This is a genomic window from Brachybacterium netajii (SeqCode), from assembly GCF_054114245.1.
This window is the reverse complement of record NZ_JBSYXB010000003.1, coordinates 1-230,686: the sequence shown is the minus strand read 5'-3', so window position 1 is coordinate 230,686 and position 230,686 is coordinate 1. Positions and strand designations below refer to the sequence as shown.

The 230,686-nt window shown below is 72.6% G+C and carries 183 protein-coding genes; 81 read left to right on the top strand and 102 right to left on the bottom strand.

The window, feature by feature from the left end; translation table 11 throughout:
• The first annotated feature begins 58 nt into the window (after positions 1 to 58).
• Both ACXET9_RS08340 and ACXET9_RS08335 read left to right on the top strand, forming a co-directional pair.
• Positions 59 to 553: an SRPBCC family protein gene (locus ACXET9_RS08340; protein ID WP_457886069.1), complete on the top strand. Its 495-nt coding sequence runs from the start codon at positions 59 to 61 to the stop codon at positions 551 to 553.
• Positions 554 to 652: 99 nt separating this feature from the next.
• Positions 653 to 1,501 carry a GNAT family N-acetyltransferase gene (locus ACXET9_RS08335; RefSeq protein WP_457886068.1) on the top strand — a complete coding sequence of 283 codons (849 nt, stop codon included), beginning with the start codon at positions 653 to 655 and terminating at the stop codon, positions 1,499 to 1,501.
• 70 nt (positions 1,502 to 1,571) lie between these two features.
• On the opposite strand, the gene ACXET9_RS08330 is transcribed toward ACXET9_RS08335, so the two are convergent.
• Genes ACXET9_RS08330 through ACXET9_RS08320 form a run of 3 tightly spaced genes read right to left on the bottom strand, consistent with a single transcriptional unit; the run spans position 1,572 to position 5,025 of the window.
• On the bottom strand, positions 1,572 to 2,747 hold the full coding sequence (locus tag ACXET9_RS08330) for a hypothetical protein (RefSeq protein ID WP_457886067.1): 1,176 nt from the start codon (positions 2,745 to 2,747) through the stop codon (positions 1,572 to 1,574).
• Positions 2,744 to 3,862, bottom strand: coding sequence for a hypothetical protein (locus ACXET9_RS08325; RefSeq protein WP_457886066.1), 1,119 nt, complete (start codon positions 3,860 to 3,862; stop codon positions 2,744 to 2,746). The genes ACXET9_RS08330 and ACXET9_RS08325 overlap by 4 nt, the downstream gene beginning before the upstream one ends.
• Positions 3,859 to 5,025 (bottom strand): hypothetical protein, encoded by a 1,167-nt coding sequence (locus tag ACXET9_RS08320; RefSeq protein ID WP_457886065.1) that lies wholly within the window; start codon positions 5,023 to 5,025, stop codon positions 3,859 to 3,861. Before ACXET9_RS08320 ends, ACXET9_RS08325 begins: the two co-directional genes overlap by 4 nt.
• A 166-nt stretch (positions 5,026 to 5,191) precedes the next feature.
• Between ACXET9_RS08320 and ACXET9_RS08315 the strand changes: the two genes are divergently transcribed.
• Complete coding sequence (locus ACXET9_RS08315) at positions 5,192 to 5,482, top strand: antibiotic biosynthesis monooxygenase family protein (RefSeq protein ID WP_457886064.1); 291 nt, start codon at positions 5,192 to 5,194, stop codon at positions 5,480 to 5,482.
• 34 nt (positions 5,483 to 5,516) lie between these two features.
• On the opposite strand, the gene ACXET9_RS08310 is transcribed toward ACXET9_RS08315, so the two are convergent.
• From ACXET9_RS08310 to ACXET9_RS08295, 4 genes are all read right to left on the bottom strand, one after another.
• Positions 5,517 to 6,797, bottom strand: a complete 1,281-nt coding sequence (locus ACXET9_RS08310; protein ID WP_457886063.1) for an acyl-CoA dehydrogenase family protein — start codon at positions 6,795 to 6,797, stop codon at positions 5,517 to 5,519.
• A complete protein-coding gene (locus tag ACXET9_RS08305; RefSeq protein ID WP_457886062.1) occupies positions 6,797 to 8,014 on the bottom strand; it encodes an acetyl-CoA C-acetyltransferase in 1,218 nt (405 codons plus the stop codon). Before ACXET9_RS08305 ends, ACXET9_RS08310 begins: the two co-directional genes overlap by 1 nt.
• 670 nt (positions 8,015 to 8,684) lie before the next feature.
• Positions 8,685 to 9,575 carry a PRD domain-containing protein gene (locus ACXET9_RS08300; protein WP_457886061.1) on the bottom strand — a complete coding sequence of 297 codons (891 nt, stop codon included), beginning with the start codon at positions 9,573 to 9,575 and terminating at the stop codon, positions 8,685 to 8,687.
• A 319-nt stretch (positions 9,576 to 9,894) separates the two neighbouring features.
• Positions 9,895 to 12,069, bottom strand: a complete 2,175-nt coding sequence (locus ACXET9_RS08295; protein ID WP_457886060.1) for a glucose PTS transporter subunit IIA — start codon at positions 12,067 to 12,069, stop codon at positions 9,895 to 9,897.
• Between the two features lie 508 nt (positions 12,070 to 12,577).
• Here ACXET9_RS08295 and ACXET9_RS08290 point away from each other — a divergent pair.
• The 4 genes from ACXET9_RS08290 to pdxH all read left to right on the top strand — a co-directional run bounded on the left by ACXET9_RS08290 (position 12,578) and on the right by pdxH (position 16,135).
• Positions 12,578 to 13,090: an N-acetyltransferase family protein gene (locus tag ACXET9_RS08290; protein WP_457886058.1), complete on the top strand. Its 513-nt coding sequence runs from the start codon at positions 12,578 to 12,580 to the stop codon at positions 13,088 to 13,090.
• 145 nt (positions 13,091 to 13,235) lie between these two features.
• The gene (locus ACXET9_RS08285) at positions 13,236 to 14,783 is read left to right on the top strand and encodes a glycoside hydrolase family 5 protein (RefSeq protein WP_457886057.1); all 1,548 of its coding nucleotides are present in this window, start codon (positions 13,236 to 13,238) and stop codon (positions 14,781 to 14,783) included.
• An 81-nt stretch (positions 14,784 to 14,864) separates the two neighbouring features.
• Positions 14,865 to 15,266 (top strand): hypothetical protein, encoded by a 402-nt coding sequence (locus ACXET9_RS08280; protein WP_457886056.1) that lies wholly within the window; start codon positions 14,865 to 14,867, stop codon positions 15,264 to 15,266.
• A gap of 89 nt (positions 15,267 to 15,355) precedes the next feature.
• Entirely contained in the window at positions 15,356 to 16,135 is a 780-nt protein-coding gene (gene pdxH / locus ACXET9_RS08275; protein WP_457886055.1) for a pyridoxamine 5'-phosphate oxidase, read from the top strand.
• Positions 16,136 to 16,238: 103 nt separating this feature from the next.
• Here the strand turns inward: pdxH and ACXET9_RS08270 are convergent, their stop codons facing one another.
• From ACXET9_RS08270 to glsA, 3 genes are all read right to left on the bottom strand, one after another.
• Positions 16,239 to 16,703: an META domain-containing protein gene (locus ACXET9_RS08270; RefSeq protein WP_457886053.1), complete on the bottom strand. Its 465-nt coding sequence runs from the start codon at positions 16,701 to 16,703 to the stop codon at positions 16,239 to 16,241.
• Between the two features lie 220 nt (positions 16,704 to 16,923).
• Positions 16,924 to 18,552, bottom strand: a complete 1,629-nt coding sequence (locus ACXET9_RS08265) for an MFS transporter (protein ID WP_457886052.1) — start codon at positions 18,550 to 18,552, stop codon at positions 16,924 to 16,926.
• A gap of 40 nt (positions 18,553 to 18,592) precedes the next feature.
• Entirely contained in the window at positions 18,593 to 19,597 is a 1,005-nt protein-coding gene (gene glsA / locus ACXET9_RS08260; protein WP_457886280.1) for a glutaminase A, read from the bottom strand.
• 275 nt (positions 19,598 to 19,872) lie between these two features.
• On the opposite strand from glsA, the gene ACXET9_RS08255 reads away from it, so the two are divergent.
• The gene (locus tag ACXET9_RS08255) at positions 19,873 to 20,634 is read left to right on the top strand and encodes a DsbA family protein (RefSeq protein ID WP_457886051.1); all 762 of its coding nucleotides are present in this window, start codon (positions 19,873 to 19,875) and stop codon (positions 20,632 to 20,634) included.
• Positions 20,635 to 20,665: 31 nt separating this feature from the next.
• Here the strand turns inward: ACXET9_RS08255 and ACXET9_RS08250 are convergent, their stop codons facing one another.
• Both ACXET9_RS08250 and ACXET9_RS08245 read right to left on the bottom strand, forming a co-directional pair.
• Complete coding sequence (locus ACXET9_RS08250) at positions 20,666 to 21,583, bottom strand: GH25 family lysozyme (RefSeq protein ID WP_457886049.1); 918 nt, start codon at positions 21,581 to 21,583, stop codon at positions 20,666 to 20,668.
• Positions 21,584 to 21,691: 108 nt separating this feature from the next.
• The gene (locus ACXET9_RS08245; protein ID WP_457886048.1) at positions 21,692 to 22,429 is read right to left on the bottom strand and encodes a glutamine amidotransferase; all 738 of its coding nucleotides are present in this window, start codon (positions 22,427 to 22,429) and stop codon (positions 21,692 to 21,694) included.
• 62 nt (positions 22,430 to 22,491) lie between these two features.
• On the opposite strand from ACXET9_RS08245, the gene ACXET9_RS08240 reads away from it, so the two are divergent.
• Positions 22,492 to 23,622: an aminoglycoside phosphotransferase family protein gene (locus ACXET9_RS08240; protein ID WP_457886047.1), complete on the top strand. Its 1,131-nt coding sequence runs from the start codon at positions 22,492 to 22,494 to the stop codon at positions 23,620 to 23,622.
• A gap of 48 nt (positions 23,623 to 23,670) precedes the next feature.
• Here ACXET9_RS08240 and ACXET9_RS08235 read toward each other — a convergent pair whose 3' ends face one another.
• Positions 23,671 to 24,360 (bottom strand): GNAT family N-acetyltransferase, encoded by a 690-nt coding sequence (locus ACXET9_RS08235; protein WP_457886046.1) that lies wholly within the window; start codon positions 24,358 to 24,360, stop codon positions 23,671 to 23,673.
• A gap of 140 nt (positions 24,361 to 24,500) precedes the next feature.
• On the opposite strand from ACXET9_RS08235, the gene pcp reads away from it, so the two are divergent.
• Positions 24,501 to 25,145, top strand: a complete 645-nt coding sequence (gene pcp, locus ACXET9_RS08230) for a pyroglutamyl-peptidase I (protein WP_457886045.1) — start codon at positions 24,501 to 24,503, stop codon at positions 25,143 to 25,145.
• A gap of 646 nt (positions 25,146 to 25,791) precedes the next feature.
• On the opposite strand, the gene ACXET9_RS08225 is transcribed toward pcp, so the two are convergent.
• The 3 genes from ACXET9_RS08225 to ACXET9_RS08215 all read right to left on the bottom strand — a co-directional run bounded on the left by ACXET9_RS08225 (position 25,792) and on the right by ACXET9_RS08215 (position 26,824).
• A complete protein-coding gene (locus ACXET9_RS08225) occupies positions 25,792 to 26,049 on the bottom strand; it encodes a type II toxin-antitoxin system RelE family toxin (protein ID WP_457886043.1) in 258 nt (85 codons plus the stop codon).
• A gap of 9 nt (positions 26,050 to 26,058) precedes the next feature.
• On the bottom strand, positions 26,059 to 26,304 hold the full coding sequence (locus ACXET9_RS08220) for a type II toxin-antitoxin system prevent-host-death family antitoxin (RefSeq protein WP_457886042.1): 246 nt from the start codon (positions 26,302 to 26,304) through the stop codon (positions 26,059 to 26,061).
• Positions 26,305 to 26,452: 148 nt separating this feature from the next.
• Complete coding sequence (locus ACXET9_RS08215; RefSeq protein WP_457886041.1) at positions 26,453 to 26,824, bottom strand: ArsR/SmtB family transcription factor; 372 nt, start codon at positions 26,822 to 26,824, stop codon at positions 26,453 to 26,455.
• 112 nt (positions 26,825 to 26,936) lie between these two features.
• On the opposite strand from ACXET9_RS08215, the gene ACXET9_RS08210 reads away from it, so the two are divergent.
• Entirely contained in the window at positions 26,937 to 28,751 is a 1,815-nt protein-coding gene (locus tag ACXET9_RS08210) for an MFS transporter (RefSeq protein WP_457886040.1), read from the top strand.
• Between the two features lie 93 nt (positions 28,752 to 28,844).
• On the opposite strand, the gene ACXET9_RS08205 is transcribed toward ACXET9_RS08210, so the two are convergent.
• From ACXET9_RS08205 to ACXET9_RS08185, 5 genes are all read right to left on the bottom strand, one after another.
• A complete protein-coding gene (locus ACXET9_RS08205) occupies positions 28,845 to 29,264 on the bottom strand; it encodes a PIN domain-containing protein (RefSeq protein WP_457886039.1) in 420 nt (139 codons plus the stop codon).
• The gene (vapB, locus tag ACXET9_RS08200; protein WP_457886037.1) at positions 29,255 to 29,479 is read right to left on the bottom strand and encodes a type II toxin-antitoxin system VapB family antitoxin; all 225 of its coding nucleotides are present in this window, start codon (positions 29,477 to 29,479) and stop codon (positions 29,255 to 29,257) included. Before vapB ends, ACXET9_RS08205 begins: the two co-directional genes overlap by 10 nt.
• A 104-nt stretch (positions 29,480 to 29,583) precedes the next feature.
• Positions 29,584 to 30,582 carry a rhomboid family intramembrane serine protease gene (locus ACXET9_RS08195; protein WP_457886035.1) on the bottom strand — a complete coding sequence of 333 codons (999 nt, stop codon included), beginning with the start codon at positions 30,580 to 30,582 and terminating at the stop codon, positions 29,584 to 29,586.
• 71 nt (positions 30,583 to 30,653) lie between these two features.
• A complete protein-coding gene (locus ACXET9_RS08190; RefSeq protein WP_457886034.1) occupies positions 30,654 to 31,388 on the bottom strand; it encodes a haloacid dehalogenase-like hydrolase in 735 nt (244 codons plus the stop codon).
• A 29-nt stretch (positions 31,389 to 31,417) separates the two neighbouring features.
• Positions 31,418 to 32,602: a DNA glycosylase AlkZ-like family protein gene (locus tag ACXET9_RS08185; RefSeq protein ID WP_457886033.1), complete on the bottom strand. Its 1,185-nt coding sequence runs from the start codon at positions 32,600 to 32,602 to the stop codon at positions 31,418 to 31,420.
• A gap of 128 nt (positions 32,603 to 32,730) precedes the next feature.
• On the opposite strand from ACXET9_RS08185, the gene ACXET9_RS08180 reads away from it, so the two are divergent.
• Complete coding sequence (locus ACXET9_RS08180) at positions 32,731 to 33,528, top strand: VIT1/CCC1 transporter family protein (protein ID WP_457886031.1); 798 nt, start codon at positions 32,731 to 32,733, stop codon at positions 33,526 to 33,528.
• 167 nt (positions 33,529 to 33,695) lie between these two features.
• On the opposite strand, the gene ACXET9_RS08175 is transcribed toward ACXET9_RS08180, so the two are convergent.
• Positions 33,696 to 34,232, bottom strand: a complete 537-nt coding sequence (locus ACXET9_RS08175; protein ID WP_457886030.1) for a peptidylprolyl isomerase — start codon at positions 34,230 to 34,232, stop codon at positions 33,696 to 33,698.
• A gap of 278 nt (positions 34,233 to 34,510) precedes the next feature.
• Here ACXET9_RS08175 and ACXET9_RS08170 point away from each other — a divergent pair, with 278 nt between their 5' ends.
• From ACXET9_RS08170 to ACXET9_RS08160, 3 genes are all read left to right on the top strand, one after another.
• Positions 34,511 to 35,245 carry a hypothetical protein gene (locus ACXET9_RS08170; protein WP_457886029.1) on the top strand — a complete coding sequence of 245 codons (735 nt, stop codon included), beginning with the start codon at positions 34,511 to 34,513 and terminating at the stop codon, positions 35,243 to 35,245.
• Positions 35,246 to 35,363: 118 nt separating this feature from the next.
• On the top strand, positions 35,364 to 36,332 hold the full coding sequence (gluQRS, locus tag ACXET9_RS08165) for a tRNA glutamyl-Q(34) synthetase GluQRS (RefSeq protein WP_457886027.1): 969 nt from the start codon (positions 35,364 to 35,366) through the stop codon (positions 36,330 to 36,332).
• A 95-nt stretch (positions 36,333 to 36,427) separates the two neighbouring features.
• A complete protein-coding gene (locus tag ACXET9_RS08160; protein WP_457886026.1) occupies positions 36,428 to 39,949 on the top strand; it encodes a YhgE/Pip family protein in 3,522 nt (1,173 codons plus the stop codon).
• A 78-nt stretch (positions 39,950 to 40,027) separates the two neighbouring features.
• Here ACXET9_RS08160 and ACXET9_RS08155 read toward each other — a convergent pair whose 3' ends face one another.
• Positions 40,028 to 41,473 carry an MFS transporter gene (locus ACXET9_RS08155; protein WP_457886025.1) on the bottom strand — a complete coding sequence of 482 codons (1,446 nt, stop codon included), beginning with the start codon at positions 41,471 to 41,473 and terminating at the stop codon, positions 40,028 to 40,030.
• 85 nt (positions 41,474 to 41,558) lie between these two features.
• Entirely contained in the window at positions 41,559 to 42,401 is an 843-nt protein-coding gene (locus tag ACXET9_RS08150; RefSeq protein WP_457886024.1) for a maleylpyruvate isomerase family mycothiol-dependent enzyme, read from the bottom strand.
• A 250-nt stretch (positions 42,402 to 42,651) separates the two neighbouring features.
• On the opposite strand from ACXET9_RS08150, the gene ACXET9_RS08145 reads away from it, so the two are divergent.
• Entirely contained in the window at positions 42,652 to 43,893 is a 1,242-nt protein-coding gene (locus tag ACXET9_RS08145) for an alpha/beta hydrolase (RefSeq protein ID WP_457886022.1), read from the top strand.
• Between the two features lie 192 nt (positions 43,894 to 44,085).
• Here the strand turns inward: ACXET9_RS08145 and ACXET9_RS08140 are convergent, their stop codons facing one another.
• Positions 44,086 to 45,111, bottom strand: a complete 1,026-nt coding sequence (locus ACXET9_RS08140; protein ID WP_457886021.1) for a zinc-binding alcohol dehydrogenase family protein — start codon at positions 45,109 to 45,111, stop codon at positions 44,086 to 44,088.
• 122 nt (positions 45,112 to 45,233) lie between these two features.
• Positions 45,234 to 45,650, bottom strand: a complete 417-nt coding sequence (locus tag ACXET9_RS08135; RefSeq protein ID WP_457886020.1) for a winged helix-turn-helix transcriptional regulator — start codon at positions 45,648 to 45,650, stop codon at positions 45,234 to 45,236.
• Between the two features lie 159 nt (positions 45,651 to 45,809).
• On the opposite strand from ACXET9_RS08135, the gene ACXET9_RS08130 reads away from it, so the two are divergent.
• Positions 45,810 to 46,127, top strand: a complete 318-nt coding sequence (locus ACXET9_RS08130) for a hypothetical protein (protein WP_457886019.1) — start codon at positions 45,810 to 45,812, stop codon at positions 46,125 to 46,127.
• 351 nt (positions 46,128 to 46,478) lie between these two features.
• On the opposite strand, the gene ACXET9_RS08125 is transcribed toward ACXET9_RS08130, so the two are convergent.
• The 3 genes from ACXET9_RS08125 to ACXET9_RS08115 are packed head-to-tail and all read right to left on the bottom strand — an operon-like array spanning position 46,479 to position 49,210.
• Positions 46,479 to 47,282: a class I SAM-dependent methyltransferase gene (locus ACXET9_RS08125; RefSeq protein WP_457886018.1), complete on the bottom strand. Its 804-nt coding sequence runs from the start codon at positions 47,280 to 47,282 to the stop codon at positions 46,479 to 46,481.
• 4 nt (positions 47,283 to 47,286) lie between these two features.
• Positions 47,287 to 47,634, bottom strand: coding sequence for a cupin (locus ACXET9_RS08120; RefSeq protein WP_457886017.1), 348 nt, complete (start codon positions 47,632 to 47,634; stop codon positions 47,287 to 47,289).
• 49 nt (positions 47,635 to 47,683) lie between these two features.
• A complete protein-coding gene (locus ACXET9_RS08115; protein WP_457886279.1) occupies positions 47,684 to 49,210 on the bottom strand; it encodes a UDP-glucose dehydrogenase family protein in 1,527 nt (508 codons plus the stop codon).
• Positions 49,211 to 49,428: 218 nt separating this feature from the next.
• Here ACXET9_RS08115 and ACXET9_RS08110 point away from each other — a divergent pair, with 218 nt between their 5' ends.
• A complete protein-coding gene (locus tag ACXET9_RS08110; RefSeq protein WP_457886016.1) occupies positions 49,429 to 50,151 on the top strand; it encodes a DsbA family oxidoreductase in 723 nt (240 codons plus the stop codon).
• A gap of 26 nt (positions 50,152 to 50,177) precedes the next feature.
• On the opposite strand, the gene ACXET9_RS08105 is transcribed toward ACXET9_RS08110, so the two are convergent.
• Positions 50,178 to 51,140, bottom strand: coding sequence for a VOC family protein (locus ACXET9_RS08105; RefSeq protein WP_457886014.1), 963 nt, complete (start codon positions 51,138 to 51,140; stop codon positions 50,178 to 50,180).
• 474 nt (positions 51,141 to 51,614) lie between these two features.
• On the opposite strand from ACXET9_RS08105, the gene ACXET9_RS08100 reads away from it, so the two are divergent.
• From ACXET9_RS08100 to ACXET9_RS08055, 10 genes are all read left to right on the top strand, one after another.
• On the top strand, positions 51,615 to 52,010 hold the full coding sequence (locus ACXET9_RS08100) for a hypothetical protein (protein WP_457886013.1): 396 nt from the start codon (positions 51,615 to 51,617) through the stop codon (positions 52,008 to 52,010).
• Positions 52,011 to 52,082: 72 nt separating this feature from the next.
• On the top strand, positions 52,083 to 52,877 hold the full coding sequence (locus ACXET9_RS08095) for a hypothetical protein (protein ID WP_457886012.1): 795 nt from the start codon (positions 52,083 to 52,085) through the stop codon (positions 52,875 to 52,877).
• Positions 52,874 to 54,352: a hypothetical protein gene (locus ACXET9_RS08090; RefSeq protein ID WP_457886011.1), complete on the top strand. Its 1,479-nt coding sequence runs from the start codon at positions 52,874 to 52,876 to the stop codon at positions 54,350 to 54,352. The genes ACXET9_RS08095 and ACXET9_RS08090 overlap by 4 nt, the downstream gene beginning before the upstream one ends.
• Entirely contained in the window at positions 54,339 to 54,977 is a 639-nt protein-coding gene (locus ACXET9_RS08085; protein ID WP_457886010.1) for an ABC transporter ATP-binding protein, read from the top strand. Before ACXET9_RS08090 ends, ACXET9_RS08085 begins: the two co-directional genes overlap by 14 nt.
• 130 nt (positions 54,978 to 55,107) lie before the next feature.
• Positions 55,108 to 56,205 (top strand): LacI family DNA-binding transcriptional regulator, encoded by a 1,098-nt coding sequence (locus tag ACXET9_RS08080; protein ID WP_457886009.1) that lies wholly within the window; start codon positions 55,108 to 55,110, stop codon positions 56,203 to 56,205.
• 142 nt (positions 56,206 to 56,347) lie between these two features.
• On the top strand, positions 56,348 to 58,102 hold the full coding sequence (locus tag ACXET9_RS08075) for an ABC transporter substrate-binding protein (RefSeq protein WP_457886008.1): 1,755 nt from the start codon (positions 56,348 to 56,350) through the stop codon (positions 58,100 to 58,102).
• Between the two features lie 7 nt (positions 58,103 to 58,109).
• Positions 58,110 to 59,090: an ABC transporter permease gene (locus ACXET9_RS08070; RefSeq protein WP_457886006.1), complete on the top strand. Its 981-nt coding sequence runs from the start codon at positions 58,110 to 58,112 to the stop codon at positions 59,088 to 59,090.
• Positions 59,087 to 60,103, top strand: coding sequence for an ABC transporter permease subunit (locus tag ACXET9_RS08065; RefSeq protein ID WP_457886004.1), 1,017 nt, complete (start codon positions 59,087 to 59,089; stop codon positions 60,101 to 60,103). Before ACXET9_RS08070 ends, ACXET9_RS08065 begins: the two co-directional genes overlap by 4 nt.
• On the top strand, positions 60,100 to 61,797 hold the full coding sequence (locus ACXET9_RS08060; protein ID WP_457886002.1) for an ABC transporter ATP-binding protein: 1,698 nt from the start codon (positions 60,100 to 60,102) through the stop codon (positions 61,795 to 61,797). The genes ACXET9_RS08065 and ACXET9_RS08060 overlap by 4 nt, the downstream gene beginning before the upstream one ends.
• Before the next feature lie 84 nt (positions 61,798 to 61,881).
• Positions 61,882 to 63,069, top strand: coding sequence for a glycoside hydrolase family 1 protein (locus tag ACXET9_RS08055; RefSeq protein ID WP_457886001.1), 1,188 nt, complete (start codon positions 61,882 to 61,884; stop codon positions 63,067 to 63,069).
• Positions 63,070 to 63,089: 20 nt separating this feature from the next.
• Here ACXET9_RS08055 and ACXET9_RS08050 read toward each other — a convergent pair whose 3' ends face one another.
• The 5 genes from ACXET9_RS08050 to ACXET9_RS08030 all read right to left on the bottom strand — a co-directional run bounded on the left by ACXET9_RS08050 (position 63,090) and on the right by ACXET9_RS08030 (position 71,490).
• Entirely contained in the window at positions 63,090 to 66,572 is a 3,483-nt protein-coding gene (locus ACXET9_RS08050; RefSeq protein ID WP_457886000.1) for a DUF7824 domain-containing protein, read from the bottom strand.
• Positions 66,569 to 68,029, bottom strand: a complete 1,461-nt coding sequence (locus ACXET9_RS08045; protein WP_457885999.1) for an SWIM zinc finger family protein — start codon at positions 68,027 to 68,029, stop codon at positions 66,569 to 66,571. The genes ACXET9_RS08050 and ACXET9_RS08045 overlap by 4 nt, the downstream gene beginning before the upstream one ends.
• Before the next feature lie 60 nt (positions 68,030 to 68,089).
• Positions 68,090 to 69,328, bottom strand: coding sequence for an amidohydrolase (locus tag ACXET9_RS08040; protein ID WP_457885998.1), 1,239 nt, complete (start codon positions 69,326 to 69,328; stop codon positions 68,090 to 68,092).
• Between the two features lie 2 nt (positions 69,329 to 69,330).
• On the bottom strand, positions 69,331 to 70,125 hold the full coding sequence (locus ACXET9_RS08035) for an NUDIX hydrolase (protein ID WP_457885997.1): 795 nt from the start codon (positions 70,123 to 70,125) through the stop codon (positions 69,331 to 69,333).
• Positions 70,126 to 70,233: 108 nt separating this feature from the next.
• Positions 70,234 to 71,490 carry an MFS transporter gene (locus ACXET9_RS08030; RefSeq protein ID WP_457885996.1) on the bottom strand — a complete coding sequence of 419 codons (1,257 nt, stop codon included), beginning with the start codon at positions 71,488 to 71,490 and terminating at the stop codon, positions 70,234 to 70,236.
• A gap of 149 nt (positions 71,491 to 71,639) precedes the next feature.
• Between ACXET9_RS08030 and ACXET9_RS08025 the strand changes: the two genes are divergently transcribed.
• Positions 71,640 to 72,692 carry a LacI family DNA-binding transcriptional regulator gene (locus tag ACXET9_RS08025; protein ID WP_457885995.1) on the top strand — a complete coding sequence of 351 codons (1,053 nt, stop codon included), beginning with the start codon at positions 71,640 to 71,642 and terminating at the stop codon, positions 72,690 to 72,692.
• 94 nt (positions 72,693 to 72,786) lie between these two features.
• Here the strand turns inward: ACXET9_RS08025 and ACXET9_RS08020 are convergent, their stop codons facing one another.
• The gene (locus tag ACXET9_RS08020; protein WP_457885994.1) at positions 72,787 to 74,457 is read right to left on the bottom strand and encodes an alpha-N-arabinofuranosidase; all 1,671 of its coding nucleotides are present in this window, start codon (positions 74,455 to 74,457) and stop codon (positions 72,787 to 72,789) included.
• Positions 74,458 to 74,675: 218 nt separating this feature from the next.
• Between ACXET9_RS08020 and ACXET9_RS08015 the strand changes: the two genes are divergently transcribed.
• Both ACXET9_RS08015 and ACXET9_RS08010 read left to right on the top strand, forming a co-directional pair.
• A complete protein-coding gene (locus tag ACXET9_RS08015; protein ID WP_457885993.1) occupies positions 74,676 to 75,611 on the top strand; it encodes an aldo/keto reductase in 936 nt (311 codons plus the stop codon).
• Positions 75,612 to 75,753: 142 nt separating this feature from the next.
• Positions 75,754 to 76,824, top strand: a complete 1,071-nt coding sequence (locus ACXET9_RS08010; protein ID WP_457885992.1) for a Gfo/Idh/MocA family protein — start codon at positions 75,754 to 75,756, stop codon at positions 76,822 to 76,824.
• 46 nt (positions 76,825 to 76,870) lie between these two features.
• Here ACXET9_RS08010 and ACXET9_RS08005 read toward each other — a convergent pair whose 3' ends face one another.
• A complete protein-coding gene (locus tag ACXET9_RS08005; protein ID WP_457885991.1) occupies positions 76,871 to 77,374 on the bottom strand; it encodes an MmcQ/YjbR family DNA-binding protein in 504 nt (167 codons plus the stop codon).
• A gap of 176 nt (positions 77,375 to 77,550) precedes the next feature.
• On the opposite strand from ACXET9_RS08005, the gene ACXET9_RS08000 reads away from it, so the two are divergent.
• Complete coding sequence (locus tag ACXET9_RS08000) at positions 77,551 to 79,107, top strand: hypothetical protein (RefSeq protein WP_457885990.1); 1,557 nt, start codon at positions 77,551 to 77,553, stop codon at positions 79,105 to 79,107.
• A 124-nt stretch (positions 79,108 to 79,231) separates the two neighbouring features.
• On the top strand, positions 79,232 to 79,864 hold the full coding sequence (locus tag ACXET9_RS07995; RefSeq protein WP_457885989.1) for a hypothetical protein: 633 nt from the start codon (positions 79,232 to 79,234) through the stop codon (positions 79,862 to 79,864).
• A 51-nt stretch (positions 79,865 to 79,915) separates the two neighbouring features.
• Here ACXET9_RS07995 and xylB read toward each other — a convergent pair whose 3' ends face one another.
• Positions 79,916 to 81,304: a xylulokinase gene (gene xylB / locus ACXET9_RS07990; RefSeq protein ID WP_457885988.1), complete on the bottom strand. Its 1,389-nt coding sequence runs from the start codon at positions 81,302 to 81,304 to the stop codon at positions 79,916 to 79,918.
• Between the two features lie 153 nt (positions 81,305 to 81,457).
• Positions 81,458 to 82,651: a xylose isomerase gene (gene xylA, locus ACXET9_RS07985; protein WP_457885987.1), complete on the bottom strand. Its 1,194-nt coding sequence runs from the start codon at positions 82,649 to 82,651 to the stop codon at positions 81,458 to 81,460.
• A gap of 244 nt (positions 82,652 to 82,895) precedes the next feature.
• Between xylA and ACXET9_RS07980 the strand changes: the two genes are divergently transcribed.
• On the top strand, positions 82,896 to 84,101 hold the full coding sequence (locus ACXET9_RS07980) for an ROK family protein (protein WP_457885986.1): 1,206 nt from the start codon (positions 82,896 to 82,898) through the stop codon (positions 84,099 to 84,101).
• A gap of 165 nt (positions 84,102 to 84,266) precedes the next feature.
• Positions 84,267 to 85,265 (top strand): LacI family DNA-binding transcriptional regulator, encoded by a 999-nt coding sequence (locus ACXET9_RS07975; RefSeq protein ID WP_457885984.1) that lies wholly within the window; start codon positions 84,267 to 84,269, stop codon positions 85,263 to 85,265.
• Between the two features lie 146 nt (positions 85,266 to 85,411).
• Here the strand turns inward: ACXET9_RS07975 and ACXET9_RS07970 are convergent, their stop codons facing one another.
• The 4 genes from ACXET9_RS07970 to ACXET9_RS07955 all read right to left on the bottom strand — a co-directional run bounded on the left by ACXET9_RS07970 (position 85,412) and on the right by ACXET9_RS07955 (position 90,370).
• Positions 85,412 to 87,211, bottom strand: a complete 1,800-nt coding sequence (locus ACXET9_RS07970) for an ABC transporter substrate-binding protein (protein ID WP_457885983.1) — start codon at positions 87,209 to 87,211, stop codon at positions 85,412 to 85,414.
• Positions 87,212 to 87,237: 26 nt separating this feature from the next.
• Positions 87,238 to 88,191, bottom strand: coding sequence for a carbohydrate ABC transporter permease (locus tag ACXET9_RS07965; RefSeq protein WP_457885982.1), 954 nt, complete (start codon positions 88,189 to 88,191; stop codon positions 87,238 to 87,240).
• A 13-nt stretch (positions 88,192 to 88,204) separates the two neighbouring features.
• Positions 88,205 to 89,203, bottom strand: a complete 999-nt coding sequence (locus ACXET9_RS07960) for an ABC transporter permease (RefSeq protein WP_457885981.1) — start codon at positions 89,201 to 89,203, stop codon at positions 88,205 to 88,207.
• 555 nt (positions 89,204 to 89,758) lie between these two features.
• Positions 89,759 to 90,370, bottom strand: a complete 612-nt coding sequence (locus ACXET9_RS07955) for a DUF624 domain-containing protein (RefSeq protein WP_457885980.1) — start codon at positions 90,368 to 90,370, stop codon at positions 89,759 to 89,761.
• A gap of 411 nt (positions 90,371 to 90,781) precedes the next feature.
• Here ACXET9_RS07955 and ACXET9_RS07950 point away from each other — a divergent pair, with 411 nt between their 5' ends.
• From ACXET9_RS07950 to ACXET9_RS07920, 7 genes are all read left to right on the top strand, one after another.
• On the top strand, positions 90,782 to 93,958 hold the full coding sequence (locus ACXET9_RS07950; protein WP_457885979.1) for a glycoside hydrolase family 3 N-terminal domain-containing protein: 3,177 nt from the start codon (positions 90,782 to 90,784) through the stop codon (positions 93,956 to 93,958).
• Between the two features lie 28 nt (positions 93,959 to 93,986).
• Positions 93,987 to 96,032: an alpha-xylosidase gene (yicI, locus tag ACXET9_RS07945; RefSeq protein WP_457885977.1), complete on the top strand. Its 2,046-nt coding sequence runs from the start codon at positions 93,987 to 93,989 to the stop codon at positions 96,030 to 96,032.
• A gap of 237 nt (positions 96,033 to 96,269) precedes the next feature.
• Positions 96,270 to 97,259 (top strand): acetylxylan esterase, encoded by a 990-nt coding sequence (locus tag ACXET9_RS07940; RefSeq protein WP_457885976.1) that lies wholly within the window; start codon positions 96,270 to 96,272, stop codon positions 97,257 to 97,259.
• Positions 97,260 to 97,517: 258 nt separating this feature from the next.
• Positions 97,518 to 98,876 (top strand): ABC transporter substrate-binding protein, encoded by a 1,359-nt coding sequence (locus tag ACXET9_RS07935; RefSeq protein ID WP_457885975.1) that lies wholly within the window; start codon positions 97,518 to 97,520, stop codon positions 98,874 to 98,876.
• Between the two features lie 39 nt (positions 98,877 to 98,915).
• Entirely contained in the window at positions 98,916 to 99,887 is a 972-nt protein-coding gene (locus ACXET9_RS07930; protein WP_457885973.1) for a carbohydrate ABC transporter permease, read from the top strand.
• Positions 99,884 to 100,705, top strand: a complete 822-nt coding sequence (locus ACXET9_RS07925; RefSeq protein WP_457885972.1) for a carbohydrate ABC transporter permease — start codon at positions 99,884 to 99,886, stop codon at positions 100,703 to 100,705. Before ACXET9_RS07930 ends, ACXET9_RS07925 begins: the two co-directional genes overlap by 4 nt.
• Before the next feature lie 10 nt (positions 100,706 to 100,715).
• Positions 100,716 to 102,665 carry a hypothetical protein gene (locus ACXET9_RS07920; protein WP_457885971.1) on the top strand — a complete coding sequence of 650 codons (1,950 nt, stop codon included), beginning with the start codon at positions 100,716 to 100,718 and terminating at the stop codon, positions 102,663 to 102,665.
• Between the two features lie 81 nt (positions 102,666 to 102,746).
• Here ACXET9_RS07920 and ACXET9_RS07915 read toward each other — a convergent pair whose 3' ends face one another.
• Entirely contained in the window at positions 102,747 to 103,823 is a 1,077-nt protein-coding gene (locus tag ACXET9_RS07915) for a LacI family DNA-binding transcriptional regulator (RefSeq protein WP_457885970.1), read from the bottom strand.
• Between the two features lie 359 nt (positions 103,824 to 104,182).
• Here ACXET9_RS07915 and ACXET9_RS07910 point away from each other — a divergent pair, with 359 nt between their 5' ends.
• Together ACXET9_RS07910 and ACXET9_RS07905 are read left to right on the top strand one after the other, a co-directional pair.
• The gene (locus ACXET9_RS07910) at positions 104,183 to 105,205 is read left to right on the top strand and encodes an acetylxylan esterase (RefSeq protein WP_457885969.1); all 1,023 of its coding nucleotides are present in this window, start codon (positions 104,183 to 104,185) and stop codon (positions 105,203 to 105,205) included.
• An 88-nt stretch (positions 105,206 to 105,293) separates the two neighbouring features.
• A complete protein-coding gene (locus ACXET9_RS07905; RefSeq protein WP_457885968.1) occupies positions 105,294 to 107,354 on the top strand; it encodes an alpha-glucuronidase in 2,061 nt (686 codons plus the stop codon).
• 124 nt (positions 107,355 to 107,478) lie between these two features.
• Here ACXET9_RS07905 and ACXET9_RS07900 read toward each other — a convergent pair whose 3' ends face one another.
• From ACXET9_RS07900 to ACXET9_RS07855, 10 genes are all read right to left on the bottom strand, one after another.
• Positions 107,479 to 109,215, bottom strand: coding sequence for a glycoside hydrolase family 30 beta sandwich domain-containing protein (locus ACXET9_RS07900; protein ID WP_457885967.1), 1,737 nt, complete (start codon positions 109,213 to 109,215; stop codon positions 107,479 to 107,481).
• Positions 109,216 to 109,254: 39 nt separating this feature from the next.
• A complete protein-coding gene (locus tag ACXET9_RS07895; RefSeq protein WP_457886278.1) occupies positions 109,255 to 110,088 on the bottom strand; it encodes a carbohydrate ABC transporter permease in 834 nt (277 codons plus the stop codon).
• 131 nt (positions 110,089 to 110,219) lie between these two features.
• The gene (locus ACXET9_RS07890) at positions 110,220 to 111,269 is read right to left on the bottom strand and encodes an ABC transporter permease (protein WP_457885966.1); all 1,050 of its coding nucleotides are present in this window, start codon (positions 111,267 to 111,269) and stop codon (positions 110,220 to 110,222) included.
• 31 nt (positions 111,270 to 111,300) lie between these two features.
• The gene (locus ACXET9_RS07885) at positions 111,301 to 112,980 is read right to left on the bottom strand and encodes an ABC transporter substrate-binding protein (RefSeq protein WP_457885965.1); all 1,680 of its coding nucleotides are present in this window, start codon (positions 112,978 to 112,980) and stop codon (positions 111,301 to 111,303) included.
• Positions 112,981 to 113,493: 513 nt separating this feature from the next.
• The gene (locus ACXET9_RS07880) at positions 113,494 to 114,261 is read right to left on the bottom strand and encodes a DUF624 domain-containing protein (RefSeq protein ID WP_457885964.1); all 768 of its coding nucleotides are present in this window, start codon (positions 114,259 to 114,261) and stop codon (positions 113,494 to 113,496) included.
• A 176-nt stretch (positions 114,262 to 114,437) separates the two neighbouring features.
• A complete protein-coding gene (locus tag ACXET9_RS07875; protein ID WP_457885963.1) occupies positions 114,438 to 116,102 on the bottom strand; it encodes an ABC transporter substrate-binding protein in 1,665 nt (554 codons plus the stop codon).
• A 99-nt stretch (positions 116,103 to 116,201) separates the two neighbouring features.
• Positions 116,202 to 117,179: a carbohydrate ABC transporter permease gene (locus tag ACXET9_RS07870; protein ID WP_457885962.1), complete on the bottom strand. Its 978-nt coding sequence runs from the start codon at positions 117,177 to 117,179 to the stop codon at positions 116,202 to 116,204.
• Positions 117,173 to 118,213, bottom strand: coding sequence for an ABC transporter permease (locus ACXET9_RS07865; protein ID WP_457885961.1), 1,041 nt, complete (start codon positions 118,211 to 118,213; stop codon positions 117,173 to 117,175). The genes ACXET9_RS07870 and ACXET9_RS07865 overlap by 7 nt, the downstream gene beginning before the upstream one ends.
• 230 nt (positions 118,214 to 118,443) lie before the next feature.
• Positions 118,444 to 120,936 carry a beta-glucosidase gene (locus ACXET9_RS07860; RefSeq protein ID WP_457885960.1) on the bottom strand — a complete coding sequence of 831 codons (2,493 nt, stop codon included), beginning with the start codon at positions 120,934 to 120,936 and terminating at the stop codon, positions 118,444 to 118,446.
• A 187-nt stretch (positions 120,937 to 121,123) separates the two neighbouring features.
• Positions 121,124 to 122,269 carry a substrate-binding domain-containing protein gene (locus ACXET9_RS07855; protein ID WP_457885959.1) on the bottom strand — a complete coding sequence of 382 codons (1,146 nt, stop codon included), beginning with the start codon at positions 122,267 to 122,269 and terminating at the stop codon, positions 121,124 to 121,126.
• A gap of 374 nt (positions 122,270 to 122,643) precedes the next feature.
• Between ACXET9_RS07855 and ACXET9_RS07850 the strand changes: the two genes are divergently transcribed.
• The 6 genes from ACXET9_RS07850 to ACXET9_RS07825 all read left to right on the top strand — a co-directional run bounded on the left by ACXET9_RS07850 (position 122,644) and on the right by ACXET9_RS07825 (position 129,063).
• Complete coding sequence (locus ACXET9_RS07850) at positions 122,644 to 123,996, top strand: extracellular solute-binding protein (RefSeq protein WP_457885958.1); 1,353 nt, start codon at positions 122,644 to 122,646, stop codon at positions 123,994 to 123,996.
• A gap of 89 nt (positions 123,997 to 124,085) precedes the next feature.
• Entirely contained in the window at positions 124,086 to 124,952 is an 867-nt protein-coding gene (locus ACXET9_RS07845) for a carbohydrate ABC transporter permease (protein WP_457886277.1), read from the top strand.
• 1 nt (position 124,953) lies between these two features.
• Positions 124,954 to 125,766 (top strand): carbohydrate ABC transporter permease, encoded by an 813-nt coding sequence (locus tag ACXET9_RS07840; RefSeq protein ID WP_457885957.1) that lies wholly within the window; start codon positions 124,954 to 124,956, stop codon positions 125,764 to 125,766.
• 237 nt (positions 125,767 to 126,003) lie between these two features.
• Positions 126,004 to 127,155: a Gfo/Idh/MocA family protein gene (locus ACXET9_RS07835; protein ID WP_457886276.1), complete on the top strand. Its 1,152-nt coding sequence runs from the start codon at positions 126,004 to 126,006 to the stop codon at positions 127,153 to 127,155.
• Positions 127,156 to 127,216: 61 nt separating this feature from the next.
• On the top strand, positions 127,217 to 127,975 hold the full coding sequence (locus ACXET9_RS07830; protein WP_457885956.1) for a ThuA domain-containing protein: 759 nt from the start codon (positions 127,217 to 127,219) through the stop codon (positions 127,973 to 127,975).
• Between the two features lie 11 nt (positions 127,976 to 127,986).
• Positions 127,987 to 129,063, top strand: a complete 1,077-nt coding sequence (locus ACXET9_RS07825) for a Gfo/Idh/MocA family protein (protein WP_457886275.1) — start codon at positions 127,987 to 127,989, stop codon at positions 129,061 to 129,063.
• 84 nt (positions 129,064 to 129,147) lie between these two features.
• On the opposite strand, the gene ACXET9_RS07820 is transcribed toward ACXET9_RS07825, so the two are convergent.
• Positions 129,148 to 129,891, bottom strand: a complete 744-nt coding sequence (locus tag ACXET9_RS07820; protein WP_457885955.1) for a maleylpyruvate isomerase N-terminal domain-containing protein — start codon at positions 129,889 to 129,891, stop codon at positions 129,148 to 129,150.
• 149 nt (positions 129,892 to 130,040) lie between these two features.
• Between ACXET9_RS07820 and ACXET9_RS07815 the strand changes: the two genes are divergently transcribed.
• Both ACXET9_RS07815 and ACXET9_RS07810 read left to right on the top strand, forming a co-directional pair.
• The gene (locus tag ACXET9_RS07815; RefSeq protein WP_457885954.1) at positions 130,041 to 131,282 is read left to right on the top strand and encodes a Gfo/Idh/MocA family protein; all 1,242 of its coding nucleotides are present in this window, start codon (positions 130,041 to 130,043) and stop codon (positions 131,280 to 131,282) included.
• A gap of 112 nt (positions 131,283 to 131,394) precedes the next feature.
• Positions 131,395 to 132,207, top strand: coding sequence for a hypothetical protein (locus ACXET9_RS07810; protein WP_457885953.1), 813 nt, complete (start codon positions 131,395 to 131,397; stop codon positions 132,205 to 132,207).
• Positions 132,208 to 132,321: 114 nt separating this feature from the next.
• On the opposite strand, the gene ACXET9_RS07805 is transcribed toward ACXET9_RS07810, so the two are convergent.
• Entirely contained in the window at positions 132,322 to 132,780 is a 459-nt protein-coding gene (locus tag ACXET9_RS07805) for a hypothetical protein (RefSeq protein ID WP_457885952.1), read from the bottom strand.
• Positions 132,781 to 133,300: 520 nt separating this feature from the next.
• On the opposite strand from ACXET9_RS07805, the gene ACXET9_RS07800 reads away from it, so the two are divergent.
• Positions 133,301 to 134,392, top strand: a complete 1,092-nt coding sequence (locus ACXET9_RS07800; RefSeq protein ID WP_457885951.1) for a Gfo/Idh/MocA family protein — start codon at positions 133,301 to 133,303, stop codon at positions 134,390 to 134,392.
• Positions 134,393 to 134,540: 148 nt separating this feature from the next.
• On the opposite strand, the gene ACXET9_RS07795 is transcribed toward ACXET9_RS07800, so the two are convergent.
• The 6 genes from ACXET9_RS07795 to ACXET9_RS07770 all read right to left on the bottom strand — a co-directional run bounded on the left by ACXET9_RS07795 (position 134,541) and on the right by ACXET9_RS07770 (position 143,065).
• Positions 134,541 to 135,401, bottom strand: a complete 861-nt coding sequence (locus ACXET9_RS07795) for a carbohydrate ABC transporter permease (protein WP_457886274.1) — start codon at positions 135,399 to 135,401, stop codon at positions 134,541 to 134,543.
• 10 nt (positions 135,402 to 135,411) lie between these two features.
• The gene (locus tag ACXET9_RS07790; protein ID WP_457885950.1) at positions 135,412 to 136,389 is read right to left on the bottom strand and encodes a carbohydrate ABC transporter permease; all 978 of its coding nucleotides are present in this window, start codon (positions 136,387 to 136,389) and stop codon (positions 135,412 to 135,414) included.
• A gap of 32 nt (positions 136,390 to 136,421) precedes the next feature.
• Complete coding sequence (locus ACXET9_RS07785) at positions 136,422 to 137,726, bottom strand: ABC transporter substrate-binding protein (protein WP_457885949.1); 1,305 nt, start codon at positions 137,724 to 137,726, stop codon at positions 136,422 to 136,424.
• A 152-nt stretch (positions 137,727 to 137,878) separates the two neighbouring features.
• Positions 137,879 to 138,904 (bottom strand): LacI family DNA-binding transcriptional regulator, encoded by a 1,026-nt coding sequence (locus ACXET9_RS07780; protein WP_457885947.1) that lies wholly within the window; start codon positions 138,902 to 138,904, stop codon positions 137,879 to 137,881.
• A gap of 495 nt (positions 138,905 to 139,399) precedes the next feature.
• Positions 139,400 to 142,288 (bottom strand): beta-galactosidase GalB, encoded by a 2,889-nt coding sequence (gene galB / locus ACXET9_RS07775; protein WP_457885946.1) that lies wholly within the window; start codon positions 142,286 to 142,288, stop codon positions 139,400 to 139,402.
• A gap of 324 nt (positions 142,289 to 142,612) precedes the next feature.
• On the bottom strand, positions 142,613 to 143,065 hold the full coding sequence (locus ACXET9_RS07770; RefSeq protein WP_457886283.1) for a hypothetical protein: 453 nt from the start codon (positions 143,063 to 143,065) through the stop codon (positions 142,613 to 142,615).
• A gap of 336 nt (positions 143,066 to 143,401) precedes the next feature.
• On the opposite strand from ACXET9_RS07770, the gene ACXET9_RS07765 reads away from it, so the two are divergent.
• Entirely contained in the window at positions 143,402 to 143,890 is a 489-nt protein-coding gene (locus ACXET9_RS07765; protein ID WP_457886272.1) for a PadR family transcriptional regulator, read from the top strand.
• 141 nt (positions 143,891 to 144,031) lie between these two features.
• Here ACXET9_RS07765 and ACXET9_RS07760 read toward each other — a convergent pair whose 3' ends face one another.
• From ACXET9_RS07760 to manD, 3 genes are all read right to left on the bottom strand, one after another.
• On the bottom strand, positions 144,032 to 145,228 hold the full coding sequence (locus ACXET9_RS07760) for a sugar kinase (protein ID WP_457885945.1): 1,197 nt from the start codon (positions 145,226 to 145,228) through the stop codon (positions 144,032 to 144,034).
• The gene (locus ACXET9_RS07755) at positions 145,225 to 145,899 is read right to left on the bottom strand and encodes a bifunctional 4-hydroxy-2-oxoglutarate aldolase/2-dehydro-3-deoxy-phosphogluconate aldolase (protein ID WP_457885944.1); all 675 of its coding nucleotides are present in this window, start codon (positions 145,897 to 145,899) and stop codon (positions 145,225 to 145,227) included. The genes ACXET9_RS07760 and ACXET9_RS07755 overlap by 4 nt, the downstream gene beginning before the upstream one ends.
• A 73-nt stretch (positions 145,900 to 145,972) precedes the next feature.
• Complete coding sequence (gene manD / locus ACXET9_RS07750; RefSeq protein WP_457885943.1) at positions 145,973 to 147,208, bottom strand: D-mannonate dehydratase ManD; 1,236 nt, start codon at positions 147,206 to 147,208, stop codon at positions 145,973 to 145,975.
• Positions 147,209 to 147,596: 388 nt separating this feature from the next.
• Between manD and ACXET9_RS07745 the strand changes: the two genes are divergently transcribed.
• The 3 genes from ACXET9_RS07745 to ACXET9_RS07735 all read left to right on the top strand — a co-directional run bounded on the left by ACXET9_RS07745 (position 147,597) and on the right by ACXET9_RS07735 (position 153,212).
• Positions 147,597 to 148,448 (top strand): IclR family transcriptional regulator, encoded by an 852-nt coding sequence (locus tag ACXET9_RS07745; protein ID WP_457885942.1) that lies wholly within the window; start codon positions 147,597 to 147,599, stop codon positions 148,446 to 148,448.
• 415 nt (positions 148,449 to 148,863) lie between these two features.
• Positions 148,864 to 150,795, top strand: coding sequence for an ATP-binding protein (locus tag ACXET9_RS07740; RefSeq protein ID WP_457885941.1), 1,932 nt, complete (start codon positions 148,864 to 148,866; stop codon positions 150,793 to 150,795).
• Positions 150,792 to 153,212 carry a hypothetical protein gene (locus ACXET9_RS07735; RefSeq protein ID WP_457885940.1) on the top strand — a complete coding sequence of 807 codons (2,421 nt, stop codon included), beginning with the start codon at positions 150,792 to 150,794 and terminating at the stop codon, positions 153,210 to 153,212. The genes ACXET9_RS07740 and ACXET9_RS07735 overlap by 4 nt, the downstream gene beginning before the upstream one ends.
• Before the next feature lie 604 nt (positions 153,213 to 153,816).
• On the opposite strand, the gene ACXET9_RS07730 is transcribed toward ACXET9_RS07735, so the two are convergent.
• From ACXET9_RS07730 to ACXET9_RS07660, 15 genes are all read right to left on the bottom strand, one after another.
• The gene (locus ACXET9_RS07730) at positions 153,817 to 154,824 is read right to left on the bottom strand and encodes an ABC transporter permease (protein ID WP_457885939.1); all 1,008 of its coding nucleotides are present in this window, start codon (positions 154,822 to 154,824) and stop codon (positions 153,817 to 153,819) included.
• Positions 154,824 to 155,759, bottom strand: a complete 936-nt coding sequence (locus ACXET9_RS07725; protein ID WP_457885938.1) for an ABC transporter permease — start codon at positions 155,757 to 155,759, stop codon at positions 154,824 to 154,826. Before ACXET9_RS07725 ends, ACXET9_RS07730 begins: the two co-directional genes overlap by 1 nt.
• Positions 155,756 to 156,967, bottom strand: a complete 1,212-nt coding sequence (locus ACXET9_RS07720; RefSeq protein WP_457885937.1) for an ABC transporter ATP-binding protein — start codon at positions 156,965 to 156,967, stop codon at positions 155,756 to 155,758. The genes ACXET9_RS07725 and ACXET9_RS07720 overlap by 4 nt, the downstream gene beginning before the upstream one ends.
• A gap of 48 nt (positions 156,968 to 157,015) precedes the next feature.
• Complete coding sequence (locus ACXET9_RS07715) at positions 157,016 to 158,245, bottom strand: extracellular solute-binding protein (RefSeq protein ID WP_457885936.1); 1,230 nt, start codon at positions 158,243 to 158,245, stop codon at positions 157,016 to 157,018.
• Positions 158,246 to 158,323: 78 nt separating this feature from the next.
• Positions 158,324 to 159,367, bottom strand: coding sequence for a LacI family DNA-binding transcriptional regulator (locus tag ACXET9_RS07710; protein ID WP_457885935.1), 1,044 nt, complete (start codon positions 159,365 to 159,367; stop codon positions 158,324 to 158,326).
• Between the two features lie 317 nt (positions 159,368 to 159,684).
• On the bottom strand, positions 159,685 to 161,052 hold the full coding sequence (gene mgtE / locus ACXET9_RS07705) for a magnesium transporter (RefSeq protein ID WP_457885934.1): 1,368 nt from the start codon (positions 161,050 to 161,052) through the stop codon (positions 159,685 to 159,687).
• Positions 161,053 to 161,547: 495 nt separating this feature from the next.
• Entirely contained in the window at positions 161,548 to 162,318 is a 771-nt protein-coding gene (locus tag ACXET9_RS07700) for a hypothetical protein (RefSeq protein WP_457885932.1), read from the bottom strand.
• A 133-nt stretch (positions 162,319 to 162,451) separates the two neighbouring features.
• Positions 162,452 to 164,131, bottom strand: a complete 1,680-nt coding sequence (locus tag ACXET9_RS07695; RefSeq protein ID WP_457885931.1) for an ABC1 kinase family protein — start codon at positions 164,129 to 164,131, stop codon at positions 162,452 to 162,454.
• 121 nt (positions 164,132 to 164,252) lie between these two features.
• Positions 164,253 to 165,182 (bottom strand): LacI family DNA-binding transcriptional regulator, encoded by a 930-nt coding sequence (locus ACXET9_RS07690; protein ID WP_457885930.1) that lies wholly within the window; start codon positions 165,180 to 165,182, stop codon positions 164,253 to 164,255.
• Positions 165,183 to 165,193: 11 nt separating this feature from the next.
• On the bottom strand, positions 165,194 to 167,911 hold the full coding sequence (locus ACXET9_RS07685) for a glycosyl hydrolase 2 galactose-binding domain-containing protein (RefSeq protein WP_457885929.1): 2,718 nt from the start codon (positions 167,909 to 167,911) through the stop codon (positions 165,194 to 165,196).
• Positions 167,908 to 168,768 carry an ABC transporter ATP-binding protein gene (locus ACXET9_RS07680; protein WP_457885928.1) on the bottom strand — a complete coding sequence of 287 codons (861 nt, stop codon included), beginning with the start codon at positions 168,766 to 168,768 and terminating at the stop codon, positions 167,908 to 167,910. Before ACXET9_RS07680 ends, ACXET9_RS07685 begins: the two co-directional genes overlap by 4 nt.
• Positions 168,765 to 169,709, bottom strand: a complete 945-nt coding sequence (locus ACXET9_RS07675) for an ABC transporter ATP-binding protein (protein ID WP_457886271.1) — start codon at positions 169,707 to 169,709, stop codon at positions 168,765 to 168,767. Before ACXET9_RS07675 ends, ACXET9_RS07680 begins: the two co-directional genes overlap by 4 nt.
• A gap of 158 nt (positions 169,710 to 169,867) precedes the next feature.
• Positions 169,868 to 170,908: an ABC transporter permease gene (locus ACXET9_RS07670; RefSeq protein ID WP_457885927.1), complete on the bottom strand. Its 1,041-nt coding sequence runs from the start codon at positions 170,906 to 170,908 to the stop codon at positions 169,868 to 169,870.
• A gap of 9 nt (positions 170,909 to 170,917) precedes the next feature.
• Positions 170,918 to 171,904, bottom strand: coding sequence for an ABC transporter permease (locus tag ACXET9_RS07665; RefSeq protein ID WP_457885926.1), 987 nt, complete (start codon positions 171,902 to 171,904; stop codon positions 170,918 to 170,920).
• An 85-nt stretch (positions 171,905 to 171,989) separates the two neighbouring features.
• Positions 171,990 to 173,684, bottom strand: a complete 1,695-nt coding sequence (locus ACXET9_RS07660) for an ABC transporter substrate-binding protein (protein ID WP_457885925.1) — start codon at positions 173,682 to 173,684, stop codon at positions 171,990 to 171,992.
• Positions 173,685 to 173,956: 272 nt separating this feature from the next.
• Here ACXET9_RS07660 and ACXET9_RS07655 point away from each other — a divergent pair, with 272 nt between their 5' ends.
• The 3 genes from ACXET9_RS07655 (at position 173,957) to ykgO (ending at position 176,811) form a co-directional block, all read left to right on the top strand.
• Positions 173,957 to 175,207, top strand: a complete 1,251-nt coding sequence (locus ACXET9_RS07655) for an ROK family protein (protein WP_457885924.1) — start codon at positions 173,957 to 173,959, stop codon at positions 175,205 to 175,207.
• A gap of 115 nt (positions 175,208 to 175,322) precedes the next feature.
• Positions 175,323 to 176,378: a helix-turn-helix transcriptional regulator gene (locus ACXET9_RS07650; protein ID WP_457885922.1), complete on the top strand. Its 1,056-nt coding sequence runs from the start codon at positions 175,323 to 175,325 to the stop codon at positions 176,376 to 176,378.
• A 310-nt stretch (positions 176,379 to 176,688) separates the two neighbouring features.
• Positions 176,689 to 176,811, top strand: a complete 123-nt coding sequence (ykgO, locus tag ACXET9_RS07645; RefSeq protein WP_457885921.1) for a type B 50S ribosomal protein L36 — start codon at positions 176,689 to 176,691, stop codon at positions 176,809 to 176,811.
• Positions 176,812 to 177,386: 575 nt separating this feature from the next.
• Here the strand turns inward: ykgO and melA are convergent.
• On the bottom strand, positions 177,387 to 178,772 hold the full coding sequence (gene melA, locus ACXET9_RS07640; protein ID WP_457885920.1) for an alpha-galactosidase: 1,386 nt from the start codon (positions 178,770 to 178,772) through the stop codon (positions 177,387 to 177,389).
• 184 nt (positions 178,773 to 178,956) lie between these two features.
• Here melA and ACXET9_RS07635 point away from each other — a divergent pair, with 184 nt between their 5' ends.
• Positions 178,957 to 179,985, top strand: a complete 1,029-nt coding sequence (locus tag ACXET9_RS07635) for a helix-turn-helix domain-containing protein (RefSeq protein ID WP_457885919.1) — start codon at positions 178,957 to 178,959, stop codon at positions 179,983 to 179,985.
• Between the two features lie 91 nt (positions 179,986 to 180,076).
• Here the strand turns inward: ACXET9_RS07635 and ACXET9_RS07630 are convergent, their stop codons facing one another.
• From ACXET9_RS07630 to ACXET9_RS07595, 8 genes are all read right to left on the bottom strand, one after another.
• Positions 180,077 to 181,537 carry a sulfatase family protein gene (locus ACXET9_RS07630; protein WP_457885918.1) on the bottom strand — a complete coding sequence of 487 codons (1,461 nt, stop codon included), beginning with the start codon at positions 181,535 to 181,537 and terminating at the stop codon, positions 180,077 to 180,079.
• Positions 181,534 to 182,550: an aliphatic sulfonate ABC transporter substrate-binding protein gene (locus ACXET9_RS07625; protein WP_457885917.1), complete on the bottom strand. Its 1,017-nt coding sequence runs from the start codon at positions 182,548 to 182,550 to the stop codon at positions 181,534 to 181,536. The genes ACXET9_RS07630 and ACXET9_RS07625 overlap by 4 nt, the downstream gene beginning before the upstream one ends.
• 155 nt (positions 182,551 to 182,705) lie before the next feature.
• Positions 182,706 to 183,476 (bottom strand): ABC transporter ATP-binding protein, encoded by a 771-nt coding sequence (locus ACXET9_RS07620; protein WP_457885916.1) that lies wholly within the window; start codon positions 183,474 to 183,476, stop codon positions 182,706 to 182,708.
• Between the two features lie 62 nt (positions 183,477 to 183,538).
• Positions 183,539 to 184,483 carry an ABC transporter permease gene (locus ACXET9_RS07615; RefSeq protein ID WP_457885915.1) on the bottom strand — a complete coding sequence of 315 codons (945 nt, stop codon included), beginning with the start codon at positions 184,481 to 184,483 and terminating at the stop codon, positions 183,539 to 183,541.
• Positions 184,473 to 185,828 (bottom strand): ROK family protein, encoded by a 1,356-nt coding sequence (locus ACXET9_RS07610; RefSeq protein ID WP_457885914.1) that lies wholly within the window; start codon positions 185,826 to 185,828, stop codon positions 184,473 to 184,475. Before ACXET9_RS07610 ends, ACXET9_RS07615 begins: the two co-directional genes overlap by 11 nt.
• Positions 185,829 to 186,173: 345 nt before the next feature.
• Positions 186,174 to 187,199, bottom strand: a complete 1,026-nt coding sequence (locus tag ACXET9_RS07605) for an aldo/keto reductase (RefSeq protein ID WP_457886270.1) — start codon at positions 187,197 to 187,199, stop codon at positions 186,174 to 186,176.
• A 137-nt stretch (positions 187,200 to 187,336) separates the two neighbouring features.
• Positions 187,337 to 187,585 carry a hypothetical protein gene (locus ACXET9_RS07600; RefSeq protein ID WP_457885913.1) on the bottom strand — a complete coding sequence of 83 codons (249 nt, stop codon included), beginning with the start codon at positions 187,583 to 187,585 and terminating at the stop codon, positions 187,337 to 187,339.
• A 122-nt stretch (positions 187,586 to 187,707) separates the two neighbouring features.
• Complete coding sequence (locus ACXET9_RS07595) at positions 187,708 to 187,980, bottom strand: SDR family oxidoreductase (RefSeq protein ID WP_457885912.1); 273 nt, start codon at positions 187,978 to 187,980, stop codon at positions 187,708 to 187,710.
• On the opposite strand from ACXET9_RS07595, the gene ACXET9_RS07590 reads away from it, so the two are divergent.
• A complete protein-coding gene (locus tag ACXET9_RS07590; RefSeq protein WP_457885911.1) occupies positions 187,981 to 189,270 on the top strand; it encodes an amidohydrolase in 1,290 nt (429 codons plus the stop codon).
• A 65-nt stretch (positions 189,271 to 189,335) separates the two neighbouring features.
• Here ACXET9_RS07590 and ACXET9_RS07585 read toward each other — a convergent pair whose 3' ends face one another.
• Entirely contained in the window at positions 189,336 to 190,496 is a 1,161-nt protein-coding gene (locus ACXET9_RS07585) for a carbohydrate kinase family protein (protein WP_457885910.1), read from the bottom strand.
• 181 nt (positions 190,497 to 190,677) lie between these two features.
• On the opposite strand from ACXET9_RS07585, the gene ACXET9_RS07580 reads away from it, so the two are divergent.
• The 5 genes from ACXET9_RS07580 (at position 190,678) to ACXET9_RS07560 (ending at position 199,456) form a co-directional block, all read left to right on the top strand.
• Entirely contained in the window at positions 190,678 to 192,222 is a 1,545-nt protein-coding gene (locus ACXET9_RS07580; RefSeq protein WP_457886269.1) for a family 4 glycosyl hydrolase, read from the top strand.
• 388 nt (positions 192,223 to 192,610) lie between these two features.
• A complete protein-coding gene (locus ACXET9_RS07575) occupies positions 192,611 to 193,876 on the top strand; it encodes an ATP-binding protein (protein WP_457885909.1) in 1,266 nt (421 codons plus the stop codon).
• Between the two features lie 158 nt (positions 193,877 to 194,034).
• Entirely contained in the window at positions 194,035 to 194,730 is a 696-nt protein-coding gene (locus ACXET9_RS07570; protein ID WP_457885908.1) for a TetR/AcrR family transcriptional regulator, read from the top strand.
• Positions 194,730 to 197,444 carry an ABC transporter ATP-binding protein/permease gene (locus tag ACXET9_RS07565; protein ID WP_457885907.1) on the top strand — a complete coding sequence of 905 codons (2,715 nt, stop codon included), beginning with the start codon at positions 194,730 to 194,732 and terminating at the stop codon, positions 197,442 to 197,444. The genes ACXET9_RS07570 and ACXET9_RS07565 overlap by 1 nt, the downstream gene beginning before the upstream one ends.
• Entirely contained in the window at positions 197,441 to 199,456 is a 2,016-nt protein-coding gene (locus ACXET9_RS07560; protein ID WP_457885906.1) for an ABC transporter ATP-binding protein, read from the top strand. Before ACXET9_RS07565 ends, ACXET9_RS07560 begins: the two co-directional genes overlap by 4 nt.
• Here ACXET9_RS07560 and ACXET9_RS07555 read toward each other — a convergent pair.
• Positions 199,432 to 200,283, bottom strand: coding sequence for a fumarylacetoacetate hydrolase family protein (locus ACXET9_RS07555; protein WP_457885905.1), 852 nt, complete (start codon positions 200,281 to 200,283; stop codon positions 199,432 to 199,434). The genes ACXET9_RS07560 and ACXET9_RS07555 overlap by 25 nt on opposite strands.
• A gap of 319 nt (positions 200,284 to 200,602) precedes the next feature.
• Between ACXET9_RS07555 and ACXET9_RS07550 the strand changes: the two genes are divergently transcribed.
• A complete protein-coding gene (locus ACXET9_RS07550) occupies positions 200,603 to 201,331 on the top strand; it encodes an SDR family NAD(P)-dependent oxidoreductase (protein WP_457886268.1) in 729 nt (242 codons plus the stop codon).
• 318 nt (positions 201,332 to 201,649) lie between these two features.
• On the opposite strand, the gene ACXET9_RS07545 is transcribed toward ACXET9_RS07550, so the two are convergent.
• From ACXET9_RS07545 to iolC, 5 genes are all read right to left on the bottom strand, one after another.
• Entirely contained in the window at positions 201,650 to 202,411 is a 762-nt protein-coding gene (locus ACXET9_RS07545; RefSeq protein ID WP_457885904.1) for a GntR family transcriptional regulator, read from the bottom strand.
• 153 nt (positions 202,412 to 202,564) lie between these two features.
• The gene (locus tag ACXET9_RS07540) at positions 202,565 to 203,761 is read right to left on the bottom strand and encodes a Gfo/Idh/MocA family protein (RefSeq protein WP_457885903.1); all 1,197 of its coding nucleotides are present in this window, start codon (positions 203,759 to 203,761) and stop codon (positions 202,565 to 202,567) included.
• The gene (locus ACXET9_RS07535) at positions 203,758 to 204,969 is read right to left on the bottom strand and encodes a 5-deoxy-glucuronate isomerase (RefSeq protein ID WP_457885902.1); all 1,212 of its coding nucleotides are present in this window, start codon (positions 204,967 to 204,969) and stop codon (positions 203,758 to 203,760) included. Before ACXET9_RS07535 ends, ACXET9_RS07540 begins: the two co-directional genes overlap by 4 nt.
• Positions 204,970 to 205,016: 47 nt before the next feature.
• Positions 205,017 to 205,988 (bottom strand): Cgl0159 family (beta/alpha)8-fold protein, encoded by a 972-nt coding sequence (locus ACXET9_RS07530; RefSeq protein ID WP_457885901.1) that lies wholly within the window; start codon positions 205,986 to 205,988, stop codon positions 205,017 to 205,019.
• Positions 205,985 to 207,058 (bottom strand): 5-dehydro-2-deoxygluconokinase, encoded by a 1,074-nt coding sequence (iolC, locus tag ACXET9_RS07525; protein WP_457885900.1) that lies wholly within the window; start codon positions 207,056 to 207,058, stop codon positions 205,985 to 205,987. The genes ACXET9_RS07530 and iolC overlap by 4 nt, the downstream gene beginning before the upstream one ends.
• A gap of 453 nt (positions 207,059 to 207,511) precedes the next feature.
• On the opposite strand from iolC, the gene iolD reads away from it, so the two are divergent.
• The 4 genes from iolD (at position 207,512) to ACXET9_RS07505 (ending at position 213,102) form a co-directional block, all read left to right on the top strand.
• Positions 207,512 to 209,518: a 3D-(3,5/4)-trihydroxycyclohexane-1,2-dione acylhydrolase (decyclizing) gene (iolD, locus tag ACXET9_RS07520; RefSeq protein WP_457885899.1), complete on the top strand. Its 2,007-nt coding sequence runs from the start codon at positions 207,512 to 207,514 to the stop codon at positions 209,516 to 209,518.
• Between the two features lie 105 nt (positions 209,519 to 209,623).
• Complete coding sequence (locus ACXET9_RS07515) at positions 209,624 to 211,123, top strand: CoA-acylating methylmalonate-semialdehyde dehydrogenase (RefSeq protein WP_457885898.1); 1,500 nt, start codon at positions 209,624 to 209,626, stop codon at positions 211,121 to 211,123.
• 115 nt (positions 211,124 to 211,238) lie between these two features.
• The gene (locus ACXET9_RS07510) at positions 211,239 to 212,183 is read left to right on the top strand and encodes a TIM barrel protein (RefSeq protein ID WP_457885897.1); all 945 of its coding nucleotides are present in this window, start codon (positions 211,239 to 211,241) and stop codon (positions 212,181 to 212,183) included.
• Between the two features lie 49 nt (positions 212,184 to 212,232).
• Entirely contained in the window at positions 212,233 to 213,102 is an 870-nt protein-coding gene (locus tag ACXET9_RS07505; RefSeq protein WP_457885896.1) for a sugar phosphate isomerase/epimerase family protein, read from the top strand.
• 77 nt (positions 213,103 to 213,179) lie between these two features.
• Here the strand turns inward: ACXET9_RS07505 and ACXET9_RS07500 are convergent, their stop codons facing one another.
• Entirely contained in the window at positions 213,180 to 213,818 is a 639-nt protein-coding gene (locus ACXET9_RS07500) for a TetR/AcrR family transcriptional regulator (protein WP_457885895.1), read from the bottom strand.
• 123 nt (positions 213,819 to 213,941) lie between these two features.
• Here ACXET9_RS07500 and ACXET9_RS07495 point away from each other — a divergent pair, with 123 nt between their 5' ends.
• From ACXET9_RS07495 to ACXET9_RS07485, 3 genes are all read left to right on the top strand, one after another.
• Positions 213,942 to 214,403 (top strand): iron chaperone, encoded by a 462-nt coding sequence (locus ACXET9_RS07495; RefSeq protein WP_457885894.1) that lies wholly within the window; start codon positions 213,942 to 213,944, stop codon positions 214,401 to 214,403.
• 567 nt (positions 214,404 to 214,970) lie between these two features.
• Positions 214,971 to 215,927 carry a hypothetical protein gene (locus ACXET9_RS07490; protein WP_457885893.1) on the top strand — a complete coding sequence of 319 codons (957 nt, stop codon included), beginning with the start codon at positions 214,971 to 214,973 and terminating at the stop codon, positions 215,925 to 215,927.
• A gap of 111 nt (positions 215,928 to 216,038) precedes the next feature.
• The gene (locus ACXET9_RS07485) at positions 216,039 to 217,262 is read left to right on the top strand and encodes a toxic anion resistance protein (protein WP_457885892.1); all 1,224 of its coding nucleotides are present in this window, start codon (positions 216,039 to 216,041) and stop codon (positions 217,260 to 217,262) included.
• Between the two features lie 82 nt (positions 217,263 to 217,344).
• Here the strand turns inward: ACXET9_RS07485 and ACXET9_RS07480 are convergent, their stop codons facing one another.
• The 4 genes from ACXET9_RS07480 to ACXET9_RS07465 all read right to left on the bottom strand — a co-directional run bounded on the left by ACXET9_RS07480 (position 217,345) and on the right by ACXET9_RS07465 (position 222,817).
• Positions 217,345 to 219,054: an ATP-binding cassette domain-containing protein gene (locus ACXET9_RS07480; protein WP_457885891.1), complete on the bottom strand. Its 1,710-nt coding sequence runs from the start codon at positions 219,052 to 219,054 to the stop codon at positions 217,345 to 217,347.
• Complete coding sequence (locus ACXET9_RS07475) at positions 219,054 to 220,736, bottom strand: ABC transporter substrate-binding protein (RefSeq protein WP_457885890.1); 1,683 nt, start codon at positions 220,734 to 220,736, stop codon at positions 219,054 to 219,056. Before ACXET9_RS07475 ends, ACXET9_RS07480 begins: the two co-directional genes overlap by 1 nt.
• Before the next feature lie 138 nt (positions 220,737 to 220,874).
• On the bottom strand, positions 220,875 to 221,882 hold the full coding sequence (locus tag ACXET9_RS07470; RefSeq protein WP_457885889.1) for an ABC transporter permease: 1,008 nt from the start codon (positions 221,880 to 221,882) through the stop codon (positions 220,875 to 220,877).
• Complete coding sequence (locus ACXET9_RS07465) at positions 221,879 to 222,817, bottom strand: ABC transporter permease (protein WP_457885888.1); 939 nt, start codon at positions 222,815 to 222,817, stop codon at positions 221,879 to 221,881. The genes ACXET9_RS07470 and ACXET9_RS07465 overlap by 4 nt, the downstream gene beginning before the upstream one ends.
• 205 nt (positions 222,818 to 223,022) lie before the next feature.
• On the opposite strand from ACXET9_RS07465, the gene ACXET9_RS07460 reads away from it, so the two are divergent.
• From ACXET9_RS07460 to ACXET9_RS07450, 3 genes are read left to right on the top strand one after another with little or no spacing between them, the layout of a single operon-like run.
• The gene (locus ACXET9_RS07460; protein WP_457885887.1) at positions 223,023 to 223,985 is read left to right on the top strand and encodes a hypothetical protein; all 963 of its coding nucleotides are present in this window, start codon (positions 223,023 to 223,025) and stop codon (positions 223,983 to 223,985) included.
• Between the two features lie 12 nt (positions 223,986 to 223,997).
• Positions 223,998 to 225,257, top strand: coding sequence for an MFS transporter (locus ACXET9_RS07455; RefSeq protein ID WP_457886267.1), 1,260 nt, complete (start codon positions 223,998 to 224,000; stop codon positions 225,255 to 225,257).
• Between the two features lie 36 nt (positions 225,258 to 225,293).
• Complete coding sequence (locus ACXET9_RS07450) at positions 225,294 to 226,058, top strand: hypothetical protein (protein WP_457885886.1); 765 nt, start codon at positions 225,294 to 225,296, stop codon at positions 226,056 to 226,058.
• 243 nt (positions 226,059 to 226,301) lie between these two features.
• Here ACXET9_RS07450 and ACXET9_RS07445 read toward each other — a convergent pair whose 3' ends face one another.
• Positions 226,302 to 227,681, bottom strand: a complete 1,380-nt coding sequence (locus ACXET9_RS07445) for an aminotransferase class I/II-fold pyridoxal phosphate-dependent enzyme (RefSeq protein WP_457885885.1) — start codon at positions 227,679 to 227,681, stop codon at positions 226,302 to 226,304.
• Between the two features lie 180 nt (positions 227,682 to 227,861).
• Between ACXET9_RS07445 and pdxS the strand changes: the two genes are divergently transcribed.
• The 3 genes from pdxS (at position 227,862) to ACXET9_RS07430 (ending at position 230,424) form a co-directional block, all read left to right on the top strand.
• Positions 227,862 to 228,752, top strand: coding sequence for a pyridoxal 5'-phosphate synthase lyase subunit PdxS (gene pdxS / locus ACXET9_RS07440; protein ID WP_457885884.1), 891 nt, complete (start codon positions 227,862 to 227,864; stop codon positions 228,750 to 228,752).
• Positions 228,753 to 228,832: 80 nt separating this feature from the next.
• On the top strand, positions 228,833 to 229,438 hold the full coding sequence (gene pdxT, locus ACXET9_RS07435; RefSeq protein ID WP_457886266.1) for a pyridoxal 5'-phosphate synthase glutaminase subunit PdxT: 606 nt from the start codon (positions 228,833 to 228,835) through the stop codon (positions 229,436 to 229,438).
• A 26-nt stretch (positions 229,439 to 229,464) separates the two neighbouring features.
• Positions 229,465 to 230,424 (top strand): TolB family protein, encoded by a 960-nt coding sequence (locus ACXET9_RS07430; protein ID WP_457885883.1) that lies wholly within the window; start codon positions 229,465 to 229,467, stop codon positions 230,422 to 230,424.
• Positions 230,425 to 230,686: the final 262 nt, after the last annotated feature.

Genomic DNA, 230,686 nt, shown 5'->3' with positions numbered 1-230,686 from the left:
TGCAGATGCTCGCAAGGCTCGACCCGCCCGCCCGTCGGACGACCGAAGGAGCTCGATCATGCCCGTCACCGACATCACCACTGATCAGGGCGCTCTCACGATCACGATCACGGCCCGCTTCGCGGCGCCCGTGCAGAGGATCTGGGACATCTACGCCGATCCGCGCCAGCTCGAGAAGGTGTGGGGGCCGCCCTCGTACCCGGCGACCGTCGTCGACCATGCGCTCGTCCCCGGTGGGCGCATCACGTACTACATGACCGGCCCCGAGGGCGACCGCCACTCCGGTTGCATGGACATCCTCAAGGTCGACGAGCCGACGTGGTTCCACTTTCGCGACGGCTTCGCCGACGAGGACTTCACGCCCGACGCCTCGCTGCCGACCGCCGTCTCCACCAGCACCTTCACCCCCGACGGCGAGGACGGCCAGAGCACGCTCGCGGTCTACGTGACGACCTACCCCTCCCTCGACGGGCTGCGGACGGTGCTCGACATGGGCGTCGAGGAAGGCTCGCGCACCGCGATCGACCAGATCGACGAGCTGCTCCTCGGCTGAGGCGCGTCCCGCTCGACCCCGCGCCTCCCGGCGTCCACCGTCCGGACACCCCGCGTACAGTGGACGCGGCTCCGGACGCCGGGAAGGACCTCGTCTTCGATGACCACCGTTGGATCCCCAGGATCCCTGCCCGCCCCTGCCCCGGAGGACCCGCCGACCGGACCGGGCGGAGGCGACGCCCTGCCGACGGGGGAGGATCCGCACGCGGGCGATGACCCCTTCACCGGTGCTTGGGCCGAGGACGCGGTGCTCGACAACCCCGTCTGGTCGGCGCTGACGGGCGCCCACGCCCGCTTCGCGATCCGTGCCGACGGCAGCGCTGTCGCCTGCGGCGGCGAGGATCTCGTGCTCCGCTACCCGTCGGACATATCCCCGTTCATCGGCGTGCGCGACTGGTCGCATCCGGGGGTGTGGGACGCCCTGGCCGCCATGGTCGGGCCCGACGCGCAGGTCAGCGTCTCGCACACCGATCAGGAGCCGCCCGTCGGCTGGTCCTGGGCGTTCCGCGTTCCCGGCGTGCAGCTGGTGGCGACCGAGCACCTGTACGCGACCCCGGACCCGGAGGTCATCGAGCTGGGTGCGGTCGACGTGCCGGAGATGCTCTCCCTGGCCTCGCGCACGCAGCCGGGCCCCTTCCTCCCCCGCACGCACGAGATGGGCCGCTATGCGGGCATCCGCCGCGAGGGCCGGCTCGTGGCGATGGGCGGCGAGCGCCTGCGGCCCGACGGCTGGACCGAGATCAGCGCCGTCTGCGTGGACCCCGAGCATCGGCGCGGCGGGCTCGCCTCGCGGATCGTCCTCGACGTCGCCTTCCACATCCTGCAGCGCGGCGATCGCCCGATGCTCCACGCCGCCGGGACGAACGTCGGCGCGATCCGCGCCTACGAGAAGGTCGGCTTCGCGCTGCGTCGCGAGGTCGTCTTCGGGGCCGTCCGCACGCCCGCCTGAGGAGCGCCCGCCCGTCGGCCGACGGACCGGGCTCGCCGGCCGGCGGACAGCGGGCGGACCGGCGGCACCGTCAGGCGACCGACGTCGGGCCCGGGGCGAAGCTCAGGTCGAAGGAGACCTCGGCGGCGTCGCCGATCTCCTCGACGAGGCCCTCCCAGGACGCCAGCGGGTCAACCTCGAGCGTGCAGCGCGCGGATTCGACCGCGAGGGGCACCTCGACGCGCAGCCAGGTCCCGCTGAGCACGTCGGACGCGGGGGCGAGATCCGTCTGCTCGATGGCGGTGCCGTCGTCGAGCTCGAGCACGAGGCGGCGCAGCAGCGTCTGCGCGATCTCGTGCTCGTCGAGCTCCGAGGCGGGGTCGTCGGCGCCGTAGGTGGACTGGTCCAGGATGAGGCTGATCCAGAGGATCTGGGTGCCGGTCTCCGGCCAGGTGCCGTCGACGTCGACCGGGGCGGTGAAGATCTGGCGGGGCCACGCCGTGAGGCGCGTGCGGGCCCCGTCGGGCCCGTCGACGTCGACGACGCGGTACAGCTCGTTCAGATCCGCGAGTTCACGGTCGCCGTCCTTCACGACGACCTCGTCGTGGCGCCCGTAGAGCAGCTCGACGTCGGAGGTGACGCGCGTGCCGTCGATCAGGCTGAGCTGCTGCGACTTCCCGTCGGTCACGACCGTGAGCACCGCATCCGAGGGCGCCGGGTCCGCGGGCACCCGCATCAGATAGGTGCCGGTGGCGACATAGGTGGCGGACACGTCCAGCGCGGTGCCCTCGGCGTCGAGGGTCGCCTGAACGACCGACGAGCCGGTCACCGTGTACGGCGCGTACGTCGGCCCGCCCCACCACTGCTGCTCGACCTCGAGCCGCACGAGCAGGAACTGCTGGCCGTCGGGAGCGACCACATCCTCGCCGCCGTCGTCGCTGAAGACCCCGTCGAGAGCCTCCGCGTCGGCGGCCTCGAAGCGGTCGGCGAGGAGGGTGCCGCGCACCCGCCAGGTGCCCGCCGAGGAGATCAGCGCCTGCGCCTGATCGCCGACGGGCTCGAGCATCGTGGTCGCGCGGTCCGCGCGGAGCAGGACCGGGTCCTCGCCGAGGGTCGCGTAGCGGTCGTCGGACCGGCTGCAGCCGGCGAGCGCGAGGACGGCCGACGTCGCCGCCGCGGCCCCGCCGAGGACGACGACTCGCCGACCGGGCGCGGGGAGGCCGGGCGCAGAGAGGGCGAGCGGGGTGCGGGTCGGGCTGCGGGTCATCGGTCCTCCCGGGTGATCGTCACGGCGATCTCCTCCGTGCCCAGGTCGACGGGCTCGCCGTCGATCTCGGCGGAGAGCGCGAGGCGGACGGTCGCGGCGTCGAGGTCGCCGGGGACCTCGAAGCGGATGCGGGTCCCGCCCTGCGAGGCGAAGGCCGCCGACGGGTCCCCGTCGGGCTCGGCCTCGCTCCCGTCGGGCAGCACGAGGGCGAAGGTGCTGGTCTCGACGGCGCCGGGCAGCGGCACCAGGACGGCGAGGGCGACGCCGAGCACGACGCGGCCGTCGGCGGGCCAGGTGCCGTCGGCGCGGACGGGGCTGACCTCGACGTCGGCGACGCAGCCGGCGAGCAGCGGGCCCCCGGCGAGGCGGTCGTCGTCGCGCTCCCAGGCGCGGCGTTCGGGCGCGGCGGTCGCGGCCTGCGCGTACCAGGACTCGATGTCGCTGGCGACGCGGGTCCCGTCGAGCAGGCTGAGGCTCTGGAGCATGTCGCCGTCGGCGATCTCGATGATCGCGTCGGCGGCGGCCAGGTCGGCGGGGACCGAGGCGACGATCGTCCGCGCACCGCGATCCTGGAGGGGGTCCGCGGTGTACGGGCGCAGCGGCCCGAGGACGCTCTCGACCTCCGTGCCGCCGATGACCGCGCGGTCGGTGTAGTCGGCGCCCTCGGGCCATTCAAGGGCCATGGTGCGGGCGCCCTGGGCGACCACCAGCGCGATCAGGTACTTCTCGCCGTCGGCGGGGAACCAGGTCTCCGAGGTGGCCAGGGACGGGGCCGGCAGTCCGAGCTCCGCGCCGACCCTGCGCGGCAGCGAGTCCAGGAGCACGGAGGACTCGACGCGGCAGCGCATGCCCGGCAGCTCGACCGCATGGTCGAGATCGTCGGGCAGGGCGACGAGCCCGTCGACGCCGGAGGGCCGGCCGGGGAGGACGACGGCGATGCCGGGCGCCGTACGATCGTCGTCGGCCGTGCAGGCGGACAGCGCGAGCGCCGCCGCGCCGGCGCCCGCGAGGCCGAGCGCGCCGCGGCCCAGCAGCGCCCGACGGTCCAGGGCGGGGCCGACGTGGGGGCCGACGGGCGCGTCGGCCCGGAGACGGCGGGCGGGGCGCGCGCTCATGCGTCGTCTCCGGAGACCGGGGTGCCCGTGACGGTGAAGCGGAGGCCCTCGCCGAGGCCGAGCGCCTCCGCCAGCCCCTCGCGGCGGGGCAGGACGTCGAGGCCGATGACCGCCTCGACCGTCGTGAAGTCGGCGGGGACGGAGAACCAGACCACCCAGGTGTCCCGCGAGGAGAGGCCGAGGGAGCCGCTGTGCATGACGTGCTCGACGAGGGCGGGCTCGACGGACGCCTCCCCGTCGGCGGTCGCCGTGGCGGCGCCGATGCGCACGGGATAGAAGAGGAGGGCCTTGTCGAGGTCGCGCATCAGCGACTGCTGGGTGTCGACGAGGACGGCGAGATGCTGGCGTCCGTCGTCGGCCCAGCCCAGCGCGGTCGACAGCGGCGTGGCCCATGCGCCGTTGAGGTAGACGGAGAGACTGTCGCGGTTCCCGCGCTCGTCCTCGGCGTCGAGGTAGAGGGAGCTCGAGTCGTCCTCGCCCTGCGCGTAGTCCTCCACGGCGGAGCGTCCGTAGACCTGCGGGACGTCGCTGCTGATCAGCGAGCCGTCGACGAGGCTGAGCCGTTGGATCTTCCCGTCGGTCTCCACCTCCAGGACGGCCTCGTCGGGCGCCGGATCGGCGGGGACGCGCAGCAGCCAGGCCGATTCGGAGAGCCACAGGTCCGCGGTGGCGGCGACCTCCTCGCCGTCCCGGACGACGATCAGGCGGGCGGTCGTCACCGGCCCCGCCCCCGTCAGCCAGTCCGTCCCGTCGGTGCTCGCGGTCTGCCAGCCGCGGCCCTCGCGGACGAGGGAGACCACCAGGTAGACCTCGCCCTCGGGCGCGACGACGTCCTCGTCGGTCGCCATGAACCGGTACAGGCGGTCCTCGAGCTGATCGGCCGTGAACCGGTCGATCAGGCCGACGCCGTCGACCGCATAGGCGCCGTCCGGCGTCGCGAGGACGCCGGCGCCCTCGCCCGGTCGCTCGAGCCCCAGGCCCAGCGTCTCGTACACGCGCTCGGGCTCGGTGCCGAGCGTCGCGGCGAGCTCCTCGGCGTCGTCCCCCGCGGTCACCTGCGACGGCACGCAGCCGACGAGCATCCCGCCGAGGCCGACGACGGCGCCGACCGCTCCGACGCGCACCAGCTCCCGCCGTCCGGTCGTCCCGGGCATGGTGGTCATGACGGCCCCCTGGTTCCCCTCTCGCCCCCTGCGAGGTGCGGACCACTCTAGTCGGGCGGCGGGCGGGAGGACCGTCGGCCCCGCGGCACCCGTGGGCGCGCGAGAGGATGGACGAGGACGGATGGGGCTGGCCCGGCCGTCCGGATCGTTCCCCAGGAGGGCACCTGTGACCGTCGTGAAGATCAACCGCCTCGCCGTCCCCGCCGGTCAGGAGGCCGAGCTCGAGAAGCGCTTCGCCGCGCGCAAGCGCTCCGTGGACGGCGCGCCCGGCTTCGAGGGCTTCGAGCTGCTGCGCCCCGCCGCCGGCGCCGAGGAGGACCGCTACTTCGTCGTGACCCGCTGGGCCGACGAGGAGAGCTTCCGCGCCTGGGCCGATCAGCGCACGCCCCGGGACCCCTCGAGCACGGTCTCCCGCGCCGAGGGGATCCTCGAGTTCGAGGTCGTCGACCTGGGGTGAGGGGGCGCCGCAGCGCCCTGGCCCCGCCCCGGGCTCACACGAACGCGCTCACCCCCGTCACCGCGCGCCCGACGATGAGCGACTGCATGGTGTCGGTGCCCTCGTAGGTGTGCAGGGCCTCGATGTCGCTGCGATGGCGGACCACACGGTTCTCGAGCAGGATGCCGGAGCCGCCGAGCAGGTCACGGGCGTCGGACGCGATCTCGCGGGCGCCGCGCGTGCAGTGCACCTTCGCGAGCGAGGCCTGCTGCGGGGTGATCGTGCCGGCCTCCTCGAGCTGCGCGAGGCGCACGCAGTACAGCTGCATCGAGGTGAGGGTCTGCAGCATGTCGGCGAGGCGCACCTGCACGTGCTGCGCCTTCGCGAGCGGGCGCCCGAACTGGATGCGGGTGCGGGCGTGCTCGAGGGCGGCCTCGTAGCAGGCGGTCGCATGCCCGAGCGCGCCCCAGGCCACGCCCGCGCGGGTCGCGAACAGCACTCGCGAGGTGTCCTTGAAGGAGCGGGCGCCGGGCAGGCGCGCGTCGCGCGGAAGACGCACGTCGGTCATCCGGATGTGCGCCTGGTGGATCGCTCGCAGCGCGACCTTCCCGCGGATCACCTCGGCCTCGTAGCCCGGCAGGGACTGGTCCACGAGGAAGCCCGAGACCTGGCCGTGGAGGGCGTCGTCGGACGGGTCGTCGACCCGCGCCCACACGACCGACAGCCGGCAGCCCGCCCCGTTGCCGATCCAGCGCTTCTGCCCGGAGAGCACCCACTGGTCGCCGTCGCGGCGGGCCACGGTCTCCAGCGAGACCGAGTCGGAGCCGTGGTCGGGCTCGGTCAGCGCGAAGGCGCCGAACTCCTCGCCGCGGGCGAGCGGCTCGACCCAGCGCTCCTTCTGCTCATCGGACCCGAGCAGCACGATCGAGCGCAGCGCGAGCCCGCCCTGCACGCCGACCATCGTCCCCAGCGAGCCGTCGATGCGGCTGAGCTCCATGTTCACCAGGCCCGTGCCGAGCGGCGTCAGCGCCCGATGCCCCGGCAGGCCGAGACCGTCGGTCAGCAGGTCCGCCGCGCCCAGCTCACCGATGAGCTCGGTCGGGTAGTCGCCCTTCTCCCACGCCTCCTCGAGCAGGTCGAGGCGGCCGACGAAGCGGCGCGCCGCCCGCCACGCCTCGAGGTCGGCGCCGTCGACGCCCTGGAAGAGCGCGAAGTGGTCCTGCTCGATGGGCAGCAGCTCCGCGGGGCTCTGCGCCTCGGCCGACGGCCGCGAGACCACGGGCCCGGTCCCGATGCTGGGGGCGGGGTCGGTGATCCAGTCGTTCTGGCTGGTCATCAGGACATCCTTTCGATGATGAGGGCCATGCCCTGGCCGCCGCCGACGCACAGCGTCGCGAGGCCGAGCGCGCCGTCGCGCTCCTGCAGGCCGTGGAGGAGGGTGGTGGTCATGCGGGCGCCCGTCGAGCCCCACGGGTGGCCGAGGGCGATCGCGCCGCCGTGGACGTTGAGACGGTCGTGGTCGATGCCGAGATCATCGGCCGACGGGAGCACCTGCGCCGCGAAGGCCTCGTTGAGCTCCACGAGGTCGATGTCGCCGATGCTCATCCCGGCGAGCGCGAGCGCCCGACGGGTCGCCTCGACGGGTCCGAGGCCCATGACCTCGGGGCTCAGGGCCGACACCCCGGTCGAGACGACCCGGGCGAGCGGCTCGATGCCCAGGTCGCGGGCATGCTGGGCCTCCATGAGGACGAGTGCGGCGGCGCCGTCGTTCAGGGGGCAGCAGTTGCCGGCGGTGACGGTCCCGTCGGGCCGGAAGACGGGGTCCAGGGCGCCGACGGACTCGAGGGTCACGCCCGCGCGCGGGGAGTCGTCGGCGCCGACGGTCGAGCCGTCGGGCAGGGTGACGGGCGTGATGTCCCGGGCGCTGAAGCCGGAGGCGATCGCGGCCTCGGCACGGTTCTGCGAGGTCACCGCCCATTCGTCCTGCGCCCGCCGGGAGACGCCGCGCAGCTCGGCGACGTTCTCGGCGGTCTGGCCCATGAGGATGTAGGCGTCGGGCAGCTCGCCGTCCTCGCGGGGATCGTGCCAGGGGGCGGGGATCTCGCGGCTCGCGCGCCGCGCCGTCCGCTCCCAGGCCTCCCGGTAGCGGGGATCGCGGGCGTCGTCGTCCATGAGGCGGCCGGTGCTCATAGAGATCGACTCGACGCCCGCCGAGATCACGGCCTTCGCCTCCCCCGCCGCGATCGCGTGGAACGCGGCCCGGGTGGTCTGGATCGACGAGGCGCAGAACCGCGTCACGGTCGCGCCGGGCACGGCGTCCATCCCGAGGCCGACGGCGACCGTGCGAGCGAGGTTCCCACCCTGGTACCCCTCGGGGATCGCGCAGCCCAGCTGCAGGTCATCGATGGTGCTCGGGTCGAGCACGGGCACCTGATCCAGGGCCGCGCGGACCATCTGGGAGGCGAGGTCGTCCGGGCGGACGTCCTTCAGCGACCCCTTGCGGGCGCGTCCGATGGGCGAGCGGGAAGCGGCGACGATGACGGCCTCGGGCACGGGAATCTCCTTCGACGACGATGTCTGGGACGAGCATGCGGAGCAGGGCGGACAGGGCTGTCCGGACAGGGCGGTCCGGACAGGGCGGTCCGGCACGCTCCGGGCTCCGCACGGCACGTTACCTGATACTACGGGTTCCAGTTACTCCGCGGAAGGGATCGCGAAGGTCCGCTCGAGGGATCCGCTCGGGGAATCTGATCGGGGGGTCTGATCGGGGGGTCTGATCGGGGGGTCTGATCGGGGGGTCTGATCGGGGGGTCTGATCGGGGGATCTGCTCGAGGGATCTGCTCGGGAACCCGAGGGGCCGGAGCCTGAGCAGTGTCCCCCAGCGACCGCTAAAGCGCATTCATAACGGACACCAGGGGACACTGCTCCCTCCGGTGCCCCTCAGATGCCCGTCCGGTGCCCCTCAGATGACCCGATCACCCTCAATGCGCCACCCCCACGCGACAACGGACCCTCACAGAGCAACCAAGCAGCCGAGCAGGCAAGAGCGCGAGCAGTGTCCCCCAGCGACCGCTAAAGCGCATTCATAACGGACGCCAGGGGACACTGCTCCCCTCGGCGGCGGCTCGAGGCCCACTCAGACCAGCTCAGACCCGCTCAGGCCAGCTCAAGCTCCCGCTCCAGCCCCCGCTCAAACTCCCGCTCCAGACCCTGTGCGAGCCCTCACTCGCCCGCGGTCGCCCCCGGGCCCGCACCCGCCCCGATCGCGGCGGCGGCTTCGGCTTCCAGGGTCATGCGGGCGACGTGGAGGGCGAGGTAGGAGACCTCGTCGGGCGAGAGGTCGTCGCCCATGCGGAGGCGGACGATGACGGCGAGCTGCTCGGCGGTGCGGGTGGCGTCGGGGTAGGCCTCGCGGATGGTGCGGCCGATGACGGACTCCTGACCGTCGAGCTGACGGTGCTGCTGGATGCGCACGAACATGTAGCGGACGTGGGTGATGAAGCGGGCGGCGGCCATCGAATGGCGGTCGACCTCGATGCCGAAGCGCTCCCCCACGACCGCGAGCATCTGCTGGATGACGCCGGTCATGGTGTAGGTGAACGAGAGGTCGCCGGTGGAGAAGCCGGCGTTGACCAGGTGCATCGCGAGAGCGGTGGCCTCGCGGTCGGGAAGCGGCGGGTCGACGCGCCGGTTGACCTCGACGAGGAGGCGTCGGGCGCGGTCGTACTCGTCGGGATAGAGGGTGCGGACCTCGACCTCGAGCGGGTACTCGATCTCCATCTCGTTGCGGAGGCGGTCGAGGGCGCCGGAGACGTGGTCGGCGACGGCGATCGCGAGGGTGGGGCGGGAGGACTGGGGTCCTTCGATGCCGGTCTCGCGCAGGGCGATGACGACGGCCCGGAGGACCTCCTGGTCGATCATCGCGAAGGCCTCGGCGAGGTGGTCGGGGTCGCGCCCGTCGGCCGGGACGAAGACCTGGACGATCTTCGCGGGGTCGACGGGGTCGCCCGGCCGTGCACGGAAGCCGAGGCCGCGACCGGTGAGGATGACGCCCTGACCGGTCTCGTCCCGCGAGAGGACGACGTTGTTGTTGAGAACCCTGAGCACCTTCATCGGCTCAGTCCCTCTCCTCTCCTCGTCGAGAACGCCATCGCCCGCAGCGCGTCAGCCGTCAGCCGCCAGCCGTCAGCCGTCAGCCGTCAGCCGTCAGCCGTCGATCGTCGGCCGTCGCCCGCAGGCACCGGCGGCACGTCCCGTCGGGCGCCGGGATGCGCCGGGCGCGACGGGACGCGTCCCTCTCCTGGGAGGGTACGCGTCCCGTCGCGCCGGGTCACGGGCGAAGGGCCCGCTGTGGACGGCGCGCCGACGACGGGCCGGCCACCGCGGCCAGCGGCAGCCGAGCCCAGCCGTCGGCGCCAGCCGAGCCCAGCTGTCAGCGCCAGCCGCCGTCCCGTCGCCAGCGGCGGACGACGACCGCCGTCTCGCCGGCCGCGACGTCCTTCGCGGGGGCGGGCTCGACGGCGGTGAAGGTCGCGGTGTTCGGCACGGTCAGCAGGGTGACGGTGTCGTAGCCGGCCTCGGTGACGGCGTCGAGGTCGACGATCGCGAGGAGGTCGCCGCGGCGGACCTTCTGGCCCTGCTCGGCGCGGACGTCGAAGCCGCGGCCCTCCATCTTCACGGTGTCGATGCCGACGTGGACGAGCACCTCGGCGCCGCCGTCGGCGAGCATGCCGAAGGCGTGCCCGGTCTGGGCGACGGAGACCAGCAGGCCGTCGGCCGGGGCGACGATCCGCCCGTCGGACGGGATCACGCCGACGCCCTCGCCGAGGGCGCGCGAGGCGAACACCGGATCGGAGACGTCGTCGAGGGAGACCATGCGTCCGGCGACGGGCGCGGTGATCACGACCTCGTCTGCGGATGCTCCGGTCGACGCGGCTCCGGCCGACGCAGCTCCGGTCGACCCGGCACCGTCCTGTGCAGCACCGGCCGACGCGGCGGCCGGGGCCGACGAGGTCGCCTCGGCACCCACGCCGGCACCTGCGGCGGCGGCGCCCGTGGCGGCACCCGCGCCGACGGTCGCGAGCACGCGCTCCTCGGCGGCCGGGGCCGCGGCGGCGTCGCGCTGGGCGTCGGCCTCGGCGCGCTGCTCGGGGGTCATGTAGTCGGAGACGTACACGAGGACCATGGCGACGACGAACGCGGCGGTGATCGCGATGACGTAGGTGAGCATCGGGTCGAAGACCGGGATGGTCAGCAGCGAGGTGAAGGCGAAAGCCCCGGTGTTCACGCCGCCGAGCAGGCCGACGATGACGCCGCCCACGAGGCAGCCGACGAGCATGCGCGGGTAGATGCGCTTGAAGCGCAGGTGGATGCCGTAGAGGGAGGGCTCGGAGATGCCGCCGAAGAGGCCGGCGGCGAGGGCGCCGGTCGCGGTCTGGCGCATCTCGGCCTCGCGGTGGCGGATCGAGAGCAGCAGGACGCCGGCGGTGGCGCCGAAGCAGGCGAAGTTCCAGGCGCCCATGGGGCCCTGGATGAAGTCGTAGCCGAGGGCGTTGATGTTCTGGAGCATGAGGGCGTTCAGCGGCCAGTGCAGGCCCAGCGGCACCAGGAACGGGTACAGCAGCGGGATGAGGATCGCGAAGACGATCGGGGCGTTGCCGTTGAGCCAGGAGAGGCCGCTGCCCAGGCCGTTGCCGGCCCAGATGCCGAGGGGGCCGACGAGGAAGGCGGTCACCGGGATCATAATCAGCATCGAGAGGAACGGGACGAAGACGAGCTGCACGTTCTCGGGGAAGATCCGCTGCAGGCCCTTGTAGACGAGGGCGAGCAGGGCGACCATCATCAGCGGCACGAACACCTGGCCGCCGTAGTCGTTCAGCTGCATGGGCAGGCCGAACACGGTGGCGACGCACTGCTGGGTGCCGAGCAGCTCGTTGGTGGTGCAGGTGACGCCGGGGACGTTCCCGTCGATCAGCGAGAGGTAGTTCGGGGTCATGACGGCGGCCATGACGGCCGCGCCCACCCAGGCGTCGATCTGCAGCTTCTTGGCGGCGTTGTACGCGACCATGATCGGCAGGAAGTACAGCACCGAGCGCCACATGGCGTCGACGAAGACCCAGGTCGCGGACTTGTCGTCGGCGCGGAAGTCGACGACGCCGAGGGCGTCGAGGACGGAGGCGATCGCGATGATCAGCGAGGCGCCGAGCAGCACGCCCATGAGGGGGCGGAACGAGTCGGAGAGGTACTCGAAGAAGGCGTCGACCCAGGCGAACTTCCCCTTGGACTTGGCACGGATCGCGGCCTTGACCTCGGCGTCGGTCTGCTTGCGGGGGGCGCCGCCGGCGGCCATCGTCGGCAGCGCCATGATCTGCGCGTACACGTTGGCGACGGCGCCGCCGATGACGACCTGGAAGCGGTCGCCGGACTGGGGGACGGTGCCCATGACGCCGGAGAGGGCGTCGAGGGACTCCCGGTCGACCTGGTCGCCGTCGTGGAGCTGGAAGCGCAGGCGGGTCGCGCAGTGGGTGAGGCTCTCGATGTTCTCGGGTCCGCCGACGCCGCGGACGATGTCCTCGGCGATCGATCCGGACGATGAGGAGGTGCTCATGATGCGTCCTCGCATCCTTCCTGGGGTCCTGGGGTCCTGGGGTTCAGGGGGTCGTGAAGCTCAGGGGGTCCTGGGTTTCGGGCAACAAAAAAGACCCGGTCCCCAGGGTGCGCGGAAGCGCACGGCACGGGGCCCAGGTCTTGCTCCCCCGAGAGTCCGGGGGATGACAATCCTTCGACGAGCAGCTCGAGTCCGGATGAACGGACGGCGAGCTCCGTCGTTCGACTCGGAACCATAGCAGGCTCCGCGGGCGGCGCAACCGGGACCTGCGTCCCGATCGCCGTCGGACGCCCGCCCGGCGGCCGACGCCCCGGCCCGCCCGGCCCCGACGCCCGGGCCCGACGTCCGGGCCCGGGCGTCGGGGCCGGACGTCCGGGCCCGACGTCCGGGCCCGACGTCCGGTCCGGCGAACGGCCGACGGACACGTGACGAACGCCCGACGTTCTCTGAGCCACGATCGGCCCGGACGGGGGTGCGCGCTCGCGATCCGGGGTGCAGAATGCCAGCCATGCCCGCACCCGTGCGCACCTATTCGATCGATGTCCCGCTCCCCGAGGACGCTCCCGCGATCGCCCGCATCCACGTCGGCGGATGGCGCGAGGCCTACGCGCATCTGCTCGACGAGTCCTGGTTCTCGGAGGATGCGGTCGCCCGTCGGACGGTCCAGTGGACGCAGTGGCTGACCCCGGGCAATCCGGCGCATGACGAGGGCGTCTACCGCATCGGACGCGACGGCTGCGGCACCCCGATCGGGCTCGCGGCCTCCTGGCCGGTGCGCGACGAGCTCCCCGTGCGCGACCTCGAGCTGTCGCTGCTGTACGTGGACCGGGCCTGGTGGGGCACGGGCCTGGCCGACTCTCTGGTCTGCTCGGTGATCGGCGACTCCCCCGCGAGCCTGTGGGTCGCCGAGGACAATCCGCGGGCCCGCCGCTTCTACGAGAAGCTCGGCTTCGCGCCCGACGGCACCCGCCAGACCGAGCAGCAGCTCGGGGGCATCGAGGACATCCGCATGGTGCGCTGACGCGCCGACGCCGGCACGCCGCCGCGCGCGGTCGAACGCGGGAGCCTTCCGGACATCTCCGGACAGATCCCTCGACCTTCGGCCCGACCGTTGACTTTCTTTCGTCGTCGACCTAACTTTGGCGTCCACCGACGAAAGGACAATGATGTCGATCTTCAGCACCTCCCTCTCCCGCCGGACGGCGCTGGCCGGGACCGCGAGCCTGCTCGCGCTCGGCACCGTCGCCGTCTCCGCCACCACCGCTCCCCGCGCCGCCGGCGCCACCCCCGGGATCCACGTCTCGGGGCGGAAGATCCTCGAGGCCGACGGCACCGAGCTCGTCCTGCGCGGCATCAACCACGCCCACGCCTGGTACCCCGACGAGACCACCGGCGCCCTCGCCGGCATCAAGGCCACCGGTGCGAACTCCGTCCGCGTCGTCCTCTCCAGCGGCGACCAGTGGACCGAGACCACCGCATCGGCGGTCTCCTCCATCGTCGCGGCCTGCACCTCGAACAAGCTGATCGCGATTCTCGAGGTCCACGACACCACCGGCTACGGCGACACCGCCTACGCCCCGAACGCCGTCTCCCTCGACGCCGCCGTCGACTACTGGGAGGGCCTGGTCTCGACGCTCGCGGGCACCGAGGACCGGGTCATCATCAACATCGGCAACGAGCCGCTGGGCAACGACACCGCCTCCCAGTGGGTCTCCGCGACGTCGTCGGCGATCTCCCGCATGCGCCAGATCGGCTACGAGCACGCGATCATGGTCGACGCCCCGAACTGGGGCCAGGACTGGTCGGGCACCATGCGCGACGGCGCCGCCAGCGTCGCCTCCGCCGATCCCGACGGCAACACGATCTTCTCCGTGCACATGTACGGGGTCTACGGGACCGGCTCGGCCGTCACCGACTACCTCGAGGCCTTCGTGTCCGCGGGCCTGCCGCTGGTCGTCGGCGAGTTCGGCGACACCCACTCCGACGGCGACGTCGACGAGGACGCGATCATGTCCGAGGCGGAGCGCCTCAGCATCGGCTACCTCGGCTGGTCCTGGAGCGGCAACGGCAGCGGCGTCGAGTACCTCGACATCGTCAACGACTTCGACGCCTCCTCGCCGAGCGCCTGGGGCACGCGCCTCATCGACGGCGCCGACGGCCTCCGCGCCACCTCCACCGAGGCCTCCGTGTTCTCCGGCTCCGGCGGCGGGAACGACGGGGGCGACGACGACGGGGGCGACGACGGCAGCGGCGGCTCGTCGGCCGCGACCATCGCGGACTTCGAGAGCGGCACCGGCTCCTGGACCGGCGACAACCTGTACGGAGGCCCGTGGCAGTCGGGCGAATGGGCCGCCGCCGGCTCGTCCTCGCTGAAGGCCGACATCATCATGTCGGGCGGGTCGCAGCACTACGTGCGCCTCACCTCGGACCGCGACCTCAGCGGCGCGAGCACCCTGAGGGCCACCGTCCGGCGCGCCACCTGGGGCGATGTCGGCAGCGGCCTGAACGCGAAGCTCTACGTGAAGACCGGCAGCGGCTGGTCCTGGGCCGACGGCGGCGCCGCCTCCGTGTCGACCTCCAGGACGACGCTGAGCCTCTCGCTGTCCGGGATCTCGAACCTCTCCGCGGTCCGCGAGATCGGCGTCCAGTTCGTCTCCTCGAGCAACAGCTCGGGCCAGACCGCGATCTACCTCGATCAGGTGGAGACCGTCTGACCGGATGATCCCCCCAGGGTCTGATGCGGCCGCGCCCGTGAGCGGACGCGGCCGCATCGGCCCCGGCGGCATCCTCGAAGCATGAGGAACACCGCCACCGCCACCGCCACCAGTCGCATCGCCACCAGCCGCACGGCCGCCCGTCGCACCGCCGCCGCTCCTGCCGGCCGCGCCGCCTCCGCCGCCCCGATCGCCTATCGCCCGCTCCCCGAGCTGTGGGGCGATGTCGAGTCCCTGCGCACGATCCGCGCGCTCCGCGCCGAGGCCGCCGCCCGCGGGATCGACCCGTCGCTGCTCGAGATCGACGCCGACGAGCTCGCCGCCGCGACCGCCCCGTCGCGCGCCCCGGGCACGGCTGTCACGGCGGGCACGGCCGGCGCAGCGGGCACGGCGAGCACGTCCCGCCGGTCTCGCCCCTCGCGCCCGGCGCGCCGCTCCTGGCGCGGACGTCGCGCGCACGCCCGTCACCTCGCCGCCGCCTGATCCCTTCCGCGCCGCGGCGCGCACCTGCCGCGCGACGCCGTGTGAACCGTCGTCCCATCGCCCCGGCGGCGCAGGCCTAGGATCCGATCATGAGCACGTCCTCCGACGTCCCGCGCAGCCCCGACGCCTCCCGCACCCCCGCGGCCCACGACCCCGCGGCCCGCAATCCCGCTGTCCGCAGCCCCGCCTCCCCGGCCGACCTCGCGGAGCGCCTGCCGCTCGAGCACATCGACTATCTCGCCGGGAGCCTCGCCGACGACGCCCCCGCCGACCCCCTCGCGCTCTTCGACGCCTGGCTCGACGACGCCTTCGCCCGGCGCGACCTGCACGGCGACATCTCCGACCCGTCGGCCGTCGTGCTCGCCTCGATCGCTCTCGACGAGGCGGGCGCGCCCCGGCCGCGCACCCGCACCGTGCTGCTGAAGGGCCGCGACGAGCGCGGCTTCGTCGTCTACACCAACCGGGAGTCCGCGAAGGGCCGCGAGCTCGCCGCGACCCCGCAGGCCTCGCTGCTGTTCCCCTGGTACGCGCTGCAGCGCCAGGTGCGCGTCGAGGGCCGGGTCGAACGGGTCTCCGACGCGGAGTCCGATGCGTACTTCGCCCGTCGGCCGCGCGGATCGCAGCTCGGCGCCTGGGCGTCGGACCAGTCCCGGCCCGTCGGCTCCCGCGAGGAGCTCGAAGCGCGGTACGCCGACGCCGAGGCGCGCTTCGCCGGGCGCGACGTGCCGCGCCCGGACTACTGGGGCGGCCTGCGCCTGCTCCCCGACGCCCTCGAGTTCTGGCAGGGCCGGGCGAACCGCATGCACGACCGGATCGCCTTCGCGCTGGGCACCGACGGCGTCTGGCGGCGGGAACGCCTGCAGCCCTGACCCGGGGCGGACCCGGGACAGGGCTGAACTGGGCTGGACTGAGTCGGGCCTGACAGGACCGGGGTGGACCGCGACCGTCGGGCTCTCGGGGGCCGCGAGCGGGTCAGGCGGCGGCGAGCCGGCCGATCTCGGCGCCGTCGGCGTCGCGGACGATCAGCTCGGTCCCGTCGGCGGCGACCTCGGCGGTGGCGCCGGAGCCGAGCCACTCGTCGACGCCCACGCAGGCCATCATGGTGCCGGCGACGACGCCGAGATCGATGGACGAGGCGTCCTCGGCGAGGGTGCCCGTCCCGGCGAGGGCGTTGCAGCCGTCGCCGCCGGAGAAGGCGCCGTCCTCGTCGATGGTCAGGGAGGGCTGCCCGGCCTCGTCGGAGCCCCAGCTGCCGACGACGCCCGGGGTCTCCGCGGTGGCGGGGCTGCAGGCGGTCAGCGCGGCGCCGGCGACGACGGCGATGCCCATGATCATCAGCGCCCGGCGGACGACGCCGACCTGGCCCTCCTGCTCGATGGCGAGGGTCGCGGCGCGGGCGGCGGCGGCTCGGTGGGCGCGGTCGAGAGTGCGGGTCATGGCGGGCTCCTCAGGTGCTGTGATCGATGATCACGTCGGTCAGGGGTGACAGCAGATGGGGACCAGCTCCGAGGGGATCCTCGGTGGCTGACACCTGAATTCTTCCAGCCCGCAGCCCCCGATCGCCGGGACGTTCTACCGCTCCTGCCTGGGCGAATGTCACCGTCGGCACGGGACCTTCCGCCCTGGACGGGCCCGCTCCCCCGCGGCGGCCCGCCGGTCAGAGCTCGGGGAGCTCGTCAGGGCGGTAGCGCGGCAGCCGGGAGGCGGGGACCGCGGCGACGAGGCTGACGCCGGCGAGGAGCAGGAAGCCGATCTTGAGGGCGGTCAGGCGCTCCTCCTCGTTGACGGCGACCGCGGCGTCGATCTGGGCGTCGCTCGCGTCGGTCTGCTCGGCGAGGGCGGAGCGGAGGTCGTCGTTGCTGACGAAGTCGACGGAGTCGAGGTCGACCTGGGCGACGAGCTCCTCCGGCAGCTCGGGGTGCTCGGCGACGGCCTGGGTGATGCCGAAGCCGAGCGTGGAGACGAGGACGGCGCCCGTGATGGCGGTGCCGACGGCGGAGGCGAGGTTCTGGGCGGTGCCGCGGACGGAGCCGACATCGCCGGCCTTCTCCGCGGGGGCCGCGGTGACCAGCACGTTAAACACGAGGGTGACGAGTGCGCCCTGGCCGATGCCGAAGACGACGAGACCGAGGATCGTCGGCGGGGTGGCCCAGTTGTTGGAGACCACGAGGGCGAGCCACAGCAGCGCGAGAGTGGTCAGCCCGAAGGCGAACAGGGCGATCGTGCGGGGCGGGAACCGCCGGTAGAAGCGGACCACGAGGGTCGCGGTGACGAACACCGAGAGGTTGAACGGCAGCATCGCCATGGACGTGTCGAAGGGGGTGCGGCCCTGGACGATCTGCACGTAGGTCGGGACGGTGAAGTTCACGGCCGCCTCCATCGCGACGATCGTGAACATCGCCAGCACGGCGGCGCGCTCGCTGGGACGGGCGAGGACGCCGAGGTCGACGAGCGGGCTGCGACCCGCGCGGACGGTGCGGCGGGTCCAGATCAGGAACCCCTGCGCGAGCAGCAGGCCGACGACGACGAGGACCGGCGCGGGCGAGAGCCCCAGCAGCTCGAACGGGGCGGACTCCTTCGCGGCGAGCACGCCCCAGGCGTTGAGGTTGTTGAAGCCGAAGGTGAGGGAGGCGACCGCGAGACCGATGAGGACGGAGGCGACCGCGTCGATGCGGACGCTGCGGTCGCCGGGCTGCGGACGCAGGGTGAAGCTGAGGGCGAAGACGGCCACGGCGATCGCGAGGATCAGGCCGAACAGGGGCCGCCAGCCGACGAGCGTGCCGAGCGTGCCGCCGATGAGGAACGCGGCCATGCCGGAGAAGGCACGGGCGGAGCCGAGCACGCCGACGGCGGTGGCCTGCTGCGCGCCGCGGTAGTGGGCAGCGATCAGGGCGACCAGCGAGGGGACGATGATCGCGGCGGCCATGCCGGCGAGGACCTGGCCGAGGATCGCGCCGTTGATGGAGCGGGCGAGGATCATCGTCAGCGCGGAGCAGGCGAACAGGCCGACCATCACGCGGAACAGCAGCACCCAGCCGAAGCGTCGGCCGAGCTTCGCGCCGGTCATCACCAGCGCTGCGACGACGAGGCCGTAGACCACGATCGTGGTGCTGGCGACCGTCGGCGGGACCCCGAAGGAGTCGACCATGCCGCCGAGGGAGATGGGCAGCGCGGAGACGTTGAAGCTCATCAGCACCTGCGCGAGGAACAGGCACGACATCGGCAGCCAGGACGCCTTCGCAGCGGTCTCTGGGCTCCCGGCGCCTGCGGTCGAGGTGGTGGTCATCAGCGGTGTCCGTTCTGGGGAGGAGGGAGCGGGGCCGGGGTCAGCCGATGGGATCCCAGGGGGCGGAGGCCAGCAGGCTCAGCCCCAGGGCCCGGGAGAGGAAGGCGGCCGCGCGCTGGCCGCGCACGGAGTTCCCAGCGGGATCGAGGCGCGGCGAGTAGGTGCCCAGCGCGCCCTTGCCGGGGGAGATCGCGACGATGCCGCCGGAGACGCCGGACTTGGCGGGGAAGCCGATCTCGAACAGCCACTCCCCCGAGCGCTCGTACATCCCGCAGGAGGCGAGCACGGAGAGCACGTCGCGGGCGACGCCGGCGGAGACGACCTGCTCGCCGGTGACGGCGTTGACGCCGCCGTTGGCGAGGGTGGAGCCCATCACGGCGAGGTCGTGGGCGGTGACCAGCAGGGAGCACTGGCGGGTGTAGACGTCGACGGTCTCGAGGGGGTCGGGGCCGAGTGCGCTATAGGAGTCCAGGAGCTTCGCGATCGCGCGGTTGCGGCCGTTGGTGCGCAGCTCGGAGGCGAGGACGCCCTCGTCGAGCTCGAGCTCGCGGCCGGCGAAGCGGGAGAGCCCGTCGCGGATCCGGTGCCAGCGGCCCTCGGAGTCCGCGGCGGGCACGAGCGCGGTGGTGGCGATCGCTCCGGCGTTGACCATGGGGTTCATCGGGTTGCCGCCGTTGAGCTCGACGGCGATGACGGAGTTGAAGGGGAGCCCGGAGTTGTTCACGCCGACCCGCCGGTGGACCTCCTGGTGCCCTATCTCCTCGCACACGAGCGCGAGCACGAACGCCTTGGAGATCGACTGGATGGTGAAGGCGACACCGACGTCGCCGGTCTCGAAGGTCGCCCCGTTCACGCCGGTGAGAGCGAGAGCGAAGTGCGCGGGATCGGCGAGCGCGAGATCGGGGATGTAGTCGGCGAGCTCGCCGTCGTCAATCCCGGCGTAGCGGCGATGCGCCTCCTGCAGCAGGGCATCGACCTCGGCGGCGGGCGGCAGCGTCCCCGTGCGTGCGCGCTGGTCGACCGCGATGGCGTCGGACTCGAACATCATGGGCGCTTCCCCCTGGTCTGCTTCCGCGGCCTGCTCCCGCGGCGCGGTCCCGCGCGGGACCACGCCGGACGGATGTCGCTCCGGCACAGGGCAGATGCTACTCCTCCGGGTGCCCTGCAGGCACTCGTCTCCGCGACGCGGCGCCGGTCGCCGTCGGGGGACGAGGGCCCCGCGGCGGGCAACAGGGGACGAGGGCCCCGCGGCCGACGGCGGAACGCCGGGATAATGGACCCGCCTGTCTGCCCGTCCGCCCCCGATCCCGAGGACCCCGCATGCTCGAGAACCTCTTCCGCCGCCCCCTCGCGCTCGCGATCGCCGGCGCGGCCGTCTGCTTCCTGGTGGTCACGCTCGTCGCGGCCGTCGTCATCGTCGGCGGCATCTTCTTCTTCAACTCCTCGAGCTCCGACGACGCCGGCACGAGGACGGGCACGGCGGCCGAGCCGACCGGCGCGGCCGAGCAGGCGGAGGGGAGCGGTGCGCTCGTCGCCCCGCCCGGCGTCGCCGAGGACCAGGCCTACCTCGAGCTGAGCACGAGCGCCGACGGCCCCGTCGTCGACGTCTACCTCGACTTCCTCTGCCCCCACTGCGCGACCTTCCAGGACGTCTCGGGCGGCGACCTGACGGAGCTCGCCGAAGCCGGGGACATCACCCTGCGCGTCCATCCGCGGCCGATGCTCGACCTGAGCTCCTCCCCGGAGGGCTACTCGGGCCGCGCCGCGAACGCCGCCGTCTGCGCCTATGCCGAGGATCCGGCGTCCTGGTCGGCCGTCGAGGAGGCGCTGTTCGCGCATCAGCCCGGGGCCGAGGGCCTCAGCGACGACGAGCTCGTGCAGATCGTCGAGGAGGCGTCCGGGATCGACGTGGCCGACTGCGTCGCCGCCGGCACCTACATCCCGTGGCTCGAGGACGTCGTCGAGCCGGAGGCGTCCGCGCAGGGCATCGGCACCCCGGTGGTGCTGATCGACGGCGTGCAGTCCAGCGCCGACTGGTCGGTCGCCGGGGAGCTGCGCGAGGAGATCGAGCAGGCCGGCTGAGCCCGTCGGGCTCGCTCGCCGATGCCCCCGTCTAGGCGGCGTCGTCCGAGGTCAGCGCACCCTCGCCGTCGGGGATGAGGGAGCCGCCGCGGAGGGTCTCGATGCGGGCGACGTCGATGTCCACGTCCCCGTCGATGCCGGAGACGGTCCCGTCGAAGCGCACCTGCCACAGCGCCCAGTCCGTCGGCTCGGGCCGGGAGCCGACGGAGGAGAGCCAGTGGACGCGGCCCTCGCCGACGAGCAGCCCGTAGGCGTCGCGCCACTGCGAGGACGAGTAGATCAGCAGGCGGCGGCCCCAGGCCTCCTCGACGATGGCCGTGAAGTCGTCGATCTCGGCGATGACGTCGGCGGGCTCGGGACGCTCGGTGCAGGCGCCGTCGAGCTCGAGGTCGATCGCCGGCGGCAGCGCGGCGTCGTCGGGCGGGGCGGCGGCGAGGAAGTCCGCGGCCTGGTCCGCGCCCGAGGAGCACAGGGTGAAGTAGTGGTAGGCGCCGGGGACGATGCCGGCCTCGAGCGCGCCGGACCAGTTCTCGGCGAAGCGCTCGTCCACGAAGTCCGCTCCCTCGCTGGCCTTGATGTACGCGAAGACGTAGCCGTCCTCGCGCACCTGCGTCCAGTCGATCTCCTGCTGGTGGGCGGAGACGTCGATGCCCATGACCTCGTCGGCGGCGAGCTCGACCCCGTCGGGCAGCTGGGCGAGAGCGGCCGCGGCCTCGGGCATGGCCGCGACGGACATGGCGGCGTCGTCGGCCGCGAAGGGCGTGCGCCCGGCGAGCGCTCCATCCGACGCCGCGCCGGAGACCCCGGCGTCGGACGCGTCGTCGGCCCCGCCGAGCCCGCCCACGAGCAGGCGCACGCACCCGCCCATGAGGACCAGCAGGACCACGACGCCGACGGCGAGCACGGTCAGCTGTCGACGCCGGACCTGCTCGCGGGTGTATCGGGGCACGTCCGCGAACCTACCGGAGGAGCCGCCACCGGGAGCCGCTTTCCCTCGGATCCCGCGCGCCGCGCCGTCGGCCGACGGGCGGCTCGGCCGCGTCGCCGACGGGCGAGGTCAGCGGGCGTAGAGCTCGGCGAAGGCGCGCAGCAGGCGGGGCGCCTCGTCGGCGCTGCGGTGGGAGAGCTCCTCGAAGATGCGCTCCATGTCCTCGGGGTCGAAGTAGCCGTGCTCGCGGTAGTGGCGGGCGCGCTCGATGATCAGCGGCACGTTCAGCTCGGGATGGAACTGCGTCGCGTACTGGCGGGGGCCGGCGCGGAACATCTGCACGGGGCAGGTCTCGCCGCTGGCCAGCAGCACCGCATGCTCGGGCAGCGTGTGCACGGCCTCCTTGTGGCCGACGAGGCCGGTGAAGGTGTCCCCGAGCCCGGCGGCGCGGATCAGCGGGTCCTCGCGGCCGGCGTCGGTCAGGGTCACCTCGACCGCGCCGATGGGCTCGCCGTAGGTGCGGTCGATGACCGCGCCCTGGTGGGTGCCGAGCGTCCCGACGCCGTAGCAGGCGCCGAGGAAGGGGATGTCCTCGGCGAAGACCCGGTCCAGCAGCGCGAAGATCGCCGCCTCGGCGCTGATCTGCATCGCCGGCTTCTCGTCGACCGGATCGGAGTAGGTGAAGGGGCTCCCGCACAGGATCACGCCGGAGACGTCGTCGGCACCGAGCTCGGGCAGCTCCTCGCGCTCGAGGCGGACCCAGCGGACGTCCTCCTCGGCGAGGCCCGTGAAGCGGAGGACGGATTCGTGCTCGGTGAGGGCGACGTCGTCCTCGGGGCGCGTGGAGATCACAAGGAACGGTTTCACGGCAGAATGCTAGCCCCGCGCCCGCCCGGCCACCGGCCGCCGCCCCTCGGAGCCGCCCGCCCATGACCGATCCGACGATCCCGACAGCCCCGGACGCCCCGGCTGCCGACGCCGTCACGGCAGTCGACGCCGTAACGGCAGTCGCCGGGCACCCGCTGCCTCCGCTGCTCGCGGCGAACCGCGACCCCGGCGTCGTCCGCTGGCGCGAGGAGCTGCCGACGCTCCTTCCGCGGCTGCTCGCGGAGCTCGGAGCGGTGCCGTCCGCCCCCTTCGCTCCGGGCGGCTCCGCCTCCTGGGTCGCGCCCGTCCGACGAGCCGACGGGGCCGACGGGATCGGGGCCGGGGCCGGGGCCGAGGGGGCCGAGGCCGAGGCCGACGCGAGCGGAGCCGACGACGGGTGGCCCCGCGAGCTCGTGCTGAAGGTGTCCTTCGCGCACGACGAGGCGCGGGACGAGGCCGCCGGCATGGCCGCCTGGCAGGGGCACGGCGCCGCCCGCGTGCTGAGCGCGCAGCGGCGGAGCGGCCTGCACGGGGAGGGTACGTCCGTGCTGCTCATGGAGCAGGTCCGCCCTGGGACGACGCTCGAGGCGGCGCTCCCCTGGCCGCAGAAGGACGAGGTCGTCGCGGATCTCGCGCGCCGGCTGAGGATCCCACCGCCAGAGGGCTCGGCCTTCCGTCCGCTTGCGCAGATGTGCGCGTGGTGGGCCGACCACGCGGCCGCGCGGGCGAGCGACGCCGACGAGCGGACGTCGGCCTCGGGCCACCCGTCGGCCCTCCCCCGCGATCTCGTCGACCACGCCCTCGCGCTCTTCCGCGACCTGCCGCGGGAGTGGGACGGCGAGCAGACCCTGCTGGCGACCGACCTCCACCACGGCAACGTCCTCGCCCGCGACATCGCCGGGGGACGCGGGATCGGGGGCGTCCGCGACCCCGGGAGCGGGCGCGAATGGGTGCTCATCGACCCCAAGCCCTACGTCGGCGACCCGCACTACGACGTCCTGCAGCACATGCTCAACGATCCCTCGCGGCTGCGCGCCGACCCGTCGGCCTTCGCCGAGCGCATGGCCCGTCTCGCGGACCTGGATCCGTCCCGGGTGCGGCGCTGGCTGCTGGCCCGCTGCGTGCAGGAGGCCGGCGAGCTCCCCGGGGCCGCGGAGGCGGCGCTGCGGCTCGCCGCCGACGGCGTCGGCTGAGGCGCTCGGCCGCGCCCGCCGCTCAGGCGCCCTCGACGCGGAAGCTCCTCAGGCGCCGAGCTGCTCCCGCAGCGCCGCGGTGACGCCCTCGACGCGGATCTCGGCCTCGGGCCGGCGGAAGGTCTCCGGGGTGCACAGGAACCGCTGGTGGGTGAGGGTCCTGCCGCCCTCGACGACGACCTCGGTCCCGTCGGCGACATACCCGCAGGCGGCGGAGACGCGGAAGGAGCGCTCGTTGCCGAGCACCGCGGCGGACTCGGCGCGCCGCGCCCCGAGATGGTCGAAGGCGAGGACGAGGATCGCCTGGCGCATGAGCGTCCCGTAGCCGCGGCCGTGGGCGTCGCGCGTGAGCCAGGAGCCGGAGCTGACGGTGCGGCGGTCGGAGAACTGGGCGCCCACGATGTCCTGGCTGCCGATCAGCTCGCCGTGCGCGCGGATCGCGAGCGGCAGGGACCAGCGCTCGCGGGACAGCTCGGCGCGCTGGCGCCACTGGAACTGCAGCGCTCCGCGCAGCCGGGACTCCGGGTCGGTCGCATACCAGGGGAAGACGTGGTCGGCGTCCTCGTCCTCGAAGATCGGCCGACGCAGCAGCTCGACGTACTCCGGGAGGTCCTCCTCGCGGAACGGGCGCAGGGTCAGGTCCCCGGCCGCGATCGACAGGCCCAGATGCGGGAACAGCGCGACGAGGCCATCGCCGGCGGTGGAGGTAGAAGCGGCGGAGGAAGCGGGGCCGGTCATCGCCACAGGCTAGGGCATGTCTCTTAAGTCTTGGTCCAGGTGATGCATGCCGCGAGGACGACGGCGGCACCGGACCACCGTCCTCTCCGGACCCCGGCCGCACCGGGCCCCCGTCCGCGCCGCGCGCCTACGCTTCCTCCATGACGACACAGGTGCTGCTGACCGGGTTCGAGCCGTTCGGCGGCGACGCCGACAATCCCTCCTGGGAGGCCGCTCGCCGGGCCGCGGGGACGCTGACGGCGGCCGGTACCGCGACCGCGGCGCGGGAGCTGCCGGTCGAGTTCGGCCGCGCCGGGGCGCTGCTCCTGGAGGCGGTCGAGGAGCTCGCACCGCGTCTGGTGATCGCCGTCGGCCTCGCGGCGGGTCGGTCGGCGATCACGCCGGAGCGGGTCGCGATCAACATCCGCGACGCCCGCATCCCCGACAACGCCGGCGCCTCGCCGGTCGACGAGCCGGTCGTCCCCGGCGGGCCCGTCGGCCTGTTCTCGACCCTGCCGATCAAGGCGATGGTCGCGGCGGTCCGGGACGATCTGCAGCTGCCGGCTTCCGTCTCGCAGACCGCCGGGACGTACGTGTGCAACGACGTCTTCTACCTCCTGCAGCACCGCCTCGCCGCGCTGGAGGGGCCGACGACGGGGGCGGCCGTCCCCCGCAGCGGGTTCGTCCACATCCCCGCGGCCGATGTCGTGCCCGTCGCCGACGCGGCCGCGGCGCTCGTGCGCATGGTCGAGGTCGCGTTGGGGACGACGACGGATCTGCGCCGGTCCGACGGCGCCGAGCACTGACCTCGAGGGCCCCGAGCACCGGTTGTCCACAACGTCATCCACAGCCGTGGATGAATGACATTCTTGTAGTTCCGCAGGTGCGGGGCCCCTGAGCCGCATCGACGGCACCGACGGTGGACCGTCGGACCCCTGCCGATCCACACTCGTGCACAACCCAGGAGGGCGTGCGCGAGGTCACCGCGTCCACGCAGGTCATACGGGGATTCTCACACCTTCCCAGAGCGTGCTGGACGCCCCCTCAGGCACGGATCGCGCCGGAGGGTCCGGCACGTCGCGTCCTGATCGGGGCCGGGGATCTGCTAGGCGGCGCAGCGGACACGCCCGGATCCCCACCGCGCATCCACATCGCGCGCCCTGTTGTCCACAGCGGGTGCGCACCATCCCCCGCGTCATCCCCAAAGTTATCCACAACTGGGGATGGTTACAGCGATGTCATACGCCGGACCGCTGCCGGCTACCACACCGTCGGACCGCTGGAGACCACTGGAGACCGCTTGCGACCGCAATGGGCCGCCGAGGATCGCTCGGTGCTGATGCGCGATCAGGTGTCAGCTTGACCTGACCTATGGCATGGTGCGCCGGTTCGACCTCGGCGAGCCCACATCCGGCAGGCTCCCCTCCATCACGAGAGGCGACGAATGCCACCTCATCGATACGCCTCTCGGCGATGCCCAACCCGCAGCACGAGGACTACCAGCTCGTCATCCTGGACGTCGTAGACGACGCGGTAGTCACCGACGCGGATGCGGAACTCTCCACCGCCACCCTTGAGCTGAATGCAGCCTGGCGGGCGCGGGTCGAAGGCGAGTCCATCGATGGCTTCAAGCAGCCGACGGGCCGTCGACCTGTCGAGCTTCCGAATGACCTTCGCCGCTGAAGGGGCATAGCTGATCGAGTACGCCATCGAACAGGTTCAGGGGCCGAGCTCGCGCATGAGCTCCTTGTGGGAGACTCGCCCTTCTTCGTTGCGAGCCTCGGCGGCACCACGGACATCAGCCCGGTCCTCCAGCGCCTGCACGGCGCGATCGAAGAACGCGGGGGACACGACGACGGCACGGCGACCGACGCCACGCGAAGTGATCTCGACAGGCTCTCGCTGCGCCGCGGCGATGTAGTCGCTCTGCCGGTTACGAAACTGGGACAGGGTCACGGAAAGCATGGGTCCATGGTGCAACTTGTACAAGTTGCACACAAGCAGACCGTGCACGCGAGGTTCAGGCGGCGATTCGGGCCGCGACCAGGCGTCACCCCGAAACTCCACCAGGCTCCGACGCGGAGAGCCATCTGCGGCCTCGCCCGGCGACGCTTCAGTCCGCGGCGGGCGTCCACTCGAGCACGAGGTCCATGAGGCCGGGGAAGCGGGCGTTCAGGTCGTCGAGCCGGACACGGCTGCGACGCTCGAGGCCGTACTGGCGCTGGGTGATCACGCCCGCCTCGCGCAGCGCCTTGAAGTGATGGGTGAGCGTGGACTTCGGGCGATCGAAGCCGAACCACCCGCAGGTCTGATCGAAGTCCTCCGACGACAGGAGGAGCCGCTGGACGATCGTCAGGCGCAGGGGTTCGGTCAGCGCGCCCATGACCCGCTCGAGGCGGAGCTCCTCCACCGCGGGTTCCGGCAGCCGCTCCGGCAGATCGCCCGGGGCCTCGCCCAGTGCATAGGTCGACGCAAGAGTGTGCATGACCCGAGCATACTCGAGGTACGAGAATCTTCGTACTGATGGTACGTTCGTCCCGACTCGTACAGCTACGAGAAACTTCGAACTACCGATGCGGTGGAGACGGGCGGCGCGGATGAGAAGAGCAGCAGAGCAGCAGAGCCTCGGATGGTCCATGGCCGCCGCGCTGACGGTCATGTCGGTGTTCGTGCTGTCCAACGCCCCGACGCCGCTGTATGTCGAGTGGCAGCGGGAGTGGGGCTTCTCCTCGGGGATGCTCACGGTCGTCTTCGCCTGCTACATGGTCGGGCTGGTGGGCACGCTGATCGTCGCGGGTCGACTCGCTGACCGATGCGGACGGCGCGCGGTCCTGATCCCCGCGATGGTCGCGGCCGTCACGGCGGGGCTCCTGTTCCTCCTCGCTCAGGGCGTGCTCTGGCTCCTCGCGGCCAGACTGCTCGCCGGAGCGGCCGTCGGCGGAGCCGTCACCGCCGGGATGGCCGCAGTGGTCGACGTCGCCCCCGCTTCCCGCAATCGCGCCGGAGGGCTCATCGCCTCCGCCTCCATGGTGCTCGGGGCCGGCCTCGGGCCGATGCTCTCGGGCATCACCGCCAGGACCACCGACGTGCCGCAGATGTGGACCTTCGCCATCGTCACGGGGCTCGGCCTCGCGGCACTGGTGGTGAGCACCCGACTGCCGCTCGAGCGGCCTGCGCGGCGCGCCGGGACGGCCGGACGGCTCCTTCGGTGGCCGATGCCTCCTCGCGATCGCCGGCGGGAGCTCCTGTGGGGTGCGGCGACCTTCGGTCCGGGCATCACCGCCACCTCCTTCGTGCTCTCCCTGGGGCCCTCGGTGCTGGCCGGCCCCATCGGCACCCCCGACCCCCTGATCGCCGGAGCCATCGCCTGCGGCATGTTCCTCCTCGCCACCGGCATCCAGTTCGCCGCGGGCGGGCTCACCACCCGCGCCCATCTCGCCCTCAGCTCCCTCGCCGCCATCGCCTCGATGGGGACGCTGGCCCTCGCCGTCACGGCGATGCCCTGGTGGCCGACCTTCCTCGCCGCAGCGCTGCTCGCCGGCACCGCACAAGGCCTGGGCCAGCTGGCCGGCCTCACGCTCATCGCCACGCGCATCCCCCCGGAGCGACGCGCCGAATCCAACGCCGCGCTCAACATCTCCGGCTACATCCCCGCCGGGATCCTGCCCGTGGCCACCGGCTATCTCGCCGACGCGATCGATCTCAGCGCAGCCGTGATCGCCTTCGCGACGCTCCTCGGCGCCATCGCGCTGATCTCCCTCGTCGCGGTGCGCATCAGCACCCGGGACGACTCGACCGAAAACACTCCGACGAAGGAGGACGACACCGCTATGCAGCCCTCGACCCTGGTCATCGCAGCCCACCCCGACCTCGAGACGTCACGCGTCAACGCCGCCTGGCTGCGAGCGCTCCGAGAAGACGCACAAGTCACCGTCCGCCCTCTGGCTGAGGTTCGCGGGCCCGACGGGTTCGATCCGAGGTCCGAGCAGAAGGAGCTGTCCCGGCACGACCGGATCGTCCTGCAGTTCCCCTTCCGCTGGTACAGCGCCCCTCCCCTGCTGGCGGAGTGGCTCGAGGTCGCCCTGGAGCGCGGCTGGGCCTACGGACCCGGCGGGCACGCACTGGAAGGCAAGGAACTGACGATCGCCGTATCGACGTGGTCACGCGCTCACGACTACGCGCCCGACGGCCGCTACGGACGGACGATCGACGAGCTCACCTCCCCCTTCGCCACCACCGCCGCACGCGTCGGCATGCGCTATCGCCCAGGGTTCTTCCTGCACGGAGTCGGCGACCTCGACGACGCCGAGCTCGAGAAGGCCGCGCGAGAGTACGCGTCATGGGCAGGCGGTCGAGACGCAGCGGTCTGCGCTGACGGGACTGATGCGCGATCAGGCGCCGCATCGACCTGACCTATGGCGTGCGGAGGCCGACACCGGCCCCTTCAGCAGCTGGATGGGGAACGCATCGACATCGTCACGACCTGCCAGCAGAGCCCCGAACGGTCAGACCACCGCGAGCGTCTCCACGGGTTGGCCGGTGACCTCGGCGATGAGGTCGAAGTCCTTGTCGACCGCCAGGACCGTCAATCCAGCCTTCTCCGCCATCGCGGCGATGAGCAGATCGGGAATCGACGGAGCACGATGCTGGTCGCGGTCGGCGAGAAGCATCTGCACCTCGAAGGCGCGGTCCTCCATCGCAGGCGTGAGGTGCTCGATCGGCATGAGCGACAGCGGCGGCAGCCCGAACGCCTCGCGACCTGCTCGACCCGAGCGAGCAGAGAACCCGAGCTCGAGCCGTGTCACCGCCGACAGGCGCATCAGCCCGCGCTCGATGCGCGAGTTCCACTCCGCGATGCTCGCCGCCTGCCCGGTCTGCATCCGCACGTACGCCGACTTGTCGACCAGCCAGCTCGTCACCGCCACGTCGCATCCATCACGTCCGGATCGGCAAGGTCTCCGAAGGCCGCCGCCGAGCGACTCCAGTCATCAGCAGTGATCTTCGCAGTGACCGGAGTCGGGACATCCTGCTCCAGACGTCGGCGCAGGAACTCGTTGCGCGACAGCCCGAGCGCCGCGGCCTCGGCATCGATGCGCGCGACAGCAGCCTCGCTCAACCCACGGATCAGCACGTTCGTCATCCCGACCACCTCCGCTATGACGATGTCGCGATATCACTCACGGGTCGAGCGTCACCTGACCGGCTGCCGTCACCCGTCGGCGATCACCCGGACCGCCGTCGGCCTCAGCCGCTGAGCATCGCCACGCGCAGGACGATCAGCACGAGGCACAGCAGCACGCCCGAGGCGATGACCGCCGTGTGGATGAGCGCCGAGCGCTTCGCGAGGGCCTGCCGGTCCGCTCCCGGGGCGGCCTTCGGGCGCAGGGCGAACATCGCCGCCGTCAGGGCTCCGCCCATGACCAGGCCGCCCAGATGCCCCTGCCAGGAGATGCCCTGGACCGTGAAGGTGATGACGAGGTTCAGCACGATCAGCACGGCGATCTGCGCGGTCTCCGCGCCCATCCGCCGCTGCACGATGAAGATCGCCGCGAACAGTCCGAAGACGCCGCCGCTCGCGCCGAGCGTCCCCGTGTACCAGCTCTGGGTGGTCGCGTCCGTCAGCAGCAGCACGGCCGTATGCCCGGCGATGATCGAGGCCAGGTAGATCGCGCTGAAGCGCGCATGCCCCATCACCCGCTCGAGATGCTGGCCCACCACCCACAGCGCCCACATGTTCAGCGCCAGGTGCATGATGCTGCCGTGCAGGAACCCGGCGGTGATGAAGGTCCACGGGTAGGCGAGGATCCGGAACGGCGAGAAGATCAGCCACTGCTCGACGAGACCGCCGCTGACCATCTGCCCGACGTACGCGAGCACGCACAGCGCCATGATCGTGTAGGTGACCACGGGCTTGTCGGCGCCGCCGGTGCGGCCGCCCATCGCATTGCGGGGGCGGGCCGACGCCTGCTGACGGCTCAGCTCCCGCTCGCAGTCCGCGCACAGCACGCCGACCGCCGTCGGACGCTGGCACTCGGGGCATGCCGGTCGGTCGCAGCGCTTGCAGCGCACATAGCTGACGCGGTCGGGATGCCGCGGGCAGACCGGCTGCCCGGACGTCTGCTGCGCGGGGTCGCCGACGCCGTAGCTCGGACGGGGACGCGCACCGCCGGCGGCGCTGCGGGGGTCGTCGGCGCCGTCGCCGGCGCGATCGTCGGCGCTGTAGCCGTAAGTGGGGCGCTCCATGGCCCCATTGTCCACGACCGCCCTGGACCCCGGCGGGGTCCCCGCGCAGGTCGGTGCGAGGTCACGCCCGCTCAGCGGTCGGCGATCCGCTCCGCCACCTCGACGCCCGCGCGGGCGAAGTCCCGGCGCGTCCGCTCCGTGGCGCCGACGAGGACGACGCGGGCGGCGGCGCGCGCCGTCGGCAGGTCGCTGGCCGCGTCGGTCGCGAACTCCGCCCGGCCGATGTCGAGGCCCAGCTCGCGGAGCGCGGCGAGCTTCCGCGAGCCGACGCGATGGTCGAGGACCGCCACGCCGGCACCGGCACCGGCGTCGACCGATCTCGCGCCGGCACAGGCACCCGGGCTTCCGAGGATCGAGGCGGAGAGCAGGTCGTAGGGCACGCCCGCCGCGGTGAGCAGGCCCTCGGCGAGGTGCCGCTCGGTCGCCGTGGCGATGACGATCCGCGTCCCCGCGGCGCGCTGCGCCCGGATCCGTCCGACGACCTCCGCCCGGATCCAGGAGGGATCGGCGCCGATCCGTCGGCCGAATCCGTCGGCATGCGCGGCGAGCTCATCGTCCGCGAGGCCCGCGAGCGCGATCCGCGTCGCCCGCCGTCCCCAGGCCATCCGCTGCTCCTCGCGGCGGCTCAGCAGCATGGCGAGCGTCGGCGGGAAGGTGCGCAGCAGGCGGCGCGGGTCCCGGCGCAGGCGGTCGACCAGGAAGGCGGTGAAGGAGTCGCGGCGGGTGAGGACGCCGTCGAGGTCGTAGACGACGAGGTCGGGACCGTCGTGGGCGTCGGCCGTCGGATTCGTCGCGTCGTCGCGCATCGGACCCGTCGCGTCGTCGGCCGTCGGTCTCACCGGTCGACCGCCGGGAAGGCGGCGAAGAGCGTCTCGAAGCGGCGGCGCTGCGCCGGGCTGATCGGGGCCGACGGCGCGGCGTCGGCGAGGTCGAGCCGTCGCTTCGCCCCGGTGCCCGTGCGGCTCCACAGGCCGACGAGCTCTCCGCGGCGGATCGCGGAGCGCTTGAAGACGCCGTTGTTGCCGGGCACGAGGGCGGCATGGCGGGCGGCGTCCATCAGGTAGAGGCGGTCGGCGTAGCCGAGGACGAGCTCGTCGAAGCCCGGCAGCAGCAGCTCCCGCATGGTCTCCTTCTCCCTCTCGGCGTACTCCTCGACGAGGCCGGGCCGGAACCAGAGGGTCTCGCCCGTGCCCGCGGGGTCGCCGACGGGGCGGATGCGGCCGGTGGCGTCGGCGAGGCCGTGCTCGAGGCGGTCCTCGATGAGCGGCCAGGCGGCGCGGATCGCGCCGAGCGGGAGCTTCGACCACCAGGCGAGGTCGCGGACGGTGACGGGCCCGTGGCTGGTGGCGTAGCGGAGGGCGAGCTCGGCGGTCGCCGCGGTGCGGTCGCCGTCGAAGGCGCCGGCGAGGTCGGTGCCGGGCGGGAGCCAGCTGGGGGCGTGGACGACGGCGGTCTCCTTCGCCTCGGGCCGCCACGGCCCGTAGACCAGGATGCCCTCGTGGAGGAAGCGGACGAGGAGGTGGTAGCCGGCGCCGGGGCCGAGCGGCACGCCCGCCTCCTCCCAGGCCGCGAGCACCTCGGCGCGCAGCAGTCCGCGGCCGATGCAGCGCTGCGAGACCTCGGGGAGGATCCGTTCGAGGACCTCGCGGGCACGGTGCACATGCTCGTCCTCGATGCCGAGCCGCGGGCGGCGGGCGTCGGCCGCGCGGGCGGGTCCGTCGGCGCAGAGCGCGGTGAGCCAGGCGACGGTGTCCGCGGCGAGCGCGAAGGCGGTCCCGCGCATCGGGTAGCCGCGCACGATCTCGCCGCGGTCGAAGGCGGCGAGGACCGCGTCGAGCGCCGCCGCGTCGCCGCCTGCGCGCAGGGCCAGCGAGGACAGCACGCCGGGCAGGTCCTGCCCCTGGTGCGCGCCGAAGGACCGTGCGACCTCCACGGGATCCGGCGCGACGGGCGCCGCTGGGCCGGGGCCGACGAGCCCCTGGGCGAGGATCCGCGCTCCGGCGAGGTGACGCATGCTCATGCACGCTGACGCTACCGTCCGGAATCGACGCAGGCGAGGCTTTCCTCCATAGAGCCAGGCCGTTCACGCAGGTCAGGACAGGCTTATCTTGCTTGTTTGGACTGAGTCCAGAAAGCTAGAATATCCATATGACTCTCGCCGACCACGCCCCCGCCCATCCGTCCGCCCACCCGAATCCGCTGCACCTCCCGACCCGCGCCCCGCACTCCGAGCGCCCGGCGGCCGAGCGCTCCCACGAGGAGGAGCGCACCTCGCGCTCCGAGCACGTGAACCGTCTGCGCGCGGGCGTCCTCGGCGCCAACGACGGCATCGTCTCCGTCGCCGGCCTCGCCGTCGGCGTCGCCGGCGCGACCGCCGAGGTCCGCTGGCTGCTCGTCGCGGGCCTCGCCGCCCTCATCGCCGGCGCCCTGTCGATGGCCATGGGCGAGTACGTCTCGGTCTCCACCCAGCGCGACACCGACCGCGCGCTCATCGCCCGCACCCGCGCCGACCTCGCCGCGCAGCCCGAGGTCGAGCACCGCCGCCTCATGGAGGCGCTCGGCGAGTCCGGCATCCCGGCGGACGTCGTCGGCCCCGTCGCCGACTCCCTCGAGCGCCACGACGCCCTCGCCGCCCACACCCGCTTCCGCCACGGCGTCGAGGACGACGCGGTCGTCTCCCCCTGGGGCGCGGCCGTGACCTCGCTGATCTCCTTCTCGATCGGCGGCATCATCCCGCTCGTCGCGATCCTCGCCTCCCCCTCGGCACTGCGCCTGCCGGTGACCATGGCGGCCGTCGTCGTCGCGCTCGCCCTGCTCGGCGTCGTCAGCGCCCGCCTCGGCCAGGCGCAGGCCCGCCGCGCGACCCTCCGCACGATCGCCGGCGGTCTGCTCGCCCTGCTGGTCACCTACGGGATCGGCGCGCTGCTCGGCGTCGCCGTCGGCTGACGCCGGCTGATCCGCGCGGCGACTGATCCGCGCGGCCGACGACCGACGACCGACGCGAACCGGCCGAGAGCAGGACGAGAGCAGGACGAGAGCAGGACGAGAGCAGGGGAGCCGATGCGCCTGAGCGCGCCGTGCCCTGCGAGTTCTCGCCGCTCAGCGGCGGGGCGTCACTTCTCGATCGTGACGGAGGTGATGACGACGTCCTCGAGCGGACGATCGCGCATGTCGGTCTTGGTCGCGGCGATGGCGTCGACGACCTTCTTCGACTCCTCGTCGGCCACCTCGCCGAACACGGTGTGCTTGCCGTGCAGGTACTGGGTGGGGGCGACGGTGATGAAGAACTGCGAGCCGTTGGTGCCCGAGGGCTTGCCGGTGATCGCGTTCATGCGCTTGCCGGCGTTGGCCATGGCGAGCTTGTAGGGCTCGTTGAAGTTCTTCTCGGAGATCTCGTCGTCGAAGTTGTAGCCGGGGCCGCCGGTGCCGGTGCCCAGCGGGTCGCCGCCCTGGATCATGAAGCCGGAGATGACGCGGTGGAAGACGACGCCGTCGTAGAACGGACGGGTGACCTTCTCGCCGCTCTCCGGATCGGCGAACTCGCGGGTGCCCTCGGCGAGGCCCACGAAGTTCTCGACGGTCTTGGGGGCGAAGTCGGGGAACAGCTCCAGGCGGACGTCCCCGTGGTTGGTGTGAAGAGTTGCGAACATGCGGTCATCCTCGCACACGCGCGCGACCGCGGACCGGGCATCGAGGCGGGCGCCGAGGTGGGCATCGAGGTGGGTGCCGAGGTGGGCGCCCAAGGGCCTCGGAGCGGTGCATCGGAGGGGATCCGTCCCGATTGCCGGGCGCGAGCTGTGAGCTGCGTCCTGCCGGGGCGTTAGAGTTGTGGCACACGGGACAGGACGGCCCGCGGAGCCCCGCGGACGTCCTCGCACCAGGACCGCCGTCGGCCCGACCCGGCGGATTCGACCGAAAGGGGAACGACATGGCGCTGACCAAGAAGCGCGCAGCGAAGAAGGCCGAGAAGCAGGCCGCCACCGCGGTCGCCGCTGCCGGCGGCACCGCCCAGAAGGCCGAGAAGGCCGTCGAGGAGCTGCAGAAGCTGGCCGCGCAGGTCGGCCCCGTGGTCTCCGAGGGGGCCCGCGAGGCCCGCAGCCGCGCCACCGAGCTCGTGGACCAGTACGGCCCCGGCGTCGAGGAGAAGCTGCGTGCGCAGGGCGGGAAGCTCGCCTCGCTCGGCCAGAACGCCGGCCAGAACCTGCAGGCCAACCTCGGCCCCCGCGCCGACAAGATCGTCCATGACGTGCAGGAGGACTACCTCCCCCGCGCCCGCAAGACCGCCGAGACCACCGGCACCGTCCTGAAGGCCGCCGTCGACGCGGCCCGCAAGGAGCTCGACAAGGGCCAGGGCGACATCAAGGCCGCCGCCCTCGTCGCCCCGACCGCCAAGAAGAAGAGCCGCACCGGCAAGGTGCTGCTGGTCGTCGGCCTCGCCGCGATCGGCGCCACCGCCGGCTACCTCGCCTGGAAGAAGACCCGCCCGGTCGAGGACCCGTGGGCTCCCCCGGCGGACTTCGCCCGCGCCCACTACCCGGCCTCCGCCGGCGACGACTCGGACTCCTCCACGGTCTCCGACACCGTCGGCGCGGCCGACGCCGGCGACGTCGCGAGCTCGCTCGAGTCCGACGAGAAGCGCGGCACCCACCGCTCCGACAGCTGAGCCCCTCCCGGGCGCGACCGGCCTCGTCGGCCGCGCCCGGACCGCTCGACGGCCCTGCGGCCCCGTCCTCCGATCCCGGAGGGCGGGGCCGCAGGGCCGTCCTCTCTAGACTCCTGGCATGCCCGACGCCACCGCCTCCCTCGCCCCGGACGACGCGCCGGGCCTCCCGGACGACGCGCAGAGCCTCCCGCCGGCCGGGCGGTACGCGCCCTCGCCCAGCGGGGACCTGCATCTGGGGAACCTGCGCACCGCGATCCTGGCGTGGGTGCTCGCACGGCGGAGCGGCCGTGCGTTCCGTCTGCGGATCGAGGACCTCGACCGGGTGCGCGAGGGCGCCGAGGCGCGCCAGCGCGAGGACCTCGCGGCGATCGGCCTGGACTGGGACGGCGAGGTCGTGCGGCAGAGCGAGCGCGGCGCGGCCCATGCCGCGGCGATCGCCCGGCTCGAGGGCGAGGGCCTCGTCTACGAGTGCTACTGCACGCGGCGCGAGATCCTCGAGGCGCCGAGCGCCCCGCATGCACCGCCGGGCGCCTACCCGGGGACCTGCCGCGATCTCGACGAGGCGGCGCGCGCCGCGGGCCGGGAGCGGATGCACGCACTGCGGCGGGAGCCCGCGCTGCGGCTGCGGGCCGGGACGCCGACGTGGAGCATCGAGGACCTCTGGGCCGGCCGGGTCGAGGGTGCGGTCGACGATCTGGTGCTGCGCCGCGGGGACGGGGTCGTGGCCTACAACCTCGCGGTCGTGGTCGACGACGCCGCCGCGGGGGTCGACCAGGTGGTGCGGGCCGACGACCTGCTGAGCTCGGCGCCCCGGCAGGCGCACCTCGCGCATCTGCTGGGCCTGCCCGAGCCCGCCTACGCGCATGTGCCGCTCGCGGTGAACGTGCGGGGCGAGCGGCTGGCGAAGCGGGACGGGGCGGTGACGCTGCGGGACCGGATCGCGCGCGGGGAGAGCGCCGGGGAGGTCGTCGGGAGGATCGGGGAGTCGCTGGGGCTGCTCGGCTGCCGCTCGGCCGCCGACGTCCTCGAGCGCTGGGATCCGGCGCTCCTGCCCCGTGAGCCCTGGATCGTGGAGCTGCCCGCGTGATCCTCGTTACCGTCTGGTAACTATGAGGCGTTCCGCGCGCCACTCCTGCGGGACGACTCGGGACAATCTCGATGCACGGCAGTATCGTCGCCCCCGTGAAGCGAACCTCCCCTGCGCTCCGAAACCTGCTGATGCTGCTGCCCGCCGAATGGAAGAAGCCCATCGCGGCGCTCTTCGTCGTGGGCCTGGCGCTCGTGCCCCTCGTCTACTCCGGCAACATGACCTGGTCCTTCCGCGACCCCAGCGGACAGCTCGACCAGGTCACCGCCGCGGTGGTCAACCGCGACGAGGGGGCGGAGTCGACCGCGACCGACGGCACCGTCACCGAGCTGCACGTCGGCGACGACTTCGTCGAGACGCTGCTGGACCTGAACAAGTCCACGGTCTACACGTTCGTCGAGGTCAGCCCCGAGGCGGCGGAGGCCGGCCTCGCCGACGGCACCTACGGCGCGACGGTCGACATCCCCGCGGACCTGTCCGCGGCCGTCGCCTCGCTCGGCGGCGACGCGGACGACGCCATCAGCTCGATGATCACGTTCACCACGAACGACTCGATCAACTACGTGGGCGGCAACTTCACCAAGTCCGTCGGCACGGCCCTCACGGATGCGCTGCGGGAGAGCATCCAGGAGGAGTACCTCGACAACATCTACGTCGGCTTCACGACGATCCACGACGGCGTCGTCGACGCGGCCGACGGCGCCGATCAGCTCGCCGACGGCTCCGCGGAGCTCAAGGACGGCACCGATGATCTGGTCGACGGCAGCGGGGAGCTCGCCGACGGCACCGGGGAGCTGAAGGACGGCTCGGACACCCTCGCGACCGGCGCGGGGACCCTGCACGACGGCTCGCTCGACCTCGTCGTCGGCCTCGACCAGCTGGTCTCCGGCGGCGTCACCCTGAGCAACGGCGTGGCGACCCTCGACGACGGCGCCCAGTCGCTCTCCAGCGGCCTCGGCACCATCGAGGCCAGCAGCGCGGACCTCCGCAGCGGCGCCTCCGACCTCGCCGACGGCACCCGCCAGATCGCCGACGGCGCCGCGACCCTCGCCGACGGCGCCCAGCAGGTCGCCGACGGCACGCAGACCCTCGAGGACACCGTCTCGGACGTCCAGACCTCGCTCGACGAGGCCGGGGTGACGCCCGAGAGCGTCCAGCAGACCAGCGACGACCTGGTCGCCGCGATCGACGACCTGCAGGCCCTCGCCGACGACATCGCGAGCCGGCTCGAGGGGCCGTCGTCGGCCGCGACCGCGCTCTCCGAGGCCGCCGCGGCGCTGGATGAGAAGGCCGCCGACGCCGACACCGCCGCCCAGGACCTCGCCTCCGCGACCTCCGACCGCGCCGCCGACGCCACCACGGTGTCCGAGGGTGCCTCGTCGATCGCCGACCAGGTCTCGGGGATCGACGAGGCCGCGCAGAGCGCCGCGGACGCCGCGAGCACCGCCTCCACCAGCGCCTCCGACTCCTCCTCGCAGGTCGACACCTACACGCAGTCCGTCGACGACCTCGCCGCGCGCTGCGCGGACTCCGGCGCCGACGCCGCCTTCTGCGAGGACCTCTCCTCGCTCGCGGCCACCTCGCAGACGACCCGCGACCAGGCCTCCCAGGCCGCGAGCGATGCGAGCAGCGCCGACACCGCCGCCGCCGAGGCGGCCGCGCAGTCGGCCGACGTGGCGACCACCGCCCAGGACGTCGTCGACGCCGCCGACCGCATCGGCGAGTACCTCGACACCGCCTCCGCCGCGGCCGACGCCCTCGCCGAGGGCACCTCGGCCATCGCGGACGCGACCGGCACCCTCGCCGACGACGCCGCCTCCCTCGAGACGGGCGTCGGCGACGCCCTCGACACCGCGCAGCAGGCGGCCACCGGCTCCGCCGCGGGTGGCACCGGCACGACGGACGGCACCGGCACGACCGACGGCACGGGCGCGACCGACGGCTCGTCGGCCGCGGAGCTCGCCGACGAGCTGGCCGAGCAGGCCCGCGCCGCCGCCTCCTCGCTGCCGGATCTGTACTCCGCCCTCGAGGACGGCGCGAGCTCGATCTCGCAGCTGAACGACGGCGCCCAGCAGGTCGCCGACGGCGCGCAGACCCTCGCCGAGTCCACCGACACGGCCGCCGACGGCGCCGCGACCCTCTCCTCCGGCGTCGACGAGTACACCGGCGGCGTCGGCACCGCGAAGACCGGCGCCGAGCAGCTCGCCGACGGCACCGCCGAGCTGCGCAGCGGCTCCGGCACGCTCCTGACGGGCCTCGAGTCCGCCGCCGACGGCGCCGACCAGCTGGCCGACGGCTCGGGCGAGCTCGCCGACGGCGCCACGCAGCTCGCCGACGGCGCCGCCCAGGTCGACGACGGCGCCACGCAGCTCGCCGACGGCGCGGTCCAGCTCGACGACGGGGCGGGCGAGCTGTCCGACGGCGCCGACGAGCTCTCCGACGGCCTCAACGACTCCGTCGGCGACATCCCCTCGTACAACGACTCCGAGCGCGACACCCTCGCGACCGCGGCCTCCGCGCCCGTCTCCCTCGACTTCGAGCGCGACAACGAGCTCGAGCGCTTCGGCGAGGGCCTCGCCCCGCTGTTCCTCGCGATCAGCCTCTGGGTCGGCGGCATGGCGATCTTCCTGATGATGCCGCCGTTCTCCCGCGAGGCCGCTCTCAGCGGCGCCGGTCCCCTCCGGCTCCTCGCCGGCGGCATGCTCCCCGCCTTCGCGCTCGGCATCCTGCAGTCGGCGATCGCCGTCGCCGCCCTGCACTGGCTGATCGACATCACCGCCGAGCACCTGCTGCTGTTCTTCGGCCTGTCGGCCTTCACGAGCCTCGTGTTCGTCGCCCTGAACCACGGCTTCGGGGCCCTCTTCGGCCCGGTCGGCAAGTTCGTGGCCCTCGTGCTCGTCGCCCTGCAGATCTCGGGCGCGGGCGGCACCTACCCGGTGCCGACCCTCCCGCAGTTCTTCCAGGACATCCACGTCTACCTGCCGATGACCCACGCGGTCGACGCCTTCCGCGGCGCCATCGGCGGCGGCTGGGTCGACCCGCTCGACGACATGCTCTGGCTCAGCGGCTGGCTCGCCTTCGGCATCGCCCTCGCCTTCGTCGGTGCGATCCTCGAGCGCAGGAAGGCCCGCGAGGAGCTCGCCGCCGCCGGCCTGCACCCCCGCACCCTCGATGACTCCTACGCCGCGGCGATCGGCGCGCTCGGGGCGGCCACCGCCGCCGGTGCGGCCGGTGCGGCCGGTGCCGCGGGTGCCGCCGGTGCATCGGATGCCGACGAGGCGAGTGCTGACGACGCGGATGCCGATGATGCGGGGGCGGAGGATGCCCCGATCGTCTCCGCCTGGGTGACCGACGCCCCGTCGGCCGCGCAGGACGCGCAGACCACGCAGGCCTCTCAGGACGCCGATGGTCCCGCCGGGTCCGAGGAGTCCGCGGAGTCCGCGGAGTCCGACCAGGCTGAGGAGGCCGACGACCCGGCCGAATCGGAGGAGGCCGAGGATCCGGCGGAGTCGGAGGAGCGCGTCGCGGAGGAGCCGTCCGGCACCGCCGAGCCCGCCGATGACGCCGCGACGATCGGGCGCCGCGCCGAGGGGCCCGGAGCCGACCCCCGAGCCTGATCCCAGGCGCGGGGTGCCGGGCTCGGGGGCCGTCGTGCCGACCGGACGACCGGTCAGGAGCGCCGACCGGTCGACCGGTCAGGGGCGGGGAGACTCCGCGGGGGTCGTCGCGTCCGCCTCGGCGGCGTCCAGATCGACGCCTGCCAGATCAGCCTCGTTGAGGGCGGGCATCTCGCCGGTCGCGGCGATCTCGACGGCGAGGGCGGCGCCGTAGGCCTCGGCCATGTCGACGGGCTCGTCGGCCATGTCGTGGGGGTGCTCGTCCGCGCCGGCGGGCTCGCCGGAACCGTCGGACCCGACGGCCCCGCGGGACCCGTCGGATCCGACGGGGCTGGCGGCGCCGTCGGCCGTCGCGGCGCGGCGGGCGCCGGTGGCGGGCGAGAGGAGCGCGCCGATCAGGGCGACGACCATCGGGAGGATGAGGGCGTTGCGCAGGCCGAAGTCCTCCCCGAGGAGGCCGAGGACGGGCGGGCCGACGAGGAAGGCGAGGTAGCCGATCGTCGAGGCGAGGGCGACGCGTCGGGCCGGGTCCGGGCCGGAGTCGCCGGCGGCGGAGATCGACAGCGGGAAGCCGAGGGCCGCGCCGAGGCCCCACAGGACCACGGCGGCGACCGCCACGACCTGGCTGTCGACGAAGGCGACGAGGGCGAGGCCCGCGGCTGCCGAGAGGGCGCTCGCGCACAGCACGGGGGCGCGGCCGATGCGGGTGACGATGACGTTGCCGGCGAAGCGGCCGATGGTCATCGACAGCGCGAACAGCGTGAAGATGGCCGAGCCCCAGGTGGAGTCGAAGCCGTGGCCGTCGACCATGACCAGCGGGAGCCAGTCGTTGGCGGCACCCTCGGCGAGGGCGAGCGCGAGGACGACGCCGCCGATCAGCAGCAGGCGGGCGTCCTTCCACAGCGGGGCCGCGGGGACGGTGCGGACCTGATCGCGCAGGGCGGGGTCGACGCGGCCGGTCCCGGCGGGGATCCCGGGGATCGCCCAGGCCATCAGCAGGGCGCCGGCGATGCCGATCAGCACGAGATGCGCGACGACGGGGAAGCCGGCGGCGTTGGCGAGGATGCCCAGCAGCGCGCCGATCACGGTGCCGAGGCTGAAGCCGCCGTGGAGGAGCGGGAGGAAGGGCTTCCCGCCGAGGCGCTCGACCTCGGCGCCCTCGACGTTCATGGCGACCTCGGCGCCGCCGATGCCGGCGCCGAACAGGATCAGCCCGATCATCGTCAGCAGCGGGGAGCCGATCGCGGCGCCGACGGCGATGACGGGCATCGCGGCGATCAGCGAGCTGGCGCCGGCGACGATGACGGGTCGTCCGCCGAAGCGCACGACGAGCGGGCCGGAGGAGAGGATCCCGGCCATCGACCCGATCGACAGGCCGAACAGGACGATGCCCATCTGGGCGGTGGAGGCGTCGAGGAGATCGCGGATCGCGGGGGTGCGGGTGACCCAGGAGGCGACGGAGAGGCCGGACAGGAGGTAGAAGCTGAACAGCGACCACCGGCGGCGGGACAGGGAGGTGCTCACCGCAGAACCCTATGGGAGCGTTCACGTCCGCCGGAAGGGGCGGACCGTCGCGTCGGCCGGTGTCCTCGGCCACAGCCGCCCGGGGCTACTGGAGACCCTGCTCGAGGAGCTCGGCGACGGCCCCGACGGCGAGCGCGTCGCCGTCGAGGGAGACCTGCTCGGCGCCCGAGGCGAGGCGTTCGAGGGCGGCGGCCCGGCCCCAGGCCCACAGGTGCAGGGCGAGGGGGCTGCCGGTGACGACCGCGCGCGGGAGCGCCGCCGCCTCGGCGTCGCGGGGGCCGTCGGGCAGCACGCGGGTGAGGACGAGGGCGTAGGGGGTGCCGTCGGAGGCGCGGGCGCCGGTCGCGCGCGAGATCTCGATGCTGCGGGCGGTGCCCCCGGCGGGCGCGATCTCGAGGACGGCGAGCGCCTCGCGGTGCGCCGCCTCCGGCGTCCACAGCGCGACCGCCGCCCACATGACGCCGAGGCAGTGGTCCAGGCCCTCGGAGGCGACGTCCGAGGGGACGGGCGTGACGGGCACGCCGGCGGTCAGCTCGGCGTCCACGCGGTGGATGGTCGCCTCGTGGACCTGCATGCGCCGGGTGAAGCCGACGGTCTGCTCGGGCGGGAACCAGGACCAGGCGGGCTCGTCGTCGGCCCGGGCCTCGAGCTGGTGGACGAGCGCCGCGGTCGCGACCTCGCGGCGGGCGAGGGCCTCCTCGACGCTGGTCGGCGGGGCCGCGGCGCCGGACTCGAGGGCGTCGGCCTGCTCGTCGGTCGTCGCGCCGGAGGCGAGGATCGCGGCCCAGAACTCGTGCACCCCGGTGAGGTGCGCGAGCAGGTCGAGGCCGGTCCAGTCGGGGCAGGTGGGCACCGGCGCATCGCCGGCGTCGGCGAGGAGGCGCGCGAGCGCCTCCGCTTCGGTCGAGATCCGCGTCGTCGCGCTCATGGGATCGATCGTGGCACCGCCCGGCCTCCGCGGCAAGGCTCGTCGCCGACGGCCCGGGTCCGGACGGCGCGTCGGCCGACGGACGGGCCGGGCGATCGACGACGGACGGGCCGGGTGTCGGCGGGGTGGCGGGCGGGGGTCCCGGGGCCGACGCGCGGGCGTCGGCCGGGCGTCCGACCGGCCCGGATGTGCGCAAGATCCTCTGTTCACAGGGCGCCGTCGGCCGTGCCGTGATGGAAGAGTGGACCCCATGAGCCCGACGTCCCTCCGGTCCTCCGCCCCCGCGTCCGCTCCGGCCCCCGCGCCGGCCGTGCAGAAGCTCATCGACGGCGAGTGGTCCGTCGAGCGGCTGCGGGAGCACCTCGAGAAGGTCGGCACCCCGCTGATCACCGCGGCCGGGACCCGGCAGTGCGACGTCACCTTCGTCCTCGAGGCCCCGCCCTCGGAAGCGTCCTCGGAGGACGCGCCGATCACGCTGCGCACGATCATCGACCGCTCGCTGCCGGAGGATCTGCGGCTGCAGCGGATCGAGGGCACCGACGTCCACCATCTGACGCTGCGCCTGCCCGCGGTGCTGCGCTTCGCCTACAGCTTCCGCCGGGGCGCCGACGAGGCGCTCCCCGACCCCCACAACGACCGCCCGGTGCCCGGGGGGCGCGCGGAGGCGTCGTCGGTCGCGGTGCTGCCGGCCGCGCAGCCGCTGCCGTTCCTCGCGTCGGCGCTGCGCCGCGAGCCCGCGCACCTCGAGGAGCTGCGCATCCCGAGCGCGTCCCTCGGGGCTGAGCGCCGCGTGTGGGTGTCGCTCCCGCCGGGCGTCGCCGACGCCGAGCAGGCGCGCACGACGGCCGAGCCGCTGCCCGTGGTGATCGTCTTCGACGGGACCGCCGACCACACCGCTCCCGCGGTCCGCGACGAGCTCGTCGAGGCGGCGCTCGTGCGTCCCGCCGTCGTCGTGCTCGTCGACCAGGAGGACTGCCGGAACCTGGACCTCACGGGCTCCGCGCGCTTCGCCCGCTTCCTCACCGCCGAGCTCATGCCGCTGCTGCGCGACCACTACGGCATCTCCTCGTACCCGGAGGACGCGGTCCTGTCGGGCTCGAGCTTCGGGGGCCTCTGCGCCGGCTGGACGGCGCTGCACCATCCCGAGACCTTCGGCGCCGCGATCCTGCAGTCGCCCTCCTGCTGGCACCACCCGGATCTCCCCGGCCCGGGCGAGGACATGCCGATCGCGGTCACCACCCCGACGCCCACGCTGATCCGCGCCTTCCAGCGCGACGCCCCGGCCCGGATCCGGATCTTCCACGAGGTCGGGAACCTCGAGTTCGGGCCGCCGCCGGCGAAGGTCTGGCAGGTGCTGGGCAACCGGTGGTTGCACGACATCCTGGTCGAGAAGGGCTACGAGACCCACTACCGCGAGTACGCCGGCGGGCACGACCCGTCCTGGTGGCGCGGCACCTGGGCCGACGGCCTGCGCTGGACCCTGCCCTCCTGATCCGGCGGGCCCGCCGTCAGCCGCGCTTGACGGCGACGATCGCGACGCCGGCGAGGCGGCTGGCGAAGCGGCTCCTGCCAGTCCCACGCCACGTCGTCGGGCGAGAGACTGGCAGGAGCCGCCCTGGACGGGACAGCGGCTCACGCGCAGAACATGTTCGGCATCGAGATCGATGCGCGAGCGTGCTCTGGTTCAGGCCTGCTCGGCAACGACGATCTTGCCTATCGCGTGCCCGGTCTCGACCAGGGCGTGTGCTTCTCGGAGGCTAGTGGCGTTCAGCGGCGTGAGGGTCTGAGTGAGTGTGGTGCGGATCCGTCCGGCATCGATCAGTTCGGCGATACGGTTCAGGAGCCGGTGCTGGGCTTCGAGGTTCCAGCCGTGTCGAGGTCGGGCGAACATGAACTCCCAATGCCAGGAGATGGCCTTGTCCTTGAGCGCGTAGAAGTCGAGGTCACGCTCGTCGTCGATCGCTACGATCTGCCCGAACGGGCGGACGACCTCCGTGAACAGCGGAATGCGCCCCTTGCTCTGCGCGGTGAAGACGAAGTCCACCCCGCCCGGTGCGGCATCCAGGATGCTGCGGGCGATGTCCGGATCCGAATGATCGACGACGAGATCAGCTCCGAGTCGCTCCACCCACGCGCGAGACTCGGGTCTGGAGGCCGTCGCGACGACAGTGACGCCAGTGAGAGCCTTGGCGAGCAGGATGAGGATCGACCCGACGCCGCCGGCCGCGCCGAGCACGAGGAGCGTGCCTCTGGTCTCGGCCGTAAGACGGAGCTTGTCGAACAGCGCTTCCCAAGCGGTGATCGCCGTCAGGGGCAGCGCCGCAGCCTCCGCATGAGTGAGGCTCGCGGGCTTGGTGCCGACGATCCGCTCATCCACGAGCTGCTGAGAGGCGTAGCTGCCGGTGCGGTCGAGGCTCCCGGCGTAGAACACCTCATCACCAGGTCGGAACAGAGTGGCCTCGTCACCTGCGGCGAGGACGACCCCTGAGGCGTCCCACCCCAGCACACGACCCCTGCGAGAACGATTGCCGGAGGCCCTGATCTTCACATCAACCGGGTTCACCGACACAGCCCGCACCCTGACGAGCAGGTCTCTGCCGGTCGGCGCTCCCGGAGCAGGGATGTCCGCGTCGATGAGGCTGTCGGGGCCGTCAACCGGGCCACCGGCACGGTTGATGACTGCGGGGATCGTCTGGGCGTTGTCCGTCATCGATTCTCGTCTCCGTCGTGTCAAGGCCCGCCGAGCGCAGGCGCCGCGGCAGTGACGCTATTCGCCTGATTGCGGTTACCCGCAAGGGAGACTAGTAACCCCAAGGAAAGCACTCGGAGCAATCAGTGACCCGGGACAGCGCCATCGTCCGCTATTTCAGCGTCGACGGCGGCGCGGGCGAGCTGATAATTGCTCTCGGCCCATTCCCGCAGCGCAAAGATCGGTTCGAGCGCACTGCGCCCTGCATCCGTGAGGGTGTACTCGACATGCAGTGGTACGGCGGGGATGACCTTGCGATGCACGAGCCCGAATCCCTCCAACCGGCGCAGCGTCGCGGTCAGGACCTTCGGGGAGACACCCTCGAGCTGGCGTTGCAGCGCCCCGAACCGCACTGGCCCGTCGGCGAGCGCGCCGATCGCAAGGGCCGACCACTTGTTCGCGACCACGTCGAGCAGGTCGCGACACGGGCAGCGCGCCGAGTACACGTCCCCGCGCGCTTTGATCGCCTCTCCCCGTCGCAAACCGTCATACGACGACATGAACAACCTCCTCATACTCGCTAAGAACCTCATGGCTTCCTTTTGGATAGTAGCGGCTCTTGCGGGTAAGTAGCGCCACGATCTTACGTTCTGGTCGGCATCGACGCATCCAGCGTCGATGCTTTTCTATACCCTCGACAGGAGTGCATTCCGACTTCTATGGAACCCCTCCGACAGGAGCTGTTCACCGCGTTGCATGATCGGGACGACGCGAAAATCGAGAAGTTGCTCGCGTCGCTCGCTCTGGTCAGTGCAGCTGACGCAGATGCCGAGCACACGCTGATCGCATGGGCCCGCCGTCTTCTCGAAAGCCCGTCTCCGCTCGCCGCTACGCGAGTCGACACCGATGAATGGTTCGAATACCGCGACGCGCTCAACCGAGCTCTCACGGCCCGCGACCTCGTCGGCCTCAGCGAACTCCTCCACCAGCTCTCCGCAACCCACGCCGTCAAGCACAGCACCGCTACGCTCACCTGATCCACCGCAACTGACGAGGGCCCATTCCCCTCCCGTCCGGGCCCTCGTCGGTTCGCTCGCCCTCTCGAGCCCCAGTTCTGATGGAGAGCCTGCTATCTGGCGCTGAGGGTCTCGGGGGTGCGGCTCGGGAACGGTCGCTACAGGGGGCGGGCGGCGGGGCGGAAGACCCGCTGGGTGAGGCCACCGAGGGAGAGACGCGGTCGGAAAATGTCGAGCCGGTGGATCTACGTCGCGGTCGCGATCTCCACGGGGGCGATGCCCTGTCAGGGGCCAGATTCCGCATGGTGTCTGCGTTGACCAGCGAACTCAGGGCTGCGACCCGCGCGGCCGGTGGAGCCGACGAGCCTGCCGTCAGCCGCGCTTGACGGCGACGATCGCGACGCCGGCGAGGCGGCGGCGGTGGGCGGTGAACACGCGGCGCATCCGCAGCACGCGGTCGCGGGCCTCGGTGTCGCGCGCGAGGTTGCGGGCGAAGCGGACGGCGCCGGCGAGGCCCTCGTCGGCGATGATCCGGCGCGGCTGCAGCAGCGCCATCGGGGCCTGCGCGACATGCTCGACCTGCAGGTCGTGCTGCGCCAGCAGGGCGGACCATTCAGCGATCGTCAGCGGCCGCGCATTCACCCGGATCGTGCGCGCGAGCGCGCCGCGGATCTCCTCCTTGGTGCCGTCGGCCAGATGATCGGGCACGAGGGCGAGCTCGTGGATGGCATAGCGTCCGCCGGGCCGCAGCACCCGCGCGGCCTCGGCGACGATCGCGGCCTTCGCCCGCTCCCCCTGCATCGTCAGCATCGCCTCGCCGAGCACGACGTCGGCGCTCCCATCGGGCAGGCCCGTATCCGCGGCGTCGGCCTGGCGGACGGTCCCGCGCTCGCCGACGACCCGCTGGACGAGGCGGACCGCGTCGGCGTCCTGCTCGATGCCGACGTAGCCTGCGGGACGGGCCCGCATGATGTCCGCGGCGGTGCGGCCGAGCCCGGGCGCGAGCTCGACGACGTCGGAGCCGCGGAGGTCGGCGGCGCGCAGCATCGCCCGCGTCATCGCGCGACCCCCGGGCCGCAGCACCCGCTTGCCGAGGCGGGCGAGCAGCCAGTGCCCCTGCATCGTCGTCGCGCTGCGCCCGTCCTGCGGGAGGTGCGCGACGGTGTCGGCGCTCATGGCCTCAGCCGTTCTCGCGAGCGGCGGTGATGAGGACCAGCGTGTCCTCGGTCGCGACCAGCGCATGATCCCGCTGCGGGATCACCACGTGCTGGCCGGCGGCGAGATCCCAGCTGTCCTCGCCGGCGAGGAGCCGGGCGGAGCCCTCGATGACCTGGAGCATCGCCTCCCCGGGGTTCTCGTGCTCGTCGAGCATGCGGCCCTCGCGGAGGAACAGCAGCATCTGGATGAGCCGGGCGTCCTCGGAGCCGTGGAAGGTGTGCATGGCGCGGCCGTCGGCCCCGAGCGTCGCCCGCTCGCGGAGCCCGTCCCCGATCGCGCTCAGAGTGGTGACGGTGCTGTCGTGGCTCATACGCCCTCCTCGGCGATCCCCTGCGCGGCCCGGACGACCGCGCACGGGATCAATTCTGCAACGAGGACATCGCAGAATGCTCGAGGCTTTGGTCCCGGCGGGCCGCGGCCGGGGCGTCGGCGACCTCCGCGGCGACCGTCTCCGCGGCGGCGCCGCTCGGGCGGATGCCGCGGCCGAGCGCGCGCAGCTCCCAGCCGGCGCGGGCCCAGCGGACCGGGTCCAGGACGCCGCGGCCGTCGATCATCCGCGGGGCGGCGACCAGCGTCGCAGCCTCCGCCGGATCGAGGTCGCGGTACTCGCGCCACTCGGTGAGCAGGATCGTCAGCTCGGCGCCGGCGAGCGCCTCGGAGACGTCCTCCCCCGCCTGCAGGTTCGCGACGGCCCGACGGGCGGCCTGCGCCGCGACCGGGTCGGCGACGACGACGTCGGCCCCCGCGGACATGAGCCGCGCGGCCACGGCGAGCGCCGGGGAGTCCCGCACGTCGTCGCTGTCGGGCTTGAAGGCGGCGCCGAGCAGGGCGATCCGTCGCCCGGCGAGGTCGCCGAGCATCTCGCGGGCGAGCTCGACGACGCGGACCCGGCGGCGCTCGTTCACGGAGTCCACCTCCCGCAGCATCGCCAGGGAGCGGCCGACGCCGAGGTCCTCGGCGCGGGCCATGAACGCGCGGACGTCCTTGGGCAGGCAGCCGCCGCCGAAGCCGACGCCGGCGCGCAGGAAGTCCCGGCCGATGCGGGGGTCGAGGCCGATCGCGCGGGACACGTCGGCGATGTCGGCGCCGGCGGCCTCGCACACCTCGGAGACCGCGTTGATGAAGGAGATCTTGGTGGCGAGGAAGGCGTTGGCGGAGACCTTCACCAGCTCGGCCGCCTCCCATCCCATGATCAGGCGCGGGGCGCCCTCGGCGAGGATCGGCGCATACACCGCGTCGAGCATGCGCACGGCGGCGTCGGACGCGGGGTCCGAGGCGGACGCGGCGCCGGAGCCGGACTCGGCGTCGGGCTCTGCGTCGGACGCGGCGCCGGCGAGGCTCTCGTCGGGGAGCCCGTAGACGAGGCGGTCCGGGTGCAGGGTGTCCTCCACCGCGCGGCCCTCGCGCAGGAACTCGGGGTTCCACAGCAGGCGCACTCCGGGCACCTGCTCGAGGCGCGCGGCGAGCTCGCGGGCGGTGCCGACGGGGACCGTCGACTTGCCGACGACGAGCACCGGCGCGTCGGCCCGGTCGCCGCCGGCCGCGCGGCGCGCGAGGAGCGCGGCGGCGAGGGCGTCGATCGCGGAGCGGACCTGGCGGAGGTCGGCGCCGAAGCCGTCCTCCCGCTGCGGGGTGCCGAGGGCGAGGAAGTGGACGTCGGCGTCGGCGATCTCGTCGACGGAGGTGGTGAAGCGCAGGCGCCCCGCATCGAGGCCCCGGCCCAGGAGCTCCTCGAAGCCGGGTTCGTGGAAGGGCGCGCGGCCGGCCGCGAGGGCCGCGATCCGGGCGGCGTCGACGTCGAGGCCGACGACGTCGTGGCCGATCTCCGCCATGCTCGCTGCGTGCACCGCGCCGAGATAGCCGACCCCGATCACCGAGATCCTCATGCCGCCGTCCTCGGCCGTGCTCATGCCCACGTCCTCGACCATGCCTGCTGCGCTCGCTGCGCCTTCTGCACCGTTCATGGACCCACGCTCGCGCACCGGTGTGGCCGACGGGTGACCGGACGATGGAGGCCGGGGAAGGGGTCGATGAGCGCTCGGCTCCCGGCCGCCGCGGAGGCGCCGCAGAGGAGCCGCGGAGGCGCGCGGAGTACGGTGCGGACATGAGCGATGCGACCGACCTGCCCGTCGAGGCCTCCCCTGCGGGCGAGCCCCTGTTCACGATCGACGTCTGGACGGACGTGGTCTGCCCCTGGTGCTACATCGGGGAGGCCCGTCTGCACGATGCGCTCGCCGCCGAGGGCCTCACCGACAGGGTCCGCGTCCGCGCGCACTCCTTCGAGCTGGACCCGACGGCCCCCGTCGGCGCCGGACGGTCGAACGTCGACCATCTGGTCGAGGCGAAGGGCATCCCCGCGGAGCAGGTGCGCGAGATGGAGGCGCAGATCGGGCAGATGGCGGCCGAGCTCGGCCGCGGCTTCGTCGCCGAGCGCCCGATGGCGAGCACCCGCGCCGTCCACCGCACGATGCAGGCCGTCGGCGCCGAGCTCGGCTCCGACGCGGCCACGCAGTTCTTCCTGTCCCTGCAGCGCGACTACTTCACGGGCACGGCCGACCCCTTCGACGCGGACACCGTGATCGCGCGCGCCGTCGCCGCGGGCCTCCCCGAGGACACCGCGCGGGCCGCCCACGAGGGCACCGGCGAGGTCGGCGCTGCGAGCGAGCAGGCGGTCTCCGCCGAGGTCGGCGAGGCCGCGCAGATGGGTGCCCGCGGCGTCCCCTTCTTCCTGTTCGACGACCGCTACACCGCGCCCGGAGCCCTCCCCCTGGAGACCTTCCGCCAGGCGCTGCGGCAGATCGCCGACGAGGCCGGCGCGCGGGGCTGAGCCGCGCGGCCGGCCCTCGCGCCGCCTCAGCGGGCGAGGAGCTCCTCGGTCCCGGTGCCGGGGAGGCTGAGCGTCACCGGGGTGCCCCACGGGTCGCTGACGCGCACGGAGCGGCCGTCGTCGGCGTGCTCGATCCCTGCGCTGCGGAGGCGGCCGACGAGCGCGTCGAGGTCCTCGCGGGCGGGCAGGGTGATGGCGACGTCGGCGAGGCCGAGGCTGGTCGCACGGGGTCCGGCGCCGCGGCTGTTCCACGAGTTCATCGCGACGTGGTGGTGGTAGCCGCCGGCGGCGGCGAACAGCGCGCCCGGATGGGAGCCGACGGTCGTCTCGAAGCCGAGGGCGTCGATGTAGAAGGCGCGGGCGGCGGCCACGTCGCCGACCTGCAGGTGCACGTGGCCGACGATGCCGGGGCGCAGACCGGGATCCGCGGACACCTCCTCCGTCAGATGCTCGGAGAGGTAGGCGTTCGGGTCCAGGTAGAGGGTGTCCATGGCGACCTGGCCGTCGACCCAGGTCCAGGTGTCGCGGGGACGGTCGCGGTACAGCTCGATGCCGTTGCCCTCGGGGTCGGTGAAGTAGAACGCCTCGGAGACGAGGTGGTCGCCGGTGCCGGCGAAGCGCGAGCGCGGATCCTGGGCGGCGCGCAGCACGGTGCCGGCGAGCGCGGCCTCGTCCTCGAAGAGGAAGGCGGTGTGGAACAGGCCGGCCTGGCGGGGGTCGACGGCAGGCAGTCCGGGCGTGGCGACGAGCCGCACGAAGGGGATGCCGCCGCGGCCGAGGACGCGGTGGACCTCGCCGTTCGCGCGGGCCCGCTCCTCGATCGGCGCGAGCGCCAGCGCGTTCTCGTAGTAGGAGCTCATGAGCTCGAGGTCGCCGACGCGCAGGGTGACGGCGTCCATGGCGAGGCGGTCGGAGAGGTGCTGGCCGTCGACCGCGGGGCGGGCGTCGGCGCCGGGGACGACAGGGGAAGCGGGTGCGGTCGAAGTCATGGCGGGCGTCCTTCCAGGAGGTCTGCGGATGCCCCCATCATGCGCCCTTCTGATCCAACTTTCAACCACTTGGGGTGAGGGGTGTGCGCAGAGGCACCACCGCCGTCGGTGCGGCGCGACCCGAGCACCTCGGGGCGAGACCTTCTCAGGAACCAGCGAAGGGCGACGGATCGGATCCGTCGCCCTTCGTGTCTCCGGGTCCGCTCTCCCCTGCCGACCCGTCGATGCCGCCGCCGCGGCGAAGCTCTTGCGAGCCCTCCTCGGAGCGATGGCTCCACCGTACGGGCGCCTAGGGGTGCCCCGAGGGACCAAGGGCCCGATCTACATGCACACGAGCGTCGTCGTCCGGACCGCCAACTACCAGCAGGCAGCGCATCTCGCCATTCGAGACACCACCCCCCCTTATCCATTTATGTCACTCTGCGCCAGACGTAAGTTCCCGCTTACGTTTCACAACTCGAGAGGGCAACAATCATGAAGATCCCTGGAACCAAGCTCATCGCGAGCGTCATGCTCGGACTGGTCATGTGCGGCGGAATGGGTGCCGCCTACGCTGGAACCAGCTACAAATCCTTCAGCACCACAGTTCCCCGCATCAATGGAAGTGGATACACCTCATATCAGACCAAGTCCATATCGAATGCCAATGTTCAGATTCTGAGTCTGACGGTCGGAGGGGACCACGTCGTTGACGCCCGGGTCCAGGGGCCCTACTTCGGAAGTTCGTCATGGAAGCGGAACTTGGGTGACGGAAAGAACATCAATTTCACCAACAAGTTCAAGAAGGGTGAGTCCGTCCGCCTCCAGTTCAGCAATGACCTTCTGACACTCCAGGAACTCCAGGTCGAGGGGAAGTGGCGAAGCCAGTAATCTATCGCGCATCGCCAACAGGTCGGAACGGCAGGCGCCGTTCCGACCCTCCTCTCCGGAAAGCTCCTCGCCGTGACCCTCGCATCACCCCTCACCGCATCGCCCCGGCCGCGGATCCGCGACCCGCTCTCCCCCACGCGCTCGCCCGCCTGGTGGATGCTCGTCGTCATCGTCCTCCTGCTGCCTCTGGCGACCGCAGTGAAGACGGCCAGCAACAGCGAGGTCCCCGGGCCGCTGACGCTCTTCTCGTTCGGCTTCCTGCTGCCGTCCGCTCTGGGGCCTCTCCTCGCCGCCCTGCTCTATGTGGCGCCGTTCTCCGGCCAGGTCGCCGACGGCTGGCTGCTCTACACGCGCACGCGCCGCTCTCCGCGGGAGACCCTCCGTCGGCATGCGCTGCGGAGCGCCCTGATCCCGGCCGCGGTGCTCACCGGCGGCACTCTCCTGCTCGGGGTCTACGCCTTCGTGCTGGGGCCGTTCGGGCTCGACGGAGGTCGGCCCGGCGACGCCGAGGTCGCGATGTTCACGCAGCTCACAGCGATCAGCACGCCTCTGTACGTCATCGTCTTCGCGCTCTGGCAGGGGCTCTGGGCCGCCGTCTTCTCGCTGATGAGCTTCCTCATCCTCCTGCTCACCGGGCGTCGGGCGCTCGCGCTCTCGCTCCCCCTGATCGGGATCTTCGCCGACAACGTGGCGATGGAGTTCTCGGGCAACGCCCTGCTCAGGGCGGTCTCCTCGATCGATCCCTTCAGCGTCGTGCAGGCGCCGATCTGGACGGCCGCCGTCCCGCTCCTCTGGTGGCTGGCCGCTCTCGCCGCGCTGGCCGGTCTCCTCCGCTGGCGCGGTCAGGAGATCCCGGTCTTCCGATGAGCCCCGCCTCCCTCTATCTGACCTGGTACCGGCTCCTCTACGGCGTCGTCGTCATGCTCCTGGCGCTGCGGTCGACGAGCGGGCTCGTCGACCGCAGCGCAGAGAACGGCCAGCTCCCGAGCGCCCCGGAGGCCGTCCTCGAGGTCATCCAGGACCCCTACATCGTGGTCGTCTTCAGCGTGTCCTTCTGGGTGATCCGGGCGGGCCTGACGCTGTCGACTGCCGCCGATCCGATCGTCCTGCTGCGGCACGGCTCCCGCGCACGCTGGCTGCTGATGCAGTGCGTCGATGCCGCCCGCGAGGCCGCGAGCCTCGTCGCGATCCTCCTGGTCGCCGGCATCGCCAGCTCCGCGGGCCTGCCCTGGACAGGACGGTGGACGATTGCCGCCGCCGAGGACGTCCTCGGCCAACTGCTGCCGCTCTGGGCGGTCAGCGGCGTGCCGCCCCTGCTCGCGATCCTCCTGCAGCTCGTGCTCACGCTGTGCGGGCTCCTCGCGATCTTCGCCGGCATCGCGCTCGCGACCCTGCTCGCGACCCGGCATCGGCCGATCGTGCTCGTGGTCGCCTGCCTGCTCGGGCTGACGATCCCCCTGCTGCTGTTCAAGATCCCCTCGGCGGGGGCGCAGTCCCTCATCACCCTCATCGCCGGGCATCCGGTCGGATGGCCGGCGAGCCCGATCCTGGTCCTCTGCCTGCTGATCGCTGCGACCGTCGGGGCGGCACGGATCGTCGACGCGCACCCGACCCCGCCGTCGGCCCGCCTCCGGCCCGTCCTGGCCTACTCGGCGCTGTGCATCGTGCTGCTGGTGCTCAGCGCCCTCTCCTCCGAGGCCGCGAGCTTCTCCGAACTGGTCCGCGAGACGTTCTACGGGGCCTCCGGCGAGTCCTTCTCGCTGACGCGGTACCTGCTGTACACGCTGGTCTTCCTCGGCCCGGGGTACCTGGCGGTGCTGTCGCTGGAGACGGACAGCCTGCCGCGGATAGGCCTGATCGCCGTGCGGCACGGACGGATCTCGCCGTGGCTGCGAACCATCCTCCTGCGGAACCTGCTCGTCGCGGCGGTCGTTGTCGCAGCGCTGCTGACCCTGCTCGCGCTGCTCGCCGTCGTCGGCGGGCGCACCCTCTCCGTCGAGGATCCCCCGATGCTCTGGCACCAGTTCGCCCTCCACGGCGTGCTGCAGATCTACATCACGACGACCCTGGCCGTGCTGGTCGTCCTGCTGACCGGGTCGGAGGTCGCCGGACTGATCGCCCTGCTGATCCTCGCCGTGCTCGGCCTCCCGATGCTCACCCACGGATTCGCCCCCTCCGGCGGGAGCATGCTCGGGCTGCTCGACACGGCCGGCTACACCCCCGCCCGCGGCACCGCGATCCTCGCCGCCTCCTCCCTCGCCCTCACCCTGCTCGGCCTCGCCGTCACCACGCTCCGCGCTCCCCAGCGCCTGATCACCGGGAGACCCCATGCCCGTCATTGAACTCACCGACGTCTCCAAGAGCTACGGAGGGATCGAGCTGTTCAGCGGCGTCGACCTCGCCATCGAGGAGGGCCGCAGCTACGGGATCCGCGGCCCGAACGGCTCGGGGAAGTCGGTCCTGTTCCGGCTGCTGTGCGGCTTCGTGCACCCCGACCACGGGACGGCGCGGATCGACCCGCGCTTCCTCGGCCCGCTCGACGCCTTCCCGAAGGACTTCGGCATCCTCATCGACCGCCCCGGCTACATCGCGAGCCGCAGCGGCCTCGACAACCTGCTGGCGCTCGCGCGCATCCGCGGGCTCGTCGGGCCCGAAGAGGTCCGCGCCGCGATGGTCGAACTCGGCCTCGACCCCGACAACCGCACCCGCGTGGGCCGGTACTCGCTGGGCATGAAGCAGAAGCTCTCCCTCGCCCAAGCGACGATGGAGGGGCAGCGCGTGCTGCTGCTCGACGAACCCTTCAACGCCCTGGACCGCTCGTCGGCCGCCCTCGTCCGCGAGAAGCTCGCGGCGCACCGCGAGGCCGGCGGCACCCTGATCCTGACCAGCCACGACGATGACGACCTGAGCCTGCTCGCCGACGAGATCCACGAGATCGACGGCGGGCGCCTCGAGCGGGCCGAATAGGCGGGCGGCGTCGGGACGGCGCGGCCGGGCCGACGACGGACGGTCTCCGCCGTCGGGTACGGTGCGGGGGCCCGCCCGTCGGCCTCGACGAGCCCGCGCAACGTCCCACCCGCCCGACGAGAGGCCAGGCGTGTCCACCAGGAAGCAGCCGACCGTCTACGACGTCGCCCGCGAGGCCGACGTCTCCATCGCGACCGTCTCCCGCGTGCTCCGGCAGCCGGAGAAGGTCAGCGCCGCGACCCGCGCCCGGGTCCTCGAGGCCGTCTCGGCGCTCGGGTACGTGCCCAATGCGAGCGCGCGCGGCCTCGCCGGCCGGCGCACGGGCGTGCTGGGCCTGCTGATCCCCGGCCATGACATCCCCTCGGACAGCCGTCGCGCTCCCGCGGAGGCCGGCGAGGTCGTCTTCCTCGACGACCGCGACGACGGCAGCTCCGAGCAGTACGCCGCCCGCTACTTCGAGCAGCTGCTGCGCGGCGCCGAGGCCGCGGCCTGGCGCTCGGGCTTCGCCCTGCTGGTCGCCGCCGGCACGAGCGTGAGCCGCGACGTCGTCCTCCACGACCTCGCCGGGCGGGTCGACGGCCTCGCGGTCGTCTCCCGCACGATCCCCGACGACCTGCTCGCGCAGGCCGCGGCCCGGATCCCGCTGGTCGAGGTCGCCGGACGCTCCGACGACGACGCCCCCGCCGACTCGATCGGCGTGGACAACCGCGGCGGTATGTCGGCGCTCGTGCGGCACGTGCTCGCGGTCAAGCCGCCCGGCCCCCTGCTCTACCTCGAGGGCCCGCCGACCTCGCCCGACGCCGCCGGCCGCGACCGCGGCTTCCACGACGCGATCGCCGGCTCCGCCGAGCCCTGGGACGCGGTGCTCGCGGACTTCACCTGGCGGGGCGGCCATCGCGCGGTCCGCGCCCATCTGGCCGGCGCCTCCGGGCGTCCGCCCGCGGCGGTCGTCGGCGCGAACGACCAGAGCGCGCTGGGCGCCCTCGCGGCGCTCCGCGAGGCGGGCGTGCGCGTGCCCGAGGACTGCGTGGTCACGGGCTTCGACGGCATCGACGAGAGCCGGCACTCCTCCCCGCCGCTGACCACGGTGCGCCAGCCCATGATCGACCTCGGCATCCAGGCCGTGGACCTGCTGCTGCGGCGCATCGGCGAGCCCGACGCGGAGGCCGTGCATCGTCGGCTCCCGGTGGACGTGCTGCTGCGCGCCAGCTGCGGACCAGCCGCCTGAGGCGCCCGCCCGTCTTCCGCCCGAGCGACCTGGGGGCTTGCGCGGGAGAATGTAAGCGCATACAGTCACACCGCACGGCCACCGGGGAGAGCGACCTCCCGCGGCGAGCCGGTCCCGTACGACGGCGTGAGGACGAACTTCCGTGGCACCCACCCCACCGCTGCCCCCGAGGGGGCGCACCCCGCATCCGCGGCCCAGCGCGCCGCGGCCGGCGCAGCACGACCCGCGCCCGGCGCAGCGCAGCCTGCGACCGAGCCGACGCACCCTGCTCGCGGGCGGCTCGCTCGGCGCCGCCGGGCTGCTCGCCTCCGGCTGCTCCCTGCAGATCCGCAGCGTGCCCGACCCGACCATCGGCGCGGACACCATGCTCATCGCCGGCGACAAGGGCACGCCCACCTTCACGGCGAACTTCAACCCGTTCCAGCCGAGCCCCCGCACGGCCGCGACGATCATCTACGAGCCCCTGATCTGGATCAACCCGCTCGACGGCAGCCTCGTCCCGTGGCTCGCCGAGAGCTGGGAGCAGCCGGACCCGCAGCAGATCGTCATGACCCTCCGCGAGGGCGCAACCTGGCACGACGGCACCGATCTGACGGCCGACGACGTCGCCTACACGTTCCGGATGCTGAAGGACTTCCCGGCGAACGACACCGCCGGGGTGTGGGGCCGTCTGGAGTCCGTGGAGACCGAGGGCTCGACCCTGACCTTCACGCTGCAGGGCCCCGACTCCCCCGCCGTCTCGACGATCGGCAAGACCGTGATCGTGCCCGAGCACATCTGGTCGACGATCGAGGACCCCTCCACCTGGCGCAACGAGGAGCCCATCGGCTCCGGCCCGTACACGCTGGGCAGCTTCACCTCCCTGCAGTACGCGCTCGACCGCTACCCCGGCTACTGGCAGGCCGACGCGATCGACGTCGAGCACCTGGTCTACCCGGCGGCGAGCGAGCAGCTCGACCTCGTCACCAAGGGCTACGACTGGGCGTACGCGTACATGAGCGACGTCGAGGGCACCTGGATGGCCGCCAACGACCACAACCGCTTCTGGTTCCCGCCGGGCGGCATCATCGGCCTGCACCCCAACCACGACGTCGCGCCCTTCGACGACGTCCATGTCCGCCGCGGGCTCGCGCTCGCGATCGACGGCGGCCAGGTCGGCGAGGTCGCCGCCGAGGGCTACATGGACGAGGCCAGCCAGTCCGGTCTGCTCCTGCCCAACCAGGAGGACCTGCTGAACCCCGACCTGCCGGACCGCGGCATGATCGCCCGCGACACCGACGCCGCGATCGAGTCCTTCGAGAAGGCCGGCTTCACCTACGACGGCACCACGATGCGCACGCCCGACGGCGAGCCCTTCACCTTCGCGATCTCCACCGCCAACGGCTACACCGACTGGCTGCGGGCGGTGCAGGAGGTCCAGCGCGAGCTCGCCGAGATCGGCATCGAGGTCACCATCGATGCGCCGCAGCCCGCCGCCTACGAGGCCAACCTCTCCAGCGGCGACTACACCGTCGCCGTCGGCTCCTCCAACGGGTCCGACGCCTTCGAGGGATTCTCGAACCTGCTCTCCGGCGAGTACTACGCGCCGATCGGCGAGACCAGCCAGAACAACCGGATCCGGTATCGCAACGACGAGGTCGACGAGCTGATCGCGACCTACCGCGGCAGCGTCGACGAGGACGAGCAGACGCAGATCCTCCAGCGCCTGCAGGAGATCTTCCACGACGACGTGCCGATCGTGGCCATGTACTACGGCGGCCTCTGGGGCCTGTACAACGACGGCCGGTTCACCGGCTGGCCCACCGAGGACGACCCCTACGCACCCCTGCAGACCTACGGGTCCTCCCCGCTGCGGGTCCTGACCCGGGTGCGCCGCGTCGCCCAGGAAGGCGAGTGAGAGCCCGATGAAGTACGTCCTCCAGCGACTGGGATGGTTCGCGCTCACCCTGTGGGCCGCCGTCACCATCAACTTCCTGCTGCCGCGCCTCATGCCGGGCTCCCCGGCCGACGCCGCCCTCGCGAAGCTCGCGCAGAACGGGCCCGTCACCGAGGAGACCCGTCGGGCCGTCGAGGCCCAGCTCGGCGTCCCCGACGGCAGCATCCTCCAGCAGTACGCCGACTACCTCCGCCAGGTCGTCTCCCTCGACTTCGGCGTCTCCTACGCCTTCTACCCCGAGCCCGTCGCGGGCCTCGTCGCCCAGGCCCTCCCCTACACGCTGATCCTGGTGGGGTTGGTGACGATCGCCGCGTTCATCATCGGCACCCTGCTCGGCGTCCTCGCCGCCTGGAAGCGCGGCACCTGGCTGGACGCCCTGCCGACCGTCGGCGGCAGCTTCCTGGGGACCTTCCCCTACTTCTGGACCGCCCTGCTGCTGCTGTTCTTCCTGGGCTACGTCGGGCACCTGTTCCCCACCTTCGGCGCCTACTCGGCGACCACGGTCCCAGGCCTGAACTGGGCATTCATCAAGGATGCCCTCTACCACGCGGCCCTCCCGGCGGCGACGATGCTGATCACCTCCCTGGGCGGCTGGATCATCGGCATGCGCAACGCGATGATCACGACCCTCGGCGAGGACCACGTGACCTTCGCGGAGGCCAACGGCATCTCCGGGCGCACCGTCGCCCTGCAGTACGCGGCCCGCAACGCGATCCTCCCGAACCTCACCGGCTTCGGCATGGCGCTCGGCGGCGTGGTCGGCGGCTCGGTGCTGGTCGAGCAGGTCTTCGGCTATCCGGGGATCGGCTTCCTCCTGTTCAACGCGGTCACCGGCCAGGACTACCCGCTGATGCAGGCGATCTTCCTGATGATCACCGTCAGCGTCCTGATCGCGAACCTGCTGGTGGACATCATGTACGGCATTCTCGACCCGAGGACGAGGCGATGAGCGCACCCCAGAACCCGACCGCATCCGGCGCCCCCGCGCCCGACCCGAGCGACCCGACCGGCCCGACCGGCTCGACCGGCCCCGCAGACGCGACCGGCGCATCGGACGCGACCGGCGCACCCGGCCCGTCGGCCCCGCGCCGGCATCCGGCCCTCGCGGGCCTGCTCGGCGGGCTGCGCACGGTGTGGGGCAACCGCAAGGCGCGCATCGGCCTGATCGTGCTCGGCGTCTTCGTCGTCATCGCGATCGCCGCGCCCGTCCTCGCGCCCTACGATCCGACGTCGAACGCCTTCGACCGCAACCTCGACGCCTCCCCCCAGCACTGGCTGGGGACGACCGCGGCCGGCGAGGACGTGCTCAGCCAGCTGCTGCACGGCGCCCGGATCTCGCTGGTCGTCGGCTTCCTGGCCGGCGGCATCGCGACCGTCATCTCCGTCGTCGTGGGCCTGACCTGGGGCTATCTGCGCGGCATCGCCGCCGACATCATCAACTTCATCGTCAACATGTTCCTGGTGATCCCGGGTCTGCCGCTGATGATCGTGGTCGCCACGTATCTCAGCAACGGCGGGATCTCGGTGATCATCGCGGTCATCGCGATCACCGGCTGGGCCTGGGGCGCGCGCGTCCTGCGCAGCCAGACCCGGACCCTGCGCGGCAGCGACTTCGTCGAGTCCGCCCGGTTCTCCGGCGAGCGGGCGCCGCGGATCATCTTCCGCGAGATCCTCCCGAACATGACCTCCCTGATCACCGGGAGCTTCTTCGGGGCCGCCACCTCCGCGATCCTCGCCGAGGCGGGCCTGGAGTACCTGGGCCTGGGCGATTCCACCGTCATCAGCTGGGGCACGATGATCTATTGGGCGCAGAACTCGAACGCCCTGCTCACGGGCCAGTGGGCGCTGCTGTTCGCGCCCGGCCTGTGCATCGCCCTGCTGGCGACCTCGCTGACCCTCATCAACTTCGGCGTCGACGGGATCTCCAACCCCCGTCTGCGGGAAGGGAGCACCGGGCGATGAGCACCGCTGCGATCACCACCTCCGAGTCCCCCACCGCGGCCGACGGCCCGCTCCTGAGCGTCCGCGACCTCTCCGTCGTCTACGAGCCCGTCGGCGCCCCTCCCACCCATGCGGTCAAGGAGGTGTCCTTCGACGTCGCGCCCGGCGAGTTCATCGGCCTGGTCGGCGAGTCCGGCTCCGGCAAGTCGACCCTCGGCTTCGCGCTCACCGCGCTCGCGAAGGCCCCCGCCCGCATCGAGGGCGGCCAGGTCCTCTTCGACGGCGTCGACATCGCCCACATGCCCGCCGAGACCCTGCGCACCCAGCGCCGCGGCGGCTTCGCGATGGTCCTGCAGTCCGGGATGAACGCGCTGAACCCCGTGCGCACCGTCCGCAAGCACTTCCACGACATCTTCCGCGCGCACCGCCACGTGCCCGCCGCCCATCGCGACGCCCGCGCCGAGGAGCTCGTGGGGAAGGTGTCCCTCGGCCCCGAGGTCCTGGACCGCTACCCCTTCGAGCTCTCCGGCGGCATGCGCCAGCGCGTGACGATCGCGCTCGCGCTCTCCCTCGAGCCCCGCCTCATGGTGTTCGACGAGCCGACGACCGCGCTCGACGTGCTCGTCCAGCACGCCGTCATGGACACCATCCGCGAGCTCCAGGCGAGCGAGGGCTTCACGGCGATCCTCATCAGCCACGACCTGGGCGTCGTGCTCGAGTCCGCGCACCGCGTGCTCGTCATGCACGACGGCCGCGTGGTCGAGGACGCCCCCAGCGCCGACATCCTCCGCCGCCCGCAGCACGCCTACACGCAGATGCTGCTGAGCCACTTCGCCGACCCCCGCGACGAGCACGTCTCGCTGCCCGGGCTCGAGGCGCCGAGCGCGCCGCCGGCCGGTTCGTCGACTCGCTCGTCCGACGGGCCGGAGCTGCGGCTCGAGGGCGTGACCAAGCTGTTCGCCCCGCCGCGGCGGAAGGCCGCGCCCGTGCTCGCCGTCGACGACGTCAGCTTCACCCTCGCCCCCGGCGGCGCGACCGCGCTCGTCGGCCAGTCCGGCAGCGGGAAGTCGACCCTCGCGAAGCTGATCACCGGCGTCGAGCGGCCGACCTCGGGGACGATCCGCCTGGGCGACGTGTCCGTCGGCGACCTGCGACGCCAGGGACTGCGGGATCTGCGCAGGACCGTGCAGATGGTCTTCCAGGACCCGTATGCGGCGCTGAACCCGCTGAACACCGTCGAGTACACGATCACCCGCGCGCTCGTGAACCTCACGGACCTGCGCGGGGACGCCCTGCGCCGGCGCATGCTCGAGCTGCTGGAGACGGTGGGCCTCACGCCCGTCGAGCAGTTCGCCGCGAAGCTGCCCCATCAGCTCTCTGGCGGCCAGCGCCAGCGGGTCGTCATCGCCCGCGCCCTCGCCGCGGACCCGCAGGTGATCATCGCCGACGAGCCCGTCTCGATGCTCGACGTGTCGCTGCGGGCCGGCGTGCTCTCGCTCCTGCGGGACCTGCGCGAGCGCACCGGCATGTCGCTCCTCTACATCACGCACGACCTGCTCAGCGCCCGCCTCGTCACCGACGACATCCTCGTCCTGCACGACGGCCGGGTCGTCGAGCAGGGGCCGACGGCGCAGGTCATGCGCCATCCCCGCGACGAGTACACGATCCGCCTGCTCGAGGCGATCCCCCGCCCCGGGCGCGTGCACGGGCTCTGAGCCCGCCGCGCCCCGATCCCGGCGGTGGGACCGGCCCGACCGGGCCCGCCGCCTCCCCGACCCGACCTCTGCGACAGGAGACCCATGTCCACCCTGCGATTCCCCGACGGCTTCCTCTGGGGCGCCGCGACCGCCGCCCACCAGATCGAGGGCAACAACATCAACTCGAACTGGTGGGAGATGGAGCATCGGCCCGACTCCCCCGTCGTCGAGCCCAGCGGCGACGCCGCCGACAGCTACCACCGCTTCGAGGAGGACATCCGGATCCTCGCGGAGCTGGGGATGAACTCCTACCGCTTCAGCATCGAGTGGGCCCGCATCGAGCCCGAGCGAGGGTTCGTCTCCCGCGCCGAGCTCGCCCACTACCGGCGGATGATCGACGCCTGCCTCGCGCACGGCGTCGAGCCGATCGTCACGCTCATGCACTTCACGGTCCCCCGCTGGTTCGAGCGCGACGGCTTCTGGCGGGCCGACGACGCCGCCGAGCTCTTCGCCCGGTACACCGAGACCGTGCTGCCGATCCTCGACGACGTCCGCTACGTGTGCACGATCAACGAGCCGAACATCGCCGCGATGCTCGCCGGCGGCGAGAAGGCCGAGAACCTCGTCGCCCACGGCCTCGCCTTCCCCGACCTCCACGTCGCCGACCAGCTCCTCGCCTCCCACAAGGCCTCCCGCGAGGTCCTCTCGGCGCGGCCGGAGATCCTCTCCGGCTGGACGATCGCCACGCAGGCCTTCCACGCGACCGACGAGGAGGGCAGCGCCGAGAAGCTCCACGAGTACGGCTACCCGCGCGACTTCTGGTACCTCGAGAACTCCGCGGGCGACGACTTCCTCGGCGTCCAGGCGTACACCCGCACCTTCATCGGCCCCGAGGGCCCGCTGCCCGTCGCCGACGGCGTCGAGACCACCCTCACCGGCTGGGAGTTCTTCCCCGAGGCCGCCGAGCTGGGACTGCGCAGCGCCTGGGAGCTCAGCGGCGGCGTGCCCCTGATGGTCACCGAGAACGGCATCGCCACCGCCGACGACACCCGCCGCCGCGCCTACGTCCAGGGCTCCCTCGAGGGCATCCACCGGGCCATGGCCGACGGCATCGACGTGCGCGGCTTCCAGTACTGGTCCCTGCTGGACAACTACGAATGGGCCAGCGGCTTCCGCCCCACCTTCGGCCTGCTCGCCTGGGACCCCGAGACCTTCGAGCGCCAGGTCAAGCCCAGCGCCCGCTGGTACGGCGAGGTCGCACGGAGCGGGGAGCTCGAGAGCGAGGGCTGAGCCGTCCGTGCCCGACGACGTCAGGCGCGGGCGGCGCGCGCGGCGAGGGCCCTGGCCTTGACCAGCGCCGCCTGCTTCCCGGGACGGGAGGCGAGGGCATCGAGGCCGGGGAACCGGAACCCTGCCGCCTCGGCGGGGATCTCGCCGCGCCGGGCGGCCTCCTTGAGGATCGGAGCGGCGATCGTCGCGACGTCGAGGACGCGGGAGAGCCAGCGCGGGAGGGTGCCGTCGACCGCGGACGCCGCGGCGATGGACTCGGTGAGGACCGGCCACATCACGGGCAGGGTGCGCGGGTTCTTCTCGATGATCCGCACCATCCGCGCGGGGCTCGCGTCGCCCGCGGGCGGCAGCGCCGAGGACAGCAGGGCGCGCACGCCGACGGCCATGCCGCGCCACGACAGCAGGCCCTTGGCGAGGAGGCTGCCGACCAGGTGCTCGGTGCCGATGCCGTCGGCGCCGTCATGGCAGAGCATGGCCAGGACCACCGCGTGCATGCTCGTGGTCAGCGGGCCGTCCTCCGCGGCCCGCGCGAAGCGCTCGAGCCGCTCCCCGTCCCAGGCGAGGCTGACACCCCGCGACTCCCCCGCGCCGCGGCCGTAGGCCACGGGCGCCTTCTCCTCCTCGCCGCGCTCGAAGGCATGGCACTGGCCCCGATGCTCGAGGTCGTAGCCCCAGCCGTGCAGCACGCGGAAGACCCGCCCCGGATGCTGCGGCAGACGGATGTCGACGGTGAGCATCTTCGTCGGCGCGTCCGGCTCGGCCCACTGCGCGGTCAGGACCGCGGCGTCCTCGACCGCCTCATCACCGCCGGTGCCCTCCGGCCAGATCTCCTCGTAGCCGAGGCCGCCGAGCATCGGCGGCTCCGGGGCGGAGGCTGCGGCGTCGGCGTCGGCCGGGGTCGGTGCGCCGGCTCCCGATGCATCGGCGCCTGATGCACCGTCGGCCGACGGCGGCTCCGGGAGCAGGGCGACGGCCTCGCGGGCGACGGTCACGGCGCGCGAGGAGCCGCGGCGGGCGGCGAGGGCGCGCAGCCCCGGGACGGCCAGGATCTCCGCGGGCCGGAGGCCGGTGCCGGCACCGTCGTCGGCCGCGGCGAGCGCGGCGGCGGGGGCGAGCTCGAGCATCGCCTCGGCGACGTCGGCGGTGCCCGCGAGCAGGCGGGTGCCGGCGAGGGAGCGGACCAGGAGGCCGTCGAGCAGCGGCCACAGCACGGGGGCGAGGCCGTCGTCGGCGAGCTCGAGGGCGATGCGGGCGAAGGCGGCGAGGTCCTGGTCGCCGAGGGCCGCGGCGTCGGCGACGCCGGGACGCAGCAGACCGCGCCGGTGGGCCTCGATCGCGCCGAGCATCGCGTCCTCGGCCGCGCGGGGATGGAGGTGCCGCAGGGATCCGAGGAGGAGGGCGGCGCCGACGGGTCCGAGCGGGCGGGCGCGCCGGGCGGCCGCCCGCAGGACCTCCCCGCGCTCGGCGTCGGGATAGTTCGAGAGCCCCGCGCTGACCGCGTCGTCCCAGGTCGGGTGGACGGTCGGCCGGTACCAGCGCTCGTAGGCGGCGCATCCGAAGCGTGCGGGGAGCTCCGCGAACGCCGGGGAGGGGACGAGATCCTCCGCCCGCGGCAGCCCGTCCTCCCCGCGACCGGTCGCCGGTTCGCGCAGGGGCTCGCGCAGGTAGGCGGCAGCGATCGCACCCGCGCTGGGGCCGCGCACGACCTCCTTCAGGTGGTGGAGGAGGGTCGGCACCTCGAGCGCCTCGAAGGCGGCGATCCGCTGGGCGAGGCGGTCGGCCGACGCCGCCGGGTCGCCGAGGTCGGGATCGTCGCGGTCGGGGCGGGCGAGGTCGAGGCGGGCGAGGGCGAGCTGGAGGTCGGGGTCGTCGACCGCGAGGCCGGCATCGCGGTAGACGGCGAGGCGGGCGAGGAGGTCCTCGACGTCGATGCTCATGTCCTCGCGCGAGGGCGTGGACAGCAGCAGCGGGAGCTCGCCGATGCGCGCGAGCAGGGCGATCTCCCGCATCCACAGCACGTCGTCGGGCCGGACCGGCGGGGGCAGGATCGTCGGCAGGTTGCCCTCGTCCCAGCCCTCGGCGCAGCGGAGGCCGCCGACCCAGCGCTGGTGCACGCCCCGCACGGCGGTCCGCGCGAGGTCGAGGTCGCGGTGGGCGAGCGCGACGAGCAGCGCGAGGAAGCGCTCGGACTCGATGCTGACGACGCTCTCGGGCGTGGCCATGAGCACCGCCGCCGACTGCGCGACCGACTCGACGTCGGCCTCGCCCGGCACGAAGCGCGGCACCTCCCAGACCTCGGGCGTCGGCTCCCAGGCGCCGCGGACGGCCGCGGGCGCGGCAGGCGCAGCGGGCGCGGCGAGGACCGAGGTCGCCTCCTCCGCCTCCGCGGCGAGGCCGTCGAGGATCGTCTGCGCGATGCGGGAGAGCTGGCGGTCGCGGTCGGCCGCGAGGGGCGCGACCGCCTCGGCGACGACGGCCGCGGCCTCGGCGGGGATCTCCCGGGCGGCGAGCGCCCGCAGCACCGCCAGACGCGCCTTCTTACCCTTGACCAGCAGGGATATGGTCGTGAACTCCATCAGCCGGTCGGCGTCGGCCCCGGGGACGAGCCGCGGGACCAGGCCCTCGACGAGGAAGGGGTCGAGGGCGGCGAGGGGCCCGGCGAGGGCGTCGGCGAGCTCGCCCAGCTCCTCGTCGGTCGCCGCGAGCGGGCCCGCGAGGATCCCCCACCAGACCTTCCGGTCCCCGGGCCGCTGGGCGGTGTCGAGGGCCGCGACGACGATCGGCAGGGCCTCCTCGCGCGCGATCCACCCGGCCTCGATGCCGCCGGCCGCGGCCTCGCCGAAGGAGGCCGTCGCGGGCATGGCGAGCTCCGCACCGGTGCGCAGATGCTCGACGAAGCGGGGTCGCAGCACCTCGGCGTCGATCCTCTCGCGCTCGGGGAAGACCTCGGCGGGCCGGCCCAGGGCCGCGGCGGCGAAGGCCGCCCAGTCCTTGAGGTACTCGATCGACTCGGGGACCTCGAGGTCGAGGGCGTGCAGCGCGCGCACCGCGGCCCCCGCATGCACCGAGCTCGCGTGCACCCAGGGACGACGGGTCGAGGTGCAGGCCGCGGCGATGAAGCCGCGGGCGAAGGCCTCGCCGCGCTCGACGACGATCGCGGCCTGGACGCTGTCGGGCAGGATCCGGACCGACGGCATCACCTCGGCGGCGCGACGGGCGCCGACCCCCGCCCGGATGGCGAAGACGCCCAGCAGATGCCGGTCCACGGGGACGGTGCTGCGCAGGCCGTACATGCGCTCGCCGAGCGCCGCCCTCTCGGTCCAGTCGCCCCGGGAGAGACCGGCGACGGCGGTGCGCCGCTGCTCGGGGGTCCCCAGCGGCAGCTCGAGGACCTGCTCGAGCCGGGCGTCGGCCCAGCCGAGCTCGTGGAACACGGTGATCGCGGTGGTCTGCGCGGGATCGAGCGGGGGCAGCGGCGCGTCGACGGGGACGGGCTCGGTCATGACGGGTCCTCTCCGGCCGCGAGGCGCGCGGCGAGCAGGTGGGCGCAGGGGCCGCGGCCGGTGCCGTGGCGCAGGAACCAGGTGCAGGTGCAGGACGCCGGGTCGAGGCGGACCCGATGGTCGGCGTCCCGTCCGGCGGGATCGGGCGTGCGGACCAGCCAGCGGGAACCGGCGTCGGGGCCGGCGGCGGGGCTGGCGGAGTCTCCCGCCTCGGCCCGGCGGACGGCGCCGGCTGCGACCAGCGCACGCGCGCGGACCAGGCGCGGGTTGTCCTTGGCGACGCGGTCGGGGTCCTCGGGCAGCTCGCGATGGAAGTGGGCGCCCTCGCGGACGTCCCAGCCCACGCGTCCGGAGGCGGCGAGCACGGCGAGCGCCCCGCGGACCCGCTCGGCGGACAGGGCCGACTCGCGAGAGAGCCGGCCGACGTCGATGACGGGCTCGAAGGCGAGCAGGGCCCCGACGAGGTCGGCGTCCTCGAGGACGGTCGTGCCGGCCAGGCCCGTCAGCAGCGAGCCCTCGCCGGAGTGCCCGCGCCCGGGATCGTCGGTCAGTCCCAGCAGCAGCCGCGCGCCCGGCAGGTCGATCTCGACGATCGCGGCCCCGCTCGCGGCCTGCTCTCCGCCGGCGGCCTGCTCTCCGCCGGCGGCCTGCTCTCCGCCGGCGGTCGCGCCGTCGGCCCGGGAGAGCCCGTCCCCGTAGACCGTCGCGCCGAGGACGTGCGGGAGCAGGCGCTTGAGCGCCGCGAGCCGGTGCAGGCCCGCGATCCGCACCGACGCCGACGAGGACCCCGCGGAGGGGCGGGCGGCGAGCCGGGCGCCGGCCCGCGTCGGCGTGAGCCAGCCGGAGGCTCCCGCCCCGCTCGCCGCCGGGACGGAGGCGAGCAGGCCGCGGGCCCCGGCGGCGTCGAGCGAGAAGGCGGGCGTGCAGGCGCGATGCAGCGCGGCGACGTTCCCGAGCGCACGCACCCAGCGGTCCGGCATCTCCACGGGCCGTTCGCGGGTCTGCGCCGCCGGGGTCGCCACGGCGAGGCCGTCGGTGCCGACGTCGAGGTGCAGCAGCTCGGCGCGGCCGACGGACGTGAGCGCCCGCCGGGTCGTCGGGCCGATGTCGACGTTGGTGGTGCCGCGGCCGATCTCGCCGCCGACGAGGCCGTCGGCCAGGAGGTCCAGCCGCGCGTAGACGCCGCTGCAGGCGGAGAAGCATTCGGCGCGCAGCCGGTCCCCGTGCGCGGAGAGCACCGGGTCGCGCATCGCCACGGGCGTGTGCTGGATGTAGCGGGTCGCGGTCACGTCGGCGAGGGCGAGCAGCCCCCGCGCGAGCACCTGCGGATGCGCCGAGAACCCATGGAAGAAGCTCGGTGCGGCCACGAGCCCCTCGGGCGCGAGCCCCGGGGCGAGGGAGAGCGCGAGGCCGTCGGCGTCGAGCAGGGACGGGGCGGCGAAGGTCCGGACGCTCATGCGGGGGAGCCTAACGACGGGGTGCGACCACGGGCAGGGCGATCTCCACGGATCGGGGCGTCACGCTGTGCCCAGCGCGGCGCCGGCGCGTCGGACGGCGGCGCGGAGGTCGTCGTCGGCCGCGACGGAGCGGATGATCCAGGCCATGGCGCGGGCGGCGTCGTCCATCAGGGCGAAGGCCTCGGGGCGCAGGGAGGCGGCGGCGAAGCCGGTGGTGTGCAGGGCGTCGGCGACGCCGGGGATGCCGACGAAGGGGTGCAGCGCGGGCACGCGGCGGGACACGTTGCCCATGTCGGTGGAGGCGGCCATGATCCCGAGGGATCCGGCGAGGGGTCGGCCCAGCTGGACCATGGCGTCGTTCCAGAGGCGGCCGAGGGTCTCATCCTGCGTGAGCGGCTCGTAGGTCGGCTCCGACGCCTCGATCGTGATCTCGCAGCCGGCTGCGAGGGCGCCCGCGCGCAGGCAGTCGAACATCCGCTCCCGCAGGGTCTCGAACTCGTCCATCGTCAGGGCCCGGCACTCGGCGTCGACGACGGCGGTCTCGGGGACGATGTTCGTGACGCCGTCCTGCTGGGGGACGAGGGCCATGCGCTGGCCGTCCTTCATCCGCTGGCGCAGGAGCCCGGCGGCGACCTGCGCGACGACGGCCGCGTCGTTCGCGTTGATCCCGTCGGCCGGGTTCGCGGCGGCATGGGCGCCGCGGCCGGTGTACGTCGCGCGCCAGCGGCCGACGGCCTGGCTGGTCGAGCCGAGGACGTCGTAGGTGCCGGTCTCGCCGACAGCATGGGTCATCAGCGCCAGGTCGACGCCGTCGAAGACCCCGGCGTCGATCAGCAGCTGCTTGCCGCCGCCGTGCTCCTCCGCGGGCGTGCCGATGACCACCAGCTCCAGGTCCAGCGCCTCCCCTGCGACGTCGGCGGCGTCGAGCTGCTCGGCGAGCGCGAGGGCCGCGCCGAGGGAGGAGCCGGCGATGAGATGGTGCCCGCAGCCGTGGCCGACGCCGGGCAGGGCGTCGTACTCCACGCACAGCGCCGCCGTGAGCGAGCCGCTCCCCCGCCGCGCCCGGAACGCCGTGCCGATGCCCCCGACGGGATGCTCGACCGTGAAGCCGGCGAGCTCGAGCAGGTCGATGCAGCGGGAGGCCGCGCGATGCTCGGCGAAGGACAGCTCGGGATCGGCGTGGATCGCGCGCGCGAGGTCGTGGATCTCGAGGCGGCGTGCGGCGTAGGCCGCGGAGATCCGCTCCATGGCGGGGTCGGTCGGCGCAGCGTTCGTCGGCGCGGAGGCGGGGTCGGTCATCGTCAGTCGCCCGAGCGCAGCAGCGGCGGGTTCAGGCCCGTGCCCTCGCCGGCCCGGTAGAGGCGGGCGGGGCGCCCGCCCGTCGGCGCTGCGAGCCGGCCGAGGTCCTCGACGAAGCCGGGGCTGCGGGTGGCCTTGCGGTGGAAGTTCCCGGCGTCGAGGGTGCGCCCCCAGACGATCTCGTACACGCCCCGGAGCTGGGAGATCGTGAACTCCTCGGGCAGGAAGGTGACCGCGAGGGTCGTGTACTCGAGCTTCCCGCGGGCGCGCTCGACGGCGCACTCGAGCACCTCTGCGTGGTCGAAGGCGAGGGTGTCCTCGCCGATGTCCTCGAGCGCCCACCAGCGGGCGTCGGCGACGCCGTCCCCGCGCTCGGGGTCGGGGAGGTCCGCGCCGAGGGCCATGAAGGCCACCGAGACGACGCGCCCGCGGGGGTCGCGCCCGGGGGTGCCGAAGGTGCGCACCTGCTCGACGTGCACGGCGTTGGCGCCGAGGGAGGCCTCGTCGGCGAGGACGCGGTCGGCGGCCTCCAGGAGGTCCTCCTCGAGGCCGACGAAGCCGCCGGGCAGCGCCCAGCTGCCCTGGAAGGGGTCGTCGTGGCGCTGGATGAGGAGGACGCTGAGTCGGCTGTCGCGGATCGTGAGGATGATCAGGTCGACCGCGACGGCGATCGGGATGAGCGCCGCCGGAGCGGCGGGAGCGGCGGAGGTGTCGGGAGAGGCGAGGGTGTCGGGAGAGGCGGGGGCGTCGGCACGGGCTGAGCTGTCGGCGTCGTCAGGGCGGGCCACGGTGTCCATACGGCCACCCTAGGCTCCGCAGGGCCGCCGACGGAGGAGGCTGGCGCAGGACCGCCACAGAATGTTCATCTCTGACAGGAAGTGCCCGTCGGCCCGCGCCCGCCGCGCTCAGTCGCGCACGGCCGCCAGATGCCACGCCCACAGGGCCGCGCCGACGACCGCGAAGCCGAGCGCCGTGAGCCCGTAGGTCAGCAGCGAACCGCCGACGAGCGGCGTGACCACGCCCGCGAGCAGGGCGTTCAGCACGAGCGAGAAGAAGGTGCCGAGCGACGCCGCGGCCCCGCGCTCGTGCGGGAACAGGTCCAGCACCTCGAGCTGCAGGGGCGCGAAGATCAGCGACACCGCGAAGGCGATCAGCATCGGGCCGACGACGAGCGGGAGCAGATGCCAGCCGATCGTCCCGTCGGGCGTCGGCGCCACGACCACGAGCAGCACGTTCAGCGCGGCCGTCGCGATCGCGCCGACGAAGCCGATCGAGATCAGGCGCGCCCGCGGGATCGTGTCCGCGGCCCGGCCGACGATCCAGGAGCCCGCCAGCACGCCGAGGATCAGCGGCACGAACAGCACCCAGAAGTCGCGCTCGCCGAGGCCCAGCAGGCGCACCACGAAGATCGATGCGCCGGCGATGAACAGGAACTGCGCGGCGAAGCCGAAGGCCGAGGCGGTGGCGATCCGCAGCATCACCGGCGAGCGCCCCACATGCAGCAGGGAGCGCAGGATCGCGCCGACGTGCAGGGGCGTGCGCTGGTCCTTCGGGAGCGTCTCCGGCAGCAGGGCCGTCAGCACGAGCACGACGATCCCGTAGAGGCCGACGCCCGCGAACACCCAGCGCCAGCCGCCGAGCAGCAGCAGCCAGCCGCCGATGATCGGCGCGATCGCGGGGGCGACGGAGAAGATCATCATGACGCGGGCCATGAGCCGCTGCGCCTCGGCGCCGGAGAACATGTCGCGGATGACGACGCGGGAGACGATCGTGGCGGCACCGGCGCTCATGCCCTGCAGGACCCGCAGCAGGATCAGCCCCCCGAGGCTCGGTGCGAGCACCGAGCCGAGCATGCCGATGAGGTAGATCGTGAGCCCGCCGATCATCACCTTCTTGCGCCCGAGGGCATCCGACAGCGGCCCGTGGAGCACGGACATGACGGCGAAGGCCGCGAGATACGCGGAGACCAGCTGCTGGAGGGCGACCTCGCCGCTGCCGAACTCTTCCCCGATGCGGGAGAAGGCGGGGAAGACGGTATCGATCGTGAAGGGGCCGATCATCGCCAGGGCGGCGAGCGTCAGGGTGATCCGCGCGCCGGCGCGGGAGGACCCGGGCGCGGGCTGCGGCGAGGGCGAGGCGGGGGCGGGAGAGGAGGAGGGCACCCGATCGATCCTAGGCTCCGACCTCCCTGGATGGCCCGGCGGGCTGCCTGTTGCCGTCGGATGCGGTCGGGGCCGGGCCCGCCCCGGCCCGGACGGCCCGGCTATCATCGCGGGAGCCGTTCCGTCCGCCCCGAGGAGGCCCCCGCACGATGTCGAGCAAGCGGGACGCCCAGCGCGACGCGACGACGCGGGAGCCGACGATGCGGGACGTCGCCCGGGAGGCGGGCGTGTCGACGATGACGGTCTCCAACGTCCTCAACGACCGCCCCCATGTCCGCCCCGAGACCCGCGACCGCGTGATGACGGCGGTCGCGGCGCTGGGATACCGCCTGAATACCGCGGCCCGGGAGCTGCGGCAGGGGCGCTCGGGGATCATCGCGCTCGCGGTCCCCGACGTCAGCCCGTTCTTCGAGTCGCTGCTCGCGTCGCTGGTCGCGGAGCGGGTGGAGCGCGCCGGCTACGGCTTCGTCCTGGAGGTCACGAGCCATCGCCGCGAGGGCGAGCTCGACGCGATCGCGCGGTCCCTCCAGCGCAGCTACGACGGCCTGCTGATCCACTCCTCGCATCTCACCGAGGCGGACCTCGAGCGGGTCCGCGGCCAGCAGGCCGTCGTCGTCCTCTCCGAGCGCGAGTACGACATCGACTTCGACCAGGTCATGCTCGAGAACGAGGAGGGCGGGCGCCTCGCCGGCGCGCATCTGGCCGAGGTCGGCTGCCGCCGCCCCGCGATGCTCGGCGGCCGCGACGGCGACTACCCGCATGTGGACCTGCTGTCCACGCGCACGCGCGGCTTCCGCCGCGCCCTCGCCGAGCACGACCTCCCCGATGAGCCGGGGACCGTGCTGCAGGCCCCGTTCTCCCTCGAGGGCGGGCGCACGGGCACCCACGCGCTGCTCGACGCCCGCCCCGACACCGACGGGATCTTCTGCGTGACCGACGTGCTCGCGCTCGGCGCCCTCCGCGCCCTCCACGAGCGCGGGCTCTCGGTCCCCGAGCAGGTCAAGCTCGTCGGCTTCGACGGCCTCGAGATCGGCCGCTACTGCTCGCCCTCGCTCTCCTCGATCGCCCCCGACCATGCGGGCATGGTCGACTCCGCCCTGGACATGCTCCTGGCCCGCCTGCGCGGCGAGCGCGCGCCGGACGAGTTCCGTCGTCGGACGATCGGCCTGACGCTCGACCGGCGCGAGTCCACCGGCGGCTGACCCGGCCGACGGACGTCCGTCGGCCGGGCTCGCCCGTCGGCCGGGCCCGCCCGTCGGACCGCCGGAGCCGCAGCCGCCGACGGTCCGACGCCGCTCAGACGAGGTCGAGGCTGATCGTCGCGTAGGAGTGCGCGGGCAGGTCCACCTCGAGGCCGCGCGCATGGGCGCGCACCCCGGTGAGCTCGCGCGGGGCGACCGCCTCGGGCTGCTCGGGGGTGTTGTGCGCGTCGGTGCTCTCCGCCGTCAGGACGAGGGCGCGATGCCCGGCGACCTCGCGGCCGCGCAGGTCCAGCACGACCGTCCGCGGGGCGGAGGCGTCGAGGTTCGACAGCGAGACCAGCGCCGTGGAGCCGTCGGCCCGCACCGAGGCCGAGGCGGACAGCAGCGGCAGCGGCCGGCCGTCGACGACGGGGACCTCGCCCGGCAGGGCGACGTGCACCGGCAGCGCGGAGGCGTCGTGGTGGCCGGCGTTCATCGCGAACACGTGGTAGGTCGGGGTGAGGACGAGCGCCCCGGTCTCCTCGTCGGTCAGGATCATCGCCTGCAGCACGTTCACCGTCTGCGCGATGTTCGCCATGATCAGGCGGCCCGCATGGCGGTGGAAGGCGTCGAAGTGGATCGAGGCGACGAGGGCGTCCCGCAGGCTGTTCTGCTGGTACAGGAAGCCGGGATTGGTGCCGGGCTCGACGTTCCACCAGGTGCCCCACTCGTCGAGCACGAGACCGACCTTGCGGTACGGGTCGTGGCGGTCCATGACCGTGGAGTGGCGGGCGAGGAGCTCGTCGATCCGGGAGGCGCGCGCGAGCGCGAGGTACCACTCGTCCTCGCTGAAGCCGGTCGCATCCCCCTTGTCCGACCAGGGACCGGTCATCGTGTAGTAGTGCAGGGAGATCGCCTGATAGGGGCCGGCATCGCCCTCGGGGCCGCGGGCGAGGCCGTCGCCGAAGGCACCCATGAGCGCCTCGGTCCAGGCCAGGTCGCCGTCGCTCGCGCCGGCCGCGATGCGGGTGACCTTGTTGCCCGCGTGATCGCGCACGAAGGTCGAGTACTGCCGGGCGAGCGCCGTGTAGTCCTCGGCGCGCATGTTGCCGCCGCAGCCCCAGGACTCGTTGCCGATGCCGAAGAACGGGACCTTCCACGGCTCGTCGCGGCCGTTCGCGCGGCGCAGCGCCGCCATCGGGGAGTCGTCGGCGCGGGTCAGATACTCGATCCACTCCGACATCTCCTGCACGGTCCCCGAGCCGACGTTCCCGTTGACGTACGCCTCGGTGCCCAGCAGCTCGACGAGGTCCATGAACTCGTGGGTGCCGAAGGAGTTGTCCTCCACCACGTCGCCCCAGTGGGAGTTCACCATCCGCGGACGCTCCTCGCGCGGGCCGATGCCGTCCTTCCAGTGGTACTCGTCGGCGAAGCAGCCGCCCGGCCAGCGCAGGTTCGGGATGCTGAGCGCCCTCAGCGCCTCGACCACGTCCGCGCGGATCCCCCGCACGTTCGGGATCTCCGAGTCCTCGCCGACGAAGAAGCCGCCGTAGATGCAGCGGCCGAGATGCTCGGCGAAGTGGCCGTAGAGGTGGCGGCTGATGGTGTCGCCGGGCAGATCGAGGTCGACGACGACCACGGGATCCGCGCCGTCGGCCGCCGGGGCGGTCGCGGTGGCGGCGTCGGCGTCGGCGGCGGCGGCGGCGGGCGCAGAGTCGGGCGCGGCGCCCGACCCGAGGGCGGAGACCAGGGCGGTGGTCAGGGTGCGGCGGCGGTTGGCGGTCATGGAGGCTCCTCGCTGAGCGGTGGTGGGGGGCGACGGTCCGGGGGCGGTCGCCCGGAACGGTCGTCGCAGGGCAACGGTCGGATCCATCGCCGCCCCACAGTATGTATCGATACAGAAGCCTTGTCGAGGGGGATCCGAGGGGGATCCGCCGACTCCTCCGCGACGGGCATAGGCTTGCTCCCGGCCCGATCGGTCCCCACTCTCCGCAGGAGCCCGCGATGAAGCAGTTCACCATGCCGCACACCGACATCACCGCCCCCAACGTGGTGCTGGGCCTGATGCGGATCGCCGAGAAGTCCGACGAGGAGATCCGCACCCTCGTGCGCACCGCCCGCGACGCCGGCATCGACTTCCTCGACCACGCCGACATCTACGGCGGCGAGCTCCATCGCTGCGAGGAGCGCTTCGCCGAGGCCCTGGACCTCTCCCCCTCCGAGCGCGACCGGGTCACGATCCAGACCAAGGCCGGCATCGTCCCCGACGGCCCGTACTTCGACTACTCCTACGAGCACCTCATCGAGTCCGTCGAGGGCTCCCTGCGGGCGCTGCGCACCGACCGCATCGACATCCTGCTGCTGCATCGGCCCGACGCGCTCGTCGAGCCCGAGGAGGTCGCCCGCGCCTTCGACGAGCTGCGCGCCGCCGGGAAGGTCCGCCACTTCGGCGTCTCCAACCACACCCCGCACCAGATCGCCCTGCTGCAGAAGCACCTGGACCAGCCGATCGTCGCCAACCAGCTGCAGCTGTCGATCACGCACTCGACGATCGTCGCCCAGGGCATCGCCTCGAACATGCAGGGCAGCGACCAGTCGATCGTCCGCGACGGCGGCGGCATCCTCGACTTCTGCCGCCTCCACGACATCACCGTGCAGGCCTGGTCGCCCTTCCAGGCGCGCTTCTTCGACGGCGTCTTCCTCGGCCACCCCGACTACGCCGAGCTCAACGCCGTCGTCGACCGCCTCGCCGCGAAGCACGACGTCGCCCCCGAGGCCATCGCGACCGGCTGGATCACCCGCCACCCCGCATCGATGCAGGTCGTGCTCGGCACGACGACCCCGCAGCGCGTCGTCGACGCCGCCGCGGGCTCCGAGCTGCCGCTCACCCGCCCCGAGTGGTACGAGCTGTTCCGCGCCGCCGGATGGCTCGTGCCCTGAGGCCCGCCACCAGGGCAATCACCGGCATCCGCTCCCCCGTCGACCGGGAACGCGCGACGATGGACGGCGACACGAGCACGGCAGCACCCGCACCATCCAGAAGCATGCAGTCGCATCGCCGCGACGAGGAGGACGACCGACCATGACGAACCGACGCATCGGACTGGTGGGCTGCGGAGACGTCTCCGTGGTGCACCTCGAGGCCATCCGCGCGATCGACGGCCTCGAACTCGTGGGCGTCGCCGACGCCGACCCGGCCGTCGCCGAGCGCGCGGCCGCCGAGCTCGGGGTCCCGGCCTTCACGAGCACCGAGGAGCTCCTCGCCGGTGCCTCCCCCGAGGCGATCCACGTGACGACCCCGCACCATCAGCACGTCGGCCCCTCGATCGCCGCGCTCGAGGCGGGAGTGCACGTGCTGCAGGAGAAGCCGATCGCGCACACCCTCGAGGAGGGCCAGCGCCTCGTCGACGCCCTCGCCGCGGCGAGCACCGCCAGCGCGGCGAGCGCATCGGGCTCCGTCGGCGCCGCGGGCGGGCGCGCCCCGAAGGTCGGCATCTGCTTCCAGAACCGGTACAACCGTGCGAGCCAGGAGCTGAAGGCCCTGCTCGACAGCGGCGAGCTGGGCGCGGTCCGCGGCGCCTGGGCGTCGGTCGTCTGGACGCGGACCGCAGACTACTACCGGGCGAAGCCCTGGCGCGGCACCTGGGACGGGTCCGGCGGCGGACTCCTCATCAACCAGGCGATCCACACCCTCGATCTGGTGCAGTGGCTCGTCGGCCCCGTCGAGACGACCGACGGCCGGGTCTCCACCCGTCGCTTCGGCGACGTCATCGAGGTCGAGGACACCGCCGAGCTGCTCCTGCATCACGCCGACGGCGTCGACACCACCTTCTACGCGACCCTCACCGCGCCGCAGAACCGTCCCGTGGAGATCGAGCTGACCTGCGAGAACGCCTCGGTGGAGCTGCGCAGCGGACGCGGCGGCGGGCTCACGATCCGCTGGGCCGACGGCCGGGTCGACACCCTCTCCGACCTCGCCCTCGCCGCTGGCGGGCGCTCCTACTGGGGCGTCTCCCACCAGCTGCTGATCCAGGACTTCTACGAGCGCCTCGACGAGCCCGAGCCCTTCTGGATCGGCCCCTCGGACGCGATGGCGTCGCTGCGGATCCTCAAGGACGCCTACGCGAACAGCGGGTACGGGCCGACGGCCTGACGGACCGGCGCGACGAGGCCGAGGGCCGGGCGCGCCGCGCGGCGGCTCATGCCTGCATGTCGGGCGCGTCGGGCGCGGCGGGCGCGGCGGGCGCGTCGGGCGCGGCGGGCGCCTCGGGCGCCTCGAAGGTCTCGGGGTCGATGGGCCGACGGGCCCGCGGCAGCGCGGCGACGACGAGACGGTAGGAGTCGGTGACGAGCTCCTCCAGGAGCGTCGCGTCGAGGCGGTCGCGGCCCTGCGCGGCGCCGTCGATCGCCCAGGTGCCGTCGCCCCGATCCGCTTCGAGCGTGATCCAGTGGCGCTTGTTCATGTGATAGCCGGGGCTGATGCCGATGACGTTCTCGCGGAGCATCCGGGCGTCGTCGGGGTCGGCCTTGAGCACGAGGATCGGCCGTCCGTGCCGCTCCGTGACCAGCAGGAAAACCTTCCCGAGCACTTTCAGGACCTCGGCCTCCGGACCGAAGGGCCGCTCCGAACGGGAGGCGGGCAGGGCGAGGGCGCGCTCGAGGGCGAGCTCGTGCAGCTCGTCCTCGCGGATCGTCGTGGCCATGGTGCGTCCTCCCGCGATGCGGTGCTCGAGCGCCCGGGAACGGCGGCGCCCGGACCACTCTGCCACAGGACGCCGTTGACACCTCCGCCCTCCTGCATCAGACTGGCCGCCACCCGAGTAACCGGTTACTTGCTTCCCGGCCGCCCATCGACGTGCTCCCCGGAAAGGACCATCCCATGCGTTCTGCATCCTCCCGCTCGACCCGCTCCGCCCGCTCGCTCCCCGCGCCCTCCGGGCCCCGGCGCGCGCTGTCCCGGCGCTCGCTGCTCGCCGGCGGGGCCGCCGCCGCGGGCGCCCTCGGCCTCGCCGCCTGCGGCGGGACCTCGGGCGGCACCTCGTCGTCCTCGGCCCTGTCCTGGACGGCGATGCTGCACACGCCCACCACGCCCGACGCCTCCGGGCCGATCATGACGGCGCTGCTGGAGCACGTCGGCGACGACTTCGGCTTCCAGTGGGTGCCCGACGCGTCCAAGGAGGAGAAGATCAACGCCTCCTTCGCCTCCGGCGCGATCGCCGACATCACGACGCTGAACCAGCTGGTCATGCCGTCCGTCCGCGAGCCCCTCGCCTCGGGCCTGTTCTGGGACGTCGAGGAGCACCTCGCCGACTTCGAGCACCTCAGCGCGATCGACCCGCGGATCATCGAGGCCGCGAAGCTCGACGGGAAGCTCTACGGCGTCCCCTACCAGCAGACGATGGCCCGCTACGGCGTGCTCGTGCGCCAGGACTGGCTCGACGAGCTCGGCCTCGAGGTCCCCCATACGATCGACGCCCTCGGGGAGGTCGCCCAGGCCTTCGTCGAGGAGAACCCCGGCGGCTCCGTCGAGTCCGCCATCAGCGACCGCGCCGAGAGCTTCCAGTGGGGCTTCCCCGAGTTCGCCGGCTACTTCGGGGCCGGCGCCTTCTTCGAGCTCTCGGAGGACGACCGCATCGTCCCCTCCTTCACCACCGACGCCTACAAGGAGGCGATGGCCTGGTACCGCGACGCGTACTCCAAGAAGTGGATCAACCAGGAGTTCGTGACGCTGCAGAAGCAGAACCAGGAGCAGGCGATCGCCCAGCACAAGGCCGGCATCGTGTTCACGGCCCTGTTCTCCGCCTCCGGCTACATCCGCACCGCGCAGTCCATCGATCCCGGCACCGAGGTCGAATGGGCGCTGATCAACGACATGACCTGGCAGGACGTCCCTCGCCGGATCGTCTCGGACACGGGCGGCGGCATGGGCGGCCTGATGAGCATGTCCACCCAGTCCCTGAAGTCCGAGGACGACCTCCGCCGGGCCCTCGCCCTCATCGACGCGCTCTCCGACGAGACCAGCTACGGCCTGATGACCAACGGCATCGAGGGCACGCACTTCGCCTTCGACGCCGACGGCGCCGTCGAGATCATCGACCAGGCCGCCTGGGAGACCGACGTCCAGCCCTACGCCGCCTCCCGCCCCGCGACCTACACCGACCTGTTCACCTCGTCCGACCCCTACGCGAACCTCGCCAACGAGCTCATGGCCGAGAACGACGAGTACGCCGTCACCAACATCGCCCAGTCCCTGACCTCCCCGACCTACGACGCCTCCTGGGCCACGATCGAGCAGACGGTCATGGACGCCTGGAACCAGTACGTCGTCGGCCAGATCGACATGGGCGGCTACGAGGACGTCCTCGCCGCCGTCGCCGCCCAGGGCATGGACGACGTCATCGCCGAGTACACCGACGCCTACGCCGAGACCCTCTGAGCCGCGGGCCGACGGACGGGGCGGGCGGCTACTGGCAGGTGGGCCGGGTGCGCCCGGCCCACCTGCCCGTGCGCACGACATCCGCAGGACACCGCATCCGGGGCCGAGCATCCAGGGTCAGGGCATGACCCGCATCGCCGTCGTGGCGGGCGTCGCCGTCGTCCCGACGTCGTATCACCGGGACGCGGAGTCCGTCGGCCGCGCCCTCGCCCGGTCCGCCGCAGAGGCCACCGCGGGGACCGTCCCGCATGTCGTCCTCAAGCCGACCGTCGGCGCGGGCTCCCAGCTCGTCGGGCTCCATGCGGCCGACGACCCCGCCGCGCTCGACCTTGCCCGCGAGATCCTCGCGACCGGGGCCGACGTCATTCTGCAGCCCGAGGTCGCCGAGCTCAGCGAGGGCCGCGAGAAGGCGCTCTACGCGATCGACGGACGCTTCACCCACGCGATCGCCAAGGGCGCTCTGCTCGCGCGCGGCGGCGGCCTGCGGGGCGGCACCTATCGCGAGGATCCGCAGGTCGTCAGCGCATCCGCCGCGGAACGGGCCTTCGCCGAGGAGGTGCTGCGGACGGTCGCCGCCCGCACCGGCCTGCCGACGCCGCTCTATGCGCGGATCGGCACGGTCGATTCCGCCGCGCACGGGCTCGTGCTGCTCGAGGCCGAGCTCTTCGAGCCCCTGTTCAACCTGCCGCTCGTGCCCGAGGTCGCCGACGTCTTCGCGCAGGCGATCCTGGCGCGGGCCGAGCTCCCGCAGGGCTGACGGCGCAGGTCGCCGCCGACCGACGCATCGGCCGGCGGCGACCTCGCGCGGTCACCAGCCCTCGGTGCGATCCTTCAGCGCGCGGTACGCCTCGAGCACCTGCGGGGTGGGCTCGCCGCCGACGACGATCGAGCCGGAGACCTCCCAGGCCGGGGGCTCCTCGGTGCCCGCGAGCGCCCAGGCGGCCTGGCGGGCCGCGCCGAGGGCGACGTACTCGCCAGCCGGGGCGATCGTGACCTCGCGGCCGAAGATGCCGGGGGCGAGCTGCTGCACGGCGAGGCTGCGGGCGGCGCCGCCGATGAGGGTGATGCGGGCCGGCTCGGTGCCGGTGGTCTCCTGCAGCGCGGCGATGCCGTCGGCGAGGGAGCACAGCAGGCCCTCGACATAGGCGCGGGCCAGGTCCTCGCGGGTGGTCGCGGTGGACATGCCGGTGAGGGTCGCGCGGGCGTCGGGCCGGTTCGGGGTGCGCTCGCCGTCGAAGTACGGCAGCAGCGTCACGCCGTTCGCGCCGGGCACGGAGCCGAGCGCGAGGCGGGAGAGCTCGTCGTGGTCCACGCCGAGCAGGGCGCGGGCGGCCTCGAGGATGCGGGAGGCGTTGATCGTCGTGGTCATCGGCAGGAAGCGGCCGGTGGCGTCGGCGAAGCCGGTGACGGTGCCGCTCGCGTCGCCGGGGCGCCCGTCGGACACCATCGCGCACACGCCCGAGGTGCCGATCGAGACGGAGACGTCGCCGGGGCCGAGGGAGAGGCCGAGGGCGGCGCCCATGTTGTCGCCCGTGCCGGCGGCGATCGCGGCGCCCGAGGCGGTGCGCGCCATGACCTCGTTCGGCGCCTTCGGCAGGCGCGGGAGGTCGAGGGAGCGGCCGAGGGCGAGCTCGACGAGCTCGGGCTTCCAGGCCTCCTCACGGGTCGAGTAGTAGGCGGTGCCGGAGGCGTCGCCGCGGTCGGTGAAGGGCGTCGTGCCCTGCTCCGCGAGATGGAGGGAGACGTAGTCGTGGGGCAGCAGCACGGAGCGCGCACGAGCGGCGTTCTCGGGCTCGGCATCGCGCACCCAGCGCAGCTTGGAGGCGGTGAAGGAGGCGACCATGAGGCTGCCGATCTCGGCGACGCTGGCCTCGGGGCCGCCCATCTCCTCGATCAGCGCGGCGGCCTGCGGCGCGGAGCGGGTGTCGTTCCACAGCAGCGCATCGCGCACGACCTCGCCGTCCTCGTCGAGGAGGACCATGCCGTGCTGCTGACCGCCGACGGCGACCGCGTCGGCCTTCTCCAGCAGCGGGCCGGCGGCCTCGTCGACCGCGGCCAGCCAGGAGCGGGGATCGACCTCGGTGCCGTCGGGATGCGAGGCGCGGCGCTCCTCGAGGACGGCACCGGTCTCGGCGTCGACCAGGAGGGCCTTGGTGGACTGGGTGGAGGAGTCGATGCCGAGGACCGTGGGAGCCATCAGGGCGTCCTTTCGAGCGGAGCAGAGCGGAGCGGAGGGGTGCGGCGAGGCGGAGGGGCGGAGCGGGGCGCGTCGGAGACGCGGGGCGCGGACGGCCCTGCGGATCCGGCATCCGTGGAGGGAGGCCGGACGCGCAGGGCCGTCCGCGTGGGCTCAGGCGCGGAAGCCGAGCAGGTGCTGCAGCGCGAGCTGGTGCAGGCGCACGAAGCCGTAGTTGCGCTCGCCGGCCTTGTCCGCGTCGAACTCCTCGAAGGAGGAGCGGTCGGCGAGGAGGTCGGCGAGGGTCTCGCCCTCGGCGATGGTCGGCTCGGCGAGCTCGCCGATGCCGGAGTACGCGAGCGCCTCCTGGACCTCGGGGTCCTGGCGGTAGGCCACTGCGCGCTCCTTGAGCATCAGGTACATCTCCATGTTGGCGGCCGCGGAGTCGTACTGGCCCTTCTCGTGCTCGGTGCGCGAGGGCTTGTAGTCGAAGTGGCGGGCGCCCTCGTAGGCGCCGGGCTTCGACGGGAAGCCGTTCTCGAGGAGGTCGACGGTGAAGAAGGCGCTGATGAGGTCGCCGTGGCCGAAGACGAGGTCCTGGTCGTACATCGGGCCGTGCTGGCCGTTGAGGTCGATGTGGAACAGCTTGTCGGCCCACAGGGCCTGGGCGAGGCCGTGCGTGTAGTTCAGGGTGGCCATCTGCTCGTGGCCCGTCTCCGGGTTGATGCCGACGATGTCGCCGTGCTCGAGCTGCTCGATGAAGGCCAGGGCGTGGCCGACGGTCGGCAGGAAGATGTTGCCGCGGGGCTCGTTCGGCTTCGGCTCGAGGCCGATGCGCAGGTCGTAGCCCTTGTCCTTGATGTAGCCGGCGACGGTGTCGATGCCCTCGGCGTAGCGCTGGTGCGCGGCGAGCAGGTCCTTGGAGCCGTCGTACTCGGAGCCCTCGCGGCCGCCCCACATGACGAAGGTGGTCGCGCCCAGCTCGGCGGCGAGGTCGACGTTGGCGAGCACCTTGCGCAGGCCGAAGCGACGCACGGAGCGGTCGTTGGAGGTGAAGGCGCCGTCCTTGAAGACGGGGTGGGCGAAGGTGTCGGTCGTGACCATCTCGATCACGAGGCCGGTCTCGTCGGTGGCCTTCTTCAGCTCGCCGAGGATGCGCTCGCGCTCGGCGGGGGTCGCGTCGAACGGGATGATGTCGTTGTCGTGGAACGTGAAGCCCCAGGCGCCGAGCTCGGCGAGCTTGGTGATGTGGGCGGTCAGGTCCAGCGCCGGGCGGCTCGCGAGGCCGAACTGGTCCCGGGCCTCCCAGCCCGTGGTCCAGAGGCCGAAGGAGAACTTGTCCTCGCGGGTGGGGGTGGGTGCGGTCATGGTGAGCGCTCCTTCATCGGATCGTCGTGATGGTCGTCGGGCCGACGACGGAGCAGCTCCGCACCGGTCCCCCGACACGGTCCCGCCGACACGACGGCACCGTTAGTAAGTTTCCGTTACTAATCTAATCGTGGGAAGCTGTCCCGCACAAGTCCTTCCCCGCCCTCCGTTTCCGCGGATCCTCCCGCGGGTCCCCCGCCGTACCGCCGCAGCCCGCCCGCCGAGCAGAAGGAGGCCACCCGCCTTGCAGTCCACGCACCTGCGCGAGCACAACCTCTCGGCGATCCTCACCGCCCTCGCCTCCGCCGCCGTCCCCGACGCCGCCCCGCTCTCGCGCGCGAGCCTCGCCAAGCGCACCCGGCTGACCAAGCCGACCGTCTCCAAGCTCGTCGAGGAGCTGGTCGCGGCCCATCTGGTCCAGGAGGGCGCCCCGATCTCCGGCGGCGCCGGGCGTCCGATGGTCCCGCTCCAGCCGGCCTCCGGCACGCTGCTCGCGGTCGGCCTCGAGGTCGCGGCCGACCACGTCTCCTGCCTCGGCATCGACCTCGCCGGCGGCGAGCTCGCCCTGCGCACCGAGTACCTGCGGGTGACCTCCTCGTCGGCCGACGAGGCGATCGCGCTCGCGGCGCGCCTCGTCGGCGAGGTCCGGGCGGAGGCCTGCGCGGCCGCCGGGCGCGAGCTGCCCGTCGTCGGCGTCGTCGCCGCGATCCCGGGCCGCATCGCCCCCGGCGACGGCCGGGTCCTCTCCGCCCCGAACCTCGACTGGACCGAGGTCCCGTTCGTCGGCCGCCTCGAGGAGCACCTCGACGCGCTCCTCGGAGCGCGCGACTGGCCGGTCAGCGCGCAGAACGACAACCGCCTCAGCGTCCTCACCGAGATCGACCTGCGCCCCGGGGAGTCCTTCGTCTACGTGCGCGGCTCCACGGGCGTCGGCGGCGCCGTCGTCCTGGACGGCGCGCTGCTCGCGGGCGTCCACGGCTGGGCCGGCGAGTTCGGGCACATGGTCGTCGAGCCCGGCGGCGCGCTGTGCCGCTGCGGCCGCCGCGGCTGCCTCGAGGCCTACATCTCCTACCATGCGCTGCTCGAGCGGGCCGGGCTCGGGGCCGACGACGTGCGCATCGAGGACCTCGTCGCCGAGCTCTCCCGCCGCTCCGACCGCGCCGAGGTCGTCGGCATGATCGGCCGCTCGCTCGGGCTCGCGCTCGCCAACGCCCTGAACGTGCTGGACCTGTCGACCGTCGTGCTCTCCGGCTATCTCGCCCCGATCGCCGACGAGCTCGTGCCCGTGGTCCGGGCGACCGTCGAGGCGCATGCGCTGTCGGCCGACGCCGGCCCCGTCCTCGTCGAGAGGTCCGATGGGCTCGCCGATCCGGCCCTGCGGGGCGCGGCCCGCGCGGCCCTGCAGCCGGTGTTCGACGCTCCCGGCAGCTGGATCCCCCGACCCGGCTGAGCCTCCGGCCGACGATTCCGGTCGGCGGAATCGGCGCCCGCGCAGACCTCCGACCATCCACAATGGACGCAGGCGATCCCCGGCCGCATGCCCGTCCGCGACCGACGACGACCCCAGCGATGATGCAGCCCGGCCTCGCACCGGGAGGACCGACAGGACACCACGATGGCCACGATGACCGACATCGCCCGCGAGGCGGGGGTCTCCCTCAGCACCGTGAGCTACGCCCTCAGCGGCAAGCGCCCGATCTCGGACGCCACCCGCCAGCGCGTGCAGGCCGCGATCGAGCGCCTCTCGTACCATCCGACGGCCGCCGCGCGGGCGCTGGCCCTGCAGAAGACCCAGATGCTGGGTGTCGCGGTGCCGCAGAACGAGGACGTCGACGACCACGTGATCATGGAGTTCGTCAGCTCGATCCTCTCCGCCGCCCATGAGCACGACTACGACATCCTGCTGGTCGCGGCCGAGGATCATGCCCGCACGCTGCGGGTCGTCGACGAGGGCAAGGTCGACGCGATGATCGTCATGGACCTCGTCGAGGACGATCCGCGCGTGGCCTCCCTCGCGAAGCTCACCCGGCCCGTGGTGCTGATCGGCTACCCGCGCGCCTCGGGCGGACTCGCCCGCGTCGACTTCGACTTCCTGCTCGGCGCGCAGACCGCGGTGAGCGAGCTCGTCGAGCGCGGCGCCGAGCGGATCGCGTTCGTGACCTCCCCGTACTCGGAGGACGGCCGCGTCCCCACCTACGCCCGCCGCTCCCGCCTGGGCTACGCCCTGGCCTGCCGCGAGCTGGACCTCGAGGAACACATCCTGGAGATCGGCGCCTCCCCCGAGGATTCCCTCGCGCTGGTCCGCGACGAGCTCCTGGACGGGAACCGCTTCGACGGTCTCGTCGTGCACCACGAGCCGGCGCTGCCCCACCTCGGCCGCGCGGTCGCGACCCTCGGCGCCGACGTGCCCGGTGACGTGCAGGTCGTCGCGATCGCCCCGGAGGACGTCGCCGTCAACGGCCCCTGGTCGGTCTCCGGCATCGACCTCCCCATCGCGACCATCGGCCGCAGCGCCGTGACGATGATCCTCGAGCAGATCGACGATCCCGGCACCGTCCCGCATTCGCGCCTGCTCAGCCCCCGCTTCATCGCCCGCGGCACCACCCGGGGCTGAGCGCGGCCGGCGCGCCGGACCAGGCCGCGCACAGCAGAGAGCGCCGTCCCCCGGGTTCGGGGGACGGCGCTCTCGTCGGCTGTGCCCGGTCGGGCACCCGCAGAGGCGGGCACCCGCAGTGGCGGGCGCCCGACCGAGGCGGCGGATCAGCCGTACTGCTCGGCGATCTCCTGGCGGAGGGCGTCCTGGTCCTTGGCGTTCTGCATGTCGACCTCGAGGACCTTCTGGAAGCCGAGGCCGTCGGCGGTGGACTGCAGGGACTCGAGCAGCGAGTCGAACTCGCTCTCGCTCGAGGCGAAGGCCATCTTCCAGGAGGCCGTGACGATCTCGGACTTCACCTGGTTGCGGATGGTCTCGACCTCGGAGGAGTCCTCGGGAGCCACGTAGGAGGCACCCGGCGCGACGGCGAGCTTCTCGTTCGAGGTCAGGTACTCCATCGTGGTCTGCGCGCCGCCCATCTGCGCGGCCCAGTCCTCGGTCAGCGGGTTGGCGACCGAGTCCAGGTAGGTCTCCCACATCTTGAAGTTGTAGGGGTAGCCCGTGTCCGGGTTCAGGTCGTTGCCGAGCACCGAGGTGACGTTCAGCCAGGAGACGCCGTCGAGGTAGTTGCCGCCGCCCCACTCGTCCGGCACCGCCGCGGCCTCGCCGCTGAGCAGCGCCTGGCGGCCGAACTCGTTCAGCTCGGGCAGGCCGTCGGCGTTGAGGTCCCAGGTCAGGCCCTGGGGGCCGGCGGCACCCATGGTCTGGCTCGAGTTGGCGTTCACGCCGTCGGGCGAGTAGAGCCAGTCGATCATGGCGGCCGCGCGCTGCTGGTCCGCGGCATCGGCGCCGACGGCGAAGACCTGCGAGCCGCCGTAGATGGACGCGCCGTAGGAGAAGATGTTCATGTCCTGCAGCGGCGCGATCATGAAGCCCTTGCCCGCGGCCATGTTCGACTCGGTGTTGAAGGCGGTCTGGCCCTGCCAGGGCCAGAACGAGAACAGCACCTGGCCGGCCTGCATCTTCGCGTACAGGGTGTCGTAGTTCTGCGTGGTCGACTCGGGGTCGACGATGCCCAGCTGGTTGGCCTCGTAGAACCAGCGCAGCACGCGGACGTACTCGCCGTCGGAGTCGAGGATCGACTGGTAGTCGGAGCCGTCGTTGCGGGCGAGGACGAAGCCGACCTCGTCGTAGCCGTAGAAGCAGGTGGGCTGCTTCGCGTTGTTCATCATGTTGCCGTCCCAGTCGGCGAACAGCGAGAGGCCGTAGACCTTCTTGCCGTTCTCCGCCGTCGGCTGCGCATCCTGCATGTCCTTGAGGACGGGCAGGAGGTCCTCGAGGGTGCCGATCTCGGGGTAGCCGGCCTCCTTGTAGAGGTCCCAGCGCAGGAACGGGCCGAAGGTCGGGTCGACGCCCTCGCTGGGCTCGGTCGGCTTGATCTCGGAGACCTGCGTCGGCAGCACGTAGATGCCGTCGTAGCTCTCGTTGATGTGCTGGACCGCGGCGTCGAAGCGCGGGGCGTGCTCCATGTTGGCGTAGTAGCCGGAGATGTCGGCCAGCAGACCGCCCTCGACCAGCTCGGTGGAGCGCTCGCCCACGTCGGTGACGATGAGGTCGCCGAGGTTCCCGGCCGCCACGCGGGTGTTGTACAGGGTGTCGCCGCCGCCGGCGACGTTCGGGGCGATGACGTTCAGCGTCGCGTTGAAGTTCTGGTCGATCATGTACCCGAACCAGCCGGGCTGCTCGCCCATCTGGTTGGCCAGGCCGTCGAAGACGTCCATGGTCCAGGCGTCGGCGTCGTCCCAGTTCTCGGGGAACGGGCCGGCCTCCTCGGCGCTGGGGGCGTCGCCGCCGTCGTTCGAGCAGGCGCTCAGTCCGAGGCCTGCCAGGGTCAGGCTCAGCCCGCCGCCGAGCAGCGATCGCCGCGAGGGACGACGGAGCGGGTTCTCATCGTTGAGAAGAGTCATGGTGCTTCCTTTCGAGGTGCGAGCACTCAGCCCTTGACGGCGCCGAGCATGATGCCCTTGACGAAGTAACGCTGGAACAGGGGATAGATGAAGAGGATGGGGAGGACCACGACGACCGCGACCGTCGTGCGGATCGATGTCGCCGTCTGCTGGGTGGCCGCGGCGGCGACGCCGCTGAGATTGCCGCCGGCCTGCTGAGCGGCCTGCGCGAGGCTGTCCGCCTGGTTGATGTACATGTACAGCAGGAACTGCAGCGTGTAGAGGCTCTGATCGGTGATGTAGATCAGGGTGTCCTGGAAGCTGTTCCACTGGGTCACGGCGGAGAAGATCGCGATGGTCGCCAGGATCGGCGTCATGTTCGGCAGGTAGATCTTGAAGAAGACCGTGAGGATCCCCGCGCCGTCCATCTCGGCGGCCTCCTGCAGCTCCTCCGGCATTCCCTCGACGAACGTCTTGACGAGGATGATGTTGAAGGGCTGCACGATGAGCGGAAGGATGTAGACCAGGAAGCTGTTGGTCAGCCCGAGGTTCTTCATGATGAGGAAGACGGGGATCAGGCCCGCGTTGAAGTACATCGTGATGATGACCGCGCGGTACCAGAGGGCGCGCTTCCAGAGCCGCTGCTGGGTGAACATGAAGCCGAGGTAGGCGGAGGCCAGGACCGTCGCGACGGTGCCGATGACCGTACGGGCCACGGACACGGCCGCGGCCTGGGGGAGGCCGGAGAGCTGGAACACCTGGCGGTAGTTGTCCAGGTGCATGCCCTGGGGCAGGAAGCGGATGTCTCCGAGGGCGGAGACGTCGTTCGCGCTGATCGAGTTGATGATCAGGTAGTAGAACGGGTAGCCGCAGACGAAGGCCATCAGGAGGAAGAGCGTGTAGTTCACGATCGAGAAGGGGATGTCCCCCTTCTCGCGCTGCATCGTGCGCTTCTTCCCGGAGGGCTTCGTGCTCGGGCCGTCGATGGTGGTGGTCGTCATCGTCATCTCCTCGTCAGACCAGCGAGACGCCGCGGACGCGCTTGGACAGGGCATTGACCGACAGCAGCAGGGCGACAGAGATGACGCTCTTGAGCATGCTGATGGCGGTGGCGAGCGACAGGTTGTTGCCTGTCATGCCGATGTTGTAGACGTACAGGTCCAGAACCTGGATCGTCTCCTTGTTGAAGGCGTTCTGGAACACGTAGTACTGCTCCATGCCGTTGTTGAGGATGTTCGCGATGGCGAGCATCAGGAGCACGAAGTAGGTGGGCAGCAGCTGCGGGACGGTGATGTGCCACATCACCTGGAAGCGCCCGGCGCCGTCCATCTTGGCCGACTCGTACAGGGACTGGTCGATGCCGGCGATCGCGGCGAGGTACATGATCGCGCCCCAGCCGACGCCCTTCCAGATGCCCCAGGCGGTCATCTTCAGCCAGGTGTGGTCCTCGCTGTCGAGGAACTTGATCGGCTCGGAGATCAGCCCCAGGTTGTCCAGGAGGCCGTTGACCATGCCGGTGGTGGAGAACATCGAGAAGGCGATCATGTAGACGAGCACCCACGAGATGAAGTTCGGGAGCGTCGTGATCGTCTGCACCAGGTTCTTGAACCAGGTCGCCTTGATCTCGTTGAGGAAGATCGCGAAGCCCAGCGGCAGGACCGAGGTGGCGATGCCCAGGAAGCTCATCGCCAGGGTGTTCAGCATGACCTGGCCGATCTGCTGCACCTGGGTGGGCGAGTTGACCAGCATCTTGAACCACTGCAGGCCGACGAACTCGCTGCCGGAGAGGCCGCGCGCCGGGCGGTAGTCGTACAGCGAGTAGATCCAGCCGTAGAGCGGGAAGTAGCTGAACAGGAACACCAGCACCAGGAACGGCACGATGGTCAGGAAGAGACCGAAGGACTGCTTGCGGTGCGGGGCGAGACCCCTCGGCTCGCCCTTCCGGCGGCCGCGCGGCGAAGCGCCCTCGTTCTCCGAGGCGACGACCGCCTCGACGTTGACGGGTGCTGCCATCAGTATCGACCTCCTCGGTCGACGCCCCGATGGGCGCGTGCTTCTGCTAGGTCCACTCCGCACTCCCTCGTGGGTCCGTGTTCGCTGCTGAGGGGGCGCACTCCGACGTCCGCCACCTTTTGTTAACCCCAGACACTAAAGATGACAGCCCTCCGCGTCAAGGTTTCGACGAAGCGCTTCGATAACGGTTTAGGCACGGGCGGCCCCCGCAGAGCCTCGCGCCATGGCGAGAGCCACATGAAAAGCGTCGATGACCTGCGGCGTCACCAGGGGGCATCAGCGACCGACGGGTGCTTGAGAGCGCGATCATCCGGGTTCCGCGATGCGGACGAGCGTCTCGCGGGATCAGCCTCCGGGAGGCCTCGGGGCGGCCGTCAGAGCGCCGTCGGGGCGCCGACGGACGGGCTCCGCACCCCGTCGGCGCACCCCGTCGGCGCCCACCGGGACGCGCCCACCCGGACGTACCCTCTCGGCGCGCTCGACGGCCCGCCCGGGGCGCCCGCCGGGCGTTCCGGGGCGGCCCGGCAGGAGGCGACGCCCAGCGGGAGGAGGCGCTCAGAAGCTCGCGTCGTAGCGCTTGAACATCGAGCGCCAGATGAGCGCGCAGAAGAAGGCGCCGACGGAGAAGCCGATCGTCAGCATGATCCACAGGAACCCCGGCATGACGATCATCAGCGCCAGCAGGGTGACGGGGATCAGCACGACGCCCATGGTCCGCAGCGGCTCGGCGCCGGGCAGCAGCAGAGCGTTCTTGACGGTGCGACGCCAGGGGGCGTCGAAGGCCGCGACGAGGGCCATGGAGTGCATCAGCGCGGCGAAGAAGTAGACCGCTCCCAGCGCGCTGACCAGCAGTCCCATGAGCGAGAGGGTGCCGCCGACGGAGTACCAGAAGCGGGCCGCGAAGAGCAGCAGCAGCGCCGGGATCCCGAGCGCCAGGAAGGCCGGCGTGGCCCGTCGGAAGTTCTTCCACCAGGCCGAGAAGTAGTCGAGCAGCGGCCGACCGCGCTCATGATCGGCGAAGCGCAGGTTCACCTCGATGAGCGCGCTCAGGGAGGTCCCGATCGTGAGGATCGGGATGCAGGTCAGGAGGAAGAGGATGTTCAGCAGGATGAAGCCGACGAAGCTGTTCAGCCCCTGGATCGCCCGGCTCTCGAGGTTGATGCTCATTGCTGTTCGTTCCTCCTGGTCGCGCGGCGACGAGAGGGGCGGGCACCGGAGCCCGGCGCGGACAGGGGGCGGCCGCCGTCCGTCGTCGCATGCATGGGCGCAGTCTGGCACGGGCGCCCGGGAGCCTGCGGTGGCCATATGGCACCTCTCATCGACCATGCGGCGACACCTGGTGGTCATCCGGCGACGCCCGGCACTCGTCGTCCGACGCCCGCCGGGCCGCCAGACATCGGAGGAGTGGGGCTGGCGACTAGCGATCATCGAAGCGATTCGATACGCTACGACGACGCCGCCCGTCCGCCCCGCGGATTCGACCGGCATCTCGCACGAGGCCCTCTCGACAGGGCCGTCCCGCCTCGTGCCGCGCCTCCGGGCCCGGTGCGCCGCCGCCCCGCGACGAATGGATCCCCGATGACGTCTGACGTCCTGCCCGCCCCCGCCGCCGCTCCGATCAGCCCGGCCGATGCCCGCCGCCTCGCCTGGGCGCGCCGCATCGTCCAGGAGATGACGGTGACCGAGCGGATCGCCCAGCTGCATCAGAACGCCGCCGGCGTCGAGCGGCTCGGCATCGCCTCCTTCGTGACCGGCACCGAGGGCGTGCACGGCGTGGCCTGGAAGGGCGAGGCGACGCAGTTCCCGCAGCCTCCGGGCATGGCCGCGACCTGGGATCCCGAGCTGCTCGGGCAGGCCGCCGCGGTCGTCGCCCAGGAGGTCCGCGAGATGCATGCGGAGGATCCCGAGAGCGTCAGCCTGACCGTGTGGGCGCCCGTCGTGAACACGCTGCGCCACCCGCTGTGGGGCCGCACCGAGGAGGCCTACACCGAGGATCCGCTGCTGAACGCCGAGCTCGGCGCCGGCTACGCGGACGGTCTGCGCGGCGACGGCGAGAGCTGGGCGACCGTGCCCACCCTCAAGCACTTCCTGGCGTACTCCAACGAGACCGATCGCGCCTCGACCAGCTCGGATATGGCTCCCCGCGTGCTCCACGAGTACGAGCTGCCCGGCTACGTCGAGCCCGTGGCCCGCGGCCTCGCCGGCTCCGTGATGCTCGCCTACAACCTGGTCAACGGCCGTCCCGCGCACCTCACCGAGCTGCTGGACACGCAGCTGCGCGCGCATCTGGCCGACCCGGATCTGCTGTTCGTCGTCTCCGACGCGGGCGCGCCCTCCAACCTGTTCCGCTCGCAGAAGGTCGTCGGCGACGCCACCGAGGCGTACGCGGCGCTGCTGCAGGCCGGCGTGGACTCCTTCACCGACCACGACCGCGACTCCTCGGAGACCGTCGGCGCCGTGACCGACGCCCTCGAGAAGGGGCTGATCGGCATCGAGCTCGTCGATCGCGCGGTCGTCCGCCAGCTCGTGGCCCGCGCGCGCACCGGCGAGTTCGACGCCCTGATCGCCGCCGACGCCGCGGCCGACGCCTCCGCAGCCGATGCGTCCGACGCGGCCGACGCGTCCGCCCCGTCCTACCGCCTCGATGCCCCCGCGTCCCGCGCCGACCGTCGGGCGCTGGCCCGCGAGGTCGCGACCCGCTCCGCCGTGCTGCTCTCGCGCCGCGACGAGCGCGCCCTGCCGCTGCCGACGGGCCCGATCGCCCTGATCGGCGTGCAGGCGCACGACGTGCTGCGCGACTGGTACAGCGGCGACTTCTGCGAGACGACCTCGATCCTCGAGGGCCTGACCGCCCTGCGCGGCCAGGACGTGCGCTTCACCAGCGGCAACGACATCGTCGAGCTGTCCGTGCGCCGCAACGGCGTGGTCCCCGGGGTCGCGGGCGAGGAGACCCTCGGGTCGCTCTCCGGCGGCGCGCCGACGGTCGAGTCCCCCGAGCCGGTCCGCTTCGCAGCCGACGCCTCGCTGCGCTGCGACCGTCCGATCGCGAACGTCCCCGCCGTCGGCGAGGAGCCCGTGCGGATCGAGGTCGTCGACCGCGGCGAGGGCGTCGTCGAGCTCCGCGAGATCTCGACGGGCAAGCTCGTGACGGTCGACGACCGCGGTCAGCTGGTCGCGACGGCCACCCGCGTCGGCGGCTGGGTCGCCCAGGAGACCTTCCGCCGCGAGATCGTCGCCGAGGGCGTCTGGCGCCTGCAGCATGCGGGCTCGGGCCGCTACGTCGGCCTCGAGCACTACAACGGCGCGCTCATCCTGCGCAGCGCGCTCGTCGCCTCCGCGGCCGAGTTCGCCGTCGAGGTCGTGCGCGACGGCGCCGCCGCGGTCGACGAGATCGTCGCCGGCGCCTCCGCCGCCGTGCTCGTGGTCGGCAATGACCCCCACATCCACGGCCGCGAGACCGAGGACCGCCCGCACGCGCGCCTCGCGGACGCCGACCGCGCCGCCGCCGAGCACCTCGCCTCGCTCCCCGCCGACGTGGCGACCGTCCTGGTCATCACCTCCTCGTACCCGTACGACCTGGAGGGCCTCGAGGAGCGCATCGGCGCCGTCGTGTGGTCCTCGCATGCGGGCGAGGCCGAGGGCGAGGCCCTCGCGGACCTGCTCACCGGCGCCCGCGACTTCTCGGGCCGCCTCGCGCAGACCTGGCCGACCTCGGCCCCGCTGCCCTCGCTGCTGGACTACGACGTGATCCGCACCGGCTCCACCTACCTGTACGGCCAGGACGCCCGCTTCGGCTTCGGCCACGGCCTCGCCTACGACCGTCCCGACTGGATGGGCGCGAGCATCGCCCTGTCCGCCGGGTCGGCCGACGAGCCCGCGCTGACCGCCCGCGTCACCCTCTCCGCGCCCGCCGAGCGGCTCGTCGAGGGTCCTCTGCGCGAGGTCGTCCAGGTCTACGCCGACGTCCCCGCCTCGTCGTTCTCCCGCCGCGCGTACACGGTCCCGGCGACCCGCCTGATCGGCTTCCGCGCGATCGAGGTGCCCGCGGATCCCGCGGACACGGCCGAGGTGACGATCGAGGTGCCGCTGGCGCGGCTCGCGCTCTTCGCCCCCGACCTGGACGCCTGGGAGCTGCCCGACGGCCCGGTCACGATCCGTCTGGCCCGTTCGAGCGGCGACACCGTCTCATCCCAGGAGCTGACGCTCCCGGCGTCGGCCCCGCGCGGCGCCGCCCCGGCGACCGCCGCCGGCACCGCCTCCGACCGCGAGCGGGCCGCGCTGGCCGCCATCGCGCCGGCCGGCTCCGCAGCGTCCGGCTCCGCAGCGTCCGGCGCCGCGACGTCCGGCTCCGGTGCGGCGGAGGCGTCGTCGGGCGCCGTGCTCGTGCCCGCCGCGCGCGCCGAGGAGATCGTGGGCCTCGCCCGCGCCGCCGCCTCGCTGCTCGACGGCACCGAGCTGCGCGCGTTCGCGCCGTCCGTCGGCGGCACCGCCGATCTCGTGCTCCCGGCCGGCGCCGTCGTCGTCGGCCTCGAGACCGCGTCCGGCGATGCCGACGGCGCGACGCTCGTGGACGCGACCGGCCCGTCGGCCCCGGCCGGCTCGTCGGCCGCCGCCGTCCCCTCCGACCTGCACGCGGCGCCCGCGCTCGCGCTGCCGCACACCGTCCTCGCGGACGAGGGCCGGGCCACCGGTCGCGTCCGCATCCGCCTGACGGGCCGGACCGCGCTGCGCGGCCTGCTCGTCGAGCTCCCCTGACACCCCCCAAGCGACCCAGGAGGTCACTGTGAAGTTCACCAACGGCTACTGGCTGATCCGCGACGGGGTCACGATGCTCCGTCCGGCCGGCGTCCACGACTACCAGGAGCGCGACGGCGAGCTCGTCGTCCACGCCCCGGTCAAGCGCATCGAGTCCCGCGGCGACACCCTGAACACGCCGGTCATCTCCGTCGCGTTCAGCGCGCCCCGCGAGGACGTCATCGCCGTCAGGATCGAGCACTGGGCCGGCACCGTGGAGCCGACCCCCCGCTTCGACCTGACCGCCGACGAGGCCGCCGCGCCCGTCATCGAAAAGGCCGAGGACGGCTCGACGATCTCCTTCGTCTCCGGCCGCCTCACCGCCCGCATCGCCCTCGAGGGCCCCTGGCACGTCGACTACCTGTGGGACGGGACGCTGCTGACGAGCTCCAGCGCCCGCTCCATCGGCTACGCGCAGGTCGAGGGCGAGGGCCCCTACGTCCACGAGCAGCTCGAGCTCGGCGTCGGCGAGCAGATCTACGGCCTCGGCGAGCGCTTCGGCGCCTTCGTCAAGAACGGCCAGAGCGTCGACATCTGGAACGCCGACGGCGGCACCAACTCCGAGCAGGCCTACAAGAACGTCCCGTTCTACCTGTCCTCGAAGGGCTACGGCGTGCTCGTGGACGATGCCGGACCGGTCTCCTTCGAGGTCGGCTCCGAGAACGTCTCGGCGACGCAGTTCTCCGTGCCCGGCGAGCGCCTGCGCTACGAGGTGTACGGCGGCGGCACGCCCCTCGAGGTCCTCGACCGCTACACCGCCCGCTCGGGCCGTCCGCCGGCGCTGCCGGAGTGGTCCTACGGCCTGTGGCTGTCGACCTCCTTCACGACCGAGTACGACGAGGACACGGTGCTGTCCTTCGTCGACGGCATGTCCGAGCGGGGCATCCCGCTGAGCGTCTTCCACTTCGACTGCTTCTGGATGCGCGGCTTCCACTGGTCGGACTTCACCTGGGATCCGAGCACCTTCCCGGACCCCCGCGGCCTCCTCGCCAAGCTCCACGAGCGCGGCCTGAAGGTGTGCGTGTGGATCAACCCGTACATCGCCGAGCGCTCGGTGCTGTTCGCCGAGGGCGCCGAGAAGGGCTACCTGCTGAAGAAGACCGACGGCTCGATCTGGCAGACCGACCTGTGGCAGGCCGGCATGGCCCTGGTCGACTTCACGAACCCCGAGGCCTGCGCCTGGTTCCAGGAGAAGCTGGGCGTCCTGCTGGACGACGGCGTCGACGCCTTCAAGACCGACTTCGGCGAGCGCATCCCCACCGAGGGCGTCGTCTGGCACGACGGCTCGGATCCGCTGCGGGAGCACAACTTCTACACCCAGCAGTACAACCAGGTCGTCTTCGAGCTGCTCGAGGAGCGCCGCGGCGAGGGCGAGGCCGTCCTCTTCGCCCGCTCGGCGACGGCCGGCGGCCAGCGCTTCCCGATCCACTGGGGCGGCGACTGCGAGTCCACCTACGTCGCGATGGCGCAGTCCCTGCGCGGCGGCCTGTCGCTGGTCTCCTCCGGCTTCGGCTACTGGAGCCATGACATCGGCGGCTTCGAGGGCACGCCGGATCCGACGCTGTTCAAGCGCTGGGTCGCCTTCGGCCTGCTCAGCTCGCACTCGCGCCTGCACGGCTCGAACTCCTACCGGGTGCCGTGGCTGTTCGACGACGAGGCCGTCGACGTGATGCGCGAGTTCACCGAGCTCAAGCAGAAGCTCATGCCGTACCTGCTGGAGGCCTCCGCGGAGACCACCCGCACCGGTGCGCCCGTCATGCGCCCGATGGTCATGCAGTTCCCGGAGGATCCGGCGGCCCGCACCCTCGACACCCAGTACATGCTGGGCGCCGACGTCGTCGTCGCCCCGGTCTTCCGGGCCGACGGCTCGGTGGACGTCTACCTGCCCGCCGGGCAGTGGGTGCACCTGCTGGACGGCGAGACCGTCGACGCCGGCGAGTCCGGCCGCTACGTCGCCCGCTCCTACGACGTGCACTCGCTGGGCCTCTACGCCCGTGCGGGCTCCGAGGTCCTCGCCGCCGTCCGCGGCGCCTGATCCCGGCGGGTCGCCGCGCGCGGGGGATCCGGGTCCGACGGGCCCGGGTCGCCCTGCGCGGCGGCCGTCCATCGGCAGGGCCGGTCCGTCCTCGACGGGCCGGCCCCGCTATCGTCCTGCGGGGAATGCGCTCACCGCTGCGCCTCTCCCGCCGATCCGCTCCTGCCTCTCCGATCCGCTCCCGCCTCTCCGATCCGGCCCTTCCACCCACCGCTGCTTCCGCAGAAAGGCCCGCCCATGGCCCTGTTCGACCTGCCCCTCGCCGAGCTCCGCACCTACCTCCCCGAGCTCGACGAGCCCACCGATCTCGACGCCTTCTGGTCCGGGACGCTCGAGCGCGCCCGCACCTTCGAGACCGTCCTGGACATGACCCCCGTCGAGACCGGCCTGCGCACGGTCGACACCTGGGACGTCACCTTCTCCGGGCACGACGGCGCCCCCATCCGCGCCTGGTACCTGCGCCCCGCGGGCGTCACGGGCGAGCTGCCGACGGTCGTGGAGTACATCGGCTACGGCGGCGGCCGCAGCCTCCCCCTCGAGCACCTGGTGTGGCCCGTCGCGGGCTATGCCCACCTCGTCATGGACACCCGCGGCCAGGGCTCCGGCTGGGGCTCCGGCGGCGACACCCCCGACCCCGTCGGCTCCGGCCCCGCGGCCCCGGGCTCCATGACCCGCGGCATCGAGTCCCCCGAGACCTCGTACCTGACGCGCCTGATGATCGATTCGGCCCGCGCCGTCGACGCCGCCCGCGCCCTGCCGGGCTTCGACGGCCGCGTCGCCGTCACGGGCAACAGCCAGGGCGGCGGCCTGACGATCGCCGCCGCGGGCCTCGTCCCCGACGTCGACGCCGCCATGGCGAACGTGCCCTTCCTGTGCCAGATCCGGCGGTCGATCGACATCACCGACTGCGATCCCTACCAGGAGATCGTCCGCTACCTCGCGGTCAACCGCGGGCGCGAGGCGGAGGTCGAGAACACGCTGCGCTATCTCGACGCGGTCCACCACGCCCGCCGCGCGACCGCCCCGGCCCTGTTCTCGGCCGCGCTGCGCGACATGACCTGCCCGCCCTCGACCGTCTTCGCGGCCTTCAACCACTGGGCGGGCGCCACCGACGCCGCCCCGGAGAAGCAGATCGAGGTCTACCCCTACAACAATCACGAGGGCGGCGCCGCCCTGCAGCACCAGATCCAGGTGGGCTGGCTCGCCGAGCAGCTGCCGCTGGACTGAGCGGTCCGGCAGTGCCGGTCCGGCAGCGCCGGTCCGCCGACATCGGTCCGGCAGCGCCGCTCCGGCATCGTCCGGCCGACGCGCGGGGGCGGCATCCTCTTCGGGGATGCCGCCCCCGACTGGTCGGAGGTCTTGTCGCGGAAAGCGGTTGACAAACGACCCTCTTTGTCAGGACCATGTATCTCACTTGTCCTGCTCCCTCCGCTGAGCGGAGGAGCCGAGGCCGCGCAACGATGCGCGTGCACCCAGGAGGATCCGATGTCCGCGCAGAACCGCCGCAGTCCCCTGTCCGCCCTCGGGAACGGCCTGGGCTCCGGCCCGGCGTCCGGCCCGGGCCCCCGTTCCCTGAGCCGCCGCACGCTGCTGGCCGCGAGCGCGGCGGCCGCGGCCGTCCCCGCCCTCGCCGCCTGCGGATCGGGCGGCTCCGGCTCGTCGGGCTCCTCCGACGCACCGCTCCAGTTCATCCTCTCGGGCGACGCCAACCAGGGCGGCGGCTACGCCGCGATGGCGAAGAAGTACCAGGAGGAGACCGGGATCGAGGTCGAGATCGTCGACGTGCCCTATGACGATCTGGGCACCAAGGTCTCCAACGCCTCGAAGGCGAACGACCTGCCGGCGCTCGCCCGGATGCCCTCCGTGGACCCGGTGTGGCTGGACCGCACCGCCGACCTCGCCGACATCGCCGCCGAGGTCAAGCCCATCGAGGGCATGTACGCCGCGGACGCCGACGGGAAGGTGCCGGCGCTGCCAAGCGACCTCACCGCCGTCGGCATGTTCCTCAACAAGGACCTGTGGGAGCAGGCCGGCGTCTCCTACCCCACGAGCTTCGACGATCAGGTCTGGACATGGGATGAGTTCCTCGAGAAGGCCGCGGAGGTCCGCGACGCCACCGGCGTGAAGTTCTCGCTGACGATGGACCGCAGCTCCCACCGCCTGAACTCCTTCCTCTTCCAGAACGGCTCCGAGGGCCTGTCCCTGTCCGAGGACCTCTCCGGCTACGAGGCGAACTCCTCCACCGCGCCGGCGATCGAGCGCTTCGTCGCGATGAACGACGACGCGACGATGCCCCGCTCGGTGTGGCTCTCCGAGGAGGACCCCAACGCGATGTTCAAGACCGGTCAGGTCACCGCCTACTACTCGGGCTCCTGGCAGATCGCGGACTTCGTCGCCAACATCGCCGACTTCGAGTGGATCTCCGTGCCGATGCCCGCGCAGGACGTGCAGGCGACGAACTTCGGCTCGGCCGCCTATGTCGTCGTCTTCGAGGGCACGGGCCAGGAGGAGCAGGCGCTCGAGTTCGTGAAGTGGCTGTACACGCCCGAGAACTATGCCGAGCTGTCGCGGATCTCCGGCTTCCTGCCCGCCACCCAGGACGTCGAGATCGCCTACGACGACCGCCAGGAGGACTTCGACCTCTACAACGCCGCGATCGCGGGCTCGCCCGCCTTCATCGGCGAGATCAAGGCCCGCGAGCTGCAGCTGCAGGTCGCGGGGACCGCGGCGCCGATCGACGGCGACCCGCTGCGCGACGGCACCGTCCAGGCGATCGCCGGGGACCTCACGCCCGACGAGGTCGTCACCCAGGCGCTCGAGACGCTCAACGAGAGCCTCTCCTGACCCATGGCCGCCGCAGCACCCGCCTCACCGGCATCGCCGGTGTCACCCGCATCGACGACACCGACGTCGGCCCCCGTCGCGGCGGACGCGAGCGCCCCGGCGCCGCGCCCGGGCGACGGGGCCCGTCGGCCCCATGCCCGGCGCGAGCGCCGGCGCCGGAACCTCGTGGCGCTGGTGTTCCTGCTCCCCGCGATCGTCCTGTTCCTGGTGTTCTTCGTCGGCCCCGCGGGCCTCGGACTGCTGTACTCCTTCACGGACTATCGCGGCTACGGGACGCCGGAGGTCGTGGGCGTCGAGAACTACACGAAGCTGTTCGCCGACGGCGACTTCTACGCGAGCCTGCTGCGCACCGTCGTCTACACGATCATCTGCGTGCCCTTCGGCTACTGCGTGACGCTGCTGATCAGCGCGCTGCTGGTCTCGCGGGAGACGAAGGGGACGGCGCTCGCGCAGGTCATCTTCTTCTTCCCCTGGCTCGTGTCCCCGATCGTCACCGGCGTCGTGTTCCGCTGGCTGTTCGGCGAGAACTTCGGGCTCGTGAACTACCTGATCTCGAGCGCCGGGCTGAACCCGGTGGCCTGGGCGACCGATCCGAACCTCGCGCTCGTCGTCGTGATCCTCGCGGGCTCCTGGGGCGGCACCGCCTTCTCGATGCTGCTGTTCATGGCCGCGATCCGGAACATCCCGACCTCCTATCTCGAGGCCGCGTCCCTCGACGGCGCCGGACCGATCACCCGCTTCCTGCGGGTCACCTGGCCGCTGCTGCGTCCGACGTCGTTCATGGTGATCCTGCTCGGCACGATCGGCGCGATGAAGGAGTTCGCGATGATCCAGGCGCTCAACGGCGGCGGCCCCGGCACCTCGAACGTCCTGATCGTGCAGTACATCTACAAGACCGGCTTCGAGCAGTCCAAGATCGGCTACGCGAGCGCCGCGTCGATGGTGCTCATGGTGATCCTGCTGGTGATCGCCCTGGTCCAGACGCGCTTCGACAGGAGTGACCTCGATTGACCAAGTCCCTGCGCTGGATCGCGCCGACGACGATCACCTGGATCCTCGCGGCCGCCTTCCTGATCCCCATCGCCTGGTTCCTGCTGAGCTCCTTCAAGCCCGGCAGCGAGCTGTTCACCTGGCCCCTGCGGCTGCTCCCGGAGAACTGGACCCTCGACGGCTACACCACCGCCTGGTCCCGCTTCGACTTCCGCCAGTACTTCCTCAACACCGCGATCGTCGCGGTCGTGACGACGGTGCTGACCGTCCTGGTCAGCGCCTGCACGGGCTTCGCCCTGGCGAAGTACCGGGCCCGCTGGGTTCAGGTGTTCTTCCTGTGCATCCTCGCCACGACGATGCTGCCGACCGAGGTCATCATGCCCTCGACCTTCAGCGTCATCCTCGGCCTCGGGCTGTACAACTCGCTGGCCGGCATCATCATCCCGTCGATCCTCACGGCGACCGGCATCTTCATGTTCCGCCAGTTCTTCCGGACGGTGCCCGACGAGCTCCTCGAGGCCGCCCGCATCGACGGCGCCGGCGAGTTCCGGATCTTCTTCCGGCTCATGCTCCCGATCGCCAAGCCGATCCTCGTCGTCCTCGCGATCTTCTCCTTCCAGTGGCGCTGGAACGACTACATCTGGCCCCTGCTCGTCCTGAACGACCAGAAGAAGTACACCCTGCAGATCGCGCTGCGCTCGATCGTCGGCGCCGAGAACATCGACTGGTCGGTGCTGCTGGGCGCCTCCGTGATCTCCCTGCTCCCGATGGTCGCGCTGTTCATCGTGTTCCGCCGCCAGATCATGAGCTCCGACATCAACTCCGGCCTGAAGGACTGAAAGGGACCCGATGCCCTCCCCCGCCGATCCCTCCGGTCCCGTCGATCCCGCAGCGTGGGTCGATCCCGCGGCGCCCGTCGGCCCCGCAGACCGGGCCTCGCTCGCGCGCGAGCTGCCGGACCGCGCCCGACGCGCCGTCGACCACGGCGGGCACCGCGAGCTCGGCCGCGTCGTCCGCGACGCCGTCCTGCTGCTGCTCGTCGAGGCCGACGACGGCGCGCAGGCCGCGGCGCTCGCGGCGCTGGAGCGGCTGGCCGCCCTGCAGGGCCCCTCGGGGACCTTCCGCGGCGGCGACAACGTCGACTCCCCGCCCGACACCGCCTTCACGATCAACGACCTGGCCTGGGCCCGCGTCGCGCTCGGACGCCCGGCCACGGGCGGCACCGCGCCCGTCGGCCCGGCGCTCGTCGGCCCGGCGCTCGTCGGCCCGCTGGACGCGATCCTCCGGGCGGTGACGCCGGCGCTCGTCACCGGCGGCGTGCACACCCCGAACCATCGCTGGGAGATCGCCTCGGCGCTCACCCGGCTGTGGGAGGCGCAGGGCGTCCAGGGCCTCGCGGCGGACGATCCGGTCCGTCGGGCCGTCCGCGAGCGTGCCCTGCAGTGGCTCGCCGAGGGCGTCGACCTGCAGGCCGACGGCATGTTCTCCGAGCGCAGCGCGAACTATGCGGCGCACGTGTCGGTCCCGGCGCTGCTCGCGCTCGGACGCATCCTCGAGCGCCCCGATCTGATCGACGACGCCGACCGCGCCACCCGCGTCCAGGCGCAGCTGACCGGCGCCGACGGGCTCGTCGAGACCCTCGCCTCGCGACGCCAGGACCAGTTCGCGCTCTTCGACGGCGGCGCCCTGCACCCGCTCTTCCGCGCCCACGCCGCCCGCACCGGCGACCCGCTGACCGCGCGCGCCGCCCGACGCACCGCGGATCGCGCCGATGCCGACGCCCGCCTCACGTTCGCCGCGATGGCACTCGAGGACCCGTCGGCGCTCGGCCCGCTCCCCTCCCCCGCCGCCGATCCCACGCCCGGCTCCCCCGAGGTCGTCGAGCTCGCGGACTCCGGGCTCGTGCGCATCGACCACGGCGCCTCGTCGGCCGTCCTCCACGGCGGCGGGGACGTCGACACGCTCGACCGCGTCGTCTCCGGCGCGGCCACCCGGCCCACCCTCGCGCGGCTGCGCGGGAGGACCCTCGGCCTCCAGGACCTGCGGCTCTCCCGGGACTTCTTCAATCTCGGCCCCCTGCGCCCCGGCGCACCCCGGCTGCTCGCCGCCGCCGATCCGGCGAGCACGGATCCGGCGAGCGCGGATCCGGCGAGCGCGGATCCGGCGAGCACGGGGCGTCTCGTCGTCGCGTTCGAGGAGGAGGTCGGTGCCGGCTACTACCAGCCCCTCGCCCCGGCCGACCATGATCCGGAGGGCCGCTACGCCCTCGAGTTCAACGGCCGCTTCGCCGCGGCCATGGCCTTCTCCCGTCGCGACGCCGCCGAGGTCTCCCTGCGCACGAGGGTGCGCGTCGAGGTCGGTCCCGGCGAGCTCGCGCTGCGCGTCGACATCGAGGGGCCGACGACGCCGCTCTGCCTGCTCCTCGCGCTCGACGGCGGAAGCTTCGGGAGCGGGAATGCCGACGGCGGGCGCGCCGACACCGTCCTGCAGTCCGACGACCGCGGCCGGCGCATCCTCGCTCTCACGCCCGACGAGGCCCCCGAGGAGACCTCGTCCGCCGATATCGCCGGGCGCACCGGCCTCGTCGGGCGCGCGAGCTGCGTCTATGCGAACGACGAGGAGGCTCTCGAGATCACCGCCGCGGGCGCTCCCGGCTCCCGCGCCTTCTACCACCCCGGGGAGGCCTACACCTTCCTCGGGGCGACCGACGAGCCCGGCGGGGACGTGCTGCTGATCCCCGTCTCGAGCGCGGAGCCGCTGGCTCTCCGCCTGCGCCTGTCCGCGCTGAGCCCGCACTGAGCCCGCGCTGAGCCCGAGATGCGCGCTCAGCCCTCGGCGGCCGGCGCTCGCGCTCACGCCTCGCCGGGCCGGCGCTCGCACTCAGCCCTCGGCGGCCGCGGGATCCGTGCAGCCCGGGGCGGGGGCGGTGGACTCGCGCTCGATGAGCTGGGTCTCGAGCTTGAAGGGATGGGCGAAGCGGCCCGGATCGGAGGAGAGCGCGAGCAGGCGCTCCACGGCGACCTGGCCCATCGAGTAGAGGGGCTGGCGGACGGCGCTGAGCTGCGGATACGTCCAGCGGGCGACCATGGTGTCGTCGAAGCTGATGACGCTGAGGTCCTGGGGGACGTCGATGTCGAGGGTGCGGGCGGCGCGGAGGGCGCCGACGCCGAGGGTGTCCGCGACGGCGAAGATGGCGGTGGGCCGATCCTCGAGCCGCAGGAGCCGCTCGGCGGCCTCCTGGCCGGACTCGTAGTCGAAGCCGCCGTGGAGGACGAGCTCGTCGTCGACCGGGATGCCGGCCTGGGCGAGGGCGGAGATGTAGCCCTGGAGGCGCTGGCGGGCGGGCACGGACTCCTCGGGGCCGGCGAGGACGCCGATGCGGCGATGGCCGAGCTCGAGGAGCCGCTCGACGGCGGTCCAGCCGCCCTCCCAGTTGGTCGCGGAGATCGCGACGACGCCCTTGGTGTCGGGGCCGACGGCGACGGGGTCGATCGCGATCAGCGGGAGCGAGAGGTCGCGGCTCCAGCGGGCGTGCTGGGAGCCGACGGGGCTGGTCACGACGATGACGCCCTCGACGCCGCGGGAGGCGACCTCCGCCATCCAGGCACGGGTGATGCCGCCGTCGGACGCCCCGTCGGCGTCATCGCGGTCGGCGCTGACGACCATCAGGTCGATGCCGGCACGGCGGGCCGCGGACTCGGCGCCCTCGAGCACCTGCAGGGCGTAGGCGCTGGTGAGGGTGTCGAAGCGGAGGATCGCGACGGGGCGGCGCTCGGGCTCGCGGCGCTTGGGCTGGTAGCCGAGCTCCTCGGCGATGCGGGAGACCGAGCGACGGGTCTCCTCGCGCACGTCGGCCCGCGCGTTCATCACCTTGGACGCGGTGGCGAGGGAGACGCCGGCCCTGTCGGCGACGTCCTTGAGCGTGACGCGATCCCGTCGCTGTGCGTCCTCGGTCATGTGCTCACCCTTCTCGGGGCCGCGGGGTGCCGCGTCCCATGGCTCTATCCGTCGGCGGTTCTCTCCGCCGCCGGCTCACGTCGCCGTCGGTTCTCTCCACCGCGCTCGGCACGGCATGATGCGCGGTCCTCATCGCGCAGATCTTTCGAAGCAGGGTACCCCGCGTCGTCCGCCTTGACCGCACTGCATGTCCCACTCTAGCCTGAACTCCGACGGAAGTTTCTGTCGACTTTCAAACGTTGTCGCGGGGTGGCGGTGCCGCGCCCGGCGCTCCTCCGGTCTCGGCCCTGCCCGGCGTCCCTCCGGGACCGCCGCCGACGGGCCCGCACGAGGCCGGACCGACCCCGTGGAGGCGGGCCGTGGCCCTGTTCGACATGCCCCTCGCGCAGCTGCGCGACCACCGCCCGGCGCTCGATGAGCCGGACGATCTCGACGCCTTCTGGGACGAGACCCTCGCCGACGCCCGTCGGCATCCCGTGCTGATCTCGGCGGAGCCCGTCGCCGACGGCATGACCCTCATCGACACCTGGGATGTCACCTTCGCGGGCCACGGCGGCGACCCGATCCGCGCCTGGTACCACCGGCCCGCGGGCGCCGCCGGTCCGCTGCCCGTCGTCGTCGAGTACATCGGCTACGGCGGCGGGCGCGGCGAGCCCCACGAGCGGATCCTCTGGCCCGCCGCCGGCTACGCGCACCTGCTGATGGACTCCCGCGGCCAGGGCGCTATGCACGCGCCCGGCGACACCCCCGATCCGCACGGATCGGGGCCGTCGGCGCCCGGCGTCATGACCCGCGGGATCGAGTCCCCGCGCACCGCGTACCTCACGCGCCTGCTGACCGATGCGGCCCGCGCGATCGACGCCGCCCGCGCGCTGCCGGGGGCCGACGGGCGGGTCGTCGCCGCCGGCAACAGCCAGGGCGGCGGTCTCGCGATCGCCGCGGCCTCCCTCGTGCCCGACGTCGACGCGCTCCTGACGACGGTCCCCTTCCTCGCGCACATCCGACGGGCGATCGACCTCGTGGACACCGAGCCCTACCAGGAGATCGTCCGCTTCCTCGCCGTGCACCGCGGCCGCGAGGAGGAGGTGCTGCGCACCCTCTCCTACGTCGACGTCATGCACCTGGGCCGGCGCGCGACCGCCCCCGCGCACTTCGCCGTCGGCCTGCGCGACACCACCTGCCCGCCCTCGACGGTGTTCGCGGCCTACAACCGCTACGGCGAGCTCGCCCGCGAGAGCGCCGATGCGCACCTCGCCGACCGTTCGCACGACCGGGAGATCGAGGTCTACCCCTTCAACGGCCATGAGGGCGGCGGAGCGCGCCACCAGCGCCGGCAGCTCGCCTGGCTCGCCGAGCGCGTCCCGCTAGCGCCCGCCCCCTGACCTCTCGCCACCGCCCCCGCCCCAGCCCCTGCCCCTCGCCCCTCCCGCACCGCCTGCACCGCCCGCACCACCGCCCTCAGGAGCCCCGATGTCTTCCGCCCCCTCGTCCAGCGCGTCCGACGCCCCTCTCCCCGTCGGCGATCCCGCCGTCAGCGATCCCGCTGTCGGCGATCTCGCCTGGCTCGGCGAGCACGCCGCCGCCCGTCTCCCCCGCAGCATCGAGATCGCGGCGACCGTCGCGACGGTCGCGACCGTCCGCGCCGAGATCGCACGCCTGCGCGCGCTGAGCGACGGCCCGTCGGACGCCCCGGTCGCCGACTCGCTGCGCCTGGACGATCTGTCCTCCGCCCGGGCCGCGGGGCTCGATCCCGCGCTGCTCGGCCGTCTGTGCGGCGCGGGCCCGGAGGCCTTCGCGGTCCGCCGCTCCGGCGGCGCGCTCGAGGTCGTCGGCGGCGGCGCCCCGGGCCTCCTGCACGGCTTCTACGCCGTGCTGCTGCGCAGCCCCGACGCGACGGGCGAGCAGGTCGCCGACGGCTGGGTCATGGACGCGCCCGCGCAGGCGATCCGCATGCTCGACCACTGGGACAACATGACGGTCCATCCCGTGATGGGACAGGTCGAGCGCGGATACGCGGGCGGCTCCCTGTTCTACGAGGACGGCGAGCTGCGGGAGGACCTGACGCGCGTGGAGCACTACGCGCGGCTGCTGGCGTCCGTCGGCATCAACCGCGTCGCGATCAACAACGTCAACGTGCACGCGCGGGAGGCGACGCTGCTGACGGAGCGGCTCGGCTCCGTCGCACGGCTCGCCGAGGTGTTCCGCGCGCAGGGGATCCGCGTGTGCCTGGCGGTGTCCTTCGCCTCGCCGATGGTGCTGGGCGGGCTCGACACCTCCGACCCCCTGGATCCGACAGTGCGCGCCTGGTGGCGCACGACCGTCGACGCCGTCTACACGGCGATCCCCGACTTCGGCGGGCTCCTGGTGAAGGCCGACTCCGAGGGCCAGCCCGGCCCCTTCGCCTACGGCCGCACGCACGCCGACGGGGCGAACATGCTCGCGGACGCCGTCGGCCCCCACGGCGGCCTGGTCTTCTGGCGGGCGTTCGTCTACGACCACCGGCAGGACTGGCGCGACCGCACCACCGACCGCGCCCGCGCCGCGCACGACCACTTCGCCCCGCTCGACGGCACCTTCGACGACGCCGTCGTGCTGCAGGTCAAGCACGGTCCGATGGACTTCCAGGTCCGCGAGCCGCTCTCGCCCGTGCTCGCCGCGATGCCGACGACGCGCCTCGCCGCCGAGTTCCAGGTGACGCAGGAGTACACCGGCCAGCAGAAGCACATCTGCTACCTCGCCCCCTCCTGGAGCCACGACCTGTCCTTCCGCCTCGGCCGCGCCGGCGAGACCGTCGCGGAGCTCGTCAGCGGCATGGTCGCCGTCTCGAACGTCGGCGCCGACGAGCACTGGACGGGCCATCCCCTCGCCCAGGCGAACCTGCACGCCTTCGGACGCCTGGCCTGGGACCCGTCGGCAGCGCCGAGCACGCTGCTCGCCGAGTGGATCACCGCGACCTTCGGCACGGATCCGCAGGTCAGCGAGGTGCTGCACGCGATGATGGACGGCTCGTGGGCGCTCTACGAGAGCTACACGGCACCGCTGGGCGTCGGCTTCATGGTCCGTCCCGGCCACCACTACGGGCCCGACGTCGACGGCTACGAGTACACCCCCTGGGGCACCTACCACTTCGCCGACCGCGACGGCATCGGCGTGGACCGCACGGTCGCGACCGGCACCGGCTTCGCCGGCCTGTTCGCCGAGCCCTGGGCCTCGCTCTACGAGGACCCGGAGACCTGCCCCGACGAGCTCCTGCTGTTCTTCCACCACGTGCCGTACACGCATCGCCTCCGCAGCGGGAAGACCGTCGTCCAGCACATCTACGACTCCCGGGCCGACGGCTACGAGCAGGTGCTGGGCCTGCGCCCGCAGTGGGAGACGCTGCGCGGGAAGGTGCCCGCCGCCGTCCACGCCCGCGTCGACGCGCTGCTCCAGGAGCAGGAGCGCTCCGCCGAGGAATGGCGCGACCAGCTGCGCAGCTACTTCTTCCGCGCCTCCGGAATCCCCGACGAGACCGGGCGCCGGATCCACTGACGCCCCTGAGGACGGAGCAGAGCGGGGGCGAGACGGGACGGGGCGGGCCGGGCTGATGCCCGGCCCGCCCCGCTCGCCGTCGGACGATCTCGCGGCTCCTCGGGGATGAGGCGCCGCAGCCCCGTCAGCGCACGACGTAGGTCGTGATGCTCTGCGCCGGCAGCGTCACCTCGAGCTTCCCGCCGCGCACCGTCGCATCCGGGAGCCGCACCGAGCGCTCGTCGGCCGAGGTCCGCCAGGACTCCGCCCCGCGCACCTTCGTGCCGCGGACCCGGTACGGCCGGGCGACCTCGGCATCCGACGCGTTGATCGCGACGATCACGACGGCGCCGTCAGCGGCGAGATAGGCGGACTCGCGCACGCCCTCGGGCGCCTCGGACTCGAGCGCGAGACGCTGGGAGCCGGCCCGCAGGACGCGGGAGTAGTGGCCCATGACGTGGCCGCGGCGGCTGATCGTACCGTCCTCGGAGATCGGGCCGTAGTTGCGGCGGATGTACCACCACACGTAGGCCTGGAAGCCGCCGATCACGAGGGCGTCATGGATGCTCTCGCCCACCTGCAGCGCCTCGGGCCAGCGCTCGTTCGAGTCGGGCTCGCTGTTGGGGGTGTAGACCTCCGTCATCCACAGCTCGCGGTCGCCGCGGTGCTGCTCGAACAGCGGGTACGGGAGCTCCTCGGCCGGGGTCCCGTAGAGGTGGGCGCCCAGCACGTCGACCTGCGCCCACGCCTCCGGATCCTCGATGATCGGATCCGAGGTGCTCTTCACGTACTGGAAGGACTCCGGGGCGATGATGCGGCACGGGATCGAGGCGGCGTGATCGCGCAGGAAGTCGATCATCTCCGCGGGCGTCCACCAGGTCCAGTCCTCCGCGTAGTCGGGCTCGTTCTGGATCGAGATCGCCTCGAGGGGCGCGCCGCCGGCCTCCATGTGCGCGACGAAGTCCGCGAGGTGGCGGGCGTAGTCGGCGTAGGAGGAGCGGGCCAGGCGGGAGGCGTCCTCCTGGATCTGGATGCCGCGGATGCGGATCTCGTCCACCGCGATCTCGCCGTCGCCGAGGGCGATCAGCTCGAGGCTGTTGTCCCCCGCCTCGAAGGGGACGTCGGCCTCGACCTCCGCCCAGGAGGTCCCCTCGGGGAGGACCAGCTCCGCGACGGCCTCCGCATCGTTCGCGAGGATGCGCAGCGCGGCCCCGGACTGCGCGGCGAGGACGCGGATCGTGAGCCGCTTCGCCCCCGTCGTGCCCATCCCGAGCACGTCCCAGCGGACCGAGGAGCCGGCCCCCTCGAGCACGGCGGCATCCTGCCCGTCCCGCTGCTCGACGTGCGCGGCCGTGAGGACGGTGCCGGTCTCCGCGGGGTGCGGGGTCCCGGAGCCGACGGGCTCCTCGCGGCGGAAGGTCTCGCGCATCTCCTCCGGCGGGTACCAGGGGGAGGCGAAGACGATCGCGCCCAGCTCGCGGGCCCGTCGGGCGGTCGCGAGGTCCGCATCCCAGTCGGCGCGGTCCGGCGGGACGGGGACGCGCAGCACGGACATGCCCAGCTGGTCCTCCCCCGTCCCGAAGGCGGTCTCGCGCTGGGCGGCGGTGAGGTCGCCGATCCACTGCGCATAGGTGATCCCGCCGATGCCCCGCAGGGCCTGGCGGGTCGCCGTCACGTCGACCTCGATGCGGGAGTGCGCGGTGGACCTCCCCGAGCTCGGGTCCGCATGGGCGGCGCCGACGGCGAGGGCGGGAGCCGCGCCGATCCCGGCGAGGACCGCCCGTCGGCCGACGCCGCGCAGGCGAGAGGACTGCTCGGGAGAGGACTGCTCGTGGGGCGAGGGGTTCTGGGGTGAGGGGTTCTGGGGCGAGGGGGACGTCATCGTCCGTCCTTTCCGGAGAGGGGGTGGGGTGTCGGTGCGTCAGCCCTTGACCGACCCGAGCATGACGCCCGAGACGAAGTAGCGCTGCACGAAGGGGTAGACGCAGAGGATCGGGATCAGGATGAGGATCATCGTCACGGACTGGATGTTCGCGCTGATGGAGGTCACGCTCGCGCCCGATGCGGCCGCGCCCTCGGAGGTCGCGGTCGAGGCTCCGGCGATGAGGTTGCGCAGGAAGAGCGTGACCGGGAACAGGTCGTTCCGATCCAGATAGAGGAAGGCGGCGAACCAGTCGTTCCAGTACTGCACCGAGTAGAACAGCACCATCGTCGCGAGGACCGCCTTCGACAGCGGCAGCACGACCCGGAACAGGATCCCGAACCAGCTCAGGCCGTCGATCTGCGCGGCCTCCTCGAGCTCCGTCGGGAGGTTCTCGAAGAACGCCTTCATCACCAGCAGGTTGAACACCGACAGCGCGGGCGGCAGGATCACCGACCACATCGTGTTCTTCATGCCGAGCGTCGAGATGAGCACGTAGTTCGGGACGATGCCGCCGTTGAAGAACATCGTGAACACGGCGATGCCGATCAGCAGCCCGCGTCCGCGCAGATGCCGCTTCGAGAGGACGAACGCGTAGATCGTCGTGAGCACCATCGCGATGGACGTGCCGATGACGGTGTACAGGACGGTGTTGCCGTAGCTGCGCCAGAAGGCGCCGTTCTGCGAGACCGCCTTGTAGGTCTCGATGTTGAAGTCCACCGGCAGCAGGTTCACCTTGCCGGCGTTGATGGCGCCCGCCGAGCTGAACGACTGCGCGATCAGCGTGATGAACGGGTAGAGCATGAGAGCGCACAGCAGGAGCAGGCACGTCATGTTGATGACCGTGAACACGCGATAGGAGCGCGAGTCGCGGATGCGGGAGGTCCGTCGCGGCGCCGGGGCGCGGCCGGGCGTCGTGCCCGCCCCCGCTCCCGGACCGTCGAGGTCGGGTTGCATGGCGTCGATCACCACAGGCTCGTCCCCACCAATCGTCTCGAGATGAAGTTCGCCGCCATCACCATCGCGAATCCGATGATCGCCTGGAACAGGCCGATGGCCGCGGCATAGCTGAGGTTGTTGGACATCAGGCCCACCCGGTACAGGTAGGTGGAGATGACGTCGCCGGTCGAATAGGTCATCGGGTTGTACATCAGCAGCACCTTCTCGAAGCCCACGTTGAGGAACGAGCCGATGTTGAGGATGAGCAGCGTGACCATCGTCGGGCGGATCCCGGGGATCGTGACGTGCCAGGTCTGCTGCCAGCGGTTCGCGCCGTCGATCCGGGCCGCCTCGTAGAGGGAGTCGTCGACCGCGGTGAGGGCGGCGAGATAGAGGATCGTGCCCCAGCCGACGGTCTGCCAGGCCTCCGAGGCCACATAGATGATGCGGAACCATTCGGGCCGCTGCAGGAACGGGATCGCATCCCCGCCGAAGACGGTGACGATCTGGTTGACCGTCCCCTGCAGGCTCAGCAGCTGGAACAGCATGCCGACGACGATCACGACCGACAGGAAGTGCGGCAGGTAGGAGATCGACTGCACGATCTTCTTGAAGTGCTTGCGCCGCACCTCGTTGAGCATGAGCGCCAGGATGATCGGCAGCGGGAAGCAGACCACGAGGGTCATGACCCCGATGATCGCCGTGTTCGCGAAGACGTTCCAGAACGCCGGGTCCTTCACGAACATCTCGATGTAGAAGAACCCGACCCATTCCTCGCCGAAGATGCTGCCGCCGGGGCGGAAGCGTCGGAACGCGATGACGTTCCCGAGCATCGGGATGTAGCGGAAGATCGCGAGGAACACCAGCGGCAGGACGGCGAGCGCGTACAGCGGCCAGTCCCGCTGCAGCGTCCGCTTCCAGCTGCCCGGTCGCCGCGTCGGCCGTCCGGCCCCGGAGCGGCGGGCTCCGGAGCGACCGGCCGACGTCGACTCGGCCCCGGTCCGGCCGGCCTCGGCCGGTCCCGCGGCCCGCCGTCGGCCCGTGCGGCCGGCGGGCGCATCGGTCGCCGTGGTCATGGCGTCACCTCCTCCCCTGGTCCGCGGCGGATCATCCGTTGGCCTCGAGGAACCGCGTGCGCGCGGTGGTCATGAGCTCCATGTAGCGCGAGAGGCCGGCGGCCTCGAGCTCGCCCTGGAAGGTCTCCCACTCGGACATGTCGCGCTCCCCCATCACGAACTGCAGGGTCGCGGTGTCGACCGCGTCCTTCAGCGGGGTGGACAGCAGCGAGGCCTGCTCGAGCTCGGACTCGTCCAGCGGCGCCGGCGGGAAGGGGTCGCGCGGGGTGCGCTGGGTGAGGACGTCGTCGATGTACTGGACGAACGCGTCGGTCGAGTAGGACTCCTTGAGGGCCCGGGACTCGGTGGACTCCGCGGGGAAGGTCGAGAAGCCGAGGTCCTGCTTGATGTCGGTCCCGGCGTCCTTGTCGATGTCGAAGTCGTTCAGCGAGTAGCCGTCGAGCAGCGAGATCGTGCCGTCGTCGGCGACCGTGTAGGTCACGTCCTTCTCGCCCCAGCGGAGCATCTCGCGGGCGTCGGGGCTGTAGTAGAGCCAGTCCACGAACTGCAGGGTGGCCAGGAAGTTCTCCGAGTCCAGGATCGAGGAGCTGAGCATGAAGCCGTGCCAGAAGTTGCGCGGCTCGACCAGGCTGCCGGCGGGGCCGGAGGGCGGCGGCACGAGGGAGACCTCGAAGGCGCCCTCGCCGACGGTCTCGTTCAGCGCCAGCGCGAACTCGATCGCGGTGCCCGAGGAGCCGGAGGCGGCGAAGCAGGTCTCGGCCGCGAACTTCTCGCTGACGCTCGCGGCGCCGGTGCCGTCGTTCGAGGCCGTGAGGGACTCGCGGTCCAGGAGCCCGTCGGCGACGAGCCCGCGGAAGTAGTCGACCAGCTGGCGGTACTCCTCGGTCGCGGCGGCGTAGGCCAGACCGTCGCCCTCGCCGTCGACGATGCCGCCGCCGAAGCCCCAGCCGGCGCGGGTGCCGAAGGCGTGGGAGGCGTAGTTGAGCAGCGACTGCGACTCGAAGCCGTCCGCGAGCGGCGTCGAGTCGGGGTACTTCTCCTTGATCGCGCCGAGCGCCGTCCTCAGGTCGTCCCAGCTGTCGGGCAGGCCGCCGGCGACGTCCTCGAAGACGTCCTTGCGCAGGACCAGCGTGAACACGGGGACGGAGACCTCCTGCAGGCCCGGCAGCATGTAGTACTTGCCGTCGGCCTGCTTGAGGCTCTCGATCATCTCGCCGAGGTCCCACTCCTCCACGTACTTCTGGAAGTTGGGCATGTGCTCGACGTAGTCGCTCAGCGGCACCACGGCGCCGGAGGACACGAAGGGTGACTCCTCGCCGGTGTAGACCAGCGGGATCAGGGCGGGAGCGTCGCCGGCGCTGATCAGCAGGTTCCGCTTCTCGGTCGCGTCGCTGAAGGGGACGTTGGTCAGGGCGAGCTCGACGCCCGTGCGCTCCTTGATGAGGTCGAAGATCCGCCAGCTGTCCTCGATCGGGACGTCGGGCCAGTCCGTCCACAGCATCGAGAGCGTGAACTCGTCGGTCGCGGTGAACTGCGTGTCGGCCGCGAAGTCCTCCATGGCGCCGACGTTCTGCGAGGAGACGTCGGCGGCCTCGGTGCCTCCGCCGTCGCCGCCGCAGGCGGACAGCGCGACGCTCGCGAAGGCGGCGGCCGAGAGGCCGACGAAGCCGCGGCGGCTCGGGGACAGGGTGAAGGGGGTGGATGTCGTCATCGTCATCTCCTGGGGGTGGGCGTCGCCGGCCTCCAGGAGCGGAGGACGGTGCGACGGGGACAGCGGGGGCGGGACTCCGGATGCTGCGGGTGCTGCGTGCGGTGCGGACGCTGCGCGTGGCGCGGACGCTGCGCGCGGTGCGAATGCTGCGGATGCTGCGAGTGCTGCTGGCGTCGCCGGCGCCGCGTCCTGCGCGGCGGGGGCGTGCCCTCGGGGTACGGGAGCCGGCGGGTGCACGGCTCCCGGGACGAGCGCGGCGGCGGGCGACGATGCCCTGCGCCAATCCTGGGTCGAAATCTTTCGATATGTTTAGGACTGGCCACAATGTAGCTTTGTATCGATCAACGGTCAAGTGCATCCGACGTGCGGTCCGAATCGGCGCCGGCCCGCCGTCGAAGGGCTTCCACCAGCACGAACGCCCCGCCCTCCCGGATCGGGAGGACGGGGCGTGCGCACGTCGCGCATTACATTCGCACAACGAGAACTTTCGAGAGCCCGACGGGCGGGCGCGGCTCAGCTGGCGGCGCCGTCGGCCGCCCTGCCCGAGCCGTCGGAGTCGCTGCTCCCGTCGGCACCCTCGGAGCCGTCAGCGCCGTCGGCGCCGTCGGCGCCCTCGATGAAGTCGCGCCGCAGGCGCGAGATGACGGGCTGCTCGGACCACCACAGGGCGAAGCTCAGGGGCGCGCCCAGCAGCGCGACCGCGTAGTCGCCGACGAACAGGCTGATGCCCCCCACCAGCACGCCGAAGGACAGCAGCGCGAGCGTGCGCAGGGGCATCGTCAGGAGCGTGAACAGGGACAGCCGGGCGAGGTCGCGCAGGCGGAACCCGAGGCGCGAGGCGATCGACAGGGCGCGCACGGCGACCAGCAGCAGGATCGCCGCGAGGACCACGAACAGCGGCGTCAGCGCCCCGGTGCCGACGGCGGAGCCGCCCACCACGTTCGTCGCCAGGATCGCCAGGAGCAGCAGGGCGGGGGCGCCGATGCCGAGGGCGTCGCGCAGGTTCACGCGGTAGCCGCGCAGGAAGACCTTCGCGGGGACCGGGTCCAGGTCCTCCGCGCGCCGGCTCCAGGCGAACAGCGCGGCGGCCAGCGCGGGCGGCACGAAGAGCGCGGAGACGGCGTAGAGCGGGATGTTGCTCGCGTCCTGCGCGAGCAGCATCCACGTGAGCGTCGTCGGGAGGGTCGTGACGATCAGCAGCGCACCGATCACCAGCAGCCAGAGCACCGCCTCGGTCAGGCGCGTCATCGTGCTGCGGTCGTCGCGGGTGGGACCGTTCATCGTCGGGAGCTCCTTGCAGGATGCGGCGGGTCGCCGGGGCGGGGACGCCGAGGGAGGCGGGATCGCCGGAGGCCGGGGGCCGCCGGTGACGGAGGACGCCGGGAACGGAGGACGCCCCGTCGGACCGGAGGGGAACCGGCCCGACGGGGCGATCATGCCCGACGGCGATCCGAGGATCAGCCGTTGGTCTCCTGGTAGCGCTCGTAGGCGCCGTTGACCAGGTCGATGTAGGTGGTCATGTTCTGGCCCTCGAGCTCGGTCACGTAGGTGTCCCACTCGGAGAGATCGCGCTGGCCGGTGATGAAGGCGAGGGTGTTCTGGCTCGCGTAGTCGGTGAGCGCGGTCTGGTAGAGGCCGGCCTGCTCCTGCTCGTCCTCGTTCATGGGGGCGGGCGGCGGCGGGGAGACCAGCTCCTTGTCGGCCATGCGCTCGATCCAGGCGACCTCCTCCTCGGGGATCAGGCTGCGCACGAGGTCGTCGGAGGAGCCGTGCTCGTGGAGGAAGACGCCGTTCATGAAGCCGAAGTCGACGCGGAGGTCCTTCGTGGCGTCGGGGTTCAGGCCCAGCCAGTCGACGTCGTCGGCGAGGGTGCGCACGCCGTCGGCGTCCTTCGTGAAGGTCTCGCCCTCGACGCCCCACTTGCCGAACTCGAGGCCCTCGTCGGAGTAGTAGTGCCAGTCGACCCACTGCATGATCGCGACGAAGGTGTCCTTGTCGACGATCTTCGAGTTGAACATGACGCCGCTCTGGATGCGGCGGTTGCCGAAGATGTCGCCGGCGGGGCCGGAGGGCTGACGGATCTTGCTGAGCACGTAGTTGCCCTCGCCGAGGGTGGTGTTCAGCGTGGTGCGGCCGGTCTCGATCTCCTGGCCGTTGGTGGTGATCGCGAAGGACTTCTCCTGGCCGAGCTTCTGATGCGCGGCGTCGTCGTCCTGGGTGAAGGACTCGGGGTCCATGAGGCCGTCGGCGACGAGGCCCGCGAAGTACTCGACGAGCTGGCGGTAGCCGTCGGTCGCGGCGGGGAAGACGAACTTCCCGGAGGCCTCGTCCCACATGCTCGCGCCGAGGCCCCAGCCGGCGGTGGTGCCGAAGGTCGGGGCGGCCAGCTGCAGCAGCGCGGAGCCGGTCCAGCGGTCGGAGAAGACGTAGTCGCCGCCCTTGGCGTCCTTGATGCCCTGCAGGACGTCGCGGAAGTCGTCCCAGCTGGCGGGCTCCGACAGACCCAGCTCCTCGAGCACGTCCATGCGCATCGCGACCGTGTAGTCGGGGCGCGCGGACTGCAGGAGGCCGGGGAGCATGTAGAACTTGCCGTCCTCCTGGCGGAGGGAGTCGATCTCGGCCTGCAGGTCCCAGTCGGCGACCTTCTGGGTGAAGTTCGGCATGAGGTCGGTGTAGTCGCTGACCGCGAGGATCGCGCCCGAGGCCACGTACTGCGACTCCTGGCCGGGGTAGGTCACGGGCATGACCGAGGGGGCGTCGCCCGCGCCGACGAGCAGGCTGCGGCGCTGGTCGTAGTCGCTCAGCGGCGCGGTCGTCATCGCGAAGGTGACGTTGTTGCGCGACTCCGTCGTGCTCAGCAGCAGCCAGTCCTCGTTCAGCGGGTAGGACGGGTGGTCGCGGTAGAGCATGTCGATCTCGAGGGGCTCGGTGGCGACGAAGGTCGTGCCGGCCTCGTAGTCGTCCATCGCGCCGACGCGCTTGTCGTCGAGCGAGACCGGCTCGTCGCCGCCGGAGCCGCCGGAGCCGCCCCAGTCGTCGTCGCCTCCGCCGCAGGCGGCGAGTCCGGTGGCGGTCAGGCCCATCGCGAGGGCGCCGACGATGCTGCGTCGGGAGATGTTCATGGGAAACCCTTTCTGGTGGGGCGCACGGCCCGAGGAGCACGGTCGTCGTCGACCGCACGAGGGGGATCCGGCCGCCGTCGGCCGGTCCCCGGGGTGGCGTCAGCCCTTGACGGAGCCGAGCATGACGCCGGAGACGAAGTAGCGCTGCAGGAACGGGTAGAGGCAGATGATCGGCAGGACGGTCAGGACGATCGTGACCGCCTGGATGTTCGCGGCGACCTGCGCGAGGCCCTCGGCCCCGGCGCCGCCGCTGACGGACGCGGCGTTGGTGGCGCCGGCGATCAGGTTGCGGAGGTAGACGGTGACCGGGTACAGCTCGGCCTTGTCCATGTAGAGGAAGGCCTGGAACCAGGAGTTCCAGAAGCCGACGGCGTAGAAGAGGATCATCGTGGCGATGACCGCCTTCGACAGCGGCAGCACGATCCGCAGGAAGATCCCGTAGGTGTTCAGGCCGTCCATCGAGGCCGACTCCTCGAGCTCCTCGGGGAGGTTCTCGAAGAACGCCTTCATGACCAGCAGGTTGAACACGCTGATCGCACCGGGCAGGACGATCGCCCAGATGGTGTTGGTCATCCCCAGCGTCTTGATGAGGATGTAGTTGGGGATGAGGCCGCCGTTGAAGAACATCGTGAACACGGCGATCCCGATGAACACGGTGCGGCCCTTGAGCCGCCTCTTCGAGAGCGCATAGGCGAAGGTCGTGGTCAGGAACATCGCGATGATCGTCCCGACGACGGTGTAGACGACGGTGTTGCGGTAGTTCGTCCAGAACATCGCATCGCCCATGACGACCTTGTAGGTGTCGAAGTTGAAGCCGCGGGGGAAGATGTTCACCTGCCCCGACACGATGTAGCCCTCGGAGCTGAAGGACTGCGCCAGGACGTTCAGGAACGGGTACAGCGTCACCGCCATCACCAGGATCAGCACGATCGTGTTGGCGACCCGGAAGGTGCGGTAGCCGAGGCTGTCGCGGATCACCGTGCGCCCGCGGCGCGGGGCGGCGGGTCCGGTCGAGCCCTGGGGGCCGTTCGGGCTCTTGGGGCCCGTCTGCTCGGTCGTCATCGTCGTGGTCACCACAGGCTCGTCCCCACTGCTCGCTTGGAAATGGCGTTCGCGGAGAGGATCAGCGTGAGCCCGATGATGGACTCGAACAGGCCGATCGCGGTCGCGTAGCTGAAGTTGCTGGATTCGATGCCGATCCGGTACAGGTACGTCGAGATGACGTCGGCGGTCGGATAGGTCAGCGGGTTGTACAGCAGCAGGACCTTCTCGAAGCCCACCGACATGAACGTGCCGATGTTGAGGATCAGCAGCGTGATCATCGTGGGCCGGATGCCCACCAGCGTGATGTGCACGGTCTGCTGCCAGCGGTTCGCGCCGTCGATCTTCGCGGCCTCGTAGAGGCTCTCGTCGATCGTGGTGAGCGCGGCCAGGTAGAGGATCGTGCCCCAGCCGACGGTCTGCCAGATCTCGGAGCCGACGTAGATGGTGCGGAACCAGTCGGCGCTCTGCATGAAGTTGATCGGATCGGCGCCGAGGAGAGCGGTCAGCTGGTTGATCGTGCCCTGCACGGAGAAGATCTGGAAGACCATGCCCGCGACGATGACGATCGACATGAAGTGCGGAAGGTACGAGACCGTCTGCACGATCCGCTTGAACCAGCGGATGCGCACCTCGTTCAGCAGCAGCGCGAGGACGATCGGCATCGGGAAGCAGATGACGAGCGTGAGCAGGCCGAGGATCACCGTGTTCTGGAAGACGTCCCAGAACTTCGCATCGGTGATGAACATCGTGATGTACCGCAGGCCCACCCATTCGTCGCCGAAGATGCTGCCGCCGGGGCGGAAGCGGCGGAACGCGATGATGTTCCCGGCCATGGGCAGGTAGCGGAAGATCCCGAGGAAGACGATCGGGAGGATGAGGAAGGTGTAGAGCCGCCAGTCCTTCTTCAGGGCGCGGGCCCAGGTGTCCTTCTTCGCGACCGGCCGCGGGGCCGACGATCCGGCAGCGGCGCCGGAGCCGCCCGTCAGGGGCAGCGCCTCCGACCCGGTGGCCGAGGCCCCGGAAGGTGCGACCGACGCGGCGCCGGCGGCGCCCTGGTCGACGGTCATGCGGGGTTCACCGACTGATTCGGCATCGGCGTCTCACCTCTTTCTCATCACAGCATCGTGACTTCGCCTGGCGAAAGCTTTCGCACTACTATCGGCGAGTTTCAGACTAGCGGGGGCGGCGGGAGGCGTCAAGCGCTCTCCCGTCCGTGATCGGGGCGGGGCGGCCACGCCGGGGCGACGCCGGGGCGATGCCCCGCCGACCGCCCCTCGGGGCCGCTCCTCGGGGCCGCTCAGACGGCGGCGGGAGCGGCGCCCACGACGGGGCGCGCAGCGGCCTCGGAGACCTCAGCGACCTCGACGGGCGTGGTCAGGACGCGCGCGCCCTCGATGACCCGGGTGGGGCCGACGACGCGCAGGACGCCCTCGAGCTCGGCGTCCTCGCTCGACCGGCCGAGCCGGAGCCGCAGCTCGCCGGGCTCGACGATGCGCTGCAGATCCGGGCCGACGAAGGAGGCGCGGTCCGCGTGGAGGCGGAAGCTCACGCGCACGCTCTCCCCCGCCGCCACGGCGACCTTCTCGAAGCCGACGAGGCGCTTGAGGGGACGGACCACCGAGGCGACCGGATCGGACAGGTACAGCTGCACGACCTCCTTGCCGTCGCGGCCGGAGGCGTTGGTGACCAGCGCCGAGATCTCGACCTCGCCGTCCGGCGCGATCTCGAGGACCCCGTCGTCGCCGCGCCGCCCGTCGGCCGCGCCGACGGACTCGAGCCGCAGGTCGGAGTACTCGAAGCGCGAGTAGCCGAGGCCGTGGCCGAAGGGGAACAGCGGCTGCGGGTCGATGTTGGAGATGCCCTCGCTGATCCAGCCGAGGACCGGTGCGAGGTACGTGCCAGGCTGGCCGCCCATGCCGCCGGGCAGGCCGATCGGGAGGCGGCCCGAGGGGTTCACGCGGCCCGAGAGGACGCCGGCGATCGCGGAGCCGCCCTCCTCGCCGGGCATGAAGGCCTGGACGATCGCGGCGCAGCGGTCGGCGTACTCGCCGATCGCGTAGGGACGGCCCGTGACCAGGACCAGCACCACGGGGGTGCCGGTCGCGAGGACGGCCTCGACGAGCTCGTGCTGGGCGCCGGGCAGGCGCAGGTCGGCGACGTCGCAGCCCTCCCCGGAGGTGCCGGAGCCGAACATGCCGGCCTTGTCGCCGACGGCGAGGATCGCCAGGTCGGCGGCCTCGGCGGCGAGGATCGCGGCGGGGATCCCCGAGGCGTCGTCGTCGAGGAAGGCAACGCCCGGGACGGTGGTGATCGCGGCGGCGGGCAGCTCGGCGGCGAGGGCCTCGGCGAGCGTCGGGACCGGGACCGAGGTGCCCTCGTGGTTGCGGTGGTAGACGTGGTTGGTGAAGCTGTAGCAGCCGAGGAAGGGGCGGCCGTCGTCGGCCGCGGGGCCGATCAGCGCGATGCGGGCGGGGGCGCCGAGGCGTCCGCCCGGGGCGTCGGCGTCGGCCGGGGCGAGCGGGAGGATCCCGTCGTCGGCGACGAGCACGATCGACTCCTCGGCGAGCTCGCGGGCGAGCGCGCGGCCCGCGGCGGAGTCGAGGTCGATCGCCGAGCCGATCGTCGCGGGATCGAAGCCGGGGTCCAGCAGGCCCAGCTCGACCTTCTGGCGCAGCACCCGGCGGACGGCCGTGTCGAGCTCCGACTCGGCGATCTCACCGGCCGCGATCGCGTCCAGCAGCTCGGGGAACGTGCTGGTCTCGGGCAGTTCGACGTCCATGCCGGCGCGCAGCGTGGTCACGGCGGCATCCCGGGTGGAGCCGACGACGCGGTGCATCGACTCCAGGAAGTTCACGGCCCAGTAGTCGGAGACGACGGTGCCGTCGAAGCCCCACTGCGTGCGCAGCAGATCGGTCAGCAGCCAGCGGCTCGCGGCCGGGGCGATGCCGTCGATGTCGGCGTAGGAGTTCATGACGGAGCGGACGCCGGCGCCGCGCACCGCCATCTCGAAGGGCACGAGGTCCACGTCGTGCAGCTCGCGCAGGCCGATCGAGACGGGGGCGTGGTTGCGGCCGGCACGGGAGGCGGCATGGCCGGCGAAGTGCTTGAGCGTCGCGATGACGCCGGCGGACTGCAGGCCCTCGACGTAGGAGGTCGCGAGCACGCCCGTGAGGTAGGGGTCCTCGCCCATGGTCTCCTCGATGCGGCCCCAGCGGTAGTCGCGCACGATGTCGAGGACCGGGGCGAGCCCGTGGTGGATGCCGACGGCGGCCATGTCCTCGCCGATCTTCGCGGCCATGGAGCCGACGAGCGCGGGCGAGAAGCTCGCGCCCCAGGCGATCGCCGCCGGATAGGTGGTGGCGCCGTGGGCCATGAAGCCGGTCAGGCACTCCTCGTGGGCGATCGCGGGGATCCCGTGGCGGGAGGCCGCGACCACGGCGGTCTGCAGCTCGCGCAGCTGCGCGAGGCCCTCGTCGACGGAGAGCGGGGCGGAGCCGAAGTTGCGGGTGATGTGCCCGAGCCCGTGCTCGATGGCAGCCTCGAAGGGGTCGCGGTCCTTGTCGAAGGTCGACTGCATGGGCGCGAAGCCGCCGCCCCCGGACGCGCTCGAGCCGGACTCCCCGCCCTCGGCGCCGTCGGCGTCCGCACCGTCGGCGTCGGCACCGGCGTCGGGGCGCTTCCAGTAGCTGCCGAGCTGGCCGACCTTCTCCTCGAGGGTGAGGTCCGCGAGCAGCGCCTCGACGCGCGCGTCGACGGTCTGCTCGGGGTCGTTCCAGACAGAGGCGGTCATGGGTGCTCCTTCGCACGTGATGCTGGGACGGGAGGTCCGTCACCATGATCGCTGACGCACTTTAGGAAAGGTTTCTGCGTCTTTTCGATGCGGTCAGCGTAGAGCATCCGTCCGGAGGGGTCAACGGGGCGCCGTCGCCGACGGGCGGGCCGCCGGGCCGGCCGACGGCGGGCCGTCGCGCGACCGCTCAGCGCGGTGCCGCGGTGGACTCCCGCTCGATCAGGCGCGTCTCGAGCTTGAAGGGGTGCGAGAACAGCGAGGGATCCTCGGCGAGCGCGAGCAGGCGCTCGACGGCGACCTGCCCCATCGAGGCCAGCGGCTGGCTGACGGCGGTGAGCTGAGGGGTCGTCCAGCGCGTGACCATGGTGTCGTCGAAGCCGATCACGCTCAGCCGCTCGGGCACGGCGACGTCGCGGGAGCGCGCGGCCCGCAGCGCGCCGAGCGCGAGATTGTCCGAGGTCGCGAAGATCGCCGTCGGCGGATCGGCGAGATCGAGCAGGGCCCCGGCCCCCTCGGCGCCCGACTCCCCGTCGAAGTCGCCGTGCCGGATGAGCTCGGGGTCGGCAGGGAGGCCCGCCTGCCCGAGCGCGCTCAGGTAGCCGGCGAGGCGCTGCTGGCCGGGGACCGAGTGCTCGGGGCCGGCGAGGATGCCGATCCGGCGGTGCCCGAGGTCGAGGAGGTGCCGGACCGCAGCGGCCCCGCCCTCCCAGTTGGTGGCCGTGACGGTGAGGACGCCGGGGACCCCGGTGGATTCGGGGCCGTCGAGGACGGGGTCGATCGCGATCAGCGGGAGCCCGAGGCTGCGGCTCCAGCGACCGTGCTCGGCACCGATGCGGGTGACGACGGCGATGACGCCGTCGGCTCCGCGGGCGGCCATGTCGGTCATCCAGGCACGGCTGAGGCCCTTGTCCGCCTCGGGTTCGGCGTCGGTGACGAGCAGGTCCGCCCCGGCCTTCCGCGCCGCCCGGGTCACGCCGGCGAAGACGTCCATCACGTAGGCGCTGTCGACGGCCTCGAGGTGGACGGCGATGGTGCGCCGACGCTCGGGCGGGCGCCGACGGCGGGGCCGGTAGCCGAGCTCGGCTGCGGCCTCGGCGACCGCCTCCCGGGTCTGCTCGCTGACGGCGGCGCGGCCGTTCATGACCTTGGAGGCGGTGGGCAGCGACACCCCCGCGCGCGCGGCCACGTCGGCGAGGGTGACGCGCGCGGCCTTCGCGCCGTCGGCCGCCGCTCGCGCACCGTCGGCTGCGGCTCGTGCGCCGTCGGCCGCAGCTCGTGCGCCGCCGGCCGCGCCCTCGTCGTCGGCCGTTCGTCCGTCGTTCTGCGTCGTCATGGCTGAAGCGTAGCGCACGAAGAAAGTTTCTGCGTCCGGAAGGCCGGCTTCGTCCTGTCCGGAGGTGTCCGGCAGTCGGCTGAGCGAACTCGTCGGGCGCTCGATCGCGCACGTCAGACGCTCGTCGGCCGCCTGCTGCCCCGCGACGATCGTCGCCCCCATCGGCCCTGCACGCCGCGCCATTGGTCCCCCGATGAACGTCACCAACCCCATCCCCCCAGGCCAGAACGTTGCTTGGCGGAACATTTCGAATCGGGAACGCAGTTGACCGCATCGCGGTTCATTGGTAATTTCCTCTTACTTTCCACGGCGCGATCCGCTCGGGCGCGCCGGCAGAGCTGGCCCCGGTCAACGACGACTCACAGGAGCAGATCATGCGAAACTTTCCTAGCCGTTCCCTCGCTTCTCCCCTTGCTTCACCCCTCTCCCGCCGCGCGTTCCTCGGCACCGCCGCCGGCGCCTCGGCGCTGACGCTCGCCGCCTGCGGAACCTCGGGACCCGGCGGGAGCTCGGGCGGGGACGCCGCCTCGATCTGGCAGCTCTCGGGCGAGCCCAACGAGACCATCTACGACGACTCGATCACCGCCTTCAACGAGCTCGACGAGGGCACCCTGGAGGTCACGTTCTTCCAGAACGACGCCTACAAGCAGAAGATCCGCACCGCGATCGGTGCCGGCGAGGCGCCGACGATCATCTACGGCTGGGGAGGCGGCGGCCTGCGCACCTACGCCGAGGCCGAGCAGGTCGACGACCTGACCTCGTGGCTCGACGAGAACGCCGACTTCAAGGCTCGCTTCATCGAGTCGGTGTGGGGCGCGGCGACCGTCGACGAGAAGATCTACGCCCTCCCGATCGGCGCGACCCAGCCGATCATCCTGTTCAACAACAAGACGGTGCTGGAGAACATCGGCGCCGAGGCCCCCGAGACCTGGGACGACCTCCTCGACGTCGTCGAGAAGGCGAACTCCGCGGGTGTCGCCGGCGTCTCCCTGGCCGGGCAGTCCCGCTGGACGTCGATGATGTGGCTCGAGTACCTGCTGGACCGCGTCGGCGGCCCCGAGGTCTTCGCCCGGATCGCTGCGGGCGAGCCCGGCGCGTGGCTCGACGACGCGGTCGTCGAGATGGGCCGCAAGGTCGAGGAGCTGCTCGCCGCGAACGCCTTCGTCGAGGGCTTCGAGTCGATGGCCGCGGACTCCAACACCGACCAGGCGCTCATGTGGACCGACAAGGCCGCGCTCATGCTCCACGGCGGCTGGACCTTCGGCGGCATGAAGACCAGCGGCGACGGCTTCGTGCAGGACGGCCGCCTCGGCTTCGGCCCCTTCCCGACAATCGACGGCGGCAAGGGCGATCTGAAGAACCTCGTCGGCAACCCCTGCAACTACCTCTCGCTGTCTGCGGTCGCCTCCGACGCCGAGAAGGAGATCGCCCGCTCCTACTTCCTCGACGGGATGATGACCGACCAGGTCGCCGCCGACTTCGTGGCCTCCGGCTCCGCGCCCGTCATCACCGGCCAGGACGACGCCCTCGCCGCGAGCGAGGACGCCGACTACCTGACCTGGGTCTACACCTCCCTGCAGGAGGCCCCGGCCTTCACGCAGTCCTGGGACCAGGCCCTGCAGCCGACCGCGGCGGAGGAGCTCCTGGTCAACACCGAGCAGCTGTTCCTCGGGAAGATCACGCCCGAGCAGTTCGCCGAGGCGATGAACGCGACCCAGGAGAGCTGACCGTGACCACCGCACCCGCCGCCGCGCCGGCCGCTCCGGCCGCGCACGATGCGGCCCCCGCCCGGCCCCCGGCCGGGCGGGCCGAGCCCCTGCAGCTCTCCCACGTGCTGTTCGCCGCGCCCGCGCTGCTGTTCTTCCTGGTGTTCGCGATCCTGCCGCTGGTCGGCGTGATCGCCCTGTCCTTCACCTCGTGGAACGGCATCGGCGCGATCGAGTTCTCGGGGCTGACCAGCTGGACCGAGGCGCTGACCCGCTCCTCGACCTGGCACGGCCTCGCGCTCGTGCTGCTCATGATCGTGACGACCTGGCTGCTGCAGACGCCGCTGAGCATCCTGCTGGGCACCTTCCTGGCGGGCCCGCAGAAGTACCGCAACGTGCTCGCGGTGCTGTACTTCCTGCCGCTGCTGCTGAGCTCCGCCGCCATCGCCATCACCTTCAAGTCGCTGCTGGACCCGAACTTCGGCCTCGCCGCCGGGCTCGACCTGGCCTGGCTGAAGCAGAACTGGCTGGGCGACTCCGTGCTCGTGTGGTTCGTGCTGCTGGGGATCATCTCCTGGCAGTTCATCCCCTTCCACACGCTCATCTACCAGGGCGCCGTCCGGCAGATCCCGAAGACGATGTACGAGGCCGCGCAGATCGACGGCGCCGGCCGCACCCGCCAGTTCTTCTCGATCACCCTCCCGCAGCTGAAGTTCACCCTCATCACCAGCTCGACGCTCATGGTCGTCGGCGCCCTCACCTACTTCGACATCATCTTCGTGCTGACCGGCGGCGGCCCCGGCGTCTCCACCCGGATCCTGCCCCTGGACATGTACCTCACGGGCTTCCGCGGCAACGAGATGGGCGTCGCGAGCGCCCTCGCCGTGATCCTCGTGGTGCTCGGCCTCGGCCTCGCCCTCGGGGTGCAGGCGCTCGGCGGGCGCGACGCCAAGGCCAGCCAGCTGGAAGGAGCCTGACATGCATCGCAACTGGATCGGAGGAGCCTTCGGCTGGATCTGGCTCGTGATCGTGCTGCTGCCGATCTACTTCGTGGCCATCACCAGCCTGAAGTCGATCACGACCTACTTCGGCTCGAACCCGGTGCTGCCCTCGGCGCCGCTGGCGTTCGAGAACTTCACCGCCGTGCTCGAAGCGGACTTCACGATGTACCTGCTCAACAGCGTGCTGGTGGCGCTGGGCACCGTGATCCCGCTCGTGCTCATGGCCTTCATGGCCTCCTATGCGACGGTCCGCAGCGGGCACCGCCTGTTCCGCCCCGTGCGGAGCCTGTTCCTGCTGGGCCTGGCGATCCCCGTGCAGGCGACGCTCGTGCCGATCTACCTGCTGATCATCCGGATGCACATGTACGACTCGCTCGTCGCGCTGATGCTCCCGGGCATCGCCTTCGGCCTGCCGCTGAGCATCCTCATCGTCTCCAACGCCCTGCGGGACGTCCCCAAGGAGCTCTTCGAGGCGATGGACATCGACGGCTGCACCGAATGGCAGAAGATGTGGCGCCTCGCGTTCCCCATCTGCCAGCCGGCGATCGTCACCGTCGCCGTCTACCAGGCGCTCATGTCGTGGAACGGCTTCCTGTTCCCGCTGATCCTCACGCAGAGCCCGGACAAGCGCACGCTCCCCCTGGCACTGTGGAACTTCCAGGGCGAGTACGCGACCAACGTCCCCGTCGTGATGGCCGCCGTCGTGCTGTCCTCGATCCCGATCGTCCTGCTGTACGCCTTCGGCCGTCGCTATCTCGTCAGCGGCATGACCGCCGGCTCGGGGAAGTGATCGCCCGACCTCCGACCTCCCTGAGAACACCGACAGCACCACCTGCTCCACCCGTACGACCCGCTCCACCCGTACGACCCGCTCCACCCGCACCACCCGCACCGCCCCACCGCTCGCTCCGAAGGAGTCGTGAGACCCCCCGTGACCACCGCACCCGCCCCCGCCGGACCCCCTGCATCCTCCGGAACCCCCGGATCCCCCGAGTCCTCCGGTGCCGATCGCACGCTGCGCGTCGGCATGATCGGCTACGGCTTCATGGGCGCCGCCCATGCCCACGCCTGGCGCACCGCGCACCGCTTCTTCGACCTCCCGCGGACCCCGGAGCTCACGGCGATCGCCGGACGCAATCCGGAGGGCGTCGCCGCGGCCGCGGAGCAGTACGGCTTCGCCCGCTCGACGACCCGCTGGCAGGACCTCGTCGAGGATCCCGCGATCGACGTCATCGACATCTGCACCCCCGGCGACACCCACCGCGAGATCGCGCTGGCGGCGCTCGCGGCCGGCAAGCACGTGCTGTGCGAGAAGCCGCTGGCGAACTCCGTGGAGGAGTCCGAGGAGATGGCCGCCGCGGCGGCGGAGGCGGCGAGCCGCGGCATCCGGTCGATCTGCGGCTTCAGCTACCGCCGCACCCCCGCTCTCGCCTACGCCCGCCAGCTCGTCGCCGAGGGCGCCGTCGGCGACATCCGGCAGGTCCGCTGCCAGTACCTGCAGGACTGGCTCTCCGACGCCGACGCCCCCATGACCTGGCGCCTGCAGAAGGACAAGGCGGGCTCGGGCGCGCTCGGCGACATCGGCGCGCACGTCATCGACCTGGCCCAGTGGATCACCGGCGAGGACATCGCCGCGGTCTCGGGCACCCTGCAGACCGTCGTCCCGACGCGTCCCGCGGCGGGCGCCATGCAGGGCCTCGGCGGCAAGGGCGACGTCTCGGGCGAGCGCCAGGAGGTGACGGTCGACGACGTCGCCCTGTTCACGGCCCGCTTCGCCTCCGGCGTGCTGGGCTCCTTCGAGGCGACCCGCATGGCCACCGGCCGCAAGAATGCGATGCGGGTGGAGATCAACGGCTCCGCCGGCTCGATCGCCTTCGACTTCGAGCGCATGAACGAGCTCGAGATCTACGACGCGACCGCTCCCGCCGGCCGGCAGGGCTTCGCCCGGGTCCTCACCACCGAGCCCGAGCATCCGTACGCCGCGAACTGGTGGCCGACGGGCCACGGCCTCGGCTACGAGCACACCTTCACCCACGAGATCGCGGACCTCGTGCGCGCGATCGGCGAGGGCACCGACCCCTCGCCGTCGTTCGCCGAGGCCCTGCACGTCCAGCGCGTGCTCGCCGCCGTGGAGGCCAGCTCCGCGGCCGACGCCCGCTGGCAGCGCGTCGACGCCTGATGGCGCCCGACGCGTCCCCGACTCCCCGCAGCATCCACCCCCGGCTCCCAGGAGACTCCGCATGACCACCCCCACCACCGCTCGCCGCGCGCTCGTCGTCCGCGGCGGCTGGGACGGGCACCAGCCCGTCGAGGCGACCGACCTGTTCATCCCCTTCCTCGAGGCGAACGGCTTCGAGGTCCGCGTCGAGGGCGGCCCCGCCGTCTACGCCGACGCCGAGTACATGGCCACGGTCGACCTGATCGTCCAGTGCAACACCATGTCCACGATCGAGCGCCCCCAGTTCGAGGGCCTGCGCGCCGCGGTCGAGGCCGGCACCGGCCTCGCCGGCTGGCACGGCGGCATCGCCGACTCGTACCGCAACGAGTCGGACTACCTCACCCTCATCGGCGGCCAGTTCGGCTGCCATCCCGGCAAGCATCCCGACGAGCGCACGGGCGAGCAGGCCGACAACTACGTCCCCTACACGGTGGACATGCTGCCGGTCGCCGCCGAGCATCCGATCACCGCCGGGATCTCCGACTTCGACCTGGTCACCGAGCAGTACTGGGTGCTGGCCGACGACTACTGCGACGTCCTCGCGACCACCACGCAGAAGGTCCGCGAGTGGGATCCGTGGACCCGCCCGGTGACCTCCCCGGCGCTCTGGACCCGCCAGTGGGGCCAGGGCCGCATCTTCGTCTCCACCCCCGGCCACCGCGTCGAGGTGCTCGAGGACGAGAACGTCCGCACGATCATCGAGCGGGGCCTGCTGTGGGCCGCGCGCGGCAGCGAGCAGCCCTACGGCCCCCGCGCGATCGATGCGGAGGCCCGGGCATGAGCGCGGCACCCATGCGCGTGGGCATGATCGGCTGCGGCAACATCGCCGCCCAGTACCTCGCGACCTTCGACGCCGTCCCCGGCCTGCGGCTCGTGGCCGTCGCCGACCTCGACCGCTCCCGCGCGGAGGCGGTCGCCGCCGAGCGCGAGGGCGTGCGCGCGCTCACCGTCGAGGACCTGCTCGTCGACCCCGAGGTCGACACGGTCCTGAACCTGACGATCCCCGCGGCCCATGCCGAGGTCGACCGCCAGGCCATCGCCGCCGGCAAGAACGTCTACTCGGAGAAGCCCTTCGCCGTGGAGACCGCCGACGGCGCCGCCGTCCTCGAGGCCGCCGCCGCGGCCGGCGTCCTCGCGGGCTGCGCCCCCGACACCGTCCTGGGGACCGGCACGCAGACCGCGCGCGCGGCCCTCGACGAGGGCGTCATCGGCACCCCGATCGCCGCGACCGCCACGATGATCACCCCCGGCCACGAGCGCTGGCACCCGAACCCGGACTTCTACTACGTGCCCGGCGGCGGCCCCCTGCTCGACATGGGCCCGTACTACATCCACGCCCTGGTGACGCTGCTGGGCCCGGTCGAGGCCGTCATCGGCGCCTCCAGCCGCACCCGCGACGAGCGCACCATCGGCTCGGGACCGCGCGCCGGGGAGACCATCCCCGTCACCACGGACACCCATGTCACCGGCGTCCTCATCCACGCCTCCGGGGTGCTGTCGACGCTGGTCATGAGCTTCGACGGGGTCGCCACCGGCATCCACCCCATCGAGATCCACGGCACCGGCGGCACCCTCGCGGTCCCGGACCCCAACCGCTTCGACGGCGAGGTCTCCGTGCACCGCCTCGGCGGCGAGGGCTGGGAGACGATCCCGACGTCGGCCGGCTTCGTCGACGGCGGACGCGGCATCGGCCTGCTCGACATGGCCGAGCAGGGTGCGGCCTTCCGCGCGAACGGCGCGCTCGGTCAGCACGCCCTCGAGGTCATGAACGCGATGCTCGAGTCCGCCGGCAGCGGCGCGCGCGTCGACATCGCCTCGACCCTCGAGCGACCCGAGGTCGTCCCGCTGCGGGACCCGCGCGAGGGCTGACCGCCGACCGGCGGGTCGCCCCGAGGCTGCCCAGGGGCGACCCGCCGGTGCGTCCCGTCGGCCGTCTCCCTCCGCCCAGGGAGCTCAGCTGAGGGAGAGGGGCAGCATCGCCGCGCGCGGACCGAGCCGCTCGAGGTCCGCGCGCTCGGCCGACGACGGGGCGCGCCGCCCGGTCGCGATGCGCAGAGCATCGGCGTCGGACCACTCCTGCGGCAGCGCGAGCCGGATCCGGCGCTCGAGCATCCGCCGCGCCTCGGCGAGCCCCGCGGCCGGCGGCCCCGGGACCTCGGCGGCGCCTGCGACGAGGTCGAGATGATGCAGGGTCCCTTCGAGGACGTAGGCCTGCAGGTAGTCGCGCACGGTGAGGCTCATGCCCTGGGTCGCGACCGGCAGCTCGGGATGCGCGAGGAGGGCGGCGCGACCCGCGGCGGCGCCGAGGTCCTCGAGGTGATGGCGCAGGAGCGCCGGGTCCTCGTAGGCCGTCGCGAGGCGCACGACGAGCGCGTCGAGCGGATCGACGTCGGCCGCTCCCCCGTCGGCCGCTCCCCCGTCGGCCCCGCCCGCTCCAGCAGGCCCGGCCGCTCCGTCGGCCGCGTCGCCCGGCCAGGTCGTCGGGCGAGGCGTCCAATAGCTGAGGGCGTCGGCCGTGGGGGCGTCGTCGGCGGGGGTGCTGAGGGTGATCAGCACGTCCTGGGCGTCGATCACCAGGTGCGCGACCAGGTCGCGGATCCGCCAGCCCGTGCAGCCCGAGGGCGCGTCGAAGGCGCCGTCGGGTGTCGCCGCGACGGCCTCGCGCAGCGCGGTCCAGGTCAGGATGAAGAGATCCACGCCCGCACGCTAGCAAGCGCGTCGTGCGGCTCGGCCGGAGCTGTCGCCCCGGTTCCGGCCCCGGCCCCGGCGACCGATGGCACACTCGACAGCGGACCCCGACGGCGCGGAAGGCTCGCGCCGTTCCCCGAAGACCGTGGAAGGCCCCCATGCTTAACGTCGGCATCATCGGCACCGGGTCGATCTCCCGGGCCCATCTCACCGGCTACGGAGAGTTCCCCGACGAGGCGCGCGTGGTCGCCCTCACCGACATCGTCCCCGAGCGCGCCGAGGACAAGCGCCGGCAGTTCGGGCTCGACGACGCCCGCACCTACTCCTCCGCCGCGGCGATGCTCGCCGCCGAGGACCTCGACCTCGTCAGCATCGCGACGCCGCCGTCGACGCACTGCGAGCTCACCGTCGCGGCCCTCGAGACGGGCGTCGGCGTGCTCGTCGAGAAGCCCATGGCGCCCTCCCTCGAGGAGTGCGACCGGATGCTCGCCGCGCAGCGGAGCAGCGGCGCACTGCTGTCCGTCGTCGCGCAGAACCGCTTCCGCGACGACATGGCGCGGCTGAAGGCCGTCCTCGACGCCGGCGCGATCGGCCCCGTCTCCCATGCCCGGATCGCCAGCGAATGGTGGCGCGGACTGTCCTACTACGACCTGTCATGGCGCGGGACCTGGGAGTCCGAGGGCGGCGGCTGCACCCTCAACCATGCGATCCACCACCTGGATCTGACGCTGTGGCTGCTGGGCGCCCCGCAGGCGGTCACCGCGATGATGACCAACGCGCAGCACGACAACGCGGAGGTCGAGGACCTCTCCGTCGCGATCCTGCAGTACGAGCGGAGCCTCGCGGAGCTGACCAGCTCCGTCGTCTCCCACGGCGAGGAGCAGCAGATCGTGCTGCAGGGCGCCCGCGCCCGCGTCTCCCAGCCGTGGCGGACCGTCGCCGAGTCCGCGCAGCCCAACGGCTTCCCCACGCCCGACGGCGACCGCGGGGCCGTCGCGGAGATCGATGCGCTCGTCGCGGACCTGCCGCCGCTCGAGCACACCCGTCACGCCGGCCAGATCGGCGACGTGCTCGCCGCCCTCCGCGCCCGCCGCGCGGGCTCGTCGGACGATCGCTCGTCGGACGATCGCTCGTCGGAGACAGGCTCGTCGGACGCCGGCTCGCCGACCGCGGGCCCGGCGATCTCCGGCGAGGACGGCCGACGGTCGATCGAGCTGGTCACGGCGATCTACGCGGCCGCGATCGAGCGCCGCGTCGTCGACCTCCCGATCGCCGCCGACGACCCCTGGTACCGCGCCGGGACCCTCGTCGAGCGCGCCCCGCACTTCTTCGAGAAGACCGCCTCCGTCGACGAGCAGGAGGGGCGCATCACCGTCGACCCCTCCCGCCGCGACGGCTGACGGAGGCATCAGCCGAGGGTCGCGAGCGCCTGCTCCACGGCAAGGGGCGGCCGTGATCCCGTGGGGAGGCCGGGCCCTATGCCGCCACCGGATCCGCCCCTACACTCCTCCCATGCCTCACGACAACGCGACGGCCGACGCCGCTCTCGCCGCCTTCGACTCCTGGACCGACGCGCTGGTCGCGAAGCTCGCCGACCGTCCGGAGGTGCTCGGTCTCGTCCTCCTCGGCTCCGGTGCCGAGCGCGCCCGGATCGACCGATGGAGCGACCACGACTTCTACCTCGTCGTTGAGGACGAGGTCGCGGAGCGCTACCGCCAGGACCTCGAATGGCTGCCCGACGGCCCGGCCGTCGTCCTCTCTCCGCGGGAGACCGGGCACGGCCTCAAAGCGGTCCTCGCGGACGGTCACGTCATGGAGTTCGCCGTCGCCTCGCTCGCCGATGTCGCGACGTTCGCCGCCCACCACTGGCGCGTCGTCCACGACACCGGCCCCGTGACGGCGGTCCTCGAGGAGTGCGCCGCCCGCACGGCACGGGAGATCGCCGAGAGGCCCGCCCCCGACCTGGCCCGGGCCGCGGGGCTCTTCTGCAGCCTCCTGCTCATCGGCGTCGGCCGCGCCCGGCGCGGCGAGCTCGTCGCCGCGAGCGCGCACGTGCGCATGTACGCGCTCGGTGAGCTGCTCGACCTCGTCGGCGCGCTCGTGCCCGCGTCGCCCGACGCCCTGCGCGACGGCCTCGACCCGCGCCGGCGCGTCGAGGAGTCCTACCCGGGCATCGGCGCGCGCATCGGTGCGGCGCTCGAGCTTCCCGTCGAGGCGTGCGGGCGTGCGCTCCTCGACATCGCGGAGGCCGAGATCGCGCCGCGCATGCCGGACTGGCCCGCAGAGGGCGCGGCGACGGTGCGGCGGACGCTCGGGTGGACGTGACGACAGGTCCTCTTCCCGGCAGGTTCGCCGGCGAGCGGTAGGCCGTCGCACGGCACTGCATAGCAGCATCCGGGCGGGTGGCCGATTCGATCTGTCCGCCCGGATGCACGTCGCCTAGAAGATCTGCTCGAAAAGATAAAACTGATCACTTTCGGCATCATGGCATATCAGAATGTAATTCTGGTCCGCGCGCGCCGGCTCGGCACACCGGGGAGAGTCGAGTGCGCCATCTCCTATATCAGCGTCTGCTGACTCGATGATGTCATCCACCTCTGGCGATCCGTCGCTCGGGATCCCTTCGGCATACGTTGAGGAATCCCAGATCTCCGAGCGCTCCGAAGTGGGTAGCTGCAGGACGTATACATCGTCTCTACCCCCATGGAAATCGACCTCTGAGCTGTAGTACTCCAGCACCTCGCTGCCTGACGGAACCTTGATTCCCCACACGCTCTCGATCCGGCTCAGGTCCGGTTCGGGCGGCGCAGTCAGTTCAAGATCGCATCCGCTGAGCAACAGCGCGATGGCCGCTCCTGCGGAGCTGATGACGAGACCTGCACGTCGACGTAACGGCATCGTGCATCACTCCACTCTCACCGGACAGAGACCACTCGGGGCGGGCCGCCAGCGAGGGGTGCAGGCGCCCCCCAAGAATCCACTTCCACGAGCGGGCGCCGCCTCTGCCGCAGAGGACCGGTGCAGGGCTTCGGCACCATGATCGCCAGCGTAGAGCACCAGGACTATCCGCACAGAAGCTCGCATTGTGCAGACCTCGTGCAGAAGCACGGTCGCAGCGCTGCCGCGCGGCATGTCTCGGCCCGGAGACGTGCCCGGGGCTCGGTCCCGGCGTCTTGTGGATCTGCGTGAGGGTGGCGTCGTCGCCCGTATGAGGCGGCAACCCGTGGCACGCTCCCCCCGGGACACCGACGGTGCGGAAGACTCGAGTCGGTCCCCGACGGTGCAGACGACGCGCACCGTTGCGCGCACCGCAGCGCACTGCTGAGCGCGCACCGACCGGCCCCCGGGAGCGGCCGGCCCGCCTGAGCCGCACCGTCGCCATCCCACTCACCACCGCCTCCACCGAAAGGACCCCGCGATGACCGCCTCCGAAGGCGCCAGCTACGCACCCGCCGAGATGCCGAACCCCGTCGTCGGACCCGGCGAGTTCCCGTTCGCCGCGATGCACCTCGACCACGGCCACATCTACGGCATGATCAACGGCCTCACCGGCGCCGGCGGCACTCTGACCTGGGTGTACGACCCGCAGCCGGAGCGCATCGCGGCCTTCCTCGAGAAGTTCCCCGACGTCCGCGTCGCCTCCAGCGAGGAGGAGATCCTCGCCGATCCCGAGGTCAGGCTCGTCGCCGCGGCCGCCGTCCCCGGCGACCGCGCCGCGCTCGGCATCCGCGTCATGGAGGCCGGCAAGGACTACTTCACCGACAAGACCCCGCTGATCTCCTTCGAGCAGCTCGAGGCCGCGCGCGAGGCGGTCGCCCGCACCGGCCGGAAGTACGCCGTGTACTACTCGGAGCGGATCCACGTCGAGGCCGCCGTCCTCGCCGGCCAGCTCATCGAGCGCGGCGCCATCGGGAAGGTCATCCAGGTCATGGGCATGGGCCCGCACCGCCTCGGCGACCCGGCCTCCCGCCCCGACTGGTTCTACGAGCGCGCCCGCTACGGCGGCATCCTCACCGACATCGGCTCCCACAACTTCGAGCAGATGCTCACCTTCACCGGCTCCACCGACGCCGAGCTCTCCGCGAGCGCCATCGGCAACTTCGGCCACCCCGACCACCCCGAGCTCGACGACTTCGGCGAGGCCTCCATCGCCCTGAGCTCCGGCGCCTCCGGCTACGTCCGCGTGGACTGGTTCACCCCCGCCGGCCTGCGCACCTGGGGCGACGGCCGCACCTTCATCCTCGGCACCGAGGGCTACATGGAGCTGCGCAAGTACATCGACGTCACCACCGACAACGGCGGCGGCCAGCTGATCCTCGTCGACTCCGAGGGCGAGCACCGCATCGACGCCACCGGCAAGGTCGGCTACCCCTTCTTCGGCGAGCTGATCCTCGACGTCCTGCACCGCACCGAGAACGCCATGACCCAGGAGCACGCCTTCAAGGCCGTCGAGCTCGCGCTCACCGCCCAGGCCCAGGCCCGCGTCCTCGCCTCGGCGCCCAGCGCCTGATCCGGGCCCGTCCGTCGGCCGACAGCGGTCCGACGGACGCACCCCGCAGAACAGCAGCCCGATGCTCATGACGAGCATCGGGCTGCTGCGCGTCGGCGTCCGGCCGACGAGGCCGACGGGACCGACGAGGCCGACGGGGCGGGCGCTGCTACTTCACGGCGCCGGCGGTGACTCCTCGGGTCAGCGTGCGCTGGAAGATGAGGAAGAAGATGAACGTCGGGAGCAGCGAGACGAGGGCGCCCGCGTTCAGGGTCGGGACGTCGAGCATGCGGTCGCCCTGCAGGGACGACAGCGCGATCGGCACCGTCTGGTTGTCGTTGCTGGTGAGCATGACCAGCGGGATGAAGAACTCGTTCCACGTCCAGATGAAGAAGAAGATCATCAGGACCGACATGGTCGGGCGCACCACCGGGTAGACGACCCGCCAGAGGATCTGCCAGCGGGTGGCGCCGTCGAGCTGCGCGGCCTCGAGGAGCGCCGGCGGGAAGGTCCCCAGCACGGAGGCCAGCAGGTAGGTGCCGAAGGCCGACTGGATCACCGTGAAGATGATGACGATCGACCAGGGGTTGTCGGTGAGGCCGACGCGGCGGGCCATGTCGAACAGGGGGTAGATCAGCACCTCCTGCGGGAGCATGTTCGCCATCAGGAACACGCCGACGAGCCAGAGCCGGCCCTTCACGCGCCCCACGCCGATCGCGTACGCGTTCAGCAGCGACAGCAGCACCGCCAGGACGGAGACCAGGGCCGAGGTCCACAGCGAGTTCCACAGCTTGACCGGGAAGTTCACGCGCTCCCAGAAGTTGACGAGCCCGTCGAGGTAGATGCCCTTCGGCAGCGACAGCGGGCCGCCGCTCGAGTAGTCCGCGGGGGACTTGAAGGCGTTGAGCACCATCAGCAGGAACGGGGCGACCATCAGCAGCGCGATGATCAGCGCGCCGGCGAGGACGATCCAGCGGGCGACGCCCCGGTGGTGACGGTCGCGGGTGCGGCGCGCCGCGGTGTCGTTCATGGCGGTCATGTCAGCGCCCCTCCTCTTCCTTGCGGGCGCTGCGGTTCTGCAGCACCTGGATGCCGCCGCCGACGACGATGATGATCAGCGTCAGGACGGTGGCGATCGCGGCCCCGTAGCCCACCTTCGAGGTGTCGAAGAAGTTGAGGTACGAGTAGTACGACGGGACGAGGGTGGATCCCTCGGGGCCGCCGCGGGTGAGCACGTAGATCGGCGCGAACACCTTCAGCGCGGCGATGGTGCAGGTCAGCACGATCACGAAGGTCTCCGGGGAGATCTGCGGGATGGTGATGGCACGGAACCGGGCGATCCAGCCGGCGCCGTCGAGCTCCGCCGCCTCGTACAGCTCGGGGTCCACGCGCTGCAGGGCGGACATGAAGATGACCGTCGGATAGCCGATCTGGATCCAGATCAGCACGAGCATGACCGCGCCCAGCGCGAGGTTCGGATCGCCCAGCCAGTTCGGCGGGTTCTCGATCCCGATGCCTCGCAGCAGCACGTTCACGGCGCCGGTCTGGGCGTTGAGCACCCAGTTCCACACGATGCCGGCGACGGCGATCGGGAGGATCTGCGGGAGGTAGTAGGTGGCCCGCAGGAAGGCCGCGACGCGGCTGTCGAAGTGCTTGGCGACGTAGTCGAAGAGCACGGCGGCGAGGATGAGGCCGACGATCGTCGGCACCACGACCATCGCCGCGATCATGAAGACCGAGTTGCGGAACGAGAGCCAGAAGGCGTCGTCGGACAGCAGGTCGATGTAGTTCTGCAGGCCCACCCAGCGCTTCGGGGCGAGACCGCCCTTCCAGCTGTGCAGGCTGTACCAGATGTTCAGGACGAACGGCACCAGGATGACGACGACGAAGGCCAGCAGGCCCGGGATCAGGTAGGGCCAGTAGCCGGCGGCGGCGCTGCGCGGGGTCCGCAGCCGCCGCCGTGCCGCGGCGCCCGGTCCGTCGGCCGTCCGCGTCGCGGCGGCGTCGGATGTGGACATGGATTCCTCCAGGGGGACGGGTCGGCCGACGGTCACTCGCCGGTGAGGTCGGCGCGGCCCGAGGCGTAGAAGTCGCCGAGCTCGGCCATGGCGTCGGCCGGGGTCTTCGAGCCGTTGATCAGCGACTGCATGGCGCTGACGACCTGGTCGTAGAAGCCGGCGACGGGCCAGTCCGGGTAGAAGGCCAGGCCGTCGGCCTCGTTGACGGCGGCGAAGTTCTCGGTGAGCTCGCGGGTGCGGTCGTCCTCGATGGTCGACGGATCGCCCGAGACCGGCAGGCCGCCGGTCTCGCCGAGGATCGCCTGGACCTCGTCGGACATGGTGATGTCGATGAAGTCGGCGGCGAGATCGGGGTTCGCGGCGTTGGTGGGGACGACCCACAGGTTGCCGGAGGAGCCGAGGGAGAGGTCGGCGCCGGGGAACAGGAACTGGCCCCAGTCATCGCTCATCTCGGCGACCAGGCGGCCGAACCACCAGGAGCCCGAGAACATGATCGGGTAGGTGCCGGAGATGAACGCGGTGCCCATGTCCTCGGCGGTCAGACCCGCGGTGTCGGCGTCGACGTAGCCCTTCTCGACCCAGTCGGCGAACTGCTGGGCGCCGGAGACGACGGGGTCGCCGGCCCAGTCGACGTCGCCGTCGAACAGCTGGTAGGCGTCGACGAAGGAGCGGTCGCCGTGGGCGAGGGCCAGCTGGTACCAGAGCTGCCCGGCCGGGTACTCGGCGCCCGCCATCGCCAGCGGCGTGGTCCCCGCGTCCTTGAAGGTCTGCAGGACGGTCTCGAACTCGTCGAGGGTGGTGGGCACGGCGACGCCCGCGGCGTCGAACATCGTCTTGTTGTAGTAGACGAGGACGTACTCGCCGTAGTTCGGCACGCCGTACCACTCGCCCGAGCCCATCAGGCCGTTCTCGTCGTAGCGCGCGGTGGTCTGGAGCGAGGCCGAAAGCTTCTGGTCCCAGCCCTTCTCGGTCGCGGCATCGGTCAGCGGCGAGAGCAGGCCCTGCGAGGCGAGCTGCCCGGCGGTCGAGTTGCCCTTGTTGTACTCCATGACGTCGGGGACGTCGTTGCCGGTCAGGACGATCTTCGCGTTCTTCTGGAGCTGCTCGAAGGTCTGCTTCTCGACGGTCACGGTGACATCGGGGTGCGCCTCCTTGAACAGCTCGATGGCGCGCGCCCAGGCCTGGCCCATGGCGGAGTCGTCGTTCTCGTAGTGCCAGATGACCAGCGAGCTGCCGTCGCCGGAACCGCCGCCGGAGCTGCAGGCGGAGAGTGCGGGCGCGGCGGCCGCTCCGAGAGCGGTGGCGGCGGCGAGGGTGGTGAAGTTCCTGCGCTTCATGACGTCCTTCTTCCTTGGAGGGTGTGCGGTGGTGCGGTGGTGCGGGATGTGCGGTGGTGCGGGGTGTGCGGTGGTGCAGAGGATGGTGAGGCGAGGGGGCGGCGTCGGCGGGTCCGACGACCGCGAGGAGGGGGTGCGGAGGGAGCGGCCGGTCAGGGGTGCGGGGCGAGCGAGCCGCCCTCGAAGGGGCCGCAGTCCACGAGGATCCGCGTCGGGGGCCGGTCGGGCTCCTCGATGCGGTCGAGCAGGGCGTCGACGGCGCTGCGTCCCATGGCCTCGCCCGGCGCCTGCCAGCCGGTCAGCGCGGGCGCGGTCATCGAGCCGTTTCGACGGCTGGAGACGACGCCGACGACGGACATCTCCTCCGGCAGCCGCACGCCCAGCACCCGCAGCTCGCCGACGAGGCCGATGACGGCGAGGTCGTTCATCGCGACCACGGCGTCGGGCAGCGGGCCGGCTCCGGCGGCGTGCAGCTCCTGCGCGAGGCGGCGCCCCGCGTCGGGCGAGGCGTCGACCGCGAACTCCCGATGCGCGATGCCGCGCTCGGCGGCGATCCGGACGAAGGCCTCGTGGGTGCGGACCGCCGGCCCATACCCGTCGGCCTCGAGCTCGGTGGAGCGCCCGAGGAAGGCGATATCGCGGTGGCCCGCGGCGATGAGCGTGCTCACCGCGGTCTCGACGGCGCCGTCGAAGTCGACGTCGACGAAGCTGAGATCGCCCGGCTCCCGGGTGCGGCCGACGGCGACCACCGGGGTGCCCTCGGCGACGAGGGCGTCGACGCGATCATCGTCCAGGCCGACCTCGACGAGCAGCACGCCATCGGCGTGACCTGCGGCGACGAGGTCGACGAGGCCGGCGGGCGCCTGCGCGCTCGCGATCGGCCAGACGGTGAGCTGATAGCCGCGCTCCGCCGCCCGGGCGTGCGCCCCGCGGACCACCTCGAAGACGGTCTCGCCGGCGCTGACGTCGAAGTCGGGCATGTGCAGGGCGAGGACCCGGGCCCGCCGGCTGGCGAGCGAGCGGGCCATGGCGTTGCGCCGGTAGCCCAGATCCGTCATCGCCCGCTGGATGCGCTCCCGGGCCGCGGCGGAGACCGGGCGGTCGCCGGAGAGCATGTAGGAGACGGTGCTCGGCGCGACGCCGGCATGCGCCGCCACATCGCTCATGGTCACTGCCATCGCGCCGTCTCCCCTCATCGGAATCGTCGTGCCGTCTCGTGTCGTGTCGTGTCGTGTCGTGTCGTGTCGAGTCGTATCGAGCCGCGTCTCGTCGTCTCGAGTCGCGTCTCGTCCCGCCGCGGGCCCCCGTCGTCGGGTGCCCGATGCCGAGCGTCGCGTCCCGGAGCCCTGCGCCGGGTCCGGTCCGGGCGGGTCGCCCGGCTCCGGTCCGACGCCTGCGTCAGGACCTGACATCCGCCGACGGGCCGGACGCTCCCGGGATGGGGGCGCCGACGAGACCGGCGGTGCTCGGCAGCCGGGGCGCCCGTCCGGGTGCTCCAGCGGCCAGCTGGTCGAAGCGCTTCGACCTTGTTGCGCGACCAGTCTGCGTCGCTTCTCGGGAGTTGTCAACGCCGCAGGCGGGACCCCCGCGCGAACGCGGCGATCCCGCCTGCGGCGAGAGGGGTGGCCCGAGGAGGGGCCGAGGACGGGACCGAGGAGGGCCGGAAGGAGCGGTCAGCGGACGATGCGGAGCTGCACCTCGGCGGGCTCGAGTCCGGCAGCCTCGACCCGCACGGTCACGACGGCGCCGGCCTCGTCGGCGCCGGCCTCGTCGGCCGTGCCGTCGAGGCCGCGCGGGCCGCGGACGACGGCGAGGGCCCGGCCGCTGAAGGCGCGGCGCTCGGGCGAGGGGAAGGCGACCAGGTCGGTGGGGTCGCCGTTGTCGGTCGCGACGAGCTCCGCCGGGCCGACGACGGAGAAGACCAGCAGGTCGGAGGCCGTCGGCACGGGGGTGCCGTCGGCGTCGACGACATGCGCGGAGACGTAGGCGAGGTCGCGGCCGTCGGCCCGGATCCCCTCGCGGTCCGCCGCGAGGACGAGGCGATGCCCGGGGCCGGCCGTGCGCACGGAGTCCTCCGCCCAGACCGCCCTGCTGTCCACGCCCGCGCCCGCGCCGCCATCGTGACCATCCTTCCAGGTCACGACGCGGATCTCGCCGGGGGTGTAGACGACCTCGTCCCAGCGCAGACGATGCTCGCCCGGGCCCTTGCGGCGGCGGCCCTGGGAGACGCCGTCGACGAAGAGCTCGCCCTCGTCGCCCGAGGTGAACACGTGCACGGGGGTCACCTCGCCCTCGCGCCCGGGCCAGGTCCAGTGCGGGAGGAGGTGGGCCGTCGGCTCGTCGGCGCGCCAGCGCGAGCGGTAGAGCCAGTAGCGGTCCTTCGGGAAGCCGGCGAGGTCGACGATGCCGGTGTAGGAGCTGCGGGCGCTGTAGTACGGGGTCGGCTCGCCGAGGTAGTCGAAGCCCGTCCACACGAACTCGCCGGCGACGTACGGGTGCGCATCCAGGGTCGCGAAGACCTTGTCGGCGGTGGATCCGAAGTCGACCGCATGCAGCTCGTAGGCGCTGACCAGGCAGTTCTCGTCGTCGGCCCCGCGACCGTCGCGCGCGGACGCGCTCTGCGCGGCGGACACCGGGAACAGGTAGGTGCCGCGGGTCGACAGTGCCGAGGAGGTCTCGGTGCCGAGGATCGGCGTGTCCGGGAAGGCCGCGCGGAACAGCGGGTACTGCGGGGGCGTGCGGATGCGGTCGGTGCCCTCGAACTCGGGCTCCTGGCGGATGCCCTCGCCCTGGTAGTTGATGCCGATGACGTCGACCTCCGCCGGCAGCGGCATATGCGGCTTGGCGTAGTTCATGGCGGTGGTGGTCAGTCGCGTCGGATCCTCGTCGTGCGCGATGCCGACGAGCCGGCGCGCGACGGCCGCACCCTCCTCCTCGGTGTACTGCTCGCCGACCTCGTTGCCGATGCCCCACAGCACGATCGAGGGATGGTTCGCGTCGCGGCGGATCATCGCCCGCAAATCGGCCTCATGCCAGTCGCCGAAGACGAGATGGAAGTCGAGGTCGGTCTTGCGCGCGTACCAGGAGTCGAAGACCTCGTCGAGGATCAGCATGCCCATGCGGTCGGCGAGGTCGAGCAGCTGCGGCGCCGGCGGGTTGTGCGCCATCCGCACCGCGTTCGCGCCCATCTCCTGCAGGATCTCCAGCTGCCGCTCGGCCGCGCGCACATGGAAGGCGGCGCCGAGAGCGCCCAGGTCATGATGGTTGTTGACGCCCTGGACGACGACCTTCCGACCGTTGACCTGCAGTCCCGCGTCGGCGTCCCAGCGGATGTCGCGGACGCCGAAGACGGTCTCCACCCGGTCCACGAGCTCGTCCCCGCGATGCACGCTCGTCACCGCGAGATAGCGGTGCGGCGCCTGCGCGGGCGACGGGCCCCACAGCGCGGGCGCGTCGATCCGGGCGCTCGCGCGCACGACGACGGGGTCGGCGGCGACGGCGGGGTCGGCGGCGGCGTCGGCCCCGGCAGCAGCGTCGGCCCCGGCAGCGGCGGCGTCGTCGGATCCGTCGGCGACGGGCAGGGCGACGGCGACCGGCTCGGTGCGCGCGACGACGGGGCCGACGGGCGCGTCGGCGCCGAGCGGGAGCGCATGGATCTCGGTGCTGACCAGCAGCTCGCTGCCGTCGGCCCTATCCCCGACCCTGCTTCCGTCGCCGGCTCCGGCCCCGCTTCCGCCGTCGGCTCCACCGTCGGCCCCGGCGCCGCGGACGCGCTCGAGGGTCGTGGCGATCTCGACGCGCGCGGTCTCGACGGAGACCTCCTGGGTGGTGACGCGGGTGCCCCAGTGGGCGATGCGCTCGGGCGCGGTCCGCACCAGGCGGACGTCGCGGAAGAGCCCGCCCCCGGGATACCAGCGGGCGGAGCGGGGCGGGTTGTCGAGCCGGATGGCCAGCAGGTTCGGGCCGTCGAGGTCGACGTACGGGGTCAGGTCCAGGCTCCAGCCGTTGTAGCCGTAGGGCCAGCCGCCGACGAGGCGGCCGTTGAGCCAGACCGTCGCATGGGACATGGCGCCGTCGACCTCGAGCGCGATCGCGCGACCGGCGTCGGCGGCGGTGATCGGCAGCTCGCGGCGGTACCAGCCGACGCCCCAGCTCTCGAGGCGGCCCATGCCGCCGAAGGGGCCGTCGACGAGGAACGGTCCGGCGATCGCCCAGTCGTGGGGGACGGAGACCTGCTCCCAGGTGGAGCCGTCGCGGTCGTCGAGGTCGATGCGGGCGGCGTCGGGCGCGACCTGCGGATCCTCGGCGGGTCGCCGGGAACGGTCGGAGGGGTCGGCGAGGAGCGGGGCCGCCGACGGCAGCACCCAGGGCTTCAGGCCGACGGCCTCTCCGGTCCCGTGGTCGACCTGCTCGGGGCGGGCGTCGGCATCCTTCCCGTCCTCGGCCTCGCCGAGCTCGGGACGGGTCTCGTAGTCGAGGGCGTGGTCGACGTCCTCCGGGGCGATGCGGCGGAAGCGCCAGCCATCGTCGAGCAGGAGGACATCGCGGGGGCAGGAGGTCATGAGTAGCAGGCTCCAGGGACGGGACCGGGGGTGGCGGACGGCGGGGAGGCGGCCGCGAGGAGGCGGACCGGCGTCGGGCGCTCCTCCTCGAGCATTGTGACCGATATCCTCTCGCAAACTTTCCGAGAGTTCTCGGTGACATGCCGTGCGCACGATCATGCCCGCTCGCCCGCGCGAGCGCCAGTCCTTCTCGCCAACTCGGACGATGACCGCCGACGAGGCGGGCCCCGCACATCGGAAACTTCACGCTCCACCGGTGGCGCCGACCGCCCTCAGGCCACCCCCGGGCCGCCCCCGGACCGCCTTCTCGAGATTCCTGACCGCTCACCCCTTGCTCTCGCCAGAGTTAGCGATATATCGTGATGCTGTCACGATACGAACTATGGAAGGAACGCAGACATGCGACAGCATCATGACGACACCGATCTGCTCCTCGACGAGCAGCGCGCTGACCGACGTCAGCACCACCACGATCACGATCGACACGACCATCACGATCACCAGGACCATCACGATCACCAGGACCATCACGACCACGGCGAGCGCCACGGCGATCCGCGGCGCGACGAACAGCGCGGCGAGCGGCGCGGGGGTCGACGCGGGGGTCCGCGCGGCGGCCGCGGTCGCTCCGGCCGCTTCGACGGTCGCGTCGACGGCCGTGTCGACGAGCGCTTCGGCGACGGCTACCGCTTCGTCCCCGGTTTCGGCCCGCGGCCCGGCTTCAGCCCGCACCCCGGCTTCGCGCCGCACCCCGGCGTCGACCCGCAGGCGGTCCACGAGGACCGTTCGGGCGAGGACTCGTCCGACGGCCGCGGCGGCTGGGGCGAGGGCCCCGGCCGCGGGGGCCGCGGCGGCCATGGAGGACGCGGGGGCCACGGCGGTCGGGGCGGCTTCGGCCCCGGAGGCCCGGGCGGTTTCGGTCCCGGCGGCCCGGGCGGCTTCGGTCCCGGCGGTCCCCGCGGCCCCTTCGGACCGGACGACGATTCCGAGGGCTTCGACTCGCGCGGCCCGCGCGATCCGCGAGACCCGCGCGGCCCCCACGGCCACGGCGGGCGGGGCCGGGGCGGACGCGGCCGGGGACGGCGTCCGCGCGGCGACGTCCGCACCGCGGTCCTGCTGCTGCTGAACGAGGAGCCGATGCACGGCTACCAGCTCATGCAGTCGATCGGCGAGCGCACTCAGGGTCGCTGGTCCCCCAGCCCCGGGGCCATCTACCCGACGATCTCGCAGCTCGAGGACGAGGGCCTCGTGGAGACCTCGAAGGAGGGCGGGCGCAAGCTCGCGACCCTCACCGACGCCGGCCGCGCCCACGTCGAGGAGCAGTCCGCCTCCTGGTCGGACCCCTTCGGCACTCCGGGCTCCGACGAGGAGCAGCTGCCCGACGTGCGCTTCGCGCTGCACGACCTCGGCGGCGCGGTCCGCGAGGCCGCCCGCTCGGCCGACGCCGCGCAGCTGGCCCAGGTCGTCGAGATCCTCGGCGACGCCCGCCGCTCGATCTACCGGATCCTCGCCGGCGACGCCCCCGCGGCTCCGACGGCGGACCCGTCGGCCCAGGCGGGCCCGTCGGCCCGGACCGAGCAGGACACCGAGGCCGACGGCTGAGCCGCCGCACCTCCGATCGGCCGCACGGCTGATCGCCCCACGACAGCGCCCCGGCGCAGAGGACGTGCTTCCGGCACGGACCCTGCGCCGGGGCGCTGCGCGTCCGACGGGTCGCGCGGGGCAGCGTCCGGAACCACGGTGTCAGCGGGAGACGGGGTCCGCCGTCCCGGAGGCGTGCTCGGCGAGGGCGAGGAGGTCGGCGGGGCGGGCGGCGCCCTCCCAGTCCCCCGCGCTCTGGCACATGATCGCGCCGCAGGCGTTGCCGCGCGCGAGACGGCCGGCGAGGTCGAGGCCCTCGAGCCGCGCGCTGAGATAGCCGGCGACGAAGGCATCGCCCGCACCGACGGTGTCGACGACGTGCACGCGATGCGGTGCGGCCCGCACGATCGGCGCGTCGGCCGACGATGCACCGGTGGCGACGCCGGTATCGAGCGCCCAGGCGCCCTCGCTCCCCCGCTTGTCGACGACCTCGCCGATGCCGTGGCCGGCGAGGAGGCGGAGCAGCCGCTCCTCCCCCGCATCGTCGGCCGGGCCGACGGACGCGACCGGGCCGATGGCGGCGGCCGAGACGGCGGCCGCACCGTCGGCCGAGCCCGCGCCGTCGGCCGGGCCGACGAGAGCGCGGGCCATGTCCTCGACGGTGCGGCCCTCGAGGCCGGCGGCGATGAGGACGAGCTCCTCGGCACCGCCGAAGAGAATGTCGCAGCGCCGGGCGAGCTCGGCGAGGATCGGTGCGGCGTCGTCGGCGGAGGCGAGGGCCGAGCGGTGGTTCACGTCGAGGCTGACCGCGACGCCGGCCGCTCGGGCGCGGTCGGCGACGGCCAGGACGGTCCGTCGGGCGGTCTCCGAGAGCAGCGGGGTGATGCCCGTGAGATGCACGATCGCAGCGCCCTCGACGAGGCCGTCCGGCAGATCCTCGGCGGCGATCATGGAGCCGGCGGAGCCTGCACGGTAGTACCGCACCCGGGTCGAGCCGGGCCGCGGATGGGACTTCACCATGAGGCCCGTCGGGCGCTCCGGGTCGACGACCGCGCGGACGTCGACACCCTCGGCGCGGATCTCCCGCAGCACGCGGTCGCCCAGCTCATCGGCTCCGACGCGCCCGACCCAGGCGACATCGGCGCCGAGCCGCGCCAGACCGATCGCCGCATTGGACTCGGCGCCGCCGACGCCGATATCGAGGCTCGGAAGGTGCACGAGGGAGCCGACGCCGGGAGCGCGCAGCAGCGCCATCGTCTCCCCCAGGGTGACGATCCGCCCGCCCGAGCCGCCCCGTCGGCCGCGCGGTGCGGTACCCGGCAGGCCGTCGACGCCGGAGCCGAACCGTCGGCCGCTCATGCGGTCCCGCCGGGGGCGCAGGCCGCGACGAACTCGCGGGCGCGGGCGGCGAGGGCCGTGAGGCTGCCGCCCTTCAGGGCGTCGCCGAGCAGCGGTCCGCCGACGGAGACGGCGTCGGCGCCGGCCTCGAGCCAGGCGACCGCAGCCGCGAGGTCGACGCCGCCGGAGGGCACGACCCGCAGCTCGGGGAAGGGCCCGCGGAGGTCCTTCACATACCCCGGACCGACCTGCCCGGCCGGGAAGACCTTCACGGCGCTCGCGCCGAGCCGCCAGCCGGCGTGCAGCTCGGTCGGGGTCAGCCCGCCGGGGACGATCGGGAGGCCGCGGCCGACGGACGCGCTGATCACAGCGGGATCCGTCACCGGCGTGACGAGATAGGCGGCACCGCCGTCGGCCGCGCGGACGGCCTGCTCGACCTCGACGACGGTCCCGACGCCCAGGTCGACGGTCCCCGCATAGCGGGCGACGAGATCCGGGAGGGCGTCGAGGGTGCCGGGGGTGGTCAGGGTCAGCTCGACGCTCGCGACACCGGCCTCGGCGAGCGCGTCGAGGACCGCCGGGTACTGGGCGGCGTCGCTCCCGCGCACGACGACCACGAGGCGCGTCGCGAGGGTGCGCGCCGGCAGCGCGAGACGGGCGGCGGGGGCGGGCTGGGACGGGGGCTGGGTCATCGGTGATCCTCGGTCTCGCGGTCGGGGGGCGGCGGCGTCGGGCGCTCGGGGGCTGCCGGCGTCGGGCGCTCGGTCACCAGTCGTGGACGGTGCCGTCGCGCAGACGGTTCACCGGCAGGTAGGCGGGCTCGTAGGGGTGCGCGGCCGCGGCGTCCTCATCGAGGTCGACGCCGAGCCCGGGGGTATCGCCCGGGTGCAGGAGCCCATCGGCGACCGTCGCCGACGTCGAGAAGACCGACAGCGTCGTCGCCGAGTGCGGCATGTGCTCCTGGATGCCGAAGTTGTGGATCGCGAGGCCCAGGTGCAGGTTCGCGGCCATGCCCACCGGGGACACGTCCGTCGGACCGTGGAAGCCGGAGCGGATCCCGTAGACGGCCGCGAAGGACATGATCTGGCGCAGATGCGTGATGCCGCCGGCATGCGTCGCGGACGAGCGGACGTAGTCGATCAGCCGCTCGGTGATGAGGGTCTGGTAGTCGTGGACCGAGTTGAGGACCTCGCCGATCGCGAGCGGCGTGGTCGAGTGCTGACGCACGAGCCGCAGCGCGGTCTGGTCCTCGGCGGGCGTGCAGTCCTCGAGCCAGAACGGGTCGTAGGGCTCGATGGACTTCGCCAGGCGCGCAGCCTCCAGCGGACTCATCCGATGATGCCCGTCATGGAGGATCCGCAGGTCACCGCCGAACTCCGAGCGGACCGCCTCGAAGACCGTCGGCAGATGACGGAGATAGGCCGCGGTGTCCCAGACCTCCTCCTGCGGACGCAGCGGCCCTCCGCCGACGCGCCCCGCCGGCTCGTACTCGTACTTCCCGCCGGGCTCGGCGTCATGGACGCCGTAGATCTGCCCGAGCCCCGGCACGCCCGCCTGGATGCGGACCGCCCGGAAGCCGTCGTCGACATAGCCGTGCACCGCCTCGAGCAGATGCTCGACGGTCGTGCCCGACGCATGCACGTATGCGAGCAGACCCGTGCGGGACGCCCCGCCGAGCAGCTTGTACAGCGGCGCCCCCGCCTTCTTCGCGGCGATGTCCCACAGCGCCATGTCGATCGCGGCGATCGCGCTCATCGTCACCGGTCCGCGCCGCCAGTAGGGCCCGCGGTAGAGGTACTGCCAGATGCTCTCGATCTGCGACTCGTCCCGCCCGATCAGGGTGGGGGCGACATGATCGCGCAGGTAGGAGGCGACGGCGAGCTCACGGCCGTTCAGGGTGCCGTCGCCCCAGCCGATCACGCCGTCGGACGTCGTGATCTTCGCGGTGACGAAGTTGCGGCCGGGGCTGGTGACGATCACGTCGATGCGTTCGATGGCCATGGGAGGCGAGGATCCTTCGGTGCGACGGTGCAGGAGGGTGGTGGTGCGGGTGCGGGTGCGGGTGGTGCGGGTGCGGGTGGTGCGAGTGGTGCGGGGAGCCGACGGGCGGAGCTGACAGCTGGAGCCGACGGGCGGAGCTACGGCGCTCCACCCTCTTTGCGTTCCGCATCGTGGAATACTGGTTCCGCATTCCGCAATACATGGCGAGGATAGCCCTGGTCCGCCCGCGAGGGCAACGACCGTCCGTCCGCTCGTCCACCGTCCCACCTGCCCGCCCGTCGTCCCGCTTGCCGCCCTGCCCGTCGTCCAGCTCGTCGTCCAGCTCGTCGTCCCGCTCGTCGTCCCGCTCGTCGTCCCGCTCGTCGTCCCGCTCGCCCGAGGAGACCCGATGACCCCGTCCGCTGAACTCCCCGCCACGTCGTCGGCCGCGTCGTCGGTCGCGTCGTCGGCCGCATCGTCGGCCACGTCGTCGGCTGACGTTCCCGCTTCGCCCGTCGGCAGCGTCGACAAGGCGCTGCTGCTGCTCGAGGCCCTCGCGGACGTCGGCCCCGATGGCGCTCCCCTCGGCGTCCTCGCCGCGACGACCGGCTTCTCGAAGGCATCGGTCCACCGTCTGCTGGGCGCTCTCGCCCACCGGGACTTCGCCGCCCAGAACCCCTCTGACCAGCACTATCGCATCGGCTCCGCCGCCATGGCGCTGTCCCGCTCCACCGCACGCGAGGAGAACCTGCCGGTGCTCTTCGCGCCCGCGCTCGCGAGCATCTCCCGTCGGGTCGACGAGCTCGTGCACCTCGGCCGCCTCGACGGCGCCCACGTGCTCTACCTCGACAAGGTCGAGCCCGAGCGCACCCTGCGCGTCTGGTCCGAGGTCGGCAAGCGCACGCCCGCCGGCCGCACCGCCCTCGGCCGGGCGATGCTCGCGGCCGACGGCGTCCGCGGTCCCGCCCTCGCCCCCTACGCCGACGCCACCGCCGCACCGGGCGGCGCGACCCTCGACGCCGACGCCCTCGCGCAGGTCATCGACGAGACCGCCGCGCGGGGCTGGTCCATGGAGTGCGAGGAGAACGAGCCCGGGATCGCCTGCGTGGGAGTGGCCCTCGTGCGCCCCGACGGACGCTCCGCCGCCGTCAGCGTGACCGGCCCGGTCGAACGCATGGGCCCCGAGCGCCGCGCCGAGGTCGCCGCCCTGCTGCGCGAAGAGCTCGAACGGCTCGCACCCGCGGGGTTCGCGGTGGCGTGAGGGGGCCAGCACGGGCTCGGGTGGCACTCAAGAGGTCGAGTGGCCGGAAACCCCCGGAAATAGAGCGCTTCAGCTACTGCTGAGGGACACTCGCCGCTTTCAGCAAGATCCTCAGCCCACCCCAGCCCTCCCCAGCCCTCCCGCGAAGGGACCGCCCCGTCGAGTGGCCGGAAACCCCCGGAAATGGAGCGCTTCAGCTACTGCTGAGGGACACTGCTCCCCCTCCCCTCAGAGGACGCCCCGCCCACGCAGAGCGCACTCCGCTCGCACAGAGGGCACTCCAGCCCGCGCAGAGGGAACCCCCGCCCTCGCAGAGCTCGCTCCCGCCCACCCCGAAGACACCCAACCCCCACGCCGAGCACTCTCATCCACACAGGGGACACGCCCTCTCGCTCCCCGGCCTATCCTTCGGCCTATGTCAGGAGCCGCTGAGAACTTCCAGGTCGACCTGCGGGGGATCGTCGAGATCCTGTCGCACAACCTGTACTCGAGTCCGCGCGTCTACGTGCGGGAGCTGATCCAGAACGCGCGGGACGCGGTCGTCGCGCGCGGCGGGGTGACGCCGCCCGGCCAGGCGATGCCGCGCAGCGAAGGGATCTCCCCCGCCGAGGGGCTTCCGCCCGTCGAGCTGATCGTGGATCCGGAGCGGGGCGAGCTCATGGTGCGCGATTACGGCGTCGGCCTCACCGAAGCCGACGCACGGAATCTGCTGTCCACGATCGGCGCGTCCAGCAAGAGGGAGGAGCTCGCCGCGGTGCGCCGCGAGTTCCTCGGCCAGTTCGGGATCGGCCTGCTGTCCTGCTTCCTCGTGGCGGACCGGATCGAGGTGACCTCCCTCAGCGCCCTCGATCCGCAGGCGCGGACCATGCACTGGGTCGGCCATGGCGACGGCACCTTCACCGTCGGACCGGCGGCGGAGCCGCTCACCGAGCCCGGCAGCCTGGTGCGGGTGCGCGCGAGGGCGGACGACGCCGAATGGGTCCGTGCCGACCGCGTTCACGCCCTCGCCCGCGAGTACGCGTCCCTGCTCGACATCCCGATCACGTTCGCCGTCGTCGGCGATCCTCGCCCCGCCGTCGCGGTCAGCGAGCACCCTGCCCCGTGGGACCTGACCGAGCAGGCTGCCGCCGGCTGGTGCGAGGACGCCTTCGGCTTCGTCCCGCTGACGAGCATCCCCGTGGACGTGCCCCTGCTGGGCCTGCGCGGCATCGCCTTCGTGACCGGCGCGGCGAGTCCCGGGCGCGGGCGCGCGGGGGATCGCGTGTTCTCGCACGGCATGGCGGTCGCGGCGGACAACACCCAGCTCGTGCCCGAATGGGTCAGCTTCGCGCGGGTCGCCGTCGAGGCGGGGTCGCTCGGACTCACCGCCTCGCGCGAATCGCTGAACGACTCCGCCGCCCTCGAGGCCGCCCGCACCGAGATCGGCGACCAGATCCGGGCGGGCATCGAATCCCTCGCTACCGGGGAGCCGGAGGTCTTCTCGCAGTTCGTCGAGGTGCATGGGCAGAGCCTGCTCGCGCTCGCCGTCGCGCACCCGCAGATGCTGGACTTCGTCGCCAGGCACCTCACCTGGGAGACCAGCGCCGGTCCGATGCGGCTGGTCGAGATGCCGGCGCGGATCACGATCACCGCCGACGACCGCGAGTTCAGCACCTATGCCCCGCTCGTGCAGGCGCAGGGGGACCTGCTCGTCAACGGCTCCTACACCCACGGCGCGGCCATGCTCCGGGCGTATGACCAGGCGCAGGACCGCCTCACCGCCCGCGATTTCGCGCTGTCGGAGCTCCTGGAGCGGCTGGCGGCCCCGCGCGCCGAGGATGCGGACCTCGCCGAGCAGATCGGCACGGCCGCGCGCCGCGTGCTGGACATGCGGGGCGTGGCGGTCGAGGTGCGGTCCTTCCGCCCCGTCTCACGGCTCGTGCTCCATGTCCCGGGGCGCGCCGCGGGCTTCGTGTTCGACGACGCCGACGACGATCCGTGGGCCGAGCTGCTCGGCGGCGCATCGGACGGCGCGGGCATCGACGGAGCGAGCTCCGACGGCTCGAGCATCGCCAGCACGACCGTCGGCGGCTCGGGCGTCGGCGGGGCGAAAAACACCCGACCCACGCTCGTCCTCAACCTCCGCGCCGAGGCGGTGCGCGCCCTCGGCGGGAACCTCGCCGCGGCCGCCCGGGACCACGCGATCCAGGCGCTGCACCTGCTGAGCCTGCTGCAGGCCGGCATCCGGCTGCACGCCGAGGAGCAGGCGGAGCTCGCCACCGCGCTCGAGACGCTGCTGCTGTCGGCGGCGACGACGACGACGACGACGACCAGCGCACCACGATCGACCACGAAGGACAGGGGATGACGATGATCCGATACGACGACGTCAGCGGGCTCACCGGCGAGAAGGCGCAGCGCGTGCGCGCGCTCATCGACCGCAGCGGCGAGCTCTGGGACATGCCCGACGACCTCGGGAAGATCCGCGCCTGGGAGGAGCAGATCGCCGCCTGCGAGGAGGAAGGGGTCCCGCATCTTGCGGCGAGCGCGCGCTTCGGCCAGTACTCGCTGCTCAGCATGGCGGGCATGGCGAAGGAGTCGCTGGCCGCGTTCGCCCGGCTCATGCAGTTGACCAGCCGCTACGGCGACCACATCCACCCGGCCAACCTGAGGCGGTTCCTCGGCGGGGCGGCCGACCTCGTCGTCGTGGCGGAGGAGGATCCGTCCCTGCCCCGCCCGCAGCTCGAGCGGGTCGTCGAGCTCGTCGAGCAGCAGACGAGAGTCCACGGGTTCGACCTCGCCTCCATCATGCTCGCGCGCGCCTCGCTCGCCGCGGTCTTCGGCGAGCAGGAGCGGACGCTCGAGCTCCTGGATGCGTGGCAGGGCATCGGCAGCCCCGATTGGCCCGCGCTGGACACCAGCACCATCACGCGAGAGATCATGCTGCTGGAGCCCTTCGACCCGGCCGCCGCCGCGGAGACGCTCGCCCGGCGACTCGCCACGATCGGCGCGGACCTCGGGAGGATCGACCGAGATCGGGAGGACTACGACCAGATCGTGCTGCTGCAGGTGTTCCTCGGGTCGCTGTCCGCGCGCGCCGGGCGGAAGGACGTCGCCGCCCGCATCGGCGACGAACTCCTCACCCAGTTCAGCGTCGATGAGCTCGTGCGCACGGCGACCATCAGAGACCTGCTGGTCGTGCTGGAGCATCGGCCGGACGACGCCCGCATCGTCGCGGACGTCGGACTCGGATCCAGCCCGCTCGATCCCGGGCCGTGGCGGCTCCACGCCGCCCTCGCTCGCAGCCGTGCGCTCGAGGATCCGACGGGAGAGGAGGCCGCCCTGCTGCGCGAGCTGGCCGCGGAAGGTGCCGCGGCGCACGATGCGCGCGGCGGGACCGACATCCACTCCCGGGAGCTGCAGGACTTCTGGTTCGCGGACCTTCCGCCCGTCAGCCCCGACGGGCGGGCCGACGGGTCCGACGGGCGGGCTGGCGGGTCCGACGGGCGGGCTGGCGGGTCCGACGGGCGGGCCAGCGGGTCCGACGGGCGGGCCAGCGGGTCCGACGGGCGGGCCAGCGGGTCCGACGGGCGGGCCAGCGGCTCGGCCGATGGGCGGGCCGCCGGCTCGGCCGACGCACCGGGCGAGGATCGGGCCGAACGGATCCTGCGCGCCGGCTGGCTCGCGCGTCGGACCTCGCCGGTGGGTCTCGACTCCATACCTGCCGCGCTCCAGGACGACTACCTGGCGCTCTACGCGCAGGCATCGGCAATCAGCGAATGCGAGTCCGAGGAGGAGGCCGAGGCGCTCGTCGCCGCCACGATCGCCCGCAGCCGAGAACTGAAAGTGCCGGCGGCGGCGTTCGCCGCGCGGCTCATGCACACGATCTTCGCCTACTCGACCGGAGATCAGGCGGCTCTCGCGCTGCGCTACGAGGAAGCGCAGAAGGTCCAGCCCCTCGCCGTCGGCGGCACCTACCCGGCGTTCGAGAAGGCTGCCGCGGGCCTCTTCCTCCCCGTGGTCCTCACCGCCCTCGAGGAGCCCTCGGTCCCCCTGGACCGGATCGACCGCATCATCGCTGCGGAGACCGAGCTGCGCGCCCTGACGGGCAAGCCGACGACCCCGATCGCGATCGCTCGGCTGGCTCGCGCCGTCCACCTGATGGACCTCGGCAGGCTCACTGAGGTCGAGCCGCTGCTGCAGGAGGTCCATGCGCGTCTCGACGCCGAAGCGGGCGACGTCGACCGCTTCGACATGCTCCTCGACCTCGCACAGATCCTGGTGCCCGTGGACCCCGGCGCCGTCCCCGGCCTGGTGGCGGAGGTGCTGGAGAAGTCCCACGACCCGGCCCAGCAGCAGGCGGCGCTCACGTGGACGGTGTGGATCTCGCTGCGGAACGGGCTCCCTGAGGGGGAGGGCACCACCGGACAGAGCTCGAGGGTGCGCGATGCAGAAGCTCTCGTCGCACAGCTCGAGGAGGACGATCACGACCTCGAGACGGTAGGGAACCTGCCGCGCTCGGTCCTGCTCGAGGTCGCGTCCCAGGTCCCGGGGGCGCTCGACGAGGTGCTCGACAGCGCGCTCGCGGAGGCGGACGCCGGAGAGGTTGCCCCCTTGGACACCTACGCGGGGGCCGCGCGGGTCCTGCTCGCCCGCGCCCCGTCCGACGAACGCGGCCTGCAGCTGCGAGAGAGCGCCCAGAAGATCGCCGAGGCCCTGGATCGGCGCAACGGCAGCACCGTGCAGTCGGAGCGGCTCCGTGCGAGGTACTTCCCGGAGGGGTGACGGGCCGACTCGACGAGCACGTCCTCTCACCTGAGCACGTCCTCTCACCCGAGCACGTCCTCTCACCTGAGCACGTCCTCTCACCTGAGCACGTGCCAGTGCACTCGAGCGCGCCTCTCAGCCTCCACCGGGCAGAACCCCCCGGAAATGGAGCGCTTCAGCTACTGCTGAGGGCCACTCCCCCGGCGACGAGGGAAACTGCCCGACCCTCAGACGGGATCAACCCGACCCGCAAGGAGAAACCGCCCGCCCCGGCGAGAAAAGAGGAAAGCCGCCCGGCCTCGAGGCGAACGCTCGAAGCCGGGCAGCCCACCGGGCAGAAACCCCCAGAAATGGAGCGCTTCAGCTACTGCTGCGGGACACTCAGCGCCCGCGATGACGCTCGCGCTCCTTCGAGGCCGCTCGAGCGCTCCCCCGTGGAGGGATCCTTCGCCCAGTGGCCGCTGGCCTCCGGAAATGGAGCGCTTCAGCTACTGCTGAGGGACACTCCCCCACGAAGACGCCGCACCCGCCCACGAAGACGCCGCACCCGCCCACGGAGAGGCCACGCCCGCCCGCGAAGAGGCCACGCCCGCCCACGCGAAAGAAGACACCGCCACCGTCCTCAGTCCGCGTCCCCGGCGTCCACCCTGGCCACGAGCTGCGTCGGGTTCACGAATCGCAGCGCGATGATCAGCGTGAGGAGCATCAGCGCGGTGTAGACGAACGCCATGGCCGAGACCAGCGGCCGCGGCTCGGAGCCGCCGGCGGAGGTCATGGCGCGGAAGATCGAGACGACGAGCGTGTCGGTGCCGGGCCCGGAGACCAGGTAGGTCAGCTCGAACATCCCGACCGTCCGCACGAGCACCAGGATCGCGGCGGCGAGGATGCCGGGGACGAGCATCGGCCCGAGGATCCGCACGAACACGTGCCGCATGCTGGCTCCGCTCATGCGGGCGGCGTTCTCGATCGAGGGATTGATCTGCTCGATGAACGGGGTCATCGTGATGATCACGAACGGGACGGACGGCACCAGGTTCACGAGGATCACGGCGAGCACCGTGCGTCCGAGCCCGAAGTTGTACATCACCGTCGCGAGCGGGATGCCGAAGGTGATCGGCGGGATGATCACCGGCAGCAGGAACAGCGCCGTGACTGCTCGTTTGAAGGGGAAGCGGCGTCGGGCGAGGGTGTACGAGGCCGGCACGCCGATGAGGATCGACAGCACCACGACGGCGATCGCGACGATGAGCGTCACGCCGATGACGTGGCCCAGGTCGAAGCGGGTCCAGGCCTCGGCGTACCAGCTCGGGGTGAACGCCTCCGGCAGCCAGTTCGCGAACCAGGCGGTGCCGAAGGAGTCGATGACGACGCTGATCAGGATCCCGAGCAGGAGGATCAGGAAGGCGGCGATCCCTGCCCAGGCCACCCAGGTGCTGGGCTGCGCGGACAGCGCCCGGTCGCCGGAGATGCGGTCGGCCGACGGTCGGCGCGAGCGGTCGGCCGACGGTCGGCGCGAGCGGCCGGCTGAGGCGGCGTCGGCCGGTGCGGGGAGCGGACGGCCGTCGGCCGCGGATGCGCCGTCGCGGGATGCGCCGTCGCGCGGGGTGCTCTCGGTGTCGTGCATGCTCATCAGCCCTTGCCTCCGGTCGAGCCCTTGTAGAGGAACGACCGTCCCAGCAGGACGATCGCGACCACGATCAGTTCGGCGAGGCCCATCATGATGGCCGTGGTCGAGGCCATCGGATAGTCGAACTGCTCGCCGAAGAACCGGTAGGCGACGACGGCGAGCACGCGCGTGGATCCGCTCGGGTCGCCGACGAGGGTGGCCGAGGGGAACACGCTGAAGGCGAGCACGAAGGTGAGGATGAACGTGGTCGCGAGCCCCGGTGCGAGCAGCGGCAGGGTGATGCGCACGAACCGCTGCGCCCATCCCGCCCCGAGCGAGCGCGCCGCACGGTCCAGGGACGGGTCGATCCCGGAGAGATAGGAGGAGATCAGCAGGAACGCGAACGGGAACCCGGAGATGATCAGCGACAGCAGCACGCCGATGTAGTTGTGCACCAGGGAGAGCGGCTGGTCGAGGATCCCGATGTTCATCAGGGCCTGGTTGAGCCAGCCCTGGCGTCCGGCGAAGATCAGCAGGCCCTGCGCGGTCAGCACGGTGCCGAGGGTGATCGGGAGGACCAGCAGCGTGGAGATCAGCTGCTTGCCCCGGAACCTCTGCTTCAGCTTGATCGCGAGCGGGATCGAGACGACGACGTTGATGAGCGCGGCGGGGATCGCGAGGCGTGCCGTCAGCCACACGGATTCGAAGGTGAATGCGTCCTGGAAGAAGCGGACGTAGTTCGCGAGCACTCCTCCGCCCCAGGTGTCCATCGTGTCCTGGGTGGGCTGGAGCGTGAGCCCGAAGCCGTAGGCGAAGGGGTAGACGAACAGGGCCAGGATGAACACGATCGCCGGGAGGAGGAACAGCAGCTGGGAGTCGACACCGCGATCGGCCAGCCGGTGGCGGAGGCTGGCCGTCCCCCGCGCCTGCTTCGTGCCTCCTGTCGTCGCGGCGGTCATGCCGACACCGCCGGACCGTGCGCGCCGGCCGCGCCGTCGGCCGACGAACCAGCCGACCCGCCGGCCGACGAACCAGCCACCCCACCAGCCGACCCGCCGCCGGCCGCACCGTCGAGATCCCGGCGGTACACCAGTGCCCGCTCGGGATCGAGGGTGAGCAGCACCGCCGCACCCACCTCGGGGGCGTGGTCGGCGCGGACGTGCAGGCTCCGTCCTCCCGCGGTGCGCACCTCGACCGCATAGTCGCGGCCCTGGTACTCGACGATCTCGACCTCGGCCTCGATCCGGTTGGCCGACGACGGGATGGGGCTCGCGGACCCCTGCACGAGGAGATCCGAGGGGCGCACGGCGAGGCGCGCCCCCTCCCCCGCCGCCAGGTCGTGCGCGGCGGTGCCGACGAGGTCGAGGCCGTCGCCGCGGATGTGCACCCTCCCCTGCGGGTCCGGCGCGGAGGAGACGGAGACGTCGAGCAGGTTGCGGTATCCCATGAAGTCGGCGACGTGCCAGTTCGCGGGGTTGTCGTGGAGCTCCTGCGGGGTGCCGATCTGTTGGACGCGACCGGCGCGCAGCACCACCAGGCGGTCGGCCAGCGACAGCGCCTCCTCCTGGTCGTGGGTCACGTAGATGGTGGTCAGGCCCAGGGTCTGGTGCAGCCGACGGATCTCCGTGCGCATCTCCAGGCGGAGCTTCGCGTCGAGGTTCGACAGCGGCTCGTCCATGAGCACCACGCGGGGCTCGATCACCACCGCACGGGCGATCGCGACGCGCTGCTGCTGCCCTCCGGAGAGCTGGCCGGGGAGCTTGCGCGCATGGTCCTCGAGGCGGACCAGGCGCAGCGCCTCCGCGACCCGTCGGTCGGCCTCCTTGCGGGGGACCCCGCGCATCTGCAGCCCGAAGGCGACGTTCTTCTCGACGCTGAGGTGGGGGAAGAGCGCGTAGTTCTGGAAGACCATCCCGAAGTCGCGCTTCTCCGGCGGCAGCACGTCCACGCGCTGGTCGCCCACATGGATGGACCCGTCGGTCAGGGGCAGCAGCCCCGCCAGGCAGTTCAGCGCCGTGGACTTCCCGCAGCCCGACGGCCCCAGCAGGGCGATGAACTCCCCCTGCCGGACCGTGAGGTCGAAGCCCTGCAGGGCGACGGTGCCGCCGAACCGTCGGCCGACGTTGTCGATGCGGATCCGGTCGAATCCCTCTGCTGTTGTGATCATCTGGTCATGCCTCTCGTCCTGCGATGCTCGTCCGGTCGCGGCGGCGTCTCAGCCCTGGCTCCCGACCTCGCGGTCCCAGATGTCGAAGGCCTTCACCATCAGATCGGGCTCGAGCGGGGTCTCCTGCGGCGCCGACTCGATGAGGTCGTCGTACCAGTCGCGGCCGAACTCCTCGACGACCTGCTGGCTCGACTCCGGGGCGAGGTCGAGCGTGGCGCCCTCGACGGCGGGGCCGGGGTAGAAGTACCCCTCGTCGTACGCCATCGCGTTGTACTCGGGCGCGAGGATGCCGTCGAGGAGGTTGAGGAGCGCGGAGATCTTGTCCGCGCTCTGCCCGACGGGGATCACCGCGTAGTGCGCGTCGGTGACCCAGGTGAACTCATCGAAGGCCGCGGCCTCGAACTCGGCCGGCAGCTGCCCGGTGGCGCGCGGGTTGATGTCCCAGCCGGTCGTCGTCGGGATCATGTTCCAGCTGCCGTCGGCCATGTTGGAGATGACCTGCCCGGTGCCGCTGGGGTAGTTGTCGATGTGCTGGCCGAGCTCCTTGAGGTACTCCCAGGTCTTCTCCCACCCGTTCTCGGGGTCCTTCGGATCGGAGTCGCCGAGGATGTACGGCAGGCCCATGAGGAAGGTGCGGCCGGGGCCGGAGTTCGCCGGGCGCGCATACCCGAACTCGCCGGGATGCGCCTCCGCCCAGGCCAGCAGATCCTCCGGCGTGGTGGGGACGTCGTCGACCTTCTCGGGGTTGTACTGCAGGAGCGGCCCGGAGGGGTAGTAGGACAGCACGACGCCGTAGCCGGAGGCGAGCTCCTGCATGGCGGCGGCCGCGTCCAGATAGTTCGCCTGGTTGCCGAGCCGGTCGCCGTAGGTGTCGACCAGCGGGATCCACAGGTCCGAGCCGATGCCGGCGGAGAGCCCGTCGTTGCAGGTCAGCACCAGGTCGACCTCGAGCCTGCCGCTGTCGACCTGCGGCTTGATCTGGCCGACCAGGGACGGGGCATCACCGGATTCGAAGTTCACCGAGGAGATGATGTCGGGGTTGTCCTCGGCCCACTTCTCGATCATGGGGCCGAGCTCCTTCTGGGCCCCGGCGACGTCGAAGATGTTCACCTCGACCGCCTCGGACGGAGTGTCGGGGACATCCTCGGCGGGCGTGGCGTCGGAGCCGCCACCCGAGTCCGGGGCGGAGCAGGCGGCCAGCCCGACGGCGGTGCCGGCGGCGAGGAGCCCGACGGTCGCGGAGCGGCGGGTGAACGTGGGGAGAGAGGTCGTGCGCATGGTGGTTTCCTCCTGGTGTCGCCCCGTCACGGCGATGTGGCGGGGTGGGGGCACCGGCCGAGGCCGGTGCATGGCGGGTCACCGGCCGGGAGCGGCCGGTGCGACGGCGGTGGAGTCCCGGACGATCAGCTCGGCCGGGAGGATCGGGGACAGAGTCGGGGACGGGGAGGCCAGAGCGGGCGCCCCGTCGCGCATGATGGTCAGCAGCAGGTCGACGGCGGTGCGTCCCATGCGGATGCGCGGCACATCCACCGTGGTCAGATGCGGGCGGACATAGGTCGCCGCGGCCACGTTGTCGACGCCCGCGACGCTCATGTCCTCGGGGACGCGGACGCCGCGCTGCACGAGCCGGTCGATGATGCCGAGGGCGAGCAGGTCGTTGAACGCGAAGATCGCCGTGACGGACTCGGCCAGCGCCTGATCGGCGGCACCCTGGCCACCGCTCAGATACGGCTGGAAGGACCCCAGGTCGATGACCTCGACGCCCGCCTCCCGCTCGGCGAATCGGCGCACGGCCTTCGCGCGGCGTCGATGGGACCAGGAATGGGACGGGCCGCCCGCGTAGGCGATGCGACGGTGCCCGAGCGCGAGGAGGTGGCCCAGCAGGGACGTGATGCCGCGGTCCTCGTCGAACATCACGGTCGGGATCCCGGGCACCTCGCGGTTGGCGATGACGGTGGGAACCCGACGGGCGGCGGCGAGGATGCTCTCGTCGTCGCCTCGCGGGGAGCACAGGATCAGCCCGTCCACCCCGTCGGCCATCGACTCGAGCATCGTGCGCTCGAGCATGCCGTCCTCCTCGATGTCGCTGACCGCGACCAGCATCCCGGCCGCCCTCGCGCGGGCCTGCACCCCCTTGGCGAACAGGCCGAAGAACGGGTTCTCGAGATCCGGGACCACCAGACCGAGCATGCTCGGCCGGGTGCGCCCCGTGCTTCCCGTGCTTCCCGTGCGCCCCGTGCGCTCGGGGAGCGCCGGGCCGTACCGGAGCTCCCGGGCGATCGCGAGGACCCGCGCATGGGTCTCCGGGGCGACGAGCTCGGGATGGGAGATCACGCGGGAGACCGTCGAGATGGAGACCTCCGCCGCGGCGGCGACGTCGCGGATCGTGGTGCTGCGCATGCCGCCCACCCCGTCTCCGGTCGTCGCCCCCGGCGTCATCGCCGGTGGATCCCCGGCGTCATCGCCGGTGGCCCACAGCGCGCATCCGTTTCATCGTGATGTCAATCACGGCTGTGCATCGACCGCGACGCCCGACGCGCGACGCGCATCGCTCCAGGTCAGAGCCCCCTCCCCTCAGTGCGTCGGCCCGAGGGGCTATGAAAACTGTTTCATCGCGAGGCTCGGAAGGGCGCCCGAGCGTCGACGCGCCCCCGCCTCGGCCCACAGGGTCACTGGCCACCAGGGTCACCGCCCACCAGCGTCACAGCCCACCCGCGTCACAGCCCCAGCACGGCCGTCGCGATCGTGAAGTAGATGATCAGGCCGGTCGCGTCGCAGAAGGTCGAGATGAAGGGATTGGAGAACACGGCCGGATCCGCGCCCACGCGCTTGGCGATGAGCGGCATGAGGCCGCCGACGATCGCCGCCATGGTGCAGATCGACAGCAGCGTCGTCCCCATGACGATCCCGATCGACAGCCCGTAGACGAGCCCGGCGACCACGAAGCCGAGGGATCCGAGCACGGCGCCGAGCACCGCGCCCACCCGCAGCTCGCGCCAGACCACTCGCGGCAGGTCGCGCACGCGCACCTCCCCCACGGCGAGGGCGCGGGTGACGGTGGTCGCGGCCTGGTTCCCGGTGTTGCCGCCGGTGCCGGTCAGCAGCGGGATGAACAGCGCGAGGATGACGACCTGGTCGAGACGGTCCTCGAAGATCTCCAGGACCTGCACGGTGAGGATCGCGGAGACCGCGAGGACGAGCAGCCACACGATGCGGCTGCGGACCACGCGCAGGATCGGCGTGGAGAGGTAGGCGCGCGGCAGCGGCTCGGAGCCGGAGGTGCGGGCGGAGTCCTCGGCGTTCTCCTTCTCGATGATGTCCGTGGCGTCGTCGACGGTGAGGATGCCGACGAGCCGGTCCTCGGCGTCGACGATCGGCATGGCCAGCAGCTTCGCGGCGAAGAAGCGTCGGGCCGCGACCTCGCGGTCCTCGGTGGCCTGGGCCTGGACGGCGTCGTGCGCGAGATCGCCGACGCGCGCATCGGGAGCGGCGAGCAGCAGACGGCGCAGGCCGACGACGCCCAGCAGCGTGCGCCCGTCGTCCACGACGGGCAGGAGGTAGATCGTCTCCGCCTCCTCGGCATGCTCGCGCACGTGGGCGAGGGCCGCGGCGGCGGTGAGGTCGGGGGTCAGCGGCACGACCTCGGGGGACATGTACCGGCCGATGGCATCGCGCGGGTAGCCGAGGACGGCGGTGGTCATGGCGCGCTCGTCGGCATCCAGCCCGTGCAGGAGGCGCTCGGCGACCGAGGCGGGCAGCTCGTCGAAGAGGGACGCACGGTCGTCGGGGTCGAGCGCGGTGATGATGTCGGCGACCTGCTGGGTGCGCAGAGCGGAGATCAGCTCGGCCTGGTGATCGGCGGGAAGATCCTCGAAGACGGCGAGCGCCTCGTCCTTGCCGAGCACGCGGAACAGGAGCGCCGCCTCGGTCGCGGGGCGGGTCTCGACCAGGTAGAGCAGCTCGCCGAGCGGGAGCTGCTGGGCCTCGAGCGCGAGCTGCTCGAGCTGCTCGAGCTGCGGTTCGGTGTGCGGCGTCGTGCGCAGGAGCGCGAGGACGGTCTCGAGGGTCGCTGCGCTCGTGGTCATCCCGCCATTGTGTCCGACGGGACGACGCCGCAGGCCGACACCCCGACGCCCCCGCCTCTGCCCTCTCGCCCCCGCACCTGCCACCTCGCCCCCGCACCTGCCCTCGCCGTCCCCGCGGGGTCCCCGCCTCTCCCGCCCCCGCGAGGTTCCCGCCACTCCCGCCCCCGCGGGGTCCCCGCCCCTCCCCCTGCCCCCGAAAGAGAAGGCCCCCACTGAGTGGCCGGAAACCCCCGGAAATGGAGCGCTTCAGCTACTGCTGAAGGACACTCGCCGCTTCCCACGCAGCCCTCAGCCCTCCCCAGCAGTCCCCGGCACTCCCCAGCAGTCCCTCGAGGGGCCCGCCCCGCCGAGTGGCCGGAAACCCCCGGAAATGGAGCGCTTCAGCTACTGCTGAAGGACACTCGCCGCTCCCGTGGACTCGCCGCCCCCGCGGGATCCCCTCCCGCGAAGCCACCCTCGCGAACCCCGCCCGCGTCGCAGTCAGCCCCACCCCCGTCACGCGGCGAAGGGGTCCTCGGGCATCTCGGGGAGGGGGCGCGCGTCATCCTCGCCGTCGTCCTCGCTGTCGCCCTCGGGATGCGGGGCGCGGGCCAGGAGGATCGCGCCGACGATCGTGGCAATCACGAGCACGACGGGCTGGGCGATGACCAGCACGCCAAGGGGCATCGTGAGCGCGGGCGCGTCGGAGAGGAGGTGGCGCAGCTGGGCGACGTCGGCGACGGCGAGGAGCACGCCGGCGACGAGGGCGGCCGCGGCGATGCCGATCGCGAGGGCCCGGAAGCTGCCGCCGAGGGCGACGGCGCCAGCGGCGAGGAGCACGGCGGCCAGGGGGCCGACGAGCGCTGCGAGCATCATCCAGGCGAGCTCGGAGGTGACGCCGGCGGCGGCGATCGCCGGGGCGAGGGGCATGCCGAAGCCGAGGAAGAGTCCGCCGGAGACGCCCGCGCCGATGCCGAGGAGGGAGCCGTGGGGCCGGAGCAGCAGGAGGGTCGCGCAGATGATCGCGAGGATCGCGCCGACGAGCTCGCTGACCGTCGTCCAGACCCGCAGCTGCTCGGAGAGCGCGGAGCCGGCGCCGAACAGGACCACGACGAGGCCGGCTGCGACGCCGACGATCGCTCCGGCGCCGATCGCGGTCGCACCCCAGCGGCGCCGCTCGGACGGGGCGGCGAGGACGGTCGCGGCCAGGGGGCACACCACGACCAGGCAGATCGCGATCGACATCAGGAGCGTGGCGAGCAGCTCGGCGGAGGCGGTGTCGCTCATGGGGAGTCTCCTCGGGGCGGGAAGGAAGGGGACGGAGAGGAACGGGAAGACCAGGAGGACCAGGAGGACCAGGAGGGAGAACGACAGGGCGACCACGGACGCGCCCGCCCGCGCCCACCCCACCCCACCCCGATTACGGCTTCATGAGGCCTCGTCGGACCATGCGGGCGGCGCGGCGGGCGGGGCCGGCGCCGGCGGCGAGGTAGGCGCCGGCGAGGGCGACCGCTCCCCCGACGCCGAGCATGAGGGGGTCGCGGGCGCTGGCGCGGCCGGGCTGGGCGGCGATCACGCTGCCGAGGCTGATCAGCAGGGCGGACATGGTCATTCCGACGACGAGGCGGTCGGCGGTCGCCTCGAGCCGCTCGACGAAGGGCTCGAGGTCCTCGGAGTGGAGGCGGGCGTCGATGCCGCGGGCCTCGTAGTCGTCGAGCAGGCGGGACGCGCGGCCCGGGAGCTCGGTGCCCAGGCGGAGGGCGCGCAGGCCGGCGTCGCCGACGCGTCCGGCGAGGGCCGACGGGCTCAGCAGCTGCATCATCGCCACGGGGATGACCTGGTCGAGCACTGCGGAGAGATGGAACTCGGGGTCGAGGGCGACGGCGCTGGACTCGGTGAGCACGAGCATCCGCAGCAGGGTGGAGACGTCGGGCGGGAGCTGCAGGCGGTGACGGCGCAGGAGAGCGGTGATGCGGCCGACGATCGCGGCCATCGACACCTCGGCGAGGGGGTCCCGGGTGAGGGTCTCCATGAGGGCGCCGACGTCGGCGGTGAGGCGGCGCCGGTCGATGCCCCGGCGCGGGGGCGCGAGGTGCAGGAGCGCGGAGACGGCGGCCTCGTCGTCGCCGTGCGAGAGGGCCATGAGCATGCGCAGGAGGTCCTCGCGGGCCGTCGGCCCGAGCCGGCCGACCATGCCGAAGTCGATCAGCGCGATGACGCCGTCGTCGCCGACGAACATGTTCCCCGGATGCGGATCCGCATGGAAGAAGCCGTCGACCAGCACCATCGTGACGAGGGTGCGGGTGGCGGCGCGGGCCAGCGCGGGCCGGTCCACGCCGGCGGCGTCGAGCGCGGCGGCGTCGGTGATGCGGATGCCGTGGACGTCCTCCTCGACGAGCACCTCGGCGGTCGACAGCCCGGCATGCACGGCGGGGACGCGCACGGCGGCGTCGTCGGCGAGGTTCTCGCGGAAGCGCTCGGCGTTGGCGGCCTCGCCGCGATAGTCGAGCTCGGCGCGGAGGGTCCGGTCGAAGGTCGCCACGAGCGCTTCGACGTCGATGTCGCGGGCCACGTCCCATTCGCGGGAGGCGAGGGAGGCCAGCGAGCGCAGCAGCTCGAGGTCGGCGATGACCTCCTCGCCGACGCCCGGCTTGCGGACCTTCACGACGACCTCGGTGCCGTCGGCGAGGCGCGCGCGATGCGCCTGGCCGATGGATGCCGAGGCCAGCGGCTCGCTGTCGATCCCGTCGAGGAGCTCGTGGGCGCGCTCGCCGAGCTCCCGCTCGATCACCTCGCGGACCTGCGCGAAGGGGACCGCGGGGGCCGCGCTCTGCAGGCTCTCGAGCTCCCGCGTCCAGTCCTCGGGCAGCAGGTCGGAGCGGGTCGAGAGCATCTGGCCGAGCTTCACGAACGTCGGCCCGAGCTCCTCGAGCGCGCGCCGCAGGCGCACCGGCGCCGGCACGGGATCCTCGGCGGGACGGTGGCGGCGCAGGACGTCCGGTATGTGCTCGCGCAGCCCGATCTGCCCCGCGAGCACGGGCAGGCCGTTGCGCACGAGGACGTCGGCGATCTGGCGGTAGCGCGATGTGACGGAGGCCATGCCGCCATGCTATCCGGGCAGGCAGGACCCTCGGGGAGGTCCGACGGCGCGGGTTCCAGCGCCGTGCGGGCAGAGCCGACGGCGCGGCTCCGGCGGGTCCGACGGCGCGGGACGGCGCGGGTCAGACCGGGGCGACGACGTCCGACGCGCGGGGCGCCGCACCGTCCTCGCGGGGCGCGACGACGGTGCCGCGGGGCTCGAGGACCGGGATCCCCTGCACGATCCGCAGCGGGCGCGCCGGGTCCTCGAGGAGGGCCGCGGCGGCGCGGGCGACGTCGACGCCGATGCGGTGCGGGTCGCGGTCGATGACGGCGAGCGGGGGCTCATGGGTCTGGCAGGCGGCGGAGTCGTCCCAGGCGATGATCGAGACGTCGTCGGGGACGCGGAGGCCCGCGGCGACGACCTCGGCGCAGCCGCCGATCGCCATCGCGTCGTTGTCGTAGACCACGACCGTCGGCCGCGACCCGTCGTCGGCCGCACCGGCCCGGCCCGCCGCGCCCTCGGCGTCGAGCCCCAGCAGGGCGCGGGTCGCGGAGGCGCCCGTGGCGTAGCCGTAGTCGCCGGCGAGGGAGCGGACCGGGAGGTCGCGCTCGCGCATGAACTCCTCGTAGGCCTCCTGCCGCCAGCGCGAGTGCAGCAGCTCGGGCGGTCCGCCGACGTGCGCGATCGCGCGGTGGCCGCGGTCATGGAGGTCCTGCAGGAGGGTGCGCATGGTGCGGCCGTTGTCGACCGCGACCATCGCGACGGAGTCGAGGACGGCCTCCTGGCGGACGTCGCCGATGACGACGAGCGGCAGGCCGAGGCGGGCGAGCTGCGCGGGGCGGGGGTCGTCGGCCCGGAGGTCCTTCAGGACCAGGACGTCGACGAGCCCGCGGTCGGCCCAGCGGGTGATCGCCCGCATCTCCTCGTCGGCGTCGCGGGCGACGTGGCTGAGCACCGCGTCGCCCGCGCCGAGGGCGGTGTCCTCGAGACCGTGCAGGACCTGGGTGTAGAACTGCTCGGCCCGGGCCGACCACACGGAATCAGGGATCGTGATGCCGATGGTGCCCATGGCCGCCTCCTTCACCCCCGGTCCGCGGGAGCCTCGCCGCCGTCGCGGGCACGGGCTCGTGCGACCAGGTCGTTCGCGCTGTAGAGCACATCCTCGCCCACGAACCGCTCCGGGTCCGAGGTCGCCGAGGTGCGGATCACGATGGTCGCGCTCTCGCCCGCGAGCAGGGTCACGAGCTGCTGCTCGGCGACCGCGTCGGGGTCGACCTTGTCGGCCAGCACGCACACGTCGCGGACGGTGCCGGTGGCCTCCAGGTGCACCTCGACGCCGCCGTCGACCGCGCGGGCGGTGGCGGTGAGGGCGTCCGCCGGGAGGGCCGAGTCGACGTCCTCGGCGAAGGGCTCGACGGTGCGCTCCTCGTGGCCGTCGAGCGTCGCGACGAGCACCTCGGAGGCGGCGTCGGCCGGGGTCGCGAGCTCCGCGGGCACCGGGATCGTCCCGGCGCTGCGGGCGGGGACGCGGACGTCGACCGCGGTCTCGGCGAGGACCTCGCCGGCATGGGTCTGCCGACGCAGGCGCAGGGTCGTGGCGAGCTCCTCGGGACGGTCGTTGCCGAGGCTGACGACGAGCCCCTCGGGGCGCGGCTGCACGGTCACCAGCAGCGGCCGGTAGAGGTGGCGCAGGGCGTACCAGAGCAGCTTGCGGCGCCGGTCGCCGTCGACGGCGGCCCAGCTGGTCACGGGCCAGCAGTCGTTGAGCTGCCAGACGATCGTGCCGCCGCACACCGGCCAGTGGGAGCGGTAGTGCCCGATCCCGCAGATCAGCGCGCGAGCCTGGTTCAGCTGCGTCGTGCAGTGGAAGTCGTCGAAGCCCTCGGGGCGCGGCAGGTGCTTCGCGTAGCCGCGCTCGAGCTTGTCCTGGCCGTCGATCGCCTTCTGGTGCGAGAGCATCGTCGGCGAGTCCTCGACGAGCGGGCGCTCGCTGATCGCGCGGGCGACGGTCGCGAAGTTCGCCGGGCCCTGATACCCGAACTCGGCGGAGAAGCGCGAGATGGTGTCGCGATAGCGCTCGTAGTCGTTGTCCTCGTCGGACGCCCAGGCGACCCAGTTGTGGATCGACCCGTGATCGGGGTTGCGGGGGTCCTCGGGCAGGGGCCGCGAGTAGGGGCTCGTGGGCGTGTAGCTGCGGGTGGGGTCGAGCTCCGCGAGCAGCGCCGGCAGCAGCTCCATGTAGTAGTGCAGGCCCCAGCCGGTGCCCTCGGGCAGCGTCTCCTTCCAGCCCCAGTGGTAGTAGCCCTCGACGTTCTCGTTGCTGCCGTTCCAGTGCGCGAGCGCCGGATGCCAGGCGAGGCGGACGATGTGCTCGCGGGCCTCGGCCTCGATCTCGGAGCGCAGCGGCTCGAGCTCGGAGTAGGCGGCGCAGGCCATCGCGAAGTCCTGCCAGACCAGCAGGCCCAGCTCGTCGCAGAGGTCGTAGAAGACGTCGGCGGCGTAGAGGCCGCCGCCCCAGACCCGCAGGATGTTCATGTCGGCGTCGACCGCGTCCTGGATCGCCGCGCGGTAGTCCGCGTCGGTCAGGCGCACGGGGAAGCAGTCGTCGGGGATCCAGTTGGCCCCCTTGGCCAGCACGCTCTGGCCGTTGACGACGAACTGGAATCCGGTGCCGATCTCGTCGGGCTCCTCGACGACGCCCGCGGTGCGGAAGCCGACGCGATGCTCGCGCACGTCCCGCTCGACGCCGTCGGCGTCCCGCAGGATCACGCGCACCGTGTACAGCGGCTGCTCGCCGTAGCCGCGGGGCCACCACAGCTGCGGGTCGTCGATCACCAGGGAGAGCGCGAGGTCGTCGGGCCCGCCCGCACCGGCGGCGCCGGTCGCGCTGGCGGCGGCCCCGGCGCCCGCGCTCGTGATCGTCTCGGCGACGATCTCGCCCGACGGGTCGGCGAGGGTCGCGACGATCTCGAGCGGGGCGTCGTCGAGGAGGTCCGCGCGCTCGGCGACGGCGGCGAGCTCCACGCGGCCGACGACGGACGCCGCCCCCGCAGCACCCGCACCGGTGGCGTCGGCGGCGTCGGCGGCCCCGGGGGCGTCGAGCCCGTCGACCGTCACCTGCGGGCGCAGCTCCGCGAGCCGGGCCGACGACCATTCCTCGAGGCCGATCGGGCCGGCGATCCCGCTCGTGACCAGCACCGGTCCCCAGTCCCAGCCCATGTTGCAGGCCATCTTGCGGATGGCGTTGTAGGGCAGGGCGTTGCCGATCTTCGGCATCTCGCCGAAGACCTTCTCGTTCTCGCGGGCCGTGCGCAGCGGCGAGGCGAAGCGGATCTCGAGCGCGTTGTCGCCCGCGACCAGCTGATCGGTGACGTCGAAGCGCCAGGAGCGGTGCTCGTTCTGCACCTCGGCGATGCGTCGGCCGTTGAGCACGACCGTCGCGGCGGTGTCGAGGCTGCGCGCGACGAGGTCGATGCGCTCGGCGCCCGAGGGCTCCCACGCGAAGGTCGTGCGGTAGAGGACGTCGCATTCGCCGGTCCAGGCGAGCTCGTGCTCGTTGCGGTCGAGATAGGGGTCGGCGGCGAGCCCGGCGTCCATCAGGTCCAGGATGAACGTGCCGGGGACGGTCGCGGGGACGTCCTCGACGGCGAAGGGCGCGGGGCCGTCCGTCACGGAGACGGTCCAGCCGCTGTGCAGGGCGGTGCGGCGCACGGCGGCGACGCCAGCGACGTCGGCGACGTCGGCGTCCACGGGGACGGACGCGGCGTCGGCGGCGGCGGGGACGGGGGCGGCGGTCACTGGGAGTCCTCCAGGGGTGCGAGGTGGTCGGGCATCGGGACCCCGCGCCGGCGGGCCTCGGCGAGGAAGCGCGGGTTGTTCCCGGGTTCGGGGGCGGCCACCAGGAGCTTCCGGGTGAACTCCGCCTGCGGGTTGAGGATGACCTCGTCGGCGTCGCCGCGCTCGACGACCTCGCCCTTGTACATCACGAGGATCTCGTCGGAGAAGTGGCGGGCGGTCGCGAGGTCGTGGGTGATGTAGAGCATCGCGAGGTTCTCCTCGCGCTGCAGACGGGCCAGCAGGTTCAGCACGCCCAGGCGGATCGACACGTCGAGCATCGAGACCGGCTCGTCGGCGACGAGCACGCTCGGCTCCGGGGCCAGGGCGCGGGCGATCGCCACGCGCTGGCGCTGGCCGCCGGAGAGCTCGTGCGGCTTGCGGTCGATGTAGTCCTCGGCGGGCGTGAGGTTCACGCGCTCGAGCAGCGCGCACACCTTCTCGCGCACGTCCTTGCGGGTGGCCTTGCCGTGCAGCAGCAGGGGCCGCTCGATGTGGTGGCCGATGCTGTGGAAGGGGTTGAGCGAGGCGAAGGGGTCCTGGAAGACCATCTGCACCTCGTCGCGGTAGCGCGCGAGGGCCTTCCCGCGGGTGCCGATGGGCTTGCCGTCGAGGGTGATGGACCCCGACGTCGGCCGCTCCAGCTGCGAGAGCAGCTTGGCGATCGTCGACTTGCCGGAGCCGGACTGGCCGACCAGCGCGACCGTCCTGCCGGGCTCGAGGTCGAAGTCGACCTGCTTGACGGCCTCGAGCTTCGTGAACTTCAGGCCGTTGCGGATCGTGTACGTCTTGCACAGGTCCTTGACGCTGAGCGTGGTCATCGTTCGTCCTCCTGTGCTGCGGCGGCCCGCGGGGCCTGCGCGGCGGCGGCCTGCGGGGCCTGCGCGGCGGCGGCCTGCGCCGCCCCGTCCTGGGCGTCGACGTCGAAGCCGGCGCGCACGAAGTCGCCGGCCTCCCCGGTGAGCGAGGGGAAGGACCCGAGCAGCTTGCGGGTGTAGGGATCCTTCGGTTCGAAGTAGAGGTTCTCGGCGGTGTCGAGCTCGACGATCCTCCCGGCGCGCATCACGGCGATCCGGTCCGAGATCTCCAGCAGCATCGGCAGGTCGTGGGTGATGAAGACGACCGCGAAGCCGAGCTCCTGGCGCAGCCGCAGCACCTCCTGCAGGATCTCCCGCTGGACCACGACGTCGAGCGCCGTGGTGGGCTCGTCCATGATCATCAGCTGCGGGTCCAGCGCGAGCGCCATGGCGATCATGACCCTCTGGCGCATGCCGCCGGAGAGCTCGTGCGGGAAGGCGCCGATGCGGGAGCGGTCCACGCCGACGAGCTCGAGGAGCTCCTCGCTGCGGTGCAGACGCTCCTCCTTGCTCATGTGCGGGCGATGGGTGGTGAACACGTCGCCGAGCTGCGTGCGCACGCTCAGCACCGGGTTCAGGGAGTTCATCGCGCCCTGGAAGACCATCGCGACCTGCGACCAGCGGAAGGCGCGCAGCGTCTCCCCCTCGAGGCCCAGCACATCGATGTCCTCGCCGCTGTCGCGGTCGTGGAAGACGACGGAGCCGGAGGTGATCCGCGCCGGCGGGCGATGCAGCTGGTTCAGGCCGTAGGCGAGGGTCGTCTTGCCGCAGCCGGACTCGCCGGCCAGGCCCAGGATCTCCCCGCGGCGCAGCGTGAAGGAGGCGTCCTGGACGGCGTGCACGGGATGCTCGACCTCGTAGACGATGTTCAGGTCGGTCACCGTGAGGACGGGCTCGTCGAGCACGGGCGAGGCGCCCGCGCCGGCGCGGTCCTGCTCGAGGGTGTCGTGGATCGCGGCGAGGGCCTCGGAGGCCTCGACCGCGAGCTCCTCCGCGGACACGGCATCGGTGGCGGCGGCGCCGGCGATGTCGGCGGGGACGGCGGGTTCTGCCATGGAGCTGCTCATGCGTGCGCCTCCTCCTTCTCGGCGGCCTTGTCGGCCAGGCGGACCTGCTTGGCGGCCTTGGGGGCGCTGCGCAGGCGGGGGTTGATGATGCCGTCGATCGAGAAGTTGATGAGCGACAGGCCGCCGCCCAGCAGGGCGATCATCAGGCCCGGCGGGACGAACCACCACCAGGCGCCCAGGGTCAGCGCCTGCGCGTTCTGCGCGTAGAACAGCATCGAGCCCCAGGTCTGGGTGCCGACGACGCCGAGGCCGATGAAGCTCAGGCCCGCCTCGCCGAGGATCGCGGTGATCAGCGCGAACACGAAGCCGGAGGACATGACCGGCAGCAGGTTCGGGAGGATCTCCACGGAGATGATGCGCCACGGCTTCTCGCCCGCGATGCGGGCCGCGTAGACGTAGTCGCGGGTGCGGATCGACAGGGTCTGCGAGCGCAGCACGCGCGCCGAGGCCGCCCACGAGGTGATCGCGAGGATGATCGCGATCAGCAGCAGGCCGCGCTGCTGCACGTAGGAGCCGATGACGATCATCAGGGGCAGGCCCGGGAGGATCAGCACGACGTTCGTGAACAGCGAGAACAGCTCGTCGAGCCAGCCGCCGAGATAGCCGCCGAGGATGCCGAAGAAGGCCGAGAGGAACAGCGCGAGCGCCGCGACGATGACGCCGACGGTCAGCGAGCCGCGGGTCGCATAGGCGAGCTGCGCGAGCACGTCCTGGCCGGTCTGGGTGCTGCCGAGGAGGTGGCCGGCGCGCGGCCCCTGCATGCCGTCGTTCGAGATCGCCAGGGGGTCCTGGACGAAGAACGGGGCGATGAGGCCGAACAGCACGATCGCGATCACGATCCCGCCGCCGACGAGCAGCGAGGGCGTGAGGTTGCGCTTCCAGGCGGCGCGGCGCCGCTGCGCGGCGGTCGGGCCGCCGGTCGAGCCGCCGGTCGGGCCGGCGGGCTTCGTCGCGCCCGACGCGGGAGCGCCGTCGGCCGACGAGGATCCGCCGGAGGTGCCGGCGGTATCGGTGGTCTCTTCTTCCATGGTGGTCATGTCGCCTCCTCAGCCCCGGACCCTGGTCCGCGGGTCGATCACGCCGTACAGCAGGTCCACCACGAGGTTCGCCGCGAGGACGGACACCGTGATGATCAGGAACAGGCCCTGCATGAGGGCGTAGTCGTTGTTGTTCACGGCCTGGAGCATCGTGTAGCCGATGCCCGGGTAGGAGAACACCGTCTCCACGACGATCGATCCCGAGACCACGAAGCCGAGGGAGATCGCGAAGCCCGACACCGACGGCAGCACCGCGTTGCGCGCCGCGTACATGAACATCACGCGCCGCGGGGACAGGCCCTTGGCCTCGGCGGTGAGGATGTAGTCCTCGCTGAGGGTCGAGACCATCATGTTGCGCATGCCCAGCAGCCAGCCGCCGAGCGAGGAGATCACGATCGTCAGCGCCGGCAGGAAGCCGTGGTAGATCGCGTTCGAGATGAACGGGTAGTCGACGGCGGGGCGCACCAGCGTCACGTCGTAGCCGCCCGAGACCGGGAACCAGCCGAGGTTCACCGAGAGCACGTACACGAACAGCAGCGCAAGCCAGAAGTAGGGCACGGCCTGCAGGATCGTGGTGGACGGGATGAGCGAGTCCAGCCAGCTGCCGCGCTTCCAGCCGGCGACGGTCCCCAGCGTGATGCCCAGCAGGAAGGTGATCGTGGTGGCCATGCCGACCAGCACGAGCGTCCACGGCAGGGAGGACGAGATGATGTCCGTGACGGGCGTCGGGAAGTACGTCACCGAGACGCCCAGGTCGCCCTGGAACAGGCCCTTGAGGTAGTCGATGTACTGGACCCAGATGGGGCTCGCGTCGTCGGCGCCGAGCATGACCTCGATGGCCCGTCGGGTGTCCGCGGTGACGGGTCCGCGCAGCGCGAGCTTCGCGAGCACCGCGTCGACGGGGCTGCCGGGCAGGGCCCGCGGGATCAGGAAGTTCAGGGTGATGGCGGCCCAGAAGGCCACGAGGTAGAAGCCGAGCTTTCTCAGCAGATGCACGTGGATCGCATCCTTCCGTGGAGCGGTCGGGAACAGGGCGCGCGCCGCCGTCGGACCCGGTGGGGCCCGACGACGGCGCTCGCGCTCACTCCGCGGGGACGACGGCCTTCAGCACCTGCGCGTTCGACGGCGCGGACCAGGACATCGGGTAGACGTACAGGTCGTCCTGCGTGGGCCAGCCCGTGATGCGGGAGCTGTTGTACTCGGTCAGGCTCGAGCCGATGAGCACGGGGATCGCCGGGAGGTTCTCCGACAGCTTCTTCTGGATCGTGTAGTAGGCCTGCTTCTTGACCTCGATGTCGTTGGTGCCGGCGGCCGTCGTCAGCGCCTCGTCGACCTCGGGGTCGGAGAAGCGGGTGACGTTGCCGTAGGGGTTGCCGTTCTCGCCGACGGGCAGCGTGTTGTCCGTCGAGAAGGTGTTCATGTACGGGTAGTACGGGTCCGGGGCGGAGCCCTGGCCGACGGCGTCGATGATGAGCTGGTAGGTGCCCTTGGCCTTCGCGTCGTTCCACTCGTTGACGGAGACCTGCTGGGGGATCAGCTCGATGCCGACGCTCTTGTACTGCTCGGCGAGCGTGTCCAGGGCGGTCACGTAGTCGGACCAGCCGGTCGGGCAGGAGACGGTCATCGACACGCGCACGCCGTCCTTCGCGTACACGCCGTCGTCGCCGAGCGCGTAGCCCGCGTCCTCGAGGATGCCGGTGGCCTTGTCGACGTCGGCGTTCCAGGGGGCGTTCTCGATCGACGGATCGATGAAGTCCTTGTCGCGCTCGGGCAGCGCGAACGAGGGCGAGATGTCGGTGCCGAGGTCGTAGAAGGCCAGCTTGGAGAGCTGCTCGCGGTCCATGCCGTAGTAGAGCGCCTGGCGGACGGCGACGTCGGTCTGCGGACCCTCGCAGCCGAGCTCGGTGTTCGAGGCGGCCATCAGGCAGCACTGCGAGATGCCGGTGTTGGTGTAGCTGAGGTCCGCGTCGGCGGCGACATGCGTGTCGAGGTCGGGGATCGAGGTGGACATGTAGTCGACCTCGCCGGCCAGCCACTTGTCGGTCGCGGCCTGGTTGCCGGACAGCGCGATGCAGCGCACGCCGCCGATGGCGGGCACGCCCGACTCCCAGTAGCTCTCGTTGTTCGTGTAGAGGTACGACTCGTTGGTGTAGTCGGAGAACTTGAAGGCGCCGGTGCCGACGGGCTCCTCGTTCGCGTAGGTCGCGAGGTCGTCGACGTCGGAGAACAGGTGCTCGGGGATGATCCAGGTCAGGCCGAGGGCGTTGGCGGCCTCCGTGAAGGAGGGCTCCTGGTAGGTGATCACGACGGTGCTGTCACCGGTGACCTCGGCCGACGGCGCAGTGCCGGAGGCGTTCAGGGCCTCGGTGTCCTTGATCCGGTTGAAGGTGAAGGCCACGTCGTCGGCGGTGAAGTCCTCGCCGTCGTGCCAGGTCACGCCCTGGCGGATGGTGACGGTCAGCTGCGTGCCGTCCTCGTTCCACTCGTAGGACTCGCCGAGCAGCGGCACGGGCTCCTGGTCGATGGCCTTGAGGGGGTCGATGTAGAACAGCGACTCGTACAGCACGCCCTGGACCAGCGAGATCACCGAGGGCGAATGGGGGTTGAAGTTCCGCGTGAACTCGCCGTTGCCGGTGAAGGTCGTCGCGATCGGCAGCGAGGTCCCGTCCTCATCGGTGCCGGTGTCGAGGTTCGAGGCCTGGCCGCAGGCGGCGAGGGCGATGGGGGCGGCGCTGACCGCGGTCAGCTTGTAGAAATCCCGGCGGCTGAGGTGCATCTTTGCTCTCCTTGTCAGCGCTCCGCTGCGCTTCGTGTCTGCGTCGTCGCAGTGCAGGCGATCTCCCGGCGGGGGAACCCTGCAGAGGTCACGTGCTGGGTCACGTGGTGACGTCAGGTGCTGTCATCCCGCGATGGCGTCACGTGCTGTCGTCACCATTCTTACTTCATTCATTTAATGAAGTACCTGTATCGTGGCGATCGGAGCAGAATCCGTCAAGGGGGTCGACACCGTCGCCCCGTCACGACATGGTCACGACATCGGAGGCATGCATGACGGTCAGCGGCGACCGGAGGGCGTCGGCGACGGACGCCGCGATCCTCGAGACGGTGCGACGACGCACCGAGACCACCCGCGTCGAGCTCGCCCGCGAGCTCGGCGTCACCCCGGCGACCGTGACCTATGCGGTCAAGCGCCTCATGGCGGCAGGACTGCTGGTGGAGAGCGGATACGCCCGCTCCAACGGCGGCAAGCGCGCCTCGCTGCTGCGACTGAACGACGGCGCCCGCTGGGCGGCCGGCTGCACGATCGACGCCGGCCGGCTCTCGATGGTCGCGGTCGACATGACCGGCGCGCTGCGCTCGCGCGCGGTGCTCCCGCTGCCTCCCCACCCGACGGTCGAGGAGCTGCTCGCAGCGGTCCGCCGCGCCCTGCAGATGATGACCCCCTCCGAGGACCTCGCCAGCTCGACGACCGGCATCGGCCTCGCCGCCGGCCCGACGGAGACCGGGGACGCGGGGGCCGGGCAGGCGGAGGCCGGGCAGACGGAGGCCGGGAGCGCGGAGGCCGGGCGCGCGGAGGCGGGGGACGCGGGGGCCGACGAGCGCCTGCCCCTGACCGCGCGCCTGCTCGCGGCGATGCGCGAGGACCTGGGCATCCCCGTGGTCAGCGCGAGCACGCCCGTGTGCGCCGCGCTCGGGAGCTTCTGGAGCGGCGAGCAGCCGGAGACCGGGCTCAGCGCCACGCTGCACATGGACGCGGGCCTCTCCCTCGCCCTGCTCGTGGACGGATCCCCCCTCGGCGCCGCCCCGGGCGCGACCCTCGACCATGCGTGCGTCGACCCGACCGGCCCCGTCTGCGCCTGCGGCCAGCGCGGATGCCTCACCCTCTACGCCTCCCCGCGCGCGATCGTGGACGCCGCCGCCGACTCCCCCGAGCTCGTCGCGACGCTCGGCCTCGCGCTCACCCCCGAGTCCGTCACCGGCGACCTCGTGCTCATCTCCCTCGCCGCCAACCGCGGCGACCAGCCCGCCCGCGCCATCCTCGAGGACGCGATGGGGGCGATCGCACAGGTGCTGAGCACCGTCACGAGCGCGCTGGGCGTCGACTCGGTGACCCTCAGCGGGGCGGGCATCCAGGCCGCCCCCGTGCTCGCCCACCGCGTCGTCGGACGACGCATCGGCGCCCCCGGCGCACCCGGCCCCACGACCGCGCTCGGGGTCTCGCAGGTCCAGCCGCATCCGGCGGCGGTCGGCGCCGCCGTGCTCGCGCTGAAGAGCTCGATGGACCCCAGCCGCCCCTGATCTGCTCGTCGACAGAGGCGTCCGCACGCCCGTCGGCCCGGCACGCCCGTCGGGCCCAGCCCGCCCATCGACCCCACGGACAGGTCCTGTCCGCCGAGCGGAGGACACTGGGCGTATGAGCGAGGTGACGAAGCGGGCGCTGCGGCTGCTCGCGATGCTGCAGTCCCGCACCGTCTGGACGGGACCGGAGCTCGCGCGCGAGCTCGACGTCACGACCCGCACGGTCCGACGGGACATCGACCGGCTGCGCGAGATGGGCTATCCGGTCCTCACCTCCGCCGGCCACGGCGGCGGCTACCAGCTGGGCGCGGGGCGCGAGCTGCCGCCGCTGCTGCTCGGGGAGCAGGAGGCCGTGGCGGTCGCCGTCGGGCTCCGGCTCGCCACGCGCTCCGGCATCGAAGGGCTCGACGAGGAGGCGCTGCGGGCCCTGGCCGCGCTCGACCGGATCCTCCCGCCGACGGTCCGCGCCGAGGTCTCGGCGCTCAGCGACGCGGTATCGGTGATCTCCCGACGGGCGCCGTCGGCCCGACCGGAGGTGCTGATGGCCCTCGCCGCGGCCGTCCGCGACCGCGTGCGGGTGCGCGTGGACTACGAGAAGGGCGACGGCCAGCGCGGCGAGCGCCGCCTCGAGCCGTACCGGATGCTGGCCATCGAGTCCCACTGGTACCTGTTCGCCTGGGACCTGGACCGCGAGGACTGGCGCACGTTCCGCCTGGACCGCATGCACGAGGTCGCCGTGAGCACCTTCAGCTTCACCCCGCGCCCGACGCCCGACGTCGAGGCGACGGTGCGGCGCTCGGTCACCGTCGCCCCCTATGAGCACGAGGCGGTGGTGCGGATCCGTCGGCCCGCCGAGGAGATCGCCCCGCTCCTTCCCGCCCGCACGGCGGAGGTCATGCCCGACGACGGCCGGGCTGGCGGGGCGGGTGGCGGGGTAGGCGGCGGCCGGGCTGGCGACGGCGGGGCAGGCGATGGCCGGGCTGGCGACGGCGGGGCCGACCCCGGGGCTTGCATCCTGCGGATGGGCGGGGACCTGGGGTGGGTGGCGATGCGACTGGCGCTGCTCGGCGAGCCCATCGAGGTGATCTCCCCGCCCGAGCTCGCCCGGACGCTCGAGGAGCTGAGCACCTGGGCCGGGCGCGCGGCCGCCACCTGGACGGCCGAGGACTAAGCAGGGCTGGGCGGGGCTGGACGGGGCTGGACGGGGCTGGACGGGGCTGGGCACCGGGCTCGAGCAAGGCGCCGGACCGGGGCGAGGGCGAGGGCACCAGGGGCACGGGACGAATACGCGCACGTGATTGCGATATGCGATCACGTGCGCGTATTCGTCCCGTCCCTCCACCCCTCCCCTCATCCCCCCGCACCCCGTCGAGCGCGACCTCGTCGAGCGCGATCACGCCCCCTGCATCCGCCCGTTGCACCCCAGCCCCTCGGCTTCCGCTATGCTCCTTCCTGATAATCATTCTCACTTAGGAGATCTCATGAAGGTCCGCAACTCGCTCAGGTCGCTCAAGAACCAGCCCGGAGCCCAGGTGGTGCGCCGCCGCGGCCGGGTCTACGTCATCAACAAGCTCAACCCCCGCTTCAAGGGTCGCCAGGGCTGATCGCGCCTCCCCGCACGGACGAGGGTCCACCCGGGACTGCATCCATCCATGCCGCACTGATGGCACTGGCCGACAGGGCGGCGGGTTGACGTCAGGGCGGGGCCCACGCCAGGGCCGTGACACCCACGCCCGGGCCCACGTCCAGGCGCACGGGGCAGCGGCGGCGCACGGGGCAGCGGCGGCGCCCGAGGCAGGGTCGATGCCGAGGCAGGGTCGATACCGGGACGCCCAGGCAGGATCGATGCCGGGGCGGGCATGACATCGGCGGGCCGCTCCCCAGAGCGGCCGGCGCCGATGCGGGACCCGGATGAGCATCGGGCGGGCGTCTGCGCGGATCCCCCGACGCCGACGGCCTCGTCCCGATGCGATCCCGATGCCGGCCGGCCCCCCGGCCGACCGACTCCGGCCCCTCGGCGAGCCCCCTCGCCGATGCCCGCACCCGACACCGCGAATCTACGGATGTCCCCGCCGGAGCGCGATGGGGAGAACTCCCCATGCGTCCTTTTCGCCCCACCCGCCGGGCCCGGCCAGGCCAGGCGCGGCCAGGCCCGGTCTCAGCTCCGCACCCGCTCAGGTCAGCCCCGCAGGCGCTCGGGCAGGCGGTCGGCGTGCGCGGCGAGGAGCTCGTCGGTCATCGTGCGCGCCTCTTCGAGGGTGATCTGCGCGGCCGTGAGCGGGTCGAGGGCGACGGCGTGGTGGACGTGCTCGAGCTCGCCGGTCAGCGCGGCCCGCACCGCGAGGGTCTGGACGTTCACGTTGGTGCGGTTCAGCGCCGCGAGCTGCGGCGGGAGCTCGCCGATCGCGGTGGGCTGGACGCCGCGGGCGTCGACCAGGCAGGGCACCTCGACGCAGGCGTCCGCGGGGAGGTTCGCGATGAGCGCGCCGTCGTTGGGGACGTTCCCGTGCACGACGCTCGGTACCCCGGTGACCAGCGAGTTCGCGATCTGCGCGCCGTATTCGACGCTCGGGGCGAGCTCCGCCTTGAGGCGCTCGAGCTGCTCGTCGATGTCGCCCTGGTCGTCGTGGGCGGCGCAGATCTCGAAGTAGTCCCAGCGCTCGGGGATGTACTCCTCGACCATCTCCGGGGTCTTGCGGAAGTACGGCAGGTACTCCGAGGCGTGGTGGCTCGACTCGGTCTGGAAGTAGCCGAAGGCGTTCATGATCGCGGTGCGGACCTGCTCGTTGCCGCCCTCGTAGACGCTGGCCTCCTCGGCGGCCTCCGAGTGGTCGCCGTCGTCGCCGGCGAGCCCGTCGGCGCCGGTGCCGCGCCGATGCTTCCGCGCCATGACCTCGCGGACCTGCGGATACAGGTCCTCCTGGCCGCGCTGGAACTCGAGGATCCACGCCTGGTGGTTGATGCCCGCGCAGCGGTAGGAGACCTCCTCGTAGGGGACGTCGAGGGTGCGGGCGAGCATGCGGGTGGTGCCCTGGACGCTGTGGCAGAGGCCCACGGTGCGCAGGCCCTTGGCGTTGAGGTAGGCGGTGGCCATCGCCATGGGGTTCGCGTAGTTGATGAAGGTGGCGTCGGGGCAGACCTCGAGGGCGTCGGCGGCGATCTCGTCGTAGGCGGGGACCGAGCGCAGGAAGCGGAACACGCCGCCGGGGCCGACGGTGTCGCCGACGGTCTGGTCGATGCCGTGCTTCCGGGGGATCTCGACGTCGTGGCGGTAGGACTCGATGCCGCCGACCTGGAAGGTGATGATGACGATGTCGGCGCCGTCGAGCGCGGCCCGACGATCGGTCGTCTCCTCGATGCGGGTCGGGAAGCCGTGGTGGGCGACCAGCGCGCGGGCTGCCGCAGCGACGGGGCCGAGCTTGTCGGGCCGCACGTCCATGAGGCGCAGCGTGGAGTCGCGCAGGGCGGGGAAGCTGAGGATGTCGCCGATGAGGCGGAAGGGGAACACGAAGCCGCCGGCTCCGATGATCGTGATGGTGGGCTGCGGGATGAACGTCGTCGTCATACCTCCACGCTAGGGCCGCAGCATGCCGGAGGTCTCCCGGGATCCTGCGCAAGGGTTCCAGGATCCTGCGGTCTGCGCGGGAACCGCGCGCGGGCCGACGGCGGGCCCCAGGCCGGGCCGACGGCGGGCTCCGGGGTGGGCCGACGGCGGGCCCCGGGCCGGGCCGACGGCCTAGGCTGGCGCGATGACGACTCCGCCGGATCAGCGTTCGCGGCCGAGCGCCCGGCCGCCGGCCGACATCGCATCGTCAGCCGATTTCGCATCGTCGGCCGACATCGCGACCGAGGGGCCCGGCCTGTGGGCGCGGCGCGGCGCACCGCCGCATATGGAGACGATGCACCGGCACGACGACGTGGAGATCAACGCGGTCCTGCACGGGGAGCTGCGCTACCTGTTCGCGGGGCGTCCGCTGGTCGTGCGCGAGGGCGAGATCGCCGTGTTCTGGGCGGCGCAGCCGCACGGCCTGGTCGACTCGCAGCCGGGGGACGCGTGCTGGGTGCACGTGCCCTTCGCGACCGTGCTCGGCTGGGGTCTGCCGGAGGCGGACACCGCTCCCCTGCTGCGGGCATCGCCGCTGGTCGTGCATGCCCCGGAGCTCGCCGCGCGGACGGCGCTGCTGGCGGAGGACTGGAGCCGCGAGATCACCGCGGAGGGCGAGCGGATCGCCCTGCTGGAGATCCAGGCGACCCTGCGGCGGATCCTCCGCGCCGGCCCCCGACCGCCCGGTCCGACGAGCGGCACGGGCCCGGGCGCGACGGTCGGGGCCGGCCCGGGCCCGGGCGCGACGGTCGGGGCCGGCCCGGGCCCGACGCCCGGCGCGGGCTCGGGCCCGACGGCCGGGGCCGGCCCGGGCCCGAACCCGACGAGCGGCGCCGGCACGACGACGGACGGGCGGCTCCAGCAGGTGGGCGCCATGGCCCGGTTCGTGATGGACCGCCATCGCGACCCGATCGCCGTCGCCGACATCGCCGCCGCCGTCCACCTGACGCCCTCGCATGCGATGACCGTGTTCCGTCGGACCGTGGGCGTGACGCTCGGGCAGTACGTGACGATGTGCCGGGTCGCCGACGCTCAGCGGCTGCTGCTGACGACCTCCCTCACGACCGCGGAGATCGCCGCGACCAGCGGGTTCGGCTCCCTCAGCAGCTTCTACCAGCACATGACCGCGGCCTGCGGGATGAGCCCGCGGGAGTACCGGCGCCAGGGCCGCTGACCCCGGCACCGGCCGCCCGGCGCCGACCGCCCGGCGTCGGCCGCATCGAAGCCGGCCGCGCCGGCGCATCGCGGCCGGCGTCGGCCGGCGCTCAGGTCGGCCACTCCAGCCGGGGGGTGCCGGGGCCCCGGTACGGCTCGTCGCGGTACTCGGCCTGCAGGTGGGCGAGCAGGTCCTGCATGTGCCCGAGGGCCTCCGCGTAGGCGGGGTCGCCTGCGACGTTGACCATCTCCTGCGGGTCGGCGACGAGGTCGTAGAGCTCGTCCTCCTCGGGCATGATCCGGTCGGAGGAGCCGGGTGTGCCGAGCCCGTCGTTGTAGTAGTGGATGAGCTTGAGCTCCTTCGTCCGGACGCCGTAGTGGGCGGGCGCATGGTGCTCGGGGTCGTCGTGCTCCCAGTAGCGGTAGTAGACGGACTGCCGCCAGTCCTCGACGGCCTCTCCGCGCAGCTGCGGGAGGAAGGAGCGGCCCTGCTGGTCCGGGAGCTCGTCGGCGGGGATGCCGCAGGCCTCCAGGAGGGTGGCCGCGAAGTCGACGTTCGTGATCATGTCGTCGACGCGGGAGCCGGCGGGGATGCGTCCGGGCCAGCGGATCAGCAGCGGCATCGTCAGGGATTCGTCGAGCATCAGGCGCTTGTCGAACCAGCCGTGGTCGCCGAGGAAGAAGCCCTGGTCGGAGGAGTACAGGACGATCGTGTCGTCCGCGAGCCCCTCCTGCTCGAGGGCGTCGAGCAGCTCGCCGACGGAGTCGTCGACCGCCTGCACGCAGCGCAGGTAGTCGCGCATGTACCGCTGGTACTTCCAGGAGGCGCGCTCGCGGGCGCGGTCCTCCCCGCGGAGCTCCGCAGGGACCTCCTCCTTGACGTCGGTGAGGGTGAGGTCGTCCAGCGCCATGCGGGTCTCACGGATGACCTGCGCACGCGTCGCATGGTCGTCCTCGATCGTGTCCGGCTCCGGGATGGTGCCGGCCTCGTGGAGGCCCTCGTAGCGGGGGTGCGGGATCCAGGGACGGTGCGGGGCCTTGTGGTGGACCAGCAGGCAGAACGGCTGCTCCGGGTCCCGTCGCCGCAGGAAGCCGAGGCTCTGCGCGGTGACGATGTCGGTGGCGTAGCCCTCGACGGTCTCCTCGCCGTCGGGCCCGATCATCGTCGGATCCCAGTATTCGCCCTGGTCGGGGAAGATCCGCCAGTCGTCGAAGCCTCGCGGGAGGGACTGGGGCTTCTGCCCCAGATGCCATTTCCCGTAGAGCGCGGTCCGGTAGCCGTGCTCCTGCAGGACCTGCGGGAAGGTCCGCACCCGGTGATCGAACTGCGAGTAGATCGAGGGGGCGCGGTTGACGTGGCTGTAGGTGCCGGTGAGGATCGACGCGCGCGACGGCGTGCAGATCGCGTTCGTGCAGTACACGGCGTCCATCCGCACGCCCTCGTCGGCGATCCGGTCCAGGTGCGGGGTCCGGTTGACGCGGCTTCCGTACGCGGAGATCGAGTGGGCGGCATGGTCGTCGGACAGGACCAGCACGATGTTCGGCCGACGGGCGTCGGGCACGGCGCTCATTCCCCGGCCCGGGTGAACAGCTCGGAGGTGAGGTAGTCGGCGGGCGCGACCGGGTCGCCCTCGATCTTCCCGTTCTCGGCGAAGAAGTCGTTCATCGACTGCAGCCAGGTCTCGAGGGTGCCGTCGGCGATGAGCGCGTCGACGTCGGCCGACGACGGGTAGTCGGCGTACTGCGCGTCGGACGCCATCGCCTCCGCATCGCCGTCGGTGAACGCGGCGGTGATCTCCACGGCGGCGTCCTGGTCCGCGGCGCGGAAGTCCATGGCGGCGCGCAGGGCCGTCAGCACCTTCAGGGTCGCGTCCTCGTTCTCGGTCGGGAAGGTCGTCGAGGAGACGATCGCGTTGGGGAACTGCATGACGTCGGCGAAGTCGGCGTTCTCGGCGAGCTCGACGAGGTCGGGGACCTGCTCGGCGATCGTGTCGATCAGCGGGTACCAGATGCCGGCGGCGTCGATCTGGCCGGAGGCGAAGGCGGAGACCACCGTCGTCGGATCCATGGCGACCCGCTCGACGTCGTCGATGCTCATGCCGGCCTGCTTCAGGGCGAGCTGCAGGATCATGTCGCCGGAGGTGCCCTCGGGGACGCCGACGGTCTTGCCCTTGAGGTCCTCGATGGAGGTGATGCCGCTCTGGGCGATCACGCGGTCGGCCTTGCCGACGGAGTTGATGGTGACGACCGTGGCCTTGCCGGAGGCCGGCAGCCACATCGCGCCGGGGCCGATGTACCCGAAGTCGATGTCGCCGGTGCCGAGGGCCTGCACCTGCAGGGGGCCGTTGGTGAAGGACTGCAGGGTCACGGCGACCCCGTTCTCCTCCCAGAAGCCCTGGTCCTCGGCGATCGCGAAGAGGCTGGCGCCGTTGTACTCGGGGATGTAGCCGATGGTGACCTCGACCGTGCTGGAAGCGTCGGAGCCGTCCGAGCCGCCGGTGCTGTCGGAGCCGCAGGCGGCGAGGGCGGTGAGGGCGGGGGCGGCGGCGAGGCCGCCGAGAAGGGTACGACGGGAGATGCTCATGAGGGTTCGCTTCCTTCGGGATGGTCAAGCGGGAAGGACCTGCGGGGAGGCCCTCACGGGGTGGTGGAGGGGGCCGCAGGACCGGTGGGGGCCGCGCAGCGGGTGCTGCGCGGTGGCTGAGGGTGCGGGGCCGACGACGGGGTCGCCCCGCGCGGTCACTGGTGGTAGACCGACGTCCAGATCTCGTTGCGGATCCGGGTGAACTCCGGGCTGAGGCGGATGTCCTCGGTGCGCGGGTAGGGCAGGTCCACGTCGATGATCCGGTGGATGCGGCCGGGCTTCGCGGCCATCACGACGACGCGGCTGGCGAGGAAGGCGGCCTCGTCGACGTCGTGGGTGATGAACACGATCGTGCGCTTGTCCTGCTCCCACGTCTGCAGCAGGTGCCCCTGCATGCGCACGCGGGTGAGGGCGTCGAGGGCGTCGAAGGGCTCGTCCATGAGGAGGATCGAGGGGTCCATGGCGTAGGCGCGGGCGATCGCGCAGCGCTGCTTCATGCCGCCCGAGAGGGTCTTCGGCAGGGCGTCGGCGAAGTCGCTCAGGCCGACCATGTCGATGAAGTGCTGCGCGCGCTTGCGGCGCTCGGTGCCGGAGACCTTCGCGTTCTTGAGGCCGAACTCGACGTTCTGGCGGACGGTCAGCCAGGGGAACAGCGCGTACTGCTGGAAGATGACGCCGCGCTCGGGGCTGGGGCCGTCGACCTCGATGCCGTCGACGAGGGCGACGCCGCCCGTCGGCTCCTCGAGTCCGGCGAGGATGTTCATCAGCGTCGACTTGCCGCACCCGGAGGGGCCGACGACGGTGATGAACTCGTTCTCGCCGACATCGAGGCTGACGCCGCCGAGGGCGACGAACTCCTCGCCCCCGCTCCCGGGGAAGACCTTGCTGATGTTCTGGACCTGGATCTTGCGTTCGGTGATGCTCATCGGTGCTCTCCGCTCTGCGCTCTTCGCTCTTCGCTCTTCGCTCGCCGCGTTCCGCGGGCGCCTCAGCGCCGCTCCTGCCATGACGTCAGGCGCTTCTCGATCACCAGCAGGGTCCGGTCCATGACCAGGCCGAAGATGCCGATGATGAGGATCCCCACGAAGATCGTCGGGAGGTCGTAGTAGATCTGCGCCTGCTGCATCCGGTAGCCGAGGCCCTGCTGGGCGGCGATCAGCTCGGCGGCGACCACGGTCGCCCAGGCGGCGCCGAGTCCGACGCGCATGCCCACGAGGATGAACGGCGTCGAGGCGGGCACGACGACGCGGGCGAAGATCGTCGCGTCCTTCGCGCCGAGCACGCGGGCGGCGTTGATGAGGGTGCGGTCGACCTGGACGACGCCCTGGAAGGTCGAGATCACGCAGGAGAGGAACGCCCCCAGGAAGATCACGAAGATCTTCGGCTGCTCGCCGATGCCCATGAGCACGATCGCCAGCGGGATGATCGCCAGCGGCGGGATCGTCCGGAAGAACTGCACCCACGGCTCCAGCAGGCCCCGGGCCCAGCTGTACCAGCCCATCAGGAAGCCGACGGGGATCGCGAGCGCCGAGCCGAGCACGAAGCCGATCAGCACGCGCCGCAGCGAGGCGACGACGTCCTCGAGCAGGACCCCCTTCCGCGCGAGCTCGACACCGGCCGCGAGGACCTCGAAGGGGCTCGGGATCTGCAGGCCCGTGAGGGACAGCAGCCACCAGACTGCCAGGCCGAGGACGATCGTCACCACGTTCAGGACCAGCACGAGCGTGCTGCGCCCAGAGGCGGAGCGGCGAGCGGCCCGGCGCGGGGCGGCGGAGCCGGAGGAGGAGCCGACGGCGGATGCGGAGGAGGAGCCGACGGCGGCTGCGGCGGTGCTGGCGGGGCCGGACGAGCCGGAGGTGCTGGCAAGGCCGGACGGGCCGGACGGGCCGATGGTGCGCGGCGATATCGCCGCGGTGCTCGGGTCAGCGGACATGGTGGGCTCCCTGGGAGTCGGTGAGCGGGGTGAGGGACGTGATGGGCCTGCGGAGCGCGAGGGACCCGAGGGGTGCAGCCGGCGCCCGCGACATTGCCGGCGACATTGCCGGCGACGTTGCCGGCGACGTTCCTCGCGACGATGCGAGCGACGACGACGATGCGAGCGCCGACGACGACGACGGCGAGGACGGGGACGAGGGCCGGGCGACGCCGCAGGACCGCGCGGCGGGCAGACCCTCCGCGGCGCGGAGGGCGGTGACGGCCCCGCGGGCTCCGCGGGTGACGTCGACGGTGACGATGCGGACCGGCAGCTGGGCGCCGGTCAGGGACTCGGCGGCGATCTCCTCGCGCAGCACGTCGAGGACGGGCACGAGCAGCGCCCCGACCTCGCCCGCGACGACCACCTGCCCCGGGTCGGTGACCAGCACGGACGCCCCGATCACGCGGCCGACGATGCGGGCCGTGTCCTCGAGGATCGCCATGGCGTCGGGGTCCCGGGCCTCGACCGCGGCCTCGAGGGAGGCCCAGTCCGGGTTCCCGCCGGTCGCGGCCCGCCACCGGGCGAGGACGGCGCCCATGGAGGCGACGGTCTCGAGGCAGCCGCGGCGCCCGCAGCGGCAGGCGAGCGCCTGCTCGCTGCGGTCGACGGTCATGTGCCCGATCTCCCCGGCGAGCAGGTGCGCCCCCAGCAGGGTCTCGGAGCCGGCGAGGACGCCGCCGCCCGCACCGATCGACAGCCGCAGGTAGATGAGGCCGCGGTCGAGGGCGTCCGCCGCCGCGGCCTCCTGCAGCGCCGCATAGCGGATGTGGTGGTCGACGGTGACGGGCGCGTCGAACTCCTCGCCGAACACCTCGCGGATGCGGGCGCGGACCATCGGGAAGGGCTCCGGCGCAGTCGTCCCGCGCGGGAAGCCGTCCCAGGTCGCCGAGTTCGGGCCGGGCAGGCCGATGGCGACCCCGGCGAGCGGGCCGAGCCGCAGCCCCTCCTGCTCGCAGAGCGAGCGCACCAGGTCGGCGCCGCGGTGCACGCGCTCCTCCCAGCCGGTCGGCGCCTCGTACTCGGCGGTGCCGACGGCGACGACCTCACCGATCGCGTTGGCGAGGCAGACGCTGACGGTGGTGTGCGTGAAGTCGATGCCGACGTAGCGCACGCCCCCGGGATGGATCCGGACGACCTGCGCGGGGCGCCCTCCCCCGGACGGGGCGAGCGTGCGGCCGGTGGACAGGACGCCCTCGGCGCGCAGCGCGGTGAGCACCTCGGAGACCGTCGTGCGGGTCAGCCCGAGGCGCTCGGAGATCTCCCCGCGGGTCAGCTCATGACCGTGCTGGAGGAGGGCCAGCACATCTGCCCTGTGCCGTTACCGTGCGCTTCTCTGCCGTTCCATGGCGGGGACGTTAGTCCTGCCGAATACTTCCGTACAGAATTCGACAGAACACGGAGAGGTCACGGAGCGGTCACATTTCGATGACGCCGACGTGCGGTCAGCGCCGTGACCAGCACCGACGCATTCGCGCGGTTCCCGCGGATGAGCATCACATCGGAGCGCCCCGTGACGTCGGGAGAATCGTTCCGTGTCCGCGGATGTCCGTCGGCGACCTGGCGCAGGCGCCCGGGATACCCGTCGGCCGCACGGCGCGGGAGCCTCGGCCGCTCGTCACCCGCGGGTCACCCGCGGGCGCGGCTCATCTCACCAGCGGGGGTGGATCGACGCCCGCAGCAGCTCGTCGTAGGTCGCGCGGACGGCGGCGTCGAAGTCGGCGAGGATCTCCTGCTGCGCGGGCGTCGGGGCGTGCCCGGCCTCGGCGTTGCGGCGGGCCTGCTCGGCGGTCGAGGCGCCGGGGATCGCGGCGGTGACGCCGTCCTGGGCGAGGATCCAGCGCAGGCTCGCCTCGGCGAGCGGCATCCGGCCGACGAGCGCGGCGTCGAGCCGGTCCACGGCTGCGAGCCCGGTCGCGTAGTCGACCCCGGAGAAGGTCTCGCCCTGGTCGAAGGCCTCGCCGTGGCGGTTGAAGCGGCGGTGGTCGTTCTCGGCGAACTCGCTCGTCGCGGAGAACCTGCCGGTGAGCAGGCCGGAGGCGAGGGGGACGCGGGCGATGATCGCGACGCCCTTCTCGCGGGCCAGCGGCACCACCTGCTCGAGCGGCTTCAGCCGGAAGGGATTCAGGATGATCTGGATCGAGGCGAGATGCTCGCGCTCGAGGCTCGCCAGCGCCTCCTCGCAGGTCTCGACGCTCACGCCCCAGGCGGCGATCCTCTTCTCCTCCACGAGCGTGTCGAGGAGGTCGAGGATCCGCTCGTCGCGGTAGATCGCCGGCGGCGGGCAGTGCAGCTGGACGAGGTCGAGGGTGTCCATGCCGAGGTTCTGCCGGGACCGCTCGATCCACCCGCGCAGCGCCTCCTCGGTGAAGGACTCCGGGATGAAGGGGTCCGCGCGGCGCGATGCCTTCGTGGCGATGAACGGCAGGTCCTCGGGGGCGGTCCCATCGGCGAGGAGGCGCTCGCGCATCGACCGCAGGAGCCGCTCGCTGCGGCCGTCGCCGTAGACATCGGCTGTGTCGAAGAAGCGCACCCCGGCCGCGAGCGCCGCGTCGAGCACCCCGTGCGCGGCCTCGTCGGTGACCTCTCCCCAGTCCGCGCCGATCTGCCAGCAGCCCTGCCCGATCGCGGACAGGGGACGGCCCAGGCGGGCGGGGGTGCGGAGCTGCAGGGACATCATCGACCTCACGTTCGTCACGCCGTCCCTCCCTCGGGGCGGCACCGTCGGCCAGTCTTCCAGACGGGGGTGCGGGAGGGGGTGCGGAAAGGGTGCTGGAGGGGTCGCCCTGGGCCGCCCTGGGCTGCCCCGGGCCGTCAGCGCCGCACGCCGCGCCGGCAGGCCTTCCCGGACGCCATGACGCCCCCGACGCTCAGCCACGACATGACCGCGAGCACCGAGACGGCCGAGCTGATCGACAGCACCGACGCGAACGAGGCGACCGATCCGATGGACAGCGCCGAGCCGACGCTCCCGATCGACAGCACGGAGTTCTTCGAGCAGATGGAGAGAGCCGAGCCCTCGGAGCGGTAGGAGAGGAAGGACGGCTTCGGGGTGCGCGGCATCGGTGGCTCCTCGGGGCGGCAGGGCGACGGGATGGTGGTGCCAGTCTCGCGGTTTCGCTCGGGGGAGGCCAGAGGGTGGCCGCGGGATCGCCGGCGGCATCAGCCCCGACGTCGGCCCGCCCTCACGGCAGGATCGCGTCGGTGTACCCGCCGTCCACACCGAGCGCCCCGCCGGTGGCCGCCGAGGCGAGCGGCGAGGCGAGGGAGACGACCTTGTTCGCGATCTCCTCGGGCCGGATGAGTCGCTGGAGGCGGCGACGCGCAGGGCCGCCGCGCCATGGACCGGGCGCGCGGACGGCAGGACTACAGTCGGCCGCACCTGCCCGCACACCCCACGCCGCGCCCCGTCCCGTCGGCCGCCGACGGGCCTCGTGGACGCCGGGAGAGGACCCCACATGGCCGACGCCGACCAGCCCGCCCGTCTGCCCGACCGGCAGCCCTCCGACCAGCCCGCTCGTCGGCCCGCGCCCCTGCCCGACCGGCTGCGCGCCGCCCTCGCCGACGCCGCCGCCTGGCAGCAGCCGCTGTACGAGGACCTGCACGCCCATCCTGAGCTGTCGATGCGCGAGGAGCGCACGCGCGCGATCCTCGTCGAGCGCCTGACGGGCCTCGGCTATGCGGTGCAGGAGATCGGCGGCGGGGTGGTCGGGGTGCTCGAGAACGGGCCCGGCCGCACCGTGCTGCATCGCGCGGACATCGACGGCCTGCCCGTCGCGGAGGCCAGCGGCCTCCCCTACGCCTCGACGCATCGTCAGGCGGATGCCGACGGCGTCGAGCATCCGACGATGCACGCCTGTGGGCACGACACCCACATCGTCACCGCGCTCGGCGCCGCGGCGGTGCTCGCCGACCATCGCGAGGACTGGTCCGGCACCTATATCGCCCTGTTCCAGCCCGGGGAGGAGATCGCCGCGGGCGCGCGGGCGATGGTCGAGGACGGGCTCGTCGAGCGGGTCCCGCGGCCCGACGCATGCCTCGGCCAGCACGTCATGGCCGCCCCGGTCGCCGGGCACGTCGCCCTGGCCGCGGGTCCGACGATGTCCTCGGCCGTGTCGATGAGGGTCGTGGTGCACGGCGCGGGCTCCCACGGCTCGATGCCGCACCTCGGCGTGGACCCGGTGGTGCTCGCCGCCGCGATCGTCACCCGGCTGCAGACCCTCGTCGCCCGCGAGATTGCGCCGGACGACTTCGGGGTGGTGACCGTCGGATCCCTGCATGCCGGGACGAGCGCGAACGTGATCCCGGACCGGGCCGTCATGCAGCTGAACTTCCGCGCCTACGACGAGACGGTGCTGGAGCGCCTGGTGAGCGGGGCCGAGCGGATCGTGCGCGCCGAGTGCGAGGCGGCCCGCTCCCCGCGCGAGCCCGAGATCGAGCTGTTCCACCGCTACCCGCTGACCGACAACGACGCGCAGGTCACCGCGATCGTGCGGGAGGCGCTCGTCGCGCAGCTCGGCCCGGAGCGGGTCGAGCGGATGGCACCGTCGACCGGTTCGGAGGACTTCTCGATCATCCCCGACGCCTTCGGCTCCCCGTACTGCTACTGGATCTTCGGCGGTTTCGCCGACGGACGGGAGGCCTTCCCCAACCACTCGCCCTTCTTCGCCCCGCACCCGCAGCCGACGCTCGCCACCGGCACCGAGGCCGCGCTGACGGCGATCCTCGCGATGCTCGCGGCGCGCTGAGAACGGGCGCGGCGGGCAGATCGCCCGCGCTCCGCGCTCCTCGGCTCGCGGCGCGCTGAGTCCGCTCAGGCGTCGCTGCGGCCCGGGCTCGCCTCGGGGACGGCGTCGTGCTCCCCCGCGTCGGAGCGGAGCGCGAAGGTGCCCTGCGCGCGGCGCCGACCCTGCACCGGATGGTCCGGGACGACGGCGTCGAGGAAGCGGTAGCCCTCGGCCGTGAACGCGGCGCGGAGGTCCCCGTCGTCGGCCGCCGCCGCGAGCGAGGACCACCAGTCGGCGATGTCTCCCCAGCCGGGAGCGGCGAGCGAGCCGCCGAACTGCTGGACGGCGAGCGCCGAGCACAGCGAGCCGAAGCGCAGCCGCTCCCCCAGCGGCCAGGCGGCGAGGGTGCCGAGCACGAGGGCGGCGGCGAAGACGTCCCCGGCGCCCGTGGTGTCGATCGCCGTGACGGGGACGGCCGGGCAGTAGGCCTCCTCGCCGGTCGACGCGTCGATCGCGTAGGAGCCGTCGGCCCCGTCGGTCACGACCGCGAGCGGGACCCGCTCGGCGAGCGCCCGCACCGCCCGGTCGGGGCTGTCGGTGCGGGTGTAGGCCATGGCCTCGAGCGCGTTCGGGGTGAAGGCGTGGCAGTGGGCGAGCGGGGCCAGGTCGCCCTCGTCCCAGCGCCCGGTCTCGTCGTAGCCGATGTCGGCGAAGATCCGGGTGCCGCCGCGCGCGAGCTGCGCCCACCAGGACGTCTCCCCGCGCAGGTCGACGACGGCGGCGCGGGCCGCGGGGGCGTCGTGCACGAGGGAGGAGAGGGGCTCGGGCAGATCATGGCCGTGGGTGACCATCGCGCGGTCGCCGTGCGCGGCGATCGAGGCCGTCAGCGACGAGTGGAAGTCGGGGAAGCGGCGCGAGGCCGACAGGTCGATGCCCTCCTCATGCGCCATCGTGTGCCACATCCAGTCGGCGTAGGCGTCGTCGCCGAAGCCCGCGACGAGGCCCGTGCGCAGACCCAGACGGGCGGCCGCGATCGCCAGGTTCGCGATGCCGCCGGGGCTCGACCCCATGCCCTGCGACCACAGCTCCTCGCCCGGCCGGGGCAGCCGCTCCAGGCCCGTGAACACGATGTCGAAGAAGACGGTGCCCGAGAGCAGCACGTCCAGGGGCGGGTCGTCGGCCCGGCGCAGCGCGGCCAGCGGATCCCAGTCGTCGCCGCAGGCAGGGGGCCGGAGGTCGTCGGTCATCTCAAGGCTCCTTCGAGCATCCCGTTCGAGCTTCCCGTTCGAGCATCCCGCGGAGGACAGGGCGCCGCGGGGAAGGGTGCACCACCACCTTAGGCGGGGCAGGATGGGGATGACGACGGCCCGCTCCTGGCAGGATCGTGGTCGGTCCCAGCTGGTCCCGCGACGAAAGACGGTGACGACGATGAAGCTCGCGATCCTCGGCGGCGGAGGCTTCCGCGTGCCCCTGGTGTACGAGGCGGTCGCGACGGGTGCGACCGGGCTGCGGGTCGACGAGGTCGCCCTCTACGACGTCGACCCGGCACGCCTCGCGACGATCGGCGCCGTCGTCGATGGCCTGCGCGCCGAGCTCGCAGCCGGGCGGGCCGGGCAGGCCGGGCAGGCCGGGCAGGAGGAGCAGGCCGGGCAGGCCGGGCAGGAGGAGCAGGCCGGGTCCGGGCCGCTCCCCCGTCTGGTCACCACGACCGACCTCGCCGAGGCCGTCACCGGCGCGGACTTCGTCTTCAGCGCGATCCGCGTGGGCGGCGCCGAGGCCCGCACGGTCGACGAGCGCGTCGCCCTCGACCTCGGCCTGCTCGGCCAGGAGACCATCGGCCCCGGCGGACTCGCCTTCGCGCTGCGCACGATCCCCGTCGCCCTCGACATCGCCCGCACGATCGCGCGCGTCGCCCCGGACGCCTGGACCATCAACTTCACGAACCCGGCCGGGATCGTCACCGAGGCGATGCGCACGGTCCTCGGCGACCGCGTCGTCGGCATCTGCGACACCCCCATCGGTCTCGTCCGCCGCGTCGGACGCCTGCTCGGGACGGACCTGGTGGGCGGTGGGTCCGAGGCCAGCGGGTCCACCGGGTCCGAGGCCGCGATCGACTACGTCGGACTGAACCATCTGGGCTGGCTGCGGTCGGTGCGAATCGACGGCGTGGACCGTCTGCCCGAGCTGCTCGCCGACGACGACGCCCTCGAGCAGATCGAGGAGGCCCGCCTCATCGGCCGCGACTGGGTGCGCGCCGACGGCGCCCTGCCCAACGAGTACCTGTACTACTACCTGCACACCTCCGCCGCGATCGAGCGGATCACGGCCTCGTCGACCACGCGCGGGGAGTTCCTCGCCGCCCAGCAGGGCGGGTTCTACCGCGCGGCCAGCGCTGCGGCCGCCCCGGCTGATGCGACGGCCGACGCAACCGCCGACGACGAATGCTGCGCCTCGTCATCGCCGCTGGCTCTCTGGCGCGAGACCCTCCACGAGCGGGAGGCGACCTACATGGCCGAGTCCCGCGATGAGGAGCGTCGCGAGGAGGACATCGCCGGCGGCGGCTACCAGGAGGTCGCGCTGCGGCTGATGACGGCGATCGCCACCGGGCGCTGCGAGCGCATGATCCTCGACGTCGGCAACATCGCTGCAGGCCACGAGGATGATCCGGCGAGCGCGAGGATCGTCCCCGAGCTCCCCGCGACGACCGTGCTGGAGGTGCTGTGCGAGGTCGACGGCGAGGGAGTGCACCCGCTGCCCGTCGCCCCCGTCGAGCTCGAGCGCCTCGGCCTCATGGCCTCCCTGCGCGGTGCCGAGCGGAAGATCCTCGAGGCCGCGACGACCGGTTCCCGCGAGGCGGCCTGGCAGGGCTTCGCCACCCATCCGCTGGTCTCCTCCCCCGAGCTCGGTGAGAAGCTCCTCGACGGCTACATCGCCGGCCACCCCGAGATCGCCCGGCTGCTCGGCGGCCGGTGACCGCCGGCAGGTCGCGCGGCTGGGGCTGGGGCTGGGGCTGGGGCTGGGGCTGGGGCTGGGGGCCAGGGTGGCTGGGTAGGGGCAGGCCGCGAGGGTGCTGTCCACGAAAGGGATCTGAGCGGCATCTGCCCTGCATATAGCAGGGCATATGCCGCTGACGTCCCGTTCATGGACGCCTCCACCCGCGCCCCAACTCGGCCACCCCCACCAGCACCCCCTCGGCCACCCCGGATCGGCCACCCCGGATCGGCCGGAGCCCGACTGCAGCGAACATCCGATCAAGGCCCCGCGAAAGTCCGGTGATGATCTCAGCAGAAGTCCGGTAGCCATACCAGCGAATGTCCGGTGAAGGGTTCCACGGGAGACACTCCGCGGCTACCCTTGCTGCATGTCCCCGCTGATCACACGCCACCTGATGCCTCTGGGGGAGGATCTCCTGCAGACCTTTCCCGCCATCGTCGTCCAGGGAGCGAGGCAGGTCGGCAAGAGCACCTTCACGAACATGCTCATGGAGGGCCGCGAGCATCGCTTCATGACGCTTGACGACGTCGGCGTGCAGGATGCGGCGCACGTGGATCCGCGGGCGTTCGTACGACAGGCGGGCGAAGGAACGCTCGTGATCGACGAGATCCAGCGCAACCCGGCATTGATGCTCGCGATCAAGGCAGCGATCGACGAGGATCGGCGACCGGGACGATTCCTCCTGACCGGCTCGTCGGATCTCCTCCGCCTCTCCCGGACACCCGACTCGCTCGCCGGGCGCGCGGTGACCCTCCACCTGCACGGCCTCAGCCAAGGTGAGATCGCCGGGCGGCGCGAGGACTTCGCCGCCTGGATCCGGGACGAGGAATGGACCTTCTCCGCCCCTATGGAGGCATGGTCGCGGGAAGAGTACGTCGAGGCGATCATCCGCGGTGGCTATCCGGAGATCCAGCAGCTGCCGGAGCGCCATCGGGGCATCTGGTTCGACAGCTACCTCGACCGTCTGCTCACGCGCGACATCGGAGATGTCGCGCGTGGCATGTCCAGCGACCGCCTGGCAGCGGTGATCCGCCTGGTCGCAGCCAACCAGGGCGGAGAACTCGTCCAGGCGCGGCTCGCCGACGAGCTCTCCATCCCGACGTCATCGATCTCGTCCTACCTCGCCGCCCTCTCGACCCTGTACCTCACCACGGATCTGCCGCCTTGGCGCCCCAATCTGACCAAGCGGGAGATCGGCCGCCACAAGGTGGGCGTCGCGGATTCAGGCCTCGCCGCGCGACTCTCCCGCCTGCGTGCGGGGTCCCTCGCGGATCTGACAGCGGCCCCTGTGCTCGGTGCGCAGCTGGAGGCCTTCGTCGTCGCCCAGCTCAGTGCTCAGCAAGGCTGGTCGGATGAAGAGTTCGAGCTGTTCCACTATCGCGATCGGAACGGTCTCGAGGTCGACGTCGTGCTGGAGTTCGCCGACGGTCGCGTGTTCCTCATCGAGGTCAAGGCATCGTCGACGCTCCGGGCCGACCACAGTCGCGGTATCCGCACCCTTGCCGAGCGGATCGGCGACAGATTCCTCGGAGGTGCCGTCCTCGGCCTCGCCGAGGAGAGCCGTCAACTCGCCGACCGCGTCTGGGGCCTGCCCGTCTCAGCCCTGTGGACCCATCCCGGCATCTCCGCGTGATCCGTCCGGAGGATCCCGCCTCCCTCCGCAGGGGAGCCGGGGGCGGGGATGCCGCGGCACGTTGCCGCCCACGCCCCGCGAACACTCCTTCCCCACCGCACGAAAAGCAGTTAGTCTCCCCTTAGTTGGTACCAGTAACTTTGCGGGGAGGTGGCGTGATGGCGGAGCGCGTCGGCGGGAGGCCGCGCCGGGTCGAGGAGGCGGACATCGTCCGCGTCGGCCGGGAGCTGGGCATGCGGGAGCTGTCCATGAATGCGGTCGCGGCCGCGCTGGGGGTGTCGGCGACGGCGCTCTACCGGCATATCGACGGACGCTGGGGGCTCGAGTCGCTCGTCGGGGAGACCCTGCTCGCGGACTTCCGCGCCGCCGATGACCCTTCCCTGGATCTGGTCTCCCACCTGGTGGTCTTCGGGAGTGCGCTGCGGGATCACGTCGTCGCGCGGCCCGGGCTCGGCACCTATCTGCAGACCCTCTTCCCCCGCGGGGAGGGCGGACGCCGGGTGCTCGCCGACGAGATCGAGGCGCTGGTCGCCCGCGGGTATGCGCCCGATGCGGCCCTCGTGGTCGCGAGCGGCATCGCCGTGATCGCCATCGGCTATGCCGTCGCCGAGGACGCGCAGCGGGCCCGGGACGCCGACCGTCCGGCCCAGGAGCAGGCGGCGTGGGACGGCATCCGCGCCGACCTCCGCCTCGACCCCGCCCACCGGGTTCTCCCGGAGGTCGACAGCGCGCAGTACGCCCGTCTGATGCTGACGGTCGTCGCGCAGGGCCTGGTGGCCGCGGCCCCGCCCGGGCGACCGGTCGCCGAGGTCGTCGCCGCCCTCGATGCCGCGACGCCGGCAGGGACGCTCTGATGGCGGGGCGCGGGATCAACGGCGCGATCATGCGCGGCCTCGGCATGCGCGATCACGATGCGCGCGTCGTCGGCGTCGAGGCGATCACCCCGGAGTTCGTCCGCATCCGTCTGGTCTCCGAGACCCTGTTCGACGACGTCGCGGTCGGACCGACGGCGTGGATCCGCCTGTGGTTCCCCGATCCCGACAGCACCGGCAGCACCGGCACCGGCACCGAGCACCAGCGCGCCTACACCCTCTCCGCGGCGGATCCGGAGACCGGGGAGTTCGCGATCGACGTGGTGCTGCATGAGCCGTCCGGTCCGGCGTCCGCGTGGGCGCGGCGGGCGGAGGCGGGCCAGGCGATCCAGGTGTCCTCGTCGGCGACCCCGAACTTCGCGCTGCCGACGGAGACACCCCGCGGGCTGCTGCTGATCGGCGATGCCGCCTCCCTCCCGGCGATCGACGGGATCCTCCGGGTCGTGCCCCCGGAGATGCCGGTCGAGCTCTATCTCGAGCAGCATCGGCCCGGTGACGCGGACATCCCCCGCGGCACGCATCCGCGTCTGCGCACCCACTGGGTGCCCCGTGAGGACGAGGGGTCCATCGCCCGGGCGATCGAGGCCCGGGACTGGTCGGACTGGCATGTGTGGGCGGCTCCTGAGTCCGGTTCCCTGAAGCATCTGCGCACGCGGCTGCGCGAGGAGTTCGGCTTCCCCAAGGGCGAGATCCATGCGCGCGCCTACTGGTACGAGGGCCGCGCCTTCGGCTCGCGCCGCTCCCGGGCCGACGAGCGGGCGGCGCGCGCCGAGCTGGCCGCCCACGCCGAGCAGGCCGAGCGCGGCCAGCGCGACGAACCGGCCGAGCGCGACCAGCAGGCCGGGATCCAGCCGACCGCCCCCGTCCCGTCGGACGTCCCGACTCCCGTCCCGTCGGACGTCCCGGCCCCTGCCCCGTCGGCAACCGCCGCCCGCCCGGGGTCCTGGCGCTCGCAGTCGGCGGGGCGGCTGCTGCGTCCGCTGCGGGGCCGGCTGGCCCTCGCGGGGGTCGTCCAGGGGCTCGTCACCCTCCTCGAGCTGTCCCCGTTCGTGCTGCTCACGGAGCTCGCCCGTCGGCTCCTCCAGGGGGCCGGGGCGGAGGAGCTGGCCCGCATCGGCGGGCTCGCGGTGGGACTGATGGCGCTGGGGGTCGTGCTGGCGACCGCGCTCATGGTGGCGACGCATCTCGTCGACGCCCGCTTCGAGCGGGACCTGCGGCAGAACCTGCTGGGGAAGATCGCCCGACTGCCGCTGGGATGGTTCGACCGCCGGACGTCGGGGCAGGTCAAGCAGCTGATCCAGGGCGACACCCTGTCGCTGCACTATCTGATCACCCATGCCGTGCCCGACGGCGTCGCCGCGGTCGTCGCGCCCGTCGCGGTGCTGCTCTACCTGCTCGCCGTCGACTGGCGGCTCGCGCTCGTGCTGCTCGTCCCGGTGCTGGTCTACGTGATCACGATGTATCGGATGGTGCTGCAGTCGCTGCCGCGGATGGGCCCGGCCGCGCAGTGGGCCGAGCGGATGAGCTCGGAGGCCGGCGAGTACCTCGAGGGACAGCCCGTCGTGCGGGTCTTCGGCGGGGCCGCGGCATCGACCTTCCGGCGCCGGCTCGCGGAGTACGTGGAGTTCCTCGGCGACTGGCAGCGGCCGTTCTCGGCGCAGAAGGCGACGATGGACCTCGCGACCCGGCCCACGACCTTCCTCATGCTGATCGTCCTGGCGGGGACGCTGCTGGTGACCTCCGGCGGCATGGATCCGGTGGACCTGCTGCCGTTCCTGCTGCTGGGGACCGCCTTCGGCGCGCGACTGCTGGGCATCGGCTACGGCCTCTCGGGCCTGCGCGACGGCCTCGCCGCCGCGAAGCGCCTGCAGATCGTGCTCGACGAGCCCGAGCTCGCCGCGGCGGCACCGGCCCCGGCGCCCGGCCCGTCGGCCCCCGTCCCCGCGGGCCGGGTCGAGATCGACGGCGTCTCCTTCGCGTACCGGCCGGGCGTGCCCGTGCTGGAGGACGTGTCGCTGCAGCTCGAGCCGCGGACGGTGACGGCGCTCGTCGGGCCGTCGGGCTCGGGCAAGTCGACGCTCGCGGCGCTGCTCGCGCGCTTCCACGACGTCGACGCCGGGGCGATCCGCATCGGCGGCGACGACGTCCGCGACCTCGACGCCGACGCGCTCTACACGCGCATCGGCTTCGTGTTCCAGCAGACGCAGCTGGTGCGCGGGAGCGTCCGCGAGAACATCGCGCTCGCGGTGCCCGACGCGTCCGACGAGCGGATCGTCGCCGCCGCCCGGGCCGCGCAGATCCATGAGCGGATCCTCGCGCTCCCCCGCGGCTACGACACGGAGCTCGGGCCCGACGCCGCCCTCTCCGGCGGCGAGCGGCAGCGCCTCACGATCGCCCGCGCCCTCCTCGCCGACACGCCCGTGCTGGTCATGGACGAGGCCACCGCCTTCGCGGATCCGGAGTCCGAGCATCTCGTGCAGCAGGCGCTGAACCGTCTGACCGCGGGCCGCACGGTCCTGGTCATCGCCCACCGTCTGCACACGATCACGGGCGCCGACCGCATCGTCGTGCTCGACGAGGGCCGCGTCGCCGAGTCCGGCACCCACACGGAGCTCCTCGCCGCCGACGGTCGCTACGCCCAGCTGTGGGCGGCCGACGCCTCCCGCGCACCCCACCTGGAAGGAGAGCGGCGATGATCCGCGCCCTGCTCGCCCTGCTGCCCGAGGGCGGACGCCGCGCCGTCGGCCTCCATCTCGCGCTGACCGTGCTGAGCGTGATCGTGCGCGCCGCGACCGTCGTGATGCTGGTGCCGCTGCTCGCGGCGCTGCTGGGCCCGGAGCCGGCCCATGCCTGGCCGTGGACCGCCGCGAGCAGCGGCCTCACCGTGCTCGGCTGGGTGCTCGACCGTCGGATCATCGCGATCGGCTTCGACCTGGGCTTCGGCATCCTCGAGCATGCGCAGCAGGACCTCGCCGACCGTCTCGCCCGCACCCGCCTGACCTGGTTCACGGCGCGGACCACGGCGGAGGCGCGGCAGGCGATCGGGGCGGTCGGCCCGGACCTCGTCGGCATCGTCATCTACCTGGCGACGCCGGTGCTCTCGGCGGTGCTGCTGCCGGTCGCGATCGCCGTCGGACTCCTCGCGATCTCCTGGCAGCTCGCGCTCGCGGCCCTGGTCTGCGTGCCGCTGATGCTGGGCGCGCAGGTGCTCTCGGGCCGCCTCGGACGACGCGCCGACCGTGCCACCTCCGACGCGAACAGCGAGCTCACCGAACGGATCGTCGAGTTCTCCCGCACCCAGCCCGCGCTGCGGGCCGCCCGCCGCACCGCCCCCGAGCGCAGCCATGCGGGCGCCGCGCTCGCACGCCAGCACTCGGCGACGCTGCGCCTGCTCGCGCTTCAGGTCCCCGGGCATCTGCTGTTCGGCCTCGCCTCGCAGCTCGCCCTGGTCCTGCTCGCCGGGACGACGGTGCTCCTCGTCCTCGACGGGCAGGTCACCGCACCGGAGGCGGTCGCGCTGCTCGTCGTCGGCGTGCGCCTGCTCGAGCCGTTCACGATCCTCGCCGAGCTCTCCGGCGGCATGACCGCCGCGACGGACCTCCTGCGCCGCGTCCGCACGGTGCTCGCCTCGCCGACGATCCCCAGCGGCCCCGTCGAGCTCGGCCCCGCGGCGTCGGCCGCACCGCCGCGGCTGACCCTGCGCGGCGTGCGCTTCGGCTACGCCGACGACGCGTCCGACGGGCGAGCCGACGAGCGAGCCGACCAGCGGGCCGACGAGCGGGCCGACGAGCGACCGGCCGCTGCCGACGCCGGGCTCGTGCTCGACGGGCTCGATCTCGAGCTGGAACCGGGGACGACGACCGCGATCGTCGGCCCCTCGGGATCGGGGAAGTCGACGGTGCTCGCGCTCCTCGCCGGGCTGCACCAGCCGACGTCCGGGCAGGTCCTCGTCGACGGCGTCGACGCCGCGACCCTCGACGCGGGCTCGCGCCAGCGCCTCAGCAGCATGGTCTTCCAGCATCCGTACCTGTTCGACGGCACCCTGCGGGAGAACGTGCTGGTCGGGAACCCGTCGGCGAGCAAGGAGGAGCTGCGCCGCGCCACCGCCCTGGCCCGCGTCGACGCCTTCGTCGACGACCTCGCCGGGGGCCCTGGGGACGCCGGGACCCCCGCGAGCGGCGGGGACAGCGCGACCGGCGCGACCAGGGCCGACAGCCCGACCGTCGCGAGCGGCTGGGACGCGCCCGTCGGCGAGGGTGGCGCCCTCCTCTCGGGCGGACAGCGGCAGCGGGTGTCCATCGCCCGCGCGCTGCTGAAGCCCGCCCCTGTGCTGCTGGTCGACGAGGCCACGAGCGCCCTCGACACGGAGAACGAGGCGGCGATCACCGCGGCCCTCGCCGAGGACACGCGTCCGCGCACCCGCGTCATCGTCGCGCATCGCCTGGCGAGCATCCGTGCGGCCGACCGCGTCCTCTTCCTCGAGGCCGGACGCATCGTCGAGGACGGCGGCGTCGACGAGCTCCTCGCCGCCGGCGGACGCTTCGCCGCGTTCTGGGCGCAGCAGGACGCCTCGGCCGGCTGGCGGCTCGAGGCGGTCCCGCCGTCAGCCGCGGAACCGCCGTCGGCCGGCTCGTCGTCGGATGCGGCGGAGGCGCAGGTCCCGGCGTCAGCCGCGCCGTCGGCTCAGGAGTGCGCGACGAACTCCTGACGCTGCGCGCCGAGGCCGTCGATGCCGATCTCCACGACGTCCCCGACCTGCAGGTACGGGAAGCGGCCGGAGAGGGCGACGCCCTGCGGGGTGCCGGTGTTGATGAGGTCGCCGGGCTCGAGCACCATGTACTGCGAGAGGTGGTGCACGAGCTGCGCGACCGTGAAGACCATGTCGGCGGTGGTGGAGTCCTGGCGGGCCTCCCCGTTCACGCTCGACCACAGGCGCAGCGCCTGCGGGTCGATCTCGTCGGCCGGGATCAGCCCGGGGCCTACGGGGTTGAAGCCCTTGGCGCACTTGCCCTTGGACCACTGGCCGCCGCTCTGCGCGATCTGGAAGTCGCGCTCCGAGATGTCGTGGCTGGTCACGTAGCCGGCGATGACCTCGAGGGCCGCCTGCTCGTCGGCCAGGTACGAGGCCTGCCGCCCGATGACGACGCCCAGCTCGACCTCCCAGTCGACCTTCTCGGCGCCCGGCGGGATCTCGACGGCGTCCTGCGGGCCGACGACGGTGTTGGGGTGCTTGAAGAACACGATCGGCGTCGACGGCGGCTGGTCGCCGGACTCCGCCGCATGCGCCGCATAGTTCTGGCCGATGCAGATGACCGCGGCGGGGCGCGCGATGGGGGCGCCGATGCGCTCGTCGGCGGCGTCCTCCCACACCTCCAGCTCCCCGGCGGCGAGCTTCGCGGCGACCTTCGCGATGCCGTCGGCCGCGAGGAACTCGCCGTCGACGTCGCCGGTCACCGAGTCCAACCGGTACGTGACGCCCTCGTGGACCACGGCGGGCCTCTCCGAGCCGACGGGGCCGAGTCGACGGAACTCCATGGTCATTCCCTTCGCAGTGGGGCGGTGAGGTCGGCGCGGCGCCTGGTCGCAGCGCGCCGGTCCCGTCCATCATCCCAGGAATCCTCGGCCGACGAACCCCGTCTCACCCCTAGACATCCGATCATCTGGCGTCCGACGCTCGCCCTGTCCACCGCTGCGCTCCACGTTTCGTCGTCACATGCGGTCCCCTAGGATGCATTCACCCGATCTCATGGAGGAGTCCCTCGTGCCCGCTTCGTCCCCGCAGCAGCCCGCCGCAGCCCCCGCGCACCCGTCCGCAGGCGGTGCTGCCGACGCTCCGCGCCTCGAGTTCGAGGGTGTGCGCGCCCTGGTCACCGGCGGCGCCTCGGGGATCGGCGCCGCGACCGCGCAGGAGCTGATGGCGCGCGGGGCGACCGTCGCCGTCCTCGACCTGCGTCCCTCCGGCGCACCCGAGGGAGCGGTGGCCCTGGCCTGCGACGTCGCCGATGCGCAGAGCGTGGACACCGCCGTCGCGACCGCCGCGGAGGCCCTCGGCGGCCTCGACGTCGTCATCAACAACGCCGGCATCGGCGCCCAGGGCGACGTCGCCGCGAACGACGACGCCGAGTGGGCCCGCGTCCTCGACGTGAACGTCACCTCCGTCGCCCGCGTCTCCCGCGCCGCCCTCCCCCACCTGCGCGCCTCCTCCTGCGCGGTCATCGTCAACACCTCCTCGATCGCTGCCGAGGTGGGCCTCCCGGAGCGCGTCCTCTACTCCGCCACCAAGGGCGCCGTGCAGGCGATGACCCTGGCCATGGCCGCGGACTGGGCGCGCGACGGCATCCGCGTCAACGCCGTCCTGCCCGGCACGGCCAACACCCCCTGGGTCCAGCGCCTCCTCGACACGGCCGACGACCCCGCCGCCGAGCGCACCGCCCTCGAGGCCCGCCAGCCCCACGGCCGCCTCGTCGAGCCCGACGAGGTCGCCGCCGCCCACTGCTACCTCGCCTCCCCCCGCAACGGCTCCACCACCGGCGTCCTCCTCGCCATCGACGGCGGCGTCACCGGCCTCCGCATCCGCAGCTGACGCGGGGCGAGGCGGGCAGGTCGGGCAGGGCGGGCTCCGAAGTCTTCTGCCACCTCCCAACGCTCCCACCGCCCCCGTCAGTGGGCAGAAACCCCCGGAAATGGAGCGCTTCAGCTACTGCTCACGGACACTCGCCCGAGACGCAGCCCTCCTCAGCGTCACCTCGCCCCACCCCGAATGCCGCCGCCCCGCCCAGCGGCCGCAGACCCCCGGAAATGGAGCGCTTCAGCTATTGCTCACGGACACTCGGGCGCTGAGCGAAGCAACTGAGCAACGGCACCCCGCCCCTCACGCCCCTCACGCCCCTCGCACCCCGCCTCACGAGTCGACGAGCGTGACCTCGAAGCTGTAGCGGGAGGCGCGGTAGACGTGGAGGCCGAACTCGACGACGGTGCCGTCGTTCGCGAAGGACTTGCGCTCCATGGTGAGGAGGGCGGCGCCGGGCTCCTCGTCGAGGAGCTCGGCGTGCTCGACGTCGGCGACGGTGGCGCCGATGCGCTCGTGGGCGAGGACGCTGGTGACGCCGCGCTGACGGAGCGCCTCGTAGAGGCCGGTCGTGGTGAGCTCCTCGCGGGTGGGGGCGTGGCGCTCGGGGAGGGTGTTGCGCATGACGGCGAGGGGCTCGCCGTCGGCGTAGCGGACGCGCAGGAGGTCGAGGACGAGCTCGCCGTCGGCCAGCTGGAGGCGGTCGACGGCCTCGGGGTCGGGGCGTCCGATGCGGTACTCGACGATCTCGGTGCGGGGCGCCTTGCCGGCGGTGCGCAGGTCGTCGTAGAGGGAGGTGAGCGCGACCTGGCGGTTCACGGGCGCCTGGACGACCTGCGTGCCGACGCCGCGCTTGCGCACGAGCATGCCCTTGTCGACGAGCTCCTGGATGCCCTGCCGGACCGTCGGACGCGAGAGGCCGAGCCGCTTGGACAGCTCGAGCTCGTTCTCGAGGCGGCTGCCGGGCGGGAGCTCGCCGTCGCGGACGGCCTTCTCGATGCCGGCCGCGAGCTGCAGGTACAGCGGCATGGCGAGCTCGCGGTCGATGGCGAAGTCGATCCTGGAGGCCTTGATGGGCTCAGACGATGTGGCCATCGCGTCCGTCCTCCTCAGCGGTGCGCTCCCCGGGCGCGGGATGCTGTCGCGGCCAGGATACGGTCCGACGGGCGGGAATCCGGGCCTGACGAGCAGATTCGACCGCCGGCCCCGCCGTCGGCCCGACGGGTCCCGCCGTCCGGGATGCGGGGCTCACGGCCGGTCCCGCAGCTCCACGGCGACGTCCCCGTCGGCGGTGAGCGAGCGCTCGGCGGCGGCGCAGACGGCGGCGGCGAGGTAGCCGTCCCAGCTGGTCGCGGACCGTTCGGCGACGTTCGTCCCGTCGGCGATCGCCTCGATCCAGGCCTGCACCTCGGCGTCGTAGGCGGCGACGAAGCGGGGCCGGAAGTCCAGCGGCACGCCCCCGCCCCAGCTCCCGCCAGCACTCCCGCGCGCGCCTCCGCCGACGCCCGCGCTCGCACCTCCGACAACGCCCGCACCCCCGCCGACGCCTGCACCCGCACCCGCGACCTGCGTGGTCACGCGGGAGACGCCGAGGCCGATGGTCGCGGCGCCGCGGGAGCCGACGAGCTCGGTGCGCACCTCGTAGCCGGCGTTCGTGCTGACCCAGAGCTCATCGGTGACGACGGTCCCGGAGGCGGTGCGGAAGACGAACAGCAGCGGGTCGTGCAGGCCCTCGGGGGCGAGCTCGGTGCTGCGCGGGACGATGGTCTGCACGGAGACGGCGGGTTCACCGAGGAAGTAGCCGATCGCGTCGATCTCGTGGACGGCGGAGTCGTGGACCATCATCGTGTCGTCGAAGCCCGGCAGGACGGAGGCGTTGCGGTGCTTGCAGTTCAGCAGCAGCGGGGTGCCGAGCTCGCCGGCGGCGATCGCGTCGCGCAGCTCGGCGTACTCGGCGTCGAAGCGGCGCATGAACCCGAGGGAGACGAAGGCGGTGCCGGTCGCGGCCTCCGCCGCGGTCTCGGCGAGGACGACGTCGTAGGCGTCGTCGGGGCTCATGGCCAGCGGCTTCTCGCACAGCACGGGCTTGCGGGCGGCGATCGCGGCGAGGGTCTGCTCGCGGTGGAAGGCGCCGGGGCTGGCGATGAGGATCGCGTCGACGTCGTCGGCGGCGACGACCTCCTGCCAGGTGTCGACGACCCGGCTGCCGGGCGCGGTCGCCGCCACGGCCTCGGCGGTCTCGCGCCGGTAGTCGCTGACGACGCTGATGCGGGCGCCCTTCGTCCGACGGCTGATGCGCTCGACATGGTCGGCGCCCATCCGGCCGACGCCGATGACGCCGACGCGGATGTCCGGCGGTGCGGCCGACGACGGGACGGCCGACGCAGCGGGCTCGTCGCCCGGGCGAGCGGCCGACGACGGGGCGGGGGAAGCGGAAGCGGTCATCGGGCCTCTCCTTCGAGGTGGTCTGCGGCGGCAGGGTCGGTGGGACCGGCGGCAGGATCGGTGGGACCGGCGGCAGAGTCGGTGGGACCGGCGGCAGAGTCGGTGGGACCGGCGGCAGGGTCGGCCGCAGCGGCGAGTCGGGGGTCGATCCCGGCGTCGGCCCAGGTGGAGCGCACCCAGGTCTGCTCGGGATGGTCGGTGATGCACCAGGCGCGGTCGGGCTCGGGACCGGCCATGACGTTGAGGTAGTACATGTCGTGGCCGGGCGCGGCCGCGCACGGACCGTGCCAGCCGTGCGGCACGAGGACGGTGTCCCCGCTGCGCACCTCGACGAGCACGTCGATCGCCTCGTCGGACGACGAACCGCCTCCGGCCGACGCACGTCCGTCGGCCTGCGCGGCCCCGTCGGCCGACGCACGCCCGTCAGCCGACGCACGCCCGTCGGCCGCATCGCGGCTGGAGGAGGTGCGGTGGAAGCCGAAGCCGGGGGTGCCGCCGGGGGCGTCCTGGATCTCGTAGTAGTAGATCTCCTCGAGCTGCGATTCGCGGTGCTCGCCGTCGTCGACGGTCTCGTCGTGCTTGTGGGCGGGGTAGCTGGACCAGTTGCCGCCGGGGGTGATGACCTCGCAGGCGATGAGCTTCTCGCAGCCGTCGAAGGCGCCGACGGTGCCGAAGTTGCGCACGAGGCGGGTCATGCTGCCGCCGCCGCGGATCTCGACGGGGACGTCCTCCGCGCGGATCAGCGCGACGGGGTGACGGGCGGACCCCGCCCCGTCGGCCCCGCGCCCGTCGGCCCCGTCGGCCCCGCGCTCGACGGCGGCCGCGGCGAGGGCGAAGCGGCCGCCGTCCGCGGAGGAGATCACGAGCTCGCTGCCCTCGGGGACGTAGAGGACGTCGGTCGCGGAGGCGAAGACGTCGCGGCGTCCGCGCAGGACGTGGCGGACGACGCCGCCCGCGTCCCCCGCACCCGCGGCGTCGGAGCCGGGTCGACCGACGACGACCTCGCAGCCGCCCTCGAGCGGGACGACCATGAGCTCGACGCCGTCGGCGCGGACGGACTCGGCCCCGCCGGGCGCGAGCGCGAGGACGCGCAGGCCGGTGTGGACCCAGCCCGCGCGGATGCCGGGCTCGACGATCGTCTCGTAGGCGCTGTCGGCGGTGGAGCCGGCGGGGAGGTGCAGGTCGGAGCTGCCGGATGCGGACGGCATGGTCCCTCCTTCAGGGGCGGGCGGGGCGGGCGGGCCGGGCGGACGGTTCAGCGGAGCATGTCCACCGACGCGCTGACCGCGGCGGTGATGTCGTCGTCGGCGGGGTAGAGCAGGGTGCGGCCGACGACGAGGCCGCGCACGTTGGGCCGGTCCAGCGCCCGCTTCCAGGTGGCGCGGAGGGTGCCGGGATCGTCGTCGGCGGGGTCGCCGCCGAGGATGAGCGTCGGCAGGGTGGTGGCGTCCATGACGCGCTCCATGTCGGCGACCGCGGGGAGCTTGAGCCAGGTGTAGGCGCTGGTGGCGCCGAGGCCCTGGGCGATGTGGATGGAGGCGATGACGGCCTCGGGGCTGAGGTCGTTGACCATCTTCCCGTCGACGCGGGAGGACAGGAAGGGCTCGACCATCGCGATGAGCTCGTGGCGGGCGAGGTCGGTGACGGCGCGGGCGGAGGCGTCGAGGATGAAGGAGGTGCGGTCGTCGTCGAGGTCGATGCGGGTGAGCATCTTGCCGCCGTCGAAGCCGGCCGCCTTGATGGAGGCGGCGTCGTAGGCGGTGAAGCGGTCCTCGATCTCCCAGGTGCTGCCCTGCAGGCCGCCGCGGTTCATGGAGGCGAAGACGATGCGGTCCTCGAGGGCGCCGAGCAGCAGCAGGTCCTCGAGGATGTCGGCGGTCCCGAGGACGCCGTCGACGCCGGGCACGGCGAGCGCCTCGCACAGGCGGTCCAGCAGCTCGCGCCGGCTGGCCATCGCGTGCGGGCGTCCGCCGACGCCGAGGGCTCCTCGGGCGGGATGGTCGGCGGCGATGATCATCATGGTGCCGTCGGTGTCGGCGACGGTGCGGCGCCGACGCGCGGCGGCGAGGCGGGCGATCCGGCCCGGATCCTCGAGGCGCACGCGGGTGATGTCCTCGAAGCTCGTCGCGAACCCCGCTCCGGCCGACGCAGCCCCGGCGGCCGACGCAGCCCCGGCGGCGGGCGCGGCACCAGCGGCGGGCGCGGCACCAGCGGCCAGCGCGTTCATGCGCCCGCTCCGTCGCTCACGCTCGCGCTCGCGCTCGCGCCGTCACCGGCGCCGCGCCCGCGGAGGTCGGCGAGCATCTGCTCGACGGTGCGCCCGCGGTTGGGGTCGCCGCCCGCGAGGAGCAGGTCGATCTCCTCGCTCGTGGGCATGGCGGTGGAGCATTCGAGGCGGCTGGTGACGATCGCGCCCGCGGCGTTGCAGCGGGTCAGGATCGTGCCGAGGTCCTGGCCGGCGAGGAGGCCGTGGCAGAGGGAGCCGCCGAAGCTGTCGCCGGCGCCGAGGCCGTTGATGACCTCGATGAGGTTCGGGGCGACCTCGACGCGCTCGTCGCGGGTCTTGCCGAGCACGCCCTTCGGGCCCTGCTTGACGATGGCGATCTCGACGCCGGCCTCGAGGAGGGCGTCGGCCGCGCGCTCGGGCTCGGTCTCGCCGACGGCGACCTCGCACTCCTCCCGGTTGCCGACGGCGACGGTCGCGAATCGCAGCGCCTCGCGGTACTGCTCGCGGGCCTCCTCGACGGAGCTCCAGAACATGGGCCGGTAGTCGAGGTCGAAGACGGTGTGGGCCGTGCGGCCGCGGGCTGCGAGGGCCGCGAGGTGCGCGGAGCGGCTGGGCTCCTCGGACAGCCCCGTGCCGGAGAACCAGAACAGGGGCACCTGCCGGATCGCCTCGAGGTCGAGGTGCTCGGGGGCGATCTGCAGGTCGGGGGCGCTGGGCCGACGGTAGAAGTAGAGGGGGAAGTCGTCGGGCGGGAAGATCTCGCACAGCGTGATGGGAGTGGCGAGGTCGTCGTCGCGCACGACGAAGCGGCCCGAGACGCCGAGGCGCTCCATCTCCTGGACGACGTAGCGCCCGAAGGGGTCGTCGCCGACGCCGGTGATCACCGCGGGCCGATGGCCGAGCCGTGCGGCCGCGACGGCGACGTTGGTCGGGCTGCCGCCGAGGAACTTGCCGAAGCTGCTGACGTCCTCGAGGCCCTTGCCGATCTCGAGCGGGTAGATGTCCACCCCGCTGCGTCCGACGGTGATGATGTCGAGATCGGCGGGTGCGCTCTGCTCTGCTGCTGCCATGGTCTCCGTGCTCCTCTGCGCCGCGCTGCGCCGTTCTGCGATGGATTCCGAGCGGTGACCTGGGGCTCCGGCGACGGATCGCCGCGGTCCCTCCGCTCGTCGGCACCATCATGGCATCCCGGCCACATCATGTCCATACAAAGAATGAATCATGTTCGGAGAGAGCGGCCGACGGGCGTGCTGACAGGTCGGCGACATGATCCGGCCGCCGGATCGTCGGTGCGACGGCCGACGAACAGCCCCGTCGACGACACGCCGGGTAACTTGTCCTGACAAACTGTTGACAGCGGCGGGGCGTCCTCGGCATGCTGGTCGGACCGTACTCACCGTCGAGTCGTCGAGGCGGCCAGCCGCCGCACCGACGGGTCACCGGCCCGCCGACACCCCGCGACCGATGGTGCCATCCCGGTCCCGCTCCCGCGGGCCCGCAGCCCCGGAGGCAGAAGAGACAGCATGAGCGTCACCCCCTCGGCCGCAGACTCAGCCGCAGAATCAGCCGCAGACCCGGCCGTCCCGTCGGCCGCTTCGTCGGCCCCGTCGGCCGCGCAGCCGGCCGCGCCCGGCACCGTCCGGCTCACCGTCGGCCAGGCCCTCGTGCGCTTCCTCGCCGCGCAGTTCTCCGAGCGCGACGGCGTGCGCGAGCGCCTGATCCCCGGCGTCCTGGGGATCTTCGGCCACGGGAACGTGGCGGGTCTCGGGCAGGCGCTGCTGCAGAACGCCGTCGACCCCGCCGCGGGCGATGCGGCCGCCGACGAGGCGCCGCTGCCGTTCTTCCAGGCGCGCAACGAGCAGAACATGGTGCACACGGCCGTCGCCTACGCCCGCACCCGCAACCGCCGACAGGCCTTCGCGTGCACCGCCTCGATCGGCCCGGGCTCGACGAACATGATCACCGGGGCGGCCCTCGCGACCGTCGACCGGATCCCCGTGCTGCTGCTGCCGAGCGACATCTTCGCGACCCGGATCGTCGACCCGGTGCTGCAGCAGCTGGAGGTCGAGACCGCCGGGGACGTGTCCGTCAACGACGCCTTCCGGCCCGTCTCCCGCTTCTTCGACCGCATCTCGCGGCCCGAGCAGCTGATCCCCGCGGCCCTGCAGGCGATGCGCGTGCTCACCGATCCGGCGGAGACGGGCGCCGTGACGCTCTCGCTCCCGCAGGACGTGCAGGCCGAGGCCTACGACTGGCCGACGGCGTTCTTCCGCGAGCGCACCTGGCACGTCGGCCGCCCGGTGCCCGAGCCCGCGGCCCTCGCCCGGGCGGTCGAGGTCGTCCGCTCGGCGGAGCGGCCCGTGCTGATCGCCGGCGGCGGCGCGATCTACTCCGAGGCGAGCGCGGCGCTGGAGGCCTTCGCCGACGCGACCGGGATCCCCGTGCTCGACACGCAGGCCGGCAAGGGCGCGCTGAGCGCCGATCATCCGCTGTGCATCGGCGGCGTCGGCGCGACCGGCAACGATGCGGCGAACGCGCTCGCGGCGGAGGCCGACGTCGTGATCGGCGTCGGCACCCGCTACACCGACTTCACGACCGCCTCGCGCACCGCCTTCGCGCATCCCGATGTGCGCTTCGTGAACCTCAACGTGAAGTCCTTCGACGCCGCCAAGCATGCCGCGACGATGCTCGTGGCCGACGCCCGCGAGGGCCTCGACGCGCTGCGCACCGCCCTCGACGGCTGGCGGGCCCCCGCCGCGCACGGCGAGCGCGCCCGCGCCCTGCGCGCGGACTGGGAGGAGCGCATCGCCCCCTGCTTCCAGCCCCATGACCAGGAGCTGCCCGCGCAGACGGAGATCTTCGGTGCGCTCAACGAGCTCATGGCCGACGACGACATCCTCATCAACGCGGCCGGGTCCATGCCGGGCGACCTGCAGGCGCTGTGGAAGGCCCGCTCCCCGCGGCAGTACCACCTGGAGTACGGCTACTCGTGCATGGGCTACGAGCTGCCGGCGTCGCTCGGCGCGAAGATGGCCGCGCCGGACGCGGAGGTCGTCGCGATCATCGGCGACGGCACCTTCCAGATGGCCCCGCAGGAGATCGCGACGATCGTGCAGGAGCGCGTGAAGGTCATCCTGGTGATCCTGCAGAACCACGGCTGGGCGTCGATCGGCGCGCTCTCGGAGTCCCACGGCTCGCAGCGCTTCGCCACCCGCTACCGGATGCGCGACGAGGCCTCGGGGCTGCTCGACGGCGGCCTGATCCCCTTCGACATCCCCGCGAACATCCGCTCCTACGGCCTGGACGTGCAGGAGGTCTCCAGCACGGCGGACTTCCGTGCGGCCTATGCCCGTGCGGCCGCCTCGTCCGAGGCCGCGGCGATCGTCGTGAACACCGACCTGTACGGGCCGAACCCGCCCGGGTCCGGCTGGTGGGACGTGCCGGTCGCGGCCGTCTCGACCCTCGAGTCCACCCGCACAGCCCGCGCCGAGTACGAGCGGGGCATCGCCCCGCAGCGCCACCACCTCTGAGGCGCCACCGCCACTGAGGCACCACCGCCACTGAGGCGCCACCGCCACTGAGGCGCCACCGCTTCTGACCTGGGCTCCGGCCCGCCCTGACCGAGGAGATCTTCCATGGGATACGACGTCACGCACTGGATCGACGGCCGCGCCGAGGCGCCCGGCGACGGGCCGACGCAGCCGATCATGAACCCCGCGACCGGCGCGCAGGTGGGCACGCTCCATCTGGGCGGCGCGGCCGACGTCGACCGCGCCGTCGCCGTCGCCCGCACCGCGCAGATCGGCTGGGGCCGCACCTCGCTCGCGAAGCGCACGCAGGTGCTCTACCGGATGCGGCAGCTGGTCCTCGATGCGACCGACGAGATCGCCGCCGTGATCTCCCGCGAGCACGGCAAGACGATCGGCGACGCGAAGGGCGAGATCGCCCGCGGCCTGGAGACCCTCGAGTTCGCCACCTCCATCACGCAGGATCTCAAGGGCGGCTTCTCGGAGAACGTCTCCACGGGCGTGGACGCGCACACGATGCGTCAGCCGCTCGGCGTCGTCGCCGGGATCACGCCCTTCAACTTCCCTGCGATGGTGCCCTTCTGGATGCACCCGGTGGCGATCGCGACCGGCAACGCCTTCCTCCTGAAGCCCTCCGAGCGGGATCCCTCCGCCTCGAACATCATCGCCCGCCTCTACCAGGAGGCCGGCCTGCCGGACGGCGTCTTCCAGGTCGTCCACGGCGGCAAGGAGACCGTCGACGCGCTCTGCGCCCACGAGGGCATCGAGGCGGTGTCGTTCGTCGGCTCCACCCCCATCGCCCGCTACGTGCATCGGACGGCGTCGGCGACCGGCAAGCGGGTGCAGGCGCTCGGCGGCGCGAACAACCATGTCGTCGTCATGCCCGACGCCGACGTCGCCTTCGCGGCCGCGCAGGTCGCCTCGGGTGCCTTCGGCTCCGCCGGCGAGCGCTGCATGGCGGTGCCGGTCGCGGTCACCGTCGGCGCTGCGCACGAGCCGTTCCTGCAGGCCATCGCCGCGGAGGCGGAGAAGCTCGTCGTCGGCCCCGGCGATGATCCGACGACGGACATGCCGCCGGTGATCACCCCCGAGGCCCGCGCGCGGGTCATCCGGATGGCCGACGAGGCGGAGCAGGCGGGCGCACGGATCCTCGTGGACGGTCGCGGGCTCGTCGTCGAGGGCCATGAGGGGGGCAACTTCGTGGGCCCGATCGTCGTCACCGATCTCGACCGCAGCCACCCGACCTACACGGAGGAGGTGTTCGGCCCGCTGCTGGTGGTCATGCACGTGGACACCTTCGACGAGGCCCTCGAGCTGGTGAACTCCTCCCCCTTCGGCAACGGCACCGCGATCTTCACCGACTCCGGCCACTACGCGCGCCGGTACCAGGAGGAGGTGCAGGTCGGGATGATCGGCGTGAACGTGCCGATCCCGACGCCGGTGGGCTACTACTCCTTCGGCGGCTGGAAGGACTCGCTGTTCGGGGAGCATCACGCGCACGGCCCCGAGGGCCTGTCCTTCTACACCCGCCAGAAGGCGATCACCACCCGCTGGCCCGCCCCCAGCGAGACCGTCACGAGCTCCATGAGCTTCCCGACCCACGACTGACCCGGCCGGTTCGGCTCGTCCCGGCCAACTCGACCCGGCCAGCTCGACCCGGCCGGCTCGAACCGGCTCGGCTCGTCCCGCTCCGCTCCGCCTCCGCATCGAAGGAGATGCCTGCATGACCACCGCTGATGCACCCGACCGCTCCCGCAATCCCGAGAAGCCCTTCGACCGGCTGACCGTCGGGGTGTGCCCGGACCAGTGGGGCGTGTGGTTCCCCCAGGACGAGAAGCAGATCCCCTGGCGGACGGCCCTCGCGGAGATGGCGGAGGCCGGCTTCTCCGTCATGGAGACCGGGCCGTGGGGTTACTTCCCGCAGGACGCGAAGGAGCTGCGGTCCGTGATGGACGAGCACGGCTTCCGGGTCGTCGCGGGCACCGGCTGGGGGATCCTGCACCAGGAGAAGGCGTGGCCGGAGACGGAGCGGACCTTCCGGGCGATCGCCGAGACCCATGCGGCCGTCGGCGCCGAGTACATGGTGCACCTGCCGCCGATGTACCGCGACGAGAAGACCTGGGAGTTCACCGACGAGCGGGAGCTGACCGGCGAGGCCTGGCGGCGGTACGTCACCAACGCCAACGAGCTCGGCCGGATCATGAAGGAGGACTACGGGCTGACGATGGTGCTGCACCCGCACGGCGACAGCCACATCGAGACGCCCGAGGAGATCGCCCGGGTCTTCGCGGCGACGGACCCGGAGCTGGTGTCGTTCTGCCTGGACACGGGCCACATCGTCTACGGCGGCGGGGACCCGGTGACGATGATCGAGGAGTACCCCGAGCGGATCGGCTACGTCCACATCAAGGCCTTCGACCCGGACATCACCCGGGAGGCCCACGAGAAGGACTGGCCCTTCGGGGAGGCCGTCGCGAAGGGCGCCTCGGTGCGTCCGCCGGCGGGCCTGCCGGACATGCGGGACCTGGTCGCGAAGCTCGCGACCCTCGACAAGGACCTCTACGTCATCTGCGAGCAGGACCTGTACCCGTGCGATCCGGGCCTGCCGCTGCCCAACGCGATCGCGACCCGCGAGTTCCTCGCGGAGTGCGGTCTCGGGGTGAGATGACCATCGCCCGGCGCCGCCGCCCGACCCCATCCTTCGGAGGAGCATCCCGATGGTGAAGATCCTGCTGGACCCGAGCATGTACCACCCGCATCTGACGGTCGCCGACGAGCTGCGCAAGGCCCGCGAGCTCGGCTACGGCCATCTCGAGCTGTCGCCGCGGGCGGACTTCCACGAGTGGCATCGGTATCCGAAGGTCGACCGGCATCTGATCGCCGAGATCCGGGCGGCGATGACGGAGACCGGGGTGCGGATCGGCTCTCTGAACCCCGTCTTCGACTGGGCGAGCCCCGACGAGCAGGAGCGCCAGGCGCAGGTGCGCAACTGGAAGCGGCTGCTGGAGATCGCCGATGCGCTCGAGGTGCCGCTGATCGCGACCGAGCTCTCCGGGGACCCGAACCGGCCCCGCCAGAGCGAGGCCCAGTTCTACCGGTCGATCGAGGAGCTGATCCCGCATTTCGAGAAGTACGGCCTGGAGTGCACGATCGAGGCGCACCCGTACGATTTCGTCGAGGACAACGACCGGGCGGTGCAGGTCGTCCGCGGCGTGGACCGGGACTGGCTGAACTACGAGTTCTGCTTCCCCCACGCGTTCCACCTCGGGCAGGGCGCCCGAGATCCGCGGGAGATGATGGACTACGCGGGCACGAGGCTGCGGCACCTGCATATCGCCGACGTCTTCGACCATACGGCGAACGTCGGCAACCGCTACATCGTGAACCCGCCCGGGATCGATGCCCGCGTCCACCAGCACAACGAGATCGGCCACGGCGAGATCGACTGGGACGCCGCCTTCGCCTATCTGCGCGAGCGCGAGTACGACGGGACCGTCTCCGTCTGCGTGTTCGGCTGGGAGGAGGACGCCGATGCGATCCACGTGCGCATGCGCGAGCGGATCGAGAAGGAGCTCGGCGGCGGCTGAGCCCTGCGGGAGCGCCGCCCGGCCGACGGGTCGGGTGCGTCGGCCGACGGGGCTCGCGCCCGTGCGGCCGACGGGACTCACTCCTCGGCGGAGCGGGTGCCGTAGGCGGCCATGAACATGTCGATCAATCCGTCGATCAGCTGGTCGTCCACGGGATCCGGGGAGAGCAGCTCGCGGTAGTACATCGATCCGGAGAGCAGCTCCGCAGGGATCCTCAGATCTCCCTCGACCAGCTCTCCGTGCTTCTGGGCGAGCTCGAGCCGGGCCAGCGTGCGCCGCTCGACCGTGGCGAGGAACCTGCTGTGCAGCGCGTCGCGCAGCGTCGGATCATTCAGGGCCTCGGTGATCACGGCCCGGTACACCGGGCCGATCGGCGGTGTGGTGAGCGCACTGCTGGAACGGCGGAACTGCTCGCGCAGATCGTCCCTCACCGGCACGGTCCCGCGGTAGTCCAGGCCCGAGACCCAGACGTGGTGGAGGGCGTCCAGCAGCAGCTCGGCGAGCGACGGCCAGCGCCGGTAGATCGTGTGCTTGCCGACCCCGGCGCGCTGCGCGATGGCCTCGATGCTCAGTCCGCGGTATCCCGAATCGGCCGCGAGGGCGAGGGTGGCCTCCAGCAGCTGCTGGGTCAACGCGGCTCCGCGCCGTCGCGGGACTCCGGGCGCCGTGACGGGCGCCGTCGAGGACTCGGGGCTGGGCTGAGGGTCATCGACCATGCATCGATCATAGCGGCACGCACCGTGCCGTTGACACGGGCCCCGTCTCGCTCCATACTTCTCGTAACGGCACGATCCGTGCCGTTATAGGAATCTCAGCACGATGACGTGAGGAGCACGGTCATGAACGCACAGACCTCCAGCACCATCGAGGAGAACGAAGGATTCACCGCCGCGGAGCGCGACGCCATGAAGCAGCGCGCCGCGGAGACCAGAGCGGCCCACACCCGGACCTCTGCGGCGGAGAAGGCGGCCGCCGCCGCCCAGGCGGTGCAGGACAAGATCGAGGAGATGGCACCGGAGGACCGCGATCTCGCCCGCGAGGTCCACCGGCTGGTCACGACGGCCGCACCGCAGCTGGCCCCCAAGCTCTGGTACGGGATGCCGGCCTACGCCCTGGACGGGAAGATCGTCTGCCACTTCCAGGACGCGGCGAAGTTCTCCAGCCGCTATGCGACGCTCGGATTCAGCGATCTCGCCCGGCTGGATGACGGCGCGATGTGGCCCGCCAGCTACGCGCTCATCGAGATCACCGACCAGGTGGGCGCGGAGATCGACGCGCTCGTGCGGCGCGCGGTCGCCTGAGCGCACCCGGGGGGCAGGTCCGAGGGGTGACGACCTCCCGGGCCGCCGGGGATCCGCCCTCGTCCCGGTCAGCCGAGGGATCCCTCTCGGCGCTGGCGGTGATCCCGAGACGGCGGGCGAGCCCGGTCGAGCACGGCGTGGTCACCACCGTCAGCATCGGCGCCGGCTCCTTCGTCGCGGGCCTCGCACTGCTCGTCGGCACCGGGACCGCCTATCGCCTGTCCCTGGTGGTCGCGGGCCTGCTCCTGCTGCTCGCGGTCGTTCCCCTGGCGCGGCTCGGCCGGGTGCCGGGGCTGACGGCGAGGATGCTCGGCTCTGATCCCGTTCCTCAAGGGCACGTTCCACAAGTCATCTTGTCGACCCGGTGGATCCACTCCGGCATATCACTCGCAGGCCGGCACTCATCGACCATGAGCCGCCGGCACGGAGACGGTGCCGGGCAGCTCCTCCCCCGGCCATCGCCCAGCACCCCGCGATAGCCTCTTCCCATGCCTGTGACGAGGCGATCGGCCGGGTCCGTCCGGACGCTCCCGCCCCGTCCCCGCCTCGGAGGATGACGAGGAGCCCGTGAGCGAAGCACGAGATCCGTCGGCGCAGTCGCCGACGCCCGGGGAGCAGCCGCTCCCCGACCGCCCCGCGCCCGCGCCCGCGCCCGCATCCACTCCCTCGCCCTCGCCCGGACCGTCACCCGCGCCCGGCCCCGGCGACGTCGACCTGCCGTGGAAAGCGACGGCCGAGCGCCGCGACCTGTGGGGACCGGTCGAGAAGCCGCTCGAGGGGACGGTCCGCCCGCCCGCGACGCAGGGCGCGGCGCGCACCCGCCGCAGCCCGTTCGTGCGCTTCGGCGTGCCCGTGCTGATCGGCGCCGTGCTCGGCGCGGGGACGATCGCCGTCGGACTCGCCGCCGCGATCGCGAGCCCGCTGCTGGTGCTCGGCGCGGGCGTCGGCGTCGGGGTCCTCGCCCTCGGCGGCAGCGGCGTGGCGCTGAACGCGGGCGGCGGCGCACGGCGGATCGAGGCCGGTCCCGTGCTCGCCAGCACCGTCCCGGACTCCACCCGCACGGTCCTCGAGCGGATCCTCGCGGCCGACGCGACCTCCCGCGGGCGCGTCGCGGCGCTGCGTCCGCAGGCCGCGGGCGTCGCTGCCGCCACGCGCGTGCTCGACGACGTCGACAAGCTCCTGACCAGGATCGACGCGCTCGTCGGCACGGAGCAGATCCAGGGCTTGCGACCGTCCTCCGGGGAGGTCACGATGCTCGAGGGCATCGCCGTGCGGTACACGCCCGAGCTGCTCGACGCGGCGTCCGACGTCGTCGGCTTCCTGCAGACCTTCGCGGGGACCGCCCGGCAGGAGGCGCTCGCGAACCTCGAGAGCGTGGATCGTCAGCTGGCGGTCCTCTCCGAGGGCGTCGAGCGGATCGAGTCCGACGTGCTCGGCGGGGTCTCCCGCGACCTCGAGGTGCACGCCGAGTTCCTCCGCACCCGCTTCGCCGACCAGCATCTGAACCCGATCATCGACGTCTGACCCGCCCGTCGGCGGACCGTCCACCGGCGGACCACCCGTCGGCCGACGACCGTCCTGCCGAACCCGCCCGACCCCTCGACCAGAAGTCCCGCAACCGCCCAGGAGGCCCCGATGGACAAGCTGCAGCCGCCCACCCCCGCCGAGGAGATCACCCCCGCCGAGCCGGTCGAGGAGATCAGCGACGACCAGGCCGTCTCGCTGCTGCCCGACCTGCCCGGCGAGCAGCAGCAGGACCTCGAGAAGCGGGCCGACGCCTGGGTCGACCAGATCGCGACGCTGAACCCGCATTCGCAGGAGTTCTCCGCGCAGGTCGACGCCCTCGGCGCCGTCGCCCGCCGCACCTTCGAGCGCACCAGCCAGACCTCCTCGCGCTTCATGCAGCAGTCGCTGCGGGAGGCGAAGGAGAAGGGGAACGCGCAGGAGACCGTCGCGAAGTCCCTGTCGGACCTGCGCACCACGATGGAGGATCTGGCGCCGAAGGAGGAGACCTTCGCCGACAAGGCCCTCTCGTTCCTCCCCGGCCGCAACGCCGCCAAGCGCTACTTCCGCAGCTTCGAGTCCAACCAGGACCAGCTCGACGAGGTCCTCGGCTCGCTCTCGCGCGGCCAGGAGATGCTGCAGAAGGACAACGCCGAGCTCGCCGTCGAGCGCCGCGGCCTGTGGGAGGACCTGCAGGCGCTGCAGAAGGCCTCCTACCTCCTGGGCGTCCTCGACGATCGCACGGTGCGCCGCGCCGAGCAGATGCGCGCCGAGGGGAAGGCCGCCGACGCCGACGCCCTCGAACGGGACGTGCTCTTCGCCGTCCGCCAGCGCCGCCAGGACGTCGCCACGCAGATCGCCGTGACCGTGCAGGCCTACCTGTCGATGGGCCTCATCGAGGACAACAACACCAAGCTCCAGCAGGGCGTCGAGCGGGCCCGCACCACCACGGTCACGGCCCTGCGCACCGCGGTCATCACCGCGCAGGCGCTCGAGAACCAGAAGATCGTGCTCGACCAGATCGACGCGGTCAACCGCACCACCGACTCCCTCATCGACCGCACCTCGAAGATGCTCGCGGACAACTCGCTGAAGATCCAGCAGCAGGCCGCGACCTCGGGCGTCTCCGCGGAGACCCTGCAGAAGTCCTTCGACAGCCTGTTCGCGACGATGGACGGGATCGACCAGTTCCGCACCCAGGCCAACCAGAACTTCCTGGCCACGGTCACGAACCTCGAGGCGCAGGTGCAGCGCTCCCAGCCGTACATCGAGCGGATGCAGAAGGAGCGCCCGGAGCACGCCGCGATCGAGGCCGCCGCGACGAGCGCCGCCGATCTGCTCCAGATCGAGGACTGAGCGCGGGCCGACGGGCGGGGCCGACGGCGCAGGTCGTCCCCGCCCGTCGGCGGCTCAGGCCGGGCGGCTCAGGCCGGGCGGCTCAGGCCGCCCGGCCCTCCTCGCCGCGCAGCCGCCGCTCGGGGTCGGGGACGCTGGCCAGCAGCGCGCGCGTGTACTCGTGCTGCGGGGCGCCGAGGACCTGGCGCACCTCGCCCTGCTCGACGGCGGTGCCGCGCCGCAGCACGGTGACCTCGTCGGCGAGGGAGCCGACGACGGCGAGGTCGTGGCTGATGAACACGCAGGCGAACTGCGCGACCTCGATGGCGTCGCGCAGCACCTCGATGACGTGCGCCTGGATGGTGACGTCGAGGGCGCTGGTGGGCTCGTCGGCGATCAGCAGGCTCGGCCGACGGATCAGGGCCCGCGCGATGGAGACTCGCTGGCGCTGGCCGCCGGAGAGCTCGTGCGGGAGCCGCTCCGCATAGGAGGCGGGCAGGCGCACCGTCTCGAGGGCCTCGCGGACCCGCGCGGTCATGTCGGCGCGGGAGGCGCCGCCGGCGAGCTGCAGCGGCTCGGCGATGCTCCAGCCGACGGTGCGGCGCGGGTTCAGCGAGGACGCCGGGTTCTGGAACACCATGCCGACGCGCGCATAGGCCTCGCGGCGGGCCGCGCCGCGGAGGGTCCGCGGGTCGACGCCGTCGAGCTCCAGCACGCGCGCCTGCGCGGGGACGAGCCCGGCGAAGGCCTTGCCCCAGGTGGACTTCCCGGAGCCGGACTCGCCGACCAGGCCATGGATCTCGCCGGCCCGGATCCGCACGGACACGTCGTCGAGCGCGAGATGGGAGCCGCCGCGCCGGTGGTACTCCACGGACAGCCCCTCGACGCGCACGACGGGAGCCCCGTCGTCGGCCCCGGAGGCCGCGGCCGACGCCGCGCCGTCGTCGGCCCCGGCCCGTCCGTCGGGCGCGGGCCCGCCGGCGGACGCGCCCCGACGGCCGGGCCCGTCGTCGGCCCGCTCGAGGCTCTCGGCGAGGCGCGGCACCGCGGAGAGCAGGGCCGTCGTGTAGGGCTGCTCGGGCGCCGAGAGGATGCGGCGGACGCCGCCCTGCTCGACGACGGCGCCGTCCTTGAGCACGACGACGTCGTCGGCGATCTCGCCGACCACGCCCATGTCGTGGGTGATCAGGAGGACCCCGATCTGCCGCTCGGCGACGATCCGCACGAGCAGGTCGAGGATCCCGCGCTGGACGGTGACGTCGAGCGCGGTGGTGGGCTCGTCGGCGATCAGCAGCGAGGGGTCGCCGCTGAGCGCGAGGGCGATGACCACGCGCTGGAGCTCGCCGCCGGAGAGCTCGTGGGGGTAGGAGCGGGCGGTGCGCTCGGGGTCGGGCAGGCCCACGGAGGCGAGGAGCTCGGCGGTGCGGCGCGCCGCCTGCGCACGGGTGCGGATGCCCTCGCGCACGGCGAGCACGTCGCGGAAGGCGGCGGAGACCCGCATGACCGGGGACAGCGACTGCCCCGGCTCCTGGAAGATCATGCCGATCCGGCCCGCGCGGAGACGGCGCATCTGCGCGGGCGGGCGTCCGACGAGCTCCTCGCCGTCCAGGCGCGCGCTGCCGCGCACCGCGGCCGTGCGCGGGGCGAGCCCGATCGTGGCCAGAGCGGTGATGCTCTTGCCCGATCCGGACTCCCCCACGAGGGCCGTGATGCGGCCGGCCCGCACGGCGAGATCCAGGCCCTGCACGATCGTGCGGTCCTGGATGCTCACCTGCAGGTCCGTGAGGACCAGGAGCTCGTCGGAGGCGCTCATCAGCCCAGCGTCACCGTGAGGTAGTTCGGGTACGCGGGGAACTCGCCGATGACGAAGTCCTTCACGCCGGAGCCGTGGATGAAGGAGTTCTTCGAGAAGATCAGCGGCACCACCGGGGAGTCCTCGAGGATCTGCCGGTCCACGGCCGCCCACAGCGCATGCGCGGCGTCGGCGTCGACCGTCGAGGAGGCCTCGAGGATCGCGGCGTCGACGTCGGGGTTCGCGTAGCGGGCGATGTTGTAGTTGCCGCCGCCGATCTGGCTCGAGTCGAACAGCGGGGTGAGGTTCGCGTTCGGGGACGGGACGTCGGGCTGCCAGGAGCTCAGCACGAGGTCGTAGCCGCTGCCGTCGCTCGCCGTGATCTCCGAGGAGTAGGCGTTGGTGTCCAGGGGCTGGATCGTCACGGTGATGCCGGCGCGGGAGAGGCCCTGCTGGATCGCCTCGGCGGCCGCCGTCTGCGTGTCGTTGATGACCAGGCGCAGGGACAGGTCGGAGACCCCGGCCTCGGCGAGCATCGAGGCGGCGAGGTCGGCGTCGCCGGTGGGCTCGTCGGAGTACAGCGAGTACTCCTCGCGGCCGGCGATGCCGGGGGTGATCAGCGTGGTCGCGTAGTCGCCGGAGATCTCGCCGCCCTTGGCGGTGCGGTAGGCCTCCTTGTCGACGGCGTACTGGATCGCCTGGCGGACCTTCACGTCCTTCAGCGCCTCCGACTCCGTGTTCAGCGCGAGGTACTCGAGGGCGCCGGGACCGGAGGTGACCAGGCGGTCGCCGACGTTCGGGTCGTTCTGCGCCTGCACCAGCTGCGCGGTGGGCACGAAGCTCGCCAGGAACGAGTCCTGGGCGTCGGAGCGGTCGGCGATGATCGACTGCGCGACGACGCTCGCGTCCTGCGCGAGCGCGAACTCGATGGTGTCGGGACCGCCGACGCGGGCCTGGTCGGTGGCCGGGTCCCAGTTCTCGTTGCGCTGCAGGATCGCCTGGCTGCCCGGGGTGTAGGACTCGAGGCGGTACGGGCCGGAGGCGACCGGGGCGGTCGCATAGGTCTCGGGCTCGCCGGAGTCCTCGGGGACCGGGGCGAAGGCCGGCGTCGAGGCGATCCAGCCGAAGTCGCCGTAGGGACGGTTGAGGTGGAGGACGAGCGTGGTCTCGTCGGCGGCCTCGATGGAGTCCAGGTGCTGGCCGTCGAAGGGGCCCGCGTAGTCCTCGCCGCCCTCGAGCAGCACCTTGTGGTAGCTGAGGCCGCCGGTGAGCTCGGAGGCGAAGGACCGTTCGAGGCCGTACTTGACGGTCGCCGCGGTGATCGGGGTGCCGTCCTCGAACAGCAGGCCCTCCTGGAGGGTGAAGGTCCAGGTCTTCCCGTCGTCGGAGGCGGTGCCGGTGTCGGTCGCGAGGTCGGGGATCAGCTCGGTGGGGGCGTCGGCCGAGGTCTTCCAGGCGGTGAGGCGGCGCGCGGTCAGGCCGAGCGTCGTGATCGCCAGGTTCTGGCTGGTGGCCGGATCGAAGCTCATCTCCTCGCCGGTCGAGTAGATCGTCAGCGTGCCGCCGCTCTCGCCGCCGCCGTCGGAGGAGCCGCTCGAGGAGCCGCCGTCCGAGCAGGCGGCGAGCGCGGCGGTGCCGAGCAGGACGGGGCCGGCGGCGAGGACGAGGCGGCGGGGCAGGCGCGACGGGGATGCGGAGGTCATGGCTTCTTCTCCTGAGGGGTTGCGGAGCGAACGGGATCGGGGAGACCGGGGTGGCCGGCTCCTCCGGGGTGGGAGGTCAGGGGCGGGGCCGACATCGGTCGGCCCGACGGGCGCCACGGGCGGTGCGGGGGTCGGCGCTCATGCGCGGCTCCCGGCGAGGCGCTTGTCGAGGACCGGCCGGAGCAGGTCCGCGGAGAGGTTCGCGAGCACGATCAGCAGGGAGCCGACGAGCGTGGTGCCGACGATGACGGGCAGATCGGCGGTCGTCGTCGCGTCCAGCAGCAGGGCGCCGAGGCCGGGCAGGCCGAAGATCCGCTCGGTGATGACGGTGCCGCCGAGCAGCGCGCCGATGTCCAGGGCGATGAGCGTCGTCAGCGGCAGCGCGAGGTTCCGCAGGGCGTAGCCGTCGACCGTCCGCTCGGACAGGCCCGCGGCGCGGGCGGTGCGCACGTAGTCCAGGCCCAGCTGCTCGATCATCGAGGAGCGCACGAGCCGCGCGTAGACGGCGCCGTTGAGGAAGGCGAGCGTGGCCCACGGCAGGATCAGGTGCCGGGCCCACTGGCCGGGCCCGTCGACGAAGGCCTCGTAGCCGCCGCTGGGCAGCAGGTCCAGGCGCAGCGCGAAGACGACGACGGCGAGCAGGCCGACGACGAACGCCGGCGCCGAGGCCGCGATCACCGAGACGCCCGTGACGATCCGGTCGAGGATCCCGCCCTGGCGGCGGGCGGCGAGCGCCCCCGCGGCGATGCCGAACAGCGCCTGCAGGGCGACCGCGCCGATCGCGATCGAGAAGGTGACCGGGAAGCGCTGGCCGATGAGGGTCGTCACCGGCTGGTGCAGCTGGAAGGAGTAGCCGAGGCACGGGGCCGCGCACTCCACCACGACGTTCTCGGAGCCGAAGGTGCGCCCGGTGAAGATCGCGCCGATGAACGCCGCGAACTGCACGTACCAGGGGCGGTCGAAGCCCATGAAGCCGCGGGCAGCCTCGAGGTCGTCGGGCGAGCAGGGCTTCCCGCACATCCGCAGCGCCGGGTCGATGGGGGCGACGTAGAAGATCGCGAAGGTCAGCCCGACGACGACGAGCAGCACGCCGAGGCTCCGCAGCACGCGGACGAGGACGGGGCTCATGCCTGTCATACGGCTCATGCCTGGCCTCCTCGCGGGTCGAGGGCGTCGCGCAGGGTGTCGCCGAGGATGTTGAAGGAGAAGGTCACGAGGAACAGGGCGGCCGCGGGGAACAGCAGGAAGGCCGGGTCCACGAGCAGCCAGCTGATCGCGTCGCCGATCGAGCGGCCCCAGGAGGGCGTCGGCGGCAGCATGCCGACCCCGAGGAAGGACAGCGTGGCCTCGGCGGCGATGCGGCCGGGCAGGGAGATGCACGAGTAGACGATCACCGTGGAGGCGACGTTCGGCAGCACCTGGTGGCGGAAGAGGTGCCAGAAGCGCGCGCCCATCACGCGGGAGGCGACGACATAGGGCTGGCTGACGATGACACGGGTCTCGGCGGCGACGACGCGCGCGATCCCGGGCCAGCCGAACATGCCGATGACCAGCGTCAGCAGGAGGGCGCGCGGGGCCTCGAGGGGGAACAGCGCGCTCAGCGCGATGGCGAAGATGAGGAAGGGGAAGCCGAGGGTCACGTCGGTCGCGAAGTCGACGAGCTTCTCGACGATCCCGCCGACGGCGCCCGCGACGATGCCCAGCAGCACGCCGATCGCGGTCGCGAGGACGGTGGAGGCGATGCCGATCAGCAGCGACACCCGGGCGCCGTAGAGCACCTGCGAGAAGAGGTCGCGGCCGGTGCCGGGCTCGACGCCGAACCAGTGCTCCGCGCTCACGCCGCCGAGGACGCCCAGCGGGGAGGTGTCCGGCCCGAGCGCATCGGCGTTGTACGTGAAGGGGTCGTTCCCCGACAGCGCCGAGAGCTGCGGGGCGAACAGCGCCGAGAGCAGGCTGACGGCGACGACGATCCCGGCCGCGAGCGGCAGCGGGCGCAGGAACGCGCGGCGGACGGACGCCCGGGGCGGGCGCTCCTCCAGGGAGGACGCCGCCTCGGCCGGAAGGGCATCGCTGGTGGTCATCACGTGAGCTTTCGGTGGGTCAAAGGATTTAGCACTACTGAGTATCCCACCCCTCACCCCCTCCCGGCGCGCGCCCCTCGTCACACCGCCTCATGCTTCGTCACATGCAGTCATCTGCCGTCTCCTCCCCCGGCTACCCCCCATGCCCCTCGCGCACCCCGAGGGATACCCTGGAGGACGCGATGAGGGGAGGCGCGAGCGCACCATGGCAGTCCACGACGAACGGCCGACGACCGGCCCATCCGCCGCGCCCCGCTCCCCTGTGCCCCGCTCCGCGTCATTCCCGGCCAACCATCCGGCATCCTTCGCCGCTCCCGCCCCGGCCGCCCCGGCCGCCGCGCCCCGCCCCGCGCGGGCCCTCGAGGGCAGACTGCTCTCGCCCGGCTCGCGGCGGCTCGCGGTGCGGCGCCGACGGGGCCGCTGGCTGACCGTCGGCGTGCCCGTCACCCTCGGCGGCGGCCTCGGGATCAGCACGTTCGTGGTGCTCGGGGTCGCGAGCCTCGTCGGCGGCGCCGGCCTGCTCATCCCCCTGGCCGCCGGACTCGGCGTCGGCGCGCTCGTCGGCGGCGGCACCGGCTTCCTGCTGCGGGAGCGCCGCCCGGCGCCGGCCCGGCTGGACGCCGCACAGTCCGCCGGCCTCGAGATCCGCGAGGGCACGCGCCGCACCCTCACCGGGGTCGTCCGCTCGACCCGGACGCTGCGTCGGCGCCTGACGCGTCTGCGCCGACGGGCCCGCCGCGGCACCGGGCTGGCCGCGGTCGTGCGCCGGGCCGAGGCGCTCCTCGAGCAGATCGACGCGCTCGCCTCGACGGCCGCGCTGCAGGCCCGCCGCGCCTCCGACGACGACCTGCTGCTCGTCGAGGGCATGGCCTCCCGCTACGTCCCCGACCTGGTCCGCGCTCTCGAGGACACCGTCCCCATGCTCCAGCTGAGCTCGGGCCGCAGCCATGAGCAGGCGGCTGCGAACCTCGCGAGCATCGACGAGCAGCTCGCGACCCTCGGCGCCCGCCTCGACCGTGTCGAGGACGATCTCGTCGCCGGCGTCACCCGCTCCCTCGACGTCCACGCCGAGTTCCTGCGCACCCGCCTCGCGGAGCCGACGAGCATCGACGCCGGACTCGGCTCCGGCCTCGACGCCGGCCGCGCCGACGGCCCCGCCGCCCGCTGACCGCCCCGATCCCTGGAGCTCGCCACGTCCACCATCGCGCCCCGCCGCTTCGGCGCCCTCCGCGACCGCCATTCCCGCCCGTACCTGATCACCGCCGGCCTCTCGATGATGGGCGACAACATCGAGCACGTCATCACCTACTGGTTCCTCTGGCAGGCGTTCCACTCGCCCGCCCTCGTGGGCTTCCAGGTGATCAGCCGCTGGCTGCCGTTCCTGCTGCTGTCGGTGACCTTCGGCGAGCTCGCCGAGCGCTACGACTGCCGACGCATCATCCAGATCGCCCAGGGACTGTTCGCCTTTGTGTCCCTGGCCTGGGGCGTCCTGTTCCTCACGGGCACGCTGGAGATGTGGATGGCGTGCGTGCTGCTGGTGCTGCACGGCTGCGCGGGCGCCCTGTGGGGACCGGCCGAGCAGCTGATGCTCCACGACTTCGCGGAGCCGAAGGACCTGCCGGGAGCGGTGCGGCTGAACGCGACCTTCAAGAGCCTCGGCGTGCTCGCCGGCCCCGTGGTGGGCTCGGTGCTGCTGCTGGTCCTGGGGCCCGGGGTCGGCATCCTCGCCAACATCCTGTTCTACCTGCCGATGACGCTGCTGATGCTGCGCACCCCGTACACGGGGCACACGCGCGACGGGGTGGTGCGGACCGAGCGCCTGGGCCCGCTGCGCTCCCTCGCGGTGCTCCGCACCGTCGTCGGGGACCGGGTCCTGATGGCGATGATCGCGCTGGGCGGGGTGATCGCCGTGGGCGTCGGCTCCTCCCTGCAGGTCGCGATGCCCACGCTGGCCGACGGCCTCGGCGCGGGCGACGCCGGCTTCGCCTACGGCATGCTGCTGTTCGCCAACGGCGCGGGCGGCGTGCTCGGCGGGTTCCTGCTCGAGGCGACCGGGGCGATCCGGCCCAGCACCCGTGCGGCGGTCGTCGCGACCTTCCTGTTCGGGGCCACGACGATCGTCGTGGCGACCTCCTCCAGCTATGCGGTGGTGATCCTCGCGCTCGTGGTGGGAGGGGTCGCGAACCTCGCCTCGATGACGATCGGCCAGGCCGTGGTGCAGCTGCGCGCGCCCGTGGACCAGCGCGGGCGCGTGATCGGCGTGTACAGCATGCTGACGACGGGCCTGCGCACGGGCAACGGGATCACCCTCGCGGTGCTCGGCTCGATCATCGGGGTCACGGGCACCGTCCTCGTGGGCGGCGCGGCCGTCGCCGTGGGCGCGGTGGTCATCGCGGCGCTCATCGCCGCCGCGGGAGCGGCCCGGGCCCGGCGCGCCTGACCCGGACGCCCGCACCGACCCCGGAAGGATCCCCGCATGACGACGCCTGCCGTGCCCGACGCCCTGGACCCCCTTCGCGGCCAGTGGGTCGAGGCGGTCGATCCGGCCCCGCGCCCGACCCTGGTCCTGAGCGGCGCGGCCGTGCTGCGCGGGGATCTCCGGATCCCCGGCGGCGCTCCCCTCCGGGACGACGCCCGGATGCTGGGCGCCGTCGTCTCGGCGATCGCGCTCGACGCCGACGCGACACTCACGCTCCTGCTCGCCGATGCGGACGGCGGTCGTCCGATGCCGCTCACGATCACCGCTCCCTGGAGCCTCGCCCTGCCGGACGGGGCACGCCTCGCGGCCGATGCCGACGCCGACGCCGACGCCGACGCCAGGATCAGCGCCCGCCCCGGGGACCCGGCCCCGCGCGTCGCGACGACGGAGGCCATGGCGACGTGGGCGGACGCCTCCCCCGACGAGGTCGAGCTCGCGGTGCTCGAGGCGGCGCTCGATGACTGGGTGACCCCGGCGGATGCGGTCTCCGAGCTCGTGGAGCGCGAGGTGCACGATCCCCGCGAGATCGCCCGTCGGGGGACGACGACGCTCGCCCGGCTCGTGGCCCGCGGGAACCTGGAGCCCGGGTCGATCGGCGAGCACGGCTTCGTCCCGGCCGCCGACGACGCCGCTGCCTCGATCGAGCACATGGCGGTGCTGTGGTCCGCCCTGGGCGGGATCGGGAGGATGCCGGGTCCCGGTCAGATCACCTGGTTCCGGCTCACCGAGCAGGGACGCTCGCGCCTGGCCGAGAAGGGGTGAGGAGGAAGGCGAGCATCCTCCCGCCGCACCAGCGGCGATCACTGATCGTCACTGGTGATCACTGATCGTCAGTGGTGGTCACTGTGGTCGTCACTGGTGGTCACTGTGGTCCTCACTGATGCACCCGATCAGCCAGAACTACAGTGAAATACAGTGATCTACAGTGACGCCGAGCGTTCCAGCCCCGTCGAACGGCCCGGGTCACAGGGCCTGGACGCCACCCTCCGCGCGTGACCGTCCCCCTCACCCCGCCACGGCCACCAGATCTGCGGCCAGCGCCTCCGCCTCAGCGTCCGTGAGGTCGTGGACGGTGACGCGCAGGTGCTGCGAGGGTCCGGCGTCGGGGTCGAGCCGGAAGTCGTCGCCGGTGCGGACGAGCCAGCCGAGGCGCATGAGCAGCGCGGCCGCATCGCGGGCGGGGACCCCGACGTCGATCCACAGGCTCATGCCGTCTCCGGCGCGGACGGGCAGCCCGGCCTCGGCGAGGCGCGCGGCGAAGGCCGCGTTGCGCTCGGCGTAGAGGGATCCGGCGCGCTCGACGAGCGCGCGCGAGTCCTCGTCCTGGAGCATGGCCAGGGCGATCCGCTGCAGCAGATGGCTGACCCAGGTGGTGCCGGGGCTGAGCCGCAGGGCGAGCCGCTCGGCGGTCCCGGGATCGGTCGCGGTGACCGCGAGGCACATGTCGGGGCCGAGGAACTTCGAGACCGAGCGCACCAGCGCCCAGCGCCGATGCCCGGGCCCGACGATCGAGCGGAACGGCGCACGCGCCAGCAGCGAGAAGTGGTCGTCCTCGATGACCAGCACGTACGGATGGTCGGCGAGGACCTCGCGGAGCTGCGCGGCGCGCTCCTCGCTGAGGCTCGCCCCCGTCGGGTTCTGCGCGCGCGGGGTGCAGACGACCGCCCGCACCCCCTCCTCGAGGGCCGCGCGCAGACCGTCGACGGTCATGCCGTGCTCGTCGACGGGCACGGGGACCGCCCGGTAGCCGCCGAGGCGGACGGTCTGGATGCTCGCCAGGAAGCACGGGTCCTCGAGGGCGACGGCGTCGTCCCGCCGCAGCGCCTGGGCGAGCAGCCGCTCGATCGCGTCGACGGCGCCGCTGGTCAGGGTCAGGCGGAGGTCCTCGGGGCCGACGGGCACGTCGGGCGCCATCCAGTCGCGCGCGAACTCCTCGAGGCCGCGGTCGATCACGGGCTCGCCGTAGAGGACGGGACGGCCGGCGGCGGCCTGCAGCGCCGGAGCGAGGGCGGGGATGAGCTCGGGCAGCGGGTTGCCGCTGCCGACGTCGCGCAGGGGCCCCGCCCCGGGATCACGGCCGCCCCCGGGATCCGCGAAGCCCTCCTGGGCGACCTTCTCAGGACCGGCGATGCGGGTGCCCGCGCGCCCCTGAGCGACGACCATCCCGTCGCGCGCGAGGCGCCGGTAGGCGGCGACGGCGGTGTTGCGGTTGACGCCGAGGCGCTCGGCGAGGGCGCGCACGGGCGGCAGCAGGTCGCCGGGGACGAGGGTGCCGCGCTCGACGAGGGTGCGCACGCTGTCGGCGATCTCCGCGGCGGTCGCGCCGACGATGGCGGGCTCGCGCGTCGAGCCGTCGGGACCTGCCTGTTCGAGGGGAGCGCTCACGTCGACGAGCCTAGGGCACGGCGGACGCGCGCGACCCCACCCGCCGTCCCACCCCGTGGGACGACCGCCCGCATTCCGTCATGTCTCTTGCGTTCGGCATGGGCCAATGTCTAGCTTTGGCCTAGATCAAACGAGTACCCGGCGGTCGACCACGGCCGGGCCCACCCCGAGGAGACGTCCATGAGCACCACGACCACCGGCACCGGCAAGGTCAAGCGCGGCCTGGCGGAGATGCTGAAGGGCGGCGTCATCATGGATGTCGTCACCCCCGAGCAGGCGAAGATCGCCGAGGACGCCGGCGCCGTCGCGGTCATGGCGCTCGAGCGCGTCCCCGCGGACATCCGCGCCGAGGGCGGCGTCTCCCGCATGAGCGACCCCGACATGATCGACGGCATCATCGAGGCCGTCTCGATCCCCGTCATGGCGAAGGCCCGCATCGGCCACTTCGTCGAGGCGCAGGTGCTGCAGGAGCTGGGCGTCGACTACATCGACGAGTCCGAGGTCCTCTCCCCCGCCGACTACGTCAACCACATCGACAAGCACGGCTTCACCGTGCCCTTCGTCTGCGGGGCGACGAACCTGGGCGAGGCGCTGCGCCGCATCACCGAGGGCGCGGCGATGATCCGCTCCAAGGGCGAGGCCGGCACCGGCGACGTCTCCGAGGCCACCAAGCACATCCGCAAGATCCGCGGCGAGATCGCGGCGCTGCGCCACCTGAGCAAGGACGAGCTCTACGTCGCCGCGAAGGAGCTGCAGGCCCCCTACGACCTCGTCGCCGAGGTCGCCGAGACCGGCGAGCTGCCGGTCGTGCTGTTCACCGCGGGCGGCGTCGCCACCCCGGCCGATGCGGCGATGATGATGCAGCTCGGCGCCGACGGCGTCTTCGTCGGCTCCGGCATCTTCAAGAGCGGCAACCCGGCGCAGCGCGCGGCCGCCGTCGTGAAGGCCGTCGCCTTCCACGACGACCCGAAGGTCATCGCCGAGGTCTCCCGCGGCCTCGGCGAGGCGATGGTCGGCATCAACGTCTCCGACCTCCCCGCCCCGCACCGCCTCGCCGAGCGCGGCTGGTGAGCGCCGCTCCGTCGGCCGACGCGGCCCCGCCCTCCGGCACCGCCCCGTCGGCCGACGCCGCCCCGTCGGCCTCCGGGCCCCTGCTCGCGGCCGGTCCGCGCGTCGGCGTGCTCGCCCTGCAGGGCGATGTGCGCGAGCACGTGCGGATGCTCGAGCAGCTGGGGGCGCAGGTCTCGCGGGTGCGGCGGCAGACGGAGCTCGCCAAGGTCGACGGGCTCGTCCTCCCGGGCGGCGAGTCGAGCGCGATCGACAAGCTCATGCGGATCTTCGAGCTGCGCGAGCCGCTGCTCGCGGCGATCGCCGGGGGCCTGCCCGTCTACGGGACCTGCGCCGGGCTGATCCTGCTGGCGGATCGCATCGTCGACGGCATCGAGGGCCAGCAGACCCTCGGCGGCCTCGACGTGACCGTGCGGCGCAACGCCTTCGGCGGCCAGGTCGAGTCCTTCGAGACGGACCTCGAGGTGCTCGATCCGCTGATCGCCGGGCCGGACGCCCCGCCGGTGCGGGCCGCGTTCATCCGCGCTCCGGTGATCGAGGAGGTGGGGCCCGCGGCGACCGTGCTCGCGACCCTGCCCGACGGGCGGGCCGTCGCCGCCGCGCAGGGGAACCTACTGGGCACCTCCTTCCACCCCGAGGTCACCGGCGAGCCGCGCCTGCACCGCCGCTTCCTGGCGATGGTGGGCTGACGCCCGGCGGTGGGATACTCCGCGCCATGAGCGATCACGTCCCCTGGCGCACCCTTGCCCCCGGCCAGCGCTGCCGCATCCGCGTCTGGGAGCGGGCGACGGGCGCGGTTCGCACCGTGCACGAGTCGACGGAGCGCCTGTACGAGGCGCCGAACTGGACGCCCGACGACCGGCTCCTCGTCAACGGCGACGGCCGCCTCTGGCTCCTGCCGGCCGTCGGCCCCGCCGTCGGCCCCGCCGGTTCAGCCGCCACCGCTGCGGCCGGGCCCGTCCCGCTGGAGGTCCCGGGCCTCCCACCGGTCAACAACGACCACGTCCTCGCGCCCGAGGGCAACGGGGCCTACGCCTCGACGACGGACTTCCATATCTGGCACGTCCCGCTCGACGCGGACCTGCGACCGTCGGGCCCGATCCGGCGCGTGACCGGCGACGACGGCGGCATGCACTTCCTCCACGGCGTGAGCCCCGACGGCCGTCGCCTCGCGTACGTGCACGTCACCGAGCACGCGGGGAACCCGTGGGGCGCGGCGACGATCCGCACCGTCGGCGCCGACGGGACGGACGATCGGCCGCTGACCGCCCCGCCCGGCCCGGCGGACGGCTGCGAGTGGACGCCCGACGGCGCCTGGATCCTGCTGAACACCGAGGCCTTCTCGACCGCTCCCGGTCATGCGCAGATCGCGCGGATCCGGCCCGACGGCGGCGAGCTCGAGCAGCTGACCGCCGACGAGCGCGTGAACTGGTTCCCGCACGTCGCACCGACGGGCGACGTCGCCGTCTACATCAGCTTCCCGCCCGGCACCCTCGGCCATCCGGCGGATCTCGAGGTCGAGCTGCGGCTCGTCGCCATGGACGACTGGTCGCGGCCGACGACGCTGCTGACCCTCGAGGGCGGGCAGGGCACGATCAACGTGCCCAGCTGGGCTCCCGACGGCTCCGCCTTCGCCTTCGTGGACTATCCCGTCGGAACCGTCGGAGACCTATGACGAGATGCCCTATGACGCGATGTCCTATGACGCGATTCCTCGCCATAGCGCATCGTTGTGCCGAGGATCCTCGTCAGAGGACGACGCCTCGGCGGCCGGCGTCGGACGGCGAAGCGGCCGGTCCCCACGATGGGGACCGGCCGCTCACGCGTCACCGGGACAGGCCCTCGAGGGCCCCGACCCGACGACGCTCAGAAGCTCAGAAGCTCAGAAGCTCAGAGCTCAGAGCTCAGAAGCAGGAGCTCACAGGCTCGGGATCACC

Bases quoted from the DNA above. Each gene is read 5' to 3' on its own strand.
- ACXET9_RS08340 (WP_457886069.1), top strand. From the start codon at position 59: ATGCCCGTCACCGACATCACCACTGATCAGGGCGCTCTCACGATCACG.
- ACXET9_RS08335 (WP_457886068.1), top strand. From the start codon at position 653: ATGACCACCGTTGGATCCCCAGGATCCCTGCCCGCCCCTGCCCCGGAG.
- ACXET9_RS08330 (WP_457886067.1), bottom strand. From the start codon at position 2,747: ATGACCCGCAGCCCGACCCGCACCCCGCTCGCCCTCTCTGCGCCCGGC.
- ACXET9_RS08325 (WP_457886066.1), bottom strand. From the start codon at position 3,862: ATGAGCGCGCGCCCCGCCCGCCGTCTCCGGGCCGACGCGCCCGTCGGC.
- ACXET9_RS08320 (WP_457886065.1), bottom strand. From the start codon at position 5,025: ATGACCACCATGCCCGGGACGACCGGACGGCGGGAGCTGGTGCGCGTC.
- ACXET9_RS08310 (WP_457886063.1), bottom strand. From the start codon at position 6,797: ATGACCAGCCAGAACGACTGGATCACCGACCCCGCCCCCAGCATCGGG.
- ACXET9_RS08300 (WP_457886061.1), bottom strand. From the start codon at position 9,575: ATGAAGGTGCTCAGGGTTCTCAACAACAACGTCGTCCTCTCGCGGGAC.
- ACXET9_RS08295 (WP_457886060.1), bottom strand. From the start codon at position 12,069: ATGAGCACCTCCTCATCGTCCGGATCGATCGCCGAGGACATCGTCCGC.
- ACXET9_RS08290 (WP_457886058.1), top strand. From the start codon at position 12,578: ATGCCCGCACCCGTGCGCACCTATTCGATCGATGTCCCGCTCCCCGAG.
- ACXET9_RS08285 (WP_457886057.1), top strand. From the start codon at position 13,236: ATGTCGATCTTCAGCACCTCCCTCTCCCGCCGGACGGCGCTGGCCGGG.
- ACXET9_RS08280 (WP_457886056.1), top strand. From the start codon at position 14,865: ATGAGGAACACCGCCACCGCCACCGCCACCAGTCGCATCGCCACCAGC.
- pdxH (WP_457886055.1), top strand. From the start codon at position 15,356: ATGAGCACGTCCTCCGACGTCCCGCGCAGCCCCGACGCCTCCCGCACC.
- ACXET9_RS08270 (WP_457886053.1), bottom strand. From the start codon at position 16,703: ATGACCCGCACTCTCGACCGCGCCCACCGAGCCGCCGCCGCCCGCGCC.
- ACXET9_RS08265 (WP_457886052.1), bottom strand. From the start codon at position 18,552: ATGACCACCACCTCGACCGCAGGCGCCGGGAGCCCAGAGACCGCTGCG.
- glsA (WP_457886280.1), bottom strand. From the start codon at position 19,597: ATGTTCGAGTCCGACGCCATCGCGGTCGACCAGCGCGCACGCACGGGG.
- ACXET9_RS08255 (WP_457886051.1), top strand. From the start codon at position 19,873: ATGCTCGAGAACCTCTTCCGCCGCCCCCTCGCGCTCGCGATCGCCGGC.
- ACXET9_RS08240 (WP_457886047.1), top strand. From the start codon at position 22,492: ATGACCGATCCGACGATCCCGACAGCCCCGGACGCCCCGGCTGCCGAC.
- ACXET9_RS08235 (WP_457886046.1), bottom strand. From the start codon at position 24,360: ATGACCGGCCCCGCTTCCTCCGCCGCTTCTACCTCCACCGCCGGCGAT.
- pcp (WP_457886045.1), top strand. From the start codon at position 24,501: ATGACGACACAGGTGCTGCTGACCGGGTTCGAGCCGTTCGGCGGCGAC.
- ACXET9_RS08225 (WP_457886043.1), bottom strand. From the start codon at position 26,049: ATGGCGTACTCGATCAGCTATGCCCCTTCAGCGGCGAAGGTCATTCGG.
- ACXET9_RS08220 (WP_457886042.1), bottom strand. From the start codon at position 26,304: ATGCTTTCCGTGACCCTGTCCCAGTTTCGTAACCGGCAGAGCGACTAC.
- ACXET9_RS08215 (WP_457886041.1), bottom strand. From the start codon at position 26,824: ATGCACACTCTTGCGTCGACCTATGCACTGGGCGAGGCCCCGGGCGAT.
- ACXET9_RS08210 (WP_457886040.1), top strand. From the start codon at position 26,937: ATGAGAAGAGCAGCAGAGCAGCAGAGCCTCGGATGGTCCATGGCCGCC.
- vapB (WP_457886037.1), bottom strand. From the start codon at position 29,479: ATGACGAACGTGCTGATCCGTGGGTTGAGCGAGGCTGCTGTCGCGCGC.
- ACXET9_RS08195 (WP_457886035.1), bottom strand. From the start codon at position 30,582: ATGGAGCGCCCCACTTACGGCTACAGCGCCGACGATCGCGCCGGCGAC.
- ACXET9_RS08190 (WP_457886034.1), bottom strand. From the start codon at position 31,388: ATGCGCGACGACGCGACGAATCCGACGGCCGACGCCCACGACGGTCCC.
- ACXET9_RS08185 (WP_457886033.1), bottom strand. From the start codon at position 32,602: ATGAGCATGCGTCACCTCGCCGGAGCGCGGATCCTCGCCCAGGGGCTC.
- ACXET9_RS08180 (WP_457886031.1), top strand. From the start codon at position 32,731: ATGACTCTCGCCGACCACGCCCCCGCCCATCCGTCCGCCCACCCGAAT.
- ACXET9_RS08175 (WP_457886030.1), bottom strand. From the start codon at position 34,232: ATGTTCGCAACTCTTCACACCAACCACGGGGACGTCCGCCTGGAGCTG.
- ACXET9_RS08170 (WP_457886029.1), top strand. From the start codon at position 34,511: ATGGCGCTGACCAAGAAGCGCGCAGCGAAGAAGGCCGAGAAGCAGGCC.
- gluQRS (WP_457886027.1), top strand. From the start codon at position 35,364: ATGCCCGACGCCACCGCCTCCCTCGCCCCGGACGACGCGCCGGGCCTC.
- ACXET9_RS08150 (WP_457886024.1), bottom strand. From the start codon at position 42,401: ATGAGCGCGACGACGCGGATCTCGACCGAAGCGGAGGCGCTCGCGCGC.
- ACXET9_RS08145 (WP_457886022.1), top strand. From the start codon at position 42,652: ATGAGCCCGACGTCCCTCCGGTCCTCCGCCCCCGCGTCCGCTCCGGCC.
- ACXET9_RS08140 (WP_457886021.1), bottom strand. From the start codon at position 45,111: ATGACGGACAACGCCCAGACGATCCCCGCAGTCATCAACCGTGCCGGT.
- ACXET9_RS08135 (WP_457886020.1), bottom strand. From the start codon at position 45,650: ATGTCGTCGTATGACGGTTTGCGACGGGGAGAGGCGATCAAAGCGCGC.
- ACXET9_RS08130 (WP_457886019.1), top strand. From the start codon at position 45,810: ATGGAACCCCTCCGACAGGAGCTGTTCACCGCGTTGCATGATCGGGAC.
- ACXET9_RS08125 (WP_457886018.1), bottom strand. From the start codon at position 47,282: ATGAGCGCCGACACCGTCGCGCACCTCCCGCAGGACGGGCGCAGCGCG.
- ACXET9_RS08120 (WP_457886017.1), bottom strand. From the start codon at position 47,634: ATGAGCCACGACAGCACCGTCACCACTCTGAGCGCGATCGGGGACGGG.
- ACXET9_RS08115 (WP_457886279.1), bottom strand. From the start codon at position 49,210: ATGAGGATCTCGGTGATCGGGGTCGGCTATCTCGGCGCGGTGCACGCA.
- ACXET9_RS08110 (WP_457886016.1), top strand. From the start codon at position 49,429: ATGAGCGATGCGACCGACCTGCCCGTCGAGGCCTCCCCTGCGGGCGAG.
- ACXET9_RS08105 (WP_457886014.1), bottom strand. From the start codon at position 51,140: ATGACTTCGACCGCACCCGCTTCCCCTGTCGTCCCCGGCGCCGACGCC.
- ACXET9_RS08100 (WP_457886013.1), top strand. From the start codon at position 51,615: ATGAAGATCCCTGGAACCAAGCTCATCGCGAGCGTCATGCTCGGACTG.
- ACXET9_RS08090 (WP_457886011.1), top strand. From the start codon at position 52,874: ATGAGCCCCGCCTCCCTCTATCTGACCTGGTACCGGCTCCTCTACGGC.
- ACXET9_RS08085 (WP_457886010.1), top strand. From the start codon at position 54,339: ATGCCCGTCATTGAACTCACCGACGTCTCCAAGAGCTACGGAGGGATC.
- ACXET9_RS08070 (WP_457886006.1), top strand. From the start codon at position 58,110: ATGAAGTACGTCCTCCAGCGACTGGGATGGTTCGCGCTCACCCTGTGG.
- ACXET9_RS08065 (WP_457886004.1), top strand. From the start codon at position 59,087: ATGAGCGCACCCCAGAACCCGACCGCATCCGGCGCCCCCGCGCCCGAC.
- ACXET9_RS08060 (WP_457886002.1), top strand. From the start codon at position 60,100: ATGAGCACCGCTGCGATCACCACCTCCGAGTCCCCCACCGCGGCCGAC.
- ACXET9_RS08055 (WP_457886001.1), top strand. From the start codon at position 61,882: ATGTCCACCCTGCGATTCCCCGACGGCTTCCTCTGGGGCGCCGCGACC.
- ACXET9_RS08050 (WP_457886000.1), bottom strand. From the start codon at position 66,572: ATGACCGAGCCCGTCCCCGTCGACGCGCCGCTGCCCCCGCTCGATCCC.
- ACXET9_RS08045 (WP_457885999.1), bottom strand. From the start codon at position 68,029: ATGAGCGTCCGGACCTTCGCCGCCCCGTCCCTGCTCGACGCCGACGGC.
- ACXET9_RS08040 (WP_457885998.1), bottom strand. From the start codon at position 69,328: ATGACCGACCCCGCCTCCGCGCCGACGAACGCTGCGCCGACCGACCCC.
- ACXET9_RS08035 (WP_457885997.1), bottom strand. From the start codon at position 70,125: ATGGACACCGTGGCCCGCCCTGACGACGCCGACAGCTCAGCCCGTGCC.
- ACXET9_RS08025 (WP_457885995.1), top strand. From the start codon at position 71,640: ATGTCGAGCAAGCGGGACGCCCAGCGCGACGCGACGACGCGGGAGCCG.
- ACXET9_RS08020 (WP_457885994.1), bottom strand. From the start codon at position 74,457: ATGACCGCCAACCGCCGCCGCACCCTGACCACCGCCCTGGTCTCCGCC.
- ACXET9_RS08015 (WP_457885993.1), top strand. From the start codon at position 74,676: ATGAAGCAGTTCACCATGCCGCACACCGACATCACCGCCCCCAACGTG.
- ACXET9_RS08010 (WP_457885992.1), top strand. From the start codon at position 75,754: ATGACGAACCGACGCATCGGACTGGTGGGCTGCGGAGACGTCTCCGTG.
- ACXET9_RS08005 (WP_457885991.1), bottom strand. From the start codon at position 77,374: ATGGCCACGACGATCCGCGAGGACGAGCTGCACGAGCTCGCCCTCGAG.
- ACXET9_RS08000 (WP_457885990.1), top strand. From the start codon at position 77,551: ATGCGTTCTGCATCCTCCCGCTCGACCCGCTCCGCCCGCTCGCTCCCC.
- ACXET9_RS07995 (WP_457885989.1), top strand. From the start codon at position 79,232: ATGACCCGCATCGCCGTCGTGGCGGGCGTCGCCGTCGTCCCGACGTCG.
- xylB (WP_457885988.1), bottom strand. From the start codon at position 81,304: ATGGCTCCCACGGTCCTCGGCATCGACTCCTCCACCCAGTCCACCAAG.
- xylA (WP_457885987.1), bottom strand. From the start codon at position 82,651: ATGACCGCACCCACCCCCACCCGCGAGGACAAGTTCTCCTTCGGCCTC.
- ACXET9_RS07975 (WP_457885984.1), top strand. From the start codon at position 84,267: ATGGCCACGATGACCGACATCGCCCGCGAGGCGGGGGTCTCCCTCAGC.
- ACXET9_RS07970 (WP_457885983.1), bottom strand. From the start codon at position 87,211: ATGACTCTTCTCAACGATGAGAACCCGCTCCGTCGTCCCTCGCGGCGA.
- ACXET9_RS07965 (WP_457885982.1), bottom strand. From the start codon at position 88,191: ATGACGACCACCACCATCGACGGCCCGAGCACGAAGCCCTCCGGGAAG.
- ACXET9_RS07960 (WP_457885981.1), bottom strand. From the start codon at position 89,203: ATGGCAGCACCCGTCAACGTCGAGGCGGTCGTCGCCTCGGAGAACGAG.
- ACXET9_RS07955 (WP_457885980.1), bottom strand. From the start codon at position 90,370: ATGAGCATCAACCTCGAGAGCCGGGCGATCCAGGGGCTGAACAGCTTC.
- ACXET9_RS07950 (WP_457885979.1), top strand. From the start codon at position 90,782: ATGACGTCTGACGTCCTGCCCGCCCCCGCCGCCGCTCCGATCAGCCCG.
- ACXET9_RS07940 (WP_457885976.1), top strand. From the start codon at position 96,270: ATGGCCCTGTTCGACCTGCCCCTCGCCGAGCTCCGCACCTACCTCCCC.
- ACXET9_RS07935 (WP_457885975.1), top strand. From the start codon at position 97,518: ATGTCCGCGCAGAACCGCCGCAGTCCCCTGTCCGCCCTCGGGAACGGC.
- ACXET9_RS07920 (WP_457885971.1), top strand. From the start codon at position 100,716: ATGCCCTCCCCCGCCGATCCCTCCGGTCCCGTCGATCCCGCAGCGTGG.
- ACXET9_RS07915 (WP_457885970.1), bottom strand. From the start codon at position 103,823: ATGACCGAGGACGCACAGCGACGGGATCGCGTCACGCTCAAGGACGTC.
- ACXET9_RS07905 (WP_457885968.1), top strand. From the start codon at position 105,294: ATGTCTTCCGCCCCCTCGTCCAGCGCGTCCGACGCCCCTCTCCCCGTC.
- ACXET9_RS07900 (WP_457885967.1), bottom strand. From the start codon at position 109,215: ATGACGTCCCCCTCGCCCCAGAACCCCTCACCCCAGAACCCCTCGCCC.
- ACXET9_RS07895 (WP_457886278.1), bottom strand. From the start codon at position 110,088: ATGACGTGCCTGCTCCTGCTGTGCGCTCTCATGCTCTACCCGTTCATC.
- ACXET9_RS07890 (WP_457885966.1), bottom strand. From the start codon at position 111,269: ATGACCACGGCGACCGATGCGCCCGCCGGCCGCACGGGCCGACGGCGG.
- ACXET9_RS07885 (WP_457885965.1), bottom strand. From the start codon at position 112,980: ATGACGACATCCACCCCCTTCACCCTGTCCCCGAGCCGCCGCGGCTTC.
- ACXET9_RS07880 (WP_457885964.1), bottom strand. From the start codon at position 114,261: ATGAACGGTCCCACCCGCGACGACCGCAGCACGATGACGCGCCTGACC.
- ACXET9_RS07875 (WP_457885963.1), bottom strand. From the start codon at position 116,102: ATGAACATCTCCCGACGCAGCATCGTCGGCGCCCTCGCGATGGGCCTG.
- ACXET9_RS07865 (WP_457885961.1), bottom strand. From the start codon at position 118,213: ATGACCGTCGACCAGGGCGCCGCCGGCGCCGCGTCGGTCGCACCTTCC.
- ACXET9_RS07860 (WP_457885960.1), bottom strand. From the start codon at position 120,936: ATGACCGCCTCTGTCTGGAACGACCCCGAGCAGACCGTCGACGCGCGC.
- ACXET9_RS07855 (WP_457885959.1), bottom strand. From the start codon at position 122,269: ATGACGACGCAGAACGACGGACGAACGGCCGACGACGAGGGCGCGGCC.
- ACXET9_RS07850 (WP_457885958.1), top strand. From the start codon at position 122,644: ATGCGAAACTTTCCTAGCCGTTCCCTCGCTTCTCCCCTTGCTTCACCC.
- ACXET9_RS07840 (WP_457885957.1), top strand. From the start codon at position 124,954: ATGCATCGCAACTGGATCGGAGGAGCCTTCGGCTGGATCTGGCTCGTG.
- ACXET9_RS07835 (WP_457886276.1), top strand. From the start codon at position 126,004: ATGATCGGCTACGGCTTCATGGGCGCCGCCCATGCCCACGCCTGGCGC.
- ACXET9_RS07830 (WP_457885956.1), top strand. From the start codon at position 127,217: ATGACCACCCCCACCACCGCTCGCCGCGCGCTCGTCGTCCGCGGCGGC.
- ACXET9_RS07825 (WP_457886275.1), top strand. From the start codon at position 127,987: ATGCGCGTGGGCATGATCGGCTGCGGCAACATCGCCGCCCAGTACCTC.
- ACXET9_RS07815 (WP_457885954.1), top strand. From the start codon at position 130,041: ATGCTTAACGTCGGCATCATCGGCACCGGGTCGATCTCCCGGGCCCAT.
- ACXET9_RS07810 (WP_457885953.1), top strand. From the start codon at position 131,395: ATGCCTCACGACAACGCGACGGCCGACGCCGCTCTCGCCGCCTTCGAC.
- ACXET9_RS07805 (WP_457885952.1), bottom strand. From the start codon at position 132,780: ATGCCGTTACGTCGACGTGCAGGTCTCGTCATCAGCTCCGCAGGAGCG.
- ACXET9_RS07800 (WP_457885951.1), top strand. From the start codon at position 133,301: ATGACCGCCTCCGAAGGCGCCAGCTACGCACCCGCCGAGATGCCGAAC.
- ACXET9_RS07795 (WP_457886274.1), bottom strand. From the start codon at position 135,401: ATGAACGACACCGCGGCGCGCCGCACCCGCGACCGTCACCACCGGGGC.
- ACXET9_RS07790 (WP_457885950.1), bottom strand. From the start codon at position 136,389: ATGTCCACATCCGACGCCGCCGCGACGCGGACGGCCGACGGACCGGGC.
- ACXET9_RS07785 (WP_457885949.1), bottom strand. From the start codon at position 137,726: ATGAAGCGCAGGAACTTCACCACCCTCGCCGCCGCCACCGCTCTCGGA.
- ACXET9_RS07780 (WP_457885947.1), bottom strand. From the start codon at position 138,904: ATGGCAGTGACCATGAGCGATGTGGCGGCGCATGCCGGCGTCGCGCCG.
- galB (WP_457885946.1), bottom strand. From the start codon at position 142,288: ATGACCTCCTGCCCCCGCGATGTCCTCCTGCTCGACGATGGCTGGCGC.
- ACXET9_RS07760 (WP_457885945.1), bottom strand. From the start codon at position 145,228: ATGAGCGGCCGACGGTTCGGCTCCGGCGTCGACGGCCTGCCGGGTACC.
- ACXET9_RS07755 (WP_457885944.1), bottom strand. From the start codon at position 145,899: ATGACCCAGCCCCCGTCCCAGCCCGCCCCCGCCGCCCGTCTCGCGCTG.
- manD (WP_457885943.1), bottom strand. From the start codon at position 147,208: ATGGCCATCGAACGCATCGACGTGATCGTCACCAGCCCCGGCCGCAAC.
- ACXET9_RS07745 (WP_457885942.1), top strand. From the start codon at position 147,597: ATGACCCCGTCCGCTGAACTCCCCGCCACGTCGTCGGCCGCGTCGTCG.
- ACXET9_RS07740 (WP_457885941.1), top strand. From the start codon at position 148,864: ATGTCAGGAGCCGCTGAGAACTTCCAGGTCGACCTGCGGGGGATCGTC.
- ACXET9_RS07735 (WP_457885940.1), top strand. From the start codon at position 150,792: ATGACGATGATCCGATACGACGACGTCAGCGGGCTCACCGGCGAGAAG.
- ACXET9_RS07730 (WP_457885939.1), bottom strand. From the start codon at position 154,824: ATGAGCATGCACGACACCGAGAGCACCCCGCGCGACGGCGCATCCCGC.
- ACXET9_RS07725 (WP_457885938.1), bottom strand. From the start codon at position 155,759: ATGACCGCCGCGACGACAGGAGGCACGAAGCAGGCGCGGGGGACGGCC.
- ACXET9_RS07720 (WP_457885937.1), bottom strand. From the start codon at position 156,967: ATGATCACAACAGCAGAGGGATTCGACCGGATCCGCATCGACAACGTC.
- ACXET9_RS07715 (WP_457885936.1), bottom strand. From the start codon at position 158,245: ATGCGCACGACCTCTCTCCCCACGTTCACCCGCCGCTCCGCGACCGTC.
- ACXET9_RS07710 (WP_457885935.1), bottom strand. From the start codon at position 159,367: ATGCGCAGCACCACGATCCGCGACGTCGCCGCCGCGGCGGAGGTCTCC.
- mgtE (WP_457885934.1), bottom strand. From the start codon at position 161,052: ATGACCACGAGCGCAGCGACCCTCGAGACCGTCCTCGCGCTCCTGCGC.
- ACXET9_RS07700 (WP_457885932.1), bottom strand. From the start codon at position 162,318: ATGAGCGACACCGCCTCCGCCGAGCTGCTCGCCACGCTCCTGATGTCG.
- ACXET9_RS07695 (WP_457885931.1), bottom strand. From the start codon at position 164,131: ATGGCCTCCGTCACATCGCGCTACCGCCAGATCGCCGACGTCCTCGTG.
- ACXET9_RS07690 (WP_457885930.1), bottom strand. From the start codon at position 165,182: ATGGGCACCATCGGCATCACGATCCCTGATTCCGTGTGGTCGGCCCGG.
- ACXET9_RS07680 (WP_457885928.1), bottom strand. From the start codon at position 168,768: ATGACCACGCTCAGCGTCAAGGACCTGTGCAAGACGTACACGATCCGC.
- ACXET9_RS07670 (WP_457885927.1), bottom strand. From the start codon at position 170,908: ATGACCACCATGGAAGAAGAGACCACCGATACCGCCGGCACCTCCGGC.
- ACXET9_RS07660 (WP_457885925.1), bottom strand. From the start codon at position 173,684: ATGCACCTCAGCCGCCGGGATTTCTACAAGCTGACCGCGGTCAGCGCC.
- ACXET9_RS07655 (WP_457885924.1), top strand. From the start codon at position 173,957: ATGACGGTCAGCGGCGACCGGAGGGCGTCGGCGACGGACGCCGCGATC.
- ACXET9_RS07650 (WP_457885922.1), top strand. From the start codon at position 175,323: ATGAGCGAGGTGACGAAGCGGGCGCTGCGGCTGCTCGCGATGCTGCAG.
- ykgO (WP_457885921.1), top strand. From the start codon at position 176,689: ATGAAGGTCCGCAACTCGCTCAGGTCGCTCAAGAACCAGCCCGGAGCC.
- melA (WP_457885920.1), bottom strand. From the start codon at position 178,772: ATGACGACGACGTTCATCCCGCAGCCCACCATCACGATCATCGGAGCC.
- ACXET9_RS07635 (WP_457885919.1), top strand. From the start codon at position 178,957: ATGACGACTCCGCCGGATCAGCGTTCGCGGCCGAGCGCCCGGCCGCCG.
- ACXET9_RS07630 (WP_457885918.1), bottom strand. From the start codon at position 181,537: ATGAGCGCCGTGCCCGACGCCCGTCGGCCGAACATCGTGCTGGTCCTG.
- ACXET9_RS07625 (WP_457885917.1), bottom strand. From the start codon at position 182,550: ATGAGCATCTCCCGTCGTACCCTTCTCGGCGGCCTCGCCGCCGCCCCC.
- ACXET9_RS07620 (WP_457885916.1), bottom strand. From the start codon at position 183,476: ATGAGCATCACCGAACGCAAGATCCAGGTCCAGAACATCAGCAAGGTC.
- ACXET9_RS07615 (WP_457885915.1), bottom strand. From the start codon at position 184,483: ATGTCCGCTGACCCGAGCACCGCGGCGATATCGCCGCGCACCATCGGC.
- ACXET9_RS07605 (WP_457886270.1), bottom strand. From the start codon at position 187,199: ATGTCCCTGCAGCTCCGCACCCCCGCCCGCCTGGGCCGTCCCCTGTCC.
- ACXET9_RS07600 (WP_457885913.1), bottom strand. From the start codon at position 187,585: ATGCCGCGCACCCCGAAGCCGTCCTTCCTCTCCTACCGCTCCGAGGGC.
- ACXET9_RS07590 (WP_457885911.1), top strand. From the start codon at position 187,981: ATGGCCGACGCCGACCAGCCCGCCCGTCTGCCCGACCGGCAGCCCTCC.
- ACXET9_RS07585 (WP_457885910.1), bottom strand. From the start codon at position 190,496: ATGACCGACGACCTCCGGCCCCCTGCCTGCGGCGACGACTGGGATCCG.
- ACXET9_RS07580 (WP_457886269.1), top strand. From the start codon at position 190,678: ATGAAGCTCGCGATCCTCGGCGGCGGAGGCTTCCGCGTGCCCCTGGTG.
- ACXET9_RS07575 (WP_457885909.1), top strand. From the start codon at position 192,611: ATGTCCCCGCTGATCACACGCCACCTGATGCCTCTGGGGGAGGATCTC.
- ACXET9_RS07570 (WP_457885908.1), top strand. From the start codon at position 194,035: ATGGCGGAGCGCGTCGGCGGGAGGCCGCGCCGGGTCGAGGAGGCGGAC.
- ACXET9_RS07565 (WP_457885907.1), top strand. From the start codon at position 194,730: ATGGCGGGGCGCGGGATCAACGGCGCGATCATGCGCGGCCTCGGCATG.
- ACXET9_RS07560 (WP_457885906.1), top strand. From the start codon at position 197,441: ATGATCCGCGCCCTGCTCGCCCTGCTGCCCGAGGGCGGACGCCGCGCC.
- ACXET9_RS07555 (WP_457885905.1), bottom strand. From the start codon at position 200,283: ATGGAGTTCCGTCGACTCGGCCCCGTCGGCTCGGAGAGGCCCGCCGTG.
- ACXET9_RS07545 (WP_457885904.1), bottom strand. From the start codon at position 202,411: ATGGCCACATCGTCTGAGCCCATCAAGGCCTCCAGGATCGACTTCGCC.
- ACXET9_RS07540 (WP_457885903.1), bottom strand. From the start codon at position 203,761: ATGACCGCTTCCGCTTCCCCCGCCCCGTCGTCGGCCGCTCGCCCGGGC.
- ACXET9_RS07535 (WP_457885902.1), bottom strand. From the start codon at position 204,969: ATGCCGTCCGCATCCGGCAGCTCCGACCTGCACCTCCCCGCCGGCTCC.
- ACXET9_RS07530 (WP_457885901.1), bottom strand. From the start codon at position 205,988: ATGAACGCGCTGGCCGCTGGTGCCGCGCCCGCCGCTGGTGCCGCGCCC.
- iolC (WP_457885900.1), bottom strand. From the start codon at position 207,058: ATGGCAGCAGCAGAGCAGAGCGCACCCGCCGATCTCGACATCATCACC.
- iolD (WP_457885899.1), top strand. From the start codon at position 207,512: ATGAGCGTCACCCCCTCGGCCGCAGACTCAGCCGCAGAATCAGCCGCA.
- ACXET9_RS07515 (WP_457885898.1), top strand. From the start codon at position 209,624: ATGGGATACGACGTCACGCACTGGATCGACGGCCGCGCCGAGGCGCCC.
- ACXET9_RS07510 (WP_457885897.1), top strand. From the start codon at position 211,239: ATGACCACCGCTGATGCACCCGACCGCTCCCGCAATCCCGAGAAGCCC.
- ACXET9_RS07505 (WP_457885896.1), top strand. From the start codon at position 212,233: ATGGTGAAGATCCTGCTGGACCCGAGCATGTACCACCCGCATCTGACG.
- ACXET9_RS07500 (WP_457885895.1), bottom strand. From the start codon at position 213,818: ATGGTCGATGACCCTCAGCCCAGCCCCGAGTCCTCGACGGCGCCCGTC.
- ACXET9_RS07495 (WP_457885894.1), top strand. From the start codon at position 213,942: ATGAACGCACAGACCTCCAGCACCATCGAGGAGAACGAAGGATTCACC.
- ACXET9_RS07485 (WP_457885892.1), top strand. From the start codon at position 216,039: ATGGACAAGCTGCAGCCGCCCACCCCCGCCGAGGAGATCACCCCCGCC.
- ACXET9_RS07480 (WP_457885891.1), bottom strand. From the start codon at position 219,054: ATGAGCGCCTCCGACGAGCTCCTGGTCCTCACGGACCTGCAGGTGAGC.
- ACXET9_RS07475 (WP_457885890.1), bottom strand. From the start codon at position 220,736: ATGACCTCCGCATCCCCGTCGCGCCTGCCCCGCCGCCTCGTCCTCGCC.
- ACXET9_RS07470 (WP_457885889.1), bottom strand. From the start codon at position 221,882: ATGAGCCGTATGACAGGCATGAGCCCCGTCCTCGTCCGCGTGCTGCGG.
- ACXET9_RS07465 (WP_457885888.1), bottom strand. From the start codon at position 222,817: ATGACCACCAGCGATGCCCTTCCGGCCGAGGCGGCGTCCTCCCTGGAG.
- ACXET9_RS07460 (WP_457885887.1), top strand. From the start codon at position 223,023: ATGGCAGTCCACGACGAACGGCCGACGACCGGCCCATCCGCCGCGCCC.
- ACXET9_RS07450 (WP_457885886.1), top strand. From the start codon at position 225,294: ATGACGACGCCTGCCGTGCCCGACGCCCTGGACCCCCTTCGCGGCCAG.
- pdxS (WP_457885884.1), top strand. From the start codon at position 227,862: ATGAGCACCACGACCACCGGCACCGGCAAGGTCAAGCGCGGCCTGGCG.
- ACXET9_RS07430 (WP_457885883.1), top strand. From the start codon at position 229,465: ATGAGCGATCACGTCCCCTGGCGCACCCTTGCCCCCGGCCAGCGCTGC.